General features: G+C 64.5%; 230 protein-coding genes, 1 tRNA gene and 1 riboswitch (2 of these 232 cut by a window edge). Of the genes, 74 read left to right on the top strand and 157 right to left on the bottom strand.

The genetic code is table 11. The annotated features are described in order from the left end of the window. Nucleotides 1–1,108, top strand: the 3' portion of a protein-coding gene (locus DFR51_RS02190) for a dicarboxylate/amino acid:cation symporter (RefSeq protein WP_121047411.1). The gene continues 176 nt to the left of window position 1, outside the view; only the last 1,108 of its 1,284 coding nucleotides appear in the window; its start codon lies off the left edge, out of view; the stop codon is at nt 1,106–1,108. Here the strand turns inward: DFR51_RS02190 and DFR51_RS02185 are convergent. After that, on the bottom strand, nt 1,098–2,249 hold the full coding sequence (locus DFR51_RS02185; protein WP_121047410.1) for an aromatic ring-hydroxylating oxygenase subunit alpha: 1,152 nt from the start codon (nt 2,247–2,249) through the stop codon (nt 1,098–1,100). The two genes, DFR51_RS02190 and DFR51_RS02185, sit on opposite strands and share 11 nt — an antisense overlap. Before the next feature lie 111 nt (nt 2,250–2,360). On the opposite strand from DFR51_RS02185, the gene DFR51_RS02180 reads away from it, so the two are divergent. After that, on the top strand, nt 2,361–3,692 hold the full coding sequence (locus DFR51_RS02180) for an AmpG family muropeptide MFS transporter (protein ID WP_121047409.1): 1,332 nt from the start codon (nt 2,361–2,363) through the stop codon (nt 3,690–3,692). Here the strand turns inward: DFR51_RS02180 and DFR51_RS02175 are convergent. From DFR51_RS02175 to cmk, 10 genes are all read right to left on the bottom strand, one after another. Next, nucleotides 3,689–5,020: a bifunctional folylpolyglutamate synthase/dihydrofolate synthase gene (locus tag DFR51_RS02175; RefSeq protein ID WP_121047408.1), complete on the bottom strand. Its 1,332-nt coding sequence runs from the start codon at nt 5,018–5,020 to the stop codon at nt 3,689–3,691. The genes DFR51_RS02180 and DFR51_RS02175 overlap by 4 nt on opposite strands. A 20-nt stretch (nt 5,021–5,040) precedes the next feature. Next, nucleotides 5,041–5,898 carry an acetyl-CoA carboxylase, carboxyltransferase subunit beta gene (gene accD, locus DFR51_RS02170; RefSeq protein ID WP_121047407.1) on the bottom strand — a complete coding sequence of 286 codons (858 nt, stop codon included), beginning with the start codon at nt 5,896–5,898 and terminating at the stop codon, nt 5,041–5,043. Beyond that, nucleotides 5,895–6,710, bottom strand: coding sequence for a tryptophan synthase subunit alpha (gene trpA, locus DFR51_RS02165; RefSeq protein WP_121047406.1), 816 nt, complete (start codon nt 6,708–6,710; stop codon nt 5,895–5,897). The genes accD and trpA overlap by 4 nt, the downstream gene beginning before the upstream one ends. Next, entirely contained in the window at nt 6,707–7,915 is a 1,209-nt protein-coding gene (trpB, locus tag DFR51_RS02160; protein ID WP_121047405.1) for a tryptophan synthase subunit beta, read from the bottom strand. The genes trpA and trpB overlap by 4 nt, the downstream gene beginning before the upstream one ends. Continuing rightward, on the bottom strand, nt 7,912–8,562 hold the full coding sequence (locus tag DFR51_RS02155) for a phosphoribosylanthranilate isomerase (RefSeq protein WP_121047404.1): 651 nt from the start codon (nt 8,560–8,562) through the stop codon (nt 7,912–7,914). The genes trpB and DFR51_RS02155 overlap by 4 nt, the downstream gene beginning before the upstream one ends. 2 nt (nt 8,563–8,564) lie before the next feature. Beyond that, entirely contained in the window at nt 8,565–9,242 is a 678-nt protein-coding gene (gene pyrF / locus DFR51_RS02150) for an orotidine-5'-phosphate decarboxylase (RefSeq protein WP_121047403.1), read from the bottom strand. Continuing rightward, nucleotides 9,239–9,550, bottom strand: coding sequence for a lipopolysaccharide assembly protein LapA domain-containing protein (locus DFR51_RS02145; RefSeq protein ID WP_121047402.1), 312 nt, complete (start codon nt 9,548–9,550; stop codon nt 9,239–9,241). Before DFR51_RS02145 ends, pyrF begins: the two co-directional genes overlap by 4 nt. Before the next feature lie 218 nt (nt 9,551–9,768). Beyond that, nucleotides 9,769–10,047 (bottom strand): integration host factor subunit beta, encoded by a 279-nt coding sequence (gene ihfB / locus DFR51_RS02140; RefSeq protein ID WP_121047401.1) that lies wholly within the window; start codon nt 10,045–10,047, stop codon nt 9,769–9,771. Between the two features lie 191 nt (nt 10,048–10,238). Continuing rightward, nucleotides 10,239–11,954: a 30S ribosomal protein S1 gene (gene rpsA / locus DFR51_RS02135; protein WP_121047400.1), complete on the bottom strand. Its 1,716-nt coding sequence runs from the start codon at nt 11,952–11,954 to the stop codon at nt 10,239–10,241. A gap of 204 nt (nt 11,955–12,158) precedes the next feature. Continuing rightward, nucleotides 12,159–12,818: a (d)CMP kinase gene (cmk, locus tag DFR51_RS02130; protein ID WP_121047399.1), complete on the bottom strand. Its 660-nt coding sequence runs from the start codon at nt 12,816–12,818 to the stop codon at nt 12,159–12,161. A gap of 50 nt (nt 12,819–12,868) precedes the next feature. Here cmk and wecB point away from each other — a divergent pair, with 50 nt between their 5' ends. Beyond that, nucleotides 12,869–13,975 (top strand): non-hydrolyzing UDP-N-acetylglucosamine 2-epimerase, encoded by a 1,107-nt coding sequence (wecB, locus tag DFR51_RS02125; RefSeq protein ID WP_121047398.1) that lies wholly within the window; start codon nt 12,869–12,871, stop codon nt 13,973–13,975. Between the two features lie 4 nt (nt 13,976–13,979). On the opposite strand, the gene bfr is transcribed toward wecB, so the two are convergent. Continuing rightward, nucleotides 13,980–14,459 carry a bacterioferritin gene (gene bfr, locus DFR51_RS02120; protein WP_121047397.1) on the bottom strand — a complete coding sequence of 160 codons (480 nt, stop codon included), beginning with the start codon at nt 14,457–14,459 and terminating at the stop codon, nt 13,980–13,982. 443 nt (nt 14,460–14,902) lie between these two features. On the opposite strand from bfr, the gene DFR51_RS19470 reads away from it, so the two are divergent. After that, entirely contained in the window at nt 14,903–15,031 is a 129-nt protein-coding gene (locus DFR51_RS19470) for a hypothetical protein (protein ID WP_276330549.1), read from the top strand. Here the strand turns inward: DFR51_RS19470 and aroA are convergent. Then, complete coding sequence (aroA, locus tag DFR51_RS02110) at nt 15,028–16,356, bottom strand: 3-phosphoshikimate 1-carboxyvinyltransferase (protein WP_121047395.1); 1,329 nt, start codon at nt 16,354–16,356, stop codon at nt 15,028–15,030. The two genes, DFR51_RS19470 and aroA, sit on opposite strands and share 4 nt — an antisense overlap. 233 nt (nt 16,357–16,589) lie before the next feature. Here aroA and DFR51_RS02105 point away from each other — a divergent pair, with 233 nt between their 5' ends. Continuing rightward, nucleotides 16,590–16,916, top strand: coding sequence for a TIGR02300 family protein (locus tag DFR51_RS02105; RefSeq protein ID WP_121047394.1), 327 nt, complete (start codon nt 16,590–16,592; stop codon nt 16,914–16,916). A 99-nt stretch (nt 16,917–17,015) separates the two neighbouring features. Further along, nucleotides 17,016–17,091: transfer RNA gene (locus DFR51_RS02100), tRNA-Ala, on the top strand. 57 nt (nt 17,092–17,148) lie between these two features. Here the strand turns inward: DFR51_RS02100 and DFR51_RS18670 are convergent. Further along, the gene (locus tag DFR51_RS18670) at nt 17,149–18,438 is read right to left on the bottom strand and encodes a hypothetical protein (RefSeq protein WP_126494573.1); all 1,290 of its coding nucleotides are present in this window, start codon (nt 18,436–18,438) and stop codon (nt 17,149–17,151) included. 169 nt (nt 18,439–18,607) lie between these two features. On the opposite strand from DFR51_RS18670, the gene DFR51_RS02090 reads away from it, so the two are divergent. Then, nucleotides 18,608–19,765, top strand: a complete 1,158-nt coding sequence (locus DFR51_RS02090; protein WP_126494571.1) for a glycosyltransferase family 4 protein — start codon at nt 18,608–18,610, stop codon at nt 19,763–19,765. Here the strand turns inward: DFR51_RS02090 and asnB are convergent. From asnB to DFR51_RS02055, 7 genes are all read right to left on the bottom strand, one after another. After that, on the bottom strand, nt 19,744–21,699 hold the full coding sequence (gene asnB / locus DFR51_RS02085) for an asparagine synthase (glutamine-hydrolyzing) (protein ID WP_121047391.1): 1,956 nt from the start codon (nt 21,697–21,699) through the stop codon (nt 19,744–19,746). The two genes, DFR51_RS02090 and asnB, sit on opposite strands and share 22 nt — an antisense overlap. Continuing rightward, nucleotides 21,699–22,820: a glycosyltransferase gene (locus DFR51_RS02080; RefSeq protein WP_121047390.1), complete on the bottom strand. Its 1,122-nt coding sequence runs from the start codon at nt 22,818–22,820 to the stop codon at nt 21,699–21,701. Before DFR51_RS02080 ends, asnB begins: the two co-directional genes overlap by 1 nt. Next, nucleotides 22,817–24,040: an O-antigen ligase family protein gene (locus DFR51_RS02075; protein WP_121047389.1), complete on the bottom strand. Its 1,224-nt coding sequence runs from the start codon at nt 24,038–24,040 to the stop codon at nt 22,817–22,819. Before DFR51_RS02075 ends, DFR51_RS02080 begins: the two co-directional genes overlap by 4 nt. Next, on the bottom strand, nt 24,030–24,875 hold the full coding sequence (locus tag DFR51_RS02070) for a class I SAM-dependent methyltransferase (protein WP_121047388.1): 846 nt from the start codon (nt 24,873–24,875) through the stop codon (nt 24,030–24,032). The genes DFR51_RS02075 and DFR51_RS02070 overlap by 11 nt, the downstream gene beginning before the upstream one ends. Nucleotides 24,876–24,921: 46 nt before the next feature. After that, nucleotides 24,922–26,028, bottom strand: coding sequence for a glycosyltransferase family 4 protein (locus DFR51_RS02065; protein ID WP_121047387.1), 1,107 nt, complete (start codon nt 26,026–26,028; stop codon nt 24,922–24,924). Then, nucleotides 26,025–27,269 carry a lipid II flippase MurJ gene (locus tag DFR51_RS02060; protein ID WP_126494569.1) on the bottom strand — a complete coding sequence of 415 codons (1,245 nt, stop codon included), beginning with the start codon at nt 27,267–27,269 and terminating at the stop codon, nt 26,025–26,027. The genes DFR51_RS02065 and DFR51_RS02060 overlap by 4 nt, the downstream gene beginning before the upstream one ends. 66 nt (nt 27,270–27,335) lie before the next feature. Continuing rightward, nucleotides 27,336–28,331 (bottom strand): GumC domain-containing protein, encoded by a 996-nt coding sequence (locus DFR51_RS02055; RefSeq protein ID WP_147423389.1) that lies wholly within the window; start codon nt 28,329–28,331, stop codon nt 27,336–27,338. A gap of 260 nt (nt 28,332–28,591) precedes the next feature. Between DFR51_RS02055 and DFR51_RS02050 the strand changes: the two genes are divergently transcribed. Continuing rightward, entirely contained in the window at nt 28,592–29,929 is a 1,338-nt protein-coding gene (locus DFR51_RS02050; RefSeq protein ID WP_121047384.1) for a UDP-glucose dehydrogenase family protein, read from the top strand. Between the two features lie 9 nt (nt 29,930–29,938). Here the strand turns inward: DFR51_RS02050 and DFR51_RS02045 are convergent, their stop codons facing one another. Next, complete coding sequence (locus DFR51_RS02045) at nt 29,939–31,369, bottom strand: helix-turn-helix domain-containing protein (protein WP_121047383.1); 1,431 nt, start codon at nt 31,367–31,369, stop codon at nt 29,939–29,941. A 216-nt stretch (nt 31,370–31,585) separates the two neighbouring features. Here DFR51_RS02045 and aceA point away from each other — a divergent pair, with 216 nt between their 5' ends. Together aceA and DFR51_RS02035 are read left to right on the top strand one after the other, a co-directional pair. Then, nucleotides 31,586–32,878 (top strand): isocitrate lyase, encoded by a 1,293-nt coding sequence (gene aceA / locus DFR51_RS02040; protein WP_121049608.1) that lies wholly within the window; start codon nt 31,586–31,588, stop codon nt 32,876–32,878. 248 nt (nt 32,879–33,126) lie between these two features. Next, on the top strand, nt 33,127–33,600 hold the full coding sequence (locus DFR51_RS02035) for a VOC family protein (RefSeq protein WP_160119117.1): 474 nt from the start codon (nt 33,127–33,129) through the stop codon (nt 33,598–33,600). A 103-nt stretch (nt 33,601–33,703) separates the two neighbouring features. Here DFR51_RS02035 and DFR51_RS02030 read toward each other — a convergent pair whose 3' ends face one another. Then, nucleotides 33,704–34,636 carry a DMT family transporter gene (locus tag DFR51_RS02030; protein WP_121047381.1) on the bottom strand — a complete coding sequence of 311 codons (933 nt, stop codon included), beginning with the start codon at nt 34,634–34,636 and terminating at the stop codon, nt 33,704–33,706. A gap of 86 nt (nt 34,637–34,722) precedes the next feature. Here DFR51_RS02030 and DFR51_RS02025 point away from each other — a divergent pair, with 86 nt between their 5' ends. Then, nucleotides 34,723–35,814 (top strand): alkene reductase, encoded by a 1,092-nt coding sequence (locus tag DFR51_RS02025; protein ID WP_121047380.1) that lies wholly within the window; start codon nt 34,723–34,725, stop codon nt 35,812–35,814. Between the two features lie 47 nt (nt 35,815–35,861). Here DFR51_RS02025 and infC read toward each other — a convergent pair whose 3' ends face one another. Continuing rightward, on the bottom strand, nt 35,862–36,380 hold the full coding sequence (gene infC / locus DFR51_RS02020; protein WP_197723697.1) for a translation initiation factor IF-3: 519 nt from the start codon (nt 36,378–36,380) through the stop codon (nt 35,862–35,864). A gap of 180 nt (nt 36,381–36,560) precedes the next feature. On the opposite strand from infC, the gene DFR51_RS02015 reads away from it, so the two are divergent. After that, entirely contained in the window at nt 36,561–38,111 is a 1,551-nt protein-coding gene (locus DFR51_RS02015; protein ID WP_160119116.1) for an ArnT family glycosyltransferase, read from the top strand. Here DFR51_RS02015 and thrS read toward each other — a convergent pair. Next, nucleotides 38,108–40,096, bottom strand: a complete 1,989-nt coding sequence (gene thrS, locus DFR51_RS02010; protein WP_121047377.1) for a threonine--tRNA ligase — start codon at nt 40,094–40,096, stop codon at nt 38,108–38,110. The two genes, DFR51_RS02015 and thrS, sit on opposite strands and share 4 nt — an antisense overlap. Nucleotides 40,097–40,261: 165 nt before the next feature. Here thrS and DFR51_RS02005 point away from each other — a divergent pair, with 165 nt between their 5' ends. The 4 genes from DFR51_RS02005 to DFR51_RS01990 are packed head-to-tail and all read left to right on the top strand — an operon-like array spanning nt 40,262 to nt 43,919. Then, a complete protein-coding gene (locus tag DFR51_RS02005) occupies nt 40,262–41,368 on the top strand; it encodes a YjgN family protein (protein ID WP_243445576.1) in 1,107 nt (368 codons plus the stop codon). 6 nt (nt 41,369–41,374) lie between these two features. Continuing rightward, on the top strand, nt 41,375–42,418 hold the full coding sequence (locus tag DFR51_RS02000; RefSeq protein WP_121047376.1) for a M48 family metallopeptidase: 1,044 nt from the start codon (nt 41,375–41,377) through the stop codon (nt 42,416–42,418). A gap of 13 nt (nt 42,419–42,431) precedes the next feature. Next, on the top strand, nt 42,432–43,154 hold the full coding sequence (locus tag DFR51_RS01995) for an alpha/beta hydrolase (protein WP_121047375.1): 723 nt from the start codon (nt 42,432–42,434) through the stop codon (nt 43,152–43,154). Next, nucleotides 43,155–43,919 carry a tetratricopeptide repeat protein gene (locus DFR51_RS01990; protein WP_121047374.1) on the top strand — a complete coding sequence of 255 codons (765 nt, stop codon included), beginning with the start codon at nt 43,155–43,157 and terminating at the stop codon, nt 43,917–43,919. 2 nt (nt 43,920–43,921) lie between these two features. Here DFR51_RS01990 and DFR51_RS01985 read toward each other — a convergent pair whose 3' ends face one another. The 5 genes from DFR51_RS01985 to DFR51_RS01965 are packed head-to-tail and all read right to left on the bottom strand — an operon-like array spanning nt 43,922 to nt 47,767. Then, on the bottom strand, nt 43,922–44,308 hold the full coding sequence (locus DFR51_RS01985) for a DUF6491 family protein (protein ID WP_126494563.1): 387 nt from the start codon (nt 44,306–44,308) through the stop codon (nt 43,922–43,924). Between the two features lie 54 nt (nt 44,309–44,362). Then, the gene (locus tag DFR51_RS01980; protein WP_162500679.1) at nt 44,363–46,162 is read right to left on the bottom strand and encodes a gamma-glutamyltransferase family protein; all 1,800 of its coding nucleotides are present in this window, start codon (nt 46,160–46,162) and stop codon (nt 44,363–44,365) included. A gap of 14 nt (nt 46,163–46,176) precedes the next feature. Then, nucleotides 46,177–46,896, bottom strand: coding sequence for a hydroxyacylglutathione hydrolase (gloB, locus tag DFR51_RS01975; RefSeq protein ID WP_121047371.1), 720 nt, complete (start codon nt 46,894–46,896; stop codon nt 46,177–46,179). A 5-nt stretch (nt 46,897–46,901) separates the two neighbouring features. Next, nucleotides 46,902–47,318: a VOC family protein gene (locus DFR51_RS01970; protein WP_121047370.1), complete on the bottom strand. Its 417-nt coding sequence runs from the start codon at nt 47,316–47,318 to the stop codon at nt 46,902–46,904. Further along, nucleotides 47,315–47,767 (bottom strand): acyl-CoA thioesterase, encoded by a 453-nt coding sequence (locus tag DFR51_RS01965; protein ID WP_121047369.1) that lies wholly within the window; start codon nt 47,765–47,767, stop codon nt 47,315–47,317. The genes DFR51_RS01970 and DFR51_RS01965 overlap by 4 nt, the downstream gene beginning before the upstream one ends. 78 nt (nt 47,768–47,845) lie before the next feature. Here DFR51_RS01965 and DFR51_RS01960 point away from each other — a divergent pair, with 78 nt between their 5' ends. Next, the gene (locus DFR51_RS01960; protein ID WP_121047368.1) at nt 47,846–48,565 is read left to right on the top strand and encodes an SIMPL domain-containing protein; all 720 of its coding nucleotides are present in this window, start codon (nt 47,846–47,848) and stop codon (nt 48,563–48,565) included. Nucleotides 48,566–48,575: 10 nt separating this feature from the next. Here the strand turns inward: DFR51_RS01960 and dnaA are convergent, their stop codons facing one another. Beyond that, nucleotides 48,576–49,937 carry a chromosomal replication initiator protein DnaA gene (gene dnaA / locus DFR51_RS01955; RefSeq protein ID WP_121049602.1) on the bottom strand — a complete coding sequence of 454 codons (1,362 nt, stop codon included), beginning with the start codon at nt 49,935–49,937 and terminating at the stop codon, nt 48,576–48,578. Nucleotides 49,938–50,382: 445 nt separating this feature from the next. Then, nucleotides 50,383–50,646, bottom strand: coding sequence for a 30S ribosomal protein S20 (gene rpsT, locus DFR51_RS01950; RefSeq protein WP_121047367.1), 264 nt, complete (start codon nt 50,644–50,646; stop codon nt 50,383–50,385). A 205-nt stretch (nt 50,647–50,851) separates the two neighbouring features. Between rpsT and DFR51_RS01945 the strand changes: the two genes are divergently transcribed. Then, on the top strand, nt 50,852–51,640 hold the full coding sequence (locus tag DFR51_RS01945; RefSeq protein WP_126494561.1) for a thioesterase family protein: 789 nt from the start codon (nt 50,852–50,854) through the stop codon (nt 51,638–51,640). Between the two features lie 80 nt (nt 51,641–51,720). On the opposite strand, the gene DFR51_RS01940 is transcribed toward DFR51_RS01945, so the two are convergent. After that, nucleotides 51,721–52,500 carry an enoyl-CoA hydratase gene (locus DFR51_RS01940; protein ID WP_121047365.1) on the bottom strand — a complete coding sequence of 260 codons (780 nt, stop codon included), beginning with the start codon at nt 52,498–52,500 and terminating at the stop codon, nt 51,721–51,723. Between the two features lie 13 nt (nt 52,501–52,513). Continuing rightward, nucleotides 52,514–53,317 carry a bifunctional DNA-formamidopyrimidine glycosylase/DNA-(apurinic or apyrimidinic site) lyase gene (gene mutM / locus DFR51_RS01935; protein WP_121047364.1) on the bottom strand — a complete coding sequence of 268 codons (804 nt, stop codon included), beginning with the start codon at nt 53,315–53,317 and terminating at the stop codon, nt 52,514–52,516. A gap of 58 nt (nt 53,318–53,375) precedes the next feature. Here mutM and DFR51_RS01930 point away from each other — a divergent pair, with 58 nt between their 5' ends. Genes DFR51_RS01930 through DFR51_RS01905 form a run of 6 tightly spaced genes read left to right on the top strand, consistent with a single transcriptional unit; the run spans nt 53,376 to nt 58,416 of the window. Continuing rightward, nucleotides 53,376–54,107 carry a class I SAM-dependent methyltransferase gene (locus DFR51_RS01930; protein WP_121047363.1) on the top strand — a complete coding sequence of 244 codons (732 nt, stop codon included), beginning with the start codon at nt 53,376–53,378 and terminating at the stop codon, nt 54,105–54,107. Then, nucleotides 54,104–55,633, top strand: a complete 1,530-nt coding sequence (gene ubiB, locus DFR51_RS01925) for a 2-polyprenylphenol 6-hydroxylase (protein ID WP_121047362.1) — start codon at nt 54,104–54,106, stop codon at nt 55,631–55,633. The genes DFR51_RS01930 and ubiB overlap by 4 nt, the downstream gene beginning before the upstream one ends. Before the next feature lie 9 nt (nt 55,634–55,642). Continuing rightward, entirely contained in the window at nt 55,643–56,869 is a 1,227-nt protein-coding gene (gene coaBC, locus DFR51_RS01920) for a bifunctional phosphopantothenoylcysteine decarboxylase/phosphopantothenate--cysteine ligase CoaBC (RefSeq protein ID WP_121047361.1), read from the top strand. Continuing rightward, the gene (gene dut, locus DFR51_RS01915; RefSeq protein ID WP_121049599.1) at nt 56,853–57,299 is read left to right on the top strand and encodes a dUTP diphosphatase; all 447 of its coding nucleotides are present in this window, start codon (nt 56,853–56,855) and stop codon (nt 57,297–57,299) included. The genes coaBC and dut overlap by 17 nt, the downstream gene beginning before the upstream one ends. Then, nucleotides 57,296–58,051 (top strand): HesA/MoeB/ThiF family protein, encoded by a 756-nt coding sequence (locus DFR51_RS01910; protein ID WP_121047360.1) that lies wholly within the window; start codon nt 57,296–57,298, stop codon nt 58,049–58,051. Before dut ends, DFR51_RS01910 begins: the two co-directional genes overlap by 4 nt. Beyond that, nucleotides 58,027–58,416, top strand: a complete 390-nt coding sequence (locus DFR51_RS01905; protein WP_121047359.1) for a DsrE family protein — start codon at nt 58,027–58,029, stop codon at nt 58,414–58,416. The genes DFR51_RS01910 and DFR51_RS01905 overlap by 25 nt, the downstream gene beginning before the upstream one ends. Before the next feature lie 7 nt (nt 58,417–58,423). Here DFR51_RS01905 and DFR51_RS01900 read toward each other — a convergent pair whose 3' ends face one another. Then, nucleotides 58,424–58,924 (bottom strand): SH3 domain-containing protein, encoded by a 501-nt coding sequence (locus DFR51_RS01900; RefSeq protein WP_121047358.1) that lies wholly within the window; start codon nt 58,922–58,924, stop codon nt 58,424–58,426. A 92-nt stretch (nt 58,925–59,016) separates the two neighbouring features. Here DFR51_RS01900 and DFR51_RS01895 point away from each other — a divergent pair, with 92 nt between their 5' ends. Both DFR51_RS01895 and DFR51_RS01890 read left to right on the top strand, forming a co-directional pair. After that, on the top strand, nt 59,017–60,009 hold the full coding sequence (locus DFR51_RS01895) for a 2-hydroxyacid dehydrogenase (RefSeq protein WP_121047357.1): 993 nt from the start codon (nt 59,017–59,019) through the stop codon (nt 60,007–60,009). 65 nt (nt 60,010–60,074) lie between these two features. Beyond that, complete coding sequence (locus tag DFR51_RS01890; protein ID WP_121047356.1) at nt 60,075–60,362, top strand: hypothetical protein; 288 nt, start codon at nt 60,075–60,077, stop codon at nt 60,360–60,362. Between the two features lie 3 nt (nt 60,363–60,365). On the opposite strand, the gene DFR51_RS01885 is transcribed toward DFR51_RS01890, so the two are convergent. The 11 genes from DFR51_RS01885 to rimP form a co-directional block, all read right to left on the bottom strand. After that, complete coding sequence (locus DFR51_RS01885) at nt 60,366–61,772, bottom strand: NAD(P)H-dependent flavin oxidoreductase (protein ID WP_121047355.1); 1,407 nt, start codon at nt 61,770–61,772, stop codon at nt 60,366–60,368. Between the two features lie 155 nt (nt 61,773–61,927). Then, complete coding sequence (gene pnp / locus DFR51_RS01880) at nt 61,928–64,258, bottom strand: polyribonucleotide nucleotidyltransferase (RefSeq protein ID WP_121047354.1); 2,331 nt, start codon at nt 64,256–64,258, stop codon at nt 61,928–61,930. A gap of 176 nt (nt 64,259–64,434) precedes the next feature. Further along, nucleotides 64,435–64,704 (bottom strand): 30S ribosomal protein S15, encoded by a 270-nt coding sequence (gene rpsO, locus DFR51_RS01875; protein WP_121047353.1) that lies wholly within the window; start codon nt 64,702–64,704, stop codon nt 64,435–64,437. Nucleotides 64,705–64,720: 16 nt separating this feature from the next. Beyond that, nucleotides 64,721–65,602 (bottom strand): tRNA pseudouridine(55) synthase TruB, encoded by an 882-nt coding sequence (gene truB / locus DFR51_RS01870; protein WP_121047352.1) that lies wholly within the window; start codon nt 65,600–65,602, stop codon nt 64,721–64,723. 32 nt (nt 65,603–65,634) lie between these two features. Continuing rightward, the gene (locus tag DFR51_RS01865) at nt 65,635–66,030 is read right to left on the bottom strand and encodes a DUF6491 family protein (protein ID WP_126494559.1); all 396 of its coding nucleotides are present in this window, start codon (nt 66,028–66,030) and stop codon (nt 65,635–65,637) included. 73 nt (nt 66,031–66,103) lie between these two features. After that, a complete protein-coding gene (locus tag DFR51_RS01860; protein ID WP_121047350.1) occupies nt 66,104–66,682 on the bottom strand; it encodes a thymidine kinase in 579 nt (192 codons plus the stop codon). After that, nucleotides 66,682–67,068: a 30S ribosome-binding factor RbfA gene (rbfA, locus tag DFR51_RS01855; RefSeq protein ID WP_121047349.1), complete on the bottom strand. Its 387-nt coding sequence runs from the start codon at nt 67,066–67,068 to the stop codon at nt 66,682–66,684. Before rbfA ends, DFR51_RS01860 begins: the two co-directional genes overlap by 1 nt. 20 nt (nt 67,069–67,088) lie before the next feature. Beyond that, entirely contained in the window at nt 67,089–69,614 is a 2,526-nt protein-coding gene (gene infB / locus DFR51_RS01850) for a translation initiation factor IF-2 (protein ID WP_121047348.1), read from the bottom strand. Between the two features lie 9 nt (nt 69,615–69,623). Then, nucleotides 69,624–70,277 carry a DUF448 domain-containing protein gene (locus tag DFR51_RS01845; RefSeq protein ID WP_121047347.1) on the bottom strand — a complete coding sequence of 218 codons (654 nt, stop codon included), beginning with the start codon at nt 70,275–70,277 and terminating at the stop codon, nt 69,624–69,626. Then, nucleotides 70,264–71,823: a transcription termination factor NusA gene (gene nusA / locus DFR51_RS01840; protein WP_121047346.1), complete on the bottom strand. Its 1,560-nt coding sequence runs from the start codon at nt 71,821–71,823 to the stop codon at nt 70,264–70,266. The genes DFR51_RS01845 and nusA overlap by 14 nt, the downstream gene beginning before the upstream one ends. Continuing rightward, nucleotides 71,823–72,359, bottom strand: a complete 537-nt coding sequence (gene rimP / locus DFR51_RS01835; protein ID WP_121047345.1) for a ribosome maturation protein RimP — start codon at nt 72,357–72,359, stop codon at nt 71,823–71,825. The genes nusA and rimP overlap by 1 nt, the downstream gene beginning before the upstream one ends. A 217-nt stretch (nt 72,360–72,576) precedes the next feature. Between rimP and DFR51_RS01830 the strand changes: the two genes are divergently transcribed. Continuing rightward, nucleotides 72,577–73,731 (top strand): PQQ-dependent sugar dehydrogenase, encoded by a 1,155-nt coding sequence (locus DFR51_RS01830; protein ID WP_121047344.1) that lies wholly within the window; start codon nt 72,577–72,579, stop codon nt 73,729–73,731. Nucleotides 73,732–73,734: 3 nt separating this feature from the next. Here the strand turns inward: DFR51_RS01830 and DFR51_RS01825 are convergent, their stop codons facing one another. From DFR51_RS01825 to DFR51_RS01780, 9 genes are all read right to left on the bottom strand, one after another. Beyond that, nucleotides 73,735–74,535 (bottom strand): enoyl-CoA hydratase, encoded by an 801-nt coding sequence (locus DFR51_RS01825; protein ID WP_121047343.1) that lies wholly within the window; start codon nt 74,533–74,535, stop codon nt 73,735–73,737. 10 nt (nt 74,536–74,545) lie between these two features. Then, a complete protein-coding gene (gene trmB / locus DFR51_RS01820) occupies nt 74,546–75,226 on the bottom strand; it encodes a tRNA (guanosine(46)-N7)-methyltransferase TrmB (protein WP_121047342.1) in 681 nt (226 codons plus the stop codon). A gap of 160 nt (nt 75,227–75,386) precedes the next feature. Beyond that, nucleotides 75,387–75,872 (bottom strand): hypothetical protein, encoded by a 486-nt coding sequence (locus DFR51_RS01810; RefSeq protein ID WP_121047340.1) that lies wholly within the window; start codon nt 75,870–75,872, stop codon nt 75,387–75,389. Between the two features lie 70 nt (nt 75,873–75,942). Beyond that, a complete protein-coding gene (purH, locus tag DFR51_RS01805; RefSeq protein ID WP_121047339.1) occupies nt 75,943–77,535 on the bottom strand; it encodes a bifunctional phosphoribosylaminoimidazolecarboxamide formyltransferase/IMP cyclohydrolase in 1,593 nt (530 codons plus the stop codon). 15 nt (nt 77,536–77,550) lie between these two features. Beyond that, complete coding sequence (locus DFR51_RS01800; protein WP_121047338.1) at nt 77,551–79,284, bottom strand: heparinase II/III family protein; 1,734 nt, start codon at nt 79,282–79,284, stop codon at nt 77,551–77,553. Beyond that, complete coding sequence (rpe, locus tag DFR51_RS01795) at nt 79,281–79,952, bottom strand: ribulose-phosphate 3-epimerase (protein ID WP_121047337.1); 672 nt, start codon at nt 79,950–79,952, stop codon at nt 79,281–79,283. Before rpe ends, DFR51_RS01800 begins: the two co-directional genes overlap by 4 nt. 44 nt (nt 79,953–79,996) lie before the next feature. Further along, a complete protein-coding gene (locus tag DFR51_RS01790) occupies nt 79,997–81,262 on the bottom strand; it encodes an RsmB/NOP family class I SAM-dependent RNA methyltransferase (protein WP_121047336.1) in 1,266 nt (421 codons plus the stop codon). 2 nt (nt 81,263–81,264) lie between these two features. Next, a complete protein-coding gene (gene htpX / locus DFR51_RS01785; RefSeq protein ID WP_121047335.1) occupies nt 81,265–82,179 on the bottom strand; it encodes a zinc metalloprotease HtpX in 915 nt (304 codons plus the stop codon). Between the two features lie 57 nt (nt 82,180–82,236). Further along, nucleotides 82,237–83,061, bottom strand: a complete 825-nt coding sequence (locus DFR51_RS01780; RefSeq protein WP_121047334.1) for an SDR family NAD(P)-dependent oxidoreductase — start codon at nt 83,059–83,061, stop codon at nt 82,237–82,239. A gap of 82 nt (nt 83,062–83,143) precedes the next feature. Between DFR51_RS01780 and DFR51_RS01775 the strand changes: the two genes are divergently transcribed. Continuing rightward, complete coding sequence (locus tag DFR51_RS01775) at nt 83,144–83,287, top strand: succinate dehydrogenase assembly factor 4 (protein ID WP_121047333.1); 144 nt, start codon at nt 83,144–83,146, stop codon at nt 83,285–83,287. A gap of 56 nt (nt 83,288–83,343) precedes the next feature. Here DFR51_RS01775 and DFR51_RS01770 read toward each other — a convergent pair whose 3' ends face one another. The 3 genes from DFR51_RS01770 to tsaD all read right to left on the bottom strand — a co-directional run bounded on the left by DFR51_RS01770 (nt 83,344) and on the right by tsaD (nt 86,707). Then, nucleotides 83,344–84,513, bottom strand: coding sequence for a trypsin-like serine protease (locus DFR51_RS01770; protein ID WP_160119115.1), 1,170 nt, complete (start codon nt 84,511–84,513; stop codon nt 83,344–83,346). 197 nt (nt 84,514–84,710) lie between these two features. Next, on the bottom strand, nt 84,711–85,688 hold the full coding sequence (locus DFR51_RS01765) for an NAD(P)H-dependent glycerol-3-phosphate dehydrogenase (protein ID WP_121047331.1): 978 nt from the start codon (nt 85,686–85,688) through the stop codon (nt 84,711–84,713). Further along, nucleotides 85,685–86,707, bottom strand: a complete 1,023-nt coding sequence (gene tsaD / locus DFR51_RS01760; protein ID WP_121047330.1) for a tRNA (adenosine(37)-N6)-threonylcarbamoyltransferase complex transferase subunit TsaD — start codon at nt 86,705–86,707, stop codon at nt 85,685–85,687. The genes DFR51_RS01765 and tsaD overlap by 4 nt, the downstream gene beginning before the upstream one ends. A 37-nt stretch (nt 86,708–86,744) precedes the next feature. Between tsaD and hemC the strand changes: the two genes are divergently transcribed. The 9 genes from hemC (at nt 86,745) to rpoN (ending at nt 94,467) form a co-directional block, all read left to right on the top strand. Beyond that, nucleotides 86,745–87,671, top strand: a complete 927-nt coding sequence (hemC, locus tag DFR51_RS01755) for a hydroxymethylbilane synthase (protein WP_121047329.1) — start codon at nt 86,745–86,747, stop codon at nt 87,669–87,671. Further along, the gene (locus DFR51_RS01750) at nt 87,668–88,375 is read left to right on the top strand and encodes a uroporphyrinogen-III synthase (protein WP_121047328.1); all 708 of its coding nucleotides are present in this window, start codon (nt 87,668–87,670) and stop codon (nt 88,373–88,375) included. Before hemC ends, DFR51_RS01750 begins: the two co-directional genes overlap by 4 nt. After that, nucleotides 88,372–89,439: a COG4223 family protein gene (locus DFR51_RS01745; protein WP_121047327.1), complete on the top strand. Its 1,068-nt coding sequence runs from the start codon at nt 88,372–88,374 to the stop codon at nt 89,437–89,439. The genes DFR51_RS01750 and DFR51_RS01745 overlap by 4 nt, the downstream gene beginning before the upstream one ends. A gap of 56 nt (nt 89,440–89,495) precedes the next feature. Next, entirely contained in the window at nt 89,496–90,245 is a 750-nt protein-coding gene (locus DFR51_RS01740; RefSeq protein ID WP_121049594.1) for a TerC family protein, read from the top strand. After that, a complete protein-coding gene (locus DFR51_RS01735) occupies nt 90,242–90,859 on the top strand; it encodes a ribonuclease D (RefSeq protein ID WP_121047326.1) in 618 nt (205 codons plus the stop codon). Before DFR51_RS01740 ends, DFR51_RS01735 begins: the two co-directional genes overlap by 4 nt. An 11-nt stretch (nt 90,860–90,870) precedes the next feature. After that, nucleotides 90,871–91,500, top strand: coding sequence for an LPS export ABC transporter periplasmic protein LptC (gene lptC, locus DFR51_RS01730; RefSeq protein ID WP_121047325.1), 630 nt, complete (start codon nt 90,871–90,873; stop codon nt 91,498–91,500). After that, entirely contained in the window at nt 91,497–92,033 is a 537-nt protein-coding gene (locus DFR51_RS01725) for an LptA/OstA family protein (protein ID WP_121047324.1), read from the top strand. The genes lptC and DFR51_RS01725 overlap by 4 nt, the downstream gene beginning before the upstream one ends. 132 nt (nt 92,034–92,165) lie before the next feature. Beyond that, nucleotides 92,166–92,936, top strand: coding sequence for an LPS export ABC transporter ATP-binding protein (gene lptB / locus DFR51_RS01720; RefSeq protein WP_121047323.1), 771 nt, complete (start codon nt 92,166–92,168; stop codon nt 92,934–92,936). 4 nt (nt 92,937–92,940) lie between these two features. Continuing rightward, complete coding sequence (rpoN, locus tag DFR51_RS01715; RefSeq protein ID WP_121047322.1) at nt 92,941–94,467, top strand: RNA polymerase factor sigma-54; 1,527 nt, start codon at nt 92,941–92,943, stop codon at nt 94,465–94,467. On the opposite strand, the gene dapD is transcribed toward rpoN, so the two are convergent. Beyond that, entirely contained in the window at nt 94,464–95,285 is an 822-nt protein-coding gene (gene dapD, locus DFR51_RS01710) for a 2,3,4,5-tetrahydropyridine-2,6-dicarboxylate N-succinyltransferase (protein WP_121047321.1), read from the bottom strand. The genes rpoN and dapD overlap by 4 nt on opposite strands. After that, complete coding sequence (locus DFR51_RS01705; protein ID WP_243445574.1) at nt 95,282–95,992, bottom strand: pyrimidine 5'-nucleotidase; 711 nt, start codon at nt 95,990–95,992, stop codon at nt 95,282–95,284. Before DFR51_RS01705 ends, dapD begins: the two co-directional genes overlap by 4 nt. 126 nt (nt 95,993–96,118) lie before the next feature. Between DFR51_RS01705 and DFR51_RS01700 the strand changes: the two genes are divergently transcribed. Continuing rightward, the gene (locus DFR51_RS01700; protein WP_160119114.1) at nt 96,119–98,383 is read left to right on the top strand and encodes a S8 family peptidase; all 2,265 of its coding nucleotides are present in this window, start codon (nt 96,119–96,121) and stop codon (nt 98,381–98,383) included. On the opposite strand, the gene DFR51_RS18910 is transcribed toward DFR51_RS01700, so the two are convergent. Next, nucleotides 98,367–98,513: a hypothetical protein gene (locus DFR51_RS18910; protein ID WP_160119113.1), complete on the bottom strand. Its 147-nt coding sequence runs from the start codon at nt 98,511–98,513 to the stop codon at nt 98,367–98,369. The two genes, DFR51_RS01700 and DFR51_RS18910, sit on opposite strands and share 17 nt — an antisense overlap. Before the next feature lie 276 nt (nt 98,514–98,789). After that, nucleotides 98,790–99,464 carry an EF-hand domain-containing protein gene (locus DFR51_RS01695; RefSeq protein WP_243446529.1) on the bottom strand — a complete coding sequence of 225 codons (675 nt, stop codon included), beginning with the start codon at nt 99,462–99,464 and terminating at the stop codon, nt 98,790–98,792. Nucleotides 99,465–99,590: 126 nt separating this feature from the next. Between DFR51_RS01695 and DFR51_RS01690 the strand changes: the two genes are divergently transcribed. Both DFR51_RS01690 and DFR51_RS01685 read left to right on the top strand, forming a co-directional pair. After that, a complete protein-coding gene (locus DFR51_RS01690) occupies nt 99,591–100,805 on the top strand; it encodes an argininosuccinate synthase (protein ID WP_121049588.1) in 1,215 nt (404 codons plus the stop codon). A gap of 38 nt (nt 100,806–100,843) precedes the next feature. Continuing rightward, a complete protein-coding gene (locus tag DFR51_RS01685; protein WP_121047318.1) occupies nt 100,844–101,947 on the top strand; it encodes a phosphatase PAP2 family protein in 1,104 nt (367 codons plus the stop codon). 3 nt (nt 101,948–101,950) lie between these two features. Here DFR51_RS01685 and DFR51_RS01680 read toward each other — a convergent pair whose 3' ends face one another. Both DFR51_RS01680 and DFR51_RS01675 read right to left on the bottom strand, forming a co-directional pair. Beyond that, nucleotides 101,951–102,328 carry a GtrA family protein gene (locus DFR51_RS01680; protein ID WP_160119111.1) on the bottom strand — a complete coding sequence of 126 codons (378 nt, stop codon included), beginning with the start codon at nt 102,326–102,328 and terminating at the stop codon, nt 101,951–101,953. Continuing rightward, entirely contained in the window at nt 102,325–103,299 is a 975-nt protein-coding gene (locus DFR51_RS01675; protein ID WP_121047316.1) for a glycosyltransferase, read from the bottom strand. The genes DFR51_RS01680 and DFR51_RS01675 overlap by 4 nt, the downstream gene beginning before the upstream one ends. 136 nt (nt 103,300–103,435) lie before the next feature. Between DFR51_RS01675 and DFR51_RS01670 the strand changes: the two genes are divergently transcribed. Then, nucleotides 103,436–105,211 carry a hypothetical protein gene (locus tag DFR51_RS01670; RefSeq protein WP_121047315.1) on the top strand — a complete coding sequence of 592 codons (1,776 nt, stop codon included), beginning with the start codon at nt 103,436–103,438 and terminating at the stop codon, nt 105,209–105,211. On the opposite strand, the gene DFR51_RS01665 is transcribed toward DFR51_RS01670, so the two are convergent. The 4 genes from DFR51_RS01665 to DFR51_RS01650 are packed head-to-tail and all read right to left on the bottom strand — an operon-like array spanning nt 105,201 to nt 107,528. After that, nucleotides 105,201–105,821 carry a MarC family protein gene (locus tag DFR51_RS01665; RefSeq protein WP_121047314.1) on the bottom strand — a complete coding sequence of 207 codons (621 nt, stop codon included), beginning with the start codon at nt 105,819–105,821 and terminating at the stop codon, nt 105,201–105,203. The two genes, DFR51_RS01670 and DFR51_RS01665, sit on opposite strands and share 11 nt — an antisense overlap. Further along, nucleotides 105,821–106,720 (bottom strand): bifunctional methylenetetrahydrofolate dehydrogenase/methenyltetrahydrofolate cyclohydrolase FolD, encoded by a 900-nt coding sequence (gene folD, locus DFR51_RS01660; protein ID WP_121047313.1) that lies wholly within the window; start codon nt 106,718–106,720, stop codon nt 105,821–105,823. The genes DFR51_RS01665 and folD overlap by 1 nt, the downstream gene beginning before the upstream one ends. A gap of 11 nt (nt 106,721–106,731) precedes the next feature. Further along, complete coding sequence (locus DFR51_RS01655; RefSeq protein WP_121047312.1) at nt 106,732–107,034, bottom strand: YggT family protein; 303 nt, start codon at nt 107,032–107,034, stop codon at nt 106,732–106,734. A 38-nt stretch (nt 107,035–107,072) separates the two neighbouring features. Further along, nucleotides 107,073–107,528, bottom strand: coding sequence for a MarR family winged helix-turn-helix transcriptional regulator (locus DFR51_RS01650; RefSeq protein WP_121047311.1), 456 nt, complete (start codon nt 107,526–107,528; stop codon nt 107,073–107,075). An 80-nt stretch (nt 107,529–107,608) separates the two neighbouring features. On the opposite strand from DFR51_RS01650, the gene hppD reads away from it, so the two are divergent. From hppD to DFR51_RS01625, 5 genes are all read left to right on the top strand, one after another. Continuing rightward, entirely contained in the window at nt 107,609–108,691 is a 1,083-nt protein-coding gene (hppD, locus tag DFR51_RS01645) for a 4-hydroxyphenylpyruvate dioxygenase (RefSeq protein WP_121047310.1), read from the top strand. A 3-nt stretch (nt 108,692–108,694) separates the two neighbouring features. Next, nucleotides 108,695–109,822 (top strand): homogentisate 1,2-dioxygenase, encoded by a 1,128-nt coding sequence (locus tag DFR51_RS01640; RefSeq protein WP_121047309.1) that lies wholly within the window; start codon nt 108,695–108,697, stop codon nt 109,820–109,822. A gap of 11 nt (nt 109,823–109,833) precedes the next feature. Beyond that, nucleotides 109,834–111,240 (top strand): M20/M25/M40 family metallo-hydrolase, encoded by a 1,407-nt coding sequence (locus DFR51_RS01635; protein ID WP_121047308.1) that lies wholly within the window; start codon nt 109,834–109,836, stop codon nt 111,238–111,240. Continuing rightward, nucleotides 111,237–112,244 carry a fumarylacetoacetate hydrolase family protein gene (locus DFR51_RS01630; protein WP_121047307.1) on the top strand — a complete coding sequence of 336 codons (1,008 nt, stop codon included), beginning with the start codon at nt 111,237–111,239 and terminating at the stop codon, nt 112,242–112,244. Before DFR51_RS01635 ends, DFR51_RS01630 begins: the two co-directional genes overlap by 4 nt. Nucleotides 112,245–112,318: 74 nt before the next feature. After that, entirely contained in the window at nt 112,319–112,864 is a 546-nt protein-coding gene (locus DFR51_RS01625; protein ID WP_121047306.1) for a PAS domain-containing protein, read from the top strand. A 15-nt stretch (nt 112,865–112,879) separates the two neighbouring features. On the opposite strand, the gene DFR51_RS01620 is transcribed toward DFR51_RS01625, so the two are convergent. Then, nucleotides 112,880–113,803: an SRPBCC family protein gene (locus DFR51_RS01620; protein ID WP_121047305.1), complete on the bottom strand. Its 924-nt coding sequence runs from the start codon at nt 113,801–113,803 to the stop codon at nt 112,880–112,882. Further along, nucleotides 113,800–114,141, bottom strand: a complete 342-nt coding sequence (locus DFR51_RS01615) for an ArsR/SmtB family transcription factor (protein ID WP_121047304.1) — start codon at nt 114,139–114,141, stop codon at nt 113,800–113,802. The genes DFR51_RS01620 and DFR51_RS01615 overlap by 4 nt, the downstream gene beginning before the upstream one ends. A 293-nt stretch (nt 114,142–114,434) precedes the next feature. Between DFR51_RS01615 and DFR51_RS01610 the strand changes: the two genes are divergently transcribed. Beyond that, nucleotides 114,435–114,698 carry a YjhX family toxin gene (locus tag DFR51_RS01610; protein WP_121047303.1) on the top strand — a complete coding sequence of 88 codons (264 nt, stop codon included), beginning with the start codon at nt 114,435–114,437 and terminating at the stop codon, nt 114,696–114,698. Between the two features lie 80 nt (nt 114,699–114,778). Here the strand turns inward: DFR51_RS01610 and DFR51_RS01605 are convergent, their stop codons facing one another. The 3 genes from DFR51_RS01605 to DFR51_RS01595 form a co-directional block, all read right to left on the bottom strand. Then, nucleotides 114,779–115,573 carry a class I SAM-dependent methyltransferase gene (locus DFR51_RS01605; RefSeq protein ID WP_197723696.1) on the bottom strand — a complete coding sequence of 265 codons (795 nt, stop codon included), beginning with the start codon at nt 115,571–115,573 and terminating at the stop codon, nt 114,779–114,781. Between the two features lie 164 nt (nt 115,574–115,737). After that, entirely contained in the window at nt 115,738–116,505 is a 768-nt protein-coding gene (locus tag DFR51_RS19465; protein ID WP_121049583.1) for a cold-shock protein, read from the bottom strand. A 226-nt stretch (nt 116,506–116,731) separates the two neighbouring features. After that, complete coding sequence (locus DFR51_RS01595; RefSeq protein WP_160119110.1) at nt 116,732–118,066, bottom strand: MFS transporter; 1,335 nt, start codon at nt 118,064–118,066, stop codon at nt 116,732–116,734. Nucleotides 118,067–118,201: 135 nt separating this feature from the next. On the opposite strand from DFR51_RS01595, the gene DFR51_RS01590 reads away from it, so the two are divergent. Continuing rightward, nucleotides 118,202–120,046: a DUF885 domain-containing protein gene (locus DFR51_RS01590; RefSeq protein WP_243446528.1), complete on the top strand. Its 1,845-nt coding sequence runs from the start codon at nt 118,202–118,204 to the stop codon at nt 120,044–120,046. A gap of 81 nt (nt 120,047–120,127) precedes the next feature. Next, entirely contained in the window at nt 120,128–120,532 is a 405-nt protein-coding gene (locus DFR51_RS01585) for a GFA family protein (RefSeq protein ID WP_121047300.1), read from the top strand. 9 nt (nt 120,533–120,541) lie between these two features. Here the strand turns inward: DFR51_RS01585 and DFR51_RS01580 are convergent, their stop codons facing one another. After that, on the bottom strand, nt 120,542–122,452 hold the full coding sequence (locus tag DFR51_RS01580) for a potassium transporter Kup (protein WP_121047299.1): 1,911 nt from the start codon (nt 122,450–122,452) through the stop codon (nt 120,542–120,544). Nucleotides 122,453–122,616: 164 nt separating this feature from the next. After that, a complete protein-coding gene (locus tag DFR51_RS01575; protein WP_121047298.1) occupies nt 122,617–123,063 on the bottom strand; it encodes an Lrp/AsnC family transcriptional regulator in 447 nt (148 codons plus the stop codon). Between the two features lie 130 nt (nt 123,064–123,193). On the opposite strand from DFR51_RS01575, the gene ald reads away from it, so the two are divergent. Next, nucleotides 123,194–124,297, top strand: a complete 1,104-nt coding sequence (gene ald / locus DFR51_RS01570) for an alanine dehydrogenase (protein ID WP_121047297.1) — start codon at nt 123,194–123,196, stop codon at nt 124,295–124,297. Nucleotides 124,298–124,378: 81 nt separating this feature from the next. Here the strand turns inward: ald and DFR51_RS01565 are convergent, their stop codons facing one another. Both DFR51_RS01565 and DFR51_RS01560 read right to left on the bottom strand, forming a co-directional pair. After that, a complete protein-coding gene (locus DFR51_RS01565) occupies nt 124,379–124,987 on the bottom strand; it encodes an outer membrane protein (RefSeq protein WP_121047296.1) in 609 nt (202 codons plus the stop codon). Between the two features lie 239 nt (nt 124,988–125,226). Continuing rightward, on the bottom strand, nt 125,227–126,960 hold the full coding sequence (locus tag DFR51_RS01560) for an acyl-CoA dehydrogenase (protein ID WP_121047295.1): 1,734 nt from the start codon (nt 126,958–126,960) through the stop codon (nt 125,227–125,229). A 74-nt stretch (nt 126,961–127,034) separates the two neighbouring features. On the opposite strand from DFR51_RS01560, the gene DFR51_RS01555 reads away from it, so the two are divergent. The 5 genes from DFR51_RS01555 (at nt 127,035) to DFR51_RS18665 (ending at nt 131,675) form a co-directional block, all read left to right on the top strand. Continuing rightward, nucleotides 127,035–127,964, top strand: coding sequence for an L-threonylcarbamoyladenylate synthase (locus DFR51_RS01555; RefSeq protein WP_121049580.1), 930 nt, complete (start codon nt 127,035–127,037; stop codon nt 127,962–127,964). A gap of 71 nt (nt 127,965–128,035) precedes the next feature. Continuing rightward, nucleotides 128,036–128,722, top strand: a complete 687-nt coding sequence (aqpZ, locus tag DFR51_RS01550; protein ID WP_121047294.1) for an aquaporin Z — start codon at nt 128,036–128,038, stop codon at nt 128,720–128,722. Nucleotides 128,723–128,782: 60 nt separating this feature from the next. Continuing rightward, nucleotides 128,783–129,196, top strand: coding sequence for a hypothetical protein (locus tag DFR51_RS01545; RefSeq protein ID WP_126494557.1), 414 nt, complete (start codon nt 128,783–128,785; stop codon nt 129,194–129,196). A gap of 62 nt (nt 129,197–129,258) precedes the next feature. Beyond that, complete coding sequence (locus DFR51_RS01540) at nt 129,259–130,749, top strand: flavin-containing monooxygenase (protein ID WP_121047292.1); 1,491 nt, start codon at nt 129,259–129,261, stop codon at nt 130,747–130,749. Nucleotides 130,750–130,970: 221 nt separating this feature from the next. After that, entirely contained in the window at nt 130,971–131,675 is a 705-nt protein-coding gene (locus DFR51_RS18665; protein WP_126494555.1) for a hypothetical protein, read from the top strand. Nucleotides 131,676–131,700: 25 nt separating this feature from the next. Here DFR51_RS18665 and msrA read toward each other — a convergent pair whose 3' ends face one another. Continuing rightward, a complete protein-coding gene (gene msrA, locus DFR51_RS01525) occupies nt 131,701–132,231 on the bottom strand; it encodes a peptide-methionine (S)-S-oxide reductase MsrA (RefSeq protein ID WP_121047289.1) in 531 nt (176 codons plus the stop codon). Between the two features lie 287 nt (nt 132,232–132,518). Here msrA and DFR51_RS01520 point away from each other — a divergent pair, with 287 nt between their 5' ends. Genes DFR51_RS01520 through DFR51_RS01510 form a run of 3 tightly spaced genes read left to right on the top strand, consistent with a single transcriptional unit; the run spans nt 132,519 to nt 134,526 of the window. After that, entirely contained in the window at nt 132,519–132,935 is a 417-nt protein-coding gene (locus tag DFR51_RS01520; protein WP_121047288.1) for a PEP-CTERM sorting domain-containing protein, read from the top strand. Between the two features lie 57 nt (nt 132,936–132,992). After that, nucleotides 132,993–133,970 (top strand): glycerophosphodiester phosphodiesterase, encoded by a 978-nt coding sequence (locus DFR51_RS01515; RefSeq protein ID WP_243445632.1) that lies wholly within the window; start codon nt 132,993–132,995, stop codon nt 133,968–133,970. Nucleotides 133,971–133,995: 25 nt separating this feature from the next. After that, nucleotides 133,996–134,526 carry an AAA family ATPase gene (locus DFR51_RS01510; RefSeq protein WP_243446527.1) on the top strand — a complete coding sequence of 177 codons (531 nt, stop codon included), beginning with the start codon at nt 133,996–133,998 and terminating at the stop codon, nt 134,524–134,526. 1 nt (nt 134,527) lies between these two features. Here DFR51_RS01510 and der read toward each other — a convergent pair whose 3' ends face one another. From der to guaA, 8 genes are all read right to left on the bottom strand, one after another. Then, nucleotides 134,528–135,892 (bottom strand): ribosome biogenesis GTPase Der, encoded by a 1,365-nt coding sequence (der, locus tag DFR51_RS01505; protein WP_121047285.1) that lies wholly within the window; start codon nt 135,890–135,892, stop codon nt 134,528–134,530. A gap of 4 nt (nt 135,893–135,896) precedes the next feature. After that, nucleotides 135,897–137,222, bottom strand: coding sequence for an outer membrane protein assembly factor BamB family protein (locus DFR51_RS01500; protein ID WP_121047284.1), 1,326 nt, complete (start codon nt 137,220–137,222; stop codon nt 135,897–135,899). After that, entirely contained in the window at nt 137,222–137,959 is a 738-nt protein-coding gene (locus DFR51_RS01495; RefSeq protein ID WP_121047283.1) for a tetratricopeptide repeat protein, read from the bottom strand. Before DFR51_RS01495 ends, DFR51_RS01500 begins: the two co-directional genes overlap by 1 nt. 54 nt (nt 137,960–138,013) lie before the next feature. After that, the gene (gene panB, locus DFR51_RS01490; RefSeq protein ID WP_121047282.1) at nt 138,014–138,889 is read right to left on the bottom strand and encodes a 3-methyl-2-oxobutanoate hydroxymethyltransferase; all 876 of its coding nucleotides are present in this window, start codon (nt 138,887–138,889) and stop codon (nt 138,014–138,016) included. Between the two features lie 49 nt (nt 138,890–138,938). Next, nucleotides 138,939–139,283 (bottom strand): ArsC family reductase, encoded by a 345-nt coding sequence (locus tag DFR51_RS01485; RefSeq protein ID WP_121047281.1) that lies wholly within the window; start codon nt 139,281–139,283, stop codon nt 138,939–138,941. Between the two features lie 16 nt (nt 139,284–139,299). Continuing rightward, nucleotides 139,300–139,761, bottom strand: a complete 462-nt coding sequence (locus DFR51_RS01480) for an AAC(3)-I family aminoglycoside N-acetyltransferase (RefSeq protein WP_121047280.1) — start codon at nt 139,759–139,761, stop codon at nt 139,300–139,302. Then, complete coding sequence (locus DFR51_RS01475; protein ID WP_121047279.1) at nt 139,758–141,353, bottom strand: M20/M25/M40 family metallo-hydrolase; 1,596 nt, start codon at nt 141,351–141,353, stop codon at nt 139,758–139,760. Before DFR51_RS01475 ends, DFR51_RS01480 begins: the two co-directional genes overlap by 4 nt. 95 nt (nt 141,354–141,448) lie before the next feature. Next, nucleotides 141,449–143,008, bottom strand: a complete 1,560-nt coding sequence (gene guaA, locus DFR51_RS01470; protein ID WP_121047278.1) for a glutamine-hydrolyzing GMP synthase — start codon at nt 143,006–143,008, stop codon at nt 141,449–141,451. Between the two features lie 209 nt (nt 143,009–143,217). Here guaA and DFR51_RS01465 point away from each other — a divergent pair, with 209 nt between their 5' ends. Together DFR51_RS01465 and DFR51_RS01460 are read left to right on the top strand one after the other, a co-directional pair. Further along, entirely contained in the window at nt 143,218–143,850 is a 633-nt protein-coding gene (locus DFR51_RS01465; RefSeq protein WP_121049577.1) for a discoidin domain-containing protein, read from the top strand. 80 nt (nt 143,851–143,930) lie between these two features. Then, a riboswitch (SAM-I-IV-variant riboswitch) is annotated at nt 143,931–144,036 on the top strand. A gap of 43 nt (nt 144,037–144,079) precedes the next feature. After that, nucleotides 144,080–144,997: a homoserine O-succinyltransferase gene (locus tag DFR51_RS01460; protein WP_121047277.1), complete on the top strand. Its 918-nt coding sequence runs from the start codon at nt 144,080–144,082 to the stop codon at nt 144,995–144,997. A 6-nt stretch (nt 144,998–145,003) separates the two neighbouring features. Here DFR51_RS01460 and DFR51_RS01455 read toward each other — a convergent pair whose 3' ends face one another. Continuing rightward, complete coding sequence (locus DFR51_RS01455; RefSeq protein ID WP_121047276.1) at nt 145,004–145,552, bottom strand: DUF924 family protein; 549 nt, start codon at nt 145,550–145,552, stop codon at nt 145,004–145,006. A gap of 83 nt (nt 145,553–145,635) precedes the next feature. Here DFR51_RS01455 and DFR51_RS01450 point away from each other — a divergent pair, with 83 nt between their 5' ends. Then, complete coding sequence (locus tag DFR51_RS01450; RefSeq protein ID WP_121047275.1) at nt 145,636–146,244, top strand: hypothetical protein; 609 nt, start codon at nt 145,636–145,638, stop codon at nt 146,242–146,244. 13 nt (nt 146,245–146,257) lie between these two features. Here DFR51_RS01450 and DFR51_RS01445 read toward each other — a convergent pair whose 3' ends face one another. The 7 genes from DFR51_RS01445 to rpsM form a co-directional block, all read right to left on the bottom strand. Then, on the bottom strand, nt 146,258–146,878 hold the full coding sequence (locus DFR51_RS01445; protein WP_121047274.1) for a hypothetical protein: 621 nt from the start codon (nt 146,876–146,878) through the stop codon (nt 146,258–146,260). Between the two features lie 46 nt (nt 146,879–146,924). Further along, a complete protein-coding gene (locus DFR51_RS01440) occupies nt 146,925–147,368 on the bottom strand; it encodes an acyl-CoA thioesterase (protein WP_121047273.1) in 444 nt (147 codons plus the stop codon). After that, nucleotides 147,365–148,501: an iron-containing alcohol dehydrogenase gene (locus DFR51_RS01435; RefSeq protein ID WP_121047272.1), complete on the bottom strand. Its 1,137-nt coding sequence runs from the start codon at nt 148,499–148,501 to the stop codon at nt 147,365–147,367. Before DFR51_RS01435 ends, DFR51_RS01440 begins: the two co-directional genes overlap by 4 nt. Nucleotides 148,502–148,584: 83 nt before the next feature. Continuing rightward, nucleotides 148,585–149,004 (bottom strand): 50S ribosomal protein L17, encoded by a 420-nt coding sequence (gene rplQ, locus DFR51_RS01430; RefSeq protein WP_121047271.1) that lies wholly within the window; start codon nt 149,002–149,004, stop codon nt 148,585–148,587. Nucleotides 149,005–149,106: 102 nt separating this feature from the next. Next, entirely contained in the window at nt 149,107–150,153 is a 1,047-nt protein-coding gene (locus DFR51_RS01425) for a DNA-directed RNA polymerase subunit alpha (RefSeq protein WP_121049573.1), read from the bottom strand. A gap of 82 nt (nt 150,154–150,235) precedes the next feature. Beyond that, on the bottom strand, nt 150,236–150,625 hold the full coding sequence (gene rpsK / locus DFR51_RS01420) for a 30S ribosomal protein S11 (protein ID WP_121047270.1): 390 nt from the start codon (nt 150,623–150,625) through the stop codon (nt 150,236–150,238). A 24-nt stretch (nt 150,626–150,649) separates the two neighbouring features. Continuing rightward, the gene (rpsM, locus tag DFR51_RS01415) at nt 150,650–151,018 is read right to left on the bottom strand and encodes a 30S ribosomal protein S13 (RefSeq protein WP_121049570.1); all 369 of its coding nucleotides are present in this window, start codon (nt 151,016–151,018) and stop codon (nt 150,650–150,652) included. A gap of 286 nt (nt 151,019–151,304) precedes the next feature. Here rpsM and DFR51_RS01410 point away from each other — a divergent pair, with 286 nt between their 5' ends. Next, nucleotides 151,305–152,597 carry an MFS transporter gene (locus DFR51_RS01410; protein WP_121047269.1) on the top strand — a complete coding sequence of 431 codons (1,293 nt, stop codon included), beginning with the start codon at nt 151,305–151,307 and terminating at the stop codon, nt 152,595–152,597. On the opposite strand, the gene DFR51_RS01405 is transcribed toward DFR51_RS01410, so the two are convergent. Further along, a complete protein-coding gene (locus tag DFR51_RS01405) occupies nt 152,581–154,650 on the bottom strand; it encodes a TonB-dependent receptor plug domain-containing protein (protein ID WP_121049567.1) in 2,070 nt (689 codons plus the stop codon). The genes DFR51_RS01410 and DFR51_RS01405 overlap by 17 nt on opposite strands. Before the next feature lie 116 nt (nt 154,651–154,766). On the opposite strand from DFR51_RS01405, the gene DFR51_RS01400 reads away from it, so the two are divergent. Then, a complete protein-coding gene (locus tag DFR51_RS01400) occupies nt 154,767–155,231 on the top strand; it encodes a homogentisate 1,2-dioxygenase (RefSeq protein ID WP_243445572.1) in 465 nt (154 codons plus the stop codon). Nucleotide 155,232: 1 nt separating this feature from the next. On the opposite strand, the gene DFR51_RS01395 is transcribed toward DFR51_RS01400, so the two are convergent. The 34 genes from DFR51_RS01395 to DFR51_RS01230 form a co-directional block, all read right to left on the bottom strand. Continuing rightward, the gene (locus DFR51_RS01395) at nt 155,233–155,610 is read right to left on the bottom strand and encodes a winged helix-turn-helix domain-containing protein (RefSeq protein ID WP_121047268.1); all 378 of its coding nucleotides are present in this window, start codon (nt 155,608–155,610) and stop codon (nt 155,233–155,235) included. A 4-nt stretch (nt 155,611–155,614) separates the two neighbouring features. Continuing rightward, nucleotides 155,615–156,124, bottom strand: coding sequence for an SRPBCC domain-containing protein (locus DFR51_RS01390; protein WP_121047267.1), 510 nt, complete (start codon nt 156,122–156,124; stop codon nt 155,615–155,617). A gap of 44 nt (nt 156,125–156,168) precedes the next feature. Then, entirely contained in the window at nt 156,169–156,816 is a 648-nt protein-coding gene (locus DFR51_RS01385; RefSeq protein WP_121047266.1) for an adenylate kinase, read from the bottom strand. After that, nucleotides 156,813–158,162, bottom strand: a complete 1,350-nt coding sequence (gene secY / locus DFR51_RS01380; RefSeq protein ID WP_121047265.1) for a preprotein translocase subunit SecY — start codon at nt 158,160–158,162, stop codon at nt 156,813–156,815. Before secY ends, DFR51_RS01385 begins: the two co-directional genes overlap by 4 nt. Nucleotides 158,163–158,270: 108 nt before the next feature. Beyond that, on the bottom strand, nt 158,271–158,750 hold the full coding sequence (rplO, locus tag DFR51_RS01375; RefSeq protein ID WP_121047264.1) for a 50S ribosomal protein L15: 480 nt from the start codon (nt 158,748–158,750) through the stop codon (nt 158,271–158,273). Between the two features lie 78 nt (nt 158,751–158,828). After that, a complete protein-coding gene (gene rpmD / locus DFR51_RS01370) occupies nt 158,829–159,005 on the bottom strand; it encodes a 50S ribosomal protein L30 (protein ID WP_121047263.1) in 177 nt (58 codons plus the stop codon). Nucleotides 159,006–159,011: 6 nt separating this feature from the next. Continuing rightward, nucleotides 159,012–159,713 carry a 30S ribosomal protein S5 gene (gene rpsE, locus DFR51_RS01365; RefSeq protein WP_121047262.1) on the bottom strand — a complete coding sequence of 234 codons (702 nt, stop codon included), beginning with the start codon at nt 159,711–159,713 and terminating at the stop codon, nt 159,012–159,014. Nucleotide 159,714: 1 nt separating this feature from the next. Beyond that, nucleotides 159,715–160,071 (bottom strand): 50S ribosomal protein L18, encoded by a 357-nt coding sequence (gene rplR / locus DFR51_RS01360; RefSeq protein ID WP_121047261.1) that lies wholly within the window; start codon nt 160,069–160,071, stop codon nt 159,715–159,717. A 2-nt stretch (nt 160,072–160,073) separates the two neighbouring features. Next, complete coding sequence (gene rplF / locus DFR51_RS01355; RefSeq protein ID WP_121047260.1) at nt 160,074–160,607, bottom strand: 50S ribosomal protein L6; 534 nt, start codon at nt 160,605–160,607, stop codon at nt 160,074–160,076. Between the two features lie 11 nt (nt 160,608–160,618). After that, nucleotides 160,619–161,017: a 30S ribosomal protein S8 gene (gene rpsH / locus DFR51_RS01350; RefSeq protein WP_121047259.1), complete on the bottom strand. Its 399-nt coding sequence runs from the start codon at nt 161,015–161,017 to the stop codon at nt 160,619–160,621. Between the two features lie 16 nt (nt 161,018–161,033). Beyond that, on the bottom strand, nt 161,034–161,339 hold the full coding sequence (gene rpsN, locus DFR51_RS01345) for a 30S ribosomal protein S14 (protein ID WP_121047258.1): 306 nt from the start codon (nt 161,337–161,339) through the stop codon (nt 161,034–161,036). Nucleotides 161,340–161,370: 31 nt separating this feature from the next. Beyond that, on the bottom strand, nt 161,371–161,955 hold the full coding sequence (gene rplE, locus DFR51_RS01340; protein WP_121047257.1) for a 50S ribosomal protein L5: 585 nt from the start codon (nt 161,953–161,955) through the stop codon (nt 161,371–161,373). Then, on the bottom strand, nt 161,948–162,271 hold the full coding sequence (gene rplX, locus DFR51_RS01335; protein ID WP_121047256.1) for a 50S ribosomal protein L24: 324 nt from the start codon (nt 162,269–162,271) through the stop codon (nt 161,948–161,950). Before rplX ends, rplE begins: the two co-directional genes overlap by 8 nt. After that, nucleotides 162,272–162,640, bottom strand: coding sequence for a 50S ribosomal protein L14 (rplN, locus tag DFR51_RS01330; RefSeq protein ID WP_121047255.1), 369 nt, complete (start codon nt 162,638–162,640; stop codon nt 162,272–162,274). Between the two features lies 1 nt (nt 162,641). Continuing rightward, on the bottom strand, nt 162,642–162,878 hold the full coding sequence (gene rpsQ, locus DFR51_RS01325; RefSeq protein WP_121047254.1) for a 30S ribosomal protein S17: 237 nt from the start codon (nt 162,876–162,878) through the stop codon (nt 162,642–162,644). An 11-nt stretch (nt 162,879–162,889) separates the two neighbouring features. Beyond that, nucleotides 162,890–163,099: a 50S ribosomal protein L29 gene (gene rpmC, locus DFR51_RS01320; protein ID WP_121047253.1), complete on the bottom strand. Its 210-nt coding sequence runs from the start codon at nt 163,097–163,099 to the stop codon at nt 162,890–162,892. A 15-nt stretch (nt 163,100–163,114) separates the two neighbouring features. After that, nucleotides 163,115–163,534 (bottom strand): 50S ribosomal protein L16, encoded by a 420-nt coding sequence (gene rplP / locus DFR51_RS01315; protein ID WP_121047252.1) that lies wholly within the window; start codon nt 163,532–163,534, stop codon nt 163,115–163,117. Between the two features lie 63 nt (nt 163,535–163,597). Continuing rightward, nucleotides 163,598–164,293, bottom strand: coding sequence for a 30S ribosomal protein S3 (gene rpsC, locus DFR51_RS01310; RefSeq protein ID WP_121047251.1), 696 nt, complete (start codon nt 164,291–164,293; stop codon nt 163,598–163,600). A gap of 1 nt (nt 164,294) precedes the next feature. Beyond that, on the bottom strand, nt 164,295–164,681 hold the full coding sequence (gene rplV / locus DFR51_RS01305) for a 50S ribosomal protein L22 (protein ID WP_121047250.1): 387 nt from the start codon (nt 164,679–164,681) through the stop codon (nt 164,295–164,297). A 3-nt stretch (nt 164,682–164,684) separates the two neighbouring features. Continuing rightward, nucleotides 164,685–164,960: a 30S ribosomal protein S19 gene (rpsS, locus tag DFR51_RS01300; protein ID WP_121047249.1), complete on the bottom strand. Its 276-nt coding sequence runs from the start codon at nt 164,958–164,960 to the stop codon at nt 164,685–164,687. Nucleotides 164,961–164,963: 3 nt separating this feature from the next. Further along, a complete protein-coding gene (gene rplB, locus DFR51_RS01295; RefSeq protein WP_121047248.1) occupies nt 164,964–165,803 on the bottom strand; it encodes a 50S ribosomal protein L2 in 840 nt (279 codons plus the stop codon). A gap of 3 nt (nt 165,804–165,806) precedes the next feature. Continuing rightward, nucleotides 165,807–166,124: a 50S ribosomal protein L23 gene (locus DFR51_RS01290; protein WP_121047247.1), complete on the bottom strand. Its 318-nt coding sequence runs from the start codon at nt 166,122–166,124 to the stop codon at nt 165,807–165,809. After that, on the bottom strand, nt 166,117–166,737 hold the full coding sequence (gene rplD, locus DFR51_RS01285; RefSeq protein WP_121047246.1) for a 50S ribosomal protein L4: 621 nt from the start codon (nt 166,735–166,737) through the stop codon (nt 166,117–166,119). Before rplD ends, DFR51_RS01290 begins: the two co-directional genes overlap by 8 nt. Nucleotides 166,738–166,739: 2 nt before the next feature. After that, nucleotides 166,740–167,489: a 50S ribosomal protein L3 gene (gene rplC / locus DFR51_RS01280; RefSeq protein ID WP_121047245.1), complete on the bottom strand. Its 750-nt coding sequence runs from the start codon at nt 167,487–167,489 to the stop codon at nt 166,740–166,742. 62 nt (nt 167,490–167,551) lie between these two features. Beyond that, nucleotides 167,552–167,866 carry a 30S ribosomal protein S10 gene (gene rpsJ, locus DFR51_RS01275; protein ID WP_121047244.1) on the bottom strand — a complete coding sequence of 105 codons (315 nt, stop codon included), beginning with the start codon at nt 167,864–167,866 and terminating at the stop codon, nt 167,552–167,554. 113 nt (nt 167,867–167,979) lie between these two features. Continuing rightward, nucleotides 167,980–169,170, bottom strand: coding sequence for an elongation factor Tu (gene tuf / locus DFR51_RS01270; protein WP_121047243.1), 1,191 nt, complete (start codon nt 169,168–169,170; stop codon nt 167,980–167,982). Nucleotides 169,171–169,236: 66 nt separating this feature from the next. Next, a complete protein-coding gene (gene fusA, locus DFR51_RS01265; protein ID WP_121047242.1) occupies nt 169,237–171,312 on the bottom strand; it encodes an elongation factor G in 2,076 nt (691 codons plus the stop codon). 19 nt (nt 171,313–171,331) lie between these two features. Beyond that, on the bottom strand, nt 171,332–171,802 hold the full coding sequence (gene rpsG, locus DFR51_RS01260) for a 30S ribosomal protein S7 (protein ID WP_121047241.1): 471 nt from the start codon (nt 171,800–171,802) through the stop codon (nt 171,332–171,334). 12 nt (nt 171,803–171,814) lie between these two features. Then, nucleotides 171,815–172,186: a 30S ribosomal protein S12 gene (rpsL, locus tag DFR51_RS01255; RefSeq protein WP_121047240.1), complete on the bottom strand. Its 372-nt coding sequence runs from the start codon at nt 172,184–172,186 to the stop codon at nt 171,815–171,817. 296 nt (nt 172,187–172,482) lie between these two features. Continuing rightward, on the bottom strand, nt 172,483–173,745 hold the full coding sequence (locus DFR51_RS01250; RefSeq protein WP_121047239.1) for a Xaa-Pro dipeptidase: 1,263 nt from the start codon (nt 173,743–173,745) through the stop codon (nt 172,483–172,485). Between the two features lie 26 nt (nt 173,746–173,771). Then, entirely contained in the window at nt 173,772–176,444 is a 2,673-nt protein-coding gene (gene secA, locus DFR51_RS01245; RefSeq protein WP_121047238.1) for a preprotein translocase subunit SecA, read from the bottom strand. A gap of 81 nt (nt 176,445–176,525) precedes the next feature. Next, on the bottom strand, nt 176,526–176,837 hold the full coding sequence (locus DFR51_RS01240) for an energy transducer TonB (RefSeq protein ID WP_160119108.1): 312 nt from the start codon (nt 176,835–176,837) through the stop codon (nt 176,526–176,528). A 49-nt stretch (nt 176,838–176,886) separates the two neighbouring features. After that, complete coding sequence (gene cueR, locus DFR51_RS01235; RefSeq protein ID WP_121047236.1) at nt 176,887–177,282, bottom strand: Cu(I)-responsive transcriptional regulator; 396 nt, start codon at nt 177,280–177,282, stop codon at nt 176,887–176,889. After that, complete coding sequence (locus tag DFR51_RS01230) at nt 177,279–179,405, bottom strand: copper-transporting P-type ATPase (RefSeq protein ID WP_121047235.1); 2,127 nt, start codon at nt 179,403–179,405, stop codon at nt 177,279–177,281. Before DFR51_RS01230 ends, cueR begins: the two co-directional genes overlap by 4 nt. Before the next feature lie 135 nt (nt 179,406–179,540). On the opposite strand from DFR51_RS01230, the gene DFR51_RS01225 reads away from it, so the two are divergent. The 4 genes from DFR51_RS01225 to DFR51_RS01210 all read left to right on the top strand — a co-directional run bounded on the left by DFR51_RS01225 (nt 179,541) and on the right by DFR51_RS01210 (nt 183,499). Further along, nucleotides 179,541–181,241, top strand: coding sequence for a copper resistance system multicopper oxidase (locus DFR51_RS01225; RefSeq protein ID WP_121047234.1), 1,701 nt, complete (start codon nt 179,541–179,543; stop codon nt 181,239–181,241). Further along, nucleotides 181,238–182,224 carry a copper resistance protein B gene (locus DFR51_RS01220; protein WP_121047233.1) on the top strand — a complete coding sequence of 329 codons (987 nt, stop codon included), beginning with the start codon at nt 181,238–181,240 and terminating at the stop codon, nt 182,222–182,224. The genes DFR51_RS01225 and DFR51_RS01220 overlap by 4 nt, the downstream gene beginning before the upstream one ends. Nucleotides 182,225–182,373: 149 nt before the next feature. After that, on the top strand, nt 182,374–182,967 hold the full coding sequence (locus DFR51_RS01215; RefSeq protein ID WP_121047232.1) for a PEP-CTERM sorting domain-containing protein: 594 nt from the start codon (nt 182,374–182,376) through the stop codon (nt 182,965–182,967). A gap of 130 nt (nt 182,968–183,097) precedes the next feature. After that, nucleotides 183,098–183,499: an acyl-CoA thioesterase gene (locus DFR51_RS01210; protein ID WP_121047231.1), complete on the top strand. Its 402-nt coding sequence runs from the start codon at nt 183,098–183,100 to the stop codon at nt 183,497–183,499. A gap of 44 nt (nt 183,500–183,543) precedes the next feature. Here DFR51_RS01210 and DFR51_RS01205 read toward each other — a convergent pair whose 3' ends face one another. Genes DFR51_RS01205 through DFR51_RS01190 form a run of 4 tightly spaced genes read right to left on the bottom strand, consistent with a single transcriptional unit; the run spans nt 183,544 to nt 187,449 of the window. After that, entirely contained in the window at nt 183,544–184,269 is a 726-nt protein-coding gene (locus DFR51_RS01205; protein WP_121047230.1) for a proteasome-type protease, read from the bottom strand. 13 nt (nt 184,270–184,282) lie between these two features. Beyond that, on the bottom strand, nt 184,283–185,101 hold the full coding sequence (locus DFR51_RS01200; protein WP_121047229.1) for a transglutaminase family protein: 819 nt from the start codon (nt 185,099–185,101) through the stop codon (nt 184,283–184,285). Further along, nucleotides 185,101–186,057: an alpha-E domain-containing protein gene (locus DFR51_RS01195; protein ID WP_197723695.1), complete on the bottom strand. Its 957-nt coding sequence runs from the start codon at nt 186,055–186,057 to the stop codon at nt 185,101–185,103. Before DFR51_RS01195 ends, DFR51_RS01200 begins: the two co-directional genes overlap by 1 nt. Next, entirely contained in the window at nt 186,058–187,449 is a 1,392-nt protein-coding gene (locus DFR51_RS01190; protein ID WP_121047228.1) for a circularly permuted type 2 ATP-grasp protein, read from the bottom strand. 187 nt (nt 187,450–187,636) lie between these two features. Between DFR51_RS01190 and argJ the strand changes: the two genes are divergently transcribed. Then, nucleotides 187,637–188,875: a bifunctional glutamate N-acetyltransferase/amino-acid acetyltransferase ArgJ gene (gene argJ / locus DFR51_RS01185; RefSeq protein ID WP_121049558.1), complete on the top strand. Its 1,239-nt coding sequence runs from the start codon at nt 187,637–187,639 to the stop codon at nt 188,873–188,875. Nucleotides 188,876–188,924: 49 nt separating this feature from the next. After that, on the top strand, nt 188,925–190,136 hold the full coding sequence (locus DFR51_RS01180) for a TCR/Tet family MFS transporter (RefSeq protein ID WP_121047227.1): 1,212 nt from the start codon (nt 188,925–188,927) through the stop codon (nt 190,134–190,136). Between the two features lie 16 nt (nt 190,137–190,152). On the opposite strand, the gene trxA is transcribed toward DFR51_RS01180, so the two are convergent. From trxA to DFR51_RS01130, 10 genes are all read right to left on the bottom strand, one after another. Beyond that, nucleotides 190,153–190,476: a thioredoxin gene (gene trxA, locus DFR51_RS01175; protein WP_121047226.1), complete on the bottom strand. Its 324-nt coding sequence runs from the start codon at nt 190,474–190,476 to the stop codon at nt 190,153–190,155. Between the two features lie 111 nt (nt 190,477–190,587). Further along, nucleotides 190,588–193,911: a double-strand break repair helicase AddA gene (gene addA / locus DFR51_RS01170; protein ID WP_160119107.1), complete on the bottom strand. Its 3,324-nt coding sequence runs from the start codon at nt 193,909–193,911 to the stop codon at nt 190,588–190,590. Further along, nucleotides 193,908–196,805, bottom strand: a complete 2,898-nt coding sequence (addB, locus tag DFR51_RS01165) for a double-strand break repair protein AddB (protein ID WP_121047224.1) — start codon at nt 196,803–196,805, stop codon at nt 193,908–193,910. The genes addA and addB overlap by 4 nt, the downstream gene beginning before the upstream one ends. Then, entirely contained in the window at nt 196,798–197,559 is a 762-nt protein-coding gene (locus DFR51_RS01160) for a nucleotidyltransferase family protein (protein WP_121047223.1), read from the bottom strand. Before DFR51_RS01160 ends, addB begins: the two co-directional genes overlap by 8 nt. Then, nucleotides 197,556–198,572, bottom strand: a complete 1,017-nt coding sequence (locus DFR51_RS01155; RefSeq protein ID WP_121047222.1) for an aminoglycoside phosphotransferase family protein — start codon at nt 198,570–198,572, stop codon at nt 197,556–197,558. Before DFR51_RS01155 ends, DFR51_RS01160 begins: the two co-directional genes overlap by 4 nt. Continuing rightward, complete coding sequence (tsaE, locus tag DFR51_RS01150; RefSeq protein WP_121047221.1) at nt 198,560–199,000, bottom strand: tRNA (adenosine(37)-N6)-threonylcarbamoyltransferase complex ATPase subunit type 1 TsaE; 441 nt, start codon at nt 198,998–199,000, stop codon at nt 198,560–198,562. Before tsaE ends, DFR51_RS01155 begins: the two co-directional genes overlap by 13 nt. Next, complete coding sequence (locus DFR51_RS01145) at nt 198,997–201,435, bottom strand: sensor histidine kinase (protein WP_121047220.1); 2,439 nt, start codon at nt 201,433–201,435, stop codon at nt 198,997–198,999. Before DFR51_RS01145 ends, tsaE begins: the two co-directional genes overlap by 4 nt. Before the next feature lie 51 nt (nt 201,436–201,486). Further along, nucleotides 201,487–202,875: an adenosylhomocysteinase gene (gene ahcY / locus DFR51_RS01140; RefSeq protein ID WP_121047219.1), complete on the bottom strand. Its 1,389-nt coding sequence runs from the start codon at nt 202,873–202,875 to the stop codon at nt 201,487–201,489. A gap of 264 nt (nt 202,876–203,139) precedes the next feature. Continuing rightward, entirely contained in the window at nt 203,140–203,586 is a 447-nt protein-coding gene (locus DFR51_RS01135) for a hypothetical protein (RefSeq protein WP_121047218.1), read from the bottom strand. A gap of 140 nt (nt 203,587–203,726) precedes the next feature. Continuing rightward, nucleotides 203,727–204,287, bottom strand: a complete 561-nt coding sequence (locus DFR51_RS01130; protein WP_121047217.1) for a YqgE/AlgH family protein — start codon at nt 204,285–204,287, stop codon at nt 203,727–203,729. Between the two features lie 108 nt (nt 204,288–204,395). Between DFR51_RS01130 and DFR51_RS01125 the strand changes: the two genes are divergently transcribed. After that, nucleotides 204,396–204,881: a peroxiredoxin gene (locus DFR51_RS01125; RefSeq protein WP_121047216.1), complete on the top strand. Its 486-nt coding sequence runs from the start codon at nt 204,396–204,398 to the stop codon at nt 204,879–204,881. A gap of 6 nt (nt 204,882–204,887) precedes the next feature. Continuing rightward, on the top strand, nt 204,888–206,327 hold the full coding sequence (locus DFR51_RS01120) for an AMP nucleosidase (RefSeq protein ID WP_121047215.1): 1,440 nt from the start codon (nt 204,888–204,890) through the stop codon (nt 206,325–206,327). Nucleotides 206,328–206,341: 14 nt separating this feature from the next. Here DFR51_RS01120 and DFR51_RS01115 read toward each other — a convergent pair whose 3' ends face one another. Genes DFR51_RS01115 through DFR51_RS01100 form a run of 4 tightly spaced genes read right to left on the bottom strand, consistent with a single transcriptional unit; the run spans nt 206,342 to nt 210,030 of the window. Continuing rightward, the gene (locus DFR51_RS01115) at nt 206,342–208,141 is read right to left on the bottom strand and encodes a M2 family metallopeptidase (protein WP_121047214.1); all 1,800 of its coding nucleotides are present in this window, start codon (nt 208,139–208,141) and stop codon (nt 206,342–206,344) included. Nucleotides 208,142–208,197: 56 nt separating this feature from the next. Further along, nucleotides 208,198–208,962 (bottom strand): alpha/beta fold hydrolase, encoded by a 765-nt coding sequence (locus DFR51_RS01110; RefSeq protein ID WP_121047213.1) that lies wholly within the window; start codon nt 208,960–208,962, stop codon nt 208,198–208,200. Beyond that, nucleotides 208,940–209,383 carry a GFA family protein gene (locus tag DFR51_RS01105; protein ID WP_121047212.1) on the bottom strand — a complete coding sequence of 148 codons (444 nt, stop codon included), beginning with the start codon at nt 209,381–209,383 and terminating at the stop codon, nt 208,940–208,942. The genes DFR51_RS01110 and DFR51_RS01105 overlap by 23 nt, the downstream gene beginning before the upstream one ends. Beyond that, a complete protein-coding gene (locus DFR51_RS01100; protein ID WP_121047211.1) occupies nt 209,380–210,030 on the bottom strand; it encodes a 2-hydroxychromene-2-carboxylate isomerase in 651 nt (216 codons plus the stop codon). The genes DFR51_RS01105 and DFR51_RS01100 overlap by 4 nt, the downstream gene beginning before the upstream one ends. Before the next feature lie 79 nt (nt 210,031–210,109). Between DFR51_RS01100 and DFR51_RS01095 the strand changes: the two genes are divergently transcribed. From DFR51_RS01095 to DFR51_RS01085, 3 genes are read left to right on the top strand one after another with little or no spacing between them, the layout of a single operon-like run. Beyond that, nucleotides 210,110–210,553, top strand: coding sequence for a MarR family winged helix-turn-helix transcriptional regulator (locus tag DFR51_RS01095; RefSeq protein ID WP_121047210.1), 444 nt, complete (start codon nt 210,110–210,112; stop codon nt 210,551–210,553). Next, nucleotides 210,546–211,607: an HlyD family secretion protein gene (locus DFR51_RS01090; protein WP_121047209.1), complete on the top strand. Its 1,062-nt coding sequence runs from the start codon at nt 210,546–210,548 to the stop codon at nt 211,605–211,607. Before DFR51_RS01095 ends, DFR51_RS01090 begins: the two co-directional genes overlap by 8 nt. Then, nucleotides 211,607–213,145, top strand: coding sequence for a DHA2 family efflux MFS transporter permease subunit (locus DFR51_RS01085; protein WP_121047208.1), 1,539 nt, complete (start codon nt 211,607–211,609; stop codon nt 213,143–213,145). Before DFR51_RS01090 ends, DFR51_RS01085 begins: the two co-directional genes overlap by 1 nt. A gap of 4 nt (nt 213,146–213,149) precedes the next feature. Here the strand turns inward: DFR51_RS01085 and DFR51_RS01080 are convergent, their stop codons facing one another. The 10 genes from DFR51_RS01080 to rimM all read right to left on the bottom strand — a co-directional run. After that, the gene (locus DFR51_RS01080; RefSeq protein ID WP_121047207.1) at nt 213,150–214,175 is read right to left on the bottom strand and encodes an aspartate-semialdehyde dehydrogenase; all 1,026 of its coding nucleotides are present in this window, start codon (nt 214,173–214,175) and stop codon (nt 213,150–213,152) included. A gap of 72 nt (nt 214,176–214,247) precedes the next feature. After that, nucleotides 214,248–214,955, bottom strand: a complete 708-nt coding sequence (locus tag DFR51_RS01075) for a DUF502 domain-containing protein (RefSeq protein WP_121047206.1) — start codon at nt 214,953–214,955, stop codon at nt 214,248–214,250. A gap of 7 nt (nt 214,956–214,962) precedes the next feature. Beyond that, nucleotides 214,963–216,018 carry a 3-isopropylmalate dehydrogenase gene (leuB, locus tag DFR51_RS01070; RefSeq protein ID WP_121047205.1) on the bottom strand — a complete coding sequence of 352 codons (1,056 nt, stop codon included), beginning with the start codon at nt 216,016–216,018 and terminating at the stop codon, nt 214,963–214,965. A gap of 34 nt (nt 216,019–216,052) precedes the next feature. After that, nucleotides 216,053–216,652 carry a 3-isopropylmalate dehydratase small subunit gene (leuD, locus tag DFR51_RS01065; RefSeq protein WP_121047204.1) on the bottom strand — a complete coding sequence of 200 codons (600 nt, stop codon included), beginning with the start codon at nt 216,650–216,652 and terminating at the stop codon, nt 216,053–216,055. Then, entirely contained in the window at nt 216,652–218,073 is a 1,422-nt protein-coding gene (gene leuC, locus DFR51_RS01060; RefSeq protein WP_121047203.1) for a 3-isopropylmalate dehydratase large subunit, read from the bottom strand. The genes leuD and leuC overlap by 1 nt, the downstream gene beginning before the upstream one ends. A 55-nt stretch (nt 218,074–218,128) precedes the next feature. Further along, nucleotides 218,129–219,385: an APC family permease gene (locus DFR51_RS01055; RefSeq protein ID WP_121047202.1), complete on the bottom strand. Its 1,257-nt coding sequence runs from the start codon at nt 219,383–219,385 to the stop codon at nt 218,129–218,131. 159 nt (nt 219,386–219,544) lie between these two features. Next, complete coding sequence (gene rplS / locus DFR51_RS01050) at nt 219,545–219,922, bottom strand: 50S ribosomal protein L19 (protein ID WP_121047201.1); 378 nt, start codon at nt 219,920–219,922, stop codon at nt 219,545–219,547. Nucleotide 219,923: 1 nt separating this feature from the next. Next, the gene (gene trmD, locus DFR51_RS01045) at nt 219,924–220,664 is read right to left on the bottom strand and encodes a tRNA (guanosine(37)-N1)-methyltransferase TrmD (RefSeq protein ID WP_121047200.1); all 741 of its coding nucleotides are present in this window, start codon (nt 220,662–220,664) and stop codon (nt 219,924–219,926) included. Next, the gene (locus tag DFR51_RS01040) at nt 220,661–222,178 is read right to left on the bottom strand and encodes a serine hydrolase domain-containing protein (protein ID WP_121047199.1); all 1,518 of its coding nucleotides are present in this window, start codon (nt 222,176–222,178) and stop codon (nt 220,661–220,663) included. The genes trmD and DFR51_RS01040 overlap by 4 nt, the downstream gene beginning before the upstream one ends. 32 nt (nt 222,179–222,210) lie before the next feature. Then, on the bottom strand, nt 222,211–222,321 hold the 3' portion of the coding sequence (gene rimM, locus DFR51_RS01035; RefSeq protein ID WP_121047198.1) for a ribosome maturation factor RimM. It continues 363 nt past the right edge of the window; 111 of the gene's 474 nt are visible here — the last part of the coding sequence; the start codon falls outside the window, past its right edge; its stop codon occupies nt 222,211–222,213.

Here is a 222,321-nt window from a genome sequence, read left to right as displayed (position 1 = left end):
GTTCTCGGCGCTCGTCCTTGGCGTTGCCGAGATGGGCGACATCCGCTCGCTCGGCCGCATCGGCTGGAAAACGCTCGCCTACACGATCGGCGTGTCTGCTATCGCAGTCGTCATCGGTCTCGTCTTCGTGAACGTGCTGCGCCCCGGCGACGGTATTGATCCGGCGGTCGCCCAGCGTCTGCTCGCGGATGCGGGCGACGGCGCTGCCTCCATCGTGCAGAGTTCGCGCACCGCGCCTTCGGGCATGGATGCGCTGATCAACATCGTCCCCTCCAACGTCATCCGCGCGGCGGCGGACAACGACATCCTCGCCGTGATGTTCTTCGCGCTGATGTTCGGCATCGGCATGGTGCTGGCAAACACGCCGGGCACGGAGCGACTGAAAGGTGCGATCGAAGGCCTGTTCGACATCACGATGACGCTCATCAACCTCGTCATCCGCCTCGCGCCTTATGCGGTCGCCTGCTTCATGTTCAATCTCGCTGCGCTCTTCGGCTGGGATCTGCTGGCGCGCCTCGCCTCTTACGTGGGCGTCGTCGTGCTCGCGCTCGGCGTCCACATGCTCGTCGTCTATTCGCTGGCCGTGAAGTTCCTCGGCGGCATGTCGCCCGCGCGCTTCTTCAAGGGATCGGAGGAAGCCATCGTCATGGCCTTCTCCACAGCCTCGTCGAACGCCACGCTGCCCACGGCGCTGCGCGTTGCTGAAACCAAGCTGATGCTGCCGCGCCGCGTCTCGCGGTTCGTGCTGACCATCGGCGCCACGGCGAACCAGAACGGCACTGCGCTGTTCGAAGGCGTCACCGTGCTGTTCCTCGCGCAGTTCTTCGGCGTCGAGCTCTCGCTCGGTCAGCAGGTCGTGGTGATGCTGGTGTGCATTCTCGGCGGCATCGGCACGGCGGGCGTGCCCGCGGGCTCGCTGCCTGTCGTCGCGCTCATCCTTGGCATGGTCGGCGTACCGCCCGAAGGCATCGGCCTCATCCTCGGCGTCGACCGTTTCCTGGATATGTGCCGCACGACGCTGAACGTCACCGGCGATCTCGCCGCCGCAGTCGTCGTTTCGAAGGGCGAGACCGACCCGCCGCTGCTCACCCCCGAACCTATGCGATGAGGCTTTCCACGGTCTCGTGAAAGCGGCGGATGCCGAGTTCGAGGCTGCCGAGCAGCAATTCGGACACGGCACCGCTTTCCAGACCCTGCTGGCCGAGCGCGGCGGCGCCGAAATCCTCGGTGCCGAACACACCGCCGTCGAGCAGTTCCCATGATCGGCGCCAGTGATCCTCGGCCTTCGCGGTCGCAGGCTTTTCCGGGATCAGCATGAAATCCTCAACCAGCGTGCGCCCCGCCGCCTGCGGCATCAGCGTCATCAGGTTCACATAGTCGGGCGAGAACACCAGCACCGTGCCGGGTACCAGCTGATAGGCATAGGTCACGACACGGCGCAGCGCCGCCCAGTCTTCAAGATCGACCTTCGCGAGATAATCGGCGCGCGCCACGGCCGAACATGCGTGCGGCCCGATCCGTTGGCCCGCAGTGATCCCGTCCACGAAGAACGGCGCAATGGTTTTCGCGTGCAGCCGCTGCACGTGGTAGCTTTCAAGGAACGCATCCATGATCAGCTTCCAGTTCGCGGGCACATCGTGCGTGCGGCGATTGTAAAGATACATGTCGCCAAGCCCGAGCGCATCGAAATCTGCCGCAAGCGGGCCTTCGACATACGAAAAATCGTATGTCCGGTCCCGCTCCAACCCCACCCAGATGATGCCGCCCGCCTCGCGCGAGGGCAGTTCCAGAAGGCCGCGCTCCGCCTTGTCCAGCCCCGGAAACGTATCCGCGCGCGGCACGCCCACCAGGTGTCCGTCCAGGCCATAAGCCCAGGCGTGATAGGGGCAGACGATGCGCGGCGCCTTCTGCACCTCGGCTCCATCCATCAGCCGCGTGCCGCGATGGCGGCAGACGTTCAGGAACACGCGCACCGTGCCCTTGCCGTCGCGTGCGAGGAGCAGGGGCACGCCGAACCCGTCGTGCGGCACCGCCATGTTCGCCTCGGGCAGCAGCGCCGACACCGCGACCGCCACCGGAAGCCGCCCGAACAGCCGCTCGCGCTCCAGCCGGAACCGGGCTTCATCGACATAGACAGAGGCGGGAACGGTCGCGGTGCGATCTTCGTGCGCGGCCTTGCCGTCCGCGATCGCCCGCGCCAGCGAAAGCTGACCGGCGGTCGGACGGCGCGGAGGTGAAGGAGCGTCCATCCCGGCATTCTACCGCTTCGAAGCCTGCCCGGCACCTAGTGCAAACGGGGGAGGATTCCCGTGCCGCCTTTTCTGCCCTACACACGCGGGAGTCAGCATCGAGGAGTAGGCATGGCGGGCACGTTCGCATCGGTTCGGGACCGTCTTCCCGAAGGTGTCCGTCCCTATTTCGAAGCTGCGCCGTTCGCCGCGCTCTTTCTCGGCATGTCGTCAGGCTTCCCCTATGCGATGATCGGCGCGACGCTCACCACGCGCCTCGCGCAGGACGGGATCGACAAGAAGAGCGTCACCACCTTCGCGCTCGTGTTCCTCGCCTACAACTTCAAGTTCCTCTGGGCTTGGGTGGTGGAAGGCGTGCGTCTGCCGCTGCTTGGACGGCTCGGCCAGCGCGTCTCATGGATGCTTTTCACGGCAGCGCTGGTGATCGCCGCCGTCATAAATCTCGGCCTCACCGATCCTAAGGCGGATATCATGGCAGTTGCCTTCGCCGCGATCTTCGTAGGTGTCGCGGGCGCAACCTTCGACATCGTCATAGACGCTTATCGCATCGAGCTTCTGGAGCCGCGCCAGCTGGGAGTCGGCGCGGGCATGTCGCAATACGGCTGGCGTATCGGCGCGGCGGGCGCGGGTGCGCTCGCGCTTGTCGCCGCCGATCCCATGCAGTGGAACCTCGGCTGGGATGCGGCATACATGCTGTGCGGCGTCTTCGCGCTTCCGGCTGCGATCACGGCGCTGGTGATGGGCGAACCTGCTCGCCACAAGGAGGTCGCCGCGCGCAAGTCACTAAAGACGCTCGGCACGGCAATCATCGGTCCGTTCGCGGAGTTCCTGCAACGCAGTGGCGCTTGGCTGGTGCTGTTGTTCATCCTGCTCCACAAGATCGGCGACACGCTCGCGAACCTCACGCTGCGCCTGCTGTTCGAGGATCTCGGGTACTCGAACACGGAAATAGCGATCTACGATGTCGGCGTCGGTTTCTGGGCACTGCTTGCGGGCATCTTCGTAGGGGGCGTGCTCTACGCGAAGCTGGGTCTGAAGCGCTCGGTGCTACTCAGCCTGATCCTGATGGCGGTTTCCAACTTCAGCTTCGCTGCGCTCGCCGCCGTCGGGCACTCGAACACCGGTATGGCGCTCGCCATCGGGTTTGAAAATTTCGCGAGCGGCATCGGCGGCGTCTGCGTCGTCGCCTATTTCTCCGCGCTCACCGATCTTCGCTTCACGGCGGCACAATATGCGCTCATCTCCGCCTTCGCGAGCATCGTCGGCCGCTTCCTCACCGGCACTACGGCAGGCGCGCTGATCGAATCGTTCGGCTACGTAAACTACTACCTCTTCACCACCGCCATCGCCCTCCCCGGCATCCTGCTCTTCTGGCTGATGATGCGCGCTGGCCTTATCGACGCATCGATCGGCACGGCGGGAACGGAAAGGGCGAAGGATTAGCCCGGAAGCGGCCCGTTGATCCGCAGCACATCTCCCGCGAGGTAGAGCGAGCCAGCGATCAGCACCACGGGCGGTGCCTTGCGGTCTGCGGCGTGGCCGATGCGTCGAAGTGCATCGTCGACCGACAGTGCGGGAGTCGCGGTGAGGCCGACCTCGCTCGCGAATTTCGCGAGCGTTTCGGGGGGCACGCAGTCGTGTTCGGGGATGGGCACGGTGTGTACCGCCGTCACGCGGCCGGCGAAGGCTTTCAAGAAGGCCGCCGCGTCCTTGCTCTGAAGCATGCCGAGTACGAGATGAAACGGCGTCGCGGCGATATCCTGCGCGCGGAAGGCATCGACGATGACGCGCGCCGCCGAAGGATTGTGGCCGCCGTCGAGCCAGAGTTCGCTGCCCTGCGGCAGGTGCTGCACGAACGGGCCGCTTTCGAGCCGCTGCAAGCGCGCGGGCCATTCCGCCCAGCCCGGCCCGGCACGCAGCGCCGCATCCGGCACGGCGAGTGCAGTCTGGTGACGCAGCATCGCGGCGGCAAGGCCGACATTGTCGATCTGATGCGCGCCCGGCAGGCGCGGCATCCCGAGCGTCAGCTTCGCGTGTGCGTCGCGGTAGTGAAGCTGGTCCTGATAAATCCCCACGTCCCAGTCGATGCCGCGCGCGATGATGCGCGCGCCTTTGGGCCCCGCCACCTCGCCGATCGCGGCCGCGACCGTTTGCGGGTAGCGGGACGTGACGAGCGGCACGCCGGGCTTGGCGATGCCTGCCTTCTCACGCGCGATGTCGAGGATCGAATGGCCAAGGAACTGCTGGTGGTCGAGCCCGAGCTGCGCGATGCCGCACACTGCCGCCGTGGGCATCACATTCGTCGCGTCCCATGTGCCGCCAAGCCCCACCTCGATGACACAGGCATCGGCGGGGGTGCGCGAAAAGGCCGTGAATGCCGCAGCCGTGGTCAGCTCGAAGAAGGTGATCTGCTCGCCATTGTTGACGCTGATCACATCGCCGAGCAGTTCGATCAGCTCGGAATCGGTGATCAGCCTCCCCGCAAGGCGGATGCGTTCGTTGAAGCGCACCAGATGGGGCGACGTGAAAACGTGGACGCGGTAGCCCGCCGCCTCAAGACACGCGCGCAGGAAGGCAGCCGTCGAGCCCTTGCCGTTGGTGCCGGACACGTGAAACACCGGCGGCAGGTGGTGGTGCGGGTTGCCCAGCTTGCCGAGCAGGCGTTCGAGGCGGCCGAGCGTCAGATCGATGAGCTGCGGGTGCAGCGCTTTCGCCTCGACGAGCAAAGCGTCGAGCGCAGGATTGTCTGACCGGGCCCCCTCGGTCGCCATCAGCGCGGCGTTGGCATCGATCAGGCGGCTTTCGCGGGCGCGTTGGTGAGGACGCCGAGCAAACTGCCAAGCTGCGCCTTCAGCTGCTTGCGGTGCACGACCATGTCGACCATGCCGTGCTCGTGCAGATATTCGGCGCGCTGGAAGCCTTCGGGCAGCTTTTCGCGGATCGTCTGTTCGATCACACGCTGCCCGGCGAAGCCGATGAGCGCACCCGGCTCGGCAATGTGCACATCCCCAAGCATCGCGTAAGATGCGGTGACACCGCCCGTCGTCGGATCGGTGATGACGACGATGTAAGGCAGGCCCGCCTCGCGCAGCAGCGAGGTCAGCACGGTCGCGCGCGGCATCTGCATCAGGCTGAGAAGCCCTTCCTGCATCCGCGCGCCGCCCGCCGCGGTGAACACGACATAGGGCACGCGGGCATCGAGCGCGGCTTCCGCCCCAGCGATGAACGCCTCGCCCACACCCATGCCCATCGATCCGCCCATGTACGCGAAGTTCTGCACACCGACGACCGCCGAGACGCCTTCGATCTGGCCTTCCGCGATCGCGAATGCCTCGGGGTCACCCGTCGCGGCGCGCGCGGCCTTGATGCGGTCCGTATATTTCTTCTGGTCGCGGAATTTCAGCGGGTCTTCCGTGACGGACGGGGTGGCCAGCCGCTGGTATTTGCCGCCGTCGAAGACCTGCTGGAAGCGTTCCTTCGGGCCGATGCGCTCGTGAAATTCGCAGCGCGGGCAGACGTTCATGTTATCCACCAGCTCGCGGTGGAAATTCATCTGGCCGCAGCCCCGGCACTTCGTCCAGAGGTTGTCCGGCGTCTCCTTCTTGGTGAGGAAACTGAGCGCGGGGCGGATGCGTTCGAGCCAGCTCATGCGGCCTTCTCCCTTGCGGTGGCGAGCGCGGCAGCGAGCCCGGCCACATAATCCTTCACATGCGGCGCGGCTGCGGCGCCGTGCTGCGCGACGATATCGACGATCGCCGAACCGACCACAACCCCGTCCGCAACGCGCCCGATCGCGGCGGCCTGCTCCGGCGTGCGAACCCCGAAACCCACCGCCACGGGCAGATCCGTCGCCGCTTTCAGGCGCCCGACCGCATCTTCGATGCTGCCCTGCGCCGCCTGCTGCAGCCCGGTGATCCCCGCGACCGAAACATAATAGAGAAAGCCCGACGCACCATCCAGGACCGCCGGAAGCCGCGCCGCGTCCGTCGTAGGCGTCGCAAGGCGAATGAAGTGCAGTCCCGCCGCACGAAGCGCAGGCCCAAGCTCGCCGTCTTCTTCAGGCGGCAGATCGACGGCGATCACACCATCGACGCCCGCATCCTTCGCGGCAGCGGCAAACCAGTCGGCGCCGCGCCGCAGCATCGGGTTCGCATAGCCCATCAGCACGAGCGGCACCTGCGGATGCCGCGCGCGGAAAGCCGCCGCGATGCCGAGGATGTCCGCCGTCGTCGTCCCGACGCCAAGCGCGCGCAGGTTCGCGCGCTGGATGGCGGGACCATCCGCCATCGGATCGGTGAACGGCATCCCCAGCTCGATCACGTCCGCTCCGCCCGCGACCAGCGCATCGAGAACTGCGCCCGTATCTGCCGGCGACGGATCGCCGCCGGTGACGAACGTTACGAGCGCGGCGCGGCCCTCAGCGCGCGTACCGGCAAAAGTGGCGGAGAGACGCCCACTCACAGCTTCACCCCCAGCGCCTCGGCCACGGTGAAGATGTCCTTGTCGCCGCGCCCGGAGAGGTTGACGATGATGATCTTGTCCTTGCCCAGCGTCGGCGCGATGCGTTCCGCCGCCGCGATGGCATGCGCGGATTCGAGCGCCGGGATGATGCCTTCCAGCTTGCAGAGGCGCTGGAAGCTGGCGAGCGCTTCATCGTCCGTCACGGGCACGTAGCGCACGCGCCCGATATCGTGCAGCCATGCGTGCTCCGGCCCGATGCCCGGATAGTCGAGCCCTGCCGAGATCGAATGCGCCTCGGTGATCTGGCCGTCCTCGTCCTGCAGCAGGTAGGTCTTGTTGCCATGGAGCACGCCGGGCGAGCCGCCTGCGAGGCTCGCGGCGTGTTTCTTGTCCAGCCCCTCGCCCGCCGCCTCGACGCCGACGATCTCCACGTCCGCGTCGTCAAGGAACGGGTGGAACAGGCCGATGGCGTTTGATCCGCCGCCGACGGGCGCGATCAGCATGTCCGGCAGGCGACCTTCCGCCTCCAGGATTTGCGCGCGCGCTTCCGTGCCGATCACGGACTGAAAATCGCGGACCAGCTCCGGATAAGGGTGCGGCCCCGCGACGGTGCCGATGATGTAAAATGTGTCGTGAACGTTCGCGACCCAGTGGCGCAGCGCCTCGTTCATCGCGTCCTTCAGCGTCTTCGCGCCCGATTCCACCGCGACGACTTCGGCGCCGAGCAGCTTCATGCGGAACACGTTCGGCTGCTGACGCGCGACGTCCACCGCGCCCATGAAGATCGTGCACGGCAGGCCGAACAGTGCCGCAACGGTCGCGGTCGCAACGCCGTGCTGACCCGCACCGGTTTCCGCGATCACGCGCGTCTTGCCCATGCGCTTTGCCAGCAAAATCTGGCCGATGCAGTTGTTGATCTTGTGCGCGCCGGTGTGATTCAGGTCTTCGCGCTTCAGATAGATCTTCGCGCCCCCGAGCTCGTTTGTCAGCCGCTCGGCGAACCACAGCGGGCTCGGGCGGCCGACATAGTGCTTCAGCAGATATTCGAATTCGTCGCGGAACGCCGGATCGGTCTTCGCGGCACGATATTCGCGCTCCAGATCGAGGATCAGCGGCATCAGCGTCTCGGCGACATAGCGGCCGCCAAAGGCGCCGAAATGGCCGCGCTCGTCCGGCTGTTGCCGCAAACTGTTCTGAACCGTCATCTCGCGCGCACCGCCTCGCAAAACGCCCTGATCTTCGCCGGGGATTTCACGCCCGGCGCATCCTCCACCCCCGACGAAACATCGACGAGCGGCGCCTGCGTCGTAGCGAGCGCTTCGGCGACTGTCGAGGCGTCAAGTCCGCCTGCAAGGCCCCACGGCACGCCGGGATCAAAGCCTCCGCGTCCTCCGGCAAGCAACCGCCAGTCGAAGCGCACGCCCATGCCGCCGGGAAGCGCCGCACCGGGCGGCGTCTTGGCGTCGAAGAGGATCCGGTCGACCACCCCTGCATAGCTGCGGGCCGCCGCGAGATCGGCCCGCGTGGTCACCGCCAGGGCTTTCCAAACCTCGACGCCGAAACGTCCTTTGATCGCTGCCGCGCGGTCCGGCCCCTCCTCGCCGTGGAGCTGAACGCCGTCGAGCCGCGCGGCGCGCACGGCAGCGCCGATCATCTCGTCATCGGCATTCACGAACAGGCCGATACGGCGGATGGCGGACGGCGTCATGCCCGCAAGCGCGGAGGCCTCATCGAACGAGAGATTGCGCGGGCTTTTCGGGAAGAACACGAAGCCGACATAGTCCGCATGGCCGGCTGCGGCGGCATCGATCGCGGCGCGGTCACGCACGCCGCAGATCTTGATGCGCGCCATGTTCAAAGGCTCTGGGAAATTGCGTTCGCCGCCGCGCCGGGATCGTCGGCGCCGGTGATCGGCCGCCCGATGACGAGAATGCTCGCGCCCGCGTCCATCGCCTCGCGCGGCGTCATCACGCGTTTCTGATCACCGACGGCACTGCCGGCCGGGCGGATGCCCGGCACGACGAAGAAACCCTCCGGCCAGGCTGCGCGCATCGCGGCGACTTCGTGCGCCGAACACACGATCCCGTCGAGCCCCGCGCTCCGCGCCAGCACCGCCAGCCTGCGGACCTGATCCGCGGGCGTGCCGATCACGCCGGTGGCGGCGAGGTCGTCCTCATCCATGCTGGTCAGCACAGTCACGCCCACGACCTTCGCGCCGGGGCGCGCGGCATCCTTCGCGGCACGCATCATGTCGCTGCCGCCGCCCGCGTGGACGGTGAGAATGTCGTAGGGGCACGACGCGAGCGAGCGAACGGCGCCCGCCACGGTATTTGGAATGTCGTGGAGCTTGAGATCGAGGAAGACAGGCAAGCCGCCTTCTCCCGCGACCGCAGCCACGCCCTCGCGGCCGTTCGCCATGAAGAACTCAAGCCCCAGCTTGATGCCGCCGACGCGCCCGGCAACGCGCGCGGCAAGCGCCCGTGCATGGTCCTTGTCGGCCGTATCGACCGCACAGAATACCGGGTTCGTCATAGCGGCGCGATGGGCGGCGGCGGGGCCGGGTCCGTCAGGGTTGCCGTCGGCGCCAGCGGCGGTTGGGTGTCCTCAAGCGCGCGCTCAAGCTTCTGAACGCGCCGCGACCAGCGCCAGCGGCTGGCGTAGCGCAGAATGGCGAGCGGCAAAGCGCCCGCGAGGAACATGAGGAGCAGCAGAACGGGGAGCCGGATCGCCAGCTCGTAGTCGCCCCACAGCTTCAGCGTGACGAAATCCCAGTTTCGCGCGGCAAACCATGCCAGCAGTGCGCCAAACAGGAAGTAGAAGATCAGCGTAACGATGCGCATGAGCCCTGCTTAACGGACAGGCGTGCGCGATGCCAGCACCGATGGCACACAAATGCCTGATCGCCGAGACGCTCCAGAGTGTGTGGGGATCGCGGTCACGCCGAGACGGAAATGGTGGAGTCCGGAAGCCCGCGCGGAGCATTTTTAGCGCACGCGTTGCACCGGAAGCACACGAAGCCTCCATTTTCAGCCCGACATGGGCTCGATCCGCACGCAGCCTATTTGTTAAGGCGCTCGCGCAGTTCCTTGCCGGCCTTGAAATACGGCACGCGCTTCGCGTCCACCGCCACCTTTTCGCCGGTGCGCGGATTGCGCCCCGTCCGCGGATCGCGTCCGCGCGTTGAAAAGGCACCGAAGCCGCGCAGTTCCACGCGTCGACCGTGGGCCAGCGCCTCCGTAATCGAATCGAAAATGGTCGACACGACCCGTTCGACGTCCCGCTGCGATAAATGCGGGTTCATCTCCGTGACTGCTGCGACGAGTTCAGATCGAATCATCTCTCACCCCGTTTCTCGAGCCCCAATTTTTTGTTCAAAACACGTTGTGGGCCATCCCGCACGGCCCGGGCCTACTACCCCCCGACTCGGTCCGCGCAAATCATACAACAGCTTGAGCAGGTTAACAAAAAGCAAGCGGCCCGTCAGTAGCGGAACTGACGGGCCGCAAACGGCTTACAAAGGCGCGTCGCTTACTTCTTCGCGTCCTTGGCCTTGTTCAGCGCTTCGCCGAGGATGTCGCCGAGGCTCGCGCCCGAATCGGAGGAACCGTACTGCTTCACGGCTTCCTTCTCTTCGGAGATCTGCAGTGCCTTGATCGACAGGTTGGGCTTCTTCGAACGGTCGAAGCCGATCACCTGCGCGTCGACCTTCTGGCCGACCTGGAAGCGCTCCGGACGCTGCTCGTCGCGGTCGCGGCTGAGATCGCCGCGGCGGATGAAGCCGGTCGAACCGCTGTCGCCGAGCGTGACTTCGACACCGCCATCGGTGATCGCCGCCACGATGCAGGTGACAGTCTCACCCTTGTTGACGCCGCCACCGCTGGAGACCGTGGCACCGCCGCCGCCCGACGCGGAGTCAAGCTGCTTCATGCCGAGCGAGATGCGCTCCTTCTCCACGTCCACGTCGAGCACGACGGCCTTCACCGTCTCGCCCTTGTGGTGCAGTTCCAGCGCTTCTTCGCCGTTCACGCCCCACGCGATGTCGGACATGTGGACCATGCCGTCGACGTCGCCGTCGAGGCCGATGAACAGGCCGAATTCGGTGGTGTTCTTAACTTCACCCTCAACGATGCTGCCGGCCGGGTGCTGAGACGCGAACGCCTCCCACGGGTTCTGCTGCGCCTGCTTGAGGCCAAGGCTGATGCGGCGCTTGTCCTCATCGACCTCGAGAACGACAACGTCGACTTCCTGGCTCGTCGAAACGATCTTGCCCGGGTGGACGTTCTTCTTGACCCACGACATTTCGGAGACGTGGACGAGACCTTCGACGCCGGCTTCCAGCTCCACGAAGGCGCCGTAGTCGGTGATGTTGGTGACACGGCCGGTGGCCTTCTGGCCGACCGAGTACTTGGCGGCTGCGCCTTCCCACGGATCCGATTCAAGCTGCTTCATGCCAAGCGAGATGCGCTGGGTTTCGCGGTTGATGCGGACGATCTGCACCTTCACGGTGTCGCCGATGCCGAGAACTTCCGACGGATGGCCGACGCGCTTGTAGCTCATGTCGGTGACATGGAGCAGACCGTCGATGCCGCCGAGATCCACGAACGCACCGTAGTCGGTGATGTTCTTGACGACGCCGTCGACCGTCTGGCCTTCGGTGAGCGTCTGGATGAGGCCCGAACGCTGCTCGGCGCGGGTTTCCTCGAGCACCGCGCGGCGCGAAACGACGATGTTGCCGCGCTTGCGGTCCATCTTCAGCACCTGGAACGGCTGCGGCATACCCATCAGCGGGGTGACGTCGCGCACGGGGCGGATATCGACCTGGCTGCCGGGGAGGAACGCCACCGCACCGCCGAGATCGACGGTGAAGCCGCCCTTCACGCGGCCGAAGATGACGCCGTCGACGCGGGCGTTTTCCTGGAATTCGGATTCGAGCTTGTCCCAGGCGGCTTCACGGCGCGCGCGGTCGCGCGACAGCATGGCCTCGCCATAGGCGTTCTCAACGCGGTCGACATACACTTCGACCTGATCGCCGATCTTGATCTCGGCCTTCTCGCCGGGCGCTGCGAACTCGCGCAGCGGCACGCGGCCTTCCGACTTCAGGCCGACGTCGATGACGGCCATGTCGTTTTCAATGCCGGTGACGGTGCCGGTGACGACCCGGCCTTCGAATGATTCGCTACCGCCGAGGCTCGCTTCGAGGAGCGCCGCGAAATCGTCGCGGCTCGGCGTGGGGTTGGTTGCCATAGGTATCAGTTTTCCTTCATGTCTGTTTACTGGCCGACCGGTTGTTTCCGGCGGTCTGGAGACACGTTCGGGCCCCATGCCCGTCCGCTCCCCTGCAAAAGCCTGCGCTCGCAAAACCTTGCGTTTGGCCTTTCTTCCCAGGTTCTGGAAACACGGAAAACGGGCGGCATCCTGAAGGCTGCCACCACGAAAAGCGGCGCCGCTCTATCTCAAACCCGCCTTTTCCGCAAGCCGCGCCTCGGCGAGCGCAATCGCGCGTGCGATCGCCGTCTCCCGATCCATGTCCGACGTATCGAGCAGGATCGAGTCATCCGCCTGCCGTAGCGGCGCGGCATCGCGACCGGAGTCGCGGGCGTCGCGCTCCGCAAGATTGGCGCGCACGACCGCGTAATCGCGCTCCGGCGTTTCCGCCTGCCGCCGCTTCGCCCGCACGTCGAGGCTTGCGGTGACGAAGATCTTGAGGTCGGCATCAGGCGCGATCACCGTGCCGATGTCGCGCCCGTCGAGCACTGCGCCGCCGGGCTGGCGGGCGAACGCCTGCTGACATTCCAGAAGCGCCGCCCGCACCTCGGGATGCGCGGAAACAACCGAAGCCGCCCGCGCAGTCGTCGATTCGCGCAGCGCCGGATCGTCGAGCATCTTCACATCGAGCGTTCGCGCACATGCGGTCGCCAGTGCAGCGTCAGCAGGATCGCCACCGGCGCGCAGGACGGCAAACCCCACGGCGCGGTAGAGGCTGCCGGTATCCATGTGCGGCAGGCCGAAATGCGCGGCAAGCGCCCGCGCGATCGTCCCCTTCCCCGAAGCGGCGGGGCCGTCCACGGCTATAACGACATCGAAACGATTTTCATTGGGCGCGGTCATGCCGCTCCTATAGACGCAGGCGTATCGATGTGAAGTGCGAAGGGGGGCGCATGGTACCGGTTGGCGCGGTCAAGATCGTCATCGGCACAAGACCCGAAGCCATCAAACTTGCCCCGGTCGTCCTTGCGCTCCGCGCGCTGCACCTGCCGGTCCGCGTGTGCCTGACCGGCCAGCACCCTGAGATGGCGACCCAGGCCCTCACCCCCTTCGGCATCGCGGCGGACGTGAACCTGCACCTGATGCGCCCGGGACAATCGCTCGCCGAACTGACACGGCGCGCAGTGGATGCCATCGCCTTGCGCCTGGCGCGGCGGCAGCCCTCGTGGGTGATCGTGCAGGGCGACACGACCTCTGCGCTCGCAGGCGCAATTGCCGCCCGGCAACTGGGCATCCCGGTTGCTCACGTCGAAGCCGGCCTCCGCAGTTTCGATCTTTCCCAGCCATACCCCGAAGAGCTGAACCGCACACTGATCGCGCGCCTCGCAACGCTGCATTTCGCCCCCACGCCGGGCGCAGAGGCGAACCTCCGCGCGGAAGGCGTACCGGGCAAGGCGATCGAGGTTACGGGCAACACCGTGGTGGACGCGCTCCACCGAACGCTAAGCACCCTGCCCCCGGCACCGCGCCGCGCGCGGCGGCTGGTCCTCGCCACGCTGCACCGGCGGGAGAACCGCGAAACGGCCTTTCCCGAGATCATCGACGCGCTGGCAACCATCGCATCGCGCGGCGACGTGGACGTACTGCTGCCCCGACATCCCGGCTGCCCGCCCGAAGTCTACACGCCGCTCGAAGCCTGTCCAGCAGCGCGGCTGGTGCCGCCGATGCCCTATCCCGCCTTCATCGCCGCGCTCGCCTCGGCGCATCTCGTGATCACAGATTCGGGAGGGATTCAGGAAGAGGCATCCGCGCTTGGCATACCCACGCTCGTCGTGCGCGTGCTCACGGAGCGGCCCGAGGTCATCGACGCGGGCACCGCGCTGGTTGTCGACACGGCGAAATCCGGCATCCTTTCCGCTGCGACACGTCTGCTGGACGATCCCGACGCCCATCGCAGCATGACAAACGCATCGCGCCGGATCGGAGACGGAAAAGCCGCCGAGCGGATTGCCCGGCGGCTTTATGCCGAATTGCACGGCGTGCCGCATCCCGCCGCGTGAAAGCTCAGTCTTCAGCAGGCTTCGTCTGAAGCTGGATGTAATTCTGGATGCCCATGGCCTCGATCAGCGAAAGCTGGGTTTCGAGGAAATCGACATGCTCCTCCTCGCTTTCGAGAATGTCTTCCAGGATCTCGCGACTGACATAATCGCGTACCTTTTCGCAGTGCTCGATAGCATCGCGCAGCGGCGGGATCGCCTCGCGCTCAAGCTCCAGATCGGCTTTGAGCACTTCTTCCACCGACTCGCCGATGCGCAGCCGCCCGAGCAGCTGAAAATTGGGCAGGCCATCGAGGAAAAGAATACGCTGGGCGAGCTTGTCGGCGTGCTTCATCTCGTCGATGGACTCGCCGTACTCGTACTTCGCGAGGCGTGTAACGCCCCAGTTGTCCAGCATCCGGTAGTGCAGGAAATACTGGTTGATCGCCGTCAGCTCATTCTTGAGCGCCGCGTTCAGATGCTTGATGACGTCCTTGTCACCCTTCATGGCGCAACTCCTTGTTTTGGACGGGGGATACGAAGCGCCATGATGCGCCCCGAAAAACTCAACGTCAACAATGGGTTGCGATGATGCGAAACACTAGCAGCCGCGAAAAGCCGTATCGTCAGGCTGCCCGGCCGCCCTTCAACAGGCGGCGCGCATGGGGAAGACACTGGCCACACTGCGGCCGCGCGCCCAGTCGCGCGTAAGTTTCCACCGGGCATCCCTTCGGCCCCGCCGCAGCACGGACGTCGTTTTCACGCAGGGCATTGCACACGCAAAGGATCATCGTCGGACCGCCCCAAAAACCAATAATGCGAGCGATTAGCAGAGTCGCGCCCCAATTGCAAGTCGTTCGCATTCTCGTTTAAGTGCCAGCGCAACTTTGCCTCTTTCCAATCGTTAACGATTTGGTAACCTTCGTTAACGGCAATCGCTGGAGGCAGGTCGTGGTTTCCGAACAAGAGTATGTACAGGTTCGCGCCCGCGTTTCCCGGGCGACACTCGTCAATGATCTGCGGTTTTTCATGACCGCCTATGTCGCCGGCACGGCGTTCGCGCTGGCCTACCTCTTTTAAAGAGCGCGCGTGAGAGCGCCCATTTCCTGCATGAGCGGCAGGAAATCCGGGAAGCTCGTCGCGATCGGGCGCGCGTCGTCCACCACCACCGGTGCCTTCGCGTTGAGGCCGAGGACCGCGAAGCTCATCGCAATACGGTGATCGAGGTGACTCGCCACCGTTGCGCCGCCGGGCACGGGGTTTCCGCCGCTGCCGTGAATGATGATACCGTCCTCTAGCTCCTCAAGGGCAACACCGCAGGCGGCAAGCCCTTTCGCCATCACGGCAAGACGATCCGATTCCTTGACGCGCAGCTCCTCAAGCCCGCGCATCACGGTGGTGCCCTCCGCGAAGGCCGCGGCGACCATCAGGATCGGATATTCATCGATCATCAGCGGCGCGATCGCCGGATCAACCTCGCCGCCCTTCAGCAAAGCGTGGCGAACGCGCAGCGTGCCAACGGGCTCGCCCCCGGCCTCGCCCCTGTCTTCAATCCCCACGTCCAGCCCAAGCATGGCAAGCGCATCAATGATGCCTGTACGCGTAGGGTTGAGGCCGACATTCTCGATCACGACCTCGCTGCCCGGCACCACCAGCGCCGCGACAAGCGGAAAAGCTGCCGATGAGATATCCCCCGGCACCGTGATTCGCTGAGGCTTCAGCTCCGCTTCACCGCGGACGGAGATAAGACGCGCACCATCCGGCAGTGTTTCCACGGTCAGATCCGCGCCGAAACCGCGCAGCATCCGCTCCGAATGATCGCGCGTGGGCACGCCTTCAATAATACGCGTGATGCCCGGAGCGTTGAGCCCCGCAAGAAGCACAGCGGATTTGACCTGCGCGGAGGCGACCGGCAGCCGGTATTCAATCGCCAGTGCGGGACAGGCCCCCTCAACGGTCATCGGCAGGCGATCGCCGTTCCCGGAAAAACGCGCGCCCATCTGCGACAGCGGCGTGATGATCCGCTGCATAGGGCGCCTCGACAGCGACGCATCGCCCACGAATGTCGCCCGAATCGCGTGGCTGGCCACGAGCCCGGCAAGCAGCCGCGTCGAGGTGCCGCTGTTCCCCATTTCCAGCGCGCCCGAAGGCTGTAACAGACCGCCCACCCCAACGCCGTTTACCCTCCAGCGTCCCCCCGCATCCCTCTCTGCGTGAGCGCCCATCGCCCGCATGGCGGCAGCCGTGGCGTGGACATCCTCGCCTTCGAGGAGACCGTCGATCACGGTTTCGCCGACCGCGAGCGCACCAAGCATCAACGCGCGGTGCGAGATCGACTTGTCCCCCGGCACGCGCACACGACCGGAAAGCGGCCCCTCGGCGACAAGCGAAAGCGGCATGGGCATGGCGGCGGACAGCGGGCGGCCCCTTTATCCTTGAGGAAACGTCTATGGGAAGCTGCCGGCACAACACCAGCGGCCGCGACCGGAGGCCTCCGGCGCGATTAGGTTTTGACAGCGCCGCAAGCGCATGGCAAGGCACCGCCCGCGAATCCGCCCCGTGCGGCGCCCTTTTTGTGCGCTCGGGAGTGGTTACACGACAGACAGCTGTACGAAATACGAACGTCCGGAGACATATCTTGGTGAAGCCCGAATGGGGAACGAAGCGCACCTGCCCGAAATGCGGCACCCGCTTTTACGATCTTGGCGCCGATGACCCCGTCACCTGCATCGAATGCGGAACGGCCTGGGCGCCCGAGCCGATCCTGAAGTCCAAGCAGCCGCTGCCCTTCGAGGTGGTGAAGAAGGAAGCCGACACCGAAAGCGCCGACGGTGCGCTCGACGAAGACGATCTCGACGTGGACGTCGACGACGACGACGTGAACCCGGACGACGAAAACGACCTCGGCGGCGACGACGACCTTGGCGAAGTCGCTGTAACCAAGGAATCGGGTGAGGACGTCTGATTTTTTGAACGGAAGCCGCACAAGGCGCTTGCGCACCGTGCGGCTTCTGAACTAAATGCCCGCCGCCCGTCACCAGACCGGGCCGCAAGCAAGACGTGTGGGGCCGTAGCTCAGCTGGGAGAGCGCTACAATGGCATTGTAGAGGTCAGGGGTTCGATCCCCCTCGGCTCCACCAGCCTTTCATCCGCCCACGCAAACAATCCCACAACACCGTGCCATCTCATTTGCTTTCTCATATTGGCATTCCGCCAACGCCGAGCGCGGCGCATATTTTCTGAGGGATCTCAGTCAAGGCGAAGCGCTCACGAAGCGGAACAGCGTTTCCCGTATCCAGAATATAACCGATACCGTTGTGCTCACCGTTCTTTATGGCGACAAACGCGACGTCACCGCGCAAATCCTTGAAGTGCACGTTGCCTGCGCGGAATCCCAATGCATCCCCGATTTCGTGGGGATAAGTGAGCATCACGAAAAGATCACAGCCGCGATTGTCAACGTCGAAGAGCGGCACATCATCGTCCGCCACAATGTCCTTCAGACGCTGCTCAGCTGCTGACGCCTTTTCCGGCGTTTGGCATTTCACCAAGAAATCTCGAGACATCCGCGGCTCGACCGCCTCGAAAAGCACGCCAACCTTACGAAGAAAATCTTCATGCCTCTTTAGTCGCCAGTACACGGTGAGTTTCGGATATGGGTCTTGATGCAACCCTGTTGCAATCATTAACCGGTAATCGGGAAAAATTCTTATTATTTTACCTATAATCCTATCGTAAACCTGATAAACATCCAAAAGAGGATCAACATTTTGTGAAATATACCAAGAAGGATTGCGCATTTCTCCACTATATGCAGCAGAATTAAACATGTAGTGATGCTGTATATGAGCAGACGAATTCAGAAATAAAGAGCAAAATTCTGGATTCTTATCATTTGTCTCTTTTATAAAAACATCTGACAATAGTAGATCCAGAAACATAGCTTTGAACCATGGCTTTACTCTCGCATCTTTACCCAGCCGAAAGTATTCTGGACAACTATCGACTCTTGCGTAGCAAAAGGCCCCCAATACAAGCCATAGTAGTGATGAAAGGGCCAACCGCGACTGCGCATTATCGTTTACTGCCTGCGAAACTGCTGACGACAACCGTTTAAGAATTGTGCCACCCGACGTCTCCGCAGGCGTCCAAGGATCCGGCACAAAGAAAGCCGGATTTTTCAAACGATTGTTCGCGTTCATCGGGCTGATTGCACCAACCGCCAGCCCATGGCCTTCTAAATGCTCCCAAATTTGCAGAATATCCCGCTGCATAATGTCGCCCAGCCGGTAAACACCATGCTGTGCAAGCGATAAACCGGTATGAGCTGTTACCCACTGTATCCAGGGTTCCAACTCTTCATAACGAGCCTCGGACGTCGTCTCTGCAAAGCCGTAGCGCTCAATAAGAGCCTTAAAGTTTGGCAGAAAACCACGATCGATATAAGTTTGAACAAAATCGAAATTTACTTCGTTTAACTCAAGCATGAGCAACTTTGGCCTGGCCATAAATCGAAAAACCTTAAAAGAAACAACCAAAGAAAACTGTCGACACGACTTGCCCACTTGGAGACAACGCGCAAGCCTAGCCAACCAGCGGTTGGACCATTTTAAGCACGCTTGATAACAAAACACAGCCCATAAAGGATCGATCGCCGTGCCGCGCCCTGCCCCCCAGTTGCTTATAGCCAGCCGATGCGCGCGAACTATGCTTTCACAACGGCGCGCGCTCGCACACGCTGCGATGCGCCAAGGTTTCAAAGTCATCGCGGTAGGCGAAGACACGGATAACGGACGTTCTGCACGCAAACTGGAACGCGAAGGTATCGCGTTTCACGCCATTCCGGTCCGGCAAGGCTCACTTAATCCTATCGCCCTGGTCTTGCTCATTCTGCAATTCATCAAAATTTTCCGAAAGATAAAGCCGGACATTTTTCACGCCTTTACCGTGAAGCCTGTAATCGCCGGAATGATTGCCGCCAAAATATGCGGCATCAATGTAAGAGTGGCCACCATTCCGGGGTTGGGGCATGGATTTTTGAGCAAATCAAAAATAATTAGCAGAACAATTATTTGTCTTTACAAAATTTCACTGAGCATATGCGATCATATATTTTTCTACAATCGACATGATCAGATCATTTTTGCACAGTTAAATATCGTTAATACAAAAAAAACATCGATTGTAAATGGCAGCGGAGTGAATACGGAATATTTTAAATTATCAAAAATGACAAAAAATACAAAAGTTTTTAAATTTCTTTTCATAGGACGACTTATAAAAGAAAAAGGAATAAACGATCTTATTCAAGCCGCGAACATAATTAAAAAGAATAATAGATTAATATCCATCTATATAGTTGGAGAAATTGACAAAAATAACCCATCAACGCTCACTGAGAAAGAAATATTTCTAGCCAAGAGTATGAATATTGTCCATTTCGAGGGACAAACTGACGATGTTCGCCCCTTTATTGAGGCCGCGAATGCCATCGTATTGCCTTCATATAGAGAGGGCATCCCTCTTGTCCTTCTCGAAGGAGCAGCCATGGGCCGGCCTTTAGTCGCCACGAACGTGCCCGGATGCAGCGACGTCGTGCGCCCGGGCGAAACTGGATACCTCGTCCCGGCAGGTGACCCGGAAGCGCTCGCGGCCGCCATGATGCAAATGGCCGAAAATCCAAGCCTCGCAAGGTCTATGGGCGACGCCGCGCGCCAAGACGCCATCGCCCGATTTTCCGCCGAGGCGGTTTCCTCGGTCGTTCTTGAACTTTACAATGCACTACTAGCGCGTCATTCGGCCTTAGACGCCTGATGCCAAGACTGGAACATTAGTACGTCCCACAACAAATATCGATGATCCCGCCTCCCCGACAGGTGTTCGCTCCATAACCGGCGAACAGGGGCCGGGTCGATTGGTCCATCACGCAACTTGCGATCACTCAGCAAATCTTCCACCCAGCCGCGTAACCCTCCCCGCATCCAATCCCCTATCGGCACGCCGAAACCCATCTTCGGCCTGTCCACGAGCGCGCGCGGAACATAGCGGTACAGTACTTGCCGCAACACGTGCTTCCCCCCGTCGCCCCCCCGCTTCATGCCGAGCGGCAAAGTCCACGCAAACTCAAATATACGGTGATCGAGGAGCGGCACTCGGGTCTCAAGACTGTTGGCCATGGCGGCGCGGTCCACCTTCACCAAAATGTCATCAGGCAGGTAGCTGACCGTATCCATCAGCATCATCCTGTGCGTCATGTCGCTTATAGTCTCCGCGTACTGCGGGTCGAAAAACGGCAATAACGGTTCGCTGGATCCTGCCACAAGGTTCTTTGGCTCGGTCCAGTGAGAAACCAGCATCCGATAGACCGCCTCGGGGCTGGGCTGACGAAGCACACCACCCGCCTTGAACAGACGATCGCCCAATCGTACAGGCCCCAAACCAAAGGCTCGGCTGATGGCATTTCCCGCAACGTTGACCATCGACGACGGAAGCTCCTGCAGCGCCGTACCGACGAAACTGCGGAGGGGCTGAGGGAACATGCGGATCTTGCGCCATAGGTCACCATGCAGCGCATAACGCGAATACCCACAGAACAACTCGTCACCGCCATCCCCAGACAAGGCTACGGTTACCGACCGACTCGCAAGCTGCGAAACAAGGAACGTCGGAATTTGGGACGAGTCTGAAAAGGGTTCATCATAGATTGTTGGAAGCAGGGGAATGACGGCCTGCGCCTCCTCAGGCCGGATGTAGAGCTCAGTGTGCTCCGTTCCCAAGTGCTTTGCGACTATCTTTGCATGCTTGGCTTCGTTGTAACCCTCTTCATCGAAACCGATCGTAAAGGTCTGAATCGGGCGGGAAGATTGCGCCTGCATCAGAGCCACCACCGTTGAGGAGTCAATTCCTCCTGACAGAAAAGCGCCGAGAGGAACATCAGCGACCATCTGCCCGGAAATGCTATTCTGGAGATGCCGCTCAAGCGCATCTGCGGCCTCTGCCTCAGAGCCGGTGAATGGAGCGCGAAGCCCTGCTTCCGCGGCACTATTCGCGCTCCAGTAAACCACGGCCTCGCCCTCGCTGCGGGCGCGCCGCGCTGCGGAATCGAAATACAAAATTGTCCCAGGAGTGAGCTTGGAAATCCCCTGGTAGATCGAAAACGGTGTCGGAATGTAATTATGCCTGAACTGGAGCGCGATCGCGTCGGGATTTAACTCGCCGAGAAACGCCGGATGTCGACGTAACGCCTTCAGTTCAGAACCGAATATAAAGGCCTCACCCTGCCAACCGAAGTACAGCGGCTTCTCGCCGAAACGGTCCCGCGCCAGCGCCAATCGCTTGTCGCGAATATCCCAAAGCGCAAATGCGAACATGCCCACACAGCGCTTGACGGCCTCCTCAATTCCCCAAACGTCAACCGCCGCGAGTACCGTTTCTGTATCCGAATGACCGCGCCACGAGATCGACTCAATCGTCTGAAGTTCACGGCGGAGATCAAGGTGATTGTAGATTTCTCCGTTGAAGATGATGACGAAACGACCGCTGGGCGAAATCATCGGCTGGTGCCCAGCGGCGGACAGGTCAACGATCGACAGGCGGCGGTGCACAAAGCCCACGCCATCGCGTTCGTCGAACCAAAGTCCCAGATCGTCCGGACCGCGGTGAGCAATTGCCTCCCCCATGCGAACCAGAGTCATGTTCGCTTGTTCAGACGAGGCAGAGAAGGAGAGAAAACCGGCAATGCCACACATTATGTATTCACCACGGAGTAATAGAGACGCTCATACTGACGCACGATCTGATCAAGCGAGTAAACCGAAACAATCCTCTCCCGCCCGAACCTGCCCATTGCCTGTCGCTGTACGACCGGCATTGCGGCCAATGCCTTCAACGCGGCACCCAAAGCGATCTCATTTTCAGCCGGAACCACCAAACCCGCCTTCCCTACGACGTCGCGGCAATCGCCAACGTCTGTCACGACACAGGGTATCCCACATGCCATGGCCTCTCCCACGACGTTGGGAAAGGCCTCACTTTTCGAAGCCAAACAAAGTGTATCTATGGCCGCATAGTAGCGAGGCATGTCAGGCTGCTCTCCTAGGAGTATCGCATGGCTTCGCAAGCCTGCCGCCTCCAACTGCCGCAGGAGCGGAACATTCTTCTCGTCGACACCTCTTCCACACATCAAAATACGCAATTGCGGGACCTCAGTCAGAATTGAGGCACAAGAATCGATAAAGCCTGTATGATTCTTCACTGGATCAAGACGTGCAAAAAAGCCCACAAGAAAATCATTGTCTGAAATGTCGAGTTGCTTTCGAATGGAAGCTCGCTGTTCCGAATCCGGGGAAAAGCGCCGAGTGTCAAACCCATTTGGTATGATACGAAATTTTGTATCCCGATAGCCTTCACGGACGTGAACGTCCTTTGCCATGTTCGAATTCGTGACAATGCGGGTCGGCACGCAATCGGAGAGCAGAGCGCACGCGCGCATCGTGAAGCGCGTCGGCAACGACCCAGCACCACCTGGCAATTCGTTGTTCCGGATATTCCAGATCACAGGTCGATCGGTCAGCATCCTTGCGACGATGCCGCCCAGGAGATCGGCATGATACATCCATGTTTGAACGATATCCGCGCGGGTAGATCGAATCTTCCCGACAAGACCTGAGATGCCGGCGAGGCGGGGTATGTGCAGGGCAGATACATTTATACCTGTATCTCTCATACACTCGGCTATTGGACCAAAGTCTGTCAAGGAAACCACTTCATTTCCGAAATGATCCTTGTTCATTGCGCCGATCAGCTTGGCGAGCATGGTTTCCGCGCCGCCCACCGACAAGCCTGTAATGATGTGCAATACGCGGATCATGCGCGTTCACGATTTCCGTATCGAGACGATATGAGGATGAATGCCAACAACCAATGCGTGCTATTAAACAAATTATGAGAAAACATGCCGAAATATACAGCCAACAGCGCTCCCCCAACCTGTAACCTACAGTTTGAGAAATACTCACCCTTCGAGAGAATCCACAGAAGACTGCCCCACAACGCCAATCCCACGAGACCTAACTCTGCGGCAAGCAGAACGACCTGATTATGGGTGCTTGCACGCAGATGCCAGTTCCGGGTCGCGCCTGCGCCGCCGCCAAGGATGGGGTTCTCGGCAAACATTTCGATGCCGGCCTCCAGAACATAAAGACGTTCAAGGCTGCTCGCATCCTCCAGGCTTCCGCTCTGAAAAAAGTTGATCCGACCCACTAGGTTCTCGGCCCCTTCCGCCAAGTCCTCACGGCCCGCCACATAAGTTACGATCACCGCACTGAACGCCACGATTGAAACGGCACCAATGAAAAGCGACCCCACTACTTTCTTGGAAACCGCGCCAGCATAGACGAGGATTAGAAGCACAAGCCCCCAGCCGAGCATTGCCGCTCTTGAAAACGTTGCCAGAACACCGATGCCGGAAACAACCAAAAGGATAATCCGCCAGCGCGGTGACAATATGGGAGCCACGAGAAGCGTGGCCAACAATGCCGCCTCTCCAGCGCCGTTTGGATTGATGAAGGTTGCCGCCCCCCGACCAAGGACCGCACCTTCCGTCCCCAGAGGATAAAGAAGACCTGGCCGAACAAAGTCCAGCACGATCAACGCGGGTAAAAGAAACGCCGCAACTGCTAAGCCTGTATGCCTGACACTGCGATCCATCAGAGTGAGACTTGCGGCCGGAAGCAATGCCGCCAAAATAATCATTAAATCGATGGCAATAGTTGACGAAACTCTTTCAGAATATTTTATATATGAAATTAAAAGATATATATAGTATATGATTATAACAAAAATTGACCAAACCAAAAAAGGTTGGTTTAAAATAATTCTAAATTTATTTCCATGTATTGTGATAGATAAAAAACATAGAAATGATAATATAGAATAAAAAACAACCGGTGGAAAATTATAATTTACAGATAAAAAGTTTGGAATGTTTAATATTAGTGATGCTATGCAAATATTTCCAACAATATTTAGATATAAAAAAGACCAATGCCGAGCGTTATCATTATGGATTTTAATTGGATTACTTGTCATGGCTATTTTTAAAGAATACGTATTCGTTGCACCCTAGCCCACCAGCGCATGTAGACAATCTTTCCAGAGAAAACCCCTTCTTGTAATAGAAATCGAAGATTTGCTCTGGCTTGGCCACTTCAAACGGCAAACCTCCCACCCAATCAATAATATCGTGCCAGCGACTCATGCCTCTCTGCTTTTTGTATTGCGTCCAAGAACGAAAATATCCGCTTGGATTTCCTCTTAGGACGTACGCCATAAATGACGCAACCTCACGGGGAAACATCACAAAGAACGCAAATATGTTGCGAAGAAAATTTGGTAATCTATTATAAATTTTCTTTACAATCAGCCAATATCTGCTGAACAGCCCTTGATCATTATATATCGAGATAAACAACTTTCCGCCGTTATCTTTTACCTTCAGCGATGCATTCTGCAACGCATCCCACATCGAGCCAGTGTGATGCAAAACACCCCAACTATACACGATATCGAATTCGGGAAGAGCATCCAGATAATCTGTGTCCAACGCTGACCCTTGTTCGATCTTCCATTCCTCGCAGTTTGGGAAATATCTCCTCTTTAGTTCGATCGCGCATGCGACGGAATTCGGATCAAAATCAAAGGAATGTACCGTCGCACCCAACCGCCGCGCCGCAAGAGAGAACAGGCCGGAGCCGGAGCCGATATCAAGAAGCGATAGACCCTTAAGAGTTTCGACTTCTAGCATCGTACGAAGTGATTTTTCAGCCTGCTCAATCCGCGCCTCGTCCAATACTTTGAGAAAATTTGACCAGTTCTTTCCAAATCCAAAACGTTCTCCGGAATCGATTTCGCTTACAGCGTCCATTTCTACCTCCTTACAAACTCCAACTTGCCGACATTCCCTTCGGCAATTAGCCTGCGAGGATATGCGTTCGAAACAGCGCTTTCCAGCGATCATAAACCCGGTCGACAGACAGGCGAGAAATGATATCTGGAGCAGCCGCTCGATATCTCGCAAGGAGATCAGGATTTTCCATCAATTTTTCCATCGCGTTAGCCAGTTCTTCAATTTGCCCGGGCTTGACCAAAATGCCATCTATACCATTGCGTACAATATCTGCCGGTCCAGCCAAACAGTCGTAGGCAACTGCAGCACATCCCGAAGCCAAAGCCTCCACCAAGACGTTAGGAAAGCCCTCGAATCTTGACGAGAGGACAAACATTTCGGCCCGGGCATACCACATGGCCATGTTGCCCACGCGACCCGGCAAGCTCACCCGGTTCTCAAGACCCAATTCAAAAACGCGTTGTTGGATCGAACGGTACTGCTCACCAGTGCCCGCTATTACAAGTCGCCAATCGGGAAAACGATATGAAATTCGCCCCCAAGCCTCCAGAAGCAGATCAAATCCCTTTTCGGGTCCAAAGCGACCGACCGCCAAGCAGATTCTGTTACCGTCTGGGATCGGAACAAATGGCGGGCTATCTGCAACGGGCCAATGGCAGGCATTAGGAATTACCTCAACCCGCTCCATTTTGCATACGCTTCTGATCCAGACGGCTGCAGCCTCCGTTTGCACTGTCACTGCATTTGCATAACGGTAAAGCAGCTTACGCAGAACCCTCCAGTGCATGGGCAAAAGTATAGCGCCGGGATGAGATCGTTCGGCAACAATTACTGGAATTTTGGTGGAAACCGTCGCCAATATACTCAGTATGCCTGCAGCCGGCATTACTCCGACAACAATGTCTGGTCGTAAACTCTTGACTGCCTTTCGGATTCTAAAAACCCGCCATAAGGATAATAATGCACCAATCACCGGGTTACGACTGACTACAAATAGCCCCAGTTCTATTCGTTTAACGCCTTGGTCAAGCTGGTACGCGTCAAGGTCGCGGCTACCAAATGTAGCAATGGTGACGTTCCAACCCTTCGCCCGAAAATGGCTCGACAAGTTAACAAAGGCTCGCTCCGCCCCACCCCCCTCCAAAGAGGGAATCACGATCATCACGTTCATGAACGGAAGGCCCTGCGTGACATAATCAACAGAAAGATCAGGGAGATAGCATACATTATTGTAGTGCCGAGCGCTATCCCAGCCGCGCCGTAATGGGAGGCAAGGACGGTATTCGCCGCCAGCTTCACGAGCACGTTTAGAATGGCTCCGATCGCAATCCATCGATAATGACCGGTGGAGGCCAACGCCTGAACAAGAATTATACCGGCCATATACGCCGGCACCTGAAGAAGTCCGCATTGAAATATTGTCGACACCAACAGGGTATCGTCCGATCGGAAGGCGCCGCGCTCAAAAAGAAACGCAATGGCATAGGGCGCAGAAAACCATCCAACGAAGGCCACACCCAATCCAGCAAGAAACGACCACCGAGCCCAGAGCATCGCGTGTTTGAAGACGAGACCATGACCCTCTCTTGCTGAGATATCCGACAGTACAGGAAAAATCGCACTCGCCACCATCGAACCACCAAAGGTGACGAGTAAGCTTACGACGCGATTTGCGTATCCCAGCGCGGCAACATCGCCTCCGGCCAGCTCTGCTGTCATCCAGGGGTCGATCACGTTCGTCAGGCTCATGACGACCTGACTGATAATCATGACGCCCAGCCCTTTGCGGATCGGCAACCAATACTCTGAGCGAAAACCCAAACGCGGTAAGGCGAAGGCACGATGTTTGCGGGCGTAGAAAATAGCCACACCAAGGAAAACACAATAGCCGGTAACCGTACCCAAGACTAGGGTATCGACGCCTGAAGCAGGCAGAGCCACAAATGGGATGAGAACGAGGGCAGGAACGCTCTCGATCAAATGCATGCCATAACGTTCCTTTGCAAGAAGGCGAACCGCAAAGCCCGCACCTATCGCAGCTAGGGCACCGACGAGAGCAAGCTGCTCCAGCATCGATCGTCCGAAATCTCCAAGTTCATCCGGAAACACACCCAGCCGCGCTGTCGCCAATAGCCCTCCGGTCCAGAACAAGCCCACCAGGGCGGTGAAGGCGGAGAATTCGCGAGTAAATAGCTCTTTCGAACCACGTTCTCCCAGTTCCGCCCTCATCATCACCGGCACTACGACAGACGTCAGCACGGATTGAAGCAACATCGGAAGCCAGAGAACGATCGCCATCGCAAAAACGTAGGCATTGGCAATCTCGCCAGCACCGAAGCGCCACGCGACAATAACCTCTTTAAGCGCACCAAGCGTCTTGGCGATTAGGAGAAAGACGAACAGCCAAGACATGTTCCGCAGGACACGCACATGGAGCGGTTTGTCGCGATCGGGATTCTGGGCCAATTCAGATCGCCGTCAAAGCCGTGCTGCTCCTGGGTTCCGCTGATGGAATTCAATGGCCAGAGACAGGATCATTCCCAGCAGAAGAGAGCCGACCACGGTCATCACAAGCAAAAGACCAGCTCTCGGCCGGGTCGGCCGGTCCGGCGTGTAAGCTTCCCCAATGGGTTCCGCTGCATAAGCGACATTTGCGCTGGCCATCATTCGCGAACGTTCCTGAACGGCAAGAATATCCGCAATCGCCTGCCGGTATGACGCGATATCCGTTTGCCTGAGCCGCAGTTCAAGATTGCGAATATTCTCGTTGGCACGGCGAAGGTTACGCGCGCGAATGATCTCGTCCGTCACCTGGTGAAGTCGTGTCAGAAACCGTTTAGCGAAGGCTGAATCGGGATGTGCGAAAGACAATGTGACAACCGACGTGAGCTTGTTTTCCTCCACTTCAAGTTGAAGTTCCAAAAACCTTTGTAGTTGTGCCGCACCCGGTGGCGCCCATTCGTAGACAGGCACCCCCAAAACGCCCTTCACCACGTCGCGCAGTCCCGAAAAGAAAGTTTTGTGTTCCCGCCATCTTTGGGCAGTGGGATCCCACTCAGCGGCGAAAAGACCTCGCATGATCGTCGGGTCCCGGCTCAGCTGCTCCGCAACTTCTCGTGAACGCAGCTGCTCCGTATAGACGAGGAACGGCGGGAGGTTTTGGCCTTCATTTAATCGCAGACCAGCAAGGGCGGCAAGACCACCAATACCTGATCGCAAAGAATTTTCACTTGAGGGCGCCGGAACAAGTTTTATTTGAGCGACATATTTGAAAGTTGCGAAATTGATATACGTATAATACGTCGTCATACACGCGACAAAGATAGCAGCTATAATCTTCCATCTTGACAGAGACATCTTCAGAACTTGCAAAAGCGTAAGTTCTGCAAGCACAGTATACTGGATTGTCTTTTCACGGCATTCAGGTACCGCAGTTTCTCCAGACACGCCGCTATCGGAATGAAACTGATTCAAGAACTACCTCCCGATCTCGCGTCCCAACGTCCCCGTGGTCAGTAGACCCGACAGCACGACGTGCCCGCAGACTGTCGCCATACACCGGCATAACCCTTTATCGAAGCGCCATTAGCTGCAACCCGACAAGCAAGCAACGCCCCATGCCAGGAAAAGCTGAACGCGCCGTCCCGATGCCGGAGGAATCGGTCAGCGGGTTGCTTGCTCTTCCTAGGCCCTTGCGGCAAGGCCGTGTCACAGCGCAATCCACGGAGTAGGCCATGCAAATTGTAATGATCGGTAGCGGGTATGTAGGCTTGGTGTCCGGTACCTGTTTTGCGGAATTCGGTCACAACGTCGTCTGCATCGACAGCAATGCCGCTGTGATTGAAAATCTCCAGGCCGGCATCATCCCTATCTTCGAACCCGGCCTAGACACACTGGTTACACGGAACATAAGCGCCGGAAGGTTACGCTTTTCAACGGATACGGCATCCGCGGTCGCGGTCGCGAATGCCGTTTTCATCGCCGTGGGAACACCATCGCGACGGGGTGACGGCCACGCGGATCTCACCCACGTCTACGCTGCGGCGCGCGAAATTGCAGCTGCAGCCCCCGACGACTGCGTAATTGTCGACAAATCGACGGTGCCTGTGGGTACAGCGCGCGAAGTTGAAGCCATATGCCGGGAAGTCGCGCCCCATAAACAGCTCAGCGTGGCGTCCAACCCAGAATTTCTTCGGGAAGGATCAGCCATCGAGGATTTCATGCGTCCCGATCGAGTGATTTGCGGTGTAGACGACCCAAAAGCGGAATCCGTGCTGCGGGCGATCTACCGGCCGCTCTCGCTAAGAGAAACACCGTTAGTTTTTACCGACCGTGAAACAGCCGAAGTTATCAAGTATGCAGCAAATGCATTCCTTGCAATAAAAATAAGTTTTATCAATGAGATATCAGACCTATGCGAAGCCGTCGGCGCGAACGTTCAGGATGTTGCAAAAGGTATAGGCCTAGATAAGAGAATTGGTTCAAAATTTCTCCATCCTGGACCCGGCTACGGCGGCTCCTGTTTCCCAAAAGATACACTTGCGCTTCTGCAAACGGCTCGCTCGAACGGGGTCCCGCTTAAGATCGTTACCGCCGCGACAGAAGTGAATAACACTCGCAAAGGGGAGATGGTTGAGCGTGTGATCCGACTCTGTGGCGGCTCCGTTGCAGGCAAGAAGATCGCTGTCCTTGGCGTTACGTTCAAACCCAACACAGACGATATGAGAGAGGCTCCTTCGCTGATGATGATACCCGCCTGGCAGGCAGCCGGAGCACAAATCTCAGCTTTCGACCCGCAAGGACGGGGACACGCAGACCAGTATTTTTCGCAGGTGAACTGGGCGAACGATCCCTATGAAGCAATTGTGGGAGCCGACGCCGCCGTACTGCTGACCGAATGGAATGAGTTGCGGGCGCTCGATTTGGCCAAGGTAAAGGCTCAGCTTAAATCACCCCTGTTTATCGACTTGAGAAACGTTTACCCACCGGAAGACATGCGATCTGCAGGCTTGCAATATCACTCGATTGGCCGTCCTTACCGAGACGCAGGGGCACGATCACTTCCAGCCTAGCTTTTATCCTCAAGAACTACCCGTATGGCCGAACTGCACCGGGTTTGGGCCGCGCTGTTTCTCATCGATGATGAGGCTGCTGTTGGCGGGCGGCCGCGCGCGCTGGCGGCAGTGCGGGCGTTCGCAGAGTTCGCAGCCGAGGCCGATCGGCGTCGCGTCGCCGCTGCCGAGATCAAGCCCGCGCGCGTAAACGAGGCCGTGGGCATGGCGCGCTTCGCACCCGAGCGCGATTGCATATTCCGGACGCACGCCGCCATAGGGCTGCGCATAGGCGCGCACCGTTCGCGCGATCGACACATATTTCGTGCCGTCCTCCATCTCCACAAGCTGGCGCAGAATCTGTCCCGGTCGCTCGAACGCCTTGTGCAGCGTCCACAGCGGGCAGTTGCCCCCATGGCGCGAGAAGGGAAACCCGCCCGCCGAGAAGCGCTTCGAGATATTGCCGGCGCGGTCGACGCGAACGAGGAAGAAAGGAATGCCTCGCGCGCCGGGGCGCTGCAGCGTGGTCAGCCGGTGCGCGACCTGCTCCAACCCCGCACTGAACCGCGCCTGCAGAAGATCGAGATCGTATCCCGTCGCCTCGCAGGCCGTATGAAAACGGCCGTAGGGCATCATTAGCGCAGCGGCGAAATAATTGGCGAGGTTCTGCACGAGCAGCCGCTCGGACGCCGCATCGGGCATCCCGGCGCGCGCGACGATTGCATCGATCTCGCCGCGGCCTTCGGAAAGCGCGAGCTGATACGCCGCCTGAAAACTGCGCGAGGCGGGATCGAGCAGCTCCGAAAGCTGCAGCTGGCGGCCGTGGAGATCCAGGCGGCGGAGCAGTTCCGGCATCACCTCGGCGGGCAGGATGCGCACGGTAAGGCCATGGCGTGCGCGGAGCCGATCACTGACCGCCGCAAAGAAATCCGGGGCAGCGAGGCGCAGTTCGTCGGCAAGCGCCTCGGCACGGGCTTCAAGTTCCGGGAAGTGGTTGCGGCGATCCTGAATGAACGCGCGAACGAGTTCGAGCGGGCCGTCGCCTTGCGGCGCCTCGGCACCGCTGCTGCGGGCGTCGCGGAGCGCGCTGCGGAGCCGCACGATCGCCTGTGCGATGCCGGGTGAGGCGGCGACGAACTCCTGCACTTCGGCGCGACCGACATCGAGGCCTTTGAGCAGCGGGTCGGCCAGGGCTTCTGCGACGTCGAGCGCGAGGCGGTCGTCGTCCGCGCCCGTCAGCTGGCGGAGATCGAGATTATACTGGTGCGACAGCTTGAGCAGAAACGGTGCGGTCAGGGGGCGCTGGTTGCGTTCGATGAGGTTCAGATAGGAAATCGAGACGCCGAGCTCTTCGGCCATGCGGGTCTGGGTAAGACCGAGCTGGCTGCGCAGGCGGCGCACGCGGGGCCCTGCGAAGAGCTTTCCGCGCGGTTCGGCAGTGTCGATTGCAACGCTGGCCATTTGTACGTCTCTTTTACTTTTTTACATCGAAGACACGAAATTTACAGACACTTACACACGTTTTTTACACGATTCTCTTGAAGCGAGTACGAGAAACGAGAGAAGGCATCAATAGCAGATTTGCAACGCAGCGCGATTCGCACAGCCCATTTCGAAGGCCGGTTTCCGCACTGCAATGTAAAAAGACTGTGAATGGTTAACACGGAGTCATACAAAATGAGCGCCCAGCCGACCTTCGAATCGCTGATCCCCTCAGCCCCCGCCGGCCGCTTCGACGGCATCAAGCGTCCGTACACGCCCGCCGATGTGGAGCGTCTGCGCGGTTCGTTCCCGATCGCCTACACGCTCGCCGAGCGCGGCGCGAACAAGCTGTGGGAGCTGCTGAAGACCGAGCCCTACATCAATTCGCTGGGCGCGCTTTCGGGCAACCAGGCGATGCAGATGGTGCGCGCGGGTCTGAAGGCCATCTACCTTTCGGGCTGGCAGGTCGCTGCCGACGCCAACACGGCGGGCGCGATGTATCCCGACCAGTCGCTGTATCCCGCGAACGCCGGCCCCGAGCTGGCCCGCAAGATCAACAACGCACTGATGCGCGCCGACCAGATCGAGCATTCCGAAGGCGGCGCCAAGCGCGACTGGTTCGCGCCGATCGTGGCTGACGCCGAAGCCGGCTTCGGCGGCCCGCTCAACTGCTTCGAGATCATGAAGGCGTACATCGCGGCGGGCGCCTCCGGCGTTCACTACGAGGACCAGCTCGCCTCCGAAAAGAAGTGCGGCCACCTCGGCGGCAAGGTGCTGATCCCGACACAGGCGCACATCCGCAACCTCGACGCCGCGCGCCTCGCCGCCGACGTCTGCGGCGTGCCGACCGTCATCTGCGCCCGCACGGACGCAGAGAGCGCCAAGCTCATCACCAGCGACATCGACGAGCGCGACCGCGAGTTCCTGACCGGCGAGCGCACGCCCGAAGGCTTCTTCCGTCTGAAGGACGGCACCGGCGTCGACCATTGCATCAAGCGCGGCCTCGCCTTCGCCGAGCACGCCGACCTGCTGTGGTGGGAAACCTCGGTTCCGAACCTCGACGATGCCCGCCGCTTCGCTGAAGCGATCAAGAAGGCGTTCCCGAACAAGATGCTGGCGTACAACTGCTCGCCCAGCTTCAACTGGGAAAAGAACCTCGATAAGGACACGATCGCCAAGTACCAGCGCGAGTTGGGCGCCATGGGCTACAAGTACCAGTTCGTGACGCTGGCGGGCTTCCACCAGCTGAACTACGGCATGTACGAACTGGCACGCGGCTACAAGGATCGCGGCATGGCTGCCTATTCCGAGCTGCAGCAGGCCGAATTCGCCGCGGAAGCCAACGGCTACACCGCGACGCGCCACCAGCGCGAGGTCGGCACCGGCTATTTCGACATGGTCGCGACGACGCTCGCGGGCGGCGAAAGCTCGACCACGGCGCTCGCCGAATCGACCGAAGCCGATCAGTTCAAGAAGGACGCGGCATAAGCCGCACCTGATCGCGTTACCTGATCACCGGGGAGGGTGACGAGGCGCCCGTCGGGACAACCGGCGGGCGCTTCTTTTTTTGGGGCGGGCTGCGTGATTCAGCAATCATGAAGCCCGCCCTATCTCTTTGTGGGCGCATCGTTTTGCGTGGAAAACCGGTTCCCACTTTTCCGCACGATGCTCCATGTCGCGTATCCGTCATAAACACGGTGCAAGGATGCGGGTCAGATCAAACGCCGGAGCCAGCGATGACCCGTTTCAACCCCAAGCCGCAGGATGCGCCGTGGCTTACCCCCTATCTCGTGCTCACCGACTGGGCGGACAATCGCCGCTACTACGAGAAGGTGTTCGGTTTTGAACTGGGGCTGGTGATTGACGGGCCGGGCCATATGCCGATCCACGCCGAGTTCCGCTACAAAGAGCAGCTGCTCTTCATGTGCGCACCCGAAGGCACCGGCGGCAGCCCGATCCGCAGCCCGCGCTCCGAAGCGCTCGATCATTCGCCGGTCAGCTTCTGCGTCTATGTCGACGACGTCGATGCCTTTACCAATCACGCGCTGGAAGCCGGCGGCATCATGACCGAGGAGCCGGCCGACCAGTTCTATGGCGAGCGCCGTGTCACCTTCATCGACCCGTCGGGGTACACGTGGATGTTCATGTCGAACATCACGGCAATGAGCGACGACGAGATTCGCGCAGCCGCCTCAACGATGGCGGGATAACGCCGCGCGCGTTTGGTCGTCGGTCGCGAAGGCCGTTTCAACCGCTGCGCGGCAAGTCGAGGCTGCACCCTTGGGGCGTTCGCCGCGCCTCCTGCAAAAGACCTCAGGCGGACGGCGGCTCTCCAGACGGCGTAGCACCGCCGCCTACCGGCGGTACGCGCTTTTCCACGGGCGGACGCGCTGCACTCGGCCGCCGGACGAGCATGATCGCCGCGAACAGGATCGCGACGCCCGTCGCGGCGACCGGCGTCAAGACTTCCGCGAACCAGACATAACCGAACGCCGCAGCGAACACGGGCTGGATGAGGAGGCCGACACCGCTGGCGACCGGCGGCAGGTGCGGCAGCGCATAAACGATGAGCCCCTGCCCGATCACCTGGCTACCGAGCGCGAGCAGCACAACGGGCACCCAATCCTGGGGCCAGAACGCACCCGGCGCCATAAGCGCCAGCGGCAGCATGAACAGCGCGCCCACGAGCGTCACGGGGGCAAGCGTCGCTATTGCTGAAAGGCCGCCGCGCGCCCGGTCGATGACCACGAGATAGGCGGTGTAGAAGATCGCAGCGACGAAGCAGAGCAGATCGCCCAGAAGATGATCGGACGAGAGGCTCGCCGACTCGCCCATCAGCAGCGCGATGCCGATCGCCGCCATCACCAGAGCCAGTCCGGCGATCGGTGTCGGCCAGCGCCGCATGACGAAATAGCCCCAGATCGGGAACAGGAACGCGGCACTGTTCGCGATGATCGTGGCGTTGGCAAGCACCGTGTAGCCGATGCCGAGATGCCAGGCGACGAGGTCGGCCGCGAAGAAGAAGCCGGCAAGGATCAGCCAGGGCACGCTGCGTCGTGGCGGCAGCAGCGGCGCTTGCCGGTCTGCCACGCGGGCAAGCCCATAGAGCAGCGGCACGGCAAGGGCGAGGCGCCAGAATGCGGACTGCGTTGCCCCAACATCGGCAAGGCGCACGAGCAGCGGCCCCGCCGAGAGCATGGCGCTGCCTGTCAGAAACAGCGGGAAAGCGAAGCGGGGAGTTTTCATTGCCGCGGCAATACCTAATCTTGTTTGTCGCCGCCATACCGCGTTCCCAAGTTACGCGGCAGAGGGACACAAGCAGGAATTTTGTGATGCCGACACTCTTCGACCCCGTTCAGCTCGGCGCCATCAGCGCCGACAACCGTATCCTGATGGCGCCGCTGACCCGCGCACGCGCCGACCGTGATGGCGTTCCGCAGGCGTTCGTGAAGGACTATTACGCCCAGCGTTCCGGCGCGGGCCTTATCATTTCCGAAGCGACCGGTATCTCGCGGCAGGGCCTCGGCTGGCCGAACGCGCCGGGTATCTGGTCCGACGCGCAGGTCGAAGCCTGGAAGCCGGTGACGGCAGCCGTGCATGCGGCAGGCAGCAAGATCGTGAGCCAGCTCTGGCACATGGGCCGCCTCGTCCACCCGTCGGTGAGCGGCATGGAATCGGTTTCATCAAGCGCGATCCAGGCGCCGCACTACGCCCACACCTATGAAGGCAAGAAGGACTATGTCGTTCCGCACGTCCTCACGAAGGACGAGATCGCGGCAATCGTTTCCGACTATGCCGCCGCTGCCCGCAACGCGATCCGCGCAGGGTTCGACGGCATCCAGCTCCACGCGGCGAACGGATATCTGATCGACCAGTTCCTGCGCGACAATTCCAACACCCGCGATGACGAATATGGCGGCAGCCCGGAGAACCGCACGCGCTTCCTGAACGAGGTGCTGGACGCCGTGATCGCGGAAATCGGCGCGGACCGCACCGCGATCCGCTTTTCACCGAACGGCGAGACGCAGGGCACCGACGACAGCAACCCGGCCACGCTGTTCGACGTCGTCGCGCGGCAGCTGGCGGGCCGCGGCCTTGCATTCGTGGAACTGCGCGAGCAGCGCCCGGGCGGGACGTTCGGCAAGACCGACGTGCCGCTGGTGTCGCCGTCCTTCCGCCGCCTTTACGACGGCCCGCTGGTGCTCAACAACGACATCACCCCCGAGATGGCGGCGGAGTTCGTGGAAAGCGGCAAGGCCGATGCCATCGCCTTCGGCCGGCCGTTCATAGCGAACCCCGACCTTCCGCTCCGCATCAAGGACGGCCACCCGCTCGCAACCGAAGATTACAAGCTCTGGTACGCGAACGGCACCGAGGGCTACACCGATTATCCGACCTGGGAACAGGCGCAGGCAGCGGCCTGATCGCCTAAAGGGAAAGCCCCTCCTCGAATGGGAGGGGCACCACCCGCCTACAGCTTCGGCGCGATCACCATCAGCATCTGGCGCCCTTCGAGCTTCGGATGCTGCTCGACCTTGGCGTACTCCGCCGTATCCAGCTGCACACGCTCCAGGAGCTTCATGCCGAGCTGAAGGTGCGACATCTCGCGGCCGCGGAAACGCAGCGTCATCTTGACCTTGTCGCCTTCCTCGATGAAGCGCTGAACGGCTTTCATCTTGGTGTCGTAATCGTGGTCGTCGATGTTCGGACGCATCTTGATCTCCTTGATCTCCTGCGTCTTCTGGTTCTTGCGAGCGGCGTTCGCCTTTTTCTGCGCCTCGTACTTGTACTTGCCGACGTCGAGGAATTTGGCGACGGGCGGGTCCGCATTCGGCGAGACCTCGACGAGATCAAGGCCCACCTCGGCTGCCGCTTCAATCGCTTCTGCTGTGAGCATCACACCGAGGTTTTCACCTTCGTGATCGATGACACGGACTTTCGGGGACTGGATGAACTCGTTGTAGCGAGGGCCCGAAAAGTTTTGCGGCACCGGAGGGCGCCGAGTCAGAGGCGGTCGAATAGCAGTCTCTCCATAACAATTGGCGAAAATCGAAGGCGCCTATGTAGTCGCTCACCGCGCTTTCGAAAAGAGCGCCGTTGCAACAGGCGTGCGGAAAAATTTCGGCCCGCTTTAAGGAAAAAGAGAATGCCGCCATGGCAAGGAACAGCCATGCAGTCGAGCATACGCTCTCAGACATCGTCCGATCCGGCTTTCGCCGTACCGTGGCCCACGATTGCGGCTGCCTTCCTCGTTGCGAGCGTTATGGCGGCAATGCTTGCGCTGAACTGGCACGGATTCCGGGGCGGCGGCGGCGACGATTGGCAGTATCTAGACGCTGCCCGCTGCCTTCGGGACAATGTTCTGTGCCTTCCCGAAACCCACTGGGCAGCGCGCTATGCGCTCGTCGGCCCGCTGGCCGCGACATCGGCGCTTTTCGGAGAGAGCCATCTGACTGTTGGGCTGCCGTCGCTTCTGGCGACATCTGTGGTGCTGATCACCCTCTTCCTGTCCGTGGGGCGTATTACCGACCTGCCTGCCGCCCTTATCGCCTGCTTGATGCTTGTTCTCACGCCTGTCTTTGTGGACCGAGCAGTGCGGCCGAACGCCGACATGATAGAGCTTGGCTGGAGCGTGCTCAGCGCCGGGCTGCTATTGCGTGCGCGAGGGGAGCGCGGACTGCTCCTGGTTGCAAGCGGGCTATGCGCGGGCCTCGCGTTCGGCGCACGCGCGACGGCGATCGCACCTGTTGCCCTTATTATCGTGGGGTGGGCTTTCGCGACATGGCGCCACCGGCCCTGGCGCAATTTTCTCGAATGGGGACTGGCGGCGGCGATTCCCATTCTCGCCGAGGCCGCTTTCCATGGCGCCTTTCACGGCGATCCGCTGCTGCGATGGGCGCTTGAGCTCAACCATACCGCAATCCCGTCGGCAGCGCTCGCCGCAGAGCATCGCGGTGCCTTCCCCTTCTTCAATCCCGCACTGATCGGGGCATGGCCGGTTCGGTTCGGGCCGGACATCCACTGGACCGTCAACGGTCTCGTCAGTCTCTTCTTTTCACCCGCCATCGCGCTCACGCTGGTCGTTTCGATCGGCAGTCAGCTATTGGTCCGCCTCGTTCGGGCTCCGGTCCCACGCTGGACGCCGCTGCTTTTCGCAGGTGCGTTCGGTCATTTCGCCATTCTCGTCTACGGTCTTGGGATCGACCCGACGCCACGCATGTTCCTGCCCGGCATCACACTTTTGTGCGTGGCCGCAGGGATCAACATCGCGGCACTGTGCGCGCACCGCCCGGTCCTTACCGCCGGGGCACTCCTCGCTCCGCTTTTTCTGCTTTTCCTGGCGCGCGCAGCCTCCGTCCAATACGCCGCGCTCGACCTGCTCGCGCTTGATCGCGCAGCAACGCGGATGATTGCGGGCGCCCCGCAACCGCTCGCAGGCGGCCTCAGCACGCTTCGAATGCTGGCGCTTAACACTGCCGCGCAAACGCTCCCATACGCATCTCCGGACAGTCCGTCCGTTCTCGTTCTGGCACCGCAGGGATGTACCGTTCAGGCGCAAAACATGGGATCATCCGAAACCGTTGCGGCGGTGCTGAACGGCACATCGCTGACGAAATCTGATCCTTCGCTTGTCGCGTGGATGCGCGAACGCCGCATCCTGCTGGCACCGCAGGCACCCACAGCACTGTGCATCATTACGCGGTCGCCGCGCGGCGGCTAACGCATGTCGGGCGCCGTCGCCTCGCCCTGCAGCCACGCGATCGCCTCTTCGAGCGGCATCACCTTCTGGCGCTCCTCACCAAGCGTGCGGACGGCGACCGTGCCCTCCTCCGCCTCGCGCTTGCCGACGACGAGGAGGTGCGGGACCTTGGCGAGGCTGTGCTCGCGCACCTTGTAGTTGATCTTCTCGTTGCGCACGTCCGCCTCGGCGCGCAGGCCCGCGGCGCGGAGCTTTTCGACCACCTCGCTCGCATAGCCGTCCGCATCAGACACGATGGTCGCGACGACCGCCTGCACGGGCGCGAGCCACATCGGCAGCTTGCCGGCGAAGTGCTCGATGAGGATGCCGATGAAGCGTTCGTACGAACCGAAGATCGCGCGGTGCAGCATCACCGGGCGGTGACGCTCGCCATCCTCGCCCACATAGCTCGCATCGAGCCGGTCCGGCAGCACGCGGTCCGACTGGATCGTGCCCACCTGCCATGTGCGGCCGATCGCGTCGGTGAGGTGCCATTCGAGTTTCGGCGCATAAAAGGCGCCCTCGCCCGGCAACTCCTCCCATCCGTATTCGGGCGTGTCGAGCCCTGCAGCGGCAACAGCCGCGCGCAGTTCGGCCTCGGCCTTGTCCCACACTTCGTCGCTGCCGAAGCGCTTCTCGGGGCGCAGCGCCAGCTTGATCGCGTAGGTGAAACCGAAATCCTTGTAGATGCGGTCGGCGAGCGCGCAGAAGGCACGCACCTCCTCCACGATCTGGTCCTCGCGGCAGAAGATGTGCGCGTCGTCCTGCGTGAACTGGCGCACGCGCATCAGGCCGTGCAGCGCACCGTGCGGTTCGTTCCTGTGGCAGCAGCCGTTCTCATACAGGCGCAAGGGAAGGTCGCGGTACGACTTGATGCCCTGACGGAAGATGAGGACGTGCGCCGGGCAGTTCATCGGCTTTAGCGCCATCCAGTCCGCATCCTCAGAGACGATCGGGCCTTCGTCCTCGACGTTCGGCACTTCGTCCGGGATCACGAACATGTTCTCGCGGTACTTGCCCCAGTGGCCGGACTGCTCCCATTGGCGCGCGTCCATCACCTGCGGCGTCTTCACCTCGCGGTAGCCCGCGCCGTCGATCGCGCGGCGCATATAGGCTTCGAGCGCCCGCCAGATGAGATAGCCCTTGGGGTGCCAGAAGACGCTGCCGTGCGCTTCCTGCTGCAGGTGGAACAGGTCCATCTCCTGCCCCAGCTTGCGATGATCGCGCTTCGCCGCTTCCTCCAGCATGTGGAGGTGCGCGTCGAGCTGCTTCTTGTTCAGCCACGCCGTGCCGTAAACGCGCGAGAGCATCGCGTTCTTCTGGTCGCCGCGCCAATAGGCGCCCGACACGCGGGTGAGCTTGAATGCCTGCGGATCGAGCTTGCCGGTGGAGGCGAGATGCGGCCCCCGGCACATGTCGAACCACTTGTCGCCCGACCAGTAGACGCTGATCTCGTCGCCCGCGGGCAGCTCTGCCGCCCACTGCGCCTTGAACGTCTCGCCCATTTCATTCCAGCGCGCGATCAGCGCGTCGCGGTCCCAAACCTCGCGGCGCAGCGGCTGGTCGGCGCGGATGATGCGGCGCATCTCCTCCTCGATCGTCGGCAGGTCTTCCTCGGTGAAGGGACGCACAGGGGCGAGATCGTAGTAGAAGCCATCCTCGGTCGCCGGACCAAAGGTGATCTGCGTGCCCGGGAACAGGTTCTGCACCGCCTCGGCGAGGATGTGTGCGAAATCGTGGCGCACGAGTTCGAGCGCGTCCGCCTCGTCCTTCACCGTCACCAGCGCAAGCGCGGCGTCGCGCTCGATGGGGCGTTCCAGGTCGATGACCTCGCCGTCCACCTTTGCCGCAAGCGCCGCCTTCGCCAGCCCCGGGCCGATCGCGCGCGCCACGTCGCCGCCCGTCGTACCGCGCGGCATCTCGCGCACGGAACCGTCGGGCAGGGTAAGGCGGATCATCTCGGACATGGGCTTTTTCGGACTTTTTATGGTTGAATGACGCGGGGCTTATGCCTTTTCCATGCCAGCGCTGGCAACAGGCGCTTTGCAGCGCGGCAGATCCATACGCCACTTGTCACACACGGATAATAAGCGCAGCATATCAAGTATTTCCGAATACGGGGGATTGTATTCATGGACGAGACGACTCCGGTTGATATGAAAACCGGCGAATTTGCCGACGGCGTTACTTTCCACGGCCGTTGGCAGGAATTCCTGCCGATTGCACTCACCAACCTGCTGCTCATCATCGTGACGCTCGGAATCTACCGATTCTGGGCAAAGACGCGCGAACGCAAATATTTGTGGAGCCGGACCCAGTTCATTGACGAACGGCTCGAATGGGCGGGCACCGGCAAAGAGATGTTTATCGGCTTCCTGATCGTGATGGCGATCTTCGTGCCGATCCTGCTGTTCTTCCAGTTTGGCCTGCAGGCACTGGTCCTGCGCGGTCAGGGCGCACTCGCATCCATCCTCGCCCTCGGCCTCTATCTGGCGATCTTCTATCTGGCAGGCCTCGCCCTGTTCCGTGCGCTGCGCTACCGGCTAAGCCGCACCTACTGGCACGGCATCCGCGGCGGCAGCGATGACGGCGGCTGGAACTATGCCGGTTCGGCCATGCTGAAATACATCATTGGGTTTGTGACGCTGGGCCTGCTGGTTCCATGGGCCATGGTAAACCTGTGGCGCGAACGCTGGGGCAAGATGAGTTTCGGCCCCTATGCGTTTGAAACCGGCGACGGGCCGGCCGTGCAGGGGCTGATGGGGCGCTATCTGCTGATCTATGCCACGCCGGTGCTGTGGGCGATCCTCGTTTTCGTGCTTGGCCTGGGCACTGTCTTCGCTGTGGGCACCAATCCAGACCCGCGGGCGATGGCCGGCATGATGGGAACGTTTTTCCTCTCGATGATCGGCTTTTACGTCATCTTCTCGCTTGTCAGCCTCGCGTATTACGCCGTGTTCATGCGCAAGGTGGTTGGCGAGATGACACTCGGGACTCTCAGCTTCGCATTCAATGCCCGCACGATGGACTGGGTGAAGCTGATCCTCGGCAACATCGCGCTTGTCGTCTTCACACTCGGCTTCGGCGTCATGTACCTCGGCTACCGGCACTGGTCGTTCTACGTGCGGCATCTCGAAGTGCATGGCGAGGTCGATCTGGCGGCACTGACGCAGTCGACCACGCGCATCAGAAGCGATGCCGAAGGCCTTGCGGACGCGTTCGACATCGGCGCAATCTGACGCTTGATGACGAACGCCTGGCTGTACGATGGTGAATCCGCGCTGCGGCGGAGCGTGACGCTCGCTGCCCGTGATGGCGCGCTGGAGATCGCGGGGGAAAACGGCACCGCGCGCGTCGCCCCTGACGATCTCGTGTTCATCGAAAGTCGCCCCGACGAGCGTATCTACGGACGCAAGGACGTGCTCGGCTGGCGGCTCGGCGTGCCCGAACCCGTTGCCGACACGCTTGCGGCGCTGCTCCCCCATGCCGCGCGCTACGGCGGCTGGATCGACCGCGTCGGCCTTTGGCGGGCGAGCGCCATCGGCCTTGCCGTATCGGCGGCGGTGCTGTTCGCGGTCTACCAGCTGCCGCATTGGCTCGCGCCGCTCGTGCCCGACCGCGTGATGAAGAGCTACGGCGATGCGATGGTCGGCGATTTCGGCGGCAAGTTCTGTGCCGGACCGGGCGGTCAGGCGGCGCTCGATACGCTCACTCGGCGACTCGCACCGGAGGTGAAAGACCTCAACGTTCGCGTCGTGAACCTGCCCATCGTGAACGCCGCCGCGCTTCCCGGCGGCAATATCGTGATCTTCAACGAGCTGCTGAAAGAGGCGAAGAGCCCCGAGGAGTTTTCAGGCGTACTCGCGCACGAGATCGCGCATATCGAGCACCGCGACGTTGCCGAGGCCATGGTGCGCGAGCTTGGGCTCGGTCTCGTGCTCACGACGCTCGGCGGGGATGTCGCAGGCAATGTCCACAGCCTGCTCTCGCTCAGCTACAGCCGCGATGCGGAAGGCGCCGCCGACGCCGAATCGATCGCGATGATGAACCGCGCGCGCATTTCGCCCGCGCCGACCGCAGGCTTTTTCGAGCGTCTGGCAAAGGATGAGAACACGATCGGCGGCGCGGACGTGCTCGTCTACCTCTCGTCGCACCCGATTTCGAAGGGCCGCGCTGCTGCGTTCCGCAAAGGTGCCGCGAAAGACACCGCCTACACCCCCGCCCTCTCCCGCGACGAATGGGACGCGCTCGTCGATATCTGCCATAACGACCCCGACCGGCAAGACTGACGACAGGAGTTCCATGCCCACGATCACGTCGCGCGGCGGCATTCCGCTCGCCTACGCACACCGCGCGGGAAACGGCCCGACATTCGTATTCCTGCCCGGCTACATGTCCGACATGGAGGGCGGAAAAGCGCTCGCGGTGGATGCGTGGTGCGCCGAAAACGGTCGCGGGTGTCTGCGCCTCGACTATTCGGGCTGCGGTGCGAGCGGCGGCGCGTTCAGGGACGGCACGCTGACAGGCTGGCGGGACGACGTTCTCGATGTGATCGCGGCGGCGGCGCCGGAAGGCCCGCTGGTGCTGATCGGATCGTCGATGGGCGGCTGGCTGATGCTGCTCGTCGCGCTTGCAATCCCCGCGCGCGTTTCCGGCCTCGTCGGCATCGCAGCCGCGCCGGATTTCACCGACTGGGGCTTCACCGATGACCAAAAAGCCGCCTTCGCGCGCGGCGAGGACCTCGTGGAACCGTCTGCCTATTCGGACGAACCGTACGTCACCACCGCCGCATTCTGGTGTTCGGGAGAAGCGAACCGGCTGCTCGACGCGCCGATCCCCCTCACCTGCCCCGTCCGCCTGCTGCACGGACAGGCCGACCCGGACGTGCCGTGGTCCGTCTCGCTCCGGCTCGCCGAAGCGCTTGGTTCAGCGGACGTACAGACGCTGCTGGTGAAGGACGGCGACCACCGCCTGTCGCGGCCGCAGGATATTGCCCTGCTGCTGCGCGTGATCGAGGATCTGTAGATGTCGATGCTTGCCGCCCTGATACTGATGCAGGTCGTCGCGCCGCTGCCTGCCTCGCCCCATGCCGCCACGACGCCAAGCGAACAGGCGCTTTATGCGGACTGCGTGCGCGCGGCGAACGAAGGCGTGCCCGGCGCCATCGACGCGGCGACGCAGTGGAAGAACGGCACCGGCGGCGTTCCGGCGCGCCACTGCCTCGGCCTCGCCTACATGGGCGCGAACCGGCCGGCAGACGCGGCGCGGGCGTTCGAGGATGCGGCACGCGTGGCGGAAGCGCAGGGCAACCCCGCCGCCGCTGAGCTGTACGGGCAGGCAGGCAACGCGCTGCTGCTCGCCGAGGAATATGCGCGCGCCGAGGTTGTACTCAGCAACGCGCTCGTCCTTGCGGCGCGGCAGGGCGGCAAGGCGAAGGGGGAGCTGCTGATCGACCGCGCCCGCGCCCGTGAGGCACAGGGCAACAGCACCGGGGCCCGCACCGATCTTGAAGAGGCGGTCACGCTCGCTCCCGATGACGCAGCGGGCTGGCTGTTGCTCGGTGTGCTCGCACGGCGTGAGGAGCGGCTGGAGGCTGCCCGCCCCGCACTTGCGAACGCGCTGAGGCTTGCGCCCGGCGACCCCGACGTGCAGCTCGAAGCCGGAAACATGGCCGCCATGGACGGCGACTATGCGAAGGCGCGCGCACTGTGGAACGCCGCTGTCAGGGCCGGACGCGATACGCCCACCGGCAAGGCCGCCGACGCCGCGCTGCTCAGAAACCCCGAATAGTCTTATTCGCCCTTGGGCGGCAGCTCCCACGGCGTGAACGACGACAGGCCGCAGCTTCCCGTCGTCATCTTCGTCGTCGTGTCGAACGTCGTGATGATGTCGCCGCGGCAGTATTGCGCGATCGATGTGCTGTGCCGGAAGGCATCGTTCTTGAGGCCGCGGCAGCTTTGCGGGAAATCCATGCGGTACATACGGCTGCCGCGCATGTGGAAGAAGGCGACATAGTCGTTCACGGCTTCCACGCGATCGACATCGCGCAATTGGATGCAGGTCACGGGTTCGCCGACAGCCTTGCCGGGAACGGCGGCAAGCGCCTCCTGGCGGGCCGGGCCATCGTTGGCGGCACATCCCGCAAGAGCGACCGCTGTGAGCAGAAACAGGCTACGCATGTGTTCAATCTCCATTGATCCCCGCAGGCCGAAACTAGCAGAGCGACAAGGGATTTAGTAGCCCGCCGCCTGCCCATCCTTCCGCATTTCAGAAGCGCCCCAGTAGACGTGCGTGTCCGGATCGCGCCAGATCGCCTGATAGCCGCCAAAGGGCCCGGTCGTGTAACGCACGGTATGGCCTCGCGCGCGCAGCGCCTCCGCAATCGCTTGCGGCACACCCGATTCGATTTCCAGCACGCCGCCGTCCGTCATCGGCGCGCCGCCTTCGGGATCGGTGGAGCCGTCGTGGTGGAAGCGCGCCGCGTCCCCCGCTGCCTGCACGCCCATGCCGAAATCGATCATGTTCACAACGATCTGCGCGTGACCCTGCGGCTGCATCGCCCCGCCCATCAGGCCGAAGCTCATCAGCGGCTTGCCGCCTTTCGTGAGGAACGCCGGGATGATGGTGTGGAAAGGCCGCTTGCCGGGCGCGTAGGCGTTGGCGTGCTTCGCATCGAGATTGAACTGCGCGCCGCGGTCCTGGAACATGAAGCCGAGTGTGCGGCCATGCCCGTCGTCCGGCACCAGCCCCGAACCCATGCCGCGATAGTTGGACTGGATGAGGCTCACCATCATCCCGTCCTTGTCGGCGACGGTCATGTAGATCGTGTCTTTGCCCGCGCCTTCGATGGAAAGGCCGGGCATGTCGGTCTTCGCCGCGCGGCCCATGTCGATCGTTGCGCGCTGCTTTGCGGCGCGGTCCTTGGAAAGGAGCTGCGCGAGCGGGATTTTCACGAAAGCGGGATCCGCATAGAACCGCGCGCGGTCGGCGAAGACACGCTTTTTCGCCTCGACGAACACGTGCCAGAAATCCGGCGATGCACGCCCCATCGCCTTCAGGTCGTAACCTTCCAGGATGTTGAGCATCTGCAAAGCAGCGATTCCCTGCCCGCTGGGCGGCAGTTCCCATACGTCGTAGCCGCGATAATTGACCGAAACGGGATCGACCCATTCGGATTTATGCGCGGCGAAATCCGCGAGCCGGTGCGGCGCGCCGATGCGGCGGAAATACTGGTCCATCGCCTGCGCAAGGCTGCCCTTGTAGAAGGCGTCGCGACCGCCTTCGGCGATCTCGATCAGCGTCAGCGCGAGATCGGGGTTCTTGAACACCTCGCCTTCCTTCGGCGCCGCGCCGCCGGGCATGTAGACCCGGCGCATGTTCTCGATCTCTTCGATCGCGCCTGCCTTCGCCAGTTTCTCGAAGTTCGCGGTGCCGCGCGCCCAGCCGTCGGCGATAAACTCTGTGACCGGGAAACCCTGCTGCGCGTAGCGGATGGCGGGCGCGAGCACGCGCTGCATCGGCAGCTTACCGAACTTGCCGTGCATTTCGAACCAGCCGTCAACCGCGCCTGGAACCGTTACCGAGAGCGCACCCCAATCCGGCACTGTGCCGTCCCGGTCGCCCACCGCACGCGGCAGCTTCGCGATGCGCGCTTTCATTTGGCCGAGGCTTTGCCCTGAAGGCGCGCGGCCCGAAGCGTTGAGGCCGTGGAGCGTGTTTGTTTTCGGATCCCAGATGATCGCGAACAGATCGCCGCCGATGCCGTTTCCGGTCGGCTCCATCAGGCCAAGCGCCGCATTCGCCGCGATCGCCGCGTCAACGGCGCTGCCGCCCTGCTTCAGCACATCGAGCGCAACCTGCGTTGCGAGCGGCTGGCTGGTCGCCGCCATGCCGTTCACGCCAAGCACGGCGGAGCGCGTGGCATGCGGCGCACCGGAAGCGCGGTCTCCCTGATCCTTCAGCACAGGCTCAGCCGCAAAACCGGCAGAGGACAGCATGACGGCACCCATCGCAAATCCAGCCAGTCGCTTCATGATACCCACGTCCTCTATCGGAAATTGTCCTTCGCCGTGCGCCGCGCCGCGAGTTCGGCAACATCCTGGGCGCGCGTGAACGGATTCGTCGCGCGTTCGAGACCGATGGTGGAGGGCACGGTCGGCTCCCCGCGTGCGCGCATCGCGAGAACCTCCGCCTGACGCGCGGCAATCGCCGTGTTCTCCGGCTCGGCGGTGAGCGCGTAACGCCCATTCGATTCGGTATACTCGTGCGCGCAGTACACACCCGTCTCATCGGGCAGCGCCATCAGCTTGCCGAGGCTGTCGAACATCTGCGCAGCCGTGCCCTCGAACAGCCGCCCGCAACCCATCGCGAACAGCGTGTCGCCGCAGAACAGCGCGCCTTCGAAGCTGTACGCGATATGTCCCGCCGTGTGGCCGGGCACGTCGATGACGCGGCCTTCGGCGCTGCCGATGCGCACCGTGTCGCCTTCGCTGACGGCGCGGTCGATGCCGGTGATCTTCGCGGCCTCCTCCACCGGGCCGGTGACCGTGCAGCCTGTTGCGGCCTTGATCTCCGCGTTGCCGCCCACGTGATCCGGGTGCCAGTGCGTGTTCAGGATCTGCGTGATCCGCCAGCCTCGCGCCTTCGCTTCCGCGAGCACCGGCTCGGCAACGGCTGGATCGATCACGGCGGTCTCGCCGCTCGCGGCATCGTGCGCGAGCCAGATGTAGTTGTCGGAAAGGACCGGGATGCGGACGATCTCGAGCATGGCGCCTACCAGACGCCCGTGTTCGACATGGAGGCCCACGGCTCGGCCGGCGCCTTCGCGTCGCCTTTCTGCAGAAGCTCGACCGAAATGCCGTCCGGCGACCGCACGAACGCCATGCGTCCGTCGCGGGGCGGGCGGTTGATGGTGACGCCGCCGTCCATCAGCCGCTGGCAGTCCGCATAGATATCATCCACCTCATAGGCGAGGTGCCCGAAGTTGCGGCCGCCCGTATAGACCTCCGGGTCCCAGTTGAAGGTGAGTTCGACCTGCGCGCTCTCGTCCCCCGGCGCGGCGAGGAAGATGAGCGTGAAGCGCCCGGCTTCATGATCGTAGCGTCGAAGCTCGCGCAGCCCGAGCAGCTTGTAGAACGCAAGGCTCGCTTCAAGGTCGCTGACACGCACCATGGTGTGGAGATATTTCATGCGGCTGCCTTTTCCGCCCTCAATGGGCGCCCTTCATAGTCTTCGAAACAGCGGACCACCCAGTCCGCAACCGGCGCGGGTGCACCGCGCGACTCCGCGACGTTCACCGCCACCTGCTCGCCGACAGCCCGCAAATCATCGGCCCCCGCGCCATGAATCTCGAAATCCACGATGATGGAACTGGTCCCGATCCGGCGGCAGCGCAGGCAGATATCGATCATCTCATCGAGTAGCACCGGCTTCTTGTATTCGACAAGGTTGCGGGCGACGTGGAAGTCCGGCCCCATGCCGGTGGCCGACAAGGCGTAGATGCCTGTGGCGCGCCAGTATTCGGTGATGCCGATATCGAGATATTCGAGATAACGGGAGTTGAAGACGATGCCCTGCGGATCGCATTCCGCATAGCGGACGCGCTTCGGGAACGAGAACCGGAAATCGGCGCGCGGCATGGAGCCCTTTCTTCGTTCAGCTGTTGTGCAGCGGCAGGGTGCGATAGAATGCGCCGAAACCGCTTTATGGGGCATACCATGGCCGCTGACACGACCAACCGCAACTCATCACTCATCATAGCCGCCGTCGTTCTCGCGATCGGCGTCATCCTCGGCGGCTATCTGCTGGGCGACGGCCTTAAGCGCGCGAAGCTCGCCGACCGCGCCGTCATGATGCGCGGGCTCGCCGAGCGTGACGTGACCGCCGACCTCGCGACGTGGACGATCCGCACGCTGTCCACCGGCAGCAATTTCGAGGCCGTGCAGGCGGATGCCGCGCGCGATGCCGAAACGATCCGCGCCTATCTCGGCGAGCACGGTTTCAGCGGCAACGACATCCAACCCGCCGGCATCAGCGTCAGCCAGTGGAACAACAACGGCGTCGATCAGATCCAGGTACGCCAGCAGTTCCGCCTGCGCACCACGAAGATCGCCGAAGCCAAGGCCGCGCACGCGGGCCAGGCCGCGCTCCTCGCGCGCGGCGTCGCGCTCGAGGACGGCGGGCCTTCGATCGCCTACAGCTTCACGAAGCTCAACGATGTGAAGCCGGCGATGATCGCGGAAGCCACCAAGGACGCGCGCAAGGGCGCCGAACAATTCGCCAAGGATTCGGGCGCGAGCGTCGGCGGCATCCGCTCCGCGAGCCAGGGTTATTTCTCGATCCAGTCACGCGACGGCGATTCGGGCGGCCCGGCAGACGCTTCACCCGAACAGAAGGTGCGCGTGGTGACGACGGTGGAGTTCTACCTGAAGGATTGAGGCCGACGCCTCAGGCGTCGATGATGCGCGTCAGCCGCGTGATGTCGGCGTCGAGTTCGCTGTCGTCGGCGCGCAGTTCCTCGATGCGCTTCACGGCATGCATCACCGTGGTGTGATCGCGCCCGCCGAAACGGCGGCCGATATCCGGCAGTGAGCGCGGCGTCAGACGCTTGGCGAGGAACATCGCCACCTGACGGGGCCGGGCGACTTCACGCGCGCGACGCGCCGAGAGGAGATCGCTGAGCTTGATCGCGTAATAATCGGCAACCTTGCGCTGAATCTCGTCGATCGTGACCTTGCGGTCGTGCGCCTTCAGGACGTCCGCCAGCACCTGCCGCGCGAAATCGAGGTCGATCGGTTTCCCGACCAGCGTCGAGTAGGCGACGATGCGGTTCAGGGCGCCTTCGAGTTCGCGGACGTTCGAAGTGATCTTGCGCGCGAGGAAGTCGATCACGTCCTCGCCCACGGTCGCGCCCGGCATGCGCTTCATCTTTTCGAGAAGGATGCTGAGACGAAGCTCGTAGTCGGCCGGGTTGATGTCGGCGACAAGGCCCCACGCGAGGCGCGAGAGAATGCGGTTCTCGATACCTTCGAGGTTCTGCGGCGAACGGTCGGCGGTGATGACCAGCCGTTTCCCTGCCGAGATGATCTCGTTCATCGTGTGGAAGAATTCTTCCTGCGTCGAATCCTTGCCCGCGATGAACTGCACATCGTCGATCATCAGCAGGTCGGCGGTGCGCAGCTTCTGCTTGAACGACAGCGTATCCTTGTCGCGCATCGCCGAGACGAACTCGACCATGAACTTTTCGGCCGACATGTAGACGACCTTGGCGCCGGGCATCGCACTGCGAATCTGCCACCCAATGGCATGCATCAGGTGCGTCTTGCCGAGACCCGTCGTGCCGTGGAGGAACAGCGGGTTGAAATCGATCGGCCCGCCCTCGGCGACCGTGCGCGCGGCGTTGTAGGCGAGTTCATTGGCCTTGCCGACGACGAAGCTGTCGAACGTGTAGCGCGGTTCCAGCGCAACGCCGAATGCCGGCGCCTCGCGCACCGTCGCGGGTATGGCCTCAGGCTGTTCCGGCTCGGGGATGGCTGCGGTCTTGAGACCGTTTTCCACGACGATGCGGACATGCTGGATGGCCGCGGACTGCGCTGCCCAAAGCAGCCGCAGCCGCTCGGCGAAGTGATTGCGAATCCAGTCCGCTGTGAAGTGCGTCGGAGAACCCAGCGTCACCGTATCGGCATCGACGCTGACCAGCGCGAGCGGTTTCAGCCAGCTGTCGTAGGTGCGGGTGCCGTACTCGGCGCGCAGATGCGAGCGAATCGTCTGCCAGATCGATTCGGCCGAATCGGTGCCGGACAGGAACATGGAGACGCCCTGCGCCGAACCGCGACCAGCAATCGCCGATACGACTCGTTCACCCGCCTGCTTGCCCGTCATATCCCCCAAAACCCAGCATCCTCAGACAAAGGCACGCGCGGCGACTCGCCGAACGCAAAACGTACGAAAACAGCATCGCCCCACCGTGCATCCGGTGGGAACGCGGCTTACTCTTGCGTCACTTTGGGGAAGGAGCGAACTCCCCTTTGGCGCGAGGCCGGAGGCACATTAGGCAGGCCGCGGACGGGCTTTCAAGGGTCTCCGCGTGCAACGAAAATGAAATAAAAGATTTGACAAGGACGACCGCCGATTCGCCGCTTCAGGCCCTTTGAAAGGCATGGTCCGTGACGCATCTGGAACGAATCGGGAATGTGTCCCAAACTAAAACGCCGCCGGAATCCGGCGGCGTTTAATCCTTGAATTCAAAGGATTTTCAGGCGAGCGCCTTCACGCGCTTGCTGAGTCGCGAAATGGTCCGCGCAACGGTGTTCTTGTGAAGAACGCCCTTGGTGACGCCCCGCATCATCTCCGGCTGGGCAGCCTGGAGCGCAGCGGCAGCTTCGTCCTTCTTGCCCGTCGCGAGCGCAGCCTCGACACCCTTCACGAAGGTGCGGATGCGGCTGACGCGCGACTTGTTGATCGCCTGACGGCGGGTGTTGCGACGGATGCGCTTGCGCGCTTGCGGTGTATTCGCCATCGAGTCCTCAGAATGATCCTGATCCGAACCGGCGCACAGGCCGGTTGGACGCGAGTGAGACCCGCGCCCGGGAAAGCGGGCCTCCTACTAGGCGCCGCCGCCCTCGTCAAGCACGCTTTGCCGCCGCCTTCCTCACAAGTTTCGGGATATACAGCGGCGGACCCGCCGATAGGCTCATCAAGCCATCACCAGGAAGGATGAAACCGTGGGAACAAGCCTGGGCGCCATGCTCGCCGCCGCGCGCACCGAAGGCGACGGCACGATCTACACGATCACCGAGGAATGGATGCAGGGCCGCACCACCTATGGTGGACTCTCCGCGGCGCTGTGCCTTGCCGGAACGCTCTCCGCGCACGCGGACCTGCCCCCGCTCCGGTCTGCACAGGTCGCCTTCATCGGCCCTGCGGGGGGTGAGGTGACGGCGCGCAGCCGCGTGCTCCGGCAGGGCAAGTCGATGACGTATATGGAAGCCGATCTTCGTCAGGGCGAGGCGCTCGCGACGCGGAGCATCTTCGCATTCGGCCGCAGCCGCGAATCGGTCATCAACCTCGACCATTTCCCGATGCCGGATGTGCCCCCGCCCGATGCGTGCGAGCTCCTGTGGCGCAAGCGCACGCCGCTCAACTTCCTGCAGCAGTTCGATGCGCGCATGGCCTTTGGCGGCCGCTCCGCCGACGGCACCGGGAATGGCGATATCGCCTACTGGTTCCGCCTGCGCGACCCTTCCGCCATCCCGCCCGCCGTGCGCCTGCTCGCGCTCGCCGACACGCCGCCGCCCGCTGTGATGCCGATGTTCAATGATTTCGCGCCGATCAGCACCGCGACCTGGCAGATGGAAGTTCTGGATACGGAGGCGAGCGGCGAAGGCTGGCACCTCCTCCGCTCCACCGCCGAAACGGGTGCGAACGGCTACACCTCGCAAACCATGGGCATGTGGGATGAAGGTGGCCGCCCCGTGCTGGCGGGGCGGCAGATGGTGGCGCTGTTCGGCTAGTGCATCGTGCGGAAAAGTGGGAACCGGTTTTCCGCACGATGGGCTAACAAAAGATAGAGAATCGGCCTCAGCGGCCCTGCTTATCGCCCCGTGAACTTCGCCTCGCGCTTCTCCAGGAACGCAGCCATGCCTTCCTGCTGGTCGGCGGTACCGAACAGGCCGTGGAACAGGCGGCGCTCGAAGCGGACGCCTTCGGACATCGTCGTCTCGTAGGCGCGGTTCACGGTTTCTTTCGCGGCCATCACCGCGAGCGCGCCGTAGTTCGCGATCTGCTCGGCCGCCTTGATGGTCTCTTCCATCAGCTGCTCGGGCGGATAGACGCGCGCGACGAGGCCGATGCGCAGCGCCTCTTCGGCATCGATCATGCGGCCGGTAAGGATCATGTCCATCGCGACCGCCTTGCCCACGAAGCGCGTCAGCCGCTGCGTGCCGCCCGACCCCGGAATGACGCCGAGCTTGATCTCGGGCTGGCCGAACTTCGCCTTCTCGCTCGCGAAGATCGTGTCGCACATCATCGCGAACTCGCAGCCGCCGCCGAGCGCGAAGCCGTTCACCGCCGCGATCACGGGCTTGCGCGTGCGCGTCAGCTCCTCCCACGTCGCGGTGATGAACTCTTCCGAATAGACGACGGAGAAGGTCTTGGGCTGCATCTCCTTGATGTCCGCGCCCGCCGCGAAGGCCTTGCCGTCGCCGGTCAGGATCATCGCGCCGATGTTAGGATCGGCCTCGAACGCGCGGAGCGCAGCGGTGATCTCGCTCGTCAGCTGGTTGTTGAGCGCGTTAAGCGCTTCGGGCCGGTACATGGTGATGATGCCGACACGGCCGCGCGTTTCCACCTTCAGGCATTGATAATCGGACATGAGCTGATCTCCCTTATTTCTGACAGGATGGGCAATAAAAGCTGGAGCGTCCTGACTGGACGATGCGGGCGACCGGCGCGGCGCAGCGCGTGCAGGCCTCGCCCTCTCGCCCGTAGACGCGAAATTCGTGCTGGAAGTAGCCGAGTTCGCCCGCCACCTGGCGGTAGTCGCGCAAGGTTGAGCCGCCAGCGGCGATGGCGCGCTCCAGCACCTCGGGGATCGCAGCGGCGAGTTTCGCCAGCTCCGCGCGTTTCACCTTGCCGCCCTCGCGTGTAGGCGCCACACCCGCGTCGAACAGCGCTTCGCAGACGTAGATGTTGCCGAGGCCCGCGATCAGCCGCTGATCGAGCAGCAGCGCCTTCACAGGTGCGAAGCGCCCCTTGAAGCCGGAAAGGTCGACCGGCGCACCCAGCGGCTCCGGGCCGAGACCTTTTATCAGGAAATGGCTGTCGAGGTCGCTCGTCGGCACCAGATGCACCGATCCGAAGCGGCGCGCGTCGTTCAGCACGGCGCGGCGGCCTTCGTCGGTCTCGATGACGATATGATCGTGCTTCTCTTCAGTTTCCGGATCGACGCGCATCCGGCCGGACATGCCGAGGTGCAGGATCATCGTGTCGCCGCGATCGGTGTCGATGAGGCCGTATTTTGCGCGCCTGCGGATGCCGGTCACAACCGCGCCCGTCAGCCGCTGGCGGAGGTCCGCCGGGATCGGCCAGCGCAGGTCCGGCCGCCGCGCCTCGACGCGCGCGAGGCGGCGGCCTTCGAGGACCGGCCTCAGGCCGCGCATCACGGTTTCGACTTCGGGAAGCTCAGGCATCGAAGAGGCGTCTATGCCGCGTTTACGAAGGGGGCAAGCGTGGGCTAAGGGCTTCCGTATGTCCGAGACTGTCTCATACGGCTTCCAGGAGGTCGACCCCGAGGAGAAGACGCGGCGCGTCGGCTCGGTCTTCGCGCGCGTCGCGGCGCGCTACGATCTGATGAACGACCTGATGTCGGGCGGACTGCACCGGCTGTGGAAGGACGATTTCGTCCGCGCCGTGAACCCGCGCCCCGGCGAGCGCATCCTCGACATGGCGGGCGGCACCGGCGACATCGCTTTCCGCATGGCGAAACGCGGCGCCCATGTGACCGTTGCAGACATCAACCCCGCGATGCTGGACGTGGGCAAGGAGCGCGCGAAGAAGCGTGGTCTCGAAGGCCTCGAATGGTCCGAGCAGAACGCCGAGGTTCTGAGCTTCGAAAGTGCCGACTTCGACGCCTACACGATAGCCTTCGGCATCCGGAACGTCACCGACATCCCGGCGGCGCTCCGCGAGGCATATCGCGCCCTGAAGTTCGGCGGGCGCTTCTTCTGCCTCGAATTCTCGCGCTGCGAATGGCCCGTGTTCGCTGAAGTCTACGACAGCTATTCGATGAACGTTGTGCCGAAGATCGGCAAGGCCGTGGCGCACGACGAGGAGGCGTATCAGTATCTCGTCGAATCGATCCGTCGCTTCCCGGACATGTCCACGTTCAAATCCATGATCGCCGACGCGGGCTTCGCGCAAACCACGGCACGGCCCATCCTCGGCGGCGTCGTCGCCATGCACAGCGGCTGGAAGATTTGACCTCCTCGATCGTCCATGCCTTTCGGATGCTGCGCTGGGGCCGAACGCTCGCGCGGCACGGCGCGCTGCGCGAAATCGAGGTCGCGCCGCAAACGCCGCCGCTGCTGCGCCGCATCGCGAAGCTCGCCCGGTTCGGCACGGGCGCACCGAAGACGCCGCACTATGCCGACGCTTTCCAGGCGATCGGCCCCGCCGCGATCAAGCTCGGGCAGGCGCTCGCCACACGCCCTGATCTCGTCGGGCCGGACGCCGCGAAGGATCTGACTCGGCTTCAGGACAACCTTCCCCCCGCGCCGTTCGCGGCGGTGAAAGCCTCCATCGAAGAGGCCTTCGGCGTCCCGCTGAGCGCGCTGTATTCCCACTTCGAGGAAACGCCGGTCGGCTCAGCATCGGTCGCGCAGGTACACCGCGCCGTCACCACCGATGGCCGCGCGGTTGCCGTGAAAGTGCTGAAGCCCGGCATCGAGGCGGATTTCGCGCGCGCCATCGAGACATACGAATGGGCCGCCGTCCGCGCGGAAACGATCGGCGGCGAACTCGCCCGCCTGCGCCCGCGCGCAACGATCGCCTATTTCCGCCGCTGGGTGGAGCGCGAACTGAACCTCCGGATGGAGGCCGCGTCCGCATCCGAACTCGCCGCGGCGCTGACCCCCGAAACCGGCTTCGTCGTGCCGGAGGTGGACTGGGCGCGCACCAGCCGCCGCGTGCTCACCATCGCGTGGATCGACGGCGTAAAGCTTACCGATCTCGCCGCCGTCGACGCGGCCGGTATCGACCGCAAGCTGCTTTCGCAGACGCTCGTCCGCAGCTTCCTGCGGCAGGCGATCGGCCACGGCTTCTTCCATGCGGACCTGCATCAGGGAAACATGTTCGCGCTGCCCGATGGGCGTCTCGCCGTCGTCGATTTCGGCATCATGGGGCGCATAGACCGGCGGGCGCGGCTGTGGCTCGCGGAGATTCTGCACGGGCTTCTCACCGGCAATTACGCGCGCGTCGCGGAGATTCATTTCGAGGCGCAGTACGTACCGCCGCACCACGACATGGCCGAGTTCGAAACCGCGCTGCGCTCGATCGGCGAGCCCATCCGCGGCCTTCCGGTGAAGGACATCTCGATCGGCAACATGCTCGATGGACTGTTCGCCGTCACGCGCCAGTTCGACATGGTGACCCAGCCGCACCTGCTGCTTCTGCAGAAGACGATGGTGATGGTGGAGGGCGTCGCGCTCGCGCTCGATCCGGACGTCAACATGTGGGAAATTTCGGGGCCCTTCGTCGGAGACTGGATGCGCGACGAACTCGGCCCGGAGGCTGTGGTCGCCGACCGGATCGTCGAGAGCGTTCGCGCGCTCGGCCGCCTGCCCGACCTTCTGAAACGCCTCGAAGCAATGGTCCCGAACCCCGGCGCCGCGCCGCCGCTGCCGCCGCTTGCGCCATTGCCCCCGCCGCGCGGAATATCGCGCACGGCATGGCTGCTGCTCGGCGCCGGCATCGGCGCGGGCCTTGGCTGGCTGGCAATGACGCTTTAGGGTCCGTCCGTGGGCAAACGCATCCTTCTCATCCTCTCGGGCGGCATCGCCGCATACAAGACGCTGGAGCTTGTCCGGCTGCTGAGGAAAGACGGCATTGGCGTACGCGCGGTGCTGACGCAGGCCGCGCAGCAGTTCGTGACGCCGCTCAGCCTCGGCACGCTCACCGAAGACAATGTTTACACCGATCTCTTCGATCTGAAGGACGAGCGCGAGATCGGGCATATCCAGCTTTCGCGGCAGGTCGACCTTGTCGTGGTTGCGCCCGCAACCGCGAACATCCTCGCGAAGATGGCGGGCGGCATCGCAGACGATCTCGCGACGACGCTGCTGCTCGCGACCGACAAGCCTGTGCTCGCCGCGCCCGCGATGAACGTGCGCATGTGGCTGCACCCCGCGACGCAGCGCAACATCGCGCAGCTCCGCGCCGACGGCGTCACCATCATGGAACCCGATGAGGGCGACATGGCCTGCGGCGAATACGGCCCCGGGCGTCTCCCGGAGCCGCAGGCGATCCTCGCGTCCATCCGCGCCATGCTCGCCCAGCCGCTCGGCGAGGCACAGGCCGCTACCGCCCGCTTCGGCCAGAACCCGCCCCCGCTCAGGGGCAAGCGCATTCTCGTCACCGCCGGCCCGACGCACGAGCCGATCGACCCCGTGCGCTACATCGCGAACCGGTCGTCAGGCAAACAGGGCTTCGCCATCGCGGGCGCGCTCGCCGCACTCGGCGCGGACGTGACGCTCGTCGCCGGGCCGGTTGCACTTGCGACGCCTCCGGGCGTGCGCCGCGTGAACGTGGAAACCGCGCGCGAGATGGCGGAGGCGGCCGAAGCCGCGCTTCCCGTCGACGCCGCCGTCATGGTCGCCGCCGTCGCCGACTGGCGCGCCGAGGCGACGACGCAAAAGATCAAGAAGGACAAGGGCGGCCTCGAAGCGCTGCCGCTCGTCGAAAACCCGGACATTCTTGCCACGCTTTCAAAATCGCCGAAGCGCCCCGGCCTCGTCATCGGCTTCGCCGCCGAAACCGAGACCGTCGTCGAACACGCGAAGGCCAAGCTCGCCCGCAAGGGCTGCGACTGGATCGTCGCCAACGACGTCTCCGGCGACGTGATGGGCGGTGCGCGGAACCGCATCCACATCGTGCGCGCGGACGGTGTCGAGGATTGGCCGGACATGGAAAAAGATGCCGTCGCCCGGCGGCTCGCTCAAAGGATCGCCGATGAACTCACCGATTGAAATCCGCCTGAAGCGCCTCCCCCACGGTGAGGGCCTGCCCATCCCCGCGCTCGCAACCAGTGGCGCGGCGGGTATGGACGTGGTGGCTGCCGAGGACGTGATCATCCCGCCGGGCGGGCGCCACGCCGTCGCCACCGGCTTCGCCTTCGCGATTCCGGAAGGGTATGAGGTGCAGGTGCGCCCGCGCTCCGGCCTCGCGCTCAAGAACGGCATCACCTGCCTCAATACGCCCGGCACGATCGACGCGGATTATCGCGGCGAGGTAAAGGTGATCCTCGCCAATCTCGGCGCCGAGCCCTTCGCCGTGAAGCGCGGTGAGCGTATCGCGCAGCTTGTCGCCGCGCCCGTGCAGCAGGCACGCTTTGCCGAGGTCGAGGATCTCGACGAAACCGCCCGCGGCGCCGGGGGTTTCGGTTCAACGGGCCGGTGAGCCTTACCGACCCGCAACTCGAACGCTACGCCCGCCACATCATCCTGAAAGAGATCGGCGGGGCCGGTCAGGCAAGGCTGCTCGCCGCGCGCGTCGCCGTGGTCGGCGCGGGCGGGCTCGGCAGCCCCTGCATCCAGTATCTCGCGGCAGCGGGTGTCGGCCATCTCACCATCATCGACGACGATGCCGTCGACCTCTCCAACCTGCAGCGGCAGGTCCTTCACGGCACCGATGACGTCGGCCGCGCCAAGACGGAAAGCGCGGCGGATGCCGTGGCGCGGCTGAACCCGGACGTGACCGTGACGCAGCACCGCGTCCGTCTCGATGCCGCGAACGCGGCCGCGCTCCTTGCCGGTCACGACGTGATCGCCGACGGCTCCGACAGCTTCGAAACGCGCCGCGCCGTCGCCGATGCCGCGCTCGCGCTGCGCATCCCGCTCGTCGCCGCCGCCGTCGGCCCGTTCGAAGGGCAGATCGCCACCTATCGCGGGTGGGAGACGGACAAGCCCTGCTGGCGCTGCTTCGTGGGCGAGGCTGGGGACCGCGAGGGCGCGACCTGCGCCGAGGCGGGCGTACTTGGCGCGCTTACCGGCGTGATGGGCGCGATGCAGGCGCTGGAGGTGATCCGCGAGATCGCGCCCTTCGGGGATTCGCTTGCGGGGCGGGTTTTGCTGTATGATGCGCTTGGCGCCCGCGTCAGAACCGTGCGGCTGCCGAAGGACCCCCTATGCCCGGCATGCGGAAAAGCCTGAAAAAGCAAGGCCTCGCAATCGTCTTTGCGGAGGCGAACCACGCACGCCTGCACGGCGGGCTCAGCCTCGCGCTTGCCGCCGCCGCGCTCGGGCGCCCGGTGCGGCTGTTCTTTCAGGGCGAAGCCGTCTGCGCGCTCCAGGTCGAGCGACACTGGGCGGGCGACAAGGCCTACAGAGCGGGCGGCCTGCCGCAGCTTTCAGAGCTTCTCGATCAGGCCATCGGCCTCGGCCTGCCGATCATGGCCTGCGAGTCGGGCATCCACCTCTGCAGTCTCAGCGCGCAGGGTTTGATCGCAGGCGTCGAAACCGGCGGCCTCGTCGCCTTCCTCGCCGATGCGCGCGAGGACGAGCTGCTGTTCGTTTAAACCCAGGCTAGTCTATCGTCTCGCCCTTGTAGACGCCCCACAGGTCCACCGCGAGCACATAGCCGTTGCGCCCGCCAAGCGAGAGGCGGCACCAGCCTTCGTCGCAGACCTGGATGTCGGCGACCACGCCCGGCTCCGCGCGCCACACCGGCCGGCTCGAAAACTCCGCGCGGGCATAAAGGTTCGCAATCTTGCCGCGCACCATCGCCGTGCGCTTGCCCGAAAGCAGGTTCTTGTTCATCCAGCCGGTTTCGCCGTCCGGGTCGCGGACCTGCCGCCAGATGCCCCATTCGCGGATCACCTCCACGGGAAGCCCCTTGCGCTTGTAGGTCCACGTCACGGGATAGGCCTCCCCCGGCCCGGCGCGCATGTTGGCCTCGCCCGAGGCGATCGAGACCCAGCGCGGCGTCGGCAGCCCCGAAAGCCCTTTTGTGGCGTCCGAATCCTGCGCCGCGGCGGGCGTTCCCGCGAAGGCGGCGGCGAGCAACAGGGGGATGAAACGTTTCATGCCGCTATTGAATCGAATCCGGCTCGCCATGCAAGCACCTCGCTTGCGCTCTCGGCCTTGACGTCGCCGCGAGGCGATCCTAGCCACGGCACATGGAAGAACGCCCCCGCCGCCCGCGCGTCGTCGTCACGCGCCGCCTCCCGCAACCGGTCGAAGCGCGCATGAGCGAACTGTTCGATGTCGTTTTCAATGTCGAAGACAAGGCCATGTCGCAGGCCGAGCTTGCCGCCGCGATGGCGGACTGCGACGTGTTCCTGCCCACGGTTACCGATACGATCGATGCTGACCTCATCGCCGCCGCGCCGCCCCGGCTGAAGCTGATCGCGAACTACGGCACTGGCGTGAACCATATCGATCTCGTCGCCGCGCGCGCGAAGGGCATCATGGTGACGAACACGCCGGGGGTCCTCACGGACGATACCGCCGACCTCGCCATGTCGCTGATCCTCTCGGTGCCGCGCCGCCTCACCGAAGGCAGTCGACAGCTCTATTCGGGCAAGTGGGACGGCTGGAAGCCCTGCGACGTGCACGGCCACCGCATCACCGGCAAGAAGCTCGGCATCATCGGCATGGGCCGCATCGGCCAGGCGATCGCCACGCGCGCCCGCGCGTTCGGCCTGCGCATCCACTACCACAATCGCCGCCCGCTCGCGGATACGGTGGAAGGCATGCTCGGCGCGACCTACTGGGACGATCTCGACGCGATGATCGAGGCGGTGGACATCGTTTCCATCAATTGCCCGCTCACGGACGATACGCGCCACCTGTTCAACGCCCGCCGCATCGCGCTGCTCGGCCCGGAAGGCTATCTCGTCAACACCGCGCGCGGCGAGATCATCGACGAGGATGCGCTGGCGGATGCGCTTGAAAAGGGCGTGATCGCGGGCGCGGGCCTTGATGTGTTCGAAGACGAGCCGCGCATCAACCCCCGGCTCATCCCGCTCAACAACGTCACGCTGCTGCCGCACATGGGCTCCGCCACTTTCGAAGGGCGGCAGGCGATGGGCGACAAGGTCGTCACCAACATCCGCGCCTGGGCCGATGGCCACCGACCGCCCGATCAGGTGCTTGAAGGCTGGCTCTAGCCAGCGGAACCGCTTTCCCTACCCAGCGTTGATCCTCCGATGGGGCGTTATGTGGGAGAGTTTTCATGCGTAAGTCTCTGATTATACTTGCGTCGGGCACGCTGCTCGCGCTCGGCGCCTGCACAGGCAATCGAACGATCGACAGCGGCCTTGTCGGCGCGGGTGTCGGCGCTGCCGCAGGTGCGGTGGTTCCCGGCGTCAGCACCACCGAAGGTGCAATCGCAGGCGGTGCGGCAGGCGCGGTCTACGGCGCCGTGACGGACGGCGACGCAAAGCGTGGCAGCAAGGAGTATTGCCGCGATCGTTATCCGCGCGATTCACGCGAATATGATCGCTGCCGTCGCAATCGCTAGCGTTCAGTCGCCGGTCTGAATGCGCTCGACGAGTTGCTTCACCGTCGGAATGAAACCGTTCGAATAAAACGGATCCGTCGAGAAGTGGTGAGCGCTGTGACCGGCGAACATCAAATTGTCTTCGGGCGGTGAGCCGTGCGCGATATCCTGAAGCGTCTTCTGGATGCAGAAGGAGCGCGGATCGGCGAGCCGCCCGGTGCTGTTCTTGTCCAGGTGCTCGGCCCACGCGCTGAAACGGCACTGCGAAAGACAGCCCATGCAGTCGGCTTGATCCTTGCGCACGGTCTTCGCCATCTCCGGTGTTTCGAAGACCAGCGAGTCATCGGGCGTTTTCAGCGCTTCGGTATAGCCCTGCGCATGCCAGCCGCGCGCGTGCAGCAGATCATCGCGCGTGACGTAGTAATGCTTGTTGCCCGGCACACCGACGTCCAGCAGGTGCGTGCGGTGGTCGTGCGGTTCGGTTGAAATGCCGATCTGCCGTTCGGACCGGTGGATCAGCCCTTCAAGAAATGGCGTTCTCACCGCCGACGAGTAGAAACCCGTCGGCGAAAACGCCTGAAGCAGGATGTCGCCCTCGTTCAGCGTCGTCAGCTTGCGCTTCCACACGTCCGGGATCGGGCTTTCCTGCGTCAGCAGTGGTCGCGAACCGAACTGGAAGGCGATCGTGCCGAGTTCCTGGCTGTCGATCCAGTTTTCCCACTCGCGCAGATACCAGACGCCGCCGGCCATCACGATCGGCACATCGTCGGAAATGCCGACCTCGCGCATCGTGTCGCGGAGGTCCTTCACGCGCGGATACGGGTCTTGCGGACGAAGCGGGTCTTCGGCGTTCGAAAGGCCGTTGTGGCCGCCGGCCAGCCACGGGTCTTCATAGACCACGGCGCCGAGCCATTCGGGTGCCTTGCTGTAGGCGCGCTTCCAGAGCGCGCGAAAGGCGCGCGCCGAGGAGATGATCGGATAATAATAAGTGCGGTGCCGCGCTGCGATTTCGCTCAGCTTGTAAGGCATTCCGGCGCCGCAGGTGACGCCGTCGACAAGCTCGCTGGCCTGTTCGAGGACGCCTTCAAGAATGCGCTGCGCGCCGCCCATCTCCCAGAGCACGTTGATATTGATGCCGCCCTGGCCGCCCGCGATCTCGTGGGCACGGCGCACCTGCTCGACACCGCCCGCGATGCCATAGGCAACCAGTTCCTCGTGGCGGTCGCCGCGCGTCCGCCCGTGGTAGATTTGCGGAATGATATTGCCGTCTGCGTCATAGCTGTCGGCATTCACCGCCGAGACGGTTCCAAGCCCGCCCGCTGCGGCCCACGCGCCCGAAGATGCATGATTGGTCGCCGAAACGCCCTTGCCGCCCTCAACGAGCGGAAGCATCTCGCGCCCGCCCATGCGGATGGAATTCAGAAGCTTCATCGTACCTGTTGTCGTTTCTCAGCCCGCTTGCGCCACTCCGGCGCGTCTCCCCTTGCGAGCTATAGACCAACGGGAGCGCGATTGGGGCGAAATATTACCTTATCGTCAAATGGACAGGGGGAGTCTCGCGGGAGACTCCCCCTTTATACCATTTTTCAGTCGCGGTCGCCGGCGATGAAGTCCGGCAGACCGCCGGCCTCACCCTCGTTCGACTCTTCACGACGCGGACGGTCACCGCCCTCGCCGCGATCCCGGCGCGGGCCACGATCACGGTCACGACCGCCACCGCCGCCACGTCCACGGTCACCACCACGGCCGCCGCGATCTCCACGATCGCCGCGGTCGCTGCGCTCACCGCGCGGGCGTTCCTCACGCGGCGGACGCGTGTCGGGCAGTTCCTCACCCGTCTCCTGGTTGACGAGGCGCATCGACAGGCGAACCTTGCCGCGGTCGTCGATGCCGAGCACCTTGACCTTCACTTCCTGGCCTTCGGTCAGCACGTCGGAAACTTTCGCGACGCGCTCTTCCTTGATTTCGGAGATGTGGACGAGGCCGTCCTTGGCGCCCATGAAGTTCACGAACGCGCCGAAATCGACCATCGACACGACCTTGCCGTTGTAGACCTTGCCCACTTCCGGCTCGGCGACGATGCCGATGATCCAGTTCTTCGCGGCTTCGATCTTCGAAAGGTCCGAAGACGCGATCTTGATCGTGCCGTCGTCCTCGATGTCCACCTTGGCGCCGGTTTCCGCGACGATCTCGCGGATCACCTTGCCGCCGGTGCCGATCACTTCGCGGATCTTGTCCTTCGGGATCGACATCGTCTCGATGCGCGGCGCATGCGCCGACATCTCGGTGCGGGTGCCGTCGAGCGCCTTGTTCATCTCATTCAGGATGTGCGCGCGGCCGGCCTTCGCCTGGCTCAGCGCCACCTTCATGATCTCCTCGGTGATGCCGGCGACCTTGATATCCATCTGCAGCGAGGTGATGCCGAGCTCGGTGCCCGCCACCTTGAAGTCCATGTCGCCGAGGTGATCTTCGTCACCCAGGATGTCGGAAATCACCGCGAAGTCCTTGCCTTCGAGGATGAGGCCCATGGCGATGCCCGAAACCGGACGCTTCAGCGGCACGCCGGCGTCCATCAGCGCGAGCGAACCGCCGCACACCGTCGCCATCGACGAAGAGCCGTTCGACTCGGTGATGTCGGAGATCACGCGCATCGTGTACGGGAACTCTTCCTTCGTCGGCAGCACGGGGCGCAGCGCGCGCCATGCGAGCTTGCCGTGGCCGACTTCGCGGCGGCCCGGCGCGCCGAAGCGACCGACTTCACCGACCGAGTACGGCGGGAAGTTGTAGTGCAGCAGGAAGTTTTCGTGGCTGATGCCGTAGATCGCGTCGATCATCTGCTCGTCGTCGGCGGTGCCGAGCGTCGTCGTGACGATCGCCTGCGTCTCACCGCGCGTGAAGAGCGCCGAGCCGTGCGTGCGCGGCAGAACCTGCACTTCGGCCATGATCGGGCGGACGTCTTCCTTGCCGCGACCGTCGATGCGGCGACCGTCCTTGAGGATGGCGCCGCGAACGATGTCGGCTTCCAGCTTCTTCACGAGCTTGCCGAGCTTCAGCTTCTCGGCGGGCTCCGCGTCCGCGAAGGAGTCCTTCGCCTTGGCGCGCGCGGCGTCGAGCGCGGCAACGCGCTCCTGCTTCACGGTCAGCTTGTAGGCGGCTTCGATGTCCTTGCCGACGAGCTTCTTGAGCGTCGCCTTCTTGGCGGCGGAATCGTCGTCGAGCTTCAGCTCCCACGGATCCTTCGCGGCCTTCTCGGCGAGGCGGATGATCGCATCGATCACCTTCTTGCCGTTCTCGTGCACGAACATCACCGCGCCGAGCATCACTTCCTCGGAAAGCTCATGCGCTTCCGATTCGACCATCAGCACGGCATCAGTCGTACCGGCGGCGACGAGATCGAGCTTCGAGCCTTCCAGATTACGGCTCGGGTTCAGCACATACTCACCGTCGACATAGCCGACGCGGCCACCCGCGATCGGGCCCATGAACGGCACGCCAGACAGCGTCAGCGCGGCGGATGCGGCGACGAGCGCCAGCACGTCCGGCTCGTTCTCGCCGTCGTAGCTCATCACCTGGCAGATCACGTTGACTTCGTTGTAGAAGCCTTCCGGGAACAGCGGGCGGATCGGGCGGTCGATGAGGCGGCTGGTCAGCGTCTCGTGCTCGGTCGGGCGGCCTTCACGCTTGAAGAAGCCACCCGGGATGCGGCCCGCGGCCGAGAATTTTTCCTGGTAGTGCACGGTCAGCGGGAAGAAATCCTGGCCTTCCTTCACCGACTTCGCAGCCGTCACGGCGCAGAGCACCACGGTTTCGCCAAGCGTCGCGAGCACCGCGCCGTCGGCCTGACGGGCAATGCGGCCCGTTTCCAGGGTCAGCGTCTGGCCGCCCCACTGCGTTTCAACTTTGTGGATATTGAACATCTGTTTTTCCGTTTCCTTCGCGGCCGGTCAAAAACGGGCCCTATGCCCGCCCGGCCTCCATCATCCGTCGCCGCGCTTGTCGCGGCAGACGGTTTGCGCACGGTGGCAGGCATTTTCGCGCCCGCCGTACCTTCAATACGAAACGGGCGCCGTGCGCGGCGCCCGAGACGAACCTTTTACTTGCGAAGCCCGAGCTTCCCGATGAGGTCGGTATACCGCCCCTCGTCCTTCCGCTTCAGGTAATCGAGCAGCGTGCGCCGCTTGTTCACCAGCATCAGAAGACCGCGCCGCGAATGGTTGTCCTTGGCGTGGCTCTTGAAGTGCTCGGTGAGGTTGGCGATGCGCTCTGAAAGGATCGCGACCTGAACTTCGGGGCTACCGGTGTCGCCTTCGGCGCGGGCATGTTCCTTGATCAGCGCTTCCTTGCGCTCTGCTGCAATCGACATCGTAAACTCCTTCGTTCTAGAGGTTGAAGCCCCGCTCCACACGGACTGTCCCCGCTTCAACGCGGGCGAGCGCGACGGGCACTGCGTCCAGCATCGCGACCACAAGTCCGTCCGGTTCGGGACGTCCGGCGAGCGTCTGGCCCGATTTGAGCCGGGCCGCTTCGCCGGGGTTGACCGCCAGAGCCGGGATGTCGTCCAGCCCCGCGGTCAGCGGCAACAGTGCCGCTATAAGGCGCTGCTCCATAGCGAGTTCGCCGAGTTTGTCCAGCGTTATCGCGCTTTCGAGGCCGAACGGCCCCGCCTTCGTGCGCCTAAGCATAACCACGTGCCCAACCGTGCCCAGCGCCTTCGCAATGTCGCGCGCAAGGCTCCGCACGTAAGTGCCCTTTGAACACGCAACGGAGAACGTCGCCGTCTCGCCGTTGGCCTCCAGCAGATCGAGCGCATGGATCGTCACGCCGCGCAGCGCCAGCACCACGGTCTCCCCGGCCCGCGCCCGCGCATAGGCCCGCTCGCCATCCACCTTCAGCGCGGAATAGGCGGGCGGGCGCTGCTCGATCGGCCCGGTGAAGCGCGGCAGCACCGCCTCTATCTCCGACCGCGAGGGCCGCACGTCCGATGTCGCCACCACGGCGCCCTCGGCATCCTCTGTTTCTGTCGCGACGCCGAAGCGGACCGTGAAATCGTAGGCCTTGTCGCCGTTCAGCATCCGGCCCGTGAGCTTGGTCGCCTCACCAAGCGCGATCGGTAGCACGCCTGTCGCGAGCGGATCGAGCGTACCGCCATGGCCGATCTTCGGCCGCGGAAAGCCCGCCTGCCGCCACAGCCGCTTTATCGCGGCAACGCCCTGCGCCGAGGTGAGCCCCAGCGGCTTGTCGAGAATGATCCAGCCGTCCACGCGCGAGGCCTTAACGCCCCGCGCCGCACCTGTCAGTCTTCTTTGCTGTCGGCCTTTTCAGCTTTCGCCTTCTTGCCGGGATCTTCCGCGTTCACCAGGCTCTTCAACTGGCAGGTCCGTCCATCGACAAGAATCTGCCCGAACTTGTCGAGCGTCCCCGTACCCTTGGTGATGAAACCGATCTGGGTCGCGAAGTTCAGGCCCATGCAGGGGCCCATCGTCTCGGCGTAATACCAGCGGCCGGTCTGCCCCTCGATGTAGAGCGCGTGGTCGTTTTCGGCGTGGAAGTTCCGGATGCCGGTCGTATCGGCAAACGGGATACGTGCCTCCTCGCCGATCTTCGCCTGCGGCGCTGCCGCAAGCGCGGGAACGGCACAAAGGAGCGCGGCGATCACGCCCGCTCCGGCAGCATGGAATATCGTCCTCATGCCCTGTCTCCTTCGTGGTCCTTATACGCCCCCTTCGGGTGAACGACGGCTGAGCGGCGAGGTCGGTTCCCGTTCAGGACGCGAGACGTTCCAGAAAATGCTTCCGGCAAAGCGCCACATAGCGGTCGTTACCGCCGATATCGGTCTGGGCGCCCTGGCTCACCGGGCGCCCTTCCGCATCAACGCGCAGGTTCATTGTCGCCTTGCGCCCGCATTCGCACACGGACTTGAGCTCGACGAGCTTGTCGGCAATGGCGAGCAGCCGCGCACTCCCTTCGAACAGTTCGCCCCGGAAATCGGTGCGAAGCCCATACGCCAGCACAGGGATGCCAAGCCGGTCGCACACTGCCGCAAGCTGGTCGACCTGCTTTCGACTCAGGAATTGCGCCTCGTCCACCATGACGCAGCCGATCTCCGCCGCGCCGTGCTCGGCGGAAATGATCACATCGAGGTCGGTATCGTCCGAAAAGGGAATGGCCTCCGCTTCAAGCCCGATCCGCGAATTGATCCGCCCGCGCCCGCCGCGATCGTCGACCGCCGCCGTGAAAAGCAGCGTCCGCATCCCACGCTCGACATAGTTGAAGCTCGATTGCAGCAGCGTCGTCGATTTCCCTGCGTTCATCGACGCGAAGTAGAAATACAGCTTCGCCATTACTCTTCGAGGTCGCGTGCCACCTTCGGGTCACGCAGCAACGCGTCGATGCGGCTGGCTTCCTCGTAGCTTTCATCAAGCCGGAACTTGAGCTCGGGCGTGTATTTGGTGCTCATCGAGCGCGCCACTTCGCCGCGCAGGTACTTCGCGTTACGCTTCAGCGCGGCAAGCACCTCGTCATCGTCGCCGCCGAGCGCCTTCACGAAGGCGGTGGCAATCCGCAGGTCCGGCGAGACGCGCACCTCGCTCACGGAGACGATGTGCGTTTCGAGCACCGGATCGCGAACCTCGCCGCGGCCGAGCACGCCCGCCAACACATGGCGGACCTGCTCGCCGATCCGCAGCAGGCGGACCGATTTGCCCTCAGGGGTTTGCGTCTGCCGCATAAGCGATCCGCGCGAACGCCCTAGAGCGTCCGCTCACGCTCCTCGACCTCGAACGTCTCAAGGTAGTCGCCCGCCTTGATGTCCGTCGTGGCTTCAAGCGTGACACCGCATTCGAGACCGGCGCGCACTTCGGCAACGTCGTCCTTGAAGCGTCTGAGTGAGGACACCGAACCGTTGTAGATGATGACATCGTCGCGCATGACACGCGCCTTGAGCGCCTTGCGGATGAAGCCCTCGAGGACGAGAAGACCAGCGGCCTTGCCGTGCTTGCCCGCTTGGAAAACCTCGCGGATTTCGGCGCGGCCGACGACGTGTTCGATCTTTTCGGGGCCGAGCTGGCCGGCCATCGCCGCCTTCACATCGTCCACGAGATCGTAGATCACGTCGTAGTACTTCAGTGCGACGCCGCGCTGCTCGGCAATCTCGCGGGCCTTGGCGTTGGCGCGCACGCCGAAGCCGATGATCGGCGCGCCCGAAGCACTTGCCAGCGTCACATCGGATTCGGTGATGCCGCCGACACCCGAATGCAGCACGCGGGCTTTGATGTCGTCCGTTGAGATCCGGTTCACCGCCGCCACAATCGCCTCGACCGAACCCTGCACGTCGCCCTTGACGATGAGCGGGTATTCGAGCGCCTGCTTTTCCTTGAGCGCCGAGAACATCGTTTCGAGGTTCGCCGGTGCCTGCGTGGTGCGCTTGCGCTGGAGGACGGAGGCGCGATAGGCCGCGATCTCGCGGGCACGCGCTTCGTTCTCAACGACCGCGAACACGTCGCCTGCCATCGGCGTACCGGAAAGACCCAGCACCTCAACGGGCTTGGACGGGCCGGCTTCCTTCACCTGCACGCCGCGATCGTCGACGAGCGCGCGCACCTTGCCCCATTCGGCGCCGACGACGAAGATGTCGCCGACACGAACGGTGCCGCGGCTGACGAGCACGGTCGCGACCGGGCCGCGCCCCTTGTCGAGCTTCGCCTCGATCACCGTGCCTTCGCCCGGACGATTCGGGTTCGCCTTCAGTTCCAGAAGCTCGGCCTGCAGCAGGATCGCATCCAGCAGCTTGTCGAGGTTCGTCTTCTTGAGCGCCGAGACTTCCACGTCCTGCACGTCGCCGCCCATGTCTTCGACGACGACTTCGTGCTGCAGCAGTTCCTCGCGCACCTTCTGCGGCTTGGAACCGGGCTTGTCGCTCTTGTTGATCGCAACGATCATCGGCACGCCGGCCGCCTTCGTGTGGCTGATCGCCTCGATCGACTGCGGCTTCAGGCCGTCGTCGCCCGCGACCACCAGCACGACGATGTCGGTGACATTCGCACCACGGCCGCGCATCTCGGTGAACGCCTCGTGGCCGGGCGTATCGAGGAAGGTGACGATGTCGCCCGTGGCGACCTTCACCTGATACGCGCCGATGTGCTGCGTGATGCCGCCCGCTTCGCCCGACACGACATCGGTTCCGCGCAGTGCGTCGAGCAGCGAGGTCTTGCCGTGATCGACATGGCCCATGATGGTGACGACCGGGGGACGCGGCATCAGATCGGTGTCGTTGTCCGCCTCGCCTTCGAGACCGATTTCGACGTCCGAATCGCTGACGCGCTTGATGTTGTGCCCGAACTCGGTGACGAGCAGTTCGGCCGTGTCCTGGTCGATGGTCGTGTTGATCGTTGCCATCGAACCCATCTTGAACAGCGCCTTCACGAGGTCGGCGCCCTTCTCGGCCATGCGGTTCGCGAGCTCCTGCACGGTGATCGCCTCGGGAACGACCACGTCGCGCACCTGCTTCGCCTGATTGGCGCCGCCGATATGCGCGCGGCGCTCCTTCTCGCGTGCGCGGCGGAGCGCGGCGAGACTGCGGGCGCGGCCGTTCTCGTCGCCTTCGAGTGCGCGCGTAACGGTGAGCTTGCCCGAACGGCGATGATCCTCGCCACGTCCGCGTGCAGGCTTCGGCGCCTCCTTGCGCACGGGCAGCGGCGGACCGCGGCGGACGCTGCGGGCATTTTCGTCGTCGCCAGCCGCAGCTTCGCGCTTTGCCGTCGGTGCAGGCGCGGCCGGGGTCGCGGCAGGCTGCGGTTCCTGCGCAGGCGCAGGTTCGGGCGCTGCAGGCGCAGCTTCGCGGGCCTCTTCCTCGCGGCGCTTTTCCTCAGCGCGGCGGCGTTCGGCTTCGGCAGCCTCGGCGCGCACGGCTTCTTCGCGGCGGCGCTGGTCTTCCAGCATCTGGAGACGCGCTTCCTCTGCCTCGCGCAGAAGCTGAGCCTGCCGCTCCTGACGCGACATCAGGTCGTTCGGCGGCGCAACGGGCCGCGGCTTCGGCGCTTCGACAACAGGCTTCGGCGGCGCAGCGACGGGCGCAGGCGCCTCGGGGGCGGCTTCCACCACCGTTTCCTCGGGCGCGCCATCGGGCCGTCCGAGTACGCGCCGACGCTTCACCTCGACGACGACGGACTTGGTCCGGCCGTGGCTGAAGCTCTGCTTGACCTTGCCGACGTCTACCGTGCGCTTGATTCCAAGCGGTGCACGTGCGCCCAGCTTCGGTTTGTTTTCGTCGCTCATTCGTACCCTTTACAACCCAAGTCCAGCGGGCGGCTCACCGCCCTCAATTCCGATTCCGTCATGCAGGCCGAGATACGCGCGCCAACGGCCGACCGCAGACTCGACGCGAAGCGCCGCCTGCCGGTCGCGAAGCGCGGCATGTACCACATTGGCCTGCCCGAGCGCCAAGGACAATTCATCCCGGCCCGCGGGCAAGGCGATTGCTTTGGCCTTTCCGCCCGCCGAATGCAACCGCTGCGCCAGCTTGCGCACCCCGTCCGGCGCCGCGTCGGCGGCGTGCAGCACAAGCCGCGCCTCGCCGCTGTCCACCGCCCCTGCGATGCGGTCGCTGCCGAGGAGCAGATTGCCTGCGCGAAGCTCCAGCCCCAGCCGGTCGAGCGCGGCGCGTTTCAGGCCGGTTTCGATACGCTCGGCCATGCCGTCGGGCACGCGTTTCACATCGCCCTTGAAGGCGCGTTGCAGCGCGCCCTTCAGCTTGCCCTTGGCCTCGGCTTCCGCAACGAGCGCGCGGTCAGGCTTCACCCACGCGCCGCGACCCGGCGCGCGCGCGCCGATGTCCGGCAGAACCTCGCCGTCGGGGGAAAGCGCGAGCCGCACAAGTGCGTCCCGCCCTTCACGCTCACCGCTAATTATGCAGCGACGTTCGGGCTCATGCTTCGGCATCCGCGGGTGCGTCCTCCCCGGATGCGTCTTCGCCCTCGAACCAGTGGGCGCGGGCCGCCATGATGATGCGGTTGCCGTCGGCTTCGCTGAGGCCGTACTCCTTGAGCACGCCCTCGCGCTTGGAGACGAGTTCGTCGGTCGCGAGATCGCCGAGATCGTCGAGCGTCTTGATGCCGGCCTTGCCGAGCGTCACGAGCATCTTCTCGGTCAGCCCCTCGATCTCGCCAAGCGCGTCCTCGACGCCGAGCGCGCGGCGCTCCTCGCGGGCCGCGGCCTCGCGGCGCTCCAGCCCCTCGGTGGCACGGTTCTGAAGCTCGCCAGCGAGATCCTCGTCGAAGCCCTCGATCGCGGCGAGCTCCTCGGTCTCGACGTAAGCGACTTCCTCGAGCTCCGTGAAGCCCTCTGCGACGAGCAGCTGTGCGAGCGTCTCGTCCACATCGAGTTCGTTCATGAACATCTCGGACCGCTCGACGAATTCCTTCTGGCGGCGTTCACTTTCGTCGGCCTCGGTCATGATGTCGATCTGGTGACCGGTCAGCTGGCTGGCGAGGCGCACGTTCTGGCCGCGACGACCGATGGCGAGCGAAAGCTGGTCGTCGGGAACGACCACCTCGATGCGCTGCTCTTCCTCGTCGATCACGACCTTCGCCACTTCGGCGGGCTGCAGCGCGTTCACCACGAAGGTCGCGATGTCGGGCGACCAGGGGATGATGTCGATCTTCTCGCCCTGCAGTTCCTGCACGACCGCCTGCACGCGGCTGCCCTTCATGCCGACGCACGCGCCGACCGGATCGATCGACGAGTCGCGGCTGATGACGCCGATCTTCGCGCGGCTGCCCGGATCACGCGCAACGGCCTTGATTTCGATGATGCCGTCGTAAATCTCGGGCACTTCCTGCGCGAACAGCTTCTTCATGTATTCGCCCGCCGCGCGCGACAGGAAAATCTGCGGGCCACGGTTTTCCCGGCGCACGTCCTTGATGAGGCACCGCACGCGGTCGTTCACGCGCAGGATTTCGCGCGGGATCTGCTGGTCACGGCGGATGACGCCCTCGGCGCGGCCGAGGTCGACGACGACGTGGCCGAACTCGACACGCTTGACGACGCCCGTCGTCACCTCGTTCACGCGGTCCTTGAATTCCTCGTACTGACGCTCGCGCTCGGCATCGCGCACCTTCTGCACGATCACCTGCTTCGCCGCCTGCGCGGCAATGCGGCCGAACTCGATCGGCGGCAGCGGGTCGACGACGAAGTCGCCGATGGCGCTCTTCTTGTCGCGCTTCTGCGCGTCGACAAGACTGATCTGCTTGAAATGATCCTCAGGCGCCTCGACCACTTCGAGCACGCGCCACAGGCGCATTTCGCCCGAGACCGGATCGATCTTGGCGCGGATGTCGTTCTCGGCGCCGTAGCGGGCGCGGGCGGCGCGCTGGATGGCCTCTTCCATCGCCTCGATCACGATCATGCGATCGATCGACTTCTCGCGCGCAACAGCGTCGGCAATCGCCAGCAGCTCGGCCTTGTTGGCGGAAATCGCGGTGGCCATCAGTCGTCTTCCTCTTCTTCTTCGTCTAACGCGTCGACGCCCTCGCTGGAGAGCGGCTTCGTTGCCTTGATGAGATCATCGGTCAACACCAGCTTCGCGCTGGCTATATTTGCAAACGGCACCGCGGTTTCGCCGAGTCCCTCGACAGCGATGCGTACCATAGCATTTTCGATGCCGAGAATGTGCCCCTGAAGTCGCTTCCGCCCCTCCACCGGTTCGGCGAGCTGCATCTTCGCGACATATCCGGCCCAGTCGGCAAAATCCTGAAGCCGGGTCAGCGGACGGTCGATCCCGGGCGAACTCACTTCCAGATTATATTCATCCGGAATCGGGTCGACCTCGTCGAGCATGTCCGACACGCGGCGGCTCAGCGCCGCACACTGGTCGATGGTGAGCTGCCGCGTCGCCGGGTCTTCCGCCATCACCTGCAGCGTCAGCCCGCCCGCACCCTTCATCAGCGCGACACGCACAAGATCGAAGCCCATCGCAGTTGCGATCGGCTCCACCAGTGCCTCGAGCGCTTTTGTGTCCGTCAAACTCCAGCCTCCCTAGCGGATACACCCCTTCGGCGCCGGTCCCGAACCTTGGAACCGACCTCCGCTTGGACTACCCATGTGGAGAACGCCGCTCATATAGGCGCAAAGCCCGCGCCCTGCAAGAGAGGCCGCCCGGGGAGCGCCATAGGCATTTGTCAGTGGCCGAACATCTGGCTAGCCTGCGGCCATTCCCCCGAATGTTGGAGACATTGCCGCAATGATCCGCTCCCTATCCGCGCTCGCCTTCGTTTCCGCGCTCGGCCTTGCCGCCTGCGGCGCGAACGGCACCGCCGCCGGCGACAACGCCGACACCGCCCCGGCCGCCACGGCAAAGAGCGGCAAACCCTTCACCGCCGCCGAAATGGGCACGTTCGAAGAGCCGTGGGCGCTCGCCTTCCTCCCAGATGGCCGCCTCCTCATCACCGAAAAGAAGGGCGTGCTGAAGCTCGTCCGCCTTGGGGGCGAAACGGTCGATGTCGCTGGCGTGCCCAATGTCGATTACGGTGGACAGGGCGGCCTCGGCGACGTCGCGGTGCACCCTGATTTCGCGAACAACGGCTATATCTATCTCAGCTTCGCAGAAGCGGGAGACGGCGGCACGCGCGGTGCCGCGATCGCGCGCGGCAAGCTGGTTCTGGAGGGCGGCCCGCCCCGCATCGAAGGCCTTCAGGTGATCTGGCGTCAGGAACCGAAGGTCACCGGTCGCGGCCACTACGGCCACCGAATCGCCTTCGGCCCCGACGGCATGATGTACGTGTCGAGCGGCGAGCGGCAGAAGTTCGATCCCGCGCAGGACCTCACCGCAAACCTCGGCAAGATCGTGCGCCTTTCCGACACGGGCATGATCCCCTCGGACAATCCGTTCTACGATCAGGGCCGCGTGAAGGCGCAGGTCTGGGCCTATGGTATTCGCAATCCGCTCGGCATCGATTTCGACAGTGAAGGGCGCCTGTGGGAAACGGAGATGGGCCCGGCGGGCGGCGATGAGCTCAATCTCATCCGCAAAGGCGTGAACTACGGCTACCCGAAAGCCTCGAACGGCGATCACTACGACGGCAAGCCGATCCCCGACCACAAGCCCGGCGACGGCTTTGAACCGCCGAAGGTCTTCTGGAATCCCTCGATCTCGCCATCAAGTCTGCTCATCTACAAGGGCGACCTGTTCCCCGAATGGAAGGGCGACGCCTTCATCGGCGCGCTTTCCGGCGAGGCACTGATTCGCGTAGACCTTGATGGCGAAACCGCGGCCAAGGCCGACGAGTGGCCGATGGACGCCCGCATCCGCGCGGTGGAGCAAGGCCCGGACGGCGCGATCTGGCTGCTGGAGGACGGGAAAAACGGCCGCCTGTTGAAGCTGACGTCCGCGTCTTGAGCCTCAGGAATCGGTCCAGACGGGATCGCGTTTCGCGATGAAGGCGCCGATGCCCTCGCAGGCGTCGGCCGCCATCATGTTTTCTGCCATCACCGTCGACGCATAGGCATAGGCCTCGGCGAGCGGCATTTCGCGCTGCGCATAGAAAGCGCGCTTGCCGATGCCGACCGTCAGCTGCGATCGCCCCGCGATCTGCGCTGCGAGCGCCATCGTCTCGGCGGTGAGCGCGGCGTCATCCACCACGCGGTTGACGAGGCCGATTTCGGCGGCGCGCTCTGCATCGATCAGATCGCCGGTCAGCAGCATTTCCATCGCGTGCTTCGCCGAAAGGTTGCGCGTCAGCGCCACCATCGGTGTTGAGCAGAACAGCCCGATCCGCACGCCCGGTGTCGCGAACCGCGCGGCCCTGCCCGCCACGGCAAGGTCGCAGCTCGCAACGAGCTGGCACCCGGCGGCCGTCGCGACGCCCGCAACTTCGGCGATCACCGGGCAGCGATGGTTCACGATTTCCTGCATCAGCTGGCCGCACGCCTCGAACAGCCGAATGAACGCGCCGCGCCCGCCATCCTCCGCGGCGCGCGCTGCATCCATTTCCTTGAGATCATGCCCGGCGGAAAACACATGCCCGGCCGCCGCGATCACGATGACCCGCACGTCGCGGTCCACATCCGCCGCGCGGAGAGCCGCGCGAAGCGCCTCGATCATCGCGAAGGACAGGCTGTTGCGCGAAGAAGACGCATTCAGCGTCAACCGAAGAACGCCGCCTTCCATTGTGGTCGTTACAAAGGCTTCGTTCGCGGTCATGTCATTCTCCCTATTTCCGCAGATATCGGAAATACCAGATCGGGCGTCCTTCACCGGCAGCCCATTCGCCGTAACGCGTTGCGGGCCAGTCGTCGGGGCGAGTTTCCCAGTCGGACGCCCGCTCGGCAAGCCATTCGAAATCGTCGCGCCGCGCCATCTGCATCACCGCCCAGCGCATGTAGACAGGATGATCGGTGGCCAGCCGGAACTCGCCGCCCGGCTTCAGCTTCGCGGCGATCAAGTCGAGCGGCCCGGGATTGACGAAGCGTCGCTTCGCGTGCCGCGCCTTCGGCCACGGATCGGGGTGCAGCAGATAAACGCGCTCCAACACCGCATCGGGCAGACGCTCCAGTACGTTCAGCGCATCGCCGTCGTGGACGCGGACATTCGAAAGCCCCTCATCCTCGATATGGCCGAGCAACCCGGTCACGCCGTTCAGGAACGGCTCGCAGCCGATGAATCCGGTTTCCGGTCGTGCGCCGGCGTGGGCAACGAGGTGTTCCCCCTTGCCGAACCCGATCTCCAGCTCCAGCGGGCACGCCTTGCCGAACAGCCGCGCCGCATCCAGCGGGCCTTCTTTGGGCACCGCCACGGTGGGCAGCAATTCCTCGACAAGCCGCTGCGCCCGGTTACGCAGCGCAAACGCCTGTCGCCTTCCGTACAGGCGGCGGATTGTGGTCGGATCGGACATCAAAACTCTTCATCAGAGACTGAAGATAGGCTTTCATTCGGGTCAGGCTGAGCCGAAAGGCGTGGTCTGCGAGAACCGGAGCGGAGCGGACTTTAAGGTCCGTGAGCACCGGAAGCGCAGGAGACCGCGTCTTGCAGGCCAGCATCACCCGAATGAAAGCCTATCTTGGGCGGCAGGCCTTGCCTTCATACTGATGCCGATGCAACCGGTATTCCTTGCCGTTCCAGCGCTCGACCGGGAAGCAGAAACCGGGGCCTCCGATCTCGATGTCCGGCCAACCGCCCGCGCCTTTCGTGGCGAGCAGGTTCGGGATGCCGGGGCCGCCGGTGATCAGTTTCCAGCCGCCCGCCGCCTGTTTGCTGACGATGGCGTACCCCATGCCGGTGTTGCCAAAGCAATAGCTGCTGCCCTCGGTGATGATCGCTTCCGGCTGGCCGTCGCCGTTCACATCGCGCACCGTTTCGATCGTGCCGGGTGTGTAGGCCGCCGTGCCCGGATCGCCGCAGCCTTCCCAGCGGTTCCCCTTTTTCGCGAACCCCGCCGCCTTGAACGCCGCCGCCGTATCGGCGGGCGAAAGCTTCATGTCCGCCGCCAGCGCCGTAGATGCTGAAAACGCCAACGCTATGCCGAGACAGAGAACACGCATGGCTTCCTCCCTCACCCTGTTGCGAAGGTGGGAAGCTACGCCTTTCAAAGCGAAAGAAGAACGATTCGTCCTAGTGCCGGAAGTGGCGCATCCCCGTGAATGCCATGGCGAGGCCCTTCTCGTTCGCTGCAGCGATAACCTCGTCGTCGCGGATCGAACCGCCCGGCTGGATCACTGCCGTCGCGCCCGCCTCCGCAGCCGCGAGCAGCCCGTCCGCAAACGGGAAGAAGGCATCCGAAGCCACCGCCGAGCCGACCGTCTTCGACTGCGCCCATCCCGCCGCATCGGCAGCGTCGCGTGCCTTCCAGGCAGCGATGCGCGCCGAATCGAGGCGGCTCATCTGCCCCGCGCCGATGCCCGCGGTCGCGCCGTCCTTGGCGTAGACGATCGCGTTCGATTTCACATGCTTTGCGACGCGCCACGCGAACAGCATGTCGGCAAGTTCCTGCGGGCTCGGCTGACGCGCGGTGACGATCTTGAGATCCGTCTCGGCGATGCTGCCGTTGTCGCGCGATTGCAGCAGATAGCCGCCCGCGATGGTCTTGAGCGCAAGGCCGCCGCGCGCCGGGTCCGGCAACGCGGTGAGCAGCAGGCGCAGGTTCTTCTTCTTTGCGAAGATCGCAAGCGCGGCCTCATCGGCATCGGGCGCAACGACGACTTCAGTGAAGATGCCGGTGATCGCTTCCGCCGCTGCCGCATCGAGCGGCCGGTTGACCGCGATGATCCCGCCGAACGCCGACACCGGATCGCACGCCAGCGCCGCCGCATAGGCATCGGCAAGGCTCGCGCCCGTCGCCACGCCGCACGGGTTCGCGTGCTTGATGATCGCGACGGCAGGCCCCGCGTCCTTGAACTCGGCAATGAGTTCGAGCGCGCCGTCGGCGTCGTTCAGATTGTTGTAGCTGAGTTCCTTGCCCTGCACCTGCCGGGCCTGCCCGATACCGTTCGTGTGCGGCCCGCGCGGCGCATAGAACGCCGCCTTCTGATGCGGATTCTCGCCGTAGCGCAGTTCACCGCCGCATGTCATCGCGAGCGTCAGCGTATCGGGAAACAGCTTCCCCTGATCGCCGAATGCAAACCACGAGGAGATCGCGCTGTCATATGCCGCCGTCGCCGCGAACGCCTTCGCGGCGAGCCGCTTCCTCAGCGCAAGGTCAGTCGCTCCGTCATTGGCATCAAGCGCCGCGATGAACTCCGCGTAGTCGGCGGGATCGGTGAGGATCGCGACATAACCGTGGTTCTTCGCCGCAGAGCGCACCATCGAAGGACCGCCGATATCGATGTTCTCGATAATCTCGTCACGCGCGGCGCCCTTCGCCACCGTTGCCTCGAATGGGTAGAGGTTCACCACCACCACGTCGATCGGCGTGATGTCGTGGTCGCGCATCGCGGCGGCGTGCTCGGGATGATCGCGCAGCGCCAGAAGCCCGCCGTGCACCTTCGGATGCAGCGTCTTCACGCGCCCGTCCATCATCTCGGGAAAGCCGGTGTGCTCGGAGACGTCCTTCACGGCGAGCCCCGCGTCGCGCAGCGCCTTCGCCGTGCCGCCCGTCGAGAGCAGTTCGACACCGCGCGCAGCGAGCGCTTTCGCGAGGTCGACCACGCCCGTCTTGTCCGAAACCGAAATCAGTGCCCGGGTGACCTTCACCGGCATCTCGCTCATCGTATGTCCTGCCTGTTACTTGCTTGCGCGCTTGAACGACCACTTGACCGTCGCGCCGCCACTTTCCGTTTCGCCGCTGACAACGATCTGCGCCACGCTGCGATGTTTGCCGCTTTCGTCGACGAAGATGCTCTCGTCAACCGTCAGGTGGCCGCCGCGCACCTTCATCTGCCACACGCGCCCCGCCGCCATCTTCACAAGCGCGCCCTTGCCGTCTGCCGTCGGCGTCGCCTCGACACCCGGCGCGAGGTGGAAACGCACGTCGAACGGCAGCGCCTTGCGGCGCCCGAGCAGCCGTGTCGCGCGCGCGGGTTCGAGTGCATCCTCGCCCCGAATGTCGCGCCCGTCGGCGGCAAGGAAGATGCGGCGGCGATGGATGACGCCGAAGCGCTTCGCATAGCCGTCGTGCGTCGCGTCGAGCCAGCAGCCCTCCTCACTCTCATGGCGCGTAACGACGACTTCGCCGACGCCCTTGCCGAGCCCGCCGCCGCCGAGCAGCCGCGTTGAATTGGTATCGTTCACGATGAGCGTCGAATGCGCCGCCGTCGTACGCAGCAAACCGGCAAGGGCATCCGGCAGCGCCGCCGCCGCGCCGTCCGAGCCGCCGCAGTTGATGATCATGCGCGCGTCGCCGTCCGACATTTCGAAGGCGAGCGTGCCCGCGTGCGCACCGCTGCCCGCGTCCTTCGCGGGCGGCGGACCCGCATCGACGATGATTACGGTCTTGCCCGCATCCATGCGCTGGAAACCGGATGATGCGCCGTTCCGCGTCGGCCGCACGTTGCCGCCGACAAGCGCGAGCGCCTTTGCGATCCGCTCTGGCGCGCAGACGTTACCGCCGTGGATCGAAGCGAGCCGCCCGTCACCGAGCATCAGGCCCTTCACGCCCGACGAAACCGTCTCGATCGCCTCGGCGACAACTTCGGAAACCTCGGTCTTGCGCGCTTCATAAAAGGCGCGGAGCGTCAGCAGCCGTTCGAGCAGCGCAAGCGCGTCCGAAGGCCGCCGGCTCGCAACCCCGCCACCCGGAAGCAGCACGTCTTCGAGCGCCTTCCGCAGCGCGTTTTCCGCACGCACCGTCCGCGCCGCACCTTCGGGCAGGATGAGCCCCGCCGCAAGCAAGCCTGCCGACGCCTCCACGCGCGGCATGCCTTCGGGCATCTTCTCGCACGCGCGGTCCACATGGCGTGCGGCGCGGGCGAGATGATTGAGCACGAGGCTGCGATAGATCGGCTCGCTGCGCGACAGGATATAGGGCGCATACAGCGGCCAGAACATCAGCCGCCGTCCCGCGAGATCGGCGCGCCATGCGAGTTCGTCGTACTCGCGGTAGCTGGCGAGCCACGCCTCGACGACCAGCTCGGCAATGATCGCGCCCTTCTTGCGGTCACTTGCCGCCGCAAGGTCGCGCAGCCATTCGAAGCCGTGTAACCATTCCCGCCACGCAAGGGGCGCGCGCGACGTCGCGAAGTTGAGTGTGCGGACCGCTTCCGTATGCCCGCCGAAGCTGAGCTTGCCCGCGGTGATCTCCCGGCCCTGGGCAATATCGCCTGCAATCGGGTCCGCCGTCACGGCGAGCAGTTTCAGCGGCGGCCGTCCGCGCAGCTTGCGGTTGTGGAGCGGCGTCGCATAGCCGATGCGGGCGAGCTTTTCAGAGAGGCGCGCACCGAGCGTCCGCGCAGCACCGCGCCCGCGCGTCAAGCGCTGGCCGTCTCGCCCGCCGTCGTCCCTGCCGCCCGCATCACTCACGCCGCGCCGCCTCCGCGTAGCCGCGCGATGTTTGCTCCGTAGGCATCCGGGCCGCCGCGGAACGTCGCCGTCCCCGCCACAAGCACGTCCGCGCCCGCCGCGATGGCGCGCGGCGCGGTCGCCGTGTCGATGCCGCCGTCGACTTCAAGGTCGATGGTCTTGCCGGTCGCGTCGATCAGCTTGCGGATCGCCTCGATCTTGCGAAGCTGGCTGTCGATAAACGACTGCCCGCCGAAACCAGGATTCACGCTCATCACGAGCACAAGATCGAGATCTTCGATCACATAGTCGAGCACGCTGAGCGGCGTCGCGGGATTGAGCACCACGCCCGCCTTCTTGCCGAGCGCGCGGATCGTCTGGACCGTGCGGTGCAGGTGCGGCCCCGATTCGGGGTGCACGGAAAGAATGTCCGCGCCCGCTGCCGCGAAGGCTTCGAGATACGGATCGACCGGCGCGATCATCAGATGCACGTCGAAGGGTTTCGCCGTGTGCGGCCGCAACGCCTTCACCACGGCAGGTCCGATCGTGATGTTGGGCACAAAATGCCCATCCATCACATCGACATGGATATAGTCCGCACCCGCCGCATCGATGCGGCGCACCTCGGCGCCGAGCTCGGCAAAATCAGCGGAAAGGATGGAAGGCGCGATACGGACAGGCTGCTGCATGTGACCGGCTTTAACATCCCGTGCCGGGAGGTCAAATTCGCGCCTCAAACCCTCGCGATGCGCGCCATGAAAAACCCGTCGAGGCCCCCGTCGGCGGCAAGCTGGCCGGGCAGTGTCCGCACGAAACCCTCGGGATTCGGCGCGATTCCGGCAGGAGGTTCATCCGGCGCCACCGGGATCACGCGCGCCCACGGCGTCCGCGAAAGGAACGCCGCGACCTGCGACTCGCCTTCGTCCCGTTCCAGCGAACACACGCAATAGAGCATCCGCCCGCCGGGCTTCAGCGTGTCGAACGCATGATCCATCAGCGCTGCCTGCATCCGCACGAGTTCGCCGATCTGGCGCGCCGATTTCAGGTGGAGGACGTCCGGGTGCCGCCGGAAGATGCCGGTGCCCGAACAAGGCGCATCGAGCAGCACGGCATCGAGCAGCGCAGGCGGTTTCCACTTCAGCGCGTCAGCCGCGACCACCTCCGCCGAAAGCGCCGTGCGTTCGAGATTTTCGCGTACCCGCGCAATGCGATTTTCGGAAATGTCGAGCGCGATCACCTGCGCGCCTGCCGCGGCAAGCTGCAGTGTCTTGCCGCCCGGTGCCGCGCAAAGATCGGCGACCGTCTCTCCCGCCTTTGCGGCCAGCAACCGCGCGGGCAGCGACGCCGCCAGATCCTGCACCCACCATGCGCCCTCTTCGAATCCCGGCAGCTCTTCGATGCGCCCATGCCGCGCGAGCCGGACATGGCCGGGCACCAGCGACGTACCGCCCAGCCGTTCCACCCACGCCGCCGTATCGGCAGCATCCCGCAGCGTCAGGTCGAGCGGCGGCTCCGCCCCAAGCCCCACGGAAGCAGCCGCGATCACATCCTCGCCCCACGATGTGCCCCAGCGCACCGTCCACATATCAGGCAGCGTGGGCGGAGACGGCAGCGTCGCGCCCTGCTTCAGCAGGGTAGAAAGCACCCCGTGCGCAAGCCTGCGCGGTCCGCCTTCAAGGAGCGGCAGCGCCGTCGCGATCACCGCGTGCGGCGGCGTTTCCAGCAGGATCGTCTGAACGAGCGCCATGCGCAGCACCATGCGCGCGCGGGCATCGTCGGGCAGCGGCTTCTTCGTTGCGCCGTCGATCAGCGCATCGAGATCGGGAAGATGCCGCAGCACGCCCGAAACGATGGCGCGCGCGAGGCCGCGATCGGCGGGCGCATCGAGCTTGCGGAACGCGCGGTCGATGCTGCGGTCAAGCGGCTCGCCGCGCCAAAGCACGGCTTGCAGGAGCGCGAGCGCCGCGGCGCGCGCGGGTACACCGGAAATCTGCTCCATGCTCAGCGACGACGCTTGAGCGGATCGAGCGCGCTCACACGGCCGCGCTGGGCGGCCTCCTGAATGCTCTGCGGACGCGTGCCCTGCCCCATGTCCTGCGCGATGCGGCTGAGCGCCGCGACGCGGTTTTCAGGGTTCGGGTGCGTGGAGAACAGATTGTCCATGCCGCCGCCCATCAGCGGCTCGACGATATAGAGCTGCGCCGCCGCCGGATTCCTCTGCGCATAGGGGTTGGGGATGCGCGCCGCGCCCGCCGCGAGCTTCTGGAGTGCGGAGGCGAGCTTCATCGGCTTGCCGCTGATTTCGGCACCCGCGCGGTCCGCGCCATATTCACGCGTGCGGCTGATCGCCATCTGCACCAGCATCGCGGCCAGCGGCGCAACGATCACTGCCGCGATGATCGCGAGCGGGTTACGGTTGTTGCCGCCCGCAAACAACGCGAAATTGCCAAGCATCGAAATTGCGCCGGCCAGCGTCGCCGTCACCGTCATCAGCAGTGTGTCGCGATTTTTCACGTGGCCGAGTTCATGCGCCATCACCGCCTCGATCTCGTCCCGGTCGAGGATGCGCAGCAGGCCGGTGGTTGCCGCAACCGCGGCGTTCTCCGGGTTGCGTCCCGTCGCGAACGCGTTCGGGGCATCGGTATCGATGATGAACACTTTCGGCATCGGCAGGCCCGCACGCAGCGCGAGGTTTTTCACCAGGCCCACGAATTCCGGTGCGCTCCGTTCGTCCACCTCGCGCGCGTTGTGCATCCGCAGCACCATCTTGTCCGCGTTCCAGATCGCGAACAGATTCATGCCGCCGGAAATCAGAAGCGCGATCAGCGCACCGCCACTGCCGCCGAGCATGTAGCCCAGCCCCATGAACAGCGCCGTCAGCGCCGCCAGCAGCATCACCGTCTTCATCTGACCCATGTTACGCGAGGCTCCTTCGTTCCTCGCGTCATATTATCGGGAGCCGCCCGCCCCGCTTCAAGACTTTCCGCTGCCGAGGAAGCCGCCGATGCGCCGGAAATATCCAACCGGGAACAAGCGTGTCATCAGGTCGATGAAGCGCGCATCGTTGCCGATGAGCACACGGTGCTGTCCCCGCTCCATACCGCGGATGATCGTTTCGGCCGCCTCGTCGGGCGTGGTGCGCGCGGCCTTTTCGAATTCGTCGCCGGAATCGAGCGCATTTGTCCGTCCGTCCATGCTCTTGATGAACTTCGCGTTGCGCGCGACGTTGGTCTTGATGCCGCCGGGGTGCACGCGGATCACGCTGATGTGTGGATCGGTCTCGGCGAGTTCCAGATACAGCGCCTCGGTGAGCCCACGCACCGCATATTTGGAAGCGTTGTAGGCGGACTGGGTGGGGTAGCCCATCATGCCGAAAACCGAAGAGATGTTCACCAGCCACGCATCCTTGGATTTCCGCAGGTGCGGGATGGCATGACGGCAGCCGTTCACCACCGCATCGAAGTTCACCGCCATCACCCGGTCGAAATCGGCCTTCGGCGTGTCTGCGAACGGCGCCACCACCGAAAGCCCCGCGTTGTTGATGATGCCGTCGAGCTTGCCGAATTCGGCGGCGGCGGCATCGATCCAATCTTTCAGCGCCGCTTCGTCCGTCACGTCGAACGTCGTGCTTGTATGCGGATAGTTGCCGAGCATCCGCGCGGTCTCGGCGAGACCGGCCGCGTCCTTGTCGGAAAGCGCCAGCTTCGCCCCGCGCTTGGCGAGCCCGATCGCGAGCGCGCGCCCGATGCCGCTTCCGGCGCCCGTTACGGCAATGGCTCGGCCTTCAAGGCTTTTCATGTCGTCTGCCTCCCCCTATCTCACCCGCATGGTGCCGCGCCCGCCCGCGCACGCACAGCTATGAATATGGTGGAAGAGCCCGATGGAAGAGAAGAAGCCCGCGAAAGCGGCCAAGCCCTTGAAGCCCGATGCGGCGCCGAAGGTGAAGGAAGAGGGCGGACCCGCCGGCCCTGATCCGGTGCGTTACGGAGACTGGGAAAGGAAAGGCATCGCCGTCGATTTCTGACGGCGATGCCTTTTTAGAAACGCCGCGGGCCGGGGGGCTGCGGCGTTCGGGGGAAGTTATGCGGTCTTGCGGCGGCGGCGCGCGGCGAGCGCTCCGACGACACCAAGCCCGAACAGGCCGATCATGCCCGGCTCGGGCAGGAAGATCATGCGCAGGTCGCCCCGCAGCATCGCATAGATCTCGTCGAGGTAGAACGACACGCGCGTGTCGCCCGATATCTCGCCGAAGCTCGAGTTGGTGCAGGCGTTCGACACCGGCGTAACGCCCGCATCGACGCCAGGCGCGTTCGAATCGGGATCGATGAAGCCCGGGCCGCAACCGCCGTCGAATATGCCCCCGGTGATGCCGAACGAGGTGATGCCCGCGATCAGGCCGTCGATGAAGGTCGGACCACCCGAATCGCCCGGCGAGCTGTTCGCTTCCGTCCTCACGCCGTCGATCACGACGCCGGTGTCGTGCGCGAAGCAGAGTTCGAGCCCGCCGCAGAAGGCGCGGTCCACCGTGCCGAACACGTCATTCTCGTCGAGGCCGCTGTCAAAGTCGAACAGCAGCACGCCGTCGCCGACATCCGAGAAAATGTCGCTGCCGAGCCCTTCGTAAATGTTGTTACCGGCGCGCTTGTCGAAATCGTCCGTCGCGGGCGTGATGCCGCGCGTGCCCGCCGTGCCTTCGCCGGTCGTGCCGAAGCCCACCTTGGTGTGAATCTGGCCGAGTTCATCGTTCTCCGTGTAGACCCCGTAGATCTCTTCGCCGTTCGCCGCCGATTTCTTCAGCTTGATGAACGCGATGTCGTTGCTCGGAAAATCGAAGTCGGGATGGACCCAGTAGCTGAAGGCTTCGTATTCGGCGTCAAAGGTCGTGCCGGCAAGGCCATTGCCCGCGCCCGTGCGGAAGCGGATCCGGTTGAGATCGGAATCATCAACGCAGTGCGCCGCCGTGACGACGACATCCGCGGCGATAAAGGTGCCGGTGCAGACCGTGATGAACCCAGCCGCATCGAGCGAATCCGTGTTCATGATGAGACCGCCGACGCCCGAATAGGCGCTCGCTCCAATCTTAAATTGCGGATCGTTCACCTGGCTGGCGCTTGAAACCACCAGCTTCGGCTGCAGCAGAGCCTTGTTGTCCGCCATCGAAACCTTGGTGATTCCACCGGCAAGCGCAGACGACGAAGCAACCAGCCCCAGCGCAATCGCAGAGGCTCCAACGAGAATGGATTTTTGCATGTTTTCCCACCCTGATACCAGAGACGCAAACCCCTCCCAGCAGGGGTACGCACGGCGTGCCGCGTGGCGGTCACGCAGATGGGGCGGGTCCAAGCAAGAGCCGCGCCACATTGGCGAAACTCAGCGAAAACATATGGTTAATATTCCGGCACAGCAATCTTGTTATTCGGTTGTAAAATTTGCCGACAAGAGCTGACTCAAATGTCCTCGCTGCGCAGCGGTCGGGAAAGCAGCTCGGCGATCACCGTATCCACCGACGCGCTGCCGTCGAGCAAACTGCACACCGCGCGCGTGATCGGCATGTCGACGCCAAGCTCATCCGCCGCTGCCTGCAGGACGGGCGCCGTGAACGCCCCTTCGGCCACCGTCAGCCGGTCGCTGAGCAGTTCCCCGGCGCTCTTGCCTTCACCGAGCCCGTGCCCAAGCGAGAAATTGCGCGACTGCGTCGAGGAGCAGGTAAGCACCAGATCGCCAAGCCCGGAGAGCCCGCGCATCGTTTCGGAACGCGCGCCCTTCGCGATGCCGAAGCGCAGCATTTCGGCAAAGCCCCGGCTGATGAGCGCGGCGCGCGCGTTCTCGCCGAGCCTGCGCCCGACGACGACGCCGCACGCGATCGCGAGCACGTTCTTGATCGCGCCGCCCACCTCCGCGCCAATCACGTCGTCGGTCCAGTAAGGGCGGAAGCGCGGCGCAGCGATGCGCGCGATCAGCTGCTCGGCGAGCGCGCGGTCGGCGCACGCAAATGTAATCGCGGTCGGCAGCCCCATCGCCACCTCGCGCGCGAACGTCGGCCCGGAAAGCACGGCGAGCGGCGCGTCCGGTAGCACCTCGCCCGCCACCTCGCCAACGAGCCGCCGCGTCGACGCTTCAATGCCCTTGGCGCAGAGCACGATCGGCGTATCCCGGTTCGGCACGCCGCCAAGCACGCTGCGCACATGCTGCGCAGGCGCCACGACGAGCAGCATCCCGCAATCGCCGAGCGCATCAAGATCACCCGTTGCGGTGATCGCTTCGGAAAGCCGCACGCCGGGCAGGAACAGACGGTTCTCGCGCGCGACATTGATGTCCTCGACCACGTCGGGCTCACGCGCCCACAGCACCACGTCGCCGCTTCCCGCAGCGACCTCCGCAAGCGCCGTGCCCCACGCGCCGCCGCCGATCACGCCAACCTTCATGCCTTCACTCCTGCCCCGCGCACCGGCTCCGCGTCCGGATCGAGCGGCCAGCGCGCGCGCGCCGGCACGTCGAGCGCATCAGTATATCCGGCGCGCAGCCGTTCGATTCCGGCCCATGCGATCATCGCAGCATTGTCCGTGCAGAGTGCGAGCGGCGGCGCGGTGAAACCGATGCCGCTGTCGTCGGCGAGCCGCTGCAGCGCTGCCCGGATCGCACCGTTCGCCGCGACACCGCCCGCCACGACAAGCCGCGTCGCCTCCGGCATACGCCCGAGCGCGATCCGCGTCCGATCGACAAGACAGTCGACCACCGCCTGCTGAAAACTCGCCGCCAGATCGGGCACCGACCCGCCGGCCGCACGCAACACCGCGCTTTTCAGTCCCGCGAACGAGAAGTTGGAATCCCCGCTCCCCACGAGCGGGCGCGGCAGCGGCACCGCTTTCGGGTTGCCGTCCCTCGCCGCACGCTCCACCGCGGGGCCGCCCGGAAAGCCGAGCCCCAGGATCTTCGCCACCTTGTCGAACGCCTCGCCCGCCGCGTCGTCGATCGTCGTGGCGAGCCGCCGGTAGCGCCCGACGCCTTCCACGCCGAGCAGCTGGCAGTGCCCGCCCGATGTCAGCAGCAGCAGATACGGAAATTCGAGGCCAGGGTCCGCCAGCCGCGCCGAAAGCGCATGACCTTCGAGGTGGTTGACCGCGACGAGCGGCTTGCCGCTCGCCAGCGCCAGCGCCTTGCCGGTCACGAGCCCCACCATCACCCCGCCGATCAGCCCCGGCCCCGCCGTCGCCGCAACGGCATCAAGATCGCCGAACCCCAGTCCGGCCTCGGCCATCACGTCTTCCACAAGCGGCGCCAGCCGGTCGACATGCGCGCGCGCCGCGATCTCCGGCACCACGCCGCCATAGGGGCGGTGCGCCTCCTCCTGCCCCGCGATGCGCTGGGCAAGAATGGTGCGGTTTCCGTCGACGAGCGCCGCTGCCGTTTCGTCGCAGCTCGATTCCAGACCCAGAACGATCATATTGTCTCCGGGCTCGTAACTAGATACGCCGCCCCCCATGCACAAGGCTGAGCCTCTGAAACTCGGAACGCGCGGGTCGCCACTCGCGCTTGTCCAGGCGCGCGCCGTCGCCGCCGCGCTCGTCGCGGCGCACGGCTGGCCGGAAGACAGTGTCGAAATCGTCCCGATCAAGACCACCGGTGACAAGGTGCAGGACCGTCCCCTCGCCGAGATCGGCGGCAAGGCGCTGTGGACCAAGGAGCTCGACCGCGCACTCCTCGCCCGAGACATCGATTTCGCCGTCCACTCCGCGAAAGACATGGAAAGCATCCGGCCGGATGCGATCGCCCTCGCCGCGGCGCTTCCCCGCGCCGACGTGCGCGAACGAATCATCGGCGTCTCCGGCCTCGACGCGTTGAGGCCGGGAATGCGCGTCGGCACCACCTCGCCGCGCCGCGCCGCGCAGCTTCTCGCGCGCGTCCCCGGCCTCGGCCTCGTACCGTTCCGCGGCAACGTCGCGACGCGGCTTGCCCGCATCGATGCCGGCGAAGCCGATGCGACATTGCTCGCAAGCGCGGGACTCGCTCGGCTCGGAATGCACGATGTCGGCGCGCCCATACCTGTTGAGGCGATGCTCCCCGCGCCGGGACAGGCGATCATCGCGATCGAAGCCCGCACCGGCGACGATACCGTCCTCGGGCACCTCGCCGCCATAAACGACGCCGACGCGATGACGGCGCTCGTCGCCGAGCGCGCCTTCGCCGCGGCGCTCGGCGGCAGTTGCCACAGCCCCGTCGCCGCGCTTGCCGAGCGGGACGGCGCAGACTTCCATCTTCGCGCCGAAATCCTCAGCACGGATGGTCAGGAACGCATCGCGGCGGAAGCGCGTTTTTCGGAAAGCGACGCGGCCACCGCCGCTGAAACCCTCGCAAGAACACTATTGAACCGGGCATCGCCCGCCCTTCGGAGTCTCTTTGTAGCATGACTCGTGTCCTGATCACCCGCCCGCAGCCCGGTGCAGCCGACACTGCCGAGCGCCTCCGCGCGCTTGGCCATGAGCCCGTGGTCGCCCCGCTGTTCGAGGTGAAGGCGAAGGAATGGTCGCCGCCTGCCGCCATGCCGGAGGCTGTCATGCTGACAAGCGCCGCGGCAGCGCGCGAAGGCGGCCCGGCGATGGCCCCCTATCTTGGCCTGCCCTGCTTCTGCGTTGGTGCGCGCACCGCCGCCGCCGCGCAGGACGCGGGCTTCACCGATATCCGCACGCCAGAGGTGCGGGACGGCGGAGAGTTGCTCGCCGCCATCGCCGAGGAAGGCGTCGGCGATATTCTGCATCTCTCCGGCATTGAAATCGCCAGCTATCCACCGCCGGCAGGGCTCAGGGTCGAACGCCGCGTTGTTTACGGCGCGCACTTCAACCGCTGGTCCGACGCGGAGCGCAAGGCGGCACAGGCCGCCGAGGTTGCGCTCGTCTATTCGCCGCTCGGCGGAGAGGCGCTTGGCGCCGCGCTTGGTGCGCACCGCAAGGATGTGCGCCTCTCGGCGATCAGCCGCAATGCGGCCGACGCTTCGGGTTCCGGCTGGGCCGCCCGTGCGGTTGCTGCCGCGCCGGATGAGGACGCGTTGTTTGCGGCAGCGGGGCTGTTGTGCGAGAAGCAGAAGCGTAAGGCACCGCTGACGAGGACGCGATGATCGACGACGAAACCCGCGAAACGCCGCGACCGCGCAACTCTTTGCCCTGGGTGCTTGTGGCCGGCCTGCTTCTGTTCGCGGCCGGGCTGCTCCTCAGCCCATGGTTCGAAACGAATATTCGCACGCGCCTGCCCGGTGCGTTGCAGCGCCCCGACGTCGAATCGATCGCGGCACGCGTCGAGCGCGAGGCCGGCGCGATCACGCAGCTCGAAGCGCGCGTCACCGCGCTCGAAACCCGCCCGAGCGCACCTGCGCCGATGGTGGACGGCGCGGGCACGCCGCCCGCGCTGAACGACCCCATGCCGCTCGCACTCGGCACCGGCCCCGGGTCGGAGCGTCTGGCGCGGCTTGAAGCGCGCATCGAAGCGCTCGATCGCGGACAGGCGCAGGCGTCGACGCGTCTCGACAACGTCTCCGCAGAGCTTGCAGGTCTCAACGTGAAGATCGAGCAGGTCGGCGGCAATGCCGCTCGCTCGATCGAAGCGGCCGCCGCAAGCGCTGAAAAGGCGCGCGGCGTGCTGCTGGTCACGGCGGCCAGGCGCGCCGCCGAACAGGGCCAGAGCCTCGCTGTGCTCGCTCCGGCGCTGCGCCGCCATTTCGCCGCCGCCGATGCCGATGCCGTCGAACGGCTGCTCACCGCGTCGCCCGATGCGCCGACGCTCGCCGTGCTGCGCAGCCGCTTCGAACAGATCCGGCCCCAGCTCGCCGAAAGCGCGGCCCCCGAAAAGGCGGATTCGCTCTGGTCGCAATTCAAGGCCGGTGTGGCCAGTCTCGTGCAGGTCCGCGAAAAGGGCGCCTCCGCGACGCAGACCGCCAACGAAGCGCGGCTCGCCGATATGGCGACACGGCTTTCGCAGGGCGATGTCGCAGGCGCACTGCTCGCCATGCAGCGGCTTCCGGCCCGCACCCAGCAGCTTGCCCGGCAATGGCGTATCTCGGCGGAAGCTTACGCGAACAGCTACGGCGCGCTGCAGCAGCTCGAAGCCTCCGTCCTTCTCGAAGATACCGACCTGCCGCTCACCGTGCCCGCGGACAAGAAGCAGAAAAAGTCGCAATCGCTCTAGACGCGCGGCGCTCGAATTCTTGTGCGCGCTTCAACCCACGCTAAGACAGGCGGATGATGGAAAGCCTTATCGAACTGTTTCTGCAGCCGGCGACCTGGGCGGCGCTGATCACTCTGATCGCGATGGAAGTCGTGCTCGGCATCGACAACCTGATCTTCATCTCCATCCTCACCAACAAGCTGCCGGAGGGCCAGCGCGAAAAGGCGCGGCGGATCGGCATCGGCCTTGCGCTCCTGATGCGCCTCGGCCTGCTCGCGACGGTCGCGTTCATTGTCACCCTGGTGAAGCCGGTCATCGAACTTTTCGGGCAGGGCTTCTCGTGGCGAGACATCATTCTCATCGCCGGCGGCCTGTTCCTCGTGTGGAAAGCCACGAAGGAAATCCATCACAGCGTTGATCCGGATCCGAGCGGCGATGTGTTCGATACCAGCAAGGCCGTGATGAGCTTCGGATCGGCGATCACACAGATCATCCTGCTCGATCTCGTCTTCTCGATCGATTCGATCATCACGGCGGTGGGCATGACGGAACACGTGCCGATCATGGTCGTCGCCGTCATCGTCGCGGTGGGATGCATGCTGCTCGCCGCAGACCCGCTCGCCAACTTCATCGACAAGAACCCCACTGTCGTGATGCTCGCACTCGGCTTCCTGCTGATGATCGGCACCACGCTGATCGCCGAAGGCTTCGGCGCGCACGTGCCCAAGGGCTATATCTACGCGGCGATGGCCTTCTCGGTTCTGGTCGAGGTTTTGAACATGCTGTCGCGCCGGGCAAGGCGGCGCCGTGAAGGGAAACAGGATTGACCGCATATCTACACAAGGGCGACCTGCCCGCCGACGTCTTCGCCCCGGGCGCCATCGCCGTGGACTGCGAGGCGATGGGCCTCAACCAGCTGCGCGACCGGCTTTGCGTCGTGCAGCTTTCGGACGGCAGTGGAGACGAGCATCTGGTGCAATTCCCGCTCGGCCAGTTCGATGCGCCCAACCTGAAGGCTGTGCTTACCGATCCGTCGCGGCTCAAGATTCTGCACTTCGCGCGCTTCGACGTCGCGCTCATCCAGCAGTATCTCGGCATCGTTATGGCGCCCGTGTGGTGCACCAAGATCGCTTCGAAGCTTATCCGCACCTACACCGACCGCCACGGTCTCAAGGATCTCGCGCGTGAGGTGATCGGGCAGGACATCTCCAAGCAGCAGCAGTCGTCGGACTGGGGTGCCGAAACGCTTAGCGAGGCGCAGATCGAATATGCCGCGTCCGACGTGCGCTATCTGCACCGCATCAAGGCCATCCTCGAAGAACGGCTGGAGCGGGAAGGGCGCACGGCGCTGGCGCAGGCGTGCTTCGATTTCCTCCCGACGCGCGCAGCGCTCGACCTTGCCGGCTGGGCCGACAAGGATATTTTCAGCCACGAAAGCTGAGCTGAACAACGATGACGCAGGCCGCAGACGAACTTGCCAGCGACCGCCGCCGCTGGGCGATGCCCGGAAGCGCGTGGGATCGCCAGGTCGCCATCCTGAAGCGCCTGCTGCCCGCCACCGCTGCGCTTATCCTGCTCGCCTGCCTCGTCTGGCCGCTCACCGCACAGCAGGAATTCAGCTTCATCCTGTCGCGCGACGGCGTTGAAAAGGCCGGCGAACGCCTGCGCATGGAAGCGCCGATGTATCGCGGTGAAGACAGCAAGGGCCGCCCCTTCAGCATCCTCGCGGACGAGGCCGTGCAGCGCACCTCGAACGAACCGGTCGTGGAGCTGAAGCGCATCGAGGCGCGCCTCACGATGCAGGAAGGTATCGCCACCGTCACCGCGCCGAGCGGCCGCTACGATCTGGAAGCGGAAAAGCTCAATGTCCTCGGCCCGGTCGTTTTCCACCGCCCGGACGGCTATGTTCTGCAAACCGGCGACGTCGCGGTCAGCCTGCCGACCCGCAAGGTGACGAGCGTCGGGCGGGTCAGCGGGCGTATGCCGCTCGGCTCGTTTTCAGCCTCCCGACTCGATGCCGACATGGAAACGCGCGTTGTCACCTTGTCAGGGGGCGTGAAAATGCGGATTACGCAGCGATGATCCGCTCCGCCCTTCTCCTCGCTGCCGCAGCAGCGCTTACCCTCCCCCTCTCCGCGTCCGCGCAGAGCGGCTTCGGCAACTCGGCGCTGAAGGGACACGACACGCGCGCGCCCATCGATATCGACGCGGCGCGTATCGAGGTGCGCGACCGTGATTCGCAGGCGATCTTTTCGGGCGCGGTGCGCGTCGTGCAAGGCAACATGACGCTGAATGCCGCAACGATGCGCGTGTTCTACGAAAATGCCGCGGGCGGTAATCTTGCGATCAACCGGCTCGATGCCGAAGGCGGCGTGCAGCTTGTCAGCCCCAGCGAACGTGTAAGTTCGCGCCTCGGCATCTACGATGTCCAGACCCGCCAGATCACCTTTGTCGGCGGCGTCGTGCTCAATCGCGGCGATAGCGTGCTGCGCGGCGAGCGGCTGGTCATCGACCTTGAAAACGGCCGCTCCACGCTCGACGGCTCGGCAAGCTCGACGGACGGCGGCCCCCGCGTCACCGGCCGCTTCGTGGTGCCCCCGCGCGGTTCGCAGTAACCGCCTAAACGATCCTTTTTATTCTGTTTGGTGCCGTTCGGCTTGCATTGCCGAAACCGACCATGCACAAATTGCGCCAATTGGGCGCCAGCCTGCATTTGTCGTTAAGTATTCGTGAGGTAGAAAGCCGCCATGAGCGAAGTCATGACGATGGAGGACGAGACTCCCGCGGTCGATACCGAACGCGGTCTCGCTGTCGTGTCCATCGGAAAGCGCTATGACAAGCGCGTGGTGCTGCGCGATGTGTCGCTCGGCGTACGGCGGGGCGAGGTCGTCGGACTGCTTGGGCCGAACGGCGCGGGCAAGACGACGTGCTTCTATTCGATCATGGGGCTGGTAATGCCCGATTCGGGCCGCATCCTCCTTGACGGCATCGATATCACCGGCCTTCCCATGTATCGCCGCGCCGCGCTCGGCGTCGGCTATCTGCCCCAGGAAACCTCGATTTTTCGCGGTATGACGGTGGAAGACAATATCCGCGCCGTGCTCGAAGTCTCGGAGCCGGACCCCGCAGCGCGCGAAGCGCGGCTCGATCAGTTGCTCGGCGAATTCTCGATCGCACGGCTCCGCAAGGCGCCTGCCATGTCGCTGTCGGGCGGTGAACGCCGCCGCTGCGAGATCGCCCGCGCGCTCGCCGCGAACCCCTCGATCATGCTCCTCGACGAGCCGTTCGCGGGCATCGATCCCATCTCGATCGCCGACATCCGCAACCTCGTCGGCCATTTGAAGGACCGCAACATCGGCGTCCTCATCACCGACCACAATGTTCGCGAAACGCTTGAGATCGTGGACCGCGCCTGCATCATCTATGATGGCCGCGTGCTCTTCGAGGGCACGCCCGAGGCCCTCGTCGCCGACGAAACAGTGCGCAAGGTCTACCTCGGCGAGGGTTTCAGCCTTTAGCGCCATGGCGATCGGTCCCCGTCTTGATCTAAGGCACTCGCAGCAGCTGGTGATGACCCCCCAGCTGCAGCAGGCGATCAAGCTGCTGGCGCTGTCGAACCTCGAGCTCGAAAGCTACATCAACGGCGAGCTCGAACGGAATCCGCTGCTCGAAGCGGCGGGCGAGGCTCCAGCCGAGCCCTCCGATACCCCCGAAATCGCCTCCGACGACTGGTCGGCACCCGATCCGGCGGGCTCGGACCAGCTCATCGCGGCAGGCGCCGGCGATGCAGATGCACCGCTCGACGTCGACCACACCGCCGAAACCTTCCACCACGACTGCGCGAGCGACATGCCCGCCCCCGGCACCGGCGGCCTCGACGGCAGCCTCAGCGTCGCGGGCCCCACCGTCGCAGGCGCGGGCGGCGGCGAGGACAGCGAAGGCTTCGACGCCACGCTCGCCGCCGACCTCTCGCTCCACGACACGCTCCTCGCCCAGCTCGCCGGCGTGGACGATATCCAGCAGATCATCGCCCGCCATATCATCGATCTCATCGACGAAAGCGGCTATTTCACCGGCGATCTCAATGAAATCGGCGCGCGCCTGCAGGTGCCCACCGCCGATGTCGAGGCCGTGCTGAAGATCATCCAGACCTTCGAGCCGACCGGCGTCGGCGCGCGCTCACTCGGCGAATGCCTCGCGCTGCAGGCGATCGAGGCAGACCGCCACGATCCGGCGATGGCGACGCTGCTCACCAATCTCGATCTTCTCGCGCGCGGCGAGCTGGCGACGCTGCGCCGCATCTGCGGCGTCGATGCCGAAGACCTCTCCGACATGATCTCCGAGCTGCGCAGCTACAATCCGAAGCCCGGCCTCGCCTACGGCGGCGAGCCGCCGCAGCCGATCATGCCCGACATCTTCGTCGCGCGCACCGCGGCGGGCGGCTGGGCGGTGGAGATCAACGCCGCGACGCTGCCGCGCCTCCTCGTCAACCGCAGCTATTATGCGGAGCTATCGGGCGTCGGCGGAAAAACCGCCAAGACGTTCCTGTCGGACTGCCTGCAATCCGCCAACTGGCTCATCAAGGCGCTCGATCAACGCCAGCGCACCATCATCAAGGTCGCGACCGAGCTCGTCCGCCAGCAGGAGGCGTTCTTCCTCCACGGCGTCCAGCACCTGAAACCGCTCAATCTCCGCGCCATCGCTGACGCGATCGGGATGCACGAATCCACCGTCAGCCGCGTCACTTCGAACAAATACCTCTCGTGCGAGCGCGGCCTCTTCGAGCTGAAGTACTTCTTCACCTCGGCGATTCAGGCGGCGGACGGCGGCGAAGCCGTCTCCGCCGAATCGGTAAAGACCAAGATCCGCGAACTCATCGACGGTGAACGCGGCGGCAAGATCCTGTCCGACGACAAGCTCGTCGAGCTGCTGAACGATGCCGGTTTCGACATCGCCCGCCGCACCGTCGCCAAATACCGCGAAGCGATGGGCATCGGCTCCTCGGTCGAACGCCGCCGCGCCGCCGCGATCCAGAGCGCCGCCGCTTAGTCCCTCAGCAGTTCGTTGATGCCCGTCTTGCTGCGCGTCTGCGCATCGACGCGCTTCACGATCACCGCGCAGTAAAGCCCCGGCCCGCCGTCCGTGCCCGGCAGCGTCCCCGGCACCACCACCGAATAGGCAGGCACCCGTCCGCGCGTCACTTCGCCCGTCGCGCGGTCTACGATCTTCGTGGAAGCGCCAAGATACACGCCCATGGAGAGCACGGCGCCCTCCTCCACCACCACGCCCTCGGCGACTTCGCTGCGTGCGCCGATGAAGCAGTTGTCCTCGATGATCACCGGCCCGGCCTGCAGCGGCTCCAGCACGCCGCCGATGCCCGCGCCCCCCGAAATGTGCACGCCCTTGCCGATCTGCGCGCAGCTGCCGACGGTGGCCCAGGTGTCGACCATGGTGCCTTCGCCCACATAGGCGCCGATGTTCACGAAACTCGGCATCAGCACGGCACCCTTGGCGATATAGCTGCCCCGGCGTGCCGTCGCGCCCGGCACCACGCGGAATCCCGCCGCGCGGAAACGGTTTTCGCCCCACCCGGCAAACTTCGAGGGCACCTTGTCGAACGCCGGAGCGCCGCCCGCGCCGCCGTCGACAACGGCATTGTCGTTCAGACGGAATGACAGCAGCACAGCCTTCTTCAGCCACTGGTTGACACGCCAGTCGCCATCCACCTTTTCGGCGACGCGGTACGTGCCCGCATCCAGCCCTTCGATCGCGGCGTCCACGGCTTCGCGCACTGCGCCGGTCGTGGAAAGGCCGAGGCCCTCGCGCTCTTCCCAGGCCTGGTCGATGATGGCGGCGAGATCGGTCATGCGTTTACCCCTGTCGTTATGGAATGAAGCCAGTCGCCGACATCGGCGATCCGGTGGTCGATGCTGTCGTGGTCGGCCTGATAGCTGCCGCTTTCTGCGCCGTTATCCGCCCACACCGTGGTCATGCCCATCGCCTTCGCGGGCACAAGGTTGCGCGCCATGTCCTCCACGAACAGCGCGCGTTCGGGCCGGATGCCGTGTGCCGCGCAGAAGCCCTGATAAGCAGCCGGGTCGGGTTTTGGCCGGTAGTTCATGGCGTGAATGTCGTAAACCGCCTCGAACACGCCGCCGAGGCCAAGCCGGTCCAGCACCTTCTCGGCATAGGTGGTGTCGGCGTTGGTGAACACCAGCTTGCGGCCCGGCAGTTTCGCGAAGGCGTCCGCCATGCGGCCATCGGCCTCCAGCACACCCATGTCGATGTCGTGCACGAAGTTCAGGAATTCGGCGGGCGCGACGCCGTGTCCGTCCATCAGACCGCGCAGCGTCGTGCCGTGATCGTGGAAGAAACGCTTCTGCACGCGCCGCGCTTCCACGGCATCGCAGCCGATCAGGCGCATGATGAAGGCGCCCATCCGCTCGTCGATCTGCGCGAACAGGTTCGCGCGCGGCGGATAGAGCGTGTTGTCGAGGTCGAAAATCCACGTTTCGATGTGGCCGAAGGCGTCCATGCGGGGGTCATGGCTGCGGTCGGTCGATTCCGCAAGCATTTGGTAATGCCTTTGCGCGACGATTCTGCCATCAGGGGTGCGAACGGAATAACAGGGGTGCTGGCGGATATGCGCCTACGCGTCAGGGCCAAACTTCGTGGAATCACTGCCGTTTCGGCGCTGTGCATGGCTGCGTTTCTCGCCGCATGTGGCGGCGGCGGAGGCGGCACGCGCCCCGTGGCGCCGGGCACGGTCACACCGCCGCCGACACCCACGCCCACCCCGACACCCACGCCAAGTCCCGTCTACGATACGCCCGAATATAATCGTTCCAACGCTGCGGCGTCGGCGGGTGCGATCGCGGCCTACGAGGACGGCGCGACCGGCGCAGGCGTGAAAATCGCCGTCATCGACAGCGGCGTCGATATCCAGAGCGCCGAATTCACGGGCCGTATCGATCCGGCAAGCCGCGATATCGCGGGCACACGCGGCATCGACGATGCCGACGGCCACGGCACCTCGGTCTCCGCCGTCGCGCTGGCGGCGAAGAACGACAGCGGTATGCACGGCCTCGCCTTCAATGCGACGCTGATCGCGCTGAGAACCGATACCCCCGGCACCTGCGCCGCAAGCGACGGCTGCTCGCACTCCGACAGCAATATCGCCACCGCGATCGATACAGCCGTTGCAGCGGGTGCGCGCGTCATCAACATGTCGCTTGGCGGCGAAGGCCCCAATTCGCGTCTGCGAACAGCGATCGCGAACGCGACTGCCGCGGGTGTCATCGTCGTCATCTCGGCGGGCAACGACAGCCTCGCGAATCCCGACCCATTCGCCCAGATCGCCGCCGATCCTGCCGCCCGCGGCCGTGTCATCATCGCAGGCTCGGTCAACGATACCGATGCGCTTTCGGACTTCAGCAACCGGGCGGGCAGCTACGCCGCATATTATCTCGCCACACTCGGCGAACGCGTGCGCAGTTTCGATCATACCGGCACGGCCTACCTGTTCGGCGGCACCTCTTACGCCGCGCCCGGGATTTCCGGGGCCGTTGCGCTGCTTGCGGACGCATTTCCCAGCCTCTCGGCAGACGAGATCATCGATATCCTGTTCCGAACCGCACGGGATGCCGGAACGGCGGGTGACGACAGTGTTTTCGGGCAGGGCATCCTCGATCTCATCCGCGCTTTCTCGCCGATCGGCGCCACATCGCTTGCGGGCAGCGCCGTGCCCGTCACCGGCGATGCGGGATCGCTTGCCGTGCTCGGCGGCGCGCTCGGCGACGGCGGCGATCTTACCGGCGCGCTTTCGGACGTGGTTGTCCTCGACAGCTACGATCGGGCTTACGTCGCCGATCTCGGCACGGGTATCTCGCGCGCGACCCCCGCGCCGCGCCTCGCCGCCGCGCTCCAGACCAACACCGAAGAAGCGCGCGACGCACTCGGCATCGCCGGCTACAGCCTGTCGTGGAACGCCGCTGTCAGCACGCGGCCATGGCTCGGCCTCGCGCAGTCCGGCGGCGTAGACGCCCGAGCAGACGCGGACGCGCGGATCACGCGCGGCTTTGCCACCGGCAGCGTCACGCCCGGCACCGGCATCGGATTTGCAGCCGGATACGGGGCGGACGATCTTCTTGCGAACATGGCGGGCACGCGCGCACCCGGATCGCGCTTCATCGCGAGCGGAGACGCGCTTCGCGACGACGGCGTGTCCGTTGTGGGCACGCGGGCGGCAGCGGTCAGCCAGCGGATCGGCGCATGGACCTTCGGCATGGCGGCAGGCACGGGCGAGACCGAATCGCTTCGCCCCGGCAACGCATGGGATCGCCGCCGGAACGCCGACCCCGTGACGCTCTTCGCCGCCAGCGCATCGCGCCAGATCGGCGCATCGGACGTCACCGTCACGTGGAGCCGCCTTGACGAAAGCGGCAGCATTCTCGGCGCCGAAGGCTCGACCGCGCTCGGGCTGACGCGCGCGTCGAGCGATTTTCTTGGCCTCGACTGGGCGATGGACGCTGGGCACGGCTGGCGCATCGCCGCGCAGGCACGCGGCGGCCTCACACATCTCGACGTCGCCTCCGGGGGCCTCATCTCCGGCGCGAATGCGCTGCGCAGCCTCGCCTTCGCGTTCGACGTTACGAAATCAGGCGTCGCCATGCGCGGCGATACGGTCTCGGTGCGAATCGCCCAGCCGCTCCGCGTCGAAGGCGGCGCGCTCCGCGCCGATATCCCGACGAGCTACGACTACGAAACCGAAACGGCAGGCTACACCCGCCGCACCTTCACGCTCGCGCCTTCGGGCCGCGAAATCAGCGTGGAAGCCGCATGGTCGCTGCCCCTCGCCGACTTCGGCCACCTCGACACGAACCTCTTCTGGCGCCGAGACCCCGGCCACATCGCCGCGCTCGACGACGACATGGGCGCCGCCCTGCGCCTCAGAGCGCGGTTCTAGCCTCATCGAAGTGGCGCACGGCATCGTGCGCGAGCCGCACCACCTCGTCATCGAACGCGGCAATGGTCGTCAGGCCCTTTCCGCATTCCGTGCAGACGATCCAGTCGCGTTCGGCTGGTTTCTCTGACATCGCGAAATCCGTGCCGCCGCAATTTTCGCACTTCAGACTAACCCTGATTCCTCCAGTCATGGCCGATCTCCCCGGTTATGCTTTTGTTGAAAGCTATCGGGCTCACGCGCGAAGTCGAGTCGTCTTGTGCGAAGCGATCCCCTGAAAAGACAGAGGGCCGGCATTCCCGAGGAGTGAATGCCGGCCCTCCGCGCGTTTTGGGCGTGTTTCCGACAGGGGGGATCGAAAACGGCGCCCCGCGCTCTCAATACAGCAGATCGGACTGGGACGTGCCGATCAGCTGTCGCCGCGCTCTGCGCGACGTTCCGCGCGCCTCGCCTCGTGCGCCGCACGGCGCTCTTCGGGGCTCAGCGTACCATCCTTGTTCGCGTCGGCGGCGTCGAAGCGCGCAAACGCCTTCGCCTTCGCCTCGGCGAGCGTGACGCGACCGTCCTTGTTGGCGTCAGCGGTTTCAAATCCCTTCTCGCCGAAGCCGCCCCAGCCCATTCCGCCGCGGTGCATCATGCGGTGGCCTTTGCGGCCTTCACCATCCTTGAACTTCATCCGCATCTCGCGGCGGTCCTTGCCATCGGCCTGCGCGGTCTCACGCCGCTCGGCCCACTTGGCCTTCATCCCGGCGTGGTGCGAATCCCACTCGCTGCGGCTGATCTGACCGTTCTTGTCCGCATCCATCGATTCGAACATGCGCGTGCGGGCCTCGGCCATCCTCTTCTCGCCCTCGGCGCGGCGGGCTTCCGCGTGGGCCTTGATTTCGGCCTCGGTAACGGCGCCGTCCTTGTTCGTGTCCACAGCGGCAAAGCGCTCGGCGATCTTCTTTTCAAGGTCGGCGCGCGTTTCGGGGGCGCTCCAGCGCGCGGCCTTTTCGGGACCAGAGGCGCCCGCGGTCTCGGCGATCGCCGGCAGCGCCATCAGCGCGGCAGCCGATGCGCCGATCATCAGGAATTTGGTCACTTCGGTACTCCGTTTCAGCATCTGATTACCTGCCTATACGCAGCCCACGCTGACTCTCCCTTGAATATGCCGTTCATCAATGCGAAGGGCGCGCGTACTTCGGTTTTTCGCGAAAGGTCTGGTTGGATGTCTGATATCAAGCGCGTGGTTCTGGCCTTCTCGGGCGGTCTCGACACGAGCGTGATCCTGAAATGGCTTCAGCAGACCTATAATTGCGAAGTCGTGACCTTCACCGCCGATCTCGGCCAGGGTGAAGAGCTCGGGCCGGCGCGCGCGAAGGCGGAGCTGATGGGCGTGAAGCCCGAGCACATCTTCATCGACGACCTGCGCGAAGAGTTCGTGAAGGACTATGTGTTCCCGATGATGCGCGCGAATGCGCTCTACGAGGGTCTGTACCTGCTCGGCACGTCGATCGCCCGGCCGCTGATCGCGAAGCGCCAGATCGAGATCGCCAAAATGGTCGGCGCGGATGCCGTCAGCCACGGCGCCACCGGCAAGGGCAATGACCAGGTCCGTTTCGAGCTGGGCTATTACGGCCTCAACCCCGACATCAAGGTAATCGCGCCCTGGCGCGAGTGGGATCTCACCAGCCGCACCCGCCTCATCGAGTTCGCCGAGGCGCACCAGATCCCGGTTTCGAAGGACAAGCGCGGCGAAGCGCCGTTCTCGACCGACGCGAACCTCCTCCACACCTCCTCTGAAGGCAAGGTCCTCGAAGACCCGTGGGAGGAAGTCCCCGACTACGTCTTCTCGCGCACAGTGAACCCCGAAGACGCGCCCGACACGCCCGAATACATCACCATCGACTTTGAACACGGCGACGGCGTTGCGCTGAACGGTGAAGGCGTCAGCCCTGCGACGCTTCTCGAAAAGCTCAACGAGCTTGGCCGCAAGCACGGTATCGGGCGGCTCGATCTCGTCGAAAACCGCTTCGTCGGCATGAAGTCGCGCGGCATGTACGAAACGCCGGGCGGCACGATCTACCACACCGCGCACCGCGCCATAGAGCAGCTGACGCTCGACCGCGGCGCCGCGCACCTCAAGGACGAGCTCGCCCCGCGTTATGCGGAGCTGGTCTACAACGGCTTCTGGTTCAGCCCGGAGCGCGAGATGCTGCAGGCGGCCATCGATCACAGCCAGCAGAAGGTCTCCGGCACCGTCCGCCTGAAGCTCTACAAGGGCTCGGCCTGGGTCGTCGGCCGCAAGTCCCCGAACTCGCTCTACTCGGAGAAGGTCGTGACCTTCGAAGACGACGCAGGCGCCTACGACCAGCGCGATGCCGAAGGCTTCATCAAGCTGAACGCCCTGCGCCTGCGCCTTCTGGGCCGGCGGGGCGCTTAAACCCGCCTTTAACCCTGCGCCCCTAGTCTCGCCGCACCATGGAAACGGCGGCACGGGCGATGAAAGCGGATATCGGCGAGCTTCGCGCGGCGGGCGTAATGCTCGGCATCGCCGGGCTCTACATGGCCGTGGTGCTCGGCACCGGGCTCATTCCGTCGGGCCAGTTCGTTCAGCTTTTCTCGGTTTACGCGCAGTCGCTCGGTGCTCTCACGCTCGCGGCGGGCGGCATCGCGCTCTTCGTGGAATGCGGGCGCCGCGCGCGCCGCGAAGGCGCCGCCCCCTCCCCGTTCGGCGTGATCCGCAGCTTCGTTGCGCTGCGCTGGCAGCGCGATCGTTTCCTCAGCCTCGCCGCGCCGCCGCTCGTCTGCGCGATGATGCTGGCGACGTTCAACGCATTCAAGCAGCTGGTCCTGCCGCGCGCAGGCTTTCACCTCGATCCGCTGTTCGCGGCGTGGGACAAGGCGCTGTTCCTCGGCACCGACCCTTGGGTCGTGACGCACAAAATCCTGAGCGGCCCGGCCGCAACGCTCGCCATCGACAGTTTCTACCACGGCTGGTTCGTACCGATGACGCTCGGCGTCATCGTCTGCGCGTACCTGCGCGATTCGCACCTGCGCACGCAGTATGTGCTCAGCTACGCGGTCTCGTGGATCCTGATCGGATCCGTGCTTGCCTGGCTGTTCCCGGCCGCGGGCCCTTGCTTCTATGATGATTTTGCGGGCGGCGCCTCAACGTTCACCACGCTGATGGATACGCTCGGTAGCTACGACCGGGTACTCGTTGCTGAGGGTGGCAATGGCATCGCCGCGCTCAAGAACCAGCAGGCGCTCCTCAACCATTTCAGCAGCGGCGGTCCGCTCGTGCTTGGCGGCGGCATTTCGGCAATGCCCTCGATGCACAATGCGCTCGCCGTGCTGTTCGCGCTCGGCGGCATGCGCATCAACCGTGTCCTTGGCTGGGTGATGTGGGTTTATGCGACGCTGATCTGGATCGGCTCAATCCACCTCGGATGGCACTATGCAGTCGATGGGATCGCCGCAGCCGTGCTCGCCGTCCTCATCTGGTATGTCTGCGGCCGCGCCGCCCAGGTGATGCTCGCCGCGCGCGAGCGCCGCGAGCCTGCCCTCGCGCTCGCTGAATAGGCGTCAGCGCGCGAAAACAGCGAACTTGTAGCTGAAGAAATTGAACCCCATCGCCGCGATCGTCGCGGCGGCGAACGCCGGCGTCGTCGGCAGCCCGGCGTAGGTGAGCGCGGAGAACGTCGCTGCGTTGACCGCAAGCCCGCCGAGCGACGCGCCGACATAGCGAAGGAATTCCCGCCACGTCGGCGGCGCATCCACGCGGAACGTCCAGCGCCGGTTGCCCAGCCACGTCGTCAGGATCGCAAGGCCGAGCGCGGGAACCTGCGCGGCGTAAGGGGAAACACCCGCACGAACCAGCGCTTCGAGGCTCACCGCGCCGAGAACGAAGGCGGTGCCGCCGACCGCTAGAAACGCAGCGCCTTCGCGAAGCCGCGCCTTCACGGCGTCGGCAGCCCGCGCTGCGTCAGCAGGAACATGCGTTTCAGCTCGACGCGCGAGCGCGAAACCGAATCGAGGATGAGGCCGCACATTGCCGACATCGACGCGATGATCATCAGCGCGGCGGCAAGGATCGCCGTGGGGAAGCGCGGCACCAGCCCGGTTTCCAGGTACTCGGCGACGACCGGCAAGCCGAACGCCAGCGACGCGAGCGTCAAGAGCGCGGCAAGGCCGCCGAAAAAGAACGCCGGCCGCGTCTCCTTCAGCAGCAGGAAGAATACTGAAAGAATGCGGAAGCCGTCGCGGAACGTGCGGAGCTTGCTCACCGAGCCTTCCGGCCGCACGCCGTAATCGGTCTCGATCTCCGCGACCGGCAGCATCAGCTGGCTCGCGTGGACGGACATTTCGGTCTCGATCTCGAAGCCGCGGCTTACCGCCGGGAAGGTCTTGGCGAAGCGGCGGCTGAACACGCGGTAGCCCGAGAAGATGTCGCTGAAATCGTCGCCGAACATCCACTGGAACACGCCGTTGAACAGGCGGTTGCCGATCGCATGGCCGGAACGTCCGGCATCCTGCCGCACCCCACGCCGCGTGCCCACCACCATATCGAGCCTGCGCTCGACGAGTGCCTTCACGAGCATCGGCGCGTCGTGCGCTGCATAGGTGCCGTCGCCGTCCGCCATCACATAAATGTCGGCATCCACCTCAGCGAACATGCGGCGCACGACGTGGCCCTTGCCCTGCCGCTCCTCACGGATGACGATCGCGCCCGCGCCTTCCGCCACGCGCGCCGTGTCGTCGGAGGAATTATTGTCGAACACATAGATGACCGCGCCGGGAAGCGCGTCCGCGAAGCTCGCGATCACCTGCGCGATCGTCGCCGCCTCGTTGTAGCACGGCAGCACGACGGCGGTGGCAAGGCCAACCCGTGACTGTGCGGTGTCAAACTGCGAAGCGGACGGGATCGAGACCATAATTGTTCCTCGGGGGCTGTTCCTCGGGCGGAAAGTTCCGATGGCCCGAACTCTAGGGTCGCGATGGCTTCCAACTGGTTAATATCGCGCGTCTTCGAAGCCGACTGTTAACCATGCCGCGCGTAGACCGGCGCGCATGGATACGGATCGGACCCGCGGCTTCCTTGTGCCGCTCCTCATCGTCTGGATGCTTGCCGCGCTTGCGCTCACGATCGTGAACCGCGCGGATATCGCTGCGCTCGACCTTCCCGACACGGACGATGCGCAGCGGCTGATGCAGGTTCGCGACTGGCTCGGCGGGCAGGCGTGGGGCGACATAGATCAGCACCGGATGAACCCGCCCATGGGCGCCAACATGCATTGGTCGCGCCTTGTCGACCTGCCGATCGCGGGCATCATCGCCCTCACCGAGCCCGTTTTCGGCCGCGCCGCTGCCGAGCGCATCGCCGGAACCGCCGTACCGATCCTTGCGCTCCTCGTCACGATGGGCGCCGCCGCGCTCGCCGCATTCCGGCTCTCGGGGCGGCAGGCCGCCATTCTCGCGGCGGTTTTCATCGCAGCGAGCGGCCAGATATTGTCGCTGTTCAAGCCGCTCAGGATCGATCACCACAATTGGCAGATCGCGCTCATGCTCTGCGCCGTCGCCGCGCTCTGCGATCCGCGCCGCCGCTTTTCATCCGGCCTCCTCGCCGGTCTCGCCACCGTCGGAGCGCTTGTCATCGGGCTTGAGATGCTTCCGCACCTCGTCGTCGCAGGCGCCATTCTCGTCCTCGGCTGGTGCTTTCAGCCCGCGCTCGGGCGGCTGCTCGCGGGCTACGGCACCGCGCTCGCCGTGGGATCGGCGCTCGCCTACCCGGCCTTCGTGCCCCCGGCGCGCTGGTGGTTCGCGGCCTGCGACGCCTTCTCGCCCGTCTACGCAGCACCGCTCGTGTTCGGCGGCGCGCTCGCCGCGATCCTGCCGCAGATGGATGTCCTTACGACGTCGGCAAGGCGCGGGATCGCCGCCGCCCTTGGCTTCGCGAGCGTCGGGATTGCCGTGCTTGTCGCCTTCCCGCACTGCGCGGGCGGACCCATGGCGATGCTGGACCCCGCATTCTTGCCCGTCCTCGCCCGCATCAGCGAAGCACGCTCCATCATGAGCTATCTCGGCACCGAACCTGAAACGGCAATCGCCTTCGGCCTTTATCCCTTCATCGGCATCGGCTGCGCTTTCATCATGCTGCGCCGCGCGGATGCGGACAATCGCTTCGGCTGGAGCCTCGTGTTCGGCCTGCTCGCGACCACGACATGGCTGATGTTCCTGCAGCTCCGCGCCGCGACTGGGCCGAACGCTCTCGCCGCGATCGCCGCAGCCGCCGTCGCTGCGATGCTACTGCCCCGCGCCCGCTCCATCGCCTCGACCCTGCCGCGCATCGGCGCGACGATGCTCGTGCTCGTCGGCCTCACCAGCGCGCTTCCCATGTTCGCAGCGCTCGCGGCAAAGCGCATGGGCGGCTCCGGCAATGCCGCGCCCGCGAGCGCACCCGTTGCATCATGCACCGCATCCGCGACCCTCGCGCCGCTGAACGACGTGCCGAAGGGCATCATCGCCGATGTGTTCGACATGGGGCCTGCGATCCTCGTCCACACGCCGCACAGCGTCATCGCCGGCCCGTACCACCGCAACGCGGCCTCCATCGCGGATTCCGTCCGCCTGTGGCGCGCGGACGACGAGGAGGCAAGGATGATCGCCGCCCGCTACGGCGCCACCTATGTGCTCGGCTGTATCGGCACCAACGACCTCGTGGCCGCGAAAAAGGAAGCGCCTGAGGGCTTGTGGGCACGGCTTGAGGGCGGAGAGGTCCCGGCGTGGCTGGAGGCCATGCCGATGCCCAAGGGATCAGCCCTGCGGCTTTACCGCATCAAAGGCTGAAGCTCGCCCGGATCCCGTCGATCACGTACTGCGCGGCGAGCGCGGCAAGGATGACGCCGAGCAGCCGCGTGATCATCGCCTCGATCTTCTCGCCGAGCAGCCGCATCAGCGGTCCGGCGCTGACCAGTGCGATCAGCGTCAGCGCAAGCACGATGCCAAGCGCCGCGAGGACGACACTGCGTTCCATCCAGCCGTTCGCCTGCGATGTCAGAAGCATCACACTCGCGATCGAACCCGGCCCGGCAAGCATCGGGATCGCCATCGGGAACACCGAGACGTCCTCGATGTCCTTAGAGGCCACTTCCTGCGCACGCGTATTGCGCCGCTCGGTGCGCTTTTCGAACACCATTTCAGACGCGATCAGGAACAGCAGGATGCCGCCCGCGATGCGGAACGCATCAAGGCTGATGCCAAGCGCGGCGAGCATTCCCTTGCCGAGGAAGGCGAAGAACAGCAGCACCGCTGCCGCCACCAGCACCGATCGGATCGCCATTGAACGACGCTGCTGCGCGGAAGCACCCGTCGTCAGCGAGGAATAGATTGGCGCGCATCCCGGCGGGTCGATCACCACGAACAGCGTGGCGAGCGCCGAGATGAACAGCTCGGTCATTACAAGCCTTCGGGTGCGGGCAGCCCGGCACGGCGATGCGCGGCGACGAGCGTGTTGCGCAGAAGCACAGCGATCGTCATCGGCCCGACGCCGCCGGGCACCGGCGTCACCGCGTTCGCCGTCTCCAGCGCCTCGGTGTAAGCAACGTCGCCGACGAGCCGCGTCTTGCCCTCGCCGCGTTCCGGCGCGGCAATGCGGTTGATGCCCACATCGATCACGACCGCGCCCGGCTTCAGCCAGTCGCCGCGTACCATTTCCGGGCGTCCGACGGCGGCAACCACGATGTCCGCCCCCCGCACCACAGCAGGCAGGTCAGCCGTGCGGCTGTGCGCGATGGTCACGGTCGCGTTCGCTGCGAGCAGGAGCTGCGCCATCGGCTTGCCCACGATGTTCGAGCGGCCGATCACGACTGCGCTTTTCCCCGAAAGATCGCGGCCCAGTCGATCTTCCAGCAGCATCATGCAGCCGAGCGGCGTGCACGGTACGAGGCCGGGAAGCCCCGTCGCCAGCCGTCCCGCGTTCACGATGTGGAAGCCGTCCACATCCTTGTCTGGGTCGATCGCCTCGATCACCGCGCTCTCGCGCATATGCTTGGGCAGCGGCAGCTGCACGAGAATGCCGTCGACGGTCTCGTCGGCGTTCAGCCGCTCGACGAGTGCGATGAGATCGGCTTCGGGCGTATCCGCCGGCAGCCGGTGCTCGAAGCTCATCATCCCCGCCTCGACCGTCGCCTTGTGCTTCGATCCGACATAAACCTGGCTCGCCGGGTCTTCGCCGACCAGCACGACCGCAAGGCCCGGCCTGCGGCCGGTCGCTGCCAGAAACGGCGCGACAGCAGAGGAAACGCGTCCACGAAGACCCTCGGCGAAAACCTTGCCGTCGATACGCTCAGCCGTCATTTGAAATGCTTTCAGCCTGCCATGATGTCGAACACCAGCGCCGGAACCAGCCGCTGGATGAGGATAAGGCCGAGGATCAGCACCATCGGCGAAAGGTCGATGCCGCCAAGATCGGGGAGCACGCGCCGGATCGGGCGCAGCATCGGTTCGGTCAGCCGGTCGAGTCCGGTCAGCAGGCTGCGCACGAATTGATTGCTGGTGTTGATCACGTTGAACGCCACCAGCCAGCTGATGATGACCTGCGCTATGATGATCCAGATCACGAGCTGGATGACCATCGTGAAGATACCGAGCAGAGCCGCGACCGTATTCATGCTACTCCAATCCTTGGCACACCGTGCAGGCCTGTCTCCTAACCGCGCACCGAAACGGTGTCCACCGCGTCCTCGGCTTCCAGCCCATTCTCGATCGCATCGATCGCCGCGAGCAGCCCGGCCTTGTCGCAGCGCGCTGCGATGTCGGCCTCGATCGCAAGTACGCCCGGGGCAATCTCGCAGTAAAGGCGTTCGCCGTCCGCCGTCAGGGTCAGCCGCGAGGTGCGACCGTCGCGGTCATCCGCTTCGCGTCGCATCAGTCCGCGGGCGATGAGCGCGGAGACGGCGCGGCTCACCGTCGCCTTCTCCATCGGCGTCATCCGCACCACGTCCTGCGCGCTGCGCCCGGGTTTTTCCGCGACCGCCGCGAGTACGCGCCATTGCGGCGAGGATAGCCCGCAGCCTTCGTAGACGCGCGCCAGCCGCTGGCTCAGCCGATCGGAGAGCACCGCGACGCGGTAGGGCAGAAACGTATCGAGACGGATCGGAGACATATCGTTCCACTTGCAACAAGTTTCACATGAAACTAATATCACGAAATAACGACTCGAAGCAAATGAGGGAGAGAGCGTCAATGGCCGACCTTTTCGAAAACCCGGCAGGGCTCGACGGATTCGAATTCCTGGAGTTCTCGGCGCAGGACCCCGCGCTCGTCGACCGTGTGTTCCGCCAGCTTGGCTTCACCCCCATCGCGAAGCACCGTTCGAAGGACGTGACGCTCTACCGGCAGGGCCAGGTCAACTTCCTCCTGAACGCAGAGCCGCGCTCGCCCGCCGCTTTCTTCGCCGAAGAGCATGAAGCCGGCGCCTGCGCGATGGGCTTCCGCGTAAAGGACGCCGCGAAGGCTTATGCCCACGCGATCGCGAACGGCGCGGAACCCATGCCGACCTCCACGGGCTGGATGGAGCTTCGCCTCCCCGCCATCAAGGGCATCGGCGGCAGCCTCATCTATCTCATCGATCGCTACGGCGACGATGCCGACATCTACGACATCGATTTCCGCTATTTCGAAGGTGTCGACCGCCATCCCAAGGGCGCGGGGCTGGAGATCATCGATCACCTGACGCACAACGTCTATCGCGGCCGCATGAAGTTCTGGGCGGAGTTCTACGAGAAGCTCTTCAACTTCCGCGAAATCCGCTACTTCGACATCAAGGGCGAATACACCGGCCTCACCAGCAAGGCGATGACCGCGCCCGACGGCAAGATCCGCATTCCCCTGAACGAGGAAGCCAAGCAGGGCGGCGGCCAGATCGAAGAGTTCCTGATGGCCTTCAACGGCGAGGGCATTCAGCACATCGCGCTCTCCACGAGCGATATCTATTCCACGATCGACAGCCTGAAGGCGCTCGGCCTGCCGTTCATGACGCCGCCGCCCGAAACCTATTACGCGATGCTGGACGAACGCCTGCCCGGCCACGGCGAGCCGGTCGACGCGATGAAGGCGCGCGGGCTTCTGCTGGACGGCTCCACCGAGAACAATGATCCGCGTCTGCTCTTGCAGATATTCTCGGGCAATATGCTCGGCCCCGTGTTCTTCGAAATCATCCAGCGCAAGAAGGACGAAGGCTTCGGCGAGGGCAACTTCAAGGCGCTGTTCGAATCGATCGAGCGCGATCAGATTGAGCGTGGCGTGCTCGAAACCGCGGAGGCCTGAGCCATGAAGCGCTATCTCAATTTCCCGCTGGTGAAGGGCGAAGCGAGCCGTCAGGCACACGCCGACCTTCCGGAAGGCACCTACGAACGCGAAATGTCGAAGGAAGGTTTCTTCGGCCCCGCCGCCTTCTTCTACCACCGCAATCCGCCCACGGGCTGGAGCGACTTCGACGGTCCGCTCGCGCCGCGCGCCTTCGACCTCACGCAGATCAACGAGGCGCCCAATTCGCTATGGTCCGCACCCGTCGTGCTCCACAACAAGGCGACCGAAATCCGCCTGTGGCGCCTCGCCGACGCCATGACGGCGCTCGATCGCAACGGCGACGGCGATCAGATTTTGTTCGTGCACCGGGGCATCGGCGATTTCTTCTGCGATTTCGGCCACCTCGTGATCGGACAAGGCGACTATGTCGTCATCCCGCGCGGCACGATGTGGCGCATCGTGTCGACCGAGCCGATGCAGATCCTCGCTGTCGAGGCGACGAACTCCAGCTACACGCTCCCCGACAAGGGGCTTCTGGGGCCGCACGCGATCTTCGATCCGGCGGTGATGGACACGCCCGAGATCGACGATGCCTTCCGCGCCCAGCAGGGCGACACCGAAACACGCGTCGCGGTGAAGAAGCGCGGGGCCGTTTCGTGGATGACCTATCCGTTCAATCCGCTCGACGCGGTGGGCTGGCACGGCGAGCTTTCGGTCGCACGCCTCAACGTGCGCGACATCCGCCCGATCATGAGCCACCGCTATCATGTGCCGCCATCGGCGCACACGACCTTCCTGGCCGATCGTTTCGTGATCTGCACCTTCGCGCCGCGCCCGTTCGAGACGGACCCGAAAGCGCTGAAGGTGCCGTTCTTCCATAACAACGACGACTACGACGAGGTGCTGTTCTACCACGACGGCGACTTCTTCAGCCGCGACAACATCCACCCCGGCATGATGACGCTGCACCCCTGCGGCTTCACGCACGGCCCCCATCCGAAGGCGCTCACCCGCATGTTCGAGCAGCCCAAGCCGATGACCGACGAGTATGCGGTGATGATCGACACGCGCGATCCACTCGAAATCGGCGAAGCGGCTTCCGCTGTGGAATGGACCGGTTACAAGGATAGCTGGAAAACCAAATCCTGAAGGGGCTCTTTATGAAGCGTATGATCGTATCTGCGGCGGTCCTGTGCCTTGCCGCACCGATGGCGAATGCCGCTGCGCCGACATCTCCGCAAGGCACCGCGGCGCTCAGCCTCTACAAGGACATCGTGGAGATCCGCTCCGCCGCGGGTCACGGCAAGGTGCCGGAGGTCGCAGCGCGTGTCGTGAAGGATCTGAAGGCGGCGGGCTTCGCCGACGCGGACATCAAGGTCGTCCCGATGGGCGAGACCGTGTACCTCATCGCCCGCTATCCCGGAAAGGCGGGCAGCAAGAAGCAGCCCATCGCCTTCCTCGCCCATATGGACGTGGTGGACGCGAAGCCCGAAGACTGGTCGTTCGATCCCTTCGTGCTGCGCGAGAAGGACGGCGACTTCCTCGGGCGCGGCACGCTCGACAACAAGATGGGCGTCGCCCACCTGACGCGCGCCTTCGCCGATCTCAAAACGAGCGGCTTCGTGCCCGACCGCGACCTCTACCTCGGCTTCTCCGGCGACGAGGAAACCGGCATGACGACGACACGCGCGCTCGTCGACGCGCTGAAGCCCGCGAAGCTCGAATATGCGCTCAATTCGGATGCTGGCGGCGGCGCACTCACCCCGGACGGCAAGCCCTTCGGCTACGGCATGCAGGTCGCCGAAAAGACCTTCGCCACCTTCGACGTGACGATCCGCAACGAGGGCGGACACTCCAGCCGTCCGCGCAAGGACAACGCGATCTACGATCTCGCCGCGCTCCTCAAGAACGTCGAGACGCTCAAATTCCCGATTCAGGCGAACGCCGTCACGCGCGCCTCGTTCGGCACAATGGCGAAGGAACTGAAATCCTCGCGGCCGCAGGTCGCCGAGATGCTGCGCCGTTTCTCGGAAAATCCGAACGACGCCGAAGCCGCCGCCGCGCTCGCATCGACCGAGGAGTTCGAGCCGGAGATGCGCACCACCTGCGTCGCCACGATGCTGAATGCGGGCCACGCTGAAAACGCGTTGCCGCAGCGTGCCGTCGGCACAGTGAACTGCCGCATCTTCCCCGGCGTGGAGGTTGCAACCGTGCAGGCCGCGCTCGAACAGGCGGGCGGCAATCCGAAAGCCGAATGGAAAGTGCGCGGCACGCCCACCGCGAGCCCGGTTTCCGAACCCCGCCCAGACGTCACCGCCGCCGTCAAATCAGCCCTCGCGCTGCATTATCCCGGCGTCGCGATCACGCCCTATCAGGAGTCGGGCGGCACCGACGGCATGTGGTTCCGCATCGCGGGCGTTCCCACCTTTGCCGTGTCGCCCATCTTCATGGACATGAAGAAGATGCGCGCGCACGGGCTCGACGAGAACGCGCCCGTCGCCTCCTTCTACAACGGCCTCGATTACTGGCCGCACCTCATCAAAACGCTTGCGGGGAGACAGAAATGAAACTGGCCAGCCTGAAGGGTGGCCGCGACGGCCGTCTGGTCGTCGTGTCAAAGGATCTTGCGTGGTGCGCGGACGCATCCTCCATCGCGCCGACGCTGCAGGCCGCGCTTGACGACTGGGACGTCGCGGCACCGAAGCTCGAAGCCCTCGCCACCGATCTCGCACACGAAGTCATCCCCATGATGCGCTTCCACGAGCGTGAGGCGCATTCGCCCCTGCCCCGCGCCTTCCAGTGGGCGGACGGCTCTGCCTATGTGAACCACGTCGAGCTGGTTCGCAAAGCGCGCGGCGCGGAACTGCCCGAAAGCTTCTGGACCGATCCGCTGATGTACCAGGGCGGCAGCGATTCGTTCGTCGGCCCGCGCGATCCCATCGTCCTCGCCGACGAAAGCTGGGGCTGCGACCTCGAAGCCGAGGTTGTCGTCGTCACCGGCGACGTGCCGCAAGGAATTTCGCCCGAGGATGCGCGCGGACACATCCGCCTCGTCGGCATCGTCAACGACGTGTCCTTGCGCAATCTCATCCCTGCCGAACTCGCCAAAGGCTTCGGTTTCCTCCAGTCCAAGCCCGCAAGCGCCTTCTCGCCGGTGTTCGTGACGCCCGATGAACTCGGAGACGCGTGGGACGGCGGCAAGCTGCTCGGAACGCTCAAGGTCGATCTCAACGGCCAGCCGTTCGGCCGCGCCGAAACACATGTCGACATGACCTTCGATTTCGGTGTGCTCATCGCCCACCTCGCGAAGACCCGCGATTTGGAAGCGGGTTCGATCATCGGCTCGGGCACGGTTTCGAACCGTGACACGGATGGCGGACCGGGCAAGCCCATCGCGAAAGGGGGCCTCGGCTATTCCTGCCTCGCAGAGGTGCGGATGGTTGAGACGATCCTTTCGGGGAAGCCCGAAACGGCGTTCCTGAAATACGGCGACAGCGTCCGCATCTGGGTCGACGACGGCACCGGCCACAGCATTTTCGGAGCGATCGAGCAAACCGTCGCGCCGCGCTGAACGGAGCGGCACGTTTCCAAGCTGTTAACGCCTCCTGAGGCAGGGTCGCGCGCATAATATCAAGGGAGCGCGGCATGACACTCGGCAGCAAGGTTTCGGCGCTTCGCCGCGCAAAGGCGTTGCCACCGGTTGGCACAGGTTCTGACGAACGCCGTCTGCATCTTCAGGCCCATAACTACTGGGCGACCTTGCCGCGCAAGGGCAGCGTTCCGCGTTGGTCCGATTTCAATCCGATGCTGATCGAGGATCGCTGCACGCAGAGCTTCGTCATCGATCTCGACGAGAACGAAGGCCCGCATCTCCGCCTGATCGGTGAAGCCCTGCAGGCAGAAGGCGGCGTCGATACCGATGTCATCGGTCTTGCCGACGCGCCGCCCGGCTCGCTGCTCATGCGCATCAGCAGCTACCTGCCAGAGCTGCTCAGTCGTGCCGTGCCGCTTTCCGTTGAAACACCCTATGAAACAGCGACGGGCCACCCCGGCATTTACCGCGCGCTGCTGATGCCCTTCACCACGAACGACGGACAGATCGACGTCGTCTTCGGCGTTGTCAGCTGGCGCGAAACCGCACGCGGAAACGGCCGTCCGCCGGCGGCCCGCGTCGTTCCCATCCGGGGCTGATTCCGCCCCCGCGCTTCAGCGGGCCGAAACGAAGCGCTCCAGCTTGCCCAGCGTCTGCTGTCCCAGTTCCACGGCGCCGAACCCTTTCGCGTCCTGAAATTCCGCCGCCGTGCTGAAGACCATGCCGAGTGTCACTTTCGTCGCGCCGTCCAGGTCCTCGAACGCGGCCCAGGCGTCGGCGTGCTTGGGTCCGTTCTCGCCCCAAAGCAGCGCGTAGCCGATCCGGTCCTCGGGGCGGACTTCGTGGTAGAGATGATGGTTCGGAAACACGGTGCCGTCCGGCCCGATCATGTCGAACACCCACTCGCCGCCCGCGCGCAGATCGATCCGCGTCGTGCGGCATGAAAATCCGTCCGGCCCCCACCATTGCGGCAGCGTTTCGGCGTTCATCCACGCGCCCCAAACAATCGACTTCGGCGCCTGGATCACGCGCTGCAAGATCATGGTTCGCTCGGCCACTGCGGCAAGATTATCCAAACCGGCGCCAAACCCTTCCCGATAGCCCGCCGCCATGTCCTCCGCGAGTGAGGAAAGCTGCACTGTCACGGCCAGCTTGCTATGCCCGTCCGCCTCTTCGAACCGTGCCGTCACCAGCGCTGCGGACAGCGTCGCGCCTTCACACGTGATCACCTCGTAATTCACGCTGCACGCCGCCGGTTGCAACACGAGCCAGCCGTTCTCGCAGCGGATATCTGGCTGGCCTTCCACCTTGCAGAGCGAAATCTCGCGGCCACCGACCTTGGTATCGCTTTCCAGAATGTCGACCGTGACCGAGGGGGAAGGCGAAGCCCAGATCGCGCGCGCGGCGGGGGCCGTCCATGCTTCCCACAGCACGGCAGCCGGCACGGCGATGCTTCGTTCGAAGGTGAGTGTCGCGAAAGGGCTTTTGCCATCGGGCGCTGCGTGCGCCGCGCCGTCTGCTGCGAAGGTCTCTGTCATTCTTTGGTTTCCTTCATCACGTTCATCACAAATGCGTCCAGCCGATCCAGCCGGTCTTCCCAAAGGGCGCGATGCTCATCGAGCCAGGTCCACGCCGGTTCCAGCGCCTCGGGTACGAGCGCGCAGGTGCGGACCCGCCCGTCCTTGGACGAGGTGATCAATCCCGCGTCCTCGAGCACCGAAAGGTGCCGCATCACCGTGGGAAGCCGCAGTCCCGTGGGATCGGCGAGATCCGTCACACCCGCCGGTGTCGCCGCGAGCCGGGAGAGGATCGACCGCCGCGTCGGGTCAGCCAGCGCATGGAATAGCCGTGAAAGTTCGGGATCATGCTTAGTCATGTTGCTAAGTAATTCACGACACCGACGGCGCGCAAGCAAAAACTTCGCCGATCAGCTAAGTTTCAGCGCGCGCTGCACGCATCGGGCCATGCCGGCTTTTTATTTGTCAGCGGGAACGCGCGATCCCTATATTGGCTGGATACGCGGCGACCCTGTTCGCTTCGCGGTAACCGGAGAGTGGATGTCTGAGCTTGTACGATAAGGCTCTCTGAACCTCAGAGAGCCTCGTGAATTCAAAGCCGCCCGGCGCGATGCGCCCGGGGTGTTTTTCACGTCTATCTTACGAGACTTTCATGAATATCTCACGAAACGAGCAACGTGCGTTGCACGTTCTGGCCCTTGGCGGTCGCATTCTGCACGAGCGCGGCGAGGGTCGCAAAATCACGTCCGTGACCTGCATCACGCGTGAAGGCATGTTCCTGGCCGACTTCAACCTCGGCGTATTCAACCAGCTGCGACGCAAGCGGTTGATCGAATCCCGTTGCGGAAGCCCGTACCGGATCTCGAAACGCGGCCGGATTTCCGTCCGCGCACAACTCGACAATCAGGGGGCATAAAGGGGGTCGGGCTGTACCAAGCGGTGCAGCCCGATCCCCAATCGCCTTATGGGCGGCGCTGATGCGTCAATATCTTTGCCTTATACGGCTGCGGTAACGATCCACGTCGCCGCGCGCAAACTCACCTTGCCGCCGCCCCCGCGTGCGAGCAGCGCTGCACGGACCCGAGGTTCAGCTTTCGGTAGAAGCGCAGGCGTTTCCCTCACGACTTTTCCCAGGGCGCCAACGCGCATCATCACCCTCAACATTGTGTCAGCGTCGCCGCTGGAAATGTCAGCGTCGTATGCATCGACACAGATATGTTCAAAGCCCGCCGAGCCAAGAACAGTCGTAATGGTATCGGCGTCCTCGAAGCTGAATGGCGTCGGATCAATTGTTATCGACAGGCCCGCCGCTTCAACGGGGAAGAAATCCAGTTCATTTTCCCCCATCGATCGCCAGCAGACGAAACCGATCCTGCCGCCGGGTTTCAGCATCCTGCCTATATTCGCAAATGCTTGCGTCGGCTCGGCAAAGAACATTGTTCCAAATCGAGAAAAGACGCCATCGACACTCCGGTCAGGCAACGCAAGTCGGGCAGCATCCTCCTGCAGCAACGTCACCTGGGGCAGGTGAGCCGTCCTTTTCCGAGCAACCGCCATAACCCGCGGGGCGATATCAACGCCAATAACGCGGCCCGTTACGCCTACGCGGTCCGCCAACTGCAGGATCGTCTCCCCTGCGCCGCAACCCACATCCAAAATCGTCTGCCCTGCCGCTGGAGCCAAGGCGTCCATCGCTACCAATCCCAAGGGCGACATTTGCAGATCGATCAGGTCTGCCAGGTCTGCTCGAGCCTGATCGCCCACGGTCTGCACAGTTGAGGGTGATTCCATGCCACCAGCTTGAACGGCGAAAAGCTAAACTGCAACGCGCTCCAATTCGATGCACGTAGAGCAGGGGGCAAGCGATGGAATCGCCAAAACGAAAAGGGCCGGCGCGAATAACGCGCCGACCCCTCCTGCGTTCGATCCTCCCCGAATCGATTGCGGCTGCTCGTTTAGAGCAGTTCGATATTGCCTGCAGCGACCTTGCCGCGGCGGTCGCGTGCCAGCTCGAAGCTGACGCGCTGGCCTTCGGCGAGGCTCGTGAGACCGGCACGCTCGAGCGCGCTGATGTGCACGAACGCGTCCTGCTTGCCGTCGCCGCGCGAAATGAAGCCGAAGCCCTTCATGGTATTGAAGAACTTGACCGTGCCTTCGATGCGTTCGCCGGGCGTGAAGTCGTCGTCCATGGCACCACCGCCCGAAGGACCGCGGTCGCGGGCCGGACGTTCGGGGCGATCGGGACGCTCGGGCGCCTCGCCGTCGATCACGAGATCGGATGCCGAGAGGCGTCCGCCACGGTCGAAGATCGAGAACGTGACCGGCTGGCCTTCATCCAGCGTCGTGCGGCCGGCGCGTTCGACCGCGCTGATGTGCACGAACACATCTTCACCGCTGTCGCGGGCGATGAAGCCGAAGCCCTTCGTGGCGTTGAACCACTTGACCGTGCCCGAAGCCGTGCCGAGCGACGTGCCCTGGTCACGGCCACCGCCGCCACCGAAGCCGCCACCACCGCCGCCGCCGCCGCGGAATCCACCGCCGCCGCCGCCACCGCCGAAGCGATCACCGCCGCCAAAGCCGCCGCCACCGCCGCCGAAACGGTCGCCACCGCCGAAGCTCCGGCCGGAATCGTAAAAATCGTCGCCACCGCCGAACGAATCGCGTCCTCCGCCGCGGCGGTCATAGCCACGGTCCCCACCGCGCTTGCGGCCATCAAAACCCATGTCGTGATATCCAGTCTGAATGACGTCGGCAGCCGGGCGCATGCCGCCACAGCACTGTCGTTCTCGGCCAAATTCTATTTGCGGCGTTCGACAGCCTGTTGTTCCCAAAACAAAATCCGTGCGCCCACGGACATTCATGATGAACGTTCGCACCAGTCTGAAACTGACATGAACTTCGCCAGCCTACAGGAGATTCGCAAAAGCTGCGAGCGAAAAAGACGCGTTCTCAATTCTTTCGGGCACGGGCGAGTGCGGCCTGCACTTCGGCGTGCCGCGCGGCGCTGAGCGGCAATCGCACGAGCACGAGCGCTGCGGGAAGCAGGATCACCGGGGGCAGCACGATCCAGAACCCCTCCACCCACAGCAGCGAGCCCGGAGCGCTCTCCTCCGCCGCTTCGGCGCTGAACCCGACAAGCGCGAGAATCGGGAACAATATGCCCACCGGCAGTGCATAGCCGAGCTTCATCGCCGTCGTCAGCACCGCGTTCAGCAGCCCGATCCGGTCCGCACCGCTTGCCAGCCGTTCCTCGTCGCCCACGTCGGCCAGCATTGCGCGCAGCAGGAAGCCGGGTGCGGCATAGGGTGTCCCGGCAAGCCCGATCGCGAGATACGACAGCCACGCCTGTTCGGGATCAAAAACGAGAAACGCCGCGATGTGCAAAACCGCCCCGGTCGCGCACGCCGTGGCGGCGGCGCGCTGTTTTCCGAACCGCACGGCAAGGCGCATCCACAGCGGCAGCGCCAGCAGGCCGCTGCCGAAATAGACAAGCAGCAGCATCGCCGCCCCGGCGTGTGTGAAGCCGAGCAGGCGCACGAAGACAAACTCGAAAAGCGCGCCCGTCACGCCCGGCGCAAGGTTCACCAGCACGTCGGCGAGGAGCAGCATCGCAAGTGTTCGGTTTGAAAACAGCCGGCGGATGTCCGCCCACGTGATGCGCGGGTGCCGCGCCTGCGCCGCGCCTTCGCGTGCGCCCATGATGGCGCCGATCACCGTGAGCGGAATGACGGCGAGGATGAAAGCGCCCATCATGTGTACAGGCCGCGGCGCATCTCCCCCCATCACCTGACCGAGCACGGCGGGCAGCACGAGCACGGTGATCAGCCCCACCATCTGCCCGCCCATCCACCAGCCGTAGACGCGCGAGCGCTCATGATAGTTGCCCGAGAGTGTCGCGCCCCACGCGATGTGCGACACGTTCAGCATCGAATGGCCGGTAAACAGCAGCATCAGCCAGCCGAACAGATACCACACGGTGATGCCCGGCGCCGCGAAGAACACCGCGACCGTGGCGACAAGAAGGGTCAGCCCGCCCGCGACCAGCCAGGGCCGGAATCGGCCCCAGCGGCTGCGCGTACCGTCCATGAAGTGCCCCAGCAGCGGATCGAGCGGCATGTCGAGCATGCGCACGAGGAAGAAAACGAAGCCCACCGCAGCGAGATCGAGCCCAAGCGGGCCCGCATAATAGGGCGGCAGATAGATGACGAGCGGCAGCCCGAGCGCGGCAACGGGAAGGCCGGGGCCCGCATAAGCGGCAAGCGTGCGCGTCGGAAGCCGGGTCACAGGGCACGAGCTTATCGACAGCGCCGCGGCCGCCTCACTAGCGATGCTGGGAGGATCGCTCCGGGCTTCGACGAACCGCACGCCCTGTTCGACGGGCGTATAGCAAGTCCCGCCCCCGCAGCGTATGAACCCGTCATGACCGCTTATCCCGAAAGGACTTCATCGATGATGCGCAGCCTTGCATCGGCTTTCGCCATTGCGCTTTCGCTTACTCTCGCCGCCCCCGTTTCGGCCCAAACGCCGTCTGCGACCTCCGCCGCCGCCCAGAACCCCGCGCACCAGGCGCTCTGGCAGCTCTTCCAGGATTCGGACGAGGCAAACCTCAAGCGCAATCCGATCAATGCGCTGTTCCGCGGCGACATGCGCTACGCCGACCAGCTCGGCGACTACATCACCGACGCCTATTATGCTGCGGAGCGCACCGCGAGCGAAAGCGATCTCGCGCGCCTGAACGCGATCGACCGCAACGCGCTCGATGCCACCGACCGCATCGCCTACGATGTCTTCAAGTGGCAGACCGAAGAGACCCTCAAGGGTCTGACCCCCGAAATCCTCGCGCTCACCGTCGTGCGCCCGATCAACCACTTCAGCGGCTTCCACACCTTCTATCCGTCGTTCGCCTCCGCCACCGGCGGCGCGCCCTTCGCGACGCTCGCCGACTACGAAAACAACCTGAAGCGCCATCGGGATTATGTGACGCTGCTCGACCGCTCCGTCGGTCGTTTCCGTGAAGGCATGGCGTCGGGCGTCGTGGAAACGAAGCTCACGATCAACAACGTCATCGAGCAGCTCGCCACCCAGCTCGCGCAGGCGCCCGAAGAGTCGCCTTTCTACAGCCCCGTCACCAAGTTCCCCGAGGGCATTTCCGCAGCGGATCAGGCGCGTCTCAAGGCCGAATATCGCGCCTTCATCGTCGACAAGATTTATCCGTCGTACCAACGACTGCATGATTTCCTGAAGGCCGAATATCTCCCGGTCGCCCGCGAGCAGGTCGGCCTCTCCGCCATGAAGGGCGGCCGCGTGCTTTACGCGCAGCTCATCGAAAACACGACAACGCTGCCGCTCAAGGCCGAAGACATCCACAACATCGGCCTTGCCGAGGTGAAGCGTATCAAGACCGATATGGAAAAGGTGAAGGCGGAGGTCGGGTTCAAGGGCACGTTGCCCGAGTTTTTCGATTATCTCCGCAACGATCCGAAGTTCAAGCCGCAGTCGCGCGAATGGCTCACCGAAAAATATTACGAGATCGGCAAGGCCGTGGACGCGAAGGTGCCGGAATACTTCTCTACGGTGCCGAAGTCGCCGCTCGAAATCCGCCCCTACGAGCCGTTCCGCGAGAAGCACGAGGCGGGGGGCTCCTACCAGCAAGGCACGCCCGACGGCACGCGCCCCGGCATCTTCTATTTCAACGCCTACGACCTGCCCTCGCGCACCACGCCGGGCATGACGACGCTCTATCTCCATGAAGGCGCGCCCGGGCACCATTTCCAGATCAGCCTCGCGCAGGAAAACGCGGCGCTGCCGAGCTTCATGCGCTTCGGCGGCAACACCGCCTATATTGAGGGCTGGGGGCTCTACGCCGAAACGCTCGGCTATCCGATGGGCTTCTTCAAGGACCCCTACCAGCGCTTCGGTACGCTGTCGGACGAGATGCTCCGCGCGATGCGCCTCGTCGTCGATACCGGTCTCCATTCGAAGGGTTGGACGCGCGATCAGGCGATCGAATACATGCTCGCCAACAGCGACATGGGCCGCACCGATGCAACCGCAGAGGTCGAGCGCTACATCGCCATCCCCAGCCAGGCGCTCGCCTACAAGGTCGGCGCGATGAAAATTCAGGAACTGCGCGCGCGCGCCGAAAAGGCGCTTGGGCCGAAGTTCGACATCCGCGATTTCCACGCCCAGGTACTGATGACCGGCGCCCTGCCGCTCGCGGTTCTGGAAAAGAAGATCGACGACTGGATCGCGTCGAAGAAATAAGCGTCCGATGGCGCCGCCGTTCCGGTTGAGGCCGGAACGGCGGCTATCCGTGCGCGGGCCTGCACAGTATAGGCCCCGCCCATGATGAAACTTACCTGCCTCTGCGGCCAAATCCGTGTCGCGACCGAAAAACGGCCCGACTACATCCACGAATGCAACTGCACGCTTTGCACGAAGTCGGGCGCGCGCTGGGCCTATTATCATCCGTCGGAGGTCAGCGTCGAAGGCGCGACGAATACCTATTCCCGGCAGGACAAGGATGATCCCGCCGCGGCGATCCATTTCTGCCCCACGTGCGGCGCGACAACGCATTTCACCCTCACCGAGAGCGCGGCGGCAAAGTTCGGAAACAGCCTGCTGGGCATCAACATGTGGCTGGCGGACGCGCACGATCTCGCCGGCATCGAGCTGCGTTTCCCCGATGGGCGCGCCTGGTCCGGCGCAGGGGATTTCAGCTATGTGCGAGAGGCACGTATTCTCGGCTGAATCCCGCCGCTAGATTTCGACCTGGCTGCCCAGTTCCACCACGCGGTTCGTCGGCAGCTTGAAGAATTCCATCGCCGTCGCCGCGTTGCGCAGCATCCAGGCAAACAGCTTCTCACGCCACAGCGCCATGCCCGGCTTGGGCGCCGCGATCAGTGTCTGGCGCGAAAGGAAGAAGCTCGTCTGCATCATGTCGAACTTCGGCCCGCAGGCATTCACCGGGGAGAGCGCCTTTGGAATGTCGGTTTCCTGCATGAAGCCGTAGCGCAGTTTCATCCGGTAGAATCCCTGCCCCAGATCCTGCGTCTCCACCACGTCGCACGTCTCGACGTAGGGAATGTCCTCGATCGCCACAGTGAGCACGATCACGCGCTCGTGCAGTACCTTGTTGTGCTTCATGTTGTGGAGAAGCGCGTGCGGCACGCCCGTTGGTTCGGACGACATGAAGATCGCCGTGCCGGGCACGCGGGTGGCGCTGCCGACCGCCGATTTCACGAAGATTTCCATCGGCATCGCGGCTTCCTGCATCCGCTGGCGCATCAGCAGGCGCCCCTTCGACCATGTCGTCAGCATCGTGAAGGCGACAACGCCGATTAATAGCGGGAACCAGCCGCCGTCGGGCACCTTGGTCAGGTTCGCGGCGAAATACGCACCGTCGACGATGAAGAATGCCGCGAGCAGCGGAATGGCGAGCCACGGCTTCCATTTCCACAGCGAGAACAGCACGACGCCGAGCAGGCACGTGTCGATCAGCATCGCGCCTGTCACGGCAATGCCGTACGCGGCGGCGAGGCTGCTCGAATTCTTGAACATCAGCACGAGCAGGATCACGGCGGACATCAGCAGCCAGTTGATCACCGGGATGTAGATCTGCCCCTGCGTCGATGCGCTGGTGTGCTTGATGGTGAGGCGCGGCATGAAGCCGAGCTGGATCGCCTGATGCGTCACCGAAAAGGCGCCGGAGATCACCGCCTGGCTGGCGATCACCGTGGCGAGCGTCGCCAGGCAGACGAGCGGCAGGCGAAAGGCTTCGGGCGCAAGCATGAAGAACGGGTTGCGGATCGCCACCTCGGCTTCGGCGGGCGTCATGCTCACGATCATGGCGCCCTGCCCCATGTAGTTGAGCATCAGCCCCGGCATCACGAACCACAGCCACGAGAAACGGATCGGGCGTCGCCCGAAATGCCCCATGTCGGCGTACAGCGCCTCCGCGCCGGTCACGGCGAGAACGACGGAGCCGAGCGCGAGGAAGGCGAGCCAGCCGTCGAGCACGAAAAACTGGATGGCGTACCACGGATTGAGCGCGGTCAGGATTTCGGGGTGTTTCGCGATGTTCACGACCCCGAGCACCGCAAGCACGAGGAAATAGAGCACCATGATCGGGCCGAACAGCGCGCCGACTTTGGCGGTTCCCCGCGACTGGATCAGGAAGAGGAAGACGAGGATGAACACCGCGATGGGCAGCACCAGCGGCTCGAACGCGTTATTCACGACCACGAGGCCCTCGACCGCCGAAAGCACGGAGATCGCGGGGGTAATCATGCTGTCGCCGTAGAACAGCGCAGTCGCGAACACGCCCAGCATCACGATCACCACGCCGAGCCGCGCGTGTTCCGTTCTGCGCGAAATCAGGGCGAGCAGCGCAAGGCTACCGCCCTGCCCCTTGTTGTCCGCGCGCATGATGATGGTGACGTACTTGATTGTCACCACCAGCATCATCGACCAGAAAATCAGGCTGATGACGCCGTAGATATGGATCTCATCGAGCGCGAGCGGGTGATGCCCTGCGAACGTCTCGCGAAACGCATAGAGCGGCGAGGTGCCGATGTCGCCGAACACGATGCCGATCGCGGCGACCGCGAGTTTCGCGATGCCGTCATGGCGGTCGGAAGACGGCCCGTGCGGGTTGTGGGGTCCGGTCATGGACGGATACGGGGCGACGGCACCGCGTTTAGCGGCCCACGCCCCCTATTACCCTTGCTCTGCCGGGTCATGCGACTCATGCCTCAAGCTGTTTCGTCCAGAACCGAAATGGCGGCGGCGACTAGCATAGCGTGCCGCAGTGCACAACAGGCGTGCGAAACCGCTCACTCACCCACGATCTTGCGAATGCTCACCTGCGTCACCAGTCGCTGCACGCCGGGAAGCGCCGCCAGCAGTTCGCGGTGGACGCGTTCGAAGCTGTCGCCTTCCTTCACAAGGATTTTCAGCATGTAGTCGGAATCGCCCGTGATTAGGTGCCCCTCGGCAATTTCGGGTGCGCGGGCCACGGCGGTTTCGAAAGCGGAAAGCGTTTCCTTGCGCTGGTCAGTGAGCGTGACGGCGACGTAGACGGCAGAGGGATTGCCGCGCGCTTCGGGCGACAGTACGGCGCGATAACCACGGATGAACCCAGACTCTTCCAGAAGCTTCACCCGCCGGTGCGCCGCAGACGCCGACAGGCCGACCCGGTTGCCGAGCTGCTCGCTCGTCAATCCCGAGTCGATTGCAAGCTGGGCGATAATCTTGCGGTCGATCTGATCGAGTTCGGACAATTTCCCGAAATCCTCATCTATATTCGAATATTCTCTACACGATCCGCCTCACCGCGAGCAACTTCGCAAACTTCTCCGACGTGATTTCCGGTAGATTCCCTTCAATTCATCAGGATGAGGGAGGACAGTCATGCGCGTCGGGGTACCAAAGGAAATCAAGGTTCACGAATATCGTGTCGGCATGACGCCGGCCTCGGTCGCCGAGCTTACGCAGGCCGGCCACGAGGTTTTCGTGGAAACGGGCGCTGGCAGCGGCATCGATTTCGGTGACGACGCCTATATCGCGGTCGGCGCGAAAATCCTCGCGACGCCGCAGGAAGTGTTCGCCGCCGCCGACATGATCGTGAAGGTCAAGGAGCCTCAGCTCCACGAGATCGCGTGGCTCGAGCCGCGCCATACGCTCTTCACCTACCTGCACCTCGCCGCGGACAAGCCCCAGGCCGAAGCGCTGATGAAATCGGGCGCGATCTGCATCGCCTACGAGACCGTCACGAACGCGCAGGGCCGCCTGCCGCTCCTCCAGCCGATGTCGGAGGTCGCCGGGCGCATGGCCGTGCAGGTCGGCGCGCATTATCTTGAAAAGGAACAGGGCGGCCGCGGCATCCTGCTCGGCGGCGTGCCGGGCGTGGCGCCCGCCAAGGTCTCGATCCTCGGCGGCGGCGTTTCCGGCTTCAATGCCGCGCAGATGGCGGTCGGCCTCGGCGCCGACGTGACGATCTACGACGTGTCGTCGACCCGCCTCGCCGAACTCGATGCGCTGTTCCAGAACCGCATCAAGACCGTCTACGCGAGCAGCGCCGCCGTGGCGCGCGCTGCGGAGAACTCGCACCTCATCATCGGCTGCGTGCTGATCCCGGGCGCCGCCGCGCCGAAGCTCGTCACGCGCGAGATGCTGAAGACGATGAAGCGCGGTTCGGTGCTCGTCGACGTCGCCATCGATCAGGGCGGCTGCTTCGAAACCTCGCACGCGACGACGCATAGCGACCCGGTCTACACGGTCGAGGGCGTCATCCATTACTGCGTCGCCAACATGCCCGGCGCCGTCGCCCGCACCTCCACCTTCGCGCTCAACAACGCGACGCTGCCGTTCATCGTGAAGCTCGCGAAGCTCGGCGCAGAGGGCGCGATGCGCGCCGATCCGCACCTTCGCAACGGCCTCAACGTCGCGGGCGGCTTCATCACCTACAAGGCGGTCGCCGACGACCTCGGCCTCGCCTACCGCGCCTGGGAATAAAACGCTCCGCCCGAGCGAAGCCAAAAAAAAGAAGGGCCGGAGGCGATGCCTCCGGCCCAACTGTTTTCGGACCGACAGTCGTTAGAAGCGGAACGCGAGGCCCGCCAGAACCTGATCGGCCGCATAGCCGCCGTCCATGTCGCGGTGGCGGTATTCGGTGCGGATGCTCGCCGACTCGTTGATGCCGTACTCGAGGCCGGCGCCCCAGAGCAGACCGTCCGACCAGCCCTTTTCGCTGACCGAGCTTACGCCCTGAACGGTTGACGCCACGGTGGTGCGAACGCGCTCGGCGCCATAGCCGAGACGGCCATAGACGAGCAGGTTCGGCGAGGCGAGCACACCGGCGCGGGCGCTGATGTCATAGTTCCAGCTCGGATTCACCGACGTGGTGATGCCCGCTGCGGGCGCGCCGCGCAGCGTCTTGCCGCCGAAGCCGAGACCGGCTTCCACGCCGACGAGGAAGTTGGAGCCTATGCCGGCGTCGTAACCGGCGAAAACGCCGTAATCGATGCCGCTGCGGCTCTCATCGAAATCCGCCAGTCCGGGCAGGTTGTAATCGATATCGACCGAACGCTTGCCCCAGCCGATCTGGCCGCCGACATAAGCACCACCAAGGGCGCCAGCGTCCTGAGCAAGCGCGGACGCCGGGAGGAGGGCAGTCGCGAGCGCGGCAAGAATAAGCTTCTTCATAAGGTACACCTCTACAAAAATTGCACTGCCCGCGACGGGAGAGCCTCGCGGACGGCGGGAGAGGTGGGAGCGAATTAAGGCCGAGAAAAGGCATGACGATGCCACTTCGGCGAACGACTGTCGAAAACCGGACGAACGACATACGGGCTTCGACGAACGACGTTCAGCGCCGGTTAAACTGTCATATAGGGTGCAAAAACAAGGCTCTAGGGCGGGTACGAACCCCCGCCCCACACACCTTAGAGCGACTCGTCGGGGATCGCGAACAGCGTCTCTGCGCCCCGCGTCACGGGGCCGAGCAGGGCCGCCGCCTGCGGCAGGAACTGCTCGGCGAAGAAGCGTGCCGTCACGATTTTCGCCTTCAGAAACGCCGGATCACCCTCGCCCGCGTTAAGACGCTGCGTCGCCGCCGACGCCTGCTTCGCGAGCAGCCAGCCGCCGACGGTGAGGCCGAACATGCGCAGGTAGGGCGTCGCGCCGGCCGCGTTGTCGTCGCCGCTGCCTTCGGCGAGCCACGTCGTCGCGCTTTCAAGTGCCGCGAGAGCGTCTTCGAGATAGGGCGCAAGCCCGGCCGTTTCGCCCAAAAGCAGCGCGAAATCCGCGCGCATATCCGAAAATAGACTCTTCCAGCGGGCTTGCGGCAGCTTGCGACCGACAAGATCCATCGCCTGGATGCCGTTCGTGCCCTCGTAGATCGGCGCGATACGGGCATCCCGGTAATGCTGCGCCGCGCCGGTCTCCTCGATGAACCCCATGCCGCCGAAAATCTGCACGCCGAGGCTAGCGACCTCAACACCGATGTCGGTCGAGAAAGCCTTGGTCACCGGCGTCAGCAGATCGGCAAGCGCCTGCGCCTCGCGCCGGGCTAGTTCGTCTACTTCAGCGTGCGCGCGATCGACAGCGGCAGCGTTCAGATACGTCAGCGCCCGCGCCGCTTCGGTTAGACCGCGCATCGTCATCAGCATCCGCCTTACGTCCGGGAACTCGATGATGCGGCGCACCTGCACACGCTCCTTCGCGTAGGCGAGTGCGTGCTGGTAGGCGCGCTCGGCGATCGAAACGCCCTGCAGCCCAACGTTGATGCGGGCGTGGTTCATCATCGTGAACATCGCCCGCATACCGGCGTTCTCTCCGCCGATCATGTAGCCGACGCAGTCGTCGTTATCGCCGTAGCTCATCGTGCAAGTCGGCGAGGAGTGGATGCCGAGCTTGTGTTCGATGGAGACGCAGCGCAGGTCATTGCGCGCGCCGAGCGAGCCGTCCGCGTTCACGAGGAACTTTGGCACAATGAACAACGAGATGCCCTTGGTGCCCTTGGGCGATCCGGGCGTGCGCGCGAGGACGAGGTGGATGATGTTGTCCGCAACGTCATGCTCGCCCCACGTGATGAAGATCTTGGAGCCCTTGATGCGCCACGTGCCGTCTTCCGCGGGCGTCGCGACAGTGCGGAGCGCACCGACGTCCGTCCCGGCCTGCGGCTCGGTGAGGTTCATCGTGCCGGTCCATTCGCCCGAGATGATCTTGGTCAGGTAAGTCTGCTTCTGGTCCTCGGAGCCGTGCGCGGTCAGCGCCTCGATCGCACCCTGCGACAGCATCGGGCACAGCGACAGCGCCATGTTGGCGCTCGTCGTTTGTTCCTGCACGGCGGTCGCCAGCGCGAACGGCAGGCCCTGCCCGCCCCATGCCGGATCGGCGCCGAGCGTCATCCATCCGCCTTCGACATAGGCCGCGTAAGCTTCGCGAAAACCTGCGGGCAGCGTCACCACGCCGTTCGCGAGCTTTGCGCCCTCAGTATCACCGATGCGATTGAGCGGCGCGAAAACGCCTGCGGAGAGCTTCCCTGCTTCTTCCAGAATCGCATCGACGAGATCCGCGGTGGCCGCCTCGAAACGCGGCAGCTGCGCGAGACCGGGCAGGTCTGCGATGGTTTCAAGGACGAAGCGCTGCTCGGTGATCGGGGCGGTGTAAGTCATGGGCGGCCATCTATCGCTTGTGAGAGGAAACGGCGCGGGTATAGCGGGGGGCTGTGAGCGGGCAACCTGATCTTTTGAGCACTGAAACCGTGCCGCCGGACACCGCAGGCGTGTTGCTCGCCGCCGCGCTGCTGCGCACCGGCTCGGTCGTCGCGATCCCCACCGAAACCGTCTACGGCCTCGCCGCCGACGCCACGAACCCCGACGCCATCGCCCGCATCTACGCTGCCAAAGGCCGCCCCTCGTTCAACCCCCTGATCGCCCACGTCAGCGGCGCCGACATGGCGGCCGAGCACGTTGAGACACCCCCCCTCGCCCGCCGCCTCATCGACGCTTTCTGGCCCGGCCCCCTGACACTCGTCCTGCCCCGCAAACCCGAAAGCCGCATCGCCGCCATCGTCACCGCCGGGCTCCCTACACTGGCAGTGCGCTGCCCCGATCATCCTGTTCCACAAGCCCTGATCAAAGCCCTGGGCCGCCCCCTTGCCGCCCCATCCGCCAACGCGTCCGGACAGATCAGCGCGACACGCGCAGAACACGTCTTGAAAACCCTCGGCGGCCGCATCCCGCTCGTAATCGATGGCGGTCCTTGCAAGGGTGGCATAGAATCCACGATCGTCGCGGTGGAGGGGGAACGCCTTCGCCTGCTGCGCCCCGGTGGCATCCCGCGCGAAGCGCTGGAAGCCTTCGCTCCGCTGTCGCTGGGTGGTAGCGGCATCGAAGCCCCCGGCATGATGGAGAGCCATTACGCCCCCACGAAGCCGCTCAGGCTCGAAGCGGAAACCGCCGAGGACGACGAGTTCCTGATCGGTTTCGGCCGGGTTACGGGGGACATCAGCCTGTCCCCTTCCGGCGACCCCGTCGAGGCCGCTGCCCGCCTGTTCGACTGCCTGCACGCCGCCGATGCGAACGCCGCGCGCTGCATAGCCGTCGCCCCAGTGCCCCCAGACGGCCTGGGCGCCGCGATCAACGACAGGCTTCGCCGCGCCGCCGCGCCGCGCTGATTCTCCTTGCGTCCAGTATGTGTTATGCAGCCCCGCCGCACATGACGCGGCCCTTCAGGGGAGGGTATGGCATGTTCGATCTCAAGAAACTCACAGCAGAACTCTTCGGCACCTTCTGGCTCGTTCTCGGCGGGTGCGGCAGTGCCGTCCTCGCTGCCGCATTTCCCGATGTCGGCATCGGTCTTGCCGGCGTCAGTCTCGCGTTCGGCCTTACCGTGCTTACGATGGCTTTTGCCTTGGGTCCGATTTCGGGCGGGCACTTCAATCCCGCCGTCACGCTCGGTCTCGCCGCGGGCGGGCGCTTCGCGTGGAAGGACGCACCGGGCTATATCGTGGTGCAGGTGGTGGGCGCCATCCTCGCGGCACTCGTGCTTTACGCGATCGCGAGCGGCAAGGCAGGCTACGCGGGCGGTCTTGCTTCGAACGGCTTTGGCGAACATTCGCCGGGCGGCTATTCGATGACCTCGGCGCTTTGGACCGAGATCGTGATGACGTTCGGCTTCCTGATCGTGATCCTCGGCGCGACAGCAAAGCGCGCTTCACCCGGCTTTGCCCCTATTGCGATCGGGCTCGCGCTGACCCTGATCCACCTCATCAGCATTCCGGTGACGAACACGTCGGTGAACCCGGCGCGTTCGACGGGGCCGGCACTGATCGAGGGTGGGATCGCGCTGCAACAGCTGTGGTTCTTCTGGGTTTACCCGATCGTCGGCGCGCTGGTTGCGGGCTTTGTATACAAAGTAGCCTGGGACGAATGATGCGTTGACATGCTCACTATTGCGAATGATTATCAATATATTCGCTATAGGGAGCGCATCATGGCGACAATTGCCGACACAGCCGCGTATCGGGGCAGGCCTTGGCTGAACCTGCCCCCTGACAGCCGGACGATTCTGTGGGCGCTGCGGCGGCTGGTGATCGGATGGCCGCGCCCGCCGTGCCTGCACGCGGCGCTGATCGAGGCTTACGGCGACAATGCCTGCGGCATCGAGCACCTGCTGCGCTGCCTGCTGACGGGCATCGCCATGCACGGCACGCAGCGGCTGGAGATCGGCGCGCCCTGCTGCGCGGCGCTGCTGCCGCACGAGGCGGAACTGCTGGAAGCGATCGGGCTCGACGGCGCCGAACCCGACCCGTCGGCGCTGGTCCGGCTTTGCGACAATCCCGCGGCCGCCCCGCTTTCGGTGATCGCCGCAGGCATTCGCACAGCCGTGATTTGCGCTGCGCATTAGGAGAGTTTCCCGGCGCGTGCGTCTGATTTATGTTCCGCTCAAATCAGCGGAAGAGGGACCGCATGACCGAACATTTCGACATGATCGTCGTGGGCGCAGGCATTTCAGGCATCGGCGCCGGGGTACACCTGCAAAAACACTGCCCGGATCGCAGCTACATGATCCTGGAAGGCCGCCCGAACATCGGCGGCACGTGGGACCTGTTCCGCTATCCCGGCATCCGCTCCGACAGCGACATGTACACGCTCGGCTTCAACTTCAAACCGTGGACCGACCAGAAGGCAATCGCCGACGGCGATTCCATCCTGCGCTATCTCGATGAAACCGCGCGCGAATACGGCCTCTACGAGAAGATCCGCTTCGGCCACCATGTCGAGGCCGCCGCGTGGGATTCGCGCACCGCACGCTGGACGGTGACGGCACGAACCGACGGCAAACCCGTGCAGTTCACCTGCAACTTCCTTTACATGTGCTCGGGCTATTATCGCTACGACGCCGGCTATACGCCGCAGTTCGAGGGCGCGGAAAACTTCCGGGGCCGCATCATCCATCCGCAGCACTGGCCGCAAGACCTCGACTATGCGGGGAAGCGCGTGGTCGTGATCGGTTCGGGCGCAACCGCCGTCACGCTCGTGCCCGAAATGGCGAAGACCGCGCATGTCACCATGCTGCAGCGCTCGCCGACCTACATGGTCTCGCGGCCTGCCGAAGACCGCTTCGCGAACTGGCTGCGGCGCTGGCTGCCGCCGATGCTCGCCTACAACATCGTGCGCTGGCGCAACGTCGCGCTGCAGCAGTGGGTCTTCCGCCTTGCGCGCAGCAAGCCCGAGAAGCTGAAAAAGAAGCTTCTGGGCGGCGTCCAGGATCTTCTCGGTCCCGACTATGACGTGAAGACGCACTTCACGCCGACGTACAACCCGTGGGAGCAGCGGCTCTGCCTCGTCCCGGACCACGATCTGTTCGATGCGATCCGCGAAGGCCGCGCCGAGGTCGCGACCGACCATATCGACCGCTTCACGCAAACCGGCATCCTGCTCAAATCAGGCAAGACGCTGGAGGCGGACATCATCGTCACCGCAACCGGCCTCGAACTGCTGTTCATGGCCGGGATCGACGTGACGCTCGACGGCCGCAAGGTCGCGTTCCCGAAGACCTACGGCTACAAGGGCATCATGTTCTCGGGCGTGCCGAACCTCGCGGTGGCGTTCGGATACACCAACGCCTCGTGGACGCTGAAAGCGGACCTCACCAGCGAGTATCTGTGCCGCGTGCTCAATCACATGACGGAAACCGGCACCGACGTCGCAACGCCCACACTCGATGATCCCGCCATGGAATCGGAACCGTGGATCGACTTCTCCTCGGGCTATTTCAAGCGCGGGCTTCACCAGTTCCCGAAGCAGGGCAAGGCGCTGCCGTGGCGGCTTAACCAGAACTATGCCGGCGACGTGAAGATGTTCCGCCACGCGCCCGTCGACGACGGCGTGCTGCGCTTCAGCAAGGCGGCGGATGCGACGGCGCAGCGCGCCCCGGAGGCGATCGCGGCCGAGTAGGCTGGATCAGTTCCCACGGAATGATGCGCTTGGTTGCAAGCTCAGCGCTATGTGTAGATATGCGCAAGTGGAATTGTGCACTTTCGCAGACGTGAGAGGCGCCCGAACGCACAGTTCACAGCGGCTTGTCGGAGCGTCATGTTGGGAAAACGGGATTTTATCAAGACTGCCAAGCGTGCTCTTGTTGTCGTGGCACTCCTCGCAGCAATCCTGGTGTTATTATGCATTCTATTTTTTATTCTGATTGGCTTTACTCTCATAGCCGACCCAAAACATGCAGAGATACGAGGCATCTCGATCGGCATGACGGCAGCCATCTCCTTGCTCACCTTGCCCGTTTTTTTGGAATATACCGCGCAACGAATTATCTAAAAAAATTCGAAAAAAAAACATCCCTAAAACCAAACATAAACACTCAATACATTATATATAATCATTCCATTCCACATAGAGTTATTTTTCCAATACAAACAGCTTCATTCGCACTGCTATTTTCACCATTTTTTATCATTAATTATAAATATCACAATACAAATGTAAATTTGTTTATATTTTTACCAGTTTTCATTGCATATATGATTATTGCATTATTTTTGTATCATCATATAATAAAATATTCTAAAAATTTTTTTAGAAAGAAATTTAAAGATCACGCAGAAGCATGGACAAATGAAGAGGGCATTGTATTTAAAGAATTTGGACTTCTTCCTTGGCGTAACATAATGAGGTTCACTCGGAGGAGCTTTCGGGGAAACGACTTCATTCTGGTGCATGGAAGCAACCTTCCCGAAAATTTCAAACGGTATAGGTTTCCTTTTACAGAGAGCATAGTTATCGGCCTCGGCAAGGCCGTTGAGGAACCGAAAGTCATATTAGAGGCGCTGCAAGCGGAACACGCCCGCCATCAGCCAAGCGCAAGCGCCTAGAACCGGTTACAGCCTCAACTCAGCTTCAACCTTTAAGGCGATCCGCGTATTTTTCGCGAAACTTCCGGACCTTGGGACCTACGACGTAGTTGCAGTAGGGCGTCGTGTCGCCTGTGCGCGCGTAATATTCCTGGTGATAGTCCTCCGCCGGATACCAGGTGCCATCCTCGATGGTCGTGACCACCGGGTCCGGCCACAGCGCCGCCGCCTTCACGATCGCCGCCTCCGCTTCCGCCCGCTGCGCATCGTTTTGAGGGAAGATCGCGGAACGGTACTGCGTGCCGACATCGTTCCCCTGCCGATTGAGCGTCGTCGGGTCGTGAATGTGGAAGAAGATGTCGAGCAGCTCTTCGTAGCTGACGATCGCTGGATCGAAATGGATCAGGATCGCTTCGGCGTGGCCGGTGTCGCCCCCGCAGATTTCCTTGTAGGTCGGGTTTTCCGTGTGCCCGCCGATATAGCCGGATTCAACCGCCGTAACCCCCTGAAGATCATCATAGATCGCTTCCACACACCAGAAGCACCCGCCTGCGAGGATCGCGGTTTCCGTGGACATTTCACGCATGCTCCATTCATTCGGCGACCGGCAACTGCGGCGGCATGCCGCAAGTCGGCGTTCTGGCAATTAACCACCGACATTATGTATATTCGCGGCAACAGAATACAATTTGTTGCGCGTTAATACCGCTTGAGAGCCGCGTCAGGCTTGTAAATGCGGGATTAATCCATAACACTATAGTAACCAATCAACGCTCGCAGCGGGGCCGTGTCGCGAGCGTAATGACACAAAGTATCAACGGGGCCCGCCACGCTTAGCGCGGCGCGTATAGGGCAGGTTTGGTTATGAATATCGCTGCTGCTGGAAAGTTGGCGCTGTGCATCTGCACCGGCGCCGTGGTTGGTGCCGGGGTAAATGAAGCCCGTCATAACGCCGACAAACCGAAGGCCGTGAAGACGGCATCGAAGAGCCCTGCCCGCAAGGTCGTGCAGTTCCCGTGCGAACCCTACATCGTGCAGGACCAGATGATGCGCGATGCCCAGATCCCCAGCGACTTCGAGGCGACCGACCTTCCCGAATATGCCGAGCTGATCCTGCCGGGCGGCTCGGGCAGCGGTGGCGGACAGGAAGGCGGCGGTGGCGGCGAGCCCGGCGGCGGCGGAACCAACCCTGTTCCGGAACCAGCCATGCTTGCCCTCTTCGGGCTTGGCGCGGCGGGCCTGATCGGCGGCCGCAAATATCTCTTCCGTCGCAAAATCTGAATACAACCGCGCTAGCGAAGGGGCATGAGACTTTTCCTTGCCCTTTCACTCTCGCTCATGCTTGCTTCAGGCGTGAACGCTGCTGACCGCCCCATCGTGATCGCGCATCGCGGCGCGAGCGGCCTGCTTCCCGAGCACACGATCGCCGCCTACACGCGCGCCATCGACGACGGCGCGGATTTCATCGAACCCGATCTCGTTCCGACACGCGACGGCGTGCTCGTCGCGCGGCATGAAAACGAGATTTCGGGGACCACGGACGTGGCTTCGCGCGCGGAATTCGAAGATCGCAAGACCACCAAGACCATCGACGGCGCTTCCGTGACCGGCTGGTTCACCGAAGACTTCACGCTCGCCGAACTGAAAACGCTGCGCGCCCGCGAGCGCCTGCCCGAGCTGCGCGGCACAGCGAATGACGGCCGATTCGTGATTCCGACGCTGGATGAGATCATCACGCTCGCCAAGGCGCGCGGTGTGGGCATCTACCCCGAGACCAAGCACCCGTCCTACTTCGCCTCCATCGGCCTGCCGCTTGAAGCGACGCTGATCGCCGCACTCGACGCGGCAGGCTGGCGCGATGCCGCAGCGCCGGTCTTCATCCAGTCGTTCGAAGTGAACAATCTGAAGCAGCTGAACACGATGACGGGCGTGCGCCTGATCCAGCTCGTCGCGGCCGAAGGCGGGCCTGCGGACGGCGCGCGCGGGAGCTATGCAGAAATGCTGACGCCGGAGGGCCTGAAAGCCGTCGCGGCCTATGCGGACGGCATCGGACCCGAGAAGACGCTGGTGATTCCGCGCGGCGCGGACATGCGCCTTGCCGCACCCACCCGGCTGGTGGCAGACGCGCACGCGGCAGGCCTGAAAGTGCATCCGTGGACATTCCGCGCGGAGAATTATTTCCTCCCCGCCGACCATCGAAAAGGCGAAGACCCGCGCGCGCACGGCGATCTCGTCGGCGAAATTCGCGCCTATCTTGCCGCGGGCATCGATGGGCTGTTCAGCGACTTCACGGCCGAGGCCGTCACTGCACACTAGCGTCGATGCACCGTCCGCGCGGCATGTGGTGCTGTCCGGCTGCTCGGGCGGCGGGAAATCCACCTTGCTGACGGAACTCGCGCGCCGGGGACATGCGATTGTGACCGAGCCCGGTCGCCGCATCGTGGAGGAGGAATTGCGGGGCGATGGCGGCGCGCTGCCTTGGGTGAATCCGGCGGCGTTCGCCGCTCGCGCCCTTGCGGTCGCGGCCGACGATCGGGCGCACGCGCCCACAGGAAGCGGATGGACATTTTTCGATCGTGGCCTCGTCGATGCCGCGCTGGCCCTCCAGCACGCCGCCGGACAACCTGCGTCCGTGACGTTGGCGCCGTTCGCCCCCTATCACGACACGGTGTTCATGACGCCGCCCTGGCCGGAAATCCATGTCGCCGACAGGGCGCGGCGGCACGGCATGGATGCCGCGATCGCCGAATATGACCGTCTGCTGATCGGCTATCGCGCACTCGGCTATGAAACCGTCATCCTGCCGAAGACCTCCGTGGAAGAACGGGCGCGTTTCGTGTTGCGCCGGATCGGGTCGTTACCGGAGGCCTAAACTATTTTTCGCGATCGAAGGGGTTCTTCCCGCCGCGCAGCGTCAGGCGGATCGGCACGCCGGTGAAGCCGAGATCGTCGCGGAGCGAATTCGCGAGATAACGCCGATAGCTTTCGGGAAGCTCGGTGAGCCGGTTTCCGAAGATCACGAACGAGGGCGGGCGCGCCTTCACCTGTGTGACGTAGCGCAGCTTCAGGCGTTTGCCATCGGGTGCGGGCGGCGGATTGCGCTCGAGCGCGCCTTCGAACCAGCGATTGAGACGGCTGGTCGGCACGCGCTGGCTCCACGCATCACGCTGCTCGAAGGCTGCCTTGAGCAGCGTATCGAGACCCTTGCCGGTCATCCCCGAAACCGCGAGCAGCGGCACGCCCTTGATCTGCGCGAGCCCCTCGTCGAGCGCCTTGCGGACGCCCTGGAACAAGCGCGACTGATCCTCCGCCGCGTCCCACTTGTTGAGCGCGATGACGAGTGCGCGGCCTTCCTCGATCACCATGTCGGCGATGCGCAGATCCTGCGCTTCGAGGCCGAGCGTCGCATCGAGCAGCAGCACGACAACCTCGGCGAAATCGACGGCGCGGCGGGTATCGGCGACCGAGAGCTTTTCCAGCTTCTCGTGCACCTTCGCCTTCTTGCGAACGCCCGCGGTGTCGATCAGGCGCACCGGGCGGCCTTCCCAGCTCCACTCGATCTCGATGCTGTCGCGCGTGATCCCCGCCTCCGGGCCGGTGACGAGACGATCCTGACCGAGCAGCGTGTTGATGAGCGTGGACTTGCCGGCGTTCGGACGCCCGACGATGGCGAGCTTGAGCGGACCCGCCTCTTCGTCTTCACCTTCGAACGCATCGCCCGCCGCGGCGATGGCGGCGTCAACGTGCGGGGCCAGCGCCTCGAACAGATCAGCGAGACCCTCGCCGTGCTCGGCGGAGATGCCGACCGGCTCACCGAAGCCAAGCGCATAGGCTTCAAGGATGCCCGAATCGCCCGAGCGGCCTTCCGCCTTGTTGGCGACGAGTACCACGGGCACCTTCGCGGTGCGCAGCCAGTCCGCGAAATGCCGGTCCATCGGCGTGAGACCGGCGCGGGAATCGATGACGAGCAGCGCCGCCGACGCATCTTCGAGCGCCGCTTCGGTTTGCAGGCGCATCCGGCCGGAAAGCGTCTCCGGCCCGGCATCCTCGAGGCCCGCCGTGTCGACGGCGATGAAATCGAGATCGAACAGCTTTGCCTCACCCTCGCGGCGGTCGCGCGTGACGCCCGGCGTATCGTCGACGAGCGCGATGCGCTTGCCGACGAGCCGGTTGAAGAGCGTCGACTTGCCGACGTTCGGGCGCCCAATGATGACGACCTTGGGCTTTTTGTTGGCCATGGCTCTAACGGTATGCGCTCAGGCGGCCGTCTTCGGAGAGGATATAGAGCGTGTTGTCGGCCACCACAGGCTCAAGGAAGATGTCCTTCCCGACCTCTTTCGTGGACAGGACGGCGCCGTCCGCCGGCGATACGGCGGTGAGATCACCCTCGCTGTTGACGAGATAGAGGCGATCCGACGCCAGCACCGGCCCCTGCCAGATGATCGGGTTCTTGCGCTTCTTGACGTTGCGCCAGCGCGGAAGCTGCGTCACCCAGCGCACGCGGCCATCGGAGCGCTGCACCGCCACGAGCTCGCCCTCAACGGTCACCGCGAAGATGTATTCGCCCGCCACCCACGGCATGGAGGTGCCCGCGAGGTTGCGCTCCCAGACGCGCTGGCCGGTGGAAAGATCAAGCGCCACCATGCGGCCGCCGTGACCGATCGCGTAGACGCGGCCATCGCTGATCACCGCCGACGCATCGATGTCGCTGAGCGCGGCGAGCGAGGTCGTGGAGCCGGTGCGGTTGAGCGCATCCTGCCAGACGCTGCGGCCGTTTTCGACGCGGAGCGCGATGAGCTCGCCGCTCGAGAAGCCGACAACCGCCGTGCCGAGCGCAACAGCGGGCGACGCGGCGCCGAGCAGACCGGCGGGTTCGACGGTCGCGGCGTTTTCCCAAAGCGTTTCACCGGTCGCGGTGGAGAGCACCTGCAACTGGTTGTCCTGCGTCATCACGAAAAGCTGCGTGCCCTCGACAGCCGGCGCACCCCGCAGCGGCATACCGATGTCCACGCGCCACGCCTGCGCACCCGACGCGGCGTCGTAGGCGGCAACGAGGCCGTAGCCCGAAGTCGCGTAGACGCGGGCGCCATCGGTCGCGACACCGCCGCCGAACGCGACGTTCTGGGATTCGCCGTCCTTGCGGAGCGTCGCAGACCAGAGCTGGCCGCCGTTCGCGGCGCTGAACGCGCGAACCTCCGCCTGGGTATCGATCGTGTAGACGCGCCCGCCGGAGACCACCGGACCCGACGTCAGCCGTTTTGTCCGATCGCTGCCGCTACCGATCGACACCGACCAGGCCCGCGACGGATTGTCCCGCAGGCTGAGATGCCCGAGCGCCTTCGACGCGCTGCCGCCCGGCTGCGTCCACTCCGCATTGGCGACGGGCGGCGGAAGTGTGACCGTGATGTTCGCAAGATCGGGGTCGGCGGTCGTGCGTGCCTCGTAGCTGAGCACGGCAAGACGCTCTCCGGCGATCTTCGACTTGTTCTTGTCTCCGCCGCCGCGGAAAATTCCGCAGCTGGCAAGTGCCACGACCAGCGGCACGACGACGATTAGCGATTTACGCATCAATTCTTTCCGGTTGTCGGTTCGGCTGCCGGAGCATCCGCCGCAGGTGCAACGTCGGGGAGGCTGCCGAGCGAGGCGGCGAGCTGCTGCGCGCGCTGGCGCAGCGACGGTGCGATGGTTTCATCTGACGAGATCGCCGCGAAGATCGGCCCGGCGAGTTCGGGCTTGCCCTCGGCCATGTAAGCGACCGCAAGCATCTCTCCGGCAACGCCGAACCAAGGCGCGCCGGGCTGCGCGAGCGGCTTCAGGCGCGTCACGACATCGGCGGGTGCGAGCGTATCATATTCGACGCGTACGGCGGTGATCGTCGCAAGGTCGCGCAGCGGCTGCGGCAGCTTCGTGTCGGCGGCGAGCATCTTATATTCGGCAAGCGCAGTGGCATTGTCGCCATTTTCGACAGCGCGCGACGCCTTGGTGAACCGCGCAAGCGCCGTGTAGCCGCCGTAGTCGCCCGAAGCGAAGCGATCGATTTCCTGAGCCGCCTTGGCGTTGCCGATCTCCAGCCCCTGCAGCGCCGCTGAATATTCCTCGCTGAGCACGCCGACCTTACGGATCTGCTCTTCACGCCACCAGAGGAACCCGGCGAGCGCAACAAGACCCGCGCCGACCGCAATGACGATCCAGCGGCCATAACGGCTCCAGAAGCCCGCAAGCTGATCCTTGCGAACTTCCTCATCAACCTCGCGGAAGAAGACGTCTTCGGGCGCCGTGCCCGATGGTTCCCTGGCCAATGTCATGCCTCTCAAAATGTGCGCGGGACCATAGCGATGGCCGCGCGCGCACGCAAAACCCTATTTTTCCTCGTCGGCGCGGTAGAGGTTGTCTTCCGTGGGGAAGGTCCGCGCGCGCACCTCGCCCGCATAAGCCTTCACCGCATCGGCCACGACCTTCGACATCGTACCGTAACGCTTCACGAACTTCGGCGTCCGTTCAAAGAGCCCGAGCATGTCTTCGGTGACCAGGACCTGCCCATCGCACTGCGCAGAAGCACCGATACCGATCGTGGGGCACGCTACAGTCTTCGTGATCTCGATGGCGATCGGCTCCATCACGCCTTCGATGACGATCGAGAAGGCGCCCGCATCGGCCATCGCCGTGGCATCGGCAACGATCGATCGCGCCTCCACATCGCTCTTGCCGCGCACGCCGTAGCCGCCGAGGATATTCACCGCCTGCGGGGTGAGGCCGACATGCGCCATCACCGGGATGCCGCGCGAAGTGAGAAACTCCACCGTCGGCGCGAGCACCTTGCCGCCTTCAAGCTTGACGGCGGCAGCGCCGGTTTCCTTGAGGAGCCGCGAGGCGTTGGTGAACGCCTGCTCGGGCGAAGCCTCGTAGCTGCCGAACGGCATGTCGACGATGACGGCAGCGTGATAGCTGCCGCGCACGACGGCCGCGCCGTGCGCGCACATCATTTCCATCGTCACCGCAACCGTGTGCGGCAGACCGTAGATCACCTGCCCCAGCGAATCGCCGACGAGCAGCATGTCGCAGTGCGGGTCCATGATCTGCGCCATGCGGACCGTGTAGGCGGTCAGCATCACGAGCGGCTCGCCGCCCTTGCGCTGCCGGATACGCGGCACCGTGAGGCGCTTCATCGGTGCCGGGGTGGGGTTGGCACGGCTCGTCGAGGTGTCGAGCGTGAGCGTCATCGAGGTCGTAGACATGGGCGGCTTGTAACGCCTCAGCGCAGACGTGGAAAGCGTCGGGGAAAGCTCAGTGAAGCGCGGCGGCGTAAACCTCCGGCTTGAAACCGGCGAGGCGCGCCTTGCCGTTATCCAGAATGGGGCGCTTGATCATTGAAGGCTGTGCCAGCATCAGGTCGACCGCTTTCTGCGCGTCGAGGTTTTGGCGGTCCGCATCCGGCAGCTTGCGGAAGGTCGTTCCGGCGCGGTTGAGCACGGTTTCCCAGCCGAGTTCCTTAACCCACGCTTCGAGGCGGGGCCGATCGATGCCCGCCTTCTTGTAGTCGTGGAAAGTGTAGTCGATGCCGCCGGCTTCAAGCCAGGTACGCGCCTTCTTCACCGTGTCGCAGTTCGGGATACCGTAGAGCGTGACCATTGAGACCTCATTTTGTTCATTGGCTCATGCGCCTTACGGGGATGTCGAAATGCATCACATCCTCGCGCACGCCGAGCCCCGTGTAGAGCGCGACGGCCGGATCGTCACCATAGTCAGCCTGAACGTAGATGACCCACACGCCGCGCTCTAAAGCAATGGCCTGAAGCTGCCGGATGAGCGCGGTCGCAATGCCCTGCCTCTGGTGCGCTTCCGCAACGGCGAGATCGTAGATGTAGACCTCAGACCGCTCCTGCTCGAACTTGTCCAGCACATAGGCCGCAAGACCGCCGACAACGGCACCATCCTGCTCGGCAACAAGCGCGATGAACGTGTCCCTCTCCAGCAGACGTCGGAGCCATGCATCGCCGGGCGGTTTTGACGCGTAGCTTTCGGCATCGCCGAACACGGTTGCGAACAGCGCGTTCATGGCGCGCAGGCCTGCGAGATCCCCCGCACCGAGCTTTCGAACGGTGATCATTCCGGCGTACGCCGTTCCGTGTTCGGATAACGGACGCCGAGCTGTTCCATATAAGAGCCGTAGCGGGCCGGGTTGTAGTAGTGCTTCCGCAGCTCTGGCCGGAATTCGTCCATCCGCTTGCGGTTGAGCAGGATCGGCGGCGTATCCTCCGCCGACAGGAAGGGCACGTACTTCTGGTCCTTCGTCTGCACATCGGTGAAATAGGCCTTTGCCCCGGTGAGAAGCGCGGGCTTCGTCATCAGATCGAGGACCGTCATCGCCATCGCCTTCGCGCCGTTCACGACGCCCTTGTGCGCGATCGGCGTCGCCATCGCGATCGCCGAGCCCCAGTGATGCGCGGGGATGCCGGGGATGTTCGAGGGATAGGTGAGCGTGATCGTCGGCACCGTCCACGAAATGTCGCCGATGTCGTCCGAGCCGCCGATGTAATTCTCTTCGGGTGGCGGACGCAGAGCATCGACCTTCGCCTTAAGGCCGTCCTCGGGTGCGCCGAGATTGTGCTGCACGGTCTTCGCGAAGGCCTGATCGTCCGCGCTCCATGTGGGCATTCCCACCGCGCTGATGTTCGCCCACGCCGCCTCGGCGAGCGGCTTGTTGAAGTGCCGGGGCGCCGCGACACCCAGGATGCGCCGCGATACCTTCGTGTCGGTCATGGCCGCGGCGGCGTCTGCGATGCGGTTGCCGATCGCGAAATTTTCAAGAATGCGATCGAAGCTCTGCTCGCGGAAATAATACCAGACCGATGCCTGCGGCGGTACGACATTGGGCTGATCGCCGCCGTTGGTGATGACATAGTGCGAACGCTGCTGCAGGCGCAGATGCTCGCGCCGCATGTTCCAGCCCATGTTCATCAGTTCGACCGCATCGAGCGCGCTGCGCCCGAACCACGGCGAGGCACCCGAATGCGCGGCCTTGCCATCGAACGTGTAGGACGCCGAAATCATCCCCGTGCCTGCAGCCTCGCCCCAGCTCGTCGTGAAGCCGCTCGACACATGCGCGAAGAGCACCGCGTCGGCTTCCTTGAACACGCCCGCGCGGACGAACCACGCCTTGCCGCTCAAAAGCTCTTCGGCGACGCCCGGCCAGATCATGAGGCGGCCCGGAATGCCTTCGCGCTGCATCACCTCCTTGGCGGCGAGCGCCGCGACCACCACGAGCGGGATGCCGCTGTTGTGCCCCTCGCCATGCCCCGGCGCGCCCGCGACGATGGGATCATGATACGGAACGCCGGGCTTCTGCGAGGCCTGCGGCACGCCGTCGATATCGCTGCCGAGCGCAATCAGCGGCCCGCCGCTGCCCCACGTCGCCGTCCAGCCCGTCGGCAGCCCGGCAACGCCGCGCGTGACCTTGAAGCCGTTCTTTTCGAGAATGCCGGTAACGTAGCGGCTGGTTTCGGATTCTTCGAAACCGATCTCGCCGAAGCTGAAGATCGAATCGGTCATCTGCTGCGCGAGTTTTCCGCGCGCCTCGACGGCCTTGACGACTTCGGCTTTCAGCGCGGCGGTTTCAGCCGCAATTGCCGAACCCGAAAGGAGCGCGAGGCAGACCGCAACCCCGCCCACAAGCGCCGAACCGCGAAATCCCTGCTTCATGTCCCACCCTCCCGAAAGCCGATCAACAAACGTGTATCGGCGAACTTGCCATCCGGCTTTCGGGAAAGCCAATGCCTATCGAGGCCTTGGGCGCCTTACTCCCACTCGATCGTGCCGGGAGGCTTCGAGGTGTAGTCGTAGACGACGCGGTTGATGCCCTGCACTTCGTTCACGATGCGGGTGGCGACGCGGCTGAGGAACGCGGAGTCGAAGGGATAGACGTCGGCGGTCATCCCATCGACCGAGGTGACGGCGCGCAGTGCGCAGACGCGGTCGTAGGTACGGCCGTCGCCCATCACGCCGACGGTGCGCACGGGAAGCAGCACGGCGAACGCCTGCCAGATCGCGTCGTAAAGGCCCGCCTTGCGGATCTCTTCGAGGTAGATGCGGTCCGCCTTGCGCAGCGTGTCGCACTTTTCCTTGTCGACCTCTCCGGGGATGCGGATGGCAAGGCCCGGGCCGGGGAATGGATGGCGGCCGACGAACGCTTCGGGGAGGCCGAGTTCGCGGCCAAGCGCGCGCACCTCGTCCTTGAAGAGTTCGCGCAAGGGCTCGACGAGCTGCATGTTCATGCGCTCGGGCAGGCCGCCGACGTTGTGGTGGCTCTTGATCGTGACGGACGGCCCGCCGGTGAACGAGACGCTTTCGATGACGTCCGGGTAGAGCGTGCCCTGCGCGAGGAAATCCGCGCCGCCGATCTTCTTCGCTTCGGCTTCGAACACATCGATGAAGGTCTTGCCGATGAACTTGCGCTTGGCTTCGGGATCGGAGACCCCCGCGAGGCCCGAGAGGAACAGCTCCTCCGCATCCACATGGACGAGCGGGATGTTGTAGGCGCCGCGGAACAGCGAAACGACTTCCTCGGCTTCCTGCGAACGCATCAGGCCGTGATCGACGAAGACGCAGGTGAGCTGGTCGCCGATCGCCTCGTGAATCAGCACCGCCGCAACCGCGGAATCGACGCCGCCCGACAGGCCGCAGATGACCTTGCCCTTGCCGACCTGCTTGCGAATGTCGGCGATCTTCGCATCGCGGTAGCCCGCCATCGACCAGTCGCCCGAGCAGCCCGCGACGTGGCGGACGAAATTCGAGAGCAGCTTCGCGCCGTCCGGCGTGTGAACGACCTCCGGGTGGAACTGAACGCCGTAGAAGCGGCGTGCGTCGTCCGCGATGGCGGCGAAGGGCGCGCCGTCCGACTTCGCCACAACTTCGAAGCCCTGCGGAATCGCCTCCACGCGGTCGCCGTGGCTCATCCAGACCTGATGCTTCTCGCCGGCGGTCCAGAGACCGTCGAACAAATGGCAATCGCGCACGATATCGATAAAGGCGCGCCCGAATTCGCGGTGGTCCGACGGCGTGACCTTGCCGCCGAGTTCGGCGCACATCGTCTGCTCGCCGTAGCAGATGCCGAGCACCGGCACGCCCGCCGCGAACACGGCCTGCGGCGCCTTCGGGCTTGCGCCTTCGGTGACCGAGGCGGGACCGCCGGACAGAATGATGCCCTTGGGCTTCAGCCGTTCGACCGCCGCCTCGCCAGCGGAGAACGGCACGATCTCGCAGTAAACCCCCGCCTCGCGCACGCGCCGGGCGATGAGCTGCGTCACCTGGCTGCCGAAATCGAGAATGAGGATGGAATCGCCGTGGGGAACGGTCACGCGGGGCCTCGATGGTCAAAACGTGGGAATGCCGGCCGGGTTAGCCTTGGCGCGGATGCGTGTCCAGTGGCGGGGGCGCGCTGTCGCAACTTCGGAAACGGAATCACACGAAAGCTTCCCCGAATCGTCACACCACTGTCAGCCGGCGCCCCGAGATATGGTTAACGCCGACGCAAGACGCCGGCTCCACCGACTACAGGGGTATTCGTATGCTCAAGCTTCTCCTCGGCGTCGCCGCGTCGACGATTCTCGCCGCCTCCGCCCACGCCGCCGTCATCACGCCGGTTTCCGCGACCGCGAGCAGCACGTTCAACAACGGCTTCTACAACGCCGAAAACCTGATCGACGGCAGCGGCCTTTCGGGCGGCCAGCACGATTCGAACTTCGCCAACATGTGGATGACCGACCTCGGCGCGAGCAAGGCGCAGGTGACCTTCGACCTCGGCGGGCTCTTCAACCTCGCGAGCGCGGACATCTGGCAGTTCAACTTCGGCACCAACACGCCGGTGATCTCCACGCTCGACCGCGGCGTGAAGGATTTCCGCGTTCTCGTCTCGCTCGACGGCGTGAGCTTCAGCGAAATCTTCACGGGCACGCTGGACCGCTCGCTGGACGGATCGCCGATCACCGCGCAGACCATTGCGCTGTCGGGCGCCGCGCGCTTCGTGCAGCTCGATATCCTGAGCAACTACACCTACGGCACGATCTACGAAGCCTGGGAAGCCTCGGGCCTTTCGGAAGTGCGCTTCAACAGTGCGGACGTGCCGGAACCGGCCAGCCTCGCGCTCGTCGTGCTCGGCCTCGGCGCGCTCGGCATCGCCCGCCGCCGCCGCGCCATCTGACCTCTCCGTCCCCGCCGGGCATGTGCGCGGCGGGGACACGCCTTCCCTCTTGAGAGACGGCGCAAACCCGCCTACATACGGCCTCACATCAAGAGTTGGGTTCTGCCCAACGCCAACCTGCTTTCCGGGCAAGGTGGCGCTCCCTTCGGGGAGGATGTGGCCGAGCCGGCAACCAAACGGATCAAGCCACCGCGTCTTACCCGGAAAGCGACCGAGGATAGACGCGTCGATGCCGATCAAGATTCCCGACGACCTGCCCGCCCGCAGCACGCTGGAGCGCGAAGGCGTGATGATCCTGGGCGAGGCGGACGCCGTGCGGCAGGACATCCGCCCACTGCGCATCGGGCTTCTGAACCTGATGCCCAACAAGATCCGCACCGAAACGCAGATCGCCCGGCTGATCGGCGCAACACCGCTGCAGGTTGAACTCACGCTGGTGCGGATGAGCGACCATGTTCCGCGCAACACGTCCGCCGACCACATGCTGTCGTTCTACCGGCCGTGGAGCGATGTGCGCGAAGACCATTTCGACGGCTTTATCACCACGGGGGCGCCCGTGGAGCTGCTGCCGTTTGAGGAGGTGAGCTACTGGGACGAGCTGCGCCGCGTGTTCGACTGGACGCAGACCAACGTGCACGGCAGCTTCAACATCTGCTGGGGGGCGCAGGCGGCGGTGCACCACTTCCACGGCGTGCCGAAACATGCGCTGGACAAGAAGGCGTTCGGCGTTTTCGATCACCACAACCTTGCGCCCGCCTCCCCCTATCTGCGCGGCTTTTCGGACGATTTCGCGATCCCCGTTTCGCGCTGGACCGAAGTGCGGCGCGAGGACCTGCCCGGTGACGGTATCATCGTGCTGGCCGAAAGCGCCGAGACGGGGCTTTGCCTGCTCGACGACCCGCAGCACCGCGCGCTGCACATGTTCAACCATGTGGAGTACGACTCGACGTCGCTCGCCGAGGAGTATTTCCGCGACCGCGACGCCGGAAAGCCGATCGAGGTGCCGAAGAACTATTTCCCCGGCGACGACCCTGCCGCGACGCCGCAGAACCGCTGGCGGAGCCACGCGCATCTGCTGTTCGGCAACTGGATCAACCAGATCTACCAGACGACGCCGTTCGACATGGCGGACATCGGCGCCAGCTGAGCGCGGCTACCAGCCGACATCGGGCTGGCTGAGGTATTCAAGTTCCTCCGGGGTGGAGGTGCGCCCGAGGATCGCGTTGCGTGTCGGGTAGCGTCCGAAACGTTCGATGACGGCGGCGTGATCGCGCGCGAAATCAATCTGCTTCTCAAGGCCGGGCTCCGCGAAGCAGCGCAGCGCGAAGCGCTGAACGCCGCGATCCTCCGCGTGCATCAGCGGCATGTAGAAAAAGCCGCGCCTTAGGGGCTCCATCTGGCGGTGCCAGCCCTCTCCGATGCCCAAGAGCGTGAGATCGAGCGCGGCGGCATCGGCTTCGAACGCGCGCGGCGTATCGCGGTGGATGTTGCGCGAGAACTGATCGAGCAGGATGATCGCAGCGAGCAGCGTATCGGCATCGGCGGTCCACGGCGACGTATCAGCCAGCGCACAATCTCGCAGCACGCCGAAGCGGCGGGCGATTTCCGCGTCGAGTGCATCCGACTTCGTCCAATGCTGCTCGGGCGTCAGTTCATCGAACCAGAACGCGAGAACGGCAGAGGCATCTTCGTGAACGGACAAGGCTGGTCTCCTGTGGGAAGGGGTGTGTCTAAACGTTAAGCCGCTCCCGATTTCACCGAATTTTACGACTCACCCGTCATGACATGAAAATGCATCGGATTCTTACCCTGCTTCTCCTGTCGATTCCGACGCCTGCATCGGCGGACTGGACGCTGCCTCTTTCACCGGGGATAAGAAAAGCGCCAGAACACTCCATTTTCGGCGCCGCCGGCCCGCGCGTGCTACCTTCCGATCATCCGCTGTTCCGCAACGTGTCGGTCGAGGCCGTAAAGAACATGCCCGACAAGATCGGCCGCTTTCTCGTGCCGATCGTGAAGCGGGAAGAATTCGAAGACGCATTAAGAAATGGTCTGAAATCCTCTGCCATGCTGGTACCCGAGGGCAATCCCGCGCGGTTCACCTTGAAAGTATCCTGGAACGAACTGCATGCTCCCCAGAAGATCAGCTTTTCCAGCTCCGCGCGCGCTCGGATTTCATACGAGCTTGTGCGCAGTGACACTGGCCAGAGCCTTTTTCTTCGCGAGATCGTGACCGAATCCAAATCGAGCGGCGGCGATGGTGCAGCAAGGCTTGCACGAACCGCGCGCTTCGCCATCATGGTGAACATTGCATCCATGATCGCATGTCTCGACAAAGCTGCATATGGACAGGCGCCAACCGACTGCGCCTTGACCCCATTGGTCCGGTTTTAACACGAACGCGCCTTCAGCGGCTCGCGTAGGCGCTTTCGAAACGGAAGTCGGTGATGCGGTCGTTACGGACGTAGCAGGTGAAGCTCTCGTCGCGGCGGCTGTCGTCGCGGCGATCCGCACGACCGTCGCCGCGCATCTCGACCCGGCCCGACACGCGATACTCGCCGCCCTGCCTGTCGACGCCGCGGATGTCGTTCACGCGCGCCTCGCGGCCATAACGGCTGCCGAGGTCTTCGGCTTCCCGCGCGCAGGTGGAAATCGCGGCGCGTTCTTCCTGCGTGCGGTTCTTCCAGTCGCGGTCCTGCCAGCTGATATCGCCGTCGCGGCCGTAGGTGCCGTCGCGGTTCCAGTCGCCTTCCGGCTCCCAGCCCGAATCGAGCGGGCGCTCCTGCTCTTCCTCTTTCTTCTTTTTCGAAGCACCGGAGAGCACGGCGATGAGACCGCCGGCAACCACGGCGCCGACAATGGCGTCGCCCAGGTCGAACCCGTCGCCGCGGCGGTGATGACGGCGCCCGTAGCGGCCGTCCGCGTGCGCTTCCGACACGCCGAGCGGCGTGTTCGCGAAACCGGGAATACCCGCCATTGAAGAGACCACGATGGCCGTGGCGATGCCGAAACCCGTTACCTTGCGCATAATGCTACCCCGCGATGATCTGCCGCGAGAATGCGCCGGGCGAGCTTTATCCGCGATGAACCGAAATCGCCTCGAGCGCGGCGCGAAGATCGGCGGGAAGCGGCACGGGGCGGCGGGTTTCGCGGTCCACATAGACGTGGATGAAAAAACCCTCGGCGGCGGCCTGCGCCTCGCCTTCCGCAAACAGCCCGACCTCGTAGCGGACCGAAGAGGTGCCGATGTGCGCGGCGCGGATACCCGCCTCGATTACCTGCGGGAAGGCGAGCGGCTTCGCGTAGCGGCAGCCGGTTTCGACGACGAGGCCGATGACGGCGCCGGCATGGATGTCGAGCACGCCCGCCTCGATCAGATGCGCGTTCACCGCCGTGTCGAACCAGCTGTAATAGACGACGTTGTTGACGTGGCCGTAGACGTCGTTGTCCGCCCAGCGCGTGGTGATGGGACGGAACGCGGCGTAATCGGCGCGGGCGCGGTAGGGTTCGCGGCTCAAAGCGCGGCCTCGTAGAGACGGCGGGCATCGGCAAGGTCGATCTCGCGGGGGTTGTTGATGAGCAGGCGCTGCTGCTTCATCGCTTCAGACGCCAGCAGATCGAGATCGTCCGCCTTCACGCCGACATCGCGCAGGCGCGCGGGGACGCCGCAATCGGCGGCGATGGCGACGAGCGCCTCGACGAGTCCCTGTGCCTGCGCCTGACGGCCGAGGGGTGCCAGGCCGGGATCGAGGATCGGCGCGAGGTCGGCGTAGAGCGGGAGCGCGGCGGCCATGTTGTGCCCGAGCACATGCGGCAGCATCAGCGCATTCGAAAGCCCGTGCGGCACATGAAAATGCCCGCCGAGCGGATAGGCGAGCGCATGTACGCCTGCGACGGGGGCGTTGGCGAAAGCGACGCCTGCGAGGTGCGACCCAAGCAGCATGGCGCCGCGCACATCGGGATTGGCGGGATCGTCGCAGGCAAGGCGAATGTTGGTGCCGAGCAGGCGGAGCGCTTCCTTCGCGAGGGCATCCGACAGCGGGTTCTTGAGACGCTTCGTCGTGAACGCCTCAATGGCGTGGACCATCGCGTCGATGCCAGTCGCGGCGGTGACGCCGCGCGGCAGGCCGAAGGTGAGCGACGCATCGAGGATCGCCCAATCGGCATACAAGGGCCGGGCGACGACGCCCTTCTTCTCCGCACCGCCGACGGTGAGGATCGCTATCGGCGTGGCTTCCGAACCCGTTCCCGCAGTGGTGGGGATGAGCACGAGCGGCAGGCGCGCGCCCTTCGCCTGATCGACGCCGTAGATACTATCCAGCTCATCGCCGGAGCCGAGCAGATAGGCAACCACCTTTGCGACATCCATTGGGCTGCCGCCGCCGAAGCCGATGACCGACGTGACGCCCGCTTCGCGTCCGGCTGCGACGGCGGCAAGCGCGGTTGCAGAAGAGGGGTCGGCCTCGACGCCGTCGAACACCAGTGCCCGGTCGCCGAGCGCGGCAAGCATGGGATCGGCAAGGCCGAGGCCGCGCACGCCCTTGTCGGTGACGACAAGCACGGGGCCTTCGGGCACGAGATCGGGGACGGACGTGCTGCGGCCGGTCCCGGAGAGCACGCGAGGGCCGTAGTCGAAGCGGAAGTCGGTCATGGGCGGCACCCTATTGGTTGGCCCGAAAAAGAAAAGGGCCGCACCCGAAGGCACGGCCCCTATCTTTCAGCGAAAGCGCCCGCTCAGGCGGCTTCGGCCTCGTCGTATGATTCGACCGGCCCAGAGTCCTGACCCTTGGCGCTGGTGTCGCGATCCACGAATTCGATGATCGCCATCGGCGCGGCGTCGTCTCCGCGAATGCCGGCCTTCAGCACGCGGATGTAGCCGCCGGGGCGACCCTCGTAACGCGGGCCGAGCACCTCGAAGAGCTTCTTCAGCTGCGTTTCGTCCATCAGGCGCGACTGCGCGAGACGGCGATTGGAAAGGCCGCCCTTCTTGGCGAGCGTGATCAGCTTTTCCACGTACGGGCGAAGTTCCTTCGCCTTGGGCAGCGTGGTCTTGATCTGCTCGTGCTTGATGAGCGCGGCGGCCATGTTGCGGAACATCGCCTGGCGATGGCTCGAGGTACGGCCGAGCTTACGGTGTCCTACGCGGTGACGCATCTTGTCTTCCTTCTCGTTTGTTCACGGAGCCGTGCGAGGTACTCCGGACCAGGCGGCAGAAACCGGGCGCCGCCCAAACCCGTGCAGGGTAAGGCCGAAGCCTTAGCCCATGATTTCCTGTTCGAGCTTCTTGGCGAGTTCCTCGATGTTCTCCGGCGGCCAGCCGGGGATTTCCATGCCGAGGCGGAGGCCCATCTGCGAGAGGACTTCCTTGATCTCGTTGAGGCTCTTGCGGCCGAAGTTCGGCGTGCGGAGCATCTCGGCCTCAGTCTTCTGAACGAGGTCGCCGATGTAGATGATGTTGTCGTTCTTCAGGCAGTTCGCGCTGCGGACCGACAGCTCCAGCTCGTCCACCTTCTTGAGGAGGTAGCGGTTGATGGCGCCTTCGTCTTCCTGCGCCGCAGCAGCAGCGGAGGGAACGGCGGCGATCGCGGTCGGCTCGTCGAAGTTGATGAAGAGCGCAAGCTGGTCCTGAAGGATACGCGCCGAGTAGGCGAGCGCATCTTCCGGGGTCACCGTGCCGTCGGTTTCAACGTTCAGCGTCAGCTTGTCGTAGTCGAGTTCCTGGCCGACGCGGGTGTTTTCCACCTTGTAGGCGACCTGACGCACGGGCGAGTAGAGCGCATCGACCGGAACGAGGCCGATCGGCGCATCCGCCGGGCGGTTCTGCGCCGCAGGCACGTAACCCTTGCCGGTCTCGACCGTCAGTTCCATGTTGAGCGTCGCGCCCTCGTCGAGCGTGCAGATGACGAGATCGGGGTTCATGATCTCGATATCGCCCGTCACCGAGATCTGGCCGGCGGTGACTTCACCCGGACCAGAGGCGGTGAGGTGCAGGCGCTTCGGCATCTCGTCGAGCATCTTCACCGCGACCTGCTTCACGTTGAGCACGATGTCGGTGACATCCTCGCGCACGCCGGCGAGCGAGGAGAACTCATGCAGCACACCGTCGATCTTGATCGAGGTGACGGCGGCACCCTGCAGCGACGAAAGCAGCACGCGGCGCAGAGCGTTGCCGAGCGTGAGGCCGAAACCGCGCTCCAGCGGCTCGGCGACGAAAGTCGCCTTCCGCGCCTTGTCCGCGCCGGCCTTCACTTCGAGGCTGTTGGGTTTCTTCAGTTCCTGCCAGTTCTTTGCAATTACGGCCACTGTCTTCCCCTTCGCGGGCTGGCGGGCCGAAGCCCGCCGCATAGGATTTTCGGACGAAACGCTTTGGCGAACGCGCGGGGCGTCAGACGCGGCGGCGCTTCGGCGGACGCACGCCGTTGTGCGGGATCGGCGTCACATCGCGGATCGCGGTGATCTGGAAGCCGACCGCCTGCAGCGCGCGGAGTGCCGACTCGCGACCCGAACCCGGGCCACGAACTTCGACTTCCAGCGTGCGCACGCCGTGCTCGGCAGCCTTCTTGCCGGCGTCTTCCGCTGCGACCTGCGCGGCGTAAGGCGTCGACTTGCGGCTGCCCTTGAAGCCCATCGTACCGGCCGACGACCAGGCAATCGCATTGCCCTGCGCGTCCGTGATGGTGATCATGGTGTTGTTGAAAGAGGCGTTCACATGCGCGACGCCCGACGTGATGTTCTTGCGCTCGCGGCGTTTGATGCGAGCCGGTTCCCGTGCCATTTCGAATAGCTCCCTTTTGCTCGCTTATTTCTTCTTGCCGGCGATCGGCTTCGCCTTGCCCTTGCGGGTGCGGGCGTTCGTGTGCGTGCGCTGACCGCGGACCGGAAGGCCCTTACGGTGGCGAAGGCCGCGATACGAAGCGAGGTCCATCAGACGCTTGATGTTCATCGAGGTCTCACGGCGGAGGTCACCCTCTACCGTGTGATCGCGATCGATCATCTCGCGGATCTGGATGACTTCCTGATCGGTGAGGTCCTGAACGCGACGCTCGGCCGGAAAGCCCAGCGTTTCGCAGATCTTCGCAGCGGTGGTACGGCCGATGCCGTGAATATAGGTAAGGGCAATCACGACGCGCTTGTTGGTCGGGATATTAACGCCCGCAATACGTGCCACAGACAGTTCTCCTAGCTCCACAGGCCGCGTGGGCGCGCGTGCCTATCTCAAAGCGTGAAACCCCAATGAACACACAAAACCGGCGAGCACGCAGTAAGCGCCGCCGGAATGCGATTCACTCGGGATGCGGGGGAGATAGGAGCCGAATCGGCCCATGTCAAGCGCGGGGCAAGGAGACAGGCGAAGCCGGTGTCAAGATCCGAAACGCAGCGGAGGCCTTCGCAGGGCCTGCCATCCGAGACGGTTGACGCGTGCATCGCATACCGCCATCGGCGTTTGCAACAGAATGAAACGGGGGGATCGCATGGCCGAAGCCGGACAACTGCCGCCATCGACGCGACGCGTGCTGACCGCGAGCCTCGTCGGCACGGCGGTGGAGTTTTACGACTTCTATATCTACGTGACGGCGGCAGCGCTGGTGTTCGGGCCGCTGTTCTTCCCGTCCGAGTCGCCGTCCGTGCAGCTCATGATGTCCTACGCGAGCTTCAGCATCGCTTTTATCGCGCGCCCGCTCGGCGCCAGCGTGTTCGGACACTTCGGCGACAGGATCGGGCGCAAGTCCACGCTTGTCGCCTCGCTGATGCTGATGGGCGGCTCGACGCTCGCCATCGCTTTCCTGCCAACCTACCAGACCGCGGGGTGGATCGCGCCGCTCCTGCTCTGCATCCTGCGCTTCGGACAGGGTTTCGGGCTTGGCGGCGAATGGGGCGGTGCGGCGCTGCTTGCCGTGGAGAACGCGCCGCCCGGCTGGCGCGGACGCTTCGGCATGTTCCCGCAGCTCGGCGCGCCGGTAGGCTTCATCGCGGCGAACGGCTTGTTCCTGATCCTCGGCCTGACACTCACGCAGGAGCAGTTCTTCGCGTGGGGCTGGCGGCTGCCGTTTCTTGCGAGCGCGATCCTCGTGGGCGTCGGCCTCTGGGTGCGCCTGAAGCTGACCGAAACCCCTGCCTTCGCCGCCGCGATGGAGCAGGGCCCGCCGCCCAAGGTGCCGCTTGCCGAGCTTGTGAAGGACCACTGGCGCGCGACGCTGGCAGGCACGCTCGCGGTCGTCTGCTGCTTCGCGATCTTCTATCTCGCGACCGCTTTCGCGCTCGGCTACGGCACGACGACGCTCGGCATCGCGCGCGAAACGTTCCTGTCGATCCTGCTCGGCGCGATCCTGTTCATGGCGATCGGCATCCTGCTCGCGGGCTGGCTTTCGGACGTGAAAACGCCGCGCTTCATCCTGATGGTGGGCTGCATCGGCACGGTGCCGACCGCGCTCCTGATGGCGCCGATGATGGAAGGCGGCGCGCTCTTCCCGATCTTCGCCTACCTGTCGCTGATGCTGCTGATGATGGGGTTCGTCTACGGGCCGCTCGGCGCGTTCCTGCCGGGCCTGTTCCCGGCGCGCGTGCGCTATACGGGCGCTTCGATGGCGTTCAACGTCGGCGGTATCCTCGGCGGCGGCCTCGCGCCCAACATCGCGCAGGCGCTTGCCGACCGGGGCGGGCTGACCCCGGTCGGGCTCTATCTTGCCGCCGCAGCAACGGTGAGCTTCCTGGGGCTGCTGATGGTGCGGCCTACAGCCGAGCCCTGACGCTCGCGAAAACGCTGCGGCCCGGCTCCGGGAAGCCATCGGTGAGCTGATAGGCCTCGTCGAACAGGTTGCGCGCGCCCATGCCGATCGTGACGGTCTCCGTCACGTCGAGATCGATGCGCAGGTTCGCGAGCACATAGCTCCCGGTCTTGGAATAGCGCGTGCCCGCCGTGTTCACGGTCCAGCGGCTTGAGGCGATGTCGACGTTCGGCACGACGTGCAGGCGCGAAACCGGCGACCAGTCCGCCCAGACGAACGCCTTGTGCTCCGGCACGCCCGTGGGCTGGAACGCCGCGTTCGCGGGATCATCCAGATCGCGGTGCGTCCACGTGTAATTGGCGCCGAGGCCAAGCGTATCGCCAAGGCGCGCATCGACGGCGAGTTCGACGCCATAGTTTTCGCCCTTGCCGAGGTTGCGGCTCTGCGTGACGGCCTGCGGATCGCAGACGCCGGGCGCGGTACAGACCTCGATGATCGTGGGGAAGGCAACGATGACGTTCGAGAGGCGGGAATAGAAAGCCGCGCCTTCCACGCGCACGGCACCATATTGGCGGCTGCCCCCGATCTCGTAATTCACGGCGCGCTCTGCCTTCAGACCCGGGTTCGAGGTGGCGCCGCCGAAACGCGCGCTGAACCGCTCGAAGATCGACGGGAAGCGCGCGCGCGACGAGACGCTCGCGTGGATGCGTGTCGCGGCGTCCGGCGTCCAGACGATCTGGCCCTGCCCGCTGAGCGCGCTGCTGTTGCGGATCGGGTAGGAGAACAGGCGATTTCCGGGGAGGCCGGGAACGCTGCCATATTCCTCCGCGCGCTTCAGATCGCGCCAGTCGATGCTCGCGCCGGCAATGAAGGTGAGCGCGGGCGACAGGCGCAGGCGATTTTCGGCGGCGACGCTCCATGTTTCCTCGAGGTTCACCTGATCGGGCTCGGTGGTGCCCGCCGGGAAGCTCTGCTGGAACTCGACGTGGCGATCGCGGCGGTAATGCGCGGCAACGCTGAGGCGGTTCGTGTCCGTCAGATCGACGCCGAGTTCGGCCGAACCGCCCCAAGCCTCGTCTTCGTAATAGGAGTTGAACGCGCGCGGGCGTGTTTGCGTGGTTTGGGTCACGTCGTCGTAGGCGGCGAGCAAATTGTCGAAGGTGTTGCGATAGACGCGCGTTTTCAGCGTGGCGCGGTCGCCGAGCGCCGTCGACGACAGGAAATAAATGCTTTCGATGTTCCAGTACGGCCATGTCCAGTTGCGCTGCGTGGCGACCGTATCGGAAACGTGCAGCGGCGCATTCTTGGAGCCCTCCTGCCGTGTGTAGCTGATCGAATATTCGTCGGTCTCGTTCGGCGTGATGCCGAGCTTCACGTTCACGCGCCAGTCGCGCGTGCGGGAGAAATCGCGCGCGCCGCCGTCTTCGGATGCCGTCGGCGTGAAGCCGCCGGGAAGATCCCAGTGATCCTGGAAATTCCGCGCGTAAGACCCCTGCGCGTACCAATTGTCCTGCTTCGTGCCGAGCAGGGCGAAGACGTTGAAGCCGGCATAATCGATATCCCGGTCCAGCGAGAGTGTGCCGCGCACCTCGGCCTCAATCGCCTTCGTGGGCTGGCGGGTGACCAGATTGACCGCGCCGCCCATCGCGCCGGGGCCATCCAGCACCGAGGCATAACCCTTCGCGACCTGCACCTCGGCAATGTCGGGCGTGAGGAAACGACCGTAATCAAGGCGGTTGTCGGCGGGGAGATAGACCCGGATGCCGTCGATCGACAGCGGCACCTGAAAGCGATCGAACCCGCGCACGAAGATCAGCCGCTCGTTGCGCGAGCCGCCGCTGTTCGACGCCGAAACGCCCGGCATCAGGCTGACCGCCTCGTCAAGCGTGCCGCGATTGAACGTGTAAATCGCCTCCGACGAGAGCGTTGAGGACGCGATGGCGACCCCCGCCTGATCGGGCGCGATGACGATGATCTGGCCAAGCGTGAAGGGCTCGGCGGTTTCCACTTCGGCCGCGAGCGCGCCCGGTGCAACGCCCGAAAACAGAATGAGCGTGATGATTCCTGCGCGCATGATTTCCCCCTTTTTCACAGATGACCCGATTGAGGCGCGGCGCGGCAATGCTATATACGAAGAAATATAGCAATAGGCAGGAGGCTGATATGGGTTGTCTTTCAGGGACTTGGAGCGTGGGCATCGCGCTCCTGATTGCATCCCCTGCCCTTGCGCAGCCGGATTGCCCCAAGGGCGCGGAGCCGCTGCCGCCTGCGCTTGCCGCTTGGTCCGCCACCCCGGACGTGCTTTCGAAAGACGCCGTGCTCGCGACTGGATCGCCGATGCGCGTTGCGCTGGAACCCACGAAGGTGCGGTTCGCGGCACCACCACAGCGGGAGCCGAAGCCCGGCAGCTTCGGCGGCGTGATACGCTTCGACGTGCAGCAGGCCGGGACATGGCGCGTGGCGCTCGGCGCGGGCGGCTGGATCGATGTGCTAACGGACGGGAAAGCGGTTGCCTCCACCGCGCACGGTCACGGCCCGGCGTGCTCCGGTATCCGCAAGATCGTGGATTTCACGCTGCGCACAGGCACCCACACGCTGCAGATCAGCGGCGCAGCCGCCGACAGCATCGATGTGATGGTGACGCGCGCGCCCTGATTTACGCGTGCGGCGGCAAGGGTTTGTCGCGCAGCAGCGCGAGGAGATCGCGGTAGACAGGTGCGTCGGTGGTCTCCGCAAGCTTCGCTTCGAAGGCGCGGTAAGTATCGAGCACGGTGCGTCCAAACGGCGTGAGCCGCGCGCCTTTGTCGGCGCCGCCGCCAGCGGTGGTTTCGACCATACGTTCCTTCCAGCAGCGATTGAGGCTGTCGACGAGAAGCCACGTGCGGCGATAGCTCATGCCCATCGCGCGGCCCGCCGCCGAGATCGAACCTTCCCGATCGATGGCTTCGAGCAGATCGGCCTTGCCGGGCCCGATCGCGGGCTCGCCGCCGCAGAAGATCTGCGCCTTGAGCTTCAGGGGGCCGATAATCGCCAAACCATCAATCCCTGGAAAACAGAGCGGCGAGGCGGGTGAGCTGTTCGTTCAGCACCTGACCGACAACGGGCGCGGTCGCCGGAACATCGACGCGCATGTGCCCGCCAACGACATAGGTCTGCGTGATCTCGGTGCCGCCGGATGCCAGCTTCAGCGTCCATGTGAGCGTGGCGGCAACGCCTTCCGATTGCAGGGGGCCGAGCCCGCCGACGAGCCGCAGCGTGCTGCCCGGCACGGCGAACACGACGCGCATGTGCTCCACCGAGCCCCCACCCGGCAGCGCCTCGCAGAAGCAGCCGCCCGCTTTCGCATCAAGCGTGAAGTTCTCCGCCTTGCCCGAATAGCTGTGGTCCGGATTCCAGTAGCGCGCGGGCGCGACAAGCGCTGCCCAGACGGTATCGGGCGCGGCGGAGACGATCGCCTTGTTTTCGACGACAAAGCCGGTGTCGCTGACCTTTACGTCCGCAGCGGCAGGCGCCGCCGCCATCACCAGAGCGGGCAGAATGCAGCGCATGAGTCCCTCCCCTCGCTTAGAGCGGAAGTGTGCCCGGAAGTGCGTCAGGCGTCCAGAATTGCCGCAATGCTTGCCGCGACCTCGCCCATGTCCGCCATGCCGTCGACACGCTTCACAAGGCCGCGTGCTTCGTAGATCGGCAGGATCGGCGCGGTCTTGGCGCGGTATTCAGCCATGCGCGTGCGGACCGTCTCGGCATTATCGTCGGGACGGCGCTTGAATTCCGTGCCGCCGCAGACGTCGCAGACGCCTTCGGTCTTCGGCTGCTTGAACGTGTCGTGATAGCCTTCCCCGCACTTCGCGCAGGTGAAGCGGCCCGTGATGCGCTCGACGAGCGCGTCTTCATCGACATCAAGCTCGATGACGTGATCGAGGGTGCGGCCACGTGCACTGAGGATCGCGTCGAGCGATTCCGCCTGCGCCGCCGTGCGCGGATAGCCATCGAAGATCGCGCCTTTGTCCGGGCCCATCTCGTCGAGCTTGTCGCCGATGAGGTCGGAGACGATCTCGTCGGAGACGAGCTGGCCCGCGTCCATCACGGCCTTGGCCTTGAGACCGACGGGCGTTCCCGCCTTCACCGCCGCGCGAAGCATATCGCCGGTCGAGAGCTGCACCATGCCGCGCTCTTCGACGAGCTTGCTGGCCTGCGTGCCCTTACCCGCCCCCGGCGGGCCGAGCAGTATGATGTTCAACGCCGATTCCCCCTCAGCTTCGCCTTCTTGATGAGCCCTTCATACTGGTGCGCGAGCAAATGTGATTGAATCTGCGCGACCGTATCCATCGTTACGTTGACGACGATCAGAAGTGAAGTGCCACCAAAGTAGAACGGCAGCGCGAACGACGAGATCAGGAATTCAGGGATAAGGCAGATGAGCGTGAGATACGCCGCGCCGACCACCGTGATGCGCGTGAGCACATAATCCAGATACTGCGTCGTCTTCTCACCCGGACGGATGCCGGGGATGAAACCGCCCTGCCGCTTCAGATTGTCCGCCGTCTCCTCGGGATTGAAGACGACCGCCGTGTAGAAGAAGCAGAAGAAGATGATGCCGAACGCATAGAGCGACATGTAGAGCGGCGAGCCGTGCTGAAGCGCCGTGGTGACCGCAATCATCCACTCGTTCTGCGAATTCTGCCCGGCGAACTGCGCCACCGTGAGCGGCATCAGCAGCAGCGACGAAGCGAAGATCGGCGGGATGACACCCGCGGTGTTGAGCTTCAGCGGCAGGTGCGAGCTTTCGCCCTGCGACATGCGGTTGCCCACCTGGCGCTTTGGATACTGCACGAGGATGCGTCGCTGCGCGCGCTCCATGAAGCAGATGAACGCGATGACGAGGATCACCGCGAGGATGATCGCGAGGATGACGATGCCGGACATCGCGCCCGTGCGGCCCTGCTCGAAGAGGCCCGCGAGTGCGCCCGGAAGCGTCGCGACGATGCCCGCCATGATGATGAGCGAGATGCCGTTGCCGATGCCGCGCGCGGTAATCTGCTCACCGAGCCACATCAGGAACATCGTGCCGCCGAGCAGCGTGATCATCGTGGTGATGCGGAAGAACCAGCCCGGATCGAGCACGGCGGACGCGCCCTGACCCGCACCCCAGCCTTCAAGGCCGACGGCAATGCCGTAGCCCTGGAACAGGGTGAGCGCGACGGTGCCGTAGCGCGTATACTGATTGATCTTCTTGCGGCCGCTCTCGCCCTCTTTCTTGAGCTGCGCCATCGAAGGCGACAGCGAGGTCATGAGCTGCACGATGATCGAGGCCGTGATGTACGGCATGATGTTGAGCGCGACGATCGACATGCGCTCGAGCGCGCCGCCCGAGAACATGTTGACGAAATCGAGCACGCCGCCGCGCGTCTGGTCGAACAGCAAATTGAGCTGGACCGGATCGATACCCGGAAGCGGCACGAACGAGCAGAGGCGGAACACGATGAGCGCGCCGAGCGTGAACCACAGCCGCTTCTTGAGGTCGGTCGCTTTGGAGAACGAGCCCCAATTGAGATTGGCTGCAAGTTGTTCGGCTGCTGACGCCATCACATTACCCCGGAAAAAGCTCTGCCCTGCCCCCGATATGGCCGGCGACCGGAACTAGATAGGGCGCGGGACGGCTTTACGCCATGCCCACGCCCCGAAAAATCCGTGTCAGCCTTCGGCGGACTCAGCGGCAACCGTCGTCGTGACCTTGCCGCCAGCCTTCTCGACCGCCGCGAGTGCGCCCTTGGAGGCCCGCGCTACGGTGATGTCGAGCTTCGCCTTCAGCTCACCCTTGCCGAGCAGGCTGACGCCGTGCTTCGACTTGCGGACGAGGTTCGCCGCGAGAAGCTCGGCGGCGCCGATAGCGGCCTTGGCATCGAGCTTCTTCTCGTCGATCGCGCGCTGGATCATGCCGACGTTGACGATTGCGTAGTCCTTGGCGAACGGGTTGTTGAACCCGCGCTTCGGCAGACGCATGTGGAGCGGCATCTGGCCGCCCTCGAAACCGTTGATGGCAACGCCCGAACGGCTCGTCTGGCCCTTCTGACCGCGGCCGGCGGTCTTGCCGAGACCCGAACCGATGCCGCGCGCAACGCGCGTACGGCTCTTGCGGGCGCCCTTGTTGTCCTTGAGATCGCTGATTTTCATTGTGTGCACTCGCTTTCGCTATTGTCGCGCTGAATTCGAAGCCTACTCCCACAACGGAAGAAGGCGTTCAAATCCGGTTTAGTCGATGACCTGCACCATGTGCTGGACCTTGCGGAGCATCCCGCGAACCTCGGGGGTATCCTCCAGCTCCGACGTGCGGTGAAGCTTGTTGAGGCCGAGGCCGACGAGCGTCGCGCGCTGGTCCTTGGTGCGGCGGATGGGCGAACCCACCTGCTTGAGCTTGATCTTCGCCATGATGACTTACTCCGTGACCGCGTCGGCTTCGACCTGAACGGCCGCGCCGGACACATCGCCCCGACGGCCGATGAGGTCGGCGATCTTCTTGCCGCGACGCTGGGCAACAGCCTTCGGAGAAGCCTGTTCCTTCAGCGCCTCGAAGGTCGCGCGGATCATGTTGTAGGGGTTGTTGGTGCCGACCGACTTCGTGACGACGTCGGCAACACCAAGGCTTTCGAACACGGCGCGCATCGGGCCGCCGGCGATGATGCCGGTACCCTGGGGCGCGGAGCGGACGTAGACCTTGCCCGCACCGAAGTGGCCGAAGCCGTCGTGGTGCAGCGTACGGCCATCGCGCAGCGGCACGCGGACCATCGCCTTCTTGGCGGCGGCAGTGCCCTTCGAAATCGCTTCCGGCACTTCGCGGGCCTTGCCGTGGCCGAAGCCCACGCGGCCCTTGCCGTCACCGACGACGACGAGCGCTGCGAAGCCGAAGCGCTTGCCGCCCTTCACCGTCTTCGAGACGCGGTTGATGTGGACGAGCTTCTCGATCAGCTCCTCGCCCGGCTCCTGACGCGCTTCACGGCGATTGCCGCGGCCGCCGCGATCGTCGCGACGTCCACGTCCACCACCTTCGCGGCCCTGCCCGCCACGGCCGCGACGACCGCGACCTTCGGTCTCGCCGGTATCCGCCTCGGGGGCGTCGATCTGGGTTTCGTCAGCCATACTAGAACTCCAATCCGCCTTCGCGCGCCGCCTCGGCGAGTGCCTTCACACGGCCGTGGAACAGGAAGCCGCCACGATCGAAAACAACCTGTGTTACGCCCGCTGCCTTCGCACGTTCGGCAAGACGCTTGCCGACATCGGTCGCCGCCGAGACGGTCGCGCCGGCCTGGCCCTTCACGTCCTTGTCCAGCGTCGAGGCCGAAGCGATCGTCTTGCCTGCGGCGTCGTCGATGATCTGCGCGTAGATGTGCTGCGACGAGCGATGCACCGACAGGCGAGGACGCGTGCCGGCCTTCAGCCGAAGCCCCGTCCGCACGCGGCGGCGGCGCTGTTCGAATGATGTGAGTTTCTTGCCCATCGCTACTTCTTCTTACCTTCTTTGCGGAAGATGAACTCGCCGCGGTACTTGATGCCCTTGCCCTTGTAGGGCTCCGGCTTCCGCCAGCGACGAATCTCGGCAGCCACCTGACCGACCTGCTGGCGATCGATGCCCGAGATCTCGACCGTGGTCTGATCGGGCGTCTTCACCGTGATCCCCTCGGGGATCGCGAAGTCGACATCATGGCTGTAGCCGAGCTGCAGCTTCAGCGTGTTGCCCTGCGCGTTCGCGCGGTAGCCGACGCCGGTGATCTCCAGCACCTTCGTGAAACCGTCGGTAACGCCGGTCACAAGGTTCTGAACCAGCGTACGCTGCATGCCCCAGAAGTCGCGAGCGCGCCGCGAGGCGTTCGCCGGACCCACGGAGATGCGGCCGTCTTCAACGCTGTAGCTGATGTCATCGTGCGTGACGATGCTGAGCTCACCCTTCGGCCCCTTCACCGACAGCCGGCCATCGGCCAGCGTCGCGGTGACGCCTGCAGGTACGCTCACGGGTCTTTTTCCAATGCGTGACATCGTGAATACCCCTAGAAGACCTGGCAGAGCACTTCGCCGCCAACGTTCTGCTCGCGCGCTTCCGCGTCCGAGAGAACGCCCTTCGGCGTCGAAACGATGGTGATGCCCAGCCCGTTGCGGACGCGCGGCAGATCCTTCGCGCCCGAATAGACGCGGCGGCCCGGCTTCGAGACGCGCTGCAGATGCTGGATCGCCGGCTGGCCTTCGAAATACTTGAGATCGATACGGATCTCGCGCATCGCCTGGCCGGTGTCGGCAGCAGCATAGCCGCGGATGAAGCCTTCGCGCTGCAGCACGTCGAGGACGTGGCTACGCAGCTTGGAGGCCGGGGTGAGAACAGAGTCCTTGCGGGCCTGCTGACCATTGCGGATGCGGGTCAACATATCGCCCAGCGGATCGGTCATCGACATGGGATCGATCCTTTCCTTACCAGCTCGACTTCGTCACACCCGGGATCAGGCCCTTGTTGGCCAGTTCCCGGAGCATGATGCGGCTCAAGCGGAATTTGCGGTAATACGCACGCGAACGGCCGGTGAGTTCACACCGGTTGCGGATGCGCGTCGGGTTCGCGTTGCGCGGGATCTCGGCAAGCTTCAGGCGCGCCATCAGACGCTCCGTCTCATCCTTGCTCTCGTCGTTCGCGATCGCTTTCAGGCGAGCATACTTGCCCGCATATTGCTTTACGAGCTTCTTCCGACGCTCGTTCTTGTTGATCGAACTCAGTTTCGCCATGACTTAAGTTCAGCTCCTCTAGCGGCCGCGCTTACGCGGCCTTCTGGGTTTCGTCGCGGTCGGTGAAGGGCATGTTGAGCGCACGCAGCAGCTCGCGGCCTTCCTCGTCCGTCTTCGCGGTGGTGGTGATGATCACATCCATGCCCCGGACCTTTTCGACCTGGTCATAGTTGATCTCGGGGAACACGATCTGCTCCTTGATGCCCATCGCGTAGTTACCGCGGCCGTCGAACGACTTCGGGTTCACGCCCCGGAAGTCGCGCACGCGCGGCAGCGCGATGTTGATGAGGCGATCCAGGAATTCCCACATGCGGTCGGACCGCAGCGTGACCTTGACGCCGATCGGCATGCCTTCGCGCAGCTTGAACTGTGCGATCGAGACGCGTGCCTTGGTGACCACCGGACGCTGGCCTGCGATCTGCATCATCTCGGCGAGTGCCGCATCGATGCGCTTCTTGTCCTGCGTCGCGTCGCCCACGCCCATGTTGAGCACGATCTTCTCGATGCCCGGGACTTCCATGGCGTTCTTGTAGCCGAAGCGCTCGGTGAGCGCGGCGCGCACCTGCTCTTCATACACCTTCTGAAGGCGCGGCTTCACGCGTTCTGCCTTAGCCATTGATCACCTCACCCGACCGCTTGGCGACACGCACCTTGCTGCCGTCTTTCTCGATACGGAAACCGACGCGGGTCGGCTTGCCGGTCTTCGGATCCTCGAGCGCCACCTTGGACGCGTGGATCGGCGCCTCGCGACGCTCCAGCCCGCCCTGCGGATTGGCCTGGCTCGGCTTCACGTGGCGAACCACGATGTTGATGCCCGACACGACGACCTTGCCGTCCTTCGGGAGGGACTTCACGACATCGCCGTGCTTGCCCTTGTCCTTGCCGGACAGGACGACGACGCGGTCACCCTTCTTGATCTTCGCTGCGGACATTTAGAGGACCTCCGGCGCAAGGCTGATGATCTTCATGTGCTTCTTGGCACGCAGTTCGCGCACCACCGGCCCGAAGATGCGGGTGCCGATCGGCTCCTCGCTCTTGTTGATGAGCACGGCCGCGTTCGAATCGAAGCGGATCACGGTGCCATCGGCGCGGCGGATGTCCTTCGCGGTGCGAACGATGACCGCGCGGTGCACGTCACCCTTCTTCACGCGGCCGCGCGGCGCGGCTTCCTTCACCGAGACGACGATCACGTCGCCAACGGTGGCGAAGCGGCGCTTCGAACCGCCGAGCACCTTGATGCACTGCACCCTTTTCGCGCCGCTGTTGTCCGCGACGTCGAGGTTCGTCTGCATCTGGATCATGTCAGCTCACCTTTTCCGTGACGCGCCACGTCTTCAGCTTGGAGATCGGCGCACATTCTTCGATCCGCACGGTGTCGCCGGCCTTGAAGGCATTGGCTTCATCATGCGCGTGATACTTCTTCGAGCGGCGGATGATCTTGCCGTACAGCGGGTGCTGAACCCGGCGTTCGACCTTCACAACCACCGTCTTGTCGGTCTTGTCGGAGACTACCTGCCCGACGAGGACGCGTTTCGGCATCGTTATTCCCTTCAGGCTTCGGCAGCGGCGCTGGCGCGACCGCGTTCGTTCTGCAGCGTCCGAATACGCGCGATGGTGCGACGCACCTCGCGCACGCGGCTCGCCTTTTCCAGCTGGCCGGTCGCCGCCTGGAAGCGCAGGTTGAACTGCTCCTTCTTCAGCTGTGCGAGATCAGCGGAGAGCTGGTCGTCAGTCTTGGTCTTGAGGTCTGCGTGCTTCATGGCTGCATCCCTTCCTTAGTGCTGGTCGCCAAGACGAGCGATCAGCTTCGTCTTGATCGGGAGCTTAGCGGCAGCGCGTTCGAAGGCGCCGGCGGCGACCTCGTAGCTGACGCCATCGAGCTCGAACATCACGCGGCCCGGCTTCACGCGGGCGACCCAGTATTCCGGCGCACCCTTGCCCGAGCCCATGCGGACTTCGGCAGGCTTGCGGGAAACCGGAACGTCCGGGAAAATGCGGATCCAGAGACGGCCCTGGCGCTTGATGTGGCGCGTGATGGCACGACGCGCAGATTCGATCTGGCGCGCAGTGACGCGCTCCGGCTCGAGCGCCTTCAGGCCATAGGCGCCGAAGTTGAGTTCGGTGCCGCCTTTGGCGTTGCCGTGAATGCGACCCTTGTGGGCCTTGCGGAACTTGGTGCGTTTTGGTTGCAGCATCTCTTATCGCCTTCTGACAGGAATCGGTCCTCGATCAGGCGACGCAGTTATGGTCTTTCGACCTTAACGCGCCGGCCGGACTCCCGACGTCTGTGCATCCATCATGATCCGGTCCTGCGCGAGCGGGTCGTGGTCGAGGATCTCACCCTTGAAGATCCAGACCTTGACGCCGCAGACGCCGTAAGCGGTGTGTGCCTGGCCTTCCGCGTAGTCCACGTTCGCGCGCAGCGTGTGCAGCGGAACGCGGCCTTCACGGTACCATTCGGTCCGCGCAATCTCGGCGCCGCCAAGACGGCCCGAGCAGGTGATCCTGATACCCTCGGCGCCAAGACGCAGCGCCGACTGCACGGCGCGCTTCATGGCGCGGCGGAACGCAACACGGCGCACGAGCTGATCGGCGACCGACTGTGCGACGAGCTTCGCGTCAACCTCAGGCTTGCGGATCTCGACGATGTTCAGCGACACCTCGCTCGACGTCATCGCGGCGAGCTGGCGGCGGAGCTTGTCGATGTCCGCACCCTTCTTGCCGATGATCACGCCCGGACGCGCAGCATACACCGACACGCGGCACAGCTTTGCGGGACGCTCGATCACCACCTTCGAAATGGCGGCCTGCGGCAGCGTCTTCATCACGAAGTTGCGGATCTTGAGATCCTCGAGCAGCAGACGACCGTAGTCGTCGCCGTCCGCGAACCAACGCGAATCCCAGGTGCGGTTGATCTGCAACCGGAGGCCGATGGGGGAAGTCTTGTGACCCATATTACGCTCCTGCCTCTTCGTCCGCTTCACGCACCACGATGCGAATGCGGCTGATCGGCTTCATGATCTTCGCCGAACGACCACGCGCACGCGGCGTCCAGCGCTTCATCGTGATCGACTTGCCGACGCTGGCTTCCTTCACCACGAGCGCATCGACGTCGAGGTTGTGGTTGTTTTCCGCATTCGCGATCGCCGAGGCGAGAACCTTGCGAACGTCAACGGCCATCGCCTTCGTGGAGAAGGTGAGGATGTTGAGCGCTTCGCCGGCCTTCTTGCCGCGAATAAGACCGGCAACGAGGTTCAGCTTGTATGCCGAACCGCGCACGGTCGTCGCCACTGCAAGCGCTTCACGCTCGCCGACACGACGGGGGTTTGCAGCCTTGCTCATCGCTTACCTCTTCGACTTCTTGTCGGCGGTGTGGCCGAAGTAGGTGCGCGTCGGCGCGAACTCGCCGAGCTTCATGCCCACCATGTCTTCATTGACCGTCACCGGCACGAACTTCTTGCCGTTGTAGACGTTGAAGGTGAGCCCGACGAACTGCGGCAGAATCGTCGAACGGCGCGACCAGGTCTTGATCGGCGCACGCGCACCGGAATCCTGGGCGGTCTCGGCCTTCTTCAGAAGGTGCAGGTCGACAAACGGACCCTTCCAGACGGAACGCGCCATGGCTTACCTCTTCTTCTTCGCGTGACGCGAACGGATGATCATCGCGCTCGACGCCTTTTTCTTGTTCCGGGTCTTGGCACCCTTCGTCGGCTTGCCCCACGGGGTCACCGGATGACGGCCACCCGAAGTCCGGCCTTCACCACCGCCGTGCGGGTGGTCGACCGGGTTCTTGGCGACACCGCGCGTCAGCGGACGCTTGCCGAGCCAGCGGTTGCGGCCAGCCTTGGCAAGATTCTGGTTCGAGTTGTCCGGGTTCGACACCGCGCCGACCGTCGCCATGCAATCAGCCGGAACGTAGCGCTGCTCGCCCGAACCGAGACGGACGATCGCCATGCCGCGGTCACGACCGACGACCTGCACGTAGGTGCCTGCCGAACGCGCGATCTGGCCACCCTTGCGGGGCTTCATCTCGACGTTGTGGACAATCGTGCCAACCGGCATCTGACCGATTTCCATCGCGTTGCCCGGCTTCACGTCGGTCTTCTTGCCCGCGACGACGGTATCGCCAACGGCAAGACGCTGCGGTGCGAGGATGTAGTTCAGCTCGCCGTCCTCGTATTTCACGAGGGCGATGAACGCCGTGCGGTTCGGGTCATACTCGATCCGCTCGACAACGGCCGACATGTCCCACTTGCGACGCTTGAAATCGACAATGCGATAACGGCGCTTGTGACCGCCGCCAATACCGCGCGCAGTGGCGTGGCCCTGGTTGTTGCGACCGCCGGACTTGTGGAGACCCTCGGTCAGCGCCTTGACGGGCTTGCCCTTGAAGAGCTGCGACTTGTCGACGAGGACGAGGCCGCGGCGCGCTGCGCTGGTGGGGTTATAGGATTTGAGCGCCATGGCTTAGATTCCCGTGGTCACGTCGATCGACTCGCCTTCGGCGAGCGTCACGACGGCTTTCTTCGCGTCGGAGCGGATGTAGCGCTGACCCTTCCAGCGCTTGGTCTTGCCCTTGGCGATGAGCGTGTTCACACCCTTCACCTTGACATCGAACAGCGCTTCGACCGCCGCCTTGATGGCGGGCTTGGTCGCGGTCTTCGCGACGTGGAACACAAACTGGTTGTGTTCCGACACCTGCGTCGACTTCTCGGTGATGACCGGCGACAGGATCACGTCGTAGTGCTCCAGCGCGATCTCGGCCTTCTTCGCAGCCTTAGCCATTGAAGCGCGCCTCCAGCTTTTCGACCGCCGACGTCGTGAGGACGAGGGTGTCGTGATTGAGGATGTCGTACACGTTCGCGCCAATGACCGGCAGCACGTCGACCTTGTAGAGGTTCGCGCAGGCCAGACGGAAGTTCGCGGGCGTGTCGCCGTCGATAAAGAGGCCGCTGGTGATGCCGAGCTTGCCGAGCTGATCGCGCAGCACCTTCGTCTTGGCATCCTTCAGCTCGAGGTCCTTGAGGACGATGAGCTTGCCTTCCTTGGCCTTCGCCGACAGCGCGGTCTTGAGGCCGAGGACGCGGATCTTCTTGTTCAGGCTCTGCTCGAACGAGCGGGCGCGCGGACCGTGGGCCTTGCCACCGCCGATGAAGATCGGTGCGCGGCGGTTGCCGTGACGTGCCGTGCCGCCACCCTTCTGGCGACCGAACTTCTTGCCGGTGCGCGCAACATCGGAACGCTCGCGTGCGGCGCGGGCGTAACCGCGGCGGTTGGCGAGCTGCCAGTTGACGACACGGTGCAGGATGTCGGTACGAAGTTCGAGACCGAAGATCTCGTCGTTCAGTTCGACATCGCCAGCCGCTTTCGCGTCGAGGGTCTGTACCTTGATTTTCATGTTCAGCCCTCCTGGCCGTCGGTGGCGGTTTCGACCGTCTCGGCCGGAGCCTCGGCGGGGGCCGCTTCATTGTTGTTCGCGCTGCGAATGCCGGCCGGATACGGAGCCTCGCCCGGACGCGCCACCTTCACGGCATCGCGAACTTCGAGCCAGCCGCCCTTGTGGCCGGGGACCGAACCCTTGACGAAGATCAGGCCGCGAGCGACGTCGGTGCCGACGATCTCGAGATTCTGCTGCGTGCGGTTGCGGGCGCCCATGTGGCCGGCCATCTTCTTGTTCTTGAAGACCTTGCCCGGATCCTGGCGGTTACCCGTCGAACCATGCGAACGGTGCGAAACGGAGACGCCGTGCGTCGCGCGCAGACCGCCGAAACCCCAACGCTTGATGGCGCCGGCAAAGCCTTTGCCCTGCGTTGAGCCGGTGATGTCGACATACTGGCCCGCGACGAAATGGTCGGCCGACAGCTCGGCTCCCACATCGACGAGCGCATCTTCCGTAACACGGAATTCGACAACCTGCGCCTTCGGCTCGACTTCGGCCTTGCCGAAGTGGCCGCGCTGCGGCTTGGCGACGTTCTTAACCTTCGCGGTGCCGGCACCGAGCTGGAGCGCGACATAGCCATCGCGGTCCTCGGTACGCTGTGCGACGACCTGGCAGCCTTCAAGGCTGAGAACCGTCACAGGAACATGCCGGCCGTCGTCCTTGAACAGCCGGGTCATTCCCACCTTCTTTGCGATCACGCCAGTGCGCATGATCTTGTTCCTTCCTCTTCAGAGGCCCCCTCCGCGGAGGGGGCTTGAGTTAAAACGTCAGGCTAGGCCTGCAACTTGATCTCGACATCCACACCCGCGGCGAGGTCGAGCTTCATCAGCGCGTCCACCGTTTGGGGCGTCGGCTGAACAATGTCCAGCAGGCGCTTGTAGGTGCGAACCTCGAACTGCTCGCGCGACTTCTTGTCGACGTGCGGCGAGCGGTTCACCGTGAACTTCTCGATGCGCGTCGGCATCGGGATGGGTCCGCGCACCATCGCGCCCGTCCGCTTCGCCGTATCGGCGATTTCGCCCGTCGCCTGATCGAGCACGCGGTGATCGAAGGCCTTGAGGCGGATGCGAATATTCTGCGTTTCCATGCGGGTACCCGTTCAAACCTTTATTTGGCCGACCAATTTCGGCCCTGACAATCAACCGGCAAAAGCAAACCGGTCCGGCACGTTTTCGTGCCGGACCGGCGATATGCTTTCGCTTACTTCGTGATTTCCGCCACGACGCCCGAACCCACGGTACGACCGCCTTCGCGAATGGCGAAGCGGAGACCCTGGTCCATGGCGATCGGCGCAATCAGCTTCACACCGAGTTCGATGTTGTCGCCCGGCATCACCATCTCGGTGCCCTCGGGAAGAACAACTTCACCCGTCACGTCGGTCGTGCGGAAGTAGAACTGCGGACGATAGTTCGCGAAGAACGGCGTGTGACGGCCGCCCTCGTCCTTCGACAGGACGTACACGCTGGCCTTGAACTCCGTGTGCGGCGTGATCGTGCCCGGCTTGCAGAGAACCTGGCCGCGCTCCACGTCTTCACGCTTCGTGCCGCGGAGCAGCGCACCGATGTTGTCGCCGGCCTGACCCTGATCGAGCAGCTTGCGGAACATTTCGACACCCGTGACGGTCGTCTTCGTCGTCGGACGAATGCCGACGATCTCGACTTCCTCGCCAACCTTGACGACACCCGTTTCGACACGACCCGTCACGACGGTGCCGCGGCCCGAGATCGAGAACACGTCTTCGATCGGCATCAGGAACGCCTTGTCGAGCGGACGCGCCGGCTGCGGGATGAAATCGTCAACGGCCTTCATCAGCTCGAGGATCGAGTTCTTGCCGATGGCGTCGTCGCGGCCTTCGAGAGCGGCCAGAGCCGAACCCTTGACGATCGGAATGTCGTCGCCCGGGAAATCGTACTTCGAGAGAAGCTCGCGAACCTCAAGCTCGACGAGTTCGAGAAGCTCGGGATCGTCGACCTGATCGACCTTGTTCATGTAGACGACGAGCGCCGGCACGCCGACCTGACGCGCAAGCAGAATGTGCTCACGGGTCTGCGGCATCGGGCCGTCAGCGGCGTTCACGACGAGGATCGCGCCGTCCATCTGCGCGGCGCCGGTGATCATGTTCTTCACATAGTCAGCGTGGCCCGGGCAATCGACGTGCGCATAGTGGCGGTTCTCGGTCTCGTACTCGACGTGCGCCGTCGAGATCGTGATGCCGCGCTCGCGCTCTTCCGGTGCCTTGTCGATGTTGGCGTAGTCCGTAAACGTGGCGCCGCCAGTTTCCGACAGAACCTTCGTGATCGCCGCCGTCAGCGTCGTCTTGCCATGGTCGACGTGACCGATGGTGCCGATGTTGCAGTGCGGCTTGGTGCGCTCAAACTTCGCTTTCGCCATGTCTCTAACCCTCTTGTCTTCTGCTGTCCCTGGCCTCGCGGCCAATTCCGATTGCCAACCAAATTATCAGGCGAGCTTCGCCTTGACTTCCTCGGCGACGTTCGCCGGGACTTCCTCGTAATGACTGAACTGCATCGTGTACTGCGCCCGGCCCTGCGAGAAAGAACGGAGCTGGTTGACGTACCCGAACATGTTCGCCAGCGGCACGATCGCCTCGACCACCTGTGCGTTGCCGCGGCTGTCGGTGCCCTGAATCTGGCCGCGCCGCGAATTCAGATCGCCGATGACATCGCCCATGAACTCTTCGGGCGTCACCACCTCGACCTTCATCACCGGCTCGAGCAGCTTGATGCCGGCCTTCTGGGCCGCTTCGCGCATCGCACCGCGACCGGTGATTTCGAACGCCATCGCAGACGAGTCGACGTCGTGGTAGGCGCCGTCCGTCAGCGTCGCGGTGAAGTCGATGATCGGGAAGCCGATCAGCGAACCCGAAGCCGCAACCTCGCGAATACCCTTCTCGACCGAAGGAATATATTCGCGCGGAACGTTGCCGCCCTTGACCTCGTCGACGAAAAGCACGCCCTGGCCGCGTTCGCCCGGCTCGACCGTCATCTTGACGCGACCGAACTGACCCGAACCACCCGACTGCTTCTTGTGCGTGTAGTCGATATCGACCTTGCGCGCGAGCGATTCTCGGTATGCCACCTGCGGCGCACCAACGTTCGCCTCGACCTTGAACTCACGCTTCATGCGATCGACAAGAATTTCGAGGTGAAGTTCACCCATGCCCTTGATGATGGTCTGACCGCTTTCGAGGTCCGACGACACGCGGAAGCTCGGGTCTTCCTGCGCGAGACGATTGAGCGCGATGCCCATCTTCTCCTGGTCGGCCTTGGTCTTCGGTTCCACCGCAACCTCGATGACCGGATCCGGGAACTCCATGCGCTCCAGGATGATCGGCGCATTCGGCGCGCAGAGCGTTTCGCCCGTGGTGACTTCCTTGAGACCGACGAGCGCGACGATGTCGCCCGCGTAGGCTTCCTTGATGTCTTCACGCTCGTTCGCATGCATCAGAAGCATGCGGCCGATTTTTTCCTTCTTGTCCTTCACCGAGTTGAGCACGGTGGAAGACCCCTCGAGCTTGCCCGAGTAAATGCGCGCGAAGGTCAGCGTACCGACGAACGGGTCGGTCATGATCTTGAACGCCAGCGCCGAGAACGGCTCGCTGTCGTCAGCCTTGCGGGTGTCCGGCGTCTCGCCGTCCAGCTTGACACCCTGCACCGCCGGCACGTCGAGCGGGCTCGGCAGATAGTCGACGACGGCGTCCAGCAGCGGCTGCACACCCTTGTTCTTGAACGCCGAACCGCACAGCACCGGCACGAACGCGAAGCTGAGCGTACCCTTGCGGATCAGCGCCTTCAGCGTAGCGGCATCGGGAACATTGCCTTCGAGATAGGCTTCCATGACGGCGTCGTCCTGCTCGACGGCCATCTCGATCAGTTCCTGGCGAGCAAGCTCGGCGGCTTCCTTCAGCTCGTCCGGGATATCCCGATATTCGAACTTCGCGCCCAGCGATTCCTCGAGCCAGATGATCGCGCGATTCTCGACGAGGTCGACGAGACCCTTGAACCCGCTCTCGATTCCGATCGGGAGATAAAGCACCAGCGGACGCGCACCGAGGCGGTCCTTGATCATCTGCACGCAACGTTCGAAGTTGGCGCCGGTGCGATCGAGCTTGTTGACGAAGCACATGCGCGGAACGCGGTACTTGTCGGCCTGACGCCACACCGTTTCAGACTGCGGCTCCACGCCGGCAACGCCGTCGAAGCACGCAACCGCCCCGTCGAGCACGCGAAGGCTGCGCTCGACTTCGATGGTGAAATCGACGTGGCCGGGCGTATCGATGATGTTGATGCGGTGATCGTTCCAGAAACAGGTCGTCGCGGCAGACGTGATCGTGATGCCGCGCTCTTGCTCCTGCTCCATCCAGTCCATCGTCGCCGTGCCTTCGTGCACTTCGCCGATCTTGTAGGACTTGCCGGTGTAATAGAGGATTCGCTCGGTCGTCGTCGTCTTACCGGCATCAATGTGGGCCATGATGCCGATGTTGCGATATTTATCGAGCGGATGGCTGCGGGCCATTGCGATCAGTCCTTAATCTTTACCAGCGGTAGTGCGCGAAGGCGCGGTTCGCCTCGGCCATACGGTGCGTGTCTTCGCGCTTCTTCACGGCGGTACCGCGGTTCTGCGAGGCGTCCATCAGTTCGCCCGAAAGGCGCGCCGACATTGTGTTCTCGCTGCGATTGCGCGCGGCCGAGATCAGCCAGCGAATCGCGAGCGCCTGCGAACGGTCCGGGCGCACTTCGACGGGCACCTGGTAGGTCGCACCACCAACGCGGCGGCTGCGGACTTCGATGCCCGGCTTCACGTTGTTGAGCGCGTCGTGGAAGACCCCGACCGGATCCTTCTTCATCTTCGCTTCGATGTTGTCGAGGGCGCTGTAGACGATCGTTTCGGCGATCGACTTCTTACCCTGATACATCACGAGGTTCATGAACTTCGTGAGCGTGATGTCCCCGAAGCGGGGATCGGGGAGAATTTCGCGCTTCTCCGGACGGCGACGACGAGCCATTTCTCTAGTTCCTTACTTAGGCCGCTTGGCGCCGTACTTCGAACGGCTCTGCTTGCGATCCTTGACGCCCTGGGTGTCAAGAACGCCGCGCAGCACGTGATAACGCACGCCCGGCAAATCCTTCACGCGGCCGCCGCGAATGAGCACCACCGAGTGCTCCTGAAGGTTGTGACCTTCACCCGGGATGTAGCCAATCACCTCGAAACCGTTGGTCAGGCGAATCTTGGCCACCTTGCGGAGCGCCGAGTTCGGCTTCTTCGGGGTCGTCGTGTAGACGCGCGTGCATACGCCGCGCTTCTGCGGATTCGCTTCGAGCGCCGGCACCTTGTTGCGCGCCTTCTGCGGATTCCGACCCTTGCGGACCAGCTGGTTGATCGTCGGCATTAACGCTTCAGCCTCTTGTTTCCAAATCCATGCAAGCCTTCAGGGCCAGCCGCGCGCAAAGCGTCCGCGAGCGATTCGCGGACAAATGCAAACGGTCCCGGCGGGCACCTTAACGGCCCCACCCGGACCCTTATTTCGCGGCCTTGCGGCCTATCAGCTCTAAAAACCCGTTCCAGGACAGCGTCTAGGACGAACGCCTACCACCAGCCCGCGAGTACGGGCGCGGCTTATATGCGCGCCTCCCCCCAAGGTCAACGGCTTTTGTGACGGTTCTCCGCGGGTCTTCGGCGATGCGTTCAGCGCGCATCTTTCACGATGTCGCCGCCCTTCATAACGAAAGGAACATTCGCGAGCAGCGTCACGTCCGCAGTCGGGTCCCCGGCGACCGCGATAAGGTCTCCATAACGGCCCGGCGCAATCGTGCCGACATCCGATTCGCGGCCCAGCGCCTCGGCGGCATTCCGCGTCGCCGCGCGGATCGCGTCGATCGGCGTCATGCCGTACTCCACCATCACGCGGAACTGCTTGCCGACCTCCGCATGGGGCATCACGCCCGCGTCGGATGCGAACACCATCTTCACGCCCGCCTTGTGTGCGGCACGGAAGCCGTCCCGCTGGACCTGGGCAACCTCGCGGTCTTTACGCAGATTGTCCTCCAGCACGCCGTTCTTGCGCCCCTCAGACTGCGTATACTCGGTGTTGTAGATATCCATCGCAAGCACCGTGCCGCGCTCCTTGGCGAGGCGTATGCCTTCGGCGTCGATGAGGCTGGCGTGCTCGATCGTGTCGATGCCTGCGCGAATCGCCGCCTTGATGCCGGACGTGCCGTGCGCGTGCGCGGCAACCTTCAGCCCCCACATGTGCGCCTCGTCCGCGATGGCGCGCAGTTCGGCTTCGGAGAGCTGCTGCTGGCCGGGCTCGGTGTTGCGCGAGAAGACGCCGCCCGTGGCGCACACCTTGATGACCTCCGCGCCATACTTCCTCTGCTCGCGCACGCGCAGGCGGAGTTCGTCGGGCGAATCGCCCACGGCTTCGCCCTTGCGGTGGAACGAGGGCGGATAAAAGGTCTCGTCGCAGTGGCCGCCCGTGGCACCGAGCGCATAAGCAGCGGGAACGATTCGCGGCCCGGTCGCGAAGCCCTCCTCGATCGCCTGCTTGATGCCGACGTCCGAATAGCCCGCCGAGCCCACGTTGCGGACGGTGGTGAAGCCCGCCTCCAGCATGGCGCGTGCATTGGCCGCGCCCACGACGGTCCAGAAGCTGTCGGTGAAGACGAGGCTGTTGTAGCCGCCGTAGATGGGTGCGCTGTCCAGATGGACGTGCATGTCGATAAGGCCGGGCACGAGCGTCATGCCGGGCAGGTCGACGCGTTTCGCGTCCGCCGGGATGCCCGCGCCGCCGGAGACGGAGACGATGCGTCCGTCGGTGATCACCACCACCGGGTTCGCCACCATCCTCCCCGCAGCCACGTCGACCATGCGGTCCGCGGTGACGACGACGGTTTCCGCCTGCGCCGCGCCTGAAAGCAGCGCGGCGGCGGCAAGTGCCAGTTTCAGCATTTCACCCCCCCATGAGAAGCGAAGGCTCAGTCCTTCGCGCCGTGGCAGTGCTTATACTTCTTGCCCGAGCCACAGGGACAGGGTTGATTGCGGCCCACCGCGCCTGCGGTTTCCGCGAGTTGATCGGGATCGGCGGCAAGCGAGTCGTTCTCGCCCGTGAACGGGTCGATATGCGTCGTCAGGAACTCCGGCGGCGTGCGCGGCAGCGGCGGCGGGGCCATTTCGAACTGCGCGTGGCTGAGCATCCGCGTCACTTCCTCGCGGATGTTGACCAGCATCCGCTCGAACAGTGCGAAGGCTTCCTGCTTGTATTCGTTGATCGGCTGCTTCTGCGCATAGGCACGCAGGTGGATGACCGCACGCAGCGCATCGAGCGTCGCGAGATGTTCCTTCCAGTGATGGTCGATCGCCTGAAGGAGGAAGCTCTTCTCGATCTGCGTCCACGTTTCGGCGGGGATATTCGCCGTTTTCGCTTCAAGCGCGTCCTTCGCGGCCGCCTCGATGCGCTCGATGAAGATTTCCTGATCGACCGCCTGCTCGCCGATCCACTCCTCGATCGGCAAGTCGAGCGCGAACAGGCGCGCAAGGTCGGCCCTCAGCGCTTCCACGTTCCACTGCTCGGGGTAGCTTCCGGCCGGGCAGTGCAGCGCCACCAGGTCGTTGGCGGTCTCCGAGCGCATGTCCGCCACAACATCGCCGAGCGTGTCCGAATCCATCACGTCGGCGCGCTGTTCGTAAACGACCTTGCGCTGGTCGTTCATCACGTCGTCGTACTGCAGGAGCTGCTTGCGAACGTCGTAGTTGCGCGCCTCAACCTTTTTCTGCGCGGTTTCGATCGCCTTCGAGATCCACGGGTGGACGATCGCTTCGCCCTCCTCGAGACCCGACTGCATCATGCGATTGAGCATGGATTGCTGACCGAAGATGCGCAGCAGGTCATCGTCCAGGCTGAGGTAGAAGCGCGAGAAGCCCGGATCGCCCTGACGGCCCGAACGGCCCCTAAGCTGGTTATCGATGCGGCGGCTCTCGTGGCGCTCGGTGCCGAGCACGAACAGCCCGCCCGCCGCCTTCACCGCCTCGCGCTCTGCGGCGATCTCCTGACGGATACGCTCGACCTCTTGTTCCTTGTCGGGGCCTTCGGGCATCGTCTTCAGTTCGTCGTCGACGCGGAACTCGACGTTGCCGCCAAGCTGGATGTCCGTGCCGCGGCCCGCCATGTTGGTGGCGATGGTGACGGCGCCGAGCCGGCCCGCCTGCGCGACGATGTGCGCCTCCTGCTCGTGGAAGCGCGCGTTCAGCACATTGTGCTCCACGCCCTCCTTCGTCAGGTACTCGGAGAGCATTTCCGACTTTTCGATGGAAACCGTGCCGACGAGCACGGGCTGACCCTTCAGGCTCGCCTCGCGGATCGCCTTCACGATCGCACCGTATTTGTCCTGCGCGTTCTTGTAGAACTCGTCGTCCACGTCGATGCGCTTCACGGGCACGTTCGTCGGGATTTCGACCGTGTTCAGCTTGTAGATATCGTAGAATTCCGCCGCTTCGGTCGCTGCCGTGCCGGTCATGCCGCCGAGCTTGGGGTACATGCGGAAATAGTTCTGGAAGGTGATCGAGGCGAGCGTCTGGTTCTCGGGCTGGATCTCGACGCCCTCCTTGGCCTCCACCGCCTGGTGGAGTCCGTCCGACCAGCGGCGGCCATCCATCATGCGCCCCGTGAACTCGTCGATGATGACGACCTTGTCGCCCTTCACGATATAGTCGGTATCGCGGCGGAAGATGATGTTCGCCTTCAGCGCCTGATTGAGGTGGTGAACCACCTGCGTGTTCTCGAAATCATAGAGATTTTCGCCGACGAGCAGCCCTGCCGCCTCAAGCGCGCGCTCGGCGGCCTCGGTACCGTCCTCGGTCAGCGTGATCGATTTCTGCTTCTCGTCGACCTCGTAGGCTTCCTTGGGAAGCACCTTCACCACGGCATCGACCGCGACATACAGGTCGGTCTTGTCTTCGGTGGGGCCGGAAATGATGAGCGGCGTGCGCGCCTCGTCGACAAGGATCGAGTCGACCTCGTCGACGATCGCGAAATTGAAGGGCCGCTGCACCATCGACTCGCGCGAATATTTCATGTTGTCGCGCAGGTAATCGAAGCCGAACTCGTTGTTGGTGCCATAGGTGATGTCCGCGCCATAAGCCGCGCGGCGGGTCGCCTCGTCGATGTTCGGGACGATGACGCCCACTGAAAGCCCGAGGAAATTGTGGATCTTGCCCATCCAGCCGGAGTCGCGGCGGGCGAGATAGTCGTTCACCGTGACGACGTGGACGCCCTTGCCTTCGATGGCGTTCAGATAGGTGGCGAGCGTCGCCACCAGCGTCTTGCCCTCGCCGGTGCGCATCTCGGCGATCTCGCCCCTGTGCAGCACGATGCCGCCGATGAGCTGGACATCAAAGTGCCGCATCCCGAGCACACGTTTCGATGCCTCGCGTACCGTGGCGAAGGCTTCGGGCAGCAGCGCATCCAGCGTTTCGCCGCCCGCGACGCGCTGGCGGAATTCTTCCGTCTTCGCCTTCAGCTGCTCGTCGGTGAGCGCTTCGAACGAGGGTTCCAGATCGTTGATCTTGCGGACGATGGAGGACAGCGACCGGACGTAGCGATCGTTTGAGGAGCCGAAGATACGCTTCGCGAGCGCGTTCAGACCGAGCATGGGGTACCTTGTGCGCAAAGGGCGGGGCCGCACAGGCGGGCCCCAACATCGCCGCCGACATAGGAACGGTGCGCTTTATAGTCAATGAATCCGGGTCGCGGGAATCTGCGGCGAGGTCGCTTCCCGCACCTTGGGCACCTGCCAGCGATATGTCTCCGACCGCTCGTAGGCAACCGCCTTCCCGCCGTAACGCTTTACTTCATAGCGCTTCGTTCGACGCAGAATGGAGCACGTCCGGGCGTCCAGCTTTGGATACCCGCTGGAGCGAAGCACCCGGCATTCCGTCACCCGGCCATAAGTGTTGATCCGCAGGCCAACCTCCACGGCGCCGCCGGCCGCCAACGCCCGTTGAGGCAGAAAGACCACGCCAAACAGGATGAGATACCACTTCAAAAGCCGCTCCAGTCCGAAACGTCGACGATACGCCGCGGCACGACGCCGTTCAGCTCATCTTTGCCGCGAGCGCGTCAATGATAGGGCAGTCGGGGCGGGAATCGCCGTGGCAACCCTTCGCCAGATGGATGAGCGTGCTGCGCATCGCCTCGATCGCCTTCATTTTCTCGCCAAGCGCCTCGGCCTGCTGCAGCGCGAGGCGCTTGACGTCGGCGCTGCTACGCTCGCGGTCGGACCAGAGCGCCAGAAGCGTGCGGATTTCCTCGATGCCGAAGCCGAGATCGCGCGCGTTGGCAATGAAGCGCAAGCGATGCACGTCGTCCTCGCCATAGTCGCGGTAGCCCGAGTCCCGGCGTGGCGGCACCGGGATGAGGCTGATCCCTTCATAGTGGCGGATCATGCGCTGGCTGACGCCGCTCTTCTTCGATACCGCACCGATGTTCACAGCCTCACCCCTCTCAGCCGAAGCGCATTGCCGATCACCGTGACCGAACTCAGAGACATGGCCGCCCCTGCGATCATCGGGCTCAGCAGCAGCCCGAACACCGGATAGAGCACGCCCGCCGCGATCGGAACGCCCGCCGCATTGAACACGAACGAGAAGAACAGGTTCTGACGGATGTTGCGCATCACCGCGCGGCTGAGGCGACGCGCGCGAACGATGCCGCGAAGGTCGCCCTTCACGAGCGTGACGGAGGCGCTTTCCATGGCGACATCCGTGCCGGTACCCATCGCGATGCCGACGTTCGCGGCAGCGAGCGCGGGCGCATCGTTGATGCCGTCTCCGGCCATCGCGACGATACGCCCCTCGGCGCGCAGGCGCTCGACGGCCTTCTGCTTGTCGGCGGGCAGCACCTCGGCGATCACCGAGTCGATGCCGCCGATCCGCTTCGCGACCGCTTCCGCCGTCGCGCGGCTGTCGCCGGTGAGCATGACGACGTGGAGGCCCTCACGCTTGAGGTCCGCGATGGCTTCCGACGCGCTTTCCTTCACCGGATCGGCCACCGCGAGGAAGCCCGCGAAGGCGCCGTCGATGGCGAGGTACATCACGCCCTCGCCCGAAGCGCGCCGATCGTCCGCCTTCGCGTCGAGTGCCGACGTATCGAGGCCCGCCATCATCGCGCGGTTGCCGAGACGGACGCGGCGACCGTCCACCATCCCCGAGACGCCCTTGCCGGTTTCCGATGCGAAATCGCTGACATCGCCCAGAACAAGCCCGCGCTCCTCCGCGGCATCGACAATCGCGGCGGCGAGCGGATGCTCGCTTCCGCGCTCCACCGATGCGGCGAGGCGCAGCATATCGTCATGGTCGTCGCCTTCGATGCCGACGAGGCGCGGCTTGCCGAGCGTCAGCGTGCCGGTCTTGTCGACGACAAGTGTGTCGACCTTTTCCATGCGCTCCAGCGCTTCGGCGTTGCGGACGAGCACGCCCGCCGCCGCGCCGCGGCCGGTGCCGACCATGATCGACATCGGCGTCGCGAGCCCGAGCGCGCAGGGGCAGGCGATGATGAGCACCGAAACGCCCGCGACGAGCGCGTGGGCGAGGCGCGGCTCCGGCCCCACAAACAGCCAGACGGCGAAGGCGAGTACCGCAACGAGCACCACGGCGGGCACGAACCAGCCCGAAACCGTGTCGGCGAGGCTTTGGATCGGCGCGCGCGAACGCTGCGCCTCTGCGACCATCCGCACGATCTGCGCGAGCAAGGTATCGCTGCCGACGCGCGACGCGCGGACGACGAGCATCCCGGTGCCGTTCACCGTCGCGCCCGTCACCGCGTCGCCGGTGGCCTTTTCAGCCGGGACCGGCTCGCCCGTCAGCATGGATTCGTCGACCGACGAGCACCCTTCCTCGACGATACCGTCCACGGGAACCTTCTCGCCGGGGCGTACGCGGAGCAGATCGCCGACCGCGATGTGGCCGATGTCCACATCAGATTCGCTGCCGTCCGCCGCGATCCGCCGCGCGTGCTTCGGCGCGAGGCCGAGCAGCGCCTTGATCGCCTTGCCGGTCGCGGCGCGGGCGCGCAGCTCGAGCACCTGCCCGAGCAGCACAAGTGCGACGATGACCGCTGCCGCCTCGAAATACACCGGGACCTGACCATGCATCGTGTGCAGGCTTGCGGGAAACAGGCCGGGCGCGAGCGTCGCGACGACGCTGTAGGCATAGGCGACCCCGACGCCGAGGCCGATGAGCGTGAACATGTTGAGACTGCGCGTGCGGACCGAAGCGATGGCCCGCTCGAAGAACGGCAGTCCCGCCCACAGCACCACCGGCGTCGCGAGCGCGAACTGGACGAACACCATCGTCCGCATCGGCAGCAGGTGCCAGCCGAGCATGTCCGTGCCCATCGCCAGTACGAACAGCGGCAGCGCGAGCGCAGCGGCGACCCAAAATCGCCGCGTGAAATCGATCAGCTCAGGGTTGGGCGCGTCGTCGAGCGATGGCGACTCGGGCTCCAGCGCCATGCCGCAGATCGGGCACGTACCCGGCCCGTCCTGTCGGATTTGCGGGTGCATCGGGCAGATCCACATGACGCCGGGCGCCACGGTTGCGGGGTCTACCGGCATACTATGTTGATGATCGTGGTGTTTGCAGCAATCGGACACTGAAAATCTCCTCTTGCCAGCACATTGAACCTTTACACCATGTGAGGGTCAAGAGCCCTTGACCTTACCATAGTGTCAAGGTGCAAACCTCCTCTCATGAACAGACTCGCCCTTTCTCGACGCGCGCTGATCGGCGGTATCGGCGCTACGGCTCTTTTCCCTGCATGGGCACGGAGCGGCACACCCGGCATCGGCGCCGCGCTGTCAGGCCCCGAGATTCGGCTGAACGTCGGCCACACGCCGTTCACCGTCGGTGGCCGCACCGGCCATGCCGTGACGGTGAACGGCACGCTCCCCGCCCCGCTGATCCGGCTGAAGGAAGGCCAGACCGCGCGGCTGATCGTCACCAATCACCTGGACGAAGACACATCGATTCATTGGCACGGGCTGCTGCTGCCCTTCCAGATGGACGGCGTGCCCGGCATCAGCTTCTCCGGCATCGCGCCGCATTCGAGCTTCACCTACGAATTCCCTGTGATCCAGTCGGGCACCTATTGGTACCACAGCCATTCGAACCTGCAGGAGGCGATGGGCCACTACGGCCCCATCGTCATCGATCCTGCGGACGCCGATCCGGTCGCCTACGACCGCGAGCACGTGGTCGTGCTCTCGGACTGGAGCTTCATGCATCCGCACGCGGTCATGAAGAAGCTGAAGCAGGACGCGGAGTTCTTCCGCCGCGACAACCCCAACTTCGCCGAGCTTGCCGCGGGCAAGGGCCAGACCCTGAAAGAGCGGCTGGAGTGGGGCGCCATGCGCATGAGCCCCGCCGACATTTCGGACGTGACGGGCGCGACCTACACCTATCTCGTGAACGGGCACGGCCCGGCCGAGAACTGGACCGGGCTCTTCAATCCGGGCGAGCGCGTGCGGCTGCGCATCATCAACGCGTCGGCCATGACCATCTTCAACGTGCGCATTCCCGGCCTGCCCATGACCGTTGTGAACGCGGACGGGGAGAACGTGCGGCCGGTGGAGACGGACGAACTCCAGATCAGCGTCGCCGAAACCTACGACGTGATCGTAACGCCGGGTGACGCCGCCTACACGCTCGCCGCCGAAAGCGTCGACCGCTCCGGCATGGCCCACGCGACGCTCGCGCCCCGCATGGGCATGAGCGCGCCGGTGCCGAAGCTGCGCGAGCGCCCGACGCTTTCAATGAAGGACATGGGTCACGGCGGCGGCGGAGACCATGCCGCGATGGGCCATTCGATGAAGATGCGCGATCCCGAGAATGCGGCGCGCGCGGGCGTGAAGCTCAGCCCCGGTGTCGACATGATCGCGCCGATGCCGGTGGACCGGGTCGGCGACCGGGGGCTCGGGCTTGAAGACGAGACGCACCGCGTGCTCGTCTACACCGATCTCGTCGCGCTCGCGCCGAACCCGGACACGCGGTCGCCTTCGCGCTCGCTCGAAATCCACCTGACGAGCAACATGGAACGCTACATGTGGTCGTTCAACGGCGAGCAGTTCAGCCCCGTGACCGAGCCGTTCCGCTTCGAGAAAAACGAGCGCGTGCGCGTGACGCTGGTGAACGACACGATGATGGCGCACCCCATCCACCTGCACGGCCATTTCTTCGAGGTTGTGAACGGCCACGAGGGCCATCACCCGAGGAAGCACACCGTGAACGTGCTGCCCGGCGGCAAGGTCTCCTTCGATCTCACCGCAGACGCGCCCGGCGACTGGGCGTTCCACTGCCACCTGCTGATGCACATGCACCTCGGCATGTTCAACGTGGTGACGGTGCGGCCCCTCGACAGCGAAAGAACGCACGGTGCGGGAGACGCGGCATGAAGCGGCTGATCGCACTCCTCCTCATCGGCACAGCAGGCCCTGCGTTCGCGCAGGACCATTCGCAGCACCAGATGCCCGCCGATGATCCCCACGCCGGCCACGCCATGCCCGCCCCGACCGACGATCCCCACGCAGGCCACACGATGCCGGCGCCGACCGACCCGCACGCTGGCCATGTGATGCCGCAAGCAGACCCCCACGCGGGACACGGCGCCACCCCCTCCGGCCCTTCCATTTCCAAAGGTCCGCCGCCCGCCGCCGCGGCCGGTGGGCCCACCTACGCCGCCGACGCCGTGTTCGGCGCCGACACGATGGCCGCCGCACGCGCCGCGCTCTACAAGGAGACGGGCGGCATGACGGTGTCGAAGACCATCGTCGATCGACTCGAGGCGGGCTTCGGGCAGGGCGAAGAGACCTACCTGTGGGACGTGCAGGGCTGGATCGGCCGCGACATCGACAAGTTCTGGTGGAAGACCGAAGGCGAAGGCGCGTTCGGCGGTCCGCTCGAATCCGCCGAGGTTCAGGCGCTGTGGAGTCATGCCATCGGCCCGTTCTTCGATCTACAGGCGGGCGTGCGCTACGACATCCGCCCGGAGCCGGACCGCGCGCACGCGGTGATCGGCATCCAGGGTCTCGCGCCCTACAAGTTCGAGGTGGACGCCGCCGCCTTCATCTCGACGAAGGGCGACGTCACCGCGCGCATCGAGGCCGAATACGACCAGCGGCTGACGCAGAAGCTGATCCTGCAGCCACGCATCGAGGTGGAGCTTTCGGCTCAGGACATCCCAGAATACGGCATCGGCGCGGGCCTCTCCGCGATCGAGGCGGGCGCCCGGCTCGGCTATGAATTCGTACCGCAGTTCCGGCCCTACGTCGGCGTCGAATGGCACCGGAAGATCGGCGACACGGCCGATTTCGCGCGCGCGGCGGGCGAAGACGTGGACGCGGTACGCGGGCTTGTCGGCGTGCGTTTCTGGTTCTGAACGCGAGAGCGTCGGAATTATTAACAGTTTTTACGGAGACGTAACAAAACCTGCCTCCGCATCGCCCGGAACAGTGCGGTTTTTTCCGGCATGGCACGTGCATTGCATGGTTAACCCCATCAAGTCTTTGCTTTGCTTGGAGAAAAAATATGAGCATCTTGAAAGTCGCCGCTGCGACCGCCCTGCTGGGCATGACCGCCTTCGCCGCCCCCGCCAACGCCGGCCTCGTTTTCGACGTCGATCAGGGCGGCTCCAGCCTCACCGTCGACACGAGCGGTTGCATCGGCTGGTGTGGCGTTTCCAGCGGTCTCTCGTTCGGGAGCGATTTCTCGTTTTCGCTTGAGGAAGGCGAGGGCTACACGTTCAACTTCGGCCAGATCACGCCGAGCGGCTTCGGCGCGGGCCACGCCACGTTCACCGCGACGCTCGCCTTTTTCGAGCCGATCGCCGGTTCGGCCTCCTCGGGCGGTGAAGCCTATTACATCACGGCCGGCGGCATCATCACCGGCGGCTCGCTGATCTGGGACGACATTTCCACGATCGTCACGGCAGACGGTTCCGAATTCACCGTGGACTTCCACGACCTCGCCGGCATCGATTTCTTCGCGCCGATCGGCGTGAAGGCGACGGTCACGGCCGTGAAGGTCGTCGCGCCCGTCGAGGTGCCGGAGCCGGCCGCGCTTGCGCTCTTCGGTCTCGGCCTCATCGGCGTTGGCGCCGCGCGCCGCCGCAAGGCCGCGTAAGCGACCGTTTCGTCACGCAGGAGTGCCGCCGGAGCCATCTCCGGCGGCACTTTTCGTCAGGGCCTGCGGCATTCTGTCCGCACGCGGGCATCGCTCGCTAAATCGGCCCGTGCCTGCTATCCTGAGAAAAATGAGCAACCCCGCCCCTTTCAGCTACGCGATCGAGATCAGCCCTGCCGATATCGATTTCATGGGCCACGTGAACAATGCGAGCTACCTGAAGTGGGTTCAGGACGCGGTGCTCAGCCACTGGCAGCGCTTCGCGCCCGCGGATGCCGTCGCCGCGCACCTGTGGGTCGCGCTGAAACACGAGATCACCTACCGCCGCCCGACCTTCCTCGACGACGAGGTGATCGCCACTGTCCTCCTCGAAAAGGTGCACGGCGCGCGGGCGTTCTACGAAACGATCATCAAGCGCGGCGAGGAGGTTCTCGCCGAAGTGAAATCAAGCTGGTGCTGCGTGGATGCCGAAACGCTGCGCCCCGCACGGCTTGCGCAAAACGTAATCGACCGCTTCTTCGGAAAACCCTGATCGCCTGAAGCCCGCTGCGCAAACTTCAGCGCAGGCCACGCCTCCTAGATTTCGATCCGCGTGAAGCCTTCACGAAGCGTTCGGCTCCAGGCTTCCGACATCGCAGAGAAAGCCGGATCGCCCGGTTCAAAGCGGTGCGTTTCGGAAACCGTGAGATCATCCTTGCGGATCACCGCGAGATCCAGCGGCATCCCCACCGACAGGTTGGAACGCAACGTCGAATCCATCGAGAGCAGCAACGCCTTGCGCGCATCGTCGATCGGCATGTCCTTCCGCACGACCCGGTCGAGGATCGGCTTGCCGTACTTGTGCTCGCCGATCTGCAGGAACGGCGTGTCTTCCGTGGCCTCGATGAAATTGCCCTCGGGGTAGATCAGAAACATGCGCGGGCCGCCGCCCTTGCGCTGCCCGGCGAGGATCATCGACGCGGTGGCGCCCTGCTTCATGCGTTCAAGCTTCTCGGAAATCTCCGAAGTGACCTGCGAGAGCGTGTCGCCCACGATCTGCGCGACCTCCAGCATCGTCGCCGCCTTCATGATCGATGGCGTTTCGGTCTGTTCCGGGTCGTCGATCGCATCGCGAAGCCGCGCGATCACCGTCTGCGTCACCGAAAGGCTGCCCGCCGTCATCAGCGCGATCACGCGCTCGCCCGGCTCCTCGAACACGAACATCTTCTTGTAGCTGGCGATGTTGTCGAAACCGGCGTTGGTGCGCGTGTCCGAAAGGAGCACGATACCATCATTGAGGAGGACGCCGACGCAGTATGTCATGGTGCTGCAACCTTTATTGCTGCACCGCGGTAACCGCAACGGTCACATCGAGATCTTCGTTCGCGACACCGAAGGAAACACCCCGGATCGGCGCCGCGGACTCCGAATCGATCCCCGAGCCGAGGCGGATATAGCGTTCATCGGGGCAGCAGCGGTTGGCAGGATCGAACCCGACCCAACCCAGGGCATCGACATAAAGCTCCGCCCAGGCATGGCTCGCCTCGTGCGGAACGCCGTCGGCACTGGCGAACAGATAGCCCGACACGTAGCGCGCCGGGATGCCGACCGACACCGCGCAGGCAATGAGTGCGTGCGCGTGGTCCTGGCAGACGCCGAGGCCGAGGGCGAGCGCTTCGGCGGCCGTCGTATGCGCGTGCGTTTCGCCCGGCGCGTATACGATGCCGTCGGCGACCGCGGCGGACATGGCATGCGCCCGGTCGAGATGGGCGGTTTCGGGAATGTCCGATACGGCCTTTGCGGCCAGCTTCCTCAGCGCTGCATCGGGACGCGTCGCGCGTGTGGTGCGAAGGTAGACGAGCGGCGAGATACGCTCGCGGTGGTTTTTGAGCACGCCCGCCAGATCCACGGTCTCGATCGTGCCGGTCACGTGAATGTCCACGGCTTCGACAAGGCCGTGCAGCGACATGGTCCGGATCGTATCGCCTGCACCGTCTGTGAACGGCTGCGAGAAGCGTCCGCCTTCCACCTCCACCTTCCAGTCGAGCGTGCGCTGACCGGCAAAGCGGGAAGGCGTCAGCCGATGGCTCTGGACTACCTGGCGGATCGGCGAAGCGTAGCGGTAGCGCGTGATATGAGAGACGGAGACGCGCATCAGCCGCCTCCGAACAGATACGTATCCGCGATCTCGCTGCCAAGCGCAGCGGTGCGGCGGATATGGCCGGTCAGAAACTCGTGAAGGCCCGAAAAGACGATGTCGTCGATCTGGGTATCGGCAAGTTCGGCGAGCATCGTCCGCGCAGTCTGGTGGGGCTTCGTACGCTGGCCATAGGCGCGGGAGAGACGCGCGAGGTGATAGTTGGTTTGTTCAGCGCAGTGGATGAGCGAGCGCGGGCAGGATTTGTTGAGAATGAGGAAGTGCGCGATCTTCCCCGGCGTGTAGTCGCCGCCGTAGGCCCAGTGGAACGCACGGAAGACCGACATGGCGCGCAGCAGCGTGGTCCACTGGTAATTGTCGATGCCCCCGCCTACGCGGTCCGTCACCGGCAGCAGCACATAATATTTCACATCGAGCATCCGCGCCGTGTTGTCGGCGCGCTCGATGTAATAGCCGAGGTTCATGAAGTCGTAGCCGTCCTGCTGCAGCTGCGTGTTCTCGATCGCACCGCGCAGAAGCGCCGTCTGCCGCTTGGTCCAGTCGCACAGCGACATCAGGTCGGCGCGGCCCGGCCCGCGCCGTTCGAACGCCTTCATGTCCTGAAACGCGCCGTTCAGCGCGTCCCAAACCTCGCTGGTGACAGCCGTGCGGACGACCCTTGCGTTGTCGCGGGCGCGGGCAATGCAGTTCGCAACGGATGAGGTGTTCTCGCGGTCGAAGAACAGAAATGTCTCCACCGTGGCGGGCGTTGTCTCGCCGTAGCGTGATGCAAACGCCGCCGCGCCGCCCGCCGCGGCCAGGATCGATGCCCAGTCGTTCTGGTGCCCCGTGCCCGCGGACGGCATCAGCGCGATACGATAGCCGACCTCCAGCAGGCGTGCCATCGTCTCGGCCCGCTCCATGTAGCGGGTCATCCAGAAGAGGTTTTCGGCGGTGCGGCTCAGCATGGTCATTCAGTCCGCCAGCACCCACGTGTCTTTCACGCCGCCGCCCTGCGATGAATTGACGACAAGCGACCCCTCGCGAAGCGCGACGCGCGTCAGCCCGCCCGCACAAAGATGGATGCGCTCGCCGACGAGACAGTATGGCCGGAGGTCGACATGGCGCGGCGCAAGGCCGGACTCGACGTAGGTTGGCGTCGTCGAGAGCGACAGCGTGGGCTGGGCGATAAATTCTGAGGGGTTGGCCTTGATGCGCCGTGCATAGGCTTCAACCTCGGCGCGCGTCGAGGCGGGTCCGACCAACATGCCGTATCCTCCCGAACCATGCACTTCCTTGACGACGAGATCGGAAAGGTTGCCGAGGACGTAAGCGAGATCGTCAGCATTGCCGCACTGCCACGTCGGCACGTTCGCCAGAACGGGCTCCTCGCCCAGATAAAAACGGATCATCTCCGGCACGTAGGTGTAGATCGCCTTGTCGTCCGCCACACCCGCACCGGGCGCCGAGGCGATCGCGACATTGCCCGCGCGGTACACGTTCATCAGCCCCGGCACGCCCAGCATCGAATCGGGGCGGAAGCAGAGCGGATCGAGAAAGTCGTCGTCAATGCGGCGGTAGATCACGTCCACGCGCTTCGGCCCCATCGTCGTGCGCATGTAAACGTGGTCGCCGTCGACGAAGAGATCCTGCCCCTCCACGAGCTCGACGCCCATCTGGTCGGCGAGAAACGAGTGCTCGTAATAGGCGCTGTTGAGCGAGCCCGGCGTGAGCAGCACCACGGTCGGCTCACCCTTGCAGCCCCCGGGCGCGACGCTCATCAGCGTGCGGCGCAATTGGTTCGGATAATCCTCCACGGGCTCAACGCGGTTCCGCTGAAAGAGATCCGGGAACATCCTCATCATGATTTCCCGGTTCTCCAGCATGTAGGAAACACCGGACGGCGTGCGGCAATTGTCCTCGAGCACGAAGAAATCGGTGGGGCCCGTGCGCACGATATCAACGCCGACGATGTGGCTGTAGATGCCGCGTGGCGGCTGGATACCCACCACCGCAGGCTCATAGGCCGCGTTCTGGAAAATCCTCTCTGCCGGGATGCGCCCCGCGCGGACGATTTCGGCGCGGTCGTAAACGTCGCGAAGGAAGGCGTTGAGCGCCTGCGCGCGCTGCTTCACGCCGCGCTCAAGCCGCCGCCATTCGTGCGCGGTGAACACGCGCGGGAAGATGTCGAAAGGAATGAGCCGTTCGGGATCGCCGCCCTCACCATACACCGCGAAGGTGATGCCGATACGGCGAAACAGGGCGTCGGCTTCGGCGCGTTTCAGATCGAGGAGGGCCGGCGGCATGTCCGTAACCCAACCCGAAAGGTCGAGATAGGGCGCGCGAACCGTTTCCCCGTCGTACATTTCGTTGAACGTCGAAATGCGTGTCCCCTTTTAAACCTGCGCTCCTTCGTCTCTGCTCGCCGCTTGGTCTTTGTCGTTGGACATGAAGCCTAACGCGGTGGAATCCCGTTGGCGAGTCCCCTCTTGCGGCTCGACCAAAACGCCGCGGTGGCCTAAACCGGGATCAGTTCCATCCACGAGGACAATGATGCACGACCGTTCGCCCCTGGCACCCGAAAAATTCCCGAAACTGCCCGATATCGAAGGCGTGCGCCTTGCGACCGCCCGCGCGGGATACAAGAACTGGGACCGGGCCGACATGCTGCTCGGCGAGTTCGCGGAGGGCACCGTTGTCGCCGGGCTGACGACGACGTCGAAGTGCCCCTCGCCGGAGGTCGAATGGTGCCGGAGTGCGCTTGCCAGGGGCAAGGCGCGCGCACTTGTCGTGAACGCGGGCAACTCAAACGCCTTCACCGGGCGGCGCGGCAAGGCCGCGTGCGACATGATCCTCGAAACGGTCTCCGGCGAACTCGGCATCGCGCGCGAAGAGATATTCCTCGCTTCGACAGGCGTGATCGGCGTGCCGCTCCCCGAGGACAAGGCGAAGGACGGCCTCCGGCAAGCGTTCAACAAGCTTTCGGTCGGGTCCGACGCAAGCTGGCTCCACGCCGCCTCGACGATCATGACAACCGATACGTTTGCGAAAGGCGCGGGTGCCACCGCCATCATCGGCGACCGCACCGTCGCGGTGGTCGGCATTGCCAAGGGCTCGGGCATGATCGCGCCCGACATGGCAACGATGCTCGCCTTCGTGTTCACCGACGCCGCCGTCTCCCCCGCCTACCTGAAGACGATGCTCGCGGCGGCAACCGACCTCAGCTTCCATGCGATCACCGTCGACAGTGACACCTCAACGAGCGACACCCTTCTCGCCTTCGCAACCGGCGCTGCAAAGAACGCCGAGATCACAGGCCCCGACTCGCCCGGCGCCGACGCCCTCCAGGCCGCGCTCACCCAGGTCTGCCGCGACCTCGCGCAGCAGGTCGTGCGCGACGGCGAAGGCGCGCAGAAGCTGATCGCCGTGAAGGTGGAAGGCGCAACCGATTATGCCTCCGCAAAACGCATCGCGCTCTCGATCGCCAACTCGCCGCTGGTAAAGACCGCGGTGGCCGGCGAAGACGCCAACTGGGGCCGCGTCGTCATGGCGGTCGGCAAGGCCGGCGAGCACGCCGACCGCGACAAGCTCTCGGTACGCTTCGGCGACACCATCGTCGCGAAAGACGGCATGGTCGTCGACGGTTACGATGAGGCACCGGTCGCCGCGCACCTCAAGGGTCAGGAGATCGAAATCGGCGTGAACCTCGGCCTGGGAGAAGGCCGCGCGACGGTTTGGACCTGCGACCTGACGCACGGCTACATCTCGATCAACGCCGACTATCGGAGCTGACATCCTGAGCGCGTGACGCCGCGCCCGCGCGCCGCTATGAGCGCCGACCATGTCCTCCGCGCGTTTCAGCCCCGCAATCGCTTTCATCCTCGCCGTCGCCGTTCTCGACGTGATGGCGATGGGGATCGTGATCCCTATCCTTCCCGCTCTCATCAAGGGTTTTGCGGGATCTGAAGCGGCCGCGGGGTACTGGAACGGCATCATGGTCGCGATCTGGGCAGGGATGCAGTTTCTCTGCTCGCCGATCATCGGCTCGATCTCCGACCGCTACGGGCGGCGGCCAACGATCCTCATCTCGACAGCAGGCCTGACGCTCGACTGGATCCTGATGGCCCTGGCGCCGGATCTGTGGTGGCTCGCCGTCGGGCGGATGATCGGGGGCATCACGTCGTCGAGCTTCACCGCCGTGTTCGCCTACATGGCCGACATCACCCCGCCCGAAGAGCGTGCGCGCGGCTACGGGCTCGTCGGCGCGGCCTTCAGTGCGGGGTTCATCGCCGGGCCGCTGATCGGCGGCGTTCTCGGCGAGATCAGCCCGCGCGCACCATTCTGGGCAGCGGCGGCACTGTCCGGCGTGACCTTCCTCTACGGTCTGTTCATCCTGCCGGAATCGCTGCCGAAGGAACGGCGCATGGCGTTTTCGTGGACACGCGCGAACCCGTTCGGCGCACTCAAACTGCTGCGCTCGCACCCGGAACTCTCCGGCCTCGCGGTCGTGAACTTCCTGCTCTACTTCGCGCACCACGTGTTCTCCGTGGTGTTCGTGCTCTACGCCGCGCACAAGCATGGCTGGACCCCGATGTACCTCGGCTTCGCGCTGGCGCTTGCGGGCATCCTGGAAATGATCGTGCAGGCGGGGCTGGTGGGCCCGGTAGTGAAACGCTTCGGCGACCGGCGCACGATGGTGACAGGGCTGGTGATGGGAAGCCTGGGCCTTGCCAGCATGGGCCTTGCGCCCACGGGGCTTCTTTTCACGCTGGCGCTGTTCCCCAATGCACTGTGGGCGCTCGCCATGCCGACGCTGCAATCGTTGATGACGCGCCGCGTCTCCGAAAGTGAACAAGGCCAGCTTCAGGGCGCAAACATGAGCGTCGGCAGCATCGCGGGCATCGCCTCGCCGCTGTTCTTCGGCTGGATGTACGAAATGACCGTAGGCGATGCACCGGGCGTCAGTTTCCTGATCGCGGCAGGCATCCTTGCGGCGGGTGCGTTATTGGCGGCGTTCGTCAGCCGACGGGCGGCGCTGGCGGAGGCAGCCTAGCCCCCGCCTTCACCGTTCAGGCGAGTTCGCCGACGAGCCAATCCTTGATCATCGACTTCGGCTGCGCGCCCACCTTGGTGGCGGCGGGCTTGCCGTCCTTGAACAGGATCATCGTGGGAATGCCCCGGATGCCGAACTGCGACGCGAGCTCGGGGTGATCGTCGGTGTTGAGCTTGGCGATCGTCACCTGATCGCCGAGTTCTTCCGAAAGCTCTTCGAGCGCCGGAGCGATCTGACGGCACGGGCCGCACCACGGCGCCCAGAAATCAACGAGAACCGGCTTTCCGGCGTTTGCAACTTCGGCTTCGAAGTTTTCAGGCGTAATGGCGGTGGAACCCATGAGAAGTCTCCATGAACAACAGCTTTTGCCGCAAAATGGAGGCTGAGGGGCACCGCTTCAAGGCCAAATATCCCAAGGCTTTCTGACATGGCGGAAAGCCGCGCTTTCAGGTCAATCCACGCGGATGAAACGCAGCGCCGCCGTGTAGAACAACGCCGTCTCGATGCGGTGGCCCGGGAAGATACGGGCAAGCGCATCGCGGTAGGCGCGCATCTGGCGCAGGTGCGGAGTCGGCACGCCGGAAAGGTCCTGCGGCGGGTTCCGCCCGGTCTTGAAATCGAGTGCGCGCACAACGCCTTCCTCGACGATCAGCCGGTCGATCGTGCCGGTGATGACGACATCCTCGACGACGGCGGAAAGCGGCGCTTCGGCATAGGCTCCCTCCGCAAACCACGCGGTGAGCGTGGGATCAGCGAGCGCGCCCACAACCTCGGCGGCAATCGCACCTGCGTCCAGATCAGGCGCGTTGCGGCGAAGCCATGCATGCACCGCCGCCGCGCGGTTTTCAGGAGCAACACCGCCGATCCGTTCGAACAGCTGGTGCAGCACCTGCCCGCGCCGCGCGGCAGCACGCAGCGCCGGGCCGGGCGGCGGCTCGGCTGGATCATCATCCTGCGGCGCGGACGGCGCGAGCGGGCGCGGCGGGCGCTCCTCCTCCGGCGGCATTGCGAGCGCCCACGCGGGAATGGCTGGCGTGGTGCGCCGCACAGGTTTCGTCGGCGCTGCGACCGGTGCAGGCGTGCCGCTCGCATGGCGCAGCACGTCGCCCCAGACGGAATCGGCAACGCTTTGCGCGCCGAGCGCGGCGAGCGCATCAGTGACGTGACCGTGCCAGCTTTTCGCCTTCGATGGACGCTTGCCGAGCGCGCCGCCGACATAGAGGCGATCCTCGGCGCGGGTCAGCGCGACATAGAGCAGGCGCATATGCTCCTCGCCCTCCGCCCGGGTCGCGGCCTCATAAGCCTCGCGCGCGGGGCCGACGAGCGTCTTCGACGAGCCGAAGAACAGCGGGGCGGGTCCAAGGCCCGGCAGCTCAAGCGGCAGCGGCGGCTTTGCGCCCTTGGGCACGGCGGACGCTGCATCGGCCATGATGACGATGGGGGCCTGCAACCCCTTCGAACCGTGCACCGTCATGATGCGGACAGCGTCGTGCGCGGCCTCGGCATCGCGCTTCACCTCAACGTCGTCCGCCTCGATCCACGACAGGAAGCCTTGTAGCGAGGGTGTGTTCGCGCCCTCGTATGCAAGCGCCTGATTGAGCAGTTCCTCGATCGGGTCGCGCGCTTCCTCGCCGAGCCGCGCGATCAGGCGAAGGCGGCCCTGGGGTTCGCCCGAAAGCACGTATTCAAGGAACTCGTACGGCGCCATGTAGTCGGCGCGGGCGAGCACCTTGCCGAGCCAATCCTCGGCGGCGCGGGCCTTGTCGTCGCTGCGGTCCCGGAGCGTGCGCCAGAGCGTGCCGCGACGCTTGAACGCGAGGTCATACAGGTCATCCTGAGACCAACCGAGGAACGGCGACACGAGCAGCGCGGCGAGCGAGAGATCGTCGCCCGGCTGGAGCGCGAAACGGACGAGCGCGAGCAAATCCTGCACCGCGAGCGGCTGCGTGAGGCGCAGCCGGTCCGCACCCGCCACCGGCACGCGCGCCGCCATCAGCGCAGAGACAAGCGCGGGAACAAGGCTGCCGCGCGAGCGCACCAGCAGCATGATGTCTCCCGCCGCGATCGGCCTGCCCTTGGAGGCGAGCAATTCGCCGCGTTCCAGCCAGCCCGCAACCTGCCGCGCGATATTGGCCGCGAGGGTGCGCTCGGCATCCTCGGGGACGGCGTCTTCCACCTCGTCGTCATCATCCGGCTCGCCCGTGACGGGCGCCCAGAGCACGACTTCGCCGGCTGCACCGGCACGATGCGCAGCGTGGCGCGGAATATCGCCTTCGATGCCGAATGCTGCGGCACCGACGGCTTCCACCACCGTATCGACGACATCGAGCACGGCCGGCACGGAGCGGAAGCTGAGCGCGAGGTCGATCGTCTCGAAGGGCTTCTCCGCACCGAGCGCCCGGCGTTCGGCGGCAACCCGCGCCGCTTCGAACGCGCGCGGGTCGGTGCCCTGGAAACCGAAGATCGCCTGCTTGTAGTCGCCCACCGCGAACTGCGTGCGCGCGCCCGTCTCCGCCTCGTCGCGCGTGCCCGTTCCTGCGAAGAACTCGTCGGCGATCGCCTCCACGATCGCCCACTGCGCGGCGTTCGTATCCTGCCCCTCGTCGACGAGGATGTGATCGATGCGCTGGTCGAGCTTGAAGAGCACGAACGGCGCGGCGAGCGTGGAGAGCAGCCGCGCGGCCTTGACGATGAGGTCGGCATAATCGAGCGCTCCCGCCGCTTCCTTGCGCGTCTCGTATGCCGCCGCAAACGCGTGGCCGACACGCAGGTGAAGCGCCGCCGTTTCGGCAAGGTCGAGCCCGGCGGCAAGGTCTCGCACCGCGCCGATGACCATGCAGAAGCGCGCGTGGAGCGTGTCGAAATACGGATCGTTCTTCCTGGGCGGTTTCTTGAACTCGCCCGCCGCGGTGAACGCGATCCCGACGAGATCGTCCAGAAAGTCGTGGCGCACTTCAGGCGCCGCGCCGAGCACACGTCCCAGCGTATCGGCCGCCTCGAGACCCGTCTTCGTGCCCCATGCCACCATCGCCGCCGTATATTCGCGCACGGTTTCCCAATCGAAGGCATCGTCGGCGAGCGCGTCGGAAAGCACTTCATCTCGGCTGCCGCTGACCGGAAGGCCAAGCCCGCGCCGCACGAGGCCGCGCCAGTCGACCGCCTTGCCGTAGACGTTTTCGAACACCGCGCGCCCAGCGAGCAGCTTCGCGATCACCTCCTGCACGCGCGCTTCACCGCCTTGCACGGAGAGATCGGCAAGGTCGGCGAGCAGCGATGCGTCGCCGCTGCCGATCCGTTCGGCAAGCGTTTCGGAATGGATGCGCAGCGCACTCCGGTCGTCCAGCGTTTCGTAGCCGGGCGCGATCCCGGCTTCGAGCGGGAAGGCGGCGAGCAGCGCGCTCGCGAAGCTGTGCAGCGTCTGCACCTTCAGGCCCCCGCGCGTCTCCAGTGCCTCCGCGAACAGCGCGCGTGCGCGGCGACGTGTGTCCTCGTCGGACGGCGCACCGATCGCGACGAGCTCGGCGGTAAGCGCCCCCTCGTCCGCACGCACCCAGCGCGACAGGGTTTCGAAGATGCGCGTCTGCATCTCCGCCGCCGCCGCCTTGGTGAAGGTGAGCGCGAGCAGCCCGTCTGGCCGCGCGCCCGCAAGCAGCAGCCGCAGCACGCGCGCGGTCAAGACCTGCGTTTTCCCCGTGCCCGCAGAGGCCGAAACCCATGCGCTGAGTTCAGGGTCGGCAGCGCGTTTCTGTTCGGGAAGAAGGGGCCGGATGCTCATTTGCGACCCCACCATTCGGCAAGCCGCGCGAGGTGGTCGTAGTCCTGCAAGTGGACGGCGTATTCCGGCTTCACCTTCGCCTCGAAGGGCCGACTGCCCGCGAGATATTCGGCGACCGCCTCCTGGAACGCCTTGCGGCAGGTCTCGATGAACGCGGGGAGATCAGCCCATGCGCCCTTGTAGTGGCGCGCGCTCGTCGTTTCCTTGCCCGCCTCCTTGCCACCCGACAGTTTCCAGTAGGCGACCTCGACGACGCGCGACGCCGGGCCATCGAGCGCGCCTTCCTCGGCAAGCCACGCAAGGAGGCCAAGCTGAGAGGCCAGCCCATCCGAAAGCCGCGCCTGCCGGGGCACGGCGCCGGTCTTGAAGTCGGCGATCAGCAAGCCCTGCGGCCCTGCCTGAACGATGTCCGCCTTGCCCTTGAGCTTGACGCCGGAAACCTCGAAGTGCCCCTCGACTTCGGAGCGGACCTCGCCCCAACCCGCATCCGCCCGTGCGGCCATCAGTTCCGAAACCCAATCGAGCATCCGCACGATGCGCGGCTTCCACAACGCCGCGACCAGCGGTTGGTCGGCGTGCTCGGCAAGAGCGATGTCGATGGCTGCTTCGCGCGCGGCGGGATTGTTGAGCGTACCCGCCTCGATCAATGCCTCGATAACAGCATGGACAATGGTGCCGCGCTCAGCCGCCGAGAGATCGGCGTCGAGCGGATCGAGCGGTCGCAGGCGCAGCATCTTTTCGGCGTAGAAGCTGTAGGGATCGATCAGCAGGCGATCGACCTGCGTCACGCTGATCTGCGTCGGCCTGTCGGCAACCGGTGGAGAGGGACGCGGCCTCTCGGCGGGCGGCACGGTTTCCCGCGCGTCGAGGGCGGCAGCAAGCGCGGGGAGTTCGGTATCCCAAGCGGCATGTTCTGCCGCAAAGGCAAGCAGCCGCAGCCAGAAGCGCGACGCAACCGTGGGCGCGGAGGCATCGCGCCGCGCGCGTGTGAGCAGCACTTCGGGCGCAGCAGCGGCGAGCACGAAATCGTGCGCGGCAAGGCCGATCGCGCGCTCGGTCTCGGGCAGGCCGAGTCGGCGGCGGATCGCGGGCGGAATCCATGGATCGAACGGGTCGCCGCCCGGCCAGGCACCTTCGTTCAGCCCGCCGAGGATCATCAGATCCGTGCGCTGCAATCGTGCTTCGAGAAGACCGTAGATGGCGAGGCGCGGATGCTTGCCGAACGGCGGGCGCACCGCGACGTCCTCCAGCATCGCGCCCAGCAGCGCGGGGAGATCCATCGGCGGAATGGGCAAGCCGATCTCGCCGTGCTGCACGATCTCCGCGATCGTTTCAGACGCCGCGCGCCCAGCGGCGCCTTCCCAGACGCGACCTTCGGAGATGTCTTCGGCGAAGACACGAAGCCCCTCCGCGAACGCCGAAAGCGCCTGCGGTTTCGCCATCAGCGTTTCCAGCGCATCGAGCCGAGGGCGAAGCGCCTTCCACCAAGCGGCAAGCTGTGTGCGCTCGCCCTCGGGAAGCGCACCCTGCGGTGGAGATGTGACGCGCGCGGCAATGCCTTTCAGCCCCGCCGCGGGCCGCACGCCGCGCAGCACGAGATCGAGGCGGCGCACCTCGTCGAGCCAGTTCAGGCGTGCCCTGCCCTCACCCGGCCCGGTCAGCGGATGCTTCAGGAGCGCGAGCAGCGCGCCCGGCGCGAAACGCTGCGCACCAGCCTCCAGCGCCGCAAGCAGCAGCGTGCCCGAAGGCGCGCGCGCAAGCGGGGTGCCCGCCGAATCATCGACCTCGACCTCCCAGCGCCGAAGCTGCGCGGCGACGCGGCGGGCAAGGCCGCGATCCGGCGTAACAAGCGCGGCAGTCGCCCCCGGCGTGTCCAGTTGGCGGCGCATGGCGAGCGCGATGACGCCAGCCTCCTCGGCCGGGTTCGCCGCCTCCGCGAAACGAAGCCCGGGGAGCGGGCCCGCGGGCGGCCAGTGCGCCGTGCTTCCCGCGAGCGAGAGCGCCGCGCCGATCGCCTCCGCACGCTCTTCGGACCCATCGCGCTCGCTGGTGCCCTCCCAAACGCGCACCTCGTCGCGCGCGACGCTCATCCGGTCCAGAAGGTGCCAGAGGCCGCACTGGGGATGCGCCGGAAACGCGCGGATCGCGTCCCAATCCCTGGTATCGAGATCGAGACCGGGCAGCACCACCGCTCCCCGCGGCAGACCGGCAACCACCGCGAGCACCGCCGCAACCGCCGGGTCGGCGCTTGCCATACCCGCCGCCACGATCGGCCGCGTGGGAGGATGGGCCCGCCAGCGATCAGCGATCGCGGCCAGAAGTGCCTGCCGCCGGGCCACGCGGTCCATAAGCCCGCGCGCGGCAAGCTGCGGCGGCCACCCAGCCACCACGACCTCCACGAACTTCAATGTCGCTTCCCAGTGCGCGCCAAGCTCCGCCATCGTTTCGTGAAGACGCGCGGGTTCGATGCCTTCGAGCTGAAGCTGATCGAGCGTGTGCGCCAGCGCATCGGCGAGCCGCAGCGTCTCGACACTGCTGCGGGCGCGGCCATTCAGTTGCTGCCAGCGGCGGACAAGCGGCATCAGCAGCATTCGCCGCTCGAACGCGGCAATCGCCGGCTGCACGTCTGCCTCCAGCGTCATCGCTTCGTCGAAAAGGCCAAGCGCCTCGTTCTCGCCGACGTCGCCGATCGGCAGCATCCGGGGCAGCAACAGCGCGCCACCCGAAGCGCGCACAAACGCCTCCGTCACGGCGCGAACAGCGCGGCGATTGGGAAGCAGCAACAGCGCCCGGGGCAGTTCGGCACGCCCGATACGGCTCAGCATCCCGGCGGCGAGCGCGTCGGCGAAGGCACGGTGCGCCGGAATTGTGAAAACGGATGTCCGCTCAGCCATTGCCGAGCAGCGCCTCCGTCTCCTTCACGGCCTCGGGCGTGCCGACGTGGAACCACTGCCCGGTGTGCGCGATGCCGTAGAGACGCCCGCTTTCGATCAGTCGATCGTAAATGAGATTGAGCGAGAATGCCCCTGTCGGCACATCGTCGAACAGCGAGGCTTTGAGAAGCTGCACGCCGGAGAACACGAACGGCGCCACGCGCGCGCCGCGTCTGCGCGCAAGCAGACCTTCCGGCGTCATGTGGAAATCGCCCCGCCCCTCATAGCCATGCGCGCGGGCAAGCGGCACGACGAGCAGCAGAGCATCCATAATCTCCGGATCCCACCGCCGCGCCATCTGCCGCAGCGTATCGATCGGCCCGTCCACCCACATGTTGTCGCTGTTCACGACGAAGAACGGGTCGGCGCCAATCAGCGGCAGCGCCTTCGCCACACCGCCGCCGGTTTCCAGCAGCGCCTCACTTTCGTCGGAAACGGCGATGTCGAGATCGGCCGCGCTGCGCGCGAGGTGCGCCTCCACCTGTCCGGCGAGGTAATGCACGTTGACGACGACCCGTCGCACATCCGAACCGCGAAGATTATCAAGCGCGTGGTCGAGGAGCGTCTTGCCATGTACGCGGACGAGCGGCTTGGGACGCGTCGCGGTGAGCGGCCGCATCCGCTTCCCGAGCCCGGCGGCGAGCACCATCGCGGCGGTGGGCAGCGGGCCTTCAGGATTGGGCCGAAGCGACAGCGGCGCGCGATGCGTTTTCATGCTGCCCCCGTGAAATCGCGACGCGCCGAAAGCGGCAGATTCGCGTCGAACCAGCGCGCAACAGGCGCGAGCGCCGCGTGCGCGAGGTTGCGATCAAGCAGCGACCACACGCGCGGAATATGCTTCAGATAGCCGGACTTCCCGTCGCGCCGCCACAGCCGCACGAACACGCCGAGAATACGCGCGGCACGCTGCGCACCAAGCACCGCATAGCTCGCCGCGAAGGCACGCGGATCGAATTCCGACCGCGCGGCGAGATAGCGCGCAACGAGTTCGGGTTCTAGTGCGGGCGGCACGTCGCGGCGCGGATCCTGGATCAGCGAAACGAGATCATAGGCGGCAGGCCCGTGCATCGCGTCCTGAAAATCAAGCACGCCGACCCGGGCGAGACCGTCGCGATCCGGCAGCCACATCAGGTTCGGCGAATGGTAATCAAGCTGGACAAGGCGGTCGTCGTGCGCCCGCGCCAGCGGCCACACCTCCGCCCACGCCGCCGCATAGGCCGCACGCAGCGCATCGTCCGCCGCGCCGCCCATAAGCTCCGGCCAGTGCCAATCGAGCACAAGCCCCACCTCGCGCGCCATGCGCTCTTCGGGATAGGGGCCGACCGCGTGGCTGCCTATGCTTTGTACCATCGGCTCGGCATGAAGATGCGCGAGCACGTCGGTTGCCGCGCGGTAAAGTTCCGCTTCGTCGGCGCCGCTTTCGATGGCGCGCACGAACATGGAATCGCCAAGGTCCTCCAGAAGCGCGAGGCCTTCATCCGGCGCGGATGCAAACACTTGCGGCACGCTGACGCCCCGCGCCGCGAGATATGTGTCGATCGCGACAAATGCCGCGCAGTTTTCGTTGGGCGGCGGCGCATCCATCAATACGGCGCGGCGGGCGCCATCGCGCACACGGAAGTAACGGCGGAAGGACGCGTCTCCGGCAAGCGGCGCGATTTCCGCACCGCCCCATCCGTTTGCCTTCAGGAAAGCGCTCGCCCCTTCGGGCAGGTTCAGATCGGCCATCGCGCTTCCCAAGCGGGCGGCACGCGCGCTGTCAAGCGGCGGCTTCCTTCGCCCGTTTCGGTGAGCGCCAGATGCAGTGCTTCGGGCCAGCGTTCGCCCGCACGTTCCGGCCATTCGATGATGAGCACGCCGTCCGCCAGAATCTCGTCGAGTCCAAGCTCCTCGACCTCATCCGGGTCTTCAAGCCGATAAAGATCGACATGCCACACGGGCAGGCGCACGCCCGGCGGATCGTAGCTCTGCACCAGCGTGAAGGTCGGGCTCGGCACTTCGCCCCCATGCCCCAGCCCCGCGAGGACACCCCGCGCAAGTGCCGTTTTCCCCGCGCCGAGATCGCCCGACAGCAGCACGACGTCTCCCGGCGCAAGCCGCGCGGCAAGGCGCCGTCCGAACATGTCCGTCGCCGCTTCGTCGGCAAGCACCGTCACACCTTGTCTCCATGACGACGCGGAATGTGGAGGCTGACCGTCGTGCCCTCGCCAAGATGCGAGTCGAGCACCACGCGGCCGCCGTGCAGATCGATCACGTCGCGCACCAGCGAAAGGCCGAGGCCGACGCCCTGGCTTGCGGTGGCGTTGGACCCCTTGCGGAACCGATCGAACACCAGTTCCTGCTCTTCGGCCGGAATGCCGATGCCGTTGTCGCTGACACGGATCACGATGCTGCCCGGCAGGCTTTCGACAAAGATGACAACGCGCCCACCGGAGGGGGTGAAGCGGATCGCGTTGTTGACGAGGTTGAACAGCGCCTGCTTCAGGCGCACCGGATCCCCATCCATCTCGCCGATATCGGCGGGCACGTTGATCTCGAACGTGAGGCCCCGATCCTCCGCAAACCCGCGCGTCATCATCGCGACGCTTTCGACGAGCTCACCCACCGCCACCGCGCGGATATCGAGCGCGAGCGCGCCCGCTTCGGTCACGGCGAGGTCGAGAATATCGTTGATGAGCAGTTGCAGCCGATCCGACGAAATGAGGATCGAACGAATATAATCTTCCTGCTTGGGCGAGAGCGCACCGACATAGCCCTGCGCCAGCATCTCGGCAAAGCCGCTGATCGCGGTCAGCGGCGTGCGCAGCTCGTAGGACATGTTTTCGACGAACGCCGATTTCTGCCGGTCCGCAGCCTCCAGCGCCTCGTTGCGTTCACGCAGCGCATTCTCGATGCGCGTCGAATCGGTGATGTCGAGGAAGGTAATGAGCGCATTGCCGTCCGGCAGCGGCACCGCCGCGTACTGGAGCACGCGCGCGCCGGTGAAGTCGACGCGGCCCGCCTTTGCCTGCCGCCCGACGGTGGAGGCCTGAATGAGGTCGCGCAGCAGGCCGAGATAGGCGTGTTCCTCGCGCGGCGGAGCGCCGGGATCTGCGAGCTCGTCAACGTGCGGCTTCGTCGCGAGGTGTGCTTCGTCGATGTTCAACAGGTCGGCGAACACGCTGTTGTAGAGCTGCACGCGGCCATCGGCGGCGAACACGGCGACGGCTTCGTGAAGGTTGTTGAGCGTGGCTTCCTGCACGCGCAGCAGCGTGTCGCGCGAGCTTGCAAGGCGAAGCTGTTCGGAGCGGTCCTCGAAGATCAGCAGCAGGCCGCCATCAGGGCTCGGCTGCGCGATCACGCGCAGCACGGTCGTGTCGGGGAGAACCCACGTCTCCTCGGCATTGTCCATCTGGCTTGTGAACCACGCGCGGCGTGCGCGGCGCCAGCTCGGGAAATCGCGCTGCTCGGGCAGGCGGTGCTGCTCCTGCATACGCTCGAACAGCCGGTCGAACTCGGGGCCTTCGTCCAGGAACGTGGCATCGAGACGGAAGAGCGCTGCAAACGCCGTGTTCCAGAACACGAGTGCGCGGTCCGCGCCGAACCGGGCGACACCGGCAGAAAGGCGGTCGAATGTCGCCGTCTGCGCGGCAACGAAGCGTTCGAGTTTGCCGACCGCCTCGTCACGCTCGCTGATGTCGATGGCGTAGCCGGCCACCTCCCCGTTTTCGAGCGGCTTGTCGATGATCCGCATCATGCGGCGTTCGCCGCCGATGATCGCCGGTTCCTCACGCACCTGCGGCGAACCGGTCGCAAGCGCCAGGCGAGCCGCCGATTGCGGCGTCGCCGACAGCGGGTTGGAAACGAGCTCGACGCCGAGCCGCACGGCAGCAGCGGGGCTTTCCGCTTCCACCGCATGGGCATAGGCGCGGTTCACCTGAACAAGGCGCTGGTCGGCGCCGCGTCGCCAGATCGGGATCGGCGCCGCATCGATCACCGCCGTCGAAGCGCCGAGCGTGGCGCTGAGCGCGTCGCGGTCCGCCTCCAGCGCCTCTGTCCGGCGGTATGCGCCGCTCGAATCCGAAAACCACACGACCGTGCCGCGATCGCCCGCGAGTTGCGGCGGGGCGGTTTTGCCCTCCGCGGTCAACACCCGTTCGCCGGCCCCGGCCACGGAAATGCGAAACGGCGCGCCGGAAATCGCGAGCGCCTGGATCGCCGCGCCGAGCGCCGAATAATCATCCGGGGAGAGGCCGCTTTCGCCCGCGCCGAGCAGATCGTCGAAGCGCGACACCTTGCGATCGAGCCCCAGCCACGAGCGGAGCGTGTCCGAACACGAGGCCGCCCCGTCTTCACCGACAACGAGGTAGGCGCCGGGCGTGGTGGTAAGGAGGCCACGCAGCCGGAGGCCCCATTCCTTCGCCGTTTCCGCCTGCACGCGCGCACGCGCCGAGCGGATTACCGCCCACACGGCAAACGCCAGCCACGCCGCGCCGATGATCGCGGTCGCCGTAACCGGCCAGCCGCGCTGCATCAGCGACACGGCTGCCGATGCCGGTGCTGCAGGCAGCATCAGCAGAAGCGCGATGAAGGCGGTAATGCGAGACGTCACGGCGGCGACCTTAGACGCAGTCGCCGCCGGTTTGAATCCCTGTTGATCGCGTCAGTAGCGGTATTGGTCGGTCTTGAAGGGTCCGGCGGCATCGATGCCGAGATAAGACGCCTGTTCGCCCGAGAGCGTGGTCAGTTCGACACCGAGCTTTTCGAGGTGCAGCGCCGCCACCTTCTCGTCGAGGTGCTTCGGCAGCACGTAGACGTCGTTCCTGTATTCGCCGCCGCGCGTGAACAGTTCGATCTGCGCGAGCACCTGGTTGGAGAAGCTCGCCGACATCACGAAGCTCGGGTGGCCGGTGGCGTTGCCGAGGTTGAGGAGGCGGCCCTGCGAGAGCAGCAGAATGCGCTTGCCGTCCGGAAATTCGATCATGTCGACCTGCGGCTTCACCTCGGTCCACTTGAGGTTCTTCAGCGCACCGACCTGAATCTCGTTGTCGAAGTGGCCGATGTTGCCGACGATCGCCATGTCCTTCATCGCGCGCATGTGATCGATCGTGATGACGTCCTTGTTGCCCGTGGCAGTCACAAAGATGTCCGCGAGCGGCGCGGCGGTCTCCATGGTGACGACCTGGAAGCCGTCCATCGCCGCCTGCAGCGCGCAGATCGGGTCGATCTCGGTGACCATCACGCGCGCACCCGCGCCGCGCAGCGAGGCGGCAGAGCCCTTGCCGACATCGCCGTAGCCCGCGACGACGGCGACCTTGCCCGCCATCATCACGTCGGTGCCGCGACGGATGCCATCGACGAGGCTTTCCTTGCAGCCGTACTTGTTGTCGAACTTCGACTTGGTGACGCTGTCGTTCACGTTGATCGCCGGGAACGGCAGCTTGCCCGCCTTGGCGAGCTCGTAGAGGCGGTGCACGCCCGTGGTCGTTTCTTCCGAAACGCCGCGGATGCTCTTCAGCGTCTTCGTGAAGAAACCCGGCGTGGCGGCCGCGCGCGCCTTCACGACGCGCTGGAATTCCTCTTCCTCCTCGTTCGTCGGCGCGGGCAGGTTTTCGCCCGCCTCAAGCCGCGCGCCCCAGAGGATGAACATGGTGGCGTCGCCGCCGTCGTCGAGGATCATGTTGGCCGGTTCGCCCGGCCACTGAAAGGTGAGGTCGATATAGTCCCAATATTCGGCGAGCGTTTCGCCCTTCACGGCGAACACGGGAATGCCCTGCGCGGCGATGGCGGCGGCGGCATGATCCTGCGTCGAATAGATGTTGCACGAGGCCCAGCGCACCTCGGCGCCCAGCGCCGTCAGCGTCTCGATCAGCGCCGCGGTCTGAATCGTCATGTGCAGCGAGCCGGTGATGCGTGCGCCCTTCAGAGGCTTCGACGCGCCATATTCCGCGCGGAGCGACATGAGGCCCGGCATTTCGGTTTCCGCGATGGCCAGTTCCTTGCGGCCCCAATCGGCGAGCGTGATGTCCCGGACGATATAATCCTGCGCCATGAATCTTTTCCTGTCTCTGTGCGCGCGGGCGGCCGCGCGGATATCAGAGGCGGGATTACGAGAGGGTTCGGCTCAAGGCAAGAGAGAATATAAAGAACTCTTTATGTCCACAGAGAAAGGCGGCCGCGTGAGCATGAGCTCGCGCAGCCGCAAGAGGCCGCCCGCCACCGCCGCAAAAGGGGAGGAAAAACAGCGGCGGCGGGCCGGAGGGACTGGGAAAACGGTAAGCGACGCGACGAAACGGGAAAGCCTCTGGCGCCCCGCTCAGGAGCAGGTGCGACCGACGCCCTTTGGCGAAACGAATAGCCGGTCGGCAATCGCCTCAACCTCCGCGCGCCCGAGCCCGGCGACCTGCTCCGCGAGCGCGGCGGTCTCCTTGCAAAAGGCCGGATTGGCTGCGCCGGCCGAATGGCCGTTCGCCATCGCGGTGGTGAAGCGGTCGTAATCGCGCGCCTTGCCGGCGCGGACGAAGTGCGTCTTCAGCACGTCGTTGTGGGCGGAAATCGTTGTGCGATGCGCCTTCACGAAGCGGTTGTAATGCCCGAGCACGTCATACTGCGTGGAGCGGCATTGCAGCGCGCCGACCATCAGCAGCGTCTGCAGGTCGCGCACCTTGGCGGCCTTCACCGCTGCGCCGTTCCAGCAGTTCTGCGCGGCCGCCGGCGTGGCGAGCGACAGGGACAGCAGCGCAGCGGCACTGCTGATGAGCATTCTTGAAAATCTTTTCATGGCGTGACCCCCAGCTGACACGCAGGGAGGGACCCTCTTCTCCCGGCGACAGGCCAAGAGTGCGACTCGGGTGTAAATCACGCCTTAAACGAAACGGTTGTCGAACGATTAAACGCGTTTCCCTACGCGTGCCCCGCGCTCGCGCTGAGCAGGCCGACGTCGATTCCCGCGCCCGCATAAGCAGAGGTCCAGCGACTATCGATCGGTGCGTCGAACAGCAGCGCACTGTCTCCCGGCACGGCGAACCAGCCGTGACGCGTCATCTCCTCGTCGAGCTGACCCGGCCCCCAGCCTGCGTAGCCAAGGGCGATCAGCCACTGCTGCGGGCCCTTGCCCGCCGCGATGTCGCGCAGAATATCGAGCGTTGCAGTCAGCGCCCAACGCCCGCCCACGGAAAGCGTGGACTGGCCCTCGTATTCCGGGCTGTGCAGCACGAAGCCCCGGCCGGGCTCCACCGGCCCGCCCGCAAACACCGGCACAGCCGGCGCGATGCCGGGATCGACATCGAGCTGTTCGAGCAGGCTGCGCACATCGATGTCGTCGCGGACCTTGTTGATGATGAGCCCCAGCGCCGAATCCGCATCGTGAACACACATGGCGATCGCGACCCGCTCGAATCGCGGATCGGCCATGCCGGGCATCGACAGCAGAAGCTGTCCCGAAAGATAAGGCGCGACGTCCATGGCGGAACTATAGGCAATCCTGTTGCTTCATGCCAACGGACGCTTGGCGATCGGCGGGTGACCGGTTACGAAGCGCGTCCAGATTCCCCCGTCCAAGGAGCAAGACCCATGACGATTTCGGTAGGCGACAAGGTCCCGAGCGCAACACTGATGACGATGACGGACAGCGGCCCCGCGCCCGTCCACACCGACGAGTTCTTCGCAGGCCGTACCGTGGCGCTTTTCTCGGTCCCCGGTGCCTTCACGCCGACCTGCTCCGCAAAGCACCTGCCCGGCTTCATCGATCATGCTGAAGAGCTGAAGGCGAAGGGTGTCGACGAGATCGCCTGCATCGCCGTGAACGACGCCTTCGTGATGGGTGCATGGGGCAAGAGCGCGGGCGCTGACGGCAAGGTGACGATGCTCGCCGACGGCAACGGCAGCTTCTCCGAAGCGCTCGGCCTCACCATGGACGCGTCCAAGTTCGGCATGGGCAAGCGCGGCCAGCGCTTCTCGGTGCTCGTGAAGGACGGCGTCGTCATCGAACTCAACATCGAAGAGCCGGGCGCCTTCCGCGTCTCGAGCGCCGAGCATCTGCTGGGCCAGCTGGCCTAAGCCCCAATGCAGGACGCCGCAGCCGTCGTCGCGGAACTCGATCGCCTCTACGAGGCGTCCCGCGAGCGGCTGCGGACCGCCCTGCAAGCCTACATCGTAGACGGCACCCGCCCCGACGCAGCAGCGCGCGAAGCGGGTGCCTTTGCCTACCCCGAACTCCGGCTGACCTACGGCGGCGAACGCGCCGCACGGCCCGCCTCTCACGCCTGGGGTCGCCTCACCGCACCGGGCACCTACGCGACCAGCATCACGCGGCCCGCATTGTTCCGCGACTACCTCGCCGAGCAGATCAATCTCCTCGCCCGCGATTACGGCGTGACGTTCGAGGCCGCACCCGGTCGTCAGGAAATTCCCTTCCCCTATGTCCTCGACGCTGGTGGGGTGGACCTCGGCGAGGTGACCGCGGAAGAGCTTGCACGCTGGTTCCCGGCAACCGAGCTTGCCTACATCGGCGACGAGGTCGTGGACGGCCTCTGGAACCCCGCGCTCAGTCCGGCCCGGCCGCTCGCACTATTCGATGCGCTGCGCACCGATTTCAGCCTCGCGCGCCTCCGCCACTACACGGGCACGCCGCCCGAGCACGTGCAGCGCTATGTGCTGTTCACCAACTACCACCGCTATGTCGACGAATTCGTGCGCTGGGCGTGCGAACAGTTGAAGGCCGACAGCCGATACATCGCGCTTTCCGGTGCGGGCGGCGTGGTGATTACCGCGGGCGACGCCGACCCGGAGCGCATGGCCTCCGACGCGGCATGGCGGCGCCACCAGATGCCCGCGTGGCACCTGATGACCGAGGACGGCACCGGCATCAGCCTCGTCAACATCGGTGTCGGCCCGTCGAACGCCAAAACGATCACCGACCATCTCGCCGTCCTGCGCCCCGAAGCGTGGCTGATGATCGGCCACTGCGGGGGCCTCCGCCCCACGCAGACGATCGGCGACTATGTGCTCGCGCACGCCTATCTGCGCGACGATCACGTGCTCGATGATGTGCTGCCGCCGGAAATTCCCATCCCCGCCATCGCGGAGGTGCAGCAGGCGCTCCAGCAGGCGGCGCTCGACGTCACCGGCGAAAGCGCAGACGCCCTGAAGCGCCGATTGCGCACGGGCACCGTCGTCACGACCGACGATCGCAACTGGGAACTGCGTTACTCGCTTTCGGCGCTGCGCTTTTCGCAGTCGCGCGCGGTCGCGATCGACATGGAATCAGCGACCATCGCCGCGCAGGGATACCGCTTCCGCGTCCCCTACGGCACGCTGCTCTGCGTTTCCGACAAGCCGCTGCACGGCGAACTGAAGCTGCCAGGACAGGCAAACCGTTTCTACGAGCGCGCCATCCGCGAACACATCCGCATCGGCATCGCCACCTGCGACCTGCTCCGCACCGCCGGCTCACGCCTGCACAGCCGCAAACTCCGCGCCTTCGACGAGCCTGCGTTCCGATAGCCTCGCCGACCCGGTTACCAGCCGCAGGTCTTGCCCTTGTTCTGCTTTTGAAGCCACGTCATCAGCGGCTGGAAGTAGGCAATCATCGCCTTGCCATCCATCTGGCGTGAACCCGTGAACGCCTGCAGCGCGTCCGGCCACGGCTTCGAAGCTCCCATCTCCAGCATGGCGTTCAGCTTTTCGCCGACCTTCTTGTCGCCGTAGATCGAGCAGCGGTGCAGCGGCCCCTTCCAGCCAGCCTGTTTGCAGGCCGCCTGATGGAACTGGAACTGCAGCAGCCGCGCGAGGAAATAGCGCGTGTAGGGCGTGTTGCCGGGGATGTGGTATTTCGCGCCCGGATCAAAATCCGCCTCGCTGCGCGGCACCGGCGGCACGATGCCCTGATACTGTAGGCGCAGGTCGTTCCAGGCCTTGTTGTAGGTGTTGGGCGTGATCTGCCCCGAGAATACGCCCCAGCGCCATTTGTCGATGAGAAGCCCGAAGGGCAGGAACGCCACCTTGTCCATCGCCTGCTTCAGAAGCAGCCCGATGTCCTTGTCCGCGCTCGGCACCGCCTTCGGGTCGAGCAGGCCGATTTTCACGAGGTAATCCGGCGTCACGGAGAGCGCGATGAAATCGCCGACCGCTTCGTGGAAACCGTCGTTGGCACTGTTCATGTATAGGAACGGCTGCTGGTTGTAGGCGCGCTGGTAATAGTTGTGCCCGAGTTCGTGGTGCACGGTCACAAAATCGTCGCCGTTCACCTTGGTGCACATCTTGATCCGGATATCGTCCTTGTTGTCGATGTCCCACGCGCTCGCATGGCACACCACCTCGCGGTCGCGCGGCGCGGTGATCATCGATCGCTGCCAGAAGGTTTGCGGCAGCGGCGCGAAGCCGACCGACGAGAAGAAACCCTCGCCCGTCTTCACGATCTGCTCCGGCGTATAGCCCTTCGCAGCGAGCAATTCGGTCAGGTCGTAGCCGACATCGCCCGCGCCCTTCGGCGCGACGATATCGTAGATATTCCCCCATTCCTGCGCCCACATGTTGCCGAGGAGGTCGGCACGGATCGGGCCGGTTTTCGGCTGCACGGCATCGCCGTATTTCTCGTTCAGCTTGGCGCGCGTGTAGCAGTGGAGCTGGTCGTAAAGCGGCTTCACCTGGTTCCACGTATCGTCGGTAAGTTTCGCGAACGCATCCGGGTCCATGTCGTAACCCGCGCGCCATTGCGCACCGGTATCGACATAGCCGAGTTCCTTCGAGCCGGCGTTCGAGATGGAGACGAACTGCGTATAATCGTTGCGCATCGGCACGCCGATCTTGTGCCAGGAAACCCACATCTCCTTGAGGAGTTCGGGATCACGCTCGGTCCCCATCAGCTCTTCAAGATCGTTGCCGCTCTTCACCTCGCCCTTGTAGGTGCCCTTGCCCTTTCCGTAGGCGGATTGGAGGCCGGTGAGCAGCGTCGAGAGCGTGTCCGCCGCGCCGGGCGTGTTGGGCGCGGGCGCCACAAGGCCCTGCCGCAGCATGTCGAGCTTGCGTTTCGTGTCGTAAGAGAGGCCCGGCAGCGCGGCGTATTTCGCGGCTTCGGAGGCATAGCGCACGCCCGCCTCCGTGAAGGCCGCACCCGTGCGCGCGGCAAGAATGTCGGTGTCGTCGGTGATGTATGTCGCGTTCACCCATGCGGCGCGCGCCGCGAAGATGCCGAGTTCTTCCAGATCCTTTTCGGCCTTCGCCACGAATGCGTCGGCATCGGCGGCGGTCGGCGCAGGTGCAGCGCCTGTGGCAAGCAGCATCGCGGCGAGCGCGATTGCAGACGTCAGATGTTTCATGGTCGGATTTCTCCCCTGAATCGTATGACGTCAGGGTAAAACCACGAGCTTGTTGGTCAAGCGGCGAAGAAGTCTGCCAGCGACGAGCCGAGTTCTGGCCGCGTGACGCTCGACATGTGCGTGCCCGGAATTTCGCGCCACGTCGCGTTCGGCAGCGCTTCCGACAATCGGTGCGCCTCGGCGTTATAATGGTCCTCCGCGCCGCACAGCACGAGCGCAGGCAGCGTGATCGCCTCCACGTCGGCAAGCGCCGAGTCGACCTGCGCGTTCAGCAAATGAATCGCGGCCTCCGGGTCCACCTTGTTGGTCCGCATGAACTGGATCGCGAAATAAGCCTCGCTGCCGCGCGCATGGTCATCGGCATTCCGCACCGTGTCGATGAACCAGTTGGTGCTGGGCGCGACGTTCACGACCGCGCCGAGGCCCATGCCCACCACCGCGATACGGCGCGGGGCCGCCCCGCGGACCACTGCCCGCAGCGTCTGCCGACCGCCAAGCGAATAGCCCCCGAGATCGTAGTCGGTAAGGCCGAGGTGATCGATCAACGCGAGCACATCGTCAGCCAGAACGTCCGCTGGGTATGCGGCTGCGTCGGTCGGCGCCGCGCTTTTCCCGTGCGCGCGGAAATCAGGCATGATGACGCGCACGCCGGCTTCGGCGATGCGTGCCGCCGTGCCGAACTTCAGCCAGTTGACGTTGGCGTTCGAAAACAGGCCGTGCAGCAACACGAGCGGGCGCCCGTCCTCCGGGCCTGCCTCCGTCCACGCAATGCGAACGCCGTCGAACGATTCGAAATCTCTATCCCGCGTCTGGAGAGACACCCGCTTCCTTCCACCGTTTGTTCAGCGCCTCGTACTCATCGCAGCGCTGGCCGGGAAGAGCGGACGTGTCGCTCCATGCATCATGGCGGCTTTCGATGCCGAAATTGGAGGTCGGGAAAAACGGCGAGGGGTCATCGAAGGACCCCACGGTCAGGTCCATGTGGTCGCTGTCAGGGAATGCGAAGCCGAGCGGGGTGCCGCAGGCCGAACAGAACGGCCGCTTCGCGATCGGCGAGGAGGCGTACCAGTCCGGCTCCCGGCTCCAGTGTACCGCCGCCTTGGGCAGGTTCTTGAACGCGATCGAAACCCCGCCCGTCGCGCGCTGGCAATAGCGGCAGTGGCAGAGGTAGGCCTCGTAATTGCCGATCTCCGCTTCGTAGCGGATACGGCCGCACTGGCAGCCGCCGGTCACCTTCGTCATCGCGCCTCCAGTCCCGCCTGTTTCATGCGCCAGACGGCAATGTCGATACGATCCTGACCGAAGAAGGGTTCCCCATCGAACACCAGCGTCGGCACGCCCCAGTGCCCCGCCTTTTCGAGCGCCTGCTGGTTCGCCGCGATCTCCGCGTCGAGCGCTTCGGCGTCGGCTGCGGCCTCGGCTTCGAGTTCCGCGAAATCGAGCCCGGCGCGCGTCGCCGCGCCTGCCAGATGATCGCCCTCGTGCCAGTTTTCCGTGCCGCCCCAGATCAGCCGCGACGCTTCGTCGGCGAACGCAAGGCCTGCGCCGCGCCGTGCCGCCGCCTGCCCGAGCCGGGTCAGACGGAAGATGTAGGGCTGATCGGCGGCGATCTCGCGCGTGAACATGTTCTGGACAATCGGATCGGGCCGCGGCGGCGCCACAGGTATCTCCAGATACTGCGCCACGCGCACGAAATCGCGCATCGTGTAGCCGAGCCAGTTCGGATGGTTCGTCTCGAAGAAATCGGGCTGGCGGATCGCGAGCGGATAGACGGGCCGGAGATTGATCCGGAGGTCGTATTCTTCCGTCAGCGCGCGATAGCGGCGCGCCGCGAGGTACGAATACGGCGAGCGGAACGACCAGAAGACGTCGGCGGAAAGTGTCGTCATGTGCGACAAATTACACCGCTTCGCCCCGTGCGCCATCCTGTCATTGAATATAGTAAGCATAGTTATTATATCTGCGCTTATGAGCGAATCACTTGGCTTTCTGCTTTCGGACAGCGCGCGTCTGCTGAAGCGCGAATTTGATGCGCGTGCCCGCACGATCGGCGTCACGCGCCCGCAATGGCGCGTCCTTATCGTGCTTAAGCACGAAGAAGGCATCAATCAGGGCGAGCTTGCCGACCGGCTGGAGGTCGAGGCGATCACGGTGGGTCGCATGGTCGATCGACTGCAGGAGGCCGGCATTGTCGAGCGTCGCGCCGATCCGAACGACCGGCGCGCATGGCGGCTGTACCTGACCCCGCACTCGCGTGCCCTGATGGAGGAGCTGCGGCCGGTTTCCGAGCGCATGATTGAAGACACGCTCGAAGGCTTCACCCCAACCGAACGAGCGACTTTCGTGAACTACCTTGAACGCGTGCGCGCGAACCTGCAGCGCCAAACCGGTCAGGAGGCCGTCAATGGCTGACCTTGGATTCGAAGTGAAAGAGGACACCGCGCTGTCTCGCCGCCGTTTTCCGGCATGGCTACGTCCCTTGCTCATGCTTTCTGTGCCGCTGCTGCTGATCGTGGGCGGCGCATGGCTTTACCTCGCCGGCCGGGCGCATGAATCGACAGACAACGCCTATGTCCAGCAGGACAAGGTCTCGATCGCCCCAGAGGTGAGCGGTCGCATCGTCGAGGTCGACGTGCACGAAAACATGCGTGTGCAGGAAGGCCAGCTCCTGTTCCGCATCGACCCCCAGCCTTATCGCATCGCGCTCCGCCAGGCGGAAGCCGCGCTCGCCAAGGCGCGCGTGGAGGTCGATGAGCTTGGCGCCGAGGTGACGGTCGCCGACGTCGACATCGCCACCGCGCGCAGCGAGATCGCCTTCGCCAAGGCAGAATTCGATCGGCAGGCGGAACTTCTCAACCGCGGCTTCACGACCCGCGCCCGCTACCAGGCCGCACAGCTCGCGCTCGCCAAGGCGCGCGAACAGATGAACACAGCAACCTCAGAGGCCCGCAAGGCCCGCGTCGCACTCGGCAGCGGCGCCGCCGCCTCCAACCGCCCCGCCGCAGTCGAAGCCGCGCTCGCCGCCCGTGAGGAAGCCATGCTCAACCTGTCGCGTACGGAAATTCGCGCGCCGGCAAGTGGTATCGTCAGCCAGACCGACCGTCTGCAGGTCGGCGCGATGCTGCCCGCAGGACTTCCGACGCTCAGCCTCGTGGCAGATGGGCATTCGTGGGTGGAAGCGAATTTCAAGGAAACCCAGCTTCGCAAAATGCACACCGGCCAGAAGGCGACGATCACCATCGACGCTTACGGTCGGGCGCTCTCCGGCCACGTCGAAAGCATCGGCGCCGGCACGGGCAGCGAATTTGCTCTGCTCCCCGCGCAGAACGCCAACGGCAACTGGGTTAAGGTGACCCAGCGCGTGCCCGTGCGCATCGCGATCGATGCAAAAAGCGACCGCCCGCTCATCGCAGGCCTCAGCGCCGAGGTGAGCGTCGACGTGCGTTCCAAAACCGCCGTAAACTGATGTCCGCGAGTGCGGCAGCAGCGCACGGCCAGCCGGTCGTCGAGGTCAGCAACAAGCCTCTGCTCATCGTCGGCATCATGATGGCGATGGTCATGCAGGTGCTCGATTCGACGATCGCCAACGTCGCGCTTCCCCACATGCAGGCCTCGCTCGGTGCGACCTTCGACAGCGTGTCGTGGGTGCTGACAAGCTATATCCTGGCCACTGCCATCGCGATGCCGCTCACCGGCTGGCTCTCCGATCGTGTCGGATCGCGCAGGCTGTTTATCGTCTCCGTCGCGGGGTTCATCATCACCTCGATGCTCTGCGGCATTGCGGTCAATCTTCCGGAAATGGTGGTGTTCCGCGTCCTGCAGGGCGTATCCGCCGCGTTCGTGGGGCCGCTGTCGCAAACCGTGATGCTTGATATCACCCCGCGCGAGCAGCATCCCAAGGCCATGGCGCTGTGGGGCATGGGGATCATGGTCGGCCCCATCCTGGGGCCGATTGTCGGCGGCTGGCTCACCGACAACTACAACTGGCGCTGGATCTTTTACATCAACGTGCCCATCGGCGTGGCGACGCTCGCAATCCTGATCGCGTTGCTACCGTCGCGCCCGGTGCGCCGTCGCGCTTTCGACCTGTTCGGTTTCTCGATGCTGGCCATCGGCCTTGCCGCTCTGCAATTGATGCTCGATCGCGGCCAGCAGGAAGACTGGCTGCAATCCTGGGAAATCCGATTGGAACTCGGCGTCGCGATTGTCGGCATCTGGCTTTTCCTCGTCCATATGGTCATGGGACGGCGACCGATGTTCGAGCGCGAGATGCTGAAGGACCGCAACCTCCTCATCGGCCTTGTCTTCATGATCAACGTCGGCGTGATCCTGATGGCAACGATGGCGCTGCTGCCGCCGATGCTGCAGGCCGTCTACGGCTATCCCGTTCTCGATACGGGGCTGATGCTCGCCCCCAGGGGTATTGGTGTCGTCATCAGCCTGGCGATCGCGAGCCAGCTTGCAGGGCGCATCGATCCGCGCTTTCTGATCGGCGGCGGCATGGCGCTCGCGGCAGCCTCGCTCTGGTGGATGACGCGCTGGTCGCTCGATATGGACTGGCATCCCGTGGTCTGGAGCGGCGTGCTGCAGGGCCTCGGCCTCGGCTTCATCTTCTCGTCGATCAACCTCGCCGCGTTCGCAACGCTGTCGCCGCGTTACCGCACCGATGCCGCGAGCCTGCTGTATCTGATGCGCAATATCGGCGCTTCAGTGGGCATTTCGATTGTCACGGCGCAATTGGCGCGCAGCGTGCAGACGGGCCATGAACTCATGGTGGGCAACATCACCGATACCTCGCTGGCGCCGCTCGATTTACGGATGATCGAAGGCGCGGGCGGCACGGGCGCCAGCCTGTATTCGATGATCGACGCAGAGATCACGCGGCAGGCGACGATGATCGGCTACATCAACGATTTTTACCTGCTGATGATCGTGACGCTTCTCTCGATCCCGCTGGTGCTGCTCCTGAAACGGCAGCAAACTGCGCCCGGCACCGGTCGCTGAAAGCTTACGCCTTACGCAGATGCCGGCGGCCGAGCAGTTCGGCGATCTGCACGGCGTTCAGCGCTGCGCCCTTGCGGAGATTGTCGCTGACGCACCAGAGGCTGATGCCGTGCGCGACCGTCGGGTCCTTGCGGACGCGGCTTACAAAGGTCGCATATTCGCCGACGCATTCGATCGGCGTCACGTAACCGCCGTCCTCGCGCTTGTCGACGAGCATGATGCCCGGTGCCGTGCGCAGCACGTCCTGCGCTTCTTCAGCCGAAATCGGGTTTTCGAACTCGATGTTGATCGCTTCCGAATGCCCGACGAACACCGGCACGCGCACGCAGGTGGCGGTCACGCCGATGGCGGGATCGAGGATCTTGTGCGTCTCGGCAACCATCTTCCATTCTTCCTTGGTGGAGCCGTCCTCCAGGAAAACGTCGATGTGCGGAATAACGTTGAACGCGATCTGCTTGGTGAACTTCCGGGTTTCCTTGGGGTCACCCACAAAGATCGCACGGGTCTGCTCGAAAAGCTCGTCCATGCCTTCCTTGCCTGCGCCCGACACAGACTGGTAGGTCGAAACGACGACGCGCTTGATCGTCGCGAGGTCATGGAGAGGCTTCAGCGCCACAACCATCTGCGCGGTCGAGCAGTTCGGATTCGCGATGATATTGCGCTTCTTGTAGCCGTCGATCGCGTCGGGATTCACCTCCGGCACGATGAGCGGGACATCCGGCTCCATGCGGTAGAGCGACGAGTTGTCGATCACGACGCAGCCGGCGTCCGCGGCCTTCGGAGCGTAGATCTTCGTGGGCCCAGAGCCCGCCGCGAACAGCGCCATGTCCCATCCGGTGAAATCGAAATGCTCGACGTTGCGGACCTTCAGTTCGCGGTCCGTCTCGCCGAAGGGGATCATGTCGCCCGTGGAGCGCGAACTGGCGAGGGCGGCGATCTCGTCGATCGGAAACTCACGCTCGGCAAGGATATTCAGCATCTCGCGGCCGACGTTCCCCGTCGCGCCCACAACAGCAACTTTATAACCCATATGCCTGTCCCGCCTGTCCGTGTGCCGCGCGGCCTTCTGCGCCCCCCGGACGCGGCTTGCAAGGCCGTTCTGCTAGTTTGGGAGCAATGCCGGAGCATCACCCTTCAGCGCGTCGGGCGAGAGCATGCCGAGCGAAATATAGCATTTCAGAAGCTCATCGACGGTAACGCCCGTCACCTCGATGATCGAGGACGGCGGCACCAGAACGAGCCCGCCCGTCATCGGCAGCGGCGCCGATGGCAGATACACAAGCATCCGCTCTTCGCCGCCCACCCTCAAGACGTCGGGCGACGCCAGCAGCGCCAACACGTCCGCACCCCGATCCCCGAAGCGGCAGGCAATGACACGCATTGCGGCAAGGTCGCTCTCGTTTTTGGTGCCGAGCATCCGAACGAGCTTGGAAACCGGGCGGTAGACATCGCGCAGCACTGGAATCCGGCCGATGATGGCGTCCAGCCGCCGGTCGATGCTCCGCCTCGCACGGTCGCCGAACGCGAAGCCGACACCCCAGATGCCGGCGACCACGAAGATCAGCAGCAGCCAGAAGCCGACCGTGCCGTCACCGAAAATGAATGCGCCGCCGCTCGTCAGCGCCGATCCGAGCAGCGTCTCCTCGCCGAACAACCCCGCGACCTGCCGCACCAGCCAGTCGAGGATCATCAGTGTCAGGATGAACGGCAGCAGGAACAGCAGCCCGGTGAGAAACTGCGCGACGATCCGGTCGAGTGCAATGCGCCAGGGCGGACGCGGCGGTTCGGGAAGATCGTCGGGCGGTGTCATGCGCCCCTTATAGCGCTGCGATGATCGCCGCGCCCATACCCTCTGTCGAAAGCGTGCCGCCGATGTCGGGCGTGCGCGCGCCGGCGGTCAGCGCCTTGTCGACCGCCGCCTCGACGCGGTCCGCCGCAGCGGCGTCGCCAAGGCTGAAGCGCAGCGCCATCGCGAAGCTGAGGACCGCCGCGCAGGGGTTCGCAACGCCCAGGCCCGCGATATCCGGCGCCGAGCCGTGAATCGGCTCATAGAGGGCCGGCTTTCCAGCCTCGCTGATCGCAGCGGACGGGAGCATACCGAGCGAACCGGTGAGCATCGCGGCCTCGTCGGACAGAATGTCGCCGAAAAGATTATCGGTGAGGATCACGTCGAACTGCTTCGGGTTCTTCACGAGCTGCATCGCCATATTGTCGGCAAGCATGTGCGACAGCTCCACGTCTGCATACTCGGCTTTGTGCAGCGCGGTCACTTCCTCCTTCCAGAGGAGTCCCGCTTCCATCACGTTCGATTTTTCGGCGGAGCAGACCCGGTTCGAGCGCTGCCGCGCAAGCTCGAACGCCGTGCGCGCCACGCGGCGGATTTCAGAGGAGGTGTAGACCTGTGTGTTGATGCCGCGCCGTTCACCGCCGCCAATGTCCTCGATGCCGCGCGGCGTGCCGAAATAAACGCCGCCGACCAGCTCACGAACGAACAGGATGTCGAGCCCCTCCACGAACTCGCGCTTCAGGTTAGACGCATCGGCGAGCGCCGAAAAGCAGCGCGCCGGGCGCAGGTTGGCGTAAACGCCCATGTCAGCGCGCAGGCGAAGGAGCCCCGCCTCCGGGCGCTTGCCAAAGGCCTGGTCCGCCCATTTCGGACCACCCACGGCGCCCATCAGCACCGCATCGACGGCAAGCGCGCGTGCCACTGTCTCGTCCGTGATCGGAAGCCCCGTCGCGTCGATGGACGCGCCGCCGAAGAGCGCTTCCTCAACCGCGATATCGAGCGCGAGCGCCGCGATCAGCCGCTTGACCTCCCCGATCACCTCCGGGCCGATACCGTCGCCAGGAAGCAGCAGCAGGGATTTCGTCATTGGGCTTGATCCTTTTTCGGGGTGTTAGACGGTATTAGGCAGCCTTCGCAGCACCTGCGATCCACGGCTGCTCGGCGTCGAGCTTCGCCTCGAACGCCGCGATGTCCTTGTCCATCGCCTGCGTCAGGCCGATCTCGTCGAGGCCGTTCAGCAGGCAGTGCTTGCGGAACGGATCGATCTCGAAGGTGAAGCGGTCCTGATAGGGCGTCGTCACCACCTGGTTTTCGAGGTCGACGGTGATCTCGTCGGTCTTGGCGACTTCCATCAGCCGGTCGATCTGGTCCTGCGGCAGCGCCACGAGCAACATGCCGTTCTTGAAGGCGTTGCCCGAGAAGATGTCCGCGAACGACGGCGCGATCACGGCGCGGAAGCCCATATCGGTGAGCGCCCAAGGCGCATGTTCACGGCTGGACCCGCAGCCGAAGTTGTCGCCCGCGATCAGCAGCGGCGCGCCCTTGTGGCGCGGCTGGTCGAAAATGTTGTCCGGGTTCTCACGGATCACCGCGAAGGCACCCTTGCCAAGCCCTGAGCGCTGAATCGTCTTCAGGAAGCGCGCCGGGATGATGACGTCCGTATCGACGTTCTTCGCGCCAAACGGCACGGCGATGCCCGTCAGGGTTTTGAACGCATCCATCAGGCGGCTCCCATCAGCTGGCGCACATCTGTGAGGCGGCCCGTGACCGCGGCCGCGGCGGCCATCGCCGGCGACATCAGGTGCGTCCGCGCGCCCGGCCCCTGCCGCCCGACAAAGTTGCGGTTGGAGGTGGAGGCGCAGCGCTCGCCCGCAGGCACCTTGTCCGGGTTCATGCCGAGGCACATGGAGCAGCCCGGCTCGCGCCAGTCAAAGCCCGCCTCGATAAAGATACGATCGAGACCCTCGGCCTCCGCCTGCCGCTTCACGAGGCCCGAGCCCGGCACCACAAGCGCCTGCTTCACATGCGCCGCGACATGCCGCCCCTTCGCAACCGCCGCAGCGGCGCGGAGATCTTCAATGCGGCTGTTGGTGCAGCTGCCGATGAAGATGTTCTGCACCTCAACGTCTTCAAGCCGCATACCCGGCGTCAAGCCCATGTAGTCGAGGCTCTTCAACGCAGCATCTCGCTTGGTTGGGTCGGCGAAGCTCGCCGGCTCCGGAACGACGCCGGTGATCTGCACAACGTCTTCCGGACTGGTGCCCCACGTGACGAGCGGCGCGATCTTCGTGCCGTCGATCACGACGGTCTTATCGAAGCGCGCGCCAGGATCGGTGACAAGCGTACGCCAATATGCGACCGCCCTTTCCCAGTCGGCACCCTTCGGGCTGCGCGGCCGGTCCTTGAAGTAAGCGAACGTTTTCTCGTCCGGCGCGATCAGGCCCGCCCGCGCGCCGCCTTCGATGGCCATGTTGCACACGGTCATGCGGCCTTCGATCGACATCGCCTCGATCACCGGGCCGCGATACTCGATGACATGGCCGGTGCCGCCGCCCGTGCCGGTCTCGCCGATCACGGCGAGCGTCACGTCTTTCGGCGTCACGCCATGGCCGAGACTGCCCTCGACGCGAACCTCCATGGTCTTCGCCCGGCGCAGCAGCAGCGTCTGCGTGGCGAATACGTGCTCGATCTCCGACGTGCCGATACCGAAGGCCAGCGCGCCGAACGCGCCGTGCGTCGCCGTGTGGCTGTCGCCGCAAACAACAGTGGTGCCCGGCAGCGTGAAGCCCTGCTCTGGCCCAATGACGTGAACGATGCCCTGCCGCGCATCGTTCATCTCAATGAGTTCGACGCCGAAGTCCGCGCAGTTCTGTGTGAGCGCGGCAAGCTGCGCCGCACTTTCCGGATCGGTAATCGGCTCGAACCGATGGTTTGTCGGCACATTGTGATCCGGCACCGCCAGCGTGAGGTCAGGGCGCCGGAGACGCCGGCCCGCATTGCGAAGACCTTCGAACGCCTGGGGCGTGGTCACCTCGTGAATGAGATGGCGATCGATGAAGATCAGCGAAGTGCCGTCAGAACGTTCCGCAACGACGTGAGCGTTCCAGATCTTTTCGTAAAGCGAGCGCGGATTCTGTGCCATGCGCGCGGAAGTACGAGATAGGCTGGTCCCGCGCAAGTCCAAGCCAGCCGCCCCTTTAAGTGCGGCGGCGCCAAAAACCGAAGGCTGCCGCAACGGAGAGGACCGCGCCGATCATAGCGAGCTCCAAAGGCGCCGTGGACAGCATCCGCCATCCGAGGAGAATGGCCGCGCTGAGCGCCCCCAGGCTTCCGACAAGGCCAACCACCGGATGCACGACCGCGCCTCGCCAAGCGAGCAGGTTCACCCCCGCAAAGGTCAGGAGAAACACCAGGCTTGCGCCTTCAACCAACTCGCCAAGGCTGCCGACCCACACCAGCAGGCAGGCGGCAGTCGCAATAAGAAGCGTGGCCCCCACCGGAACGCCTTCGCTGTTGGTGCGCCCAAAAAAGCCCGGCAAGTCACGCTCCGCGGCGACCCGATGCGCAAGGCGCGCCGTGCCGAAAATCGTCGCCAGAATCGCCGAGCCCGTTGAAAAGGCTGCGGCAATCGTAACGACAACCAGGCCGATTTCACCGAAGGCCGCGCTCCCGGCTGCTGCCAGCGCCACCTCCTTGTCAGCAACGATCCTGTCCGCGCCCACAAGCATCGCAGCGCCGAGCGCAACGGAAATATAAATCAGGATGACCGCGACGATCGCGCTCATCATCGCGGTAGGCAGCGTGCGCTGCGGGTTTTCCATCACCTCGTAATCATAAACGAGCAGCTGAAATCCCTCGTACGCCATAAAAACAAGCGCAGCACCGATAACGGCGCCCGTAAGCCCGACGTGTTCACCGCTTGGCGAAAGTGCCGGTGGCGACCAGTGCATCAAACCGGCGATCGCCAATGCGCCGAGAACGAGAAGCTTTCCTCCAACAAGAATGATTTCGGTCAAGGAGCTCTCGCCCACCCCCAGCAGGTTAACGCCGGTGATGGTGAGAATTGCTGCAATCCCGAGGCCATGGCCAATGATCGCGGACCAGCCGAAGGCGTGCGAAATATAGGCACCGAACGTGTGCGCGTACACGGAAACGGTCAGCACGTAGCCAAGGATGAGCACCCAGGCGATTGCCGCGGCAGCCCCGTTTCGACCGCGCTGCCGCAGGAATTGATAGATGCCGCCTGCTCGGCCGCCACTGACCGTAAGGCGGCTGTAGGACCAGCCGGTCGCAAGGGCGATTGTGCCGCCGAAAACGAAACTGAGCCAGGCAAGCCTGCCCGCTTCGGCGATGACGACGCCCAGAACCGAAAATATGCCCCCGCCGATCATTCCGCCCACGGCCATCGCCCATGCGGCCGAAAACGAGAGCTTTTCGGATTTGTTCTCGGTCATGCGCACGTCCCGTAGTTGCCTGGCGTCCATCAGCGGCCCTCAAGGCGCTATCCCACAAACAACCAACGCACCGCAGCGCAAAACAGTTTTGTCCGCACAACGAAAAAGGCCGCGCCGACAAATGCGGCACGGCCTTTTCAGAGCTCAGCGAAGCTGCGCTTACGCGGCGCTGTCGCGCGTATCGCGGCGCTCGGCAATGCGGGCCGACTTGCCGCTGCGACCACGCAGGTAATAGAGCTTCGCGCGGCGGACAGCGCCGCGGCGCACGACTTCGATCGAATCGACGTTCGGCGAATAGAGCGGGAAGACGCGCTCGACGCCCTCGCCGAAGCTCACCTTGCGAACGGTGAAGTTGGAGCTGACGCCCTTGTTCGAGCGCGCGATGCAAACGCCTTCGAAGTTCTGAATGCGGGTGCGCTCGCCTTCAACGACGCGCACACCGATGCGGAGCGTGTCGCCCGGGCGGAATTCCGGAATGGTCTTGCCGGCGGCAAGCTTTTCAATCTGCTCGGCTTCGAGCTGCTGGATGAGGTTCATCTCATTCGTCCTTGTTCTCACGCCGCGCGCCAGAGGGCTCACCGACCCGAGCGCCACCATGGCGCTCCCATAGGTCCGGCCGCCTTAGCCGTGTATCGGTCTCCGCCCGGCTTTGACGCCAGGCCCCGATCCGCGCATGATCCCCCGATCGCAGCACTTCGGGGATCGTGCGCCCTTCCCAATCATTGGGCCGGGTATATTGCGGATATTCGAGGAGGCCGCTTTCGAAGCTTTCCTCGGTTCCGCTCGAAGCGGCGCCCATTACGCCGGGAACGAGCCGAATGCAAGCATCAAGCAGCGTCAAAGCCGCCATTTCTCCGCCCGAGAGCACGTAGTCGCCAATCGAGACCTGCTCGATGGGCCGCGCTTCGAACAACCGCTCGTCGACACCTTCGAAGCGTCCGCAGAGGATGGAAACGCCAGGCCCCGCCGCCAGCGACCTGACACGCGCCTGCGAAAGCGGTACGCCGCGCGGTGTCATGGCGAGCAGCGGGACCTCGGGGCGTCGCGCCAGAACGTCGTCGACCGCGCGGGAAAGTACATCCGCACGCATCACCATACCCGCCCCGCCGCCCGCAGGCGTATCATCGACGGAGCGGTGCTTGTCCGTCGCGAAGTCCCGAATCTGCACCGTTTCCAGCGACCACAGTCCCTCACCGAGCGCGCGGCCCGCAAGGCTGTGCCCAAGCGGCCCCGGAAACATTTCCGGGTAGAGCGTGAGGACGGTGGCGGCGAAGGTCACGGCTGCGGCGGCACGAATCGCAGAGCCTGAAGCATCGGCGTCAGCGTCGGCGCGAGCAGAAGCTGCCCACTGAGCACACCCTTCTCGCATGTCCAGCGGAACGTCGCCGACAGGGCGCCAGTGGCGTGCAGCGATTCGACTTCTGTGCATGTGCCCGTCAGCGTCTTCAGCCGCATGAACTCGCGCGCCCAGTTTTCGGCGGAGCGATCAAGCGGGAAGTTCATTGCGAGCCGCCCTTCGAGCGGCGCCAGCGTACCGGCGGCATAGGCGGCGTGCGCCGCCTCGTGCATCGTTGCCACCTCGTCGCTCAACGGCGTTTCGGCGGAGCGGATCGCACCCGCGCGCGCCATCGCCCAAAGCGACTGCCACACGGGAACCGCAGGCGCCTGATAGGTGCGGTTCGCAAAGCCGAACGCCGCCGCCCCCATTTCCGGTGCGAGCACGATGAAGCTGCCATAGCCCGGATAACCCCCGCCATGCGCCAGGGTGAGACCGAGATCGCAGTCCGGCGAGGCGCGCAGGCCCATGCCATAGGCGACGGCGTGAACGCACTTGTCGTCGGCAGGCGCACCGGGGCGCGGCATGATCCGCACAAAGTTGAGACCCTGCGCCATCTCACGCACGGTGGCGCGGCGCACCGGACCCGTTTCGGCCCCGTCTCGCGGCGGCCACGCGGACAGCAGGAACGACACCCACTTCGCATAGTCGTTCACAGTGGTGTTGATACCGCCCATGGCACCGAACGTGCCGTCGCGCATCGACGGCTCTTCCACCCACCGCTCGTTTTCCCAGCGGTAGCCGACAGCAAGGCGATCCTTCGGCACATCGGCGATCTCGTAGCCCGTGTTCATCATGCCGAGCGGCGTGAGGATCGTCTGCCGGATGTAGGCCTGATAGGGCATACCCGAAACGTTCTTGATGATGCGCCCCAGCAGGGCATAGCCGAAGTTCGAATACTCGTGCTGCATCTGCCCCGCACGGCTCCACGGCACGCCCGCCGCGATCATACGCGTGAAATCGTCCTCGCTCAGCACCTGCTGACGATCGCCCCACGGATCGTCCGTGACGAACCCCGCGACATGCTGGAGAAGATCGCGCACGCGGATGCGCGGTGCGTCCGAGGTCGGATAGGTCCAGCCCCGCATCTCGGGCACGTGTTTTTCAGCGAGATCATCGAGCGAAAGCTTGCCCGCATCGCGCAGCGACAGGATTGCGAGCGCCGTGAACGCCTTGCTCATCGAGGCGATGCGGAAATGCGTGTCCGCGGTTACCGGCTTCTTGCCGCCGACCGTCTGCACGCCCCACATGCCCTGGTGAACGATCTTGCCGTCCTTCACGACAGCATAAGCGAGCCCCGGAACCGGCGTGCGTTCGCGATAGGCGACAAAGGCCGCGTCGATCTCGGCGGCAAGCGGTGCAGGAAGGGCTGCGGCGGCCGCAACGTCGGCACGCGCGGCGCCTGAAAATGGAGAAGCCAAGAGTACGGCGAGCGCGACAGCAGAAATACGGCGCATGATTCCCCCTTCGAAAAGATCGAAGCTTCGGATTATTCGACGAAAGCCGCGTTGACCACCAGCCGCAGATCATCCCACGCGGGAACGGCATCGGCATTCATTGGCACCATGAAGCGTTTACCGCCCGACCGTTCGATCTCCAG

The sequence above is a fragment of the Sphingosinicella microcystinivorans genome, from assembly GCF_003634215.1.
Lineage (GTDB): Bacteria > Pseudomonadota > Alphaproteobacteria > Sphingomonadales > Sphingomonadaceae > Sphingosinicella > Sphingosinicella microcystinivorans.
The sequence above is the reverse complement of the archived record's forward strand: the minus strand, read 5'-3'. Positions and strand labels throughout refer to the sequence as shown.

What these genes read in the sequence shown, in the direction of transcription:
- DFR51_RS02185 (WP_121047410.1), bottom strand. Translation starts at nt 2,249, where the DNA reads ATGGACGCTCCTTCACCTCCGCGCCGTCCGACCGCCGGTCAGCTTTCG.
- DFR51_RS02180 (WP_121047409.1), top strand. Translation starts at nt 2,361, where the DNA reads ATGGCGGGCACGTTCGCATCGGTTCGGGACCGTCTTCCCGAAGGTGTC.
- DFR51_RS02175 (WP_121047408.1), bottom strand. Translation starts at nt 5,020, where the DNA reads ATGGCGACCGAGGGGGCCCGGTCAGACAATCCTGCGCTCGACGCTTTG.
- accD (WP_121047407.1), bottom strand. Translation starts at nt 5,898, where the DNA reads ATGAGCTGGCTCGAACGCATCCGCCCCGCGCTCAGTTTCCTCACCAAG.
- trpB (WP_121047405.1), bottom strand. Translation starts at nt 7,915, where the DNA reads ATGACGGTTCAGAACAGTTTGCGGCAACAGCCGGACGAGCGCGGCCAT.
- DFR51_RS02155 (WP_121047404.1), bottom strand. Translation starts at nt 8,562, where the DNA reads ATGGCGCGCATCAAGATCTGCGGCGTGCGTGACCGCGCCGCGATCGAT.
- pyrF (WP_121047403.1), bottom strand. Translation starts at nt 9,242, where the DNA reads ATGACGAACCCGGTATTCTGTGCGGTCGATACGGCCGACAAGGACCAT.
- DFR51_RS02145 (WP_121047402.1), bottom strand. Translation starts at nt 9,550, where the DNA reads ATGCGCATCGTTACGCTGATCTTCTACTTCCTGTTTGGCGCACTGCTG.
- ihfB (WP_121047401.1), bottom strand. Translation starts at nt 10,047, where the DNA reads ATGATTCGATCTGAACTCGTCGCAGCAGTCACGGAGATGAACCCGCAT.
- rpsA (WP_121047400.1), bottom strand. Translation starts at nt 11,954, where the DNA reads ATGGCAACCAACCCCACGCCGAGCCGCGACGATTTCGCGGCGCTCCTC.
- cmk (WP_121047399.1), bottom strand. Translation starts at nt 12,818, where the DNA reads ATGACCGCGCCCAATGAAAATCGTTTCGATGTCGTTATAGCCGTGGAC.
- wecB (WP_121047398.1), top strand. Translation starts at nt 12,869, where the DNA reads ATGGTACCGGTTGGCGCGGTCAAGATCGTCATCGGCACAAGACCCGAA.
- bfr (WP_121047397.1), bottom strand. Translation starts at nt 14,459, where the DNA reads ATGAAGGGTGACAAGGACGTCATCAAGCATCTGAACGCGGCGCTCAAG.
- aroA (WP_121047395.1), bottom strand. Translation starts at nt 16,356, where the DNA reads ATGCCCATGCCGCTTTCGCTTGTCGCCGAGGGGCCGCTTTCCGGTCGT.
- DFR51_RS18670 (WP_126494573.1), bottom strand. Translation starts at nt 18,438, where the DNA reads ATGCTTGAGTTAAACGAAGTAAATTTCGATTTTGTTCAAACTTATATC.
- asnB (WP_121047391.1), bottom strand. Translation starts at nt 21,699, where the DNA reads ATGTGTGGCATTGCCGGTTTTCTCTCCTTCTCTGCCTCGTCTGAACAA.
- DFR51_RS02080 (WP_121047390.1), bottom strand. Translation starts at nt 22,820, where the DNA reads ATGATCCGCGTATTGCACATCATTACAGGCTTGTCGGTGGGCGGCGCG.
- DFR51_RS02075 (WP_121047389.1), bottom strand. Translation starts at nt 24,040, where the DNA reads ATGACAAGTAATCCAATTAAAATCCATAATGATAACGCTCGGCATTGG.
- DFR51_RS02070 (WP_121047388.1), bottom strand. Translation starts at nt 24,875, where the DNA reads ATGGACGCTGTAAGCGAAATCGATTCCGGAGAACGTTTTGGATTTGGA.
- DFR51_RS02065 (WP_121047387.1), bottom strand. Translation starts at nt 26,028, where the DNA reads ATGAACGTGATGATCGTGATTCCCTCTTTGGAGGGGGGTGGGGCGGAG.
- DFR51_RS02060 (WP_126494569.1), bottom strand. Translation starts at nt 27,269, where the DNA reads ATGTCTTGGCTGTTCGTCTTTCTCCTAATCGCCAAGACGCTTGGTGCG.
- DFR51_RS02050 (WP_121047384.1), top strand. Translation starts at nt 28,592, where the DNA reads ATGCAAATTGTAATGATCGGTAGCGGGTATGTAGGCTTGGTGTCCGGT.
- DFR51_RS02045 (WP_121047383.1), bottom strand. Translation starts at nt 31,369, where the DNA reads ATGGCCAGCGTTGCAATCGACACTGCCGAACCGCGCGGAAAGCTCTTC.
- aceA (WP_121049608.1), top strand. Translation starts at nt 31,586, where the DNA reads ATGAGCGCCCAGCCGACCTTCGAATCGCTGATCCCCTCAGCCCCCGCC.
- DFR51_RS02035 (WP_160119117.1), top strand. Translation starts at nt 33,127, where the DNA reads ATGACCCGTTTCAACCCCAAGCCGCAGGATGCGCCGTGGCTTACCCCC.
- DFR51_RS02030 (WP_121047381.1), bottom strand. Translation starts at nt 34,636, where the DNA reads ATGAAAACTCCCCGCTTCGCTTTCCCGCTGTTTCTGACAGGCAGCGCC.
- DFR51_RS02025 (WP_121047380.1), top strand. Translation starts at nt 34,723, where the DNA reads ATGCCGACACTCTTCGACCCCGTTCAGCTCGGCGCCATCAGCGCCGAC.
- DFR51_RS02015 (WP_160119116.1), top strand. Translation starts at nt 36,561, where the DNA reads ATGCAGTCGAGCATACGCTCTCAGACATCGTCCGATCCGGCTTTCGCC.
- thrS (WP_121047377.1), bottom strand. Translation starts at nt 40,096, where the DNA reads ATGTCCGAGATGATCCGCCTTACCCTGCCCGACGGTTCCGTGCGCGAG.
- DFR51_RS02005 (WP_243445576.1), top strand. Translation starts at nt 40,262, where the DNA reads ATGGACGAGACGACTCCGGTTGATATGAAAACCGGCGAATTTGCCGAC.
- DFR51_RS02000 (WP_121047376.1), top strand. Translation starts at nt 41,375, where the DNA reads ATGACGAACGCCTGGCTGTACGATGGTGAATCCGCGCTGCGGCGGAGC.
- DFR51_RS01995 (WP_121047375.1), top strand. Translation starts at nt 42,432, where the DNA reads ATGCCCACGATCACGTCGCGCGGCGGCATTCCGCTCGCCTACGCACAC.
- DFR51_RS01990 (WP_121047374.1), top strand. Translation starts at nt 43,155, where the DNA reads ATGTCGATGCTTGCCGCCCTGATACTGATGCAGGTCGTCGCGCCGCTG.
- DFR51_RS01985 (WP_126494563.1), bottom strand. Translation starts at nt 44,308, where the DNA reads ATGCGTAGCCTGTTTCTGCTCACAGCGGTCGCTCTTGCGGGATGTGCC.
- DFR51_RS01980 (WP_162500679.1), bottom strand. Translation starts at nt 46,162, where the DNA reads ATGAAGCGACTGGCTGGATTTGCGATGGGTGCCGTCATGCTGTCCTCT.
- gloB (WP_121047371.1), bottom strand. Translation starts at nt 46,896, where the DNA reads ATGCTCGAGATCGTCCGCATCCCGGTCCTTTCCGACAACTACATCTGG.
- DFR51_RS01970 (WP_121047370.1), bottom strand. Translation starts at nt 47,318, where the DNA reads ATGAAATATCTCCACACCATGGTGCGTGTCAGCGACCTTGAAGCGAGC.
- DFR51_RS01965 (WP_121047369.1), bottom strand. Translation starts at nt 47,767, where the DNA reads ATGCCGCGCGCCGATTTCCGGTTCTCGTTCCCGAAGCGCGTCCGCTAT.
- DFR51_RS01960 (WP_121047368.1), top strand. Translation starts at nt 47,846, where the DNA reads ATGGCCGCTGACACGACCAACCGCAACTCATCACTCATCATAGCCGCC.
- dnaA (WP_121049602.1), bottom strand. Translation starts at nt 49,937, where the DNA reads ATGTTCCTGTCCGGCACCGATTCGGCCGAATCGATCTGGCAGACGATT.
- rpsT (WP_121047367.1), bottom strand. Translation starts at nt 50,646, where the DNA reads ATGGCGAATACACCGCAAGCGCGCAAGCGCATCCGTCGCAACACCCGC.
- DFR51_RS01940 (WP_121047365.1), bottom strand. Translation starts at nt 52,500, where the DNA reads ATGTCCGATTATCAATGCCTGAAGGTGGAAACGCGCGGCCGTGTCGGC.
- mutM (WP_121047364.1), bottom strand. Translation starts at nt 53,317, where the DNA reads ATGCCTGAGCTTCCCGAAGTCGAAACCGTGATGCGCGGCCTGAGGCCG.
- DFR51_RS01930 (WP_121047363.1), top strand. Translation starts at nt 53,376, where the DNA reads ATGTCCGAGACTGTCTCATACGGCTTCCAGGAGGTCGACCCCGAGGAG.
- dut (WP_121049599.1), top strand. Translation starts at nt 56,853, where the DNA reads ATGAACTCACCGATTGAAATCCGCCTGAAGCGCCTCCCCCACGGTGAG.
- DFR51_RS01905 (WP_121047359.1), top strand. Translation starts at nt 58,027, where the DNA reads ATGCCCGGCATGCGGAAAAGCCTGAAAAAGCAAGGCCTCGCAATCGTC.
- DFR51_RS01900 (WP_121047358.1), bottom strand. Translation starts at nt 58,924, where the DNA reads ATGAAACGTTTCATCCCCCTGTTGCTCGCCGCCGCCTTCGCGGGAACG.
- DFR51_RS01895 (WP_121047357.1), top strand. Translation starts at nt 59,017, where the DNA reads ATGGAAGAACGCCCCCGCCGCCCGCGCGTCGTCGTCACGCGCCGCCTC.
- DFR51_RS01890 (WP_121047356.1), top strand. Translation starts at nt 60,075, where the DNA reads ATGCGTAAGTCTCTGATTATACTTGCGTCGGGCACGCTGCTCGCGCTC.
- DFR51_RS01885 (WP_121047355.1), bottom strand. Translation starts at nt 61,772, where the DNA reads ATGAAGCTTCTGAATTCCATCCGCATGGGCGGGCGCGAGATGCTTCCG.
- pnp (WP_121047354.1), bottom strand. Translation starts at nt 64,258, where the DNA reads ATGTTCAATATCCACAAAGTTGAAACGCAGTGGGGCGGCCAGACGCTG.
- rpsO (WP_121047353.1), bottom strand. Translation starts at nt 64,704, where the DNA reads ATGTCGATTGCAGCAGAGCGCAAGGAAGCGCTGATCAAGGAACATGCC.
- DFR51_RS01865 (WP_126494559.1), bottom strand. Translation starts at nt 66,030, where the DNA reads ATGAGGACGATATTCCATGCTGCCGGAGCGGGCGTGATCGCCGCGCTC.
- DFR51_RS01860 (WP_121047350.1), bottom strand. Translation starts at nt 66,682, where the DNA reads ATGGCGAAGCTGTATTTCTACTTCGCGTCGATGAACGCAGGGAAATCG.
- rbfA (WP_121047349.1), bottom strand. Translation starts at nt 67,068, where the DNA reads ATGCGGCAGACGCAAACCCCTGAGGGCAAATCGGTCCGCCTGCTGCGG.
- infB (WP_121047348.1), bottom strand. Translation starts at nt 69,614, where the DNA reads ATGAGCGACGAAAACAAACCGAAGCTGGGCGCACGTGCACCGCTTGGA.
- DFR51_RS01845 (WP_121047347.1), bottom strand. Translation starts at nt 70,277, where the DNA reads ATGCCGAAGCATGAGCCCGAACGTCGCTGCATAATTAGCGGTGAGCGT.
- nusA (WP_121047346.1), bottom strand. Translation starts at nt 71,823, where the DNA reads ATGGCCACCGCGATTTCCGCCAACAAGGCCGAGCTGCTGGCGATTGCC.
- DFR51_RS01830 (WP_121047344.1), top strand. Translation starts at nt 72,577, where the DNA reads ATGATCCGCTCCCTATCCGCGCTCGCCTTCGTTTCCGCGCTCGGCCTT.
- DFR51_RS01825 (WP_121047343.1), bottom strand. Translation starts at nt 74,535, where the DNA reads ATGACCGCGAACGAAGCCTTTGTAACGACCACAATGGAAGGCGGCGTT.
- trmB (WP_121047342.1), bottom strand. Translation starts at nt 75,226, where the DNA reads ATGTCCGATCCGACCACAATCCGCCGCCTGTACGGAAGGCGACAGGCG.
- DFR51_RS01810 (WP_121047340.1), bottom strand. Translation starts at nt 75,872, where the DNA reads ATGCGTGTTCTCTGTCTCGGCATAGCGTTGGCGTTTTCAGCATCTACG.
- purH (WP_121047339.1), bottom strand. Translation starts at nt 77,535, where the DNA reads ATGAGCGAGATGCCGGTGAAGGTCACCCGGGCACTGATTTCGGTTTCG.
- rpe (WP_121047337.1), bottom strand. Translation starts at nt 79,952, where the DNA reads ATGCAGCAGCCTGTCCGTATCGCGCCTTCCATCCTTTCCGCTGATTTT.
- DFR51_RS01790 (WP_121047336.1), bottom strand. Translation starts at nt 81,262, where the DNA reads ATGGAGCAGATTTCCGGTGTACCCGCGCGCGCCGCGGCGCTCGCGCTC.
- htpX (WP_121047335.1), bottom strand. Translation starts at nt 82,179, where the DNA reads ATGGGTCAGATGAAGACGGTGATGCTGCTGGCGGCGCTGACGGCGCTG.
- DFR51_RS01780 (WP_121047334.1), bottom strand. Translation starts at nt 83,061, where the DNA reads ATGAAAAGCCTTGAAGGCCGAGCCATTGCCGTAACGGGCGCCGGAAGC.
- DFR51_RS01775 (WP_121047333.1), top strand. Translation starts at nt 83,144, where the DNA reads ATGGAAGAGAAGAAGCCCGCGAAAGCGGCCAAGCCCTTGAAGCCCGAT.
- DFR51_RS01770 (WP_160119115.1), bottom strand. Translation starts at nt 84,513, where the DNA reads ATGCAAAAATCCATTCTCGTTGGAGCCTCTGCGATTGCGCTGGGGCTG.
- DFR51_RS01765 (WP_121047331.1), bottom strand. Translation starts at nt 85,688, where the DNA reads ATGAAGGTTGGCGTGATCGGCGGCGGCGCGTGGGGCACGGCGCTTGCG.
- tsaD (WP_121047330.1), bottom strand. Translation starts at nt 86,707, where the DNA reads ATGATCGTTCTGGGTCTGGAATCGAGCTGCGACGAAACGGCAGCGGCG.
- hemC (WP_121047329.1), top strand. Translation starts at nt 86,745, where the DNA reads ATGCACAAGGCTGAGCCTCTGAAACTCGGAACGCGCGGGTCGCCACTC.
- DFR51_RS01750 (WP_121047328.1), top strand. Translation starts at nt 87,668, where the DNA reads ATGACTCGTGTCCTGATCACCCGCCCGCAGCCCGGTGCAGCCGACACT.
- DFR51_RS01745 (WP_121047327.1), top strand. Translation starts at nt 88,372, where the DNA reads ATGATCGACGACGAAACCCGCGAAACGCCGCGACCGCGCAACTCTTTG.
- DFR51_RS01740 (WP_121049594.1), top strand. Translation starts at nt 89,496, where the DNA reads ATGGAAAGCCTTATCGAACTGTTTCTGCAGCCGGCGACCTGGGCGGCG.
- lptC (WP_121047325.1), top strand. Translation starts at nt 90,871, where the DNA reads ATGACGCAGGCCGCAGACGAACTTGCCAGCGACCGCCGCCGCTGGGCG.
- DFR51_RS01725 (WP_121047324.1), top strand. Translation starts at nt 91,497, where the DNA reads ATGATCCGCTCCGCCCTTCTCCTCGCTGCCGCAGCAGCGCTTACCCTC.
- lptB (WP_121047323.1), top strand. Translation starts at nt 92,166, where the DNA reads ATGAGCGAAGTCATGACGATGGAGGACGAGACTCCCGCGGTCGATACC.
- rpoN (WP_121047322.1), top strand. Translation starts at nt 92,941, where the DNA reads ATGGCGATCGGTCCCCGTCTTGATCTAAGGCACTCGCAGCAGCTGGTG.
- dapD (WP_121047321.1), bottom strand. Translation starts at nt 95,285, where the DNA reads ATGACCGATCTCGCCGCCATCATCGACCAGGCCTGGGAAGAGCGCGAG.
- DFR51_RS01705 (WP_243445574.1), bottom strand. Translation starts at nt 95,992, where the DNA reads ATGCTTGCGGAATCGACCGACCGCAGCCATGACCCCCGCATGGACGCC.
- DFR51_RS01700 (WP_160119114.1), top strand. Translation starts at nt 96,119, where the DNA reads ATGGCTGCGTTTCTCGCCGCATGTGGCGGCGGCGGAGGCGGCACGCGC.
- DFR51_RS18910 (WP_160119113.1), bottom strand. Translation starts at nt 98,513, where the DNA reads ATGTCAGAGAAACCAGCCGAACGCGACTGGATCGTCTGCACGGAATGC.
- DFR51_RS01690 (WP_121049588.1), top strand. Translation starts at nt 99,591, where the DNA reads ATGTCTGATATCAAGCGCGTGGTTCTGGCCTTCTCGGGCGGTCTCGAC.
- DFR51_RS01685 (WP_121047318.1), top strand. Translation starts at nt 100,844, where the DNA reads ATGGAAACGGCGGCACGGGCGATGAAAGCGGATATCGGCGAGCTTCGC.
- DFR51_RS01675 (WP_121047316.1), bottom strand. Translation starts at nt 103,299, where the DNA reads ATGGTCTCGATCCCGTCCGCTTCGCAGTTTGACACCGCACAGTCACGG.
- DFR51_RS01670 (WP_121047315.1), top strand. Translation starts at nt 103,436, where the DNA reads ATGGATACGGATCGGACCCGCGGCTTCCTTGTGCCGCTCCTCATCGTC.
- DFR51_RS01665 (WP_121047314.1), bottom strand. Translation starts at nt 105,821, where the DNA reads ATGACCGAGCTGTTCATCTCGGCGCTCGCCACGCTGTTCGTGGTGATC.
- folD (WP_121047313.1), bottom strand. Translation starts at nt 106,720, where the DNA reads ATGACGGCTGAGCGTATCGACGGCAAGGTTTTCGCCGAGGGTCTTCGT.
- DFR51_RS01655 (WP_121047312.1), bottom strand. Translation starts at nt 107,034, where the DNA reads ATGAATACGGTCGCGGCTCTGCTCGGTATCTTCACGATGGTCATCCAG.
- DFR51_RS01650 (WP_121047311.1), bottom strand. Translation starts at nt 107,528, where the DNA reads ATGTCTCCGATCCGTCTCGATACGTTTCTGCCCTACCGCGTCGCGGTG.
- hppD (WP_121047310.1), top strand. Translation starts at nt 107,609, where the DNA reads ATGGCCGACCTTTTCGAAAACCCGGCAGGGCTCGACGGATTCGAATTC.
- DFR51_RS01640 (WP_121047309.1), top strand. Translation starts at nt 108,695, where the DNA reads ATGAAGCGCTATCTCAATTTCCCGCTGGTGAAGGGCGAAGCGAGCCGT.
- DFR51_RS01635 (WP_121047308.1), top strand. Translation starts at nt 109,834, where the DNA reads ATGAAGCGTATGATCGTATCTGCGGCGGTCCTGTGCCTTGCCGCACCG.
- DFR51_RS01630 (WP_121047307.1), top strand. Translation starts at nt 111,237, where the DNA reads ATGAAACTGGCCAGCCTGAAGGGTGGCCGCGACGGCCGTCTGGTCGTC.
- DFR51_RS01625 (WP_121047306.1), top strand. Translation starts at nt 112,319, where the DNA reads ATGACACTCGGCAGCAAGGTTTCGGCGCTTCGCCGCGCAAAGGCGTTG.
- DFR51_RS01620 (WP_121047305.1), bottom strand. Translation starts at nt 113,803, where the DNA reads ATGACAGAGACCTTCGCAGCAGACGGCGCGGCGCACGCAGCGCCCGAT.
- DFR51_RS01615 (WP_121047304.1), bottom strand. Translation starts at nt 114,141, where the DNA reads ATGACTAAGCATGATCCCGAACTTTCACGGCTATTCCATGCGCTGGCT.
- DFR51_RS01610 (WP_121047303.1), top strand. Translation starts at nt 114,435, where the DNA reads ATGAATATCTCACGAAACGAGCAACGTGCGTTGCACGTTCTGGCCCTT.
- DFR51_RS01605 (WP_197723696.1), bottom strand. Translation starts at nt 115,573, where the DNA reads ATGGAATCACCCTCAACTGTGCAGACCGTGGGCGATCAGGCTCGAGCA.
- DFR51_RS19465 (WP_121049583.1), bottom strand. Translation starts at nt 116,505, where the DNA reads ATGGGTTTTGATGGCCGCAAGCGCGGTGGGGACCGTGGCTATGACCGC.
- DFR51_RS01590 (WP_243446528.1), top strand. Translation starts at nt 118,202, where the DNA reads ATGACCGCTTATCCCGAAAGGACTTCATCGATGATGCGCAGCCTTGCA.
- DFR51_RS01585 (WP_121047300.1), top strand. Translation starts at nt 120,128, where the DNA reads ATGATGAAACTTACCTGCCTCTGCGGCCAAATCCGTGTCGCGACCGAA.
- DFR51_RS01580 (WP_121047299.1), bottom strand. Translation starts at nt 122,452, where the DNA reads ATGACCGGACCCCACAACCCGCACGGGCCGTCTTCCGACCGCCATGAC.
- ald (WP_121047297.1), top strand. Translation starts at nt 123,194, where the DNA reads ATGCGCGTCGGGGTACCAAAGGAAATCAAGGTTCACGAATATCGTGTC.
- DFR51_RS01565 (WP_121047296.1), bottom strand. Translation starts at nt 124,987, where the DNA reads ATGAAGAAGCTTATTCTTGCCGCGCTCGCGACTGCCCTCCTCCCGGCG.
- DFR51_RS01560 (WP_121047295.1), bottom strand. Translation starts at nt 126,960, where the DNA reads ATGACTTACACCGCCCCGATCACCGAGCAGCGCTTCGTCCTTGAAACC.
- aqpZ (WP_121047294.1), top strand. Translation starts at nt 128,036, where the DNA reads ATGTTCGATCTCAAGAAACTCACAGCAGAACTCTTCGGCACCTTCTGG.
- DFR51_RS01545 (WP_126494557.1), top strand. Translation starts at nt 128,783, where the DNA reads ATGGCGACAATTGCCGACACAGCCGCGTATCGGGGCAGGCCTTGGCTG.
- DFR51_RS01540 (WP_121047292.1), top strand. Translation starts at nt 129,259, where the DNA reads ATGACCGAACATTTCGACATGATCGTCGTGGGCGCAGGCATTTCAGGC.
- DFR51_RS18665 (WP_126494555.1), top strand. Translation starts at nt 130,971, where the DNA reads ATGCATTCTATTTTTTATTCTGATTGGCTTTACTCTCATAGCCGACCC.
- msrA (WP_121047289.1), bottom strand. Translation starts at nt 132,231, where the DNA reads ATGTCCACGGAAACCGCGATCCTCGCAGGCGGGTGCTTCTGGTGTGTG.
- DFR51_RS01520 (WP_121047288.1), top strand. Translation starts at nt 132,519, where the DNA reads ATGAATATCGCTGCTGCTGGAAAGTTGGCGCTGTGCATCTGCACCGGC.
- DFR51_RS01515 (WP_243445632.1), top strand. Translation starts at nt 132,993, where the DNA reads ATGCTTGCTTCAGGCGTGAACGCTGCTGACCGCCCCATCGTGATCGCG.
- der (WP_121047285.1), bottom strand. Translation starts at nt 135,892, where the DNA reads ATGGCCAACAAAAAGCCCAAGGTCGTCATCATTGGGCGCCCGAACGTC.
- DFR51_RS01500 (WP_121047284.1), bottom strand. Translation starts at nt 137,222, where the DNA reads ATGCGTAAATCGCTAATCGTCGTCGTGCCGCTGGTCGTGGCACTTGCC.
- DFR51_RS01495 (WP_121047283.1), bottom strand. Translation starts at nt 137,959, where the DNA reads ATGACATTGGCCAGGGAACCATCGGGCACGGCGCCCGAAGACGTCTTC.
- panB (WP_121047282.1), bottom strand. Translation starts at nt 138,889, where the DNA reads ATGTCTACGACCTCGATGACGCTCACGCTCGACACCTCGACGAGCCGT.
- DFR51_RS01485 (WP_121047281.1), bottom strand. Translation starts at nt 139,283, where the DNA reads ATGGTCACGCTCTACGGTATCCCGAACTGCGACACGGTGAAGAAGGCG.
- DFR51_RS01480 (WP_121047280.1), bottom strand. Translation starts at nt 139,761, where the DNA reads ATGATCACCGTTCGAAAGCTCGGTGCGGGGGATCTCGCAGGCCTGCGC.
- DFR51_RS01475 (WP_121047279.1), bottom strand. Translation starts at nt 141,353, where the DNA reads ATGAAGCAGGGATTTCGCGGTTCGGCGCTTGTGGGCGGGGTTGCGGTC.
- DFR51_RS01465 (WP_121049577.1), top strand. Translation starts at nt 143,218, where the DNA reads ATGCTCAAGCTTCTCCTCGGCGTCGCCGCGTCGACGATTCTCGCCGCC.
- DFR51_RS01460 (WP_121047277.1), top strand. Translation starts at nt 144,080, where the DNA reads ATGCCGATCAAGATTCCCGACGACCTGCCCGCCCGCAGCACGCTGGAG.
- DFR51_RS01450 (WP_121047275.1), top strand. Translation starts at nt 145,636, where the DNA reads ATGAAAATGCATCGGATTCTTACCCTGCTTCTCCTGTCGATTCCGACG.
- DFR51_RS01445 (WP_121047274.1), bottom strand. Translation starts at nt 146,878, where the DNA reads ATGCGCAAGGTAACGGGTTTCGGCATCGCCACGGCCATCGTGGTCTCT.
- DFR51_RS01435 (WP_121047272.1), bottom strand. Translation starts at nt 148,501, where the DNA reads ATGACCGACTTCCGCTTCGACTACGGCCCTCGCGTGCTCTCCGGGACC.
- rplQ (WP_121047271.1), bottom strand. Translation starts at nt 149,004, where the DNA reads ATGCGTCACCGCGTAGGACACCGTAAGCTCGGCCGTACCTCGAGCCAT.
- rpsK (WP_121047270.1), bottom strand. Translation starts at nt 150,625, where the DNA reads ATGGCACGGGAACCGGCTCGCATCAAACGCCGCGAGCGCAAGAACATC.
- DFR51_RS01410 (WP_121047269.1), top strand. Translation starts at nt 151,305, where the DNA reads ATGAAACGGGGGGATCGCATGGCCGAAGCCGGACAACTGCCGCCATCG.
- DFR51_RS01405 (WP_121049567.1), bottom strand. Translation starts at nt 154,650, where the DNA reads ATGCGCGCAGGAATCATCACGCTCATTCTGTTTTCGGGCGTTGCACCG.
- DFR51_RS01390 (WP_121047267.1), bottom strand. Translation starts at nt 156,124, where the DNA reads ATGCGCTGCATTCTGCCCGCTCTGGTGATGGCGGCGGCGCCTGCCGCT.
- secY (WP_121047265.1), bottom strand. Translation starts at nt 158,162, where the DNA reads ATGGCGTCAGCAGCCGAACAACTTGCAGCCAATCTCAATTGGGGCTCG.
- rplO (WP_121047264.1), bottom strand. Translation starts at nt 158,750, where the DNA reads ATGAAAATCAGCGATCTCAAGGACAACAAGGGCGCCCGCAAGAGCCGT.
- rpmD (WP_121047263.1), bottom strand. Translation starts at nt 159,005, where the DNA reads ATGGCGAAGATCAAGCTCAAGCAGGTGGGTTCGCCCATCCGCCGCACC.
- rpsE (WP_121047262.1), bottom strand. Translation starts at nt 159,713, where the DNA reads ATGGCTGACGAAACCCAGATCGACGCCCCCGAGGCGGATACCGGCGAG.
- rplR (WP_121047261.1), bottom strand. Translation starts at nt 160,071, where the DNA reads ATGGGCAAGAAACTCACATCATTCGAACAGCGCCGCCGCCGCGTGCGG.
- rplF (WP_121047260.1), bottom strand. Translation starts at nt 160,607, where the DNA reads ATGTCACGCATTGGAAAAAGACCCGTGAGCGTACCTGCAGGCGTCACC.
- rpsH (WP_121047259.1), bottom strand. Translation starts at nt 161,017, where the DNA reads ATGTCGATGACCGATCCGCTGGGCGATATGTTGACCCGCATCCGCAAT.
- rpsN (WP_121047258.1), bottom strand. Translation starts at nt 161,339, where the DNA reads ATGGCGAAACTGAGTTCGATCAACAAGAACGAGCGTCGGAAGAAGCTC.
- rplE (WP_121047257.1), bottom strand. Translation starts at nt 161,955, where the DNA reads ATGGCTAAGGCAGAACGCGTGAAGCCGCGCCTTCAGAAGGTGTATGAA.
- rplX (WP_121047256.1), bottom strand. Translation starts at nt 162,271, where the DNA reads ATGTCCGCAGCGAAGATCAAGAAGGGTGACCGCGTCGTCGTCCTGTCC.
- rplN (WP_121047255.1), bottom strand. Translation starts at nt 162,640, where the DNA reads ATGATCCAGATGCAGACGAACCTCGACGTCGCGGACAACAGCGGCGCG.
- rpsQ (WP_121047254.1), bottom strand. Translation starts at nt 162,878, where the DNA reads ATGCCGAAACGCGTCCTCGTCGGGCAGGTAGTCTCCGACAAGACCGAC.
- rpmC (WP_121047253.1), bottom strand. Translation starts at nt 163,099, where the DNA reads ATGAAGCACGCAGACCTCAAGACCAAGACTGACGACCAGCTCTCCGCT.
- rplP (WP_121047252.1), bottom strand. Translation starts at nt 163,534, where the DNA reads ATGCTGCAACCAAAACGCACCAAGTTCCGCAAGGCCCACAAGGGTCGC.
- rpsC (WP_121047251.1), bottom strand. Translation starts at nt 164,293, where the DNA reads ATGGGTCACAAGACTTCCCCCATCGGCCTCCGGTTGCAGATCAACCGC.
- rplV (WP_121047250.1), bottom strand. Translation starts at nt 164,681, where the DNA reads ATGAGCAAGGCTGCAAACCCCCGTCGTGTCGGCGAGCGTGAAGCGCTT.
- rpsS (WP_121047249.1), bottom strand. Translation starts at nt 164,960, where the DNA reads ATGGCGCGTTCCGTCTGGAAGGGTCCGTTTGTCGACCTGCACCTTCTG.
- rplB (WP_121047248.1), bottom strand. Translation starts at nt 165,803, where the DNA reads ATGGCGCTCAAATCCTATAACCCCACCAGCGCAGCGCGCCGCGGCCTC.
- DFR51_RS01290 (WP_121047247.1), bottom strand. Translation starts at nt 166,124, where the DNA reads ATGGCTAAGGCTGCGAAGAAGGCCGAGATCGCGCTGGAGCACTACGAC.
- rplD (WP_121047246.1), bottom strand. Translation starts at nt 166,737, where the DNA reads ATGAAAATCAAGGTACAGACCCTCGACGCGAAAGCGGCTGGCGATGTC.
- rplC (WP_121047245.1), bottom strand. Translation starts at nt 167,489, where the DNA reads ATGCGCACTGGCGTGATCGCAAAGAAGGTGGGAATGACCCGGCTGTTC.
- rpsJ (WP_121047244.1), bottom strand. Translation starts at nt 167,866, where the DNA reads ATGGAAACGCAGAATATTCGCATCCGCCTCAAGGCCTTCGATCACCGC.
- tuf (WP_121047243.1), bottom strand. Translation starts at nt 169,170, where the DNA reads ATGGCGAAAGCGAAGTTTGAGCGCACCAAGCCGCACTGCAACATCGGC.
- fusA (WP_121047242.1), bottom strand. Translation starts at nt 171,312, where the DNA reads ATGGCCCGCAGCCATCCGCTCGATAAATATCGCAACATCGGCATCATG.
- rpsG (WP_121047241.1), bottom strand. Translation starts at nt 171,802, where the DNA reads ATGGCTCGTCGTCGCCGTCCGGAGAAGCGCGAAATTCTCCCCGATCCC.
- rpsL (WP_121047240.1), bottom strand. Translation starts at nt 172,186, where the DNA reads ATGCCGACGATCAACCAGCTGGTCCGCAAGGGTCGGAATCCGCAGAAG.
- DFR51_RS01250 (WP_121047239.1), bottom strand. Translation starts at nt 173,745, where the DNA reads ATGCTGAAACTGGCACTTGCCGCCGCCGCGCTGCTTTCAGGCGCGGCG.
- secA (WP_121047238.1), bottom strand. Translation starts at nt 176,444, where the DNA reads ATGCTCGGTCTGAACGCGCTCGCGAAGCGTATCTTCGGCTCCTCAAAC.
- DFR51_RS01230 (WP_121047235.1), bottom strand. Translation starts at nt 179,405, where the DNA reads ATGCCGGTAGACCCCGCAACCGTGGCGCCCGGCGTCATGTGGATCTGC.
- DFR51_RS01225 (WP_121047234.1), top strand. Translation starts at nt 179,541, where the DNA reads ATGAACAGACTCGCCCTTTCTCGACGCGCGCTGATCGGCGGTATCGGC.
- DFR51_RS01220 (WP_121047233.1), top strand. Translation starts at nt 181,238, where the DNA reads ATGAAGCGGCTGATCGCACTCCTCCTCATCGGCACAGCAGGCCCTGCG.
- DFR51_RS01215 (WP_121047232.1), top strand. Translation starts at nt 182,374, where the DNA reads ATGAGCATCTTGAAAGTCGCCGCTGCGACCGCCCTGCTGGGCATGACC.
- DFR51_RS01210 (WP_121047231.1), top strand. Translation starts at nt 183,098, where the DNA reads ATGAGCAACCCCGCCCCTTTCAGCTACGCGATCGAGATCAGCCCTGCC.
- DFR51_RS01205 (WP_121047230.1), bottom strand. Translation starts at nt 184,269, where the DNA reads ATGACATACTGCGTCGGCGTCCTCCTCAATGATGGTATCGTGCTCCTT.
- DFR51_RS01200 (WP_121047229.1), bottom strand. Translation starts at nt 185,101, where the DNA reads ATGCGCGTCTCCGTCTCTCATATCACGCGCTACCGCTACGCTTCGCCG.
- DFR51_RS01195 (WP_197723695.1), bottom strand. Translation starts at nt 186,057, where the DNA reads ATGACCATGCTGAGCCGCACCGCCGAAAACCTCTTCTGGATGACCCGC.
- DFR51_RS01190 (WP_121047228.1), bottom strand. Translation starts at nt 187,449, where the DNA reads ATGTACGACGGGGAAACGGTTCGCGCGCCCTATCTCGACCTTTCGGGT.
- argJ (WP_121049558.1), top strand. Translation starts at nt 187,637, where the DNA reads ATGCACGACCGTTCGCCCCTGGCACCCGAAAAATTCCCGAAACTGCCC.
- DFR51_RS01180 (WP_121047227.1), top strand. Translation starts at nt 188,925, where the DNA reads ATGTCCTCCGCGCGTTTCAGCCCCGCAATCGCTTTCATCCTCGCCGTC.
- trxA (WP_121047226.1), bottom strand. Translation starts at nt 190,476, where the DNA reads ATGGGTTCCACCGCCATTACGCCTGAAAACTTCGAAGCCGAAGTTGCA.
- addA (WP_160119107.1), bottom strand. Translation starts at nt 193,911, where the DNA reads ATGAGCATCCGGCCCCTTCTTCCCGAACAGAAACGCGCTGCCGACCCT.
- addB (WP_121047224.1), bottom strand. Translation starts at nt 196,805, where the DNA reads ATGGCTGAGCGGACATCCGTTTTCACAATTCCGGCGCACCGTGCCTTC.
- DFR51_RS01160 (WP_121047223.1), bottom strand. Translation starts at nt 197,559, where the DNA reads ATGAAAACGCATCGCGCGCCGCTGTCGCTTCGGCCCAATCCTGAAGGC.
- DFR51_RS01155 (WP_121047222.1), bottom strand. Translation starts at nt 198,572, where the DNA reads ATGGCCGATCTGAACCTGCCCGAAGGGGCGAGCGCTTTCCTGAAGGCA.
- ahcY (WP_121047219.1), bottom strand. Translation starts at nt 202,875, where the DNA reads ATGGCGCAGGATTATATCGTCCGGGACATCACGCTCGCCGATTGGGGC.
- DFR51_RS01135 (WP_121047218.1), bottom strand. Translation starts at nt 203,586, where the DNA reads ATGCTCATCAGCAGTGCCGCTGCGCTGCTGTCCCTGTCGCTCGCCACG.
- DFR51_RS01130 (WP_121047217.1), bottom strand. Translation starts at nt 204,287, where the DNA reads ATGGACGTCGCGCCTTATCTTTCGGGACAGCTTCTGCTGTCGATGCCC.
- DFR51_RS01125 (WP_121047216.1), top strand. Translation starts at nt 204,396, where the DNA reads ATGACGATTTCGGTAGGCGACAAGGTCCCGAGCGCAACACTGATGACG.
- DFR51_RS01120 (WP_121047215.1), top strand. Translation starts at nt 204,888, where the DNA reads ATGCAGGACGCCGCAGCCGTCGTCGCGGAACTCGATCGCCTCTACGAG.
- DFR51_RS01115 (WP_121047214.1), bottom strand. Translation starts at nt 208,141, where the DNA reads ATGAAACATCTGACGTCTGCAATCGCGCTCGCCGCGATGCTGCTTGCC.
- DFR51_RS01105 (WP_121047212.1), bottom strand. Translation starts at nt 209,383, where the DNA reads ATGACGAAGGTGACCGGCGGCTGCCAGTGCGGCCGTATCCGCTACGAA.
- DFR51_RS01100 (WP_121047211.1), bottom strand. Translation starts at nt 210,030, where the DNA reads ATGACGACACTTTCCGCCGACGTCTTCTGGTCGTTCCGCTCGCCGTAT.
- DFR51_RS01095 (WP_121047210.1), top strand. Translation starts at nt 210,110, where the DNA reads ATGAGCGAATCACTTGGCTTTCTGCTTTCGGACAGCGCGCGTCTGCTG.
- DFR51_RS01090 (WP_121047209.1), top strand. Translation starts at nt 210,546, where the DNA reads ATGGCTGACCTTGGATTCGAAGTGAAAGAGGACACCGCGCTGTCTCGC.
- DFR51_RS01085 (WP_121047208.1), top strand. Translation starts at nt 211,607, where the DNA reads ATGTCCGCGAGTGCGGCAGCAGCGCACGGCCAGCCGGTCGTCGAGGTC.
- DFR51_RS01080 (WP_121047207.1), bottom strand. Translation starts at nt 214,175, where the DNA reads ATGGGTTATAAAGTTGCTGTTGTGGGCGCGACGGGGAACGTCGGCCGC.
- DFR51_RS01075 (WP_121047206.1), bottom strand. Translation starts at nt 214,955, where the DNA reads ATGACACCGCCCGACGATCTTCCCGAACCGCCGCGTCCGCCCTGGCGC.
- leuB (WP_121047205.1), bottom strand. Translation starts at nt 216,018, where the DNA reads ATGACGAAATCCCTGCTGCTGCTTCCTGGCGACGGTATCGGCCCGGAG.
- leuD (WP_121047204.1), bottom strand. Translation starts at nt 216,652, where the DNA reads ATGGATGCGTTCAAAACCCTGACGGGCATCGCCGTGCCGTTTGGCGCG.
- leuC (WP_121047203.1), bottom strand. Translation starts at nt 218,073, where the DNA reads ATGGCACAGAATCCGCGCTCGCTTTACGAAAAGATCTGGAACGCTCAC.
- DFR51_RS01055 (WP_121047202.1), bottom strand. Translation starts at nt 219,385, where the DNA reads ATGACCGAGAACAAATCCGAAAAGCTCTCGTTTTCGGCCGCATGGGCG.
- rplS (WP_121047201.1), bottom strand. Translation starts at nt 219,922, where the DNA reads ATGAACCTCATCCAGCAGCTCGAAGCCGAGCAGATTGAAAAGCTTGCC.
- DFR51_RS01040 (WP_121047199.1), bottom strand. Translation starts at nt 222,178, where the DNA reads ATGCGCCGTATTTCTGCTGTCGCGCTCGCCGTACTCTTGGCTTCTCCA.